The sequence below is a fragment of the Nonomuraea salmonea genome (assembly GCF_042428605.1).
Lineage (GTDB): Bacteria > Actinomycetota > Actinomycetes > Streptosporangiales > Streptosporangiaceae > Nonomuraea > Nonomuraea salmonea.
The window spans coordinates 167,473-391,782 of the sequence record NZ_JBHMCF010000046.1 but is presented as its reverse complement, the minus strand read 5'-3'; the positions used below and the strand labels follow the sequence as shown (position 1 = coordinate 391,782).

General features: G+C 72.4%; 212 protein-coding genes and 1 pseudogene (2 of these 213 cut by a window edge). 100 read left to right on the top strand and 113 right to left on the bottom strand.

Annotation, left to right across the window (positions count from 1 at the left end; genetic code table 11):
- The 4 genes in view from ACFFR3_RS42180 to ACFFR3_RS42165 are tightly spaced (at most 43 nt apart) and all read left to right on the top strand, a layout consistent with a single transcriptional unit that may run on beyond the window.
- A protein-coding gene (locus ACFFR3_RS42180; protein ID WP_345404781.1) for an SDR family oxidoreductase crosses the window boundary here: on the top strand, positions 1-445 show its 3' portion. Its footprint begins 482 nt before the window's first position; the window shows 445 of its 927 coding nt (coding positions 483-927); its start codon lies beyond the left edge, outside the window; the stop codon is at positions 443-445.
- Entirely contained in the window at positions 445-1,329 is an 885-nt protein-coding gene (locus tag ACFFR3_RS42175; protein ID WP_379484958.1) for an amidohydrolase family protein, read from the top strand. The genes ACFFR3_RS42180 and ACFFR3_RS42175 overlap by 1 nt, the downstream gene beginning before the upstream one ends.
- Positions 1,329-1,787, top strand: coding sequence for a MaoC family dehydratase (locus ACFFR3_RS42170; protein WP_345404778.1), 459 nt, complete (start codon positions 1,329-1,331; stop codon positions 1,785-1,787). The genes ACFFR3_RS42175 and ACFFR3_RS42170 overlap by 1 nt, the downstream gene beginning before the upstream one ends.
- Before the next feature lie 43 nt (positions 1,788-1,830).
- Positions 1,831-3,375 (top strand): acyl-CoA synthetase, encoded by a 1,545-nt coding sequence (locus ACFFR3_RS42165; protein WP_379484957.1) that lies wholly within the window; start codon positions 1,831-1,833, stop codon positions 3,373-3,375.
- On the opposite strand, the gene ACFFR3_RS42160 is transcribed toward ACFFR3_RS42165, so the two are convergent.
- Entirely contained in the window at positions 3,335-3,907 is a 573-nt protein-coding gene (locus tag ACFFR3_RS42160) for a TetR/AcrR family transcriptional regulator (RefSeq protein WP_345404770.1), read from the bottom strand. The genes ACFFR3_RS42165 and ACFFR3_RS42160 overlap by 41 nt on opposite strands.
- Positions 3,908-3,993: 86 nt before the next feature.
- Between ACFFR3_RS42160 and ACFFR3_RS42155 the strand changes: the two genes are divergently transcribed.
- Positions 3,994-4,791 (top strand): SDR family NAD(P)-dependent oxidoreductase, encoded by a 798-nt coding sequence (locus ACFFR3_RS42155; protein WP_345404767.1) that lies wholly within the window; start codon positions 3,994-3,996, stop codon positions 4,789-4,791.
- A 6-nt stretch (positions 4,792-4,797) separates the two neighbouring features.
- Here the strand turns inward: ACFFR3_RS42155 and ACFFR3_RS42150 are convergent, their stop codons facing one another.
- Entirely contained in the window at positions 4,798-5,742 is a 945-nt protein-coding gene (locus ACFFR3_RS42150; protein ID WP_345404764.1) for a M48 family metalloprotease, read from the bottom strand.
- Between the two features lie 150 nt (positions 5,743-5,892).
- Between ACFFR3_RS42150 and ACFFR3_RS42145 the strand changes: the two genes are divergently transcribed.
- Positions 5,893-6,411, top strand: coding sequence for a pyridoxamine 5'-phosphate oxidase family protein (locus ACFFR3_RS42145; protein ID WP_345404761.1), 519 nt, complete (start codon positions 5,893-5,895; stop codon positions 6,409-6,411).
- 52 nt (positions 6,412-6,463) lie between these two features.
- The gene (locus ACFFR3_RS42140; RefSeq protein ID WP_379484956.1) at positions 6,464-7,396 is read left to right on the top strand and encodes a DUF8094 domain-containing protein; all 933 of its coding nucleotides are present in this window, start codon (positions 6,464-6,466) and stop codon (positions 7,394-7,396) included.
- A gap of 7 nt (positions 7,397-7,403) precedes the next feature.
- Here ACFFR3_RS42140 and ACFFR3_RS42135 read toward each other — a convergent pair whose 3' ends face one another.
- The 3 genes from ACFFR3_RS42135 to ACFFR3_RS42125 form a co-directional block, all read right to left on the bottom strand.
- The gene (locus ACFFR3_RS42135) at positions 7,404-8,234 is read right to left on the bottom strand and encodes a carbohydrate deacetylase (RefSeq protein WP_345404749.1); all 831 of its coding nucleotides are present in this window, start codon (positions 8,232-8,234) and stop codon (positions 7,404-7,406) included.
- Positions 8,231-9,604: an MFS transporter gene (locus tag ACFFR3_RS42130; protein WP_364381523.1), complete on the bottom strand. Its 1,374-nt coding sequence runs from the start codon at positions 9,602-9,604 to the stop codon at positions 8,231-8,233. The genes ACFFR3_RS42135 and ACFFR3_RS42130 overlap by 4 nt, the downstream gene beginning before the upstream one ends.
- Positions 9,605-9,882: 278 nt before the next feature.
- Positions 9,883-10,278 (bottom strand): hypothetical protein, encoded by a 396-nt coding sequence (locus tag ACFFR3_RS42125; RefSeq protein ID WP_364381526.1) that lies wholly within the window; start codon positions 10,276-10,278, stop codon positions 9,883-9,885.
- Positions 10,279-10,654: 376 nt separating this feature from the next.
- Here ACFFR3_RS42125 and ACFFR3_RS42120 point away from each other — a divergent pair, with 376 nt between their 5' ends.
- Positions 10,655-11,071, top strand: a complete 417-nt coding sequence (locus ACFFR3_RS42120; RefSeq protein ID WP_345404743.1) for an STAS domain-containing protein — start codon at positions 10,655-10,657, stop codon at positions 11,069-11,071.
- On the opposite strand, the gene ACFFR3_RS42115 is transcribed toward ACFFR3_RS42120, so the two are convergent.
- Positions 11,061-11,393, bottom strand: coding sequence for a helix-turn-helix transcriptional regulator (locus ACFFR3_RS42115; protein ID WP_345404740.1), 333 nt, complete (start codon positions 11,391-11,393; stop codon positions 11,061-11,063). The genes ACFFR3_RS42120 and ACFFR3_RS42115 overlap by 11 nt on opposite strands.
- 121 nt (positions 11,394-11,514) lie before the next feature.
- Between ACFFR3_RS42115 and ACFFR3_RS42110 the strand changes: the two genes are divergently transcribed.
- Complete coding sequence (locus ACFFR3_RS42110) at positions 11,515-11,937, top strand: STAS domain-containing protein (protein WP_364381530.1); 423 nt, start codon at positions 11,515-11,517, stop codon at positions 11,935-11,937.
- Between the two features lie 193 nt (positions 11,938-12,130).
- Here the strand turns inward: ACFFR3_RS42110 and ACFFR3_RS42105 are convergent, their stop codons facing one another.
- Together ACFFR3_RS42105 and ACFFR3_RS42100 are read right to left on the bottom strand one after the other, a co-directional pair.
- A complete protein-coding gene (locus ACFFR3_RS42105; protein ID WP_379484955.1) occupies positions 12,131-12,592 on the bottom strand; it encodes an alpha/beta fold hydrolase in 462 nt (153 codons plus the stop codon).
- A 44-nt stretch (positions 12,593-12,636) separates the two neighbouring features.
- Complete coding sequence (locus ACFFR3_RS42100; RefSeq protein ID WP_379484954.1) at positions 12,637-13,935, bottom strand: lysine N(6)-hydroxylase/L-ornithine N(5)-oxygenase family protein; 1,299 nt, start codon at positions 13,933-13,935, stop codon at positions 12,637-12,639.
- Positions 13,936-14,047: 112 nt separating this feature from the next.
- Here ACFFR3_RS42100 and ACFFR3_RS42095 point away from each other — a divergent pair, with 112 nt between their 5' ends.
- Positions 14,048-14,995, top strand: a complete 948-nt coding sequence (locus tag ACFFR3_RS42095) for a methionyl-tRNA formyltransferase (protein ID WP_379484953.1) — start codon at positions 14,048-14,050, stop codon at positions 14,993-14,995.
- On the opposite strand, the gene ACFFR3_RS42090 is transcribed toward ACFFR3_RS42095, so the two are convergent.
- Entirely contained in the window at positions 14,992-16,074 is a 1,083-nt protein-coding gene (locus ACFFR3_RS42090; protein ID WP_345404725.1) for an alpha/beta hydrolase-fold protein, read from the bottom strand. The two genes, ACFFR3_RS42095 and ACFFR3_RS42090, sit on opposite strands and share 4 nt — an antisense overlap.
- Positions 16,075-16,143: 69 nt before the next feature.
- On the opposite strand from ACFFR3_RS42090, the gene ACFFR3_RS42085 reads away from it, so the two are divergent.
- The 11 genes from ACFFR3_RS42085 to ACFFR3_RS42035 all read left to right on the top strand — a co-directional run bounded on the left by ACFFR3_RS42085 (position 16,144) and on the right by ACFFR3_RS42035 (position 37,774).
- Entirely contained in the window at positions 16,144-17,178 is a 1,035-nt protein-coding gene (locus ACFFR3_RS42085; protein ID WP_345404722.1) for a FecCD family ABC transporter permease, read from the top strand.
- Entirely contained in the window at positions 17,175-18,236 is a 1,062-nt protein-coding gene (locus ACFFR3_RS42080; protein ID WP_379484952.1) for a FecCD family ABC transporter permease, read from the top strand. The genes ACFFR3_RS42085 and ACFFR3_RS42080 overlap by 4 nt, the downstream gene beginning before the upstream one ends.
- Positions 18,237-18,392: 156 nt before the next feature.
- Positions 18,393-19,394 carry an iron-siderophore ABC transporter substrate-binding protein gene (locus ACFFR3_RS42075; protein WP_364381551.1) on the top strand — a complete coding sequence of 334 codons (1,002 nt, stop codon included), beginning with the start codon at positions 18,393-18,395 and terminating at the stop codon, positions 19,392-19,394.
- 37 nt (positions 19,395-19,431) lie between these two features.
- The gene (locus ACFFR3_RS42070) at positions 19,432-21,231 is read left to right on the top strand and encodes an ABC transporter ATP-binding protein (protein WP_379484951.1); all 1,800 of its coding nucleotides are present in this window, start codon (positions 19,432-19,434) and stop codon (positions 21,229-21,231) included.
- Between the two features lie 59 nt (positions 21,232-21,290).
- Positions 21,291-32,195, top strand: coding sequence for a non-ribosomal peptide synthetase (locus ACFFR3_RS42065; RefSeq protein ID WP_379484950.1), 10,905 nt, complete (start codon positions 21,291-21,293; stop codon positions 32,193-32,195).
- Position 32,196: 1 nt separating this feature from the next.
- The gene (locus ACFFR3_RS42060) at positions 32,197-33,891 is read left to right on the top strand and encodes an ABC transporter ATP-binding protein (protein ID WP_345404710.1); all 1,695 of its coding nucleotides are present in this window, start codon (positions 32,197-32,199) and stop codon (positions 33,889-33,891) included.
- Between the two features lie 21 nt (positions 33,892-33,912).
- Positions 33,913-34,122: an MbtH family protein gene (locus tag ACFFR3_RS42055; protein WP_345404707.1), complete on the top strand. Its 210-nt coding sequence runs from the start codon at positions 33,913-33,915 to the stop codon at positions 34,120-34,122.
- Between the two features lie 37 nt (positions 34,123-34,159).
- Positions 34,160-35,431: a cytochrome P450 gene (locus ACFFR3_RS42050; protein WP_379484949.1), complete on the top strand. Its 1,272-nt coding sequence runs from the start codon at positions 34,160-34,162 to the stop codon at positions 35,429-35,431.
- Positions 35,432-35,473: 42 nt separating this feature from the next.
- On the top strand, positions 35,474-36,202 hold the full coding sequence (locus tag ACFFR3_RS42045) for a Type 1 glutamine amidotransferase-like domain-containing protein (protein ID WP_379484948.1): 729 nt from the start codon (positions 35,474-35,476) through the stop codon (positions 36,200-36,202).
- Between the two features lie 86 nt (positions 36,203-36,288).
- The gene (locus ACFFR3_RS42040; protein ID WP_345404695.1) at positions 36,289-37,347 is read left to right on the top strand and encodes an LLM class flavin-dependent oxidoreductase; all 1,059 of its coding nucleotides are present in this window, start codon (positions 36,289-36,291) and stop codon (positions 37,345-37,347) included.
- Between the two features lie 31 nt (positions 37,348-37,378).
- Positions 37,379-37,774 carry a VOC family protein gene (locus ACFFR3_RS42035; protein ID WP_379484947.1) on the top strand — a complete coding sequence of 132 codons (396 nt, stop codon included), beginning with the start codon at positions 37,379-37,381 and terminating at the stop codon, positions 37,772-37,774.
- A 3-nt stretch (positions 37,775-37,777) separates the two neighbouring features.
- Here the strand turns inward: ACFFR3_RS42035 and ACFFR3_RS42030 are convergent, their stop codons facing one another.
- From ACFFR3_RS42030 to ACFFR3_RS42015, 4 genes are all read right to left on the bottom strand, one after another.
- Positions 37,778-39,082 (bottom strand): hypothetical protein, encoded by a 1,305-nt coding sequence (locus tag ACFFR3_RS42030; RefSeq protein ID WP_379484946.1) that lies wholly within the window; start codon positions 39,080-39,082, stop codon positions 37,778-37,780.
- A 32-nt stretch (positions 39,083-39,114) separates the two neighbouring features.
- Positions 39,115-40,449: a hypothetical protein gene (locus tag ACFFR3_RS42025; protein WP_364381578.1), complete on the bottom strand. Its 1,335-nt coding sequence runs from the start codon at positions 40,447-40,449 to the stop codon at positions 39,115-39,117.
- Between the two features lie 169 nt (positions 40,450-40,618).
- A complete protein-coding gene (locus ACFFR3_RS42020) occupies positions 40,619-41,587 on the bottom strand; it encodes a hypothetical protein (RefSeq protein WP_345404680.1) in 969 nt (322 codons plus the stop codon).
- Between the two features lie 375 nt (positions 41,588-41,962).
- On the bottom strand, positions 41,963-43,084 hold the full coding sequence (locus tag ACFFR3_RS42015) for a lysozyme family protein (protein ID WP_379484945.1): 1,122 nt from the start codon (positions 43,082-43,084) through the stop codon (positions 41,963-41,965).
- A 228-nt stretch (positions 43,085-43,312) separates the two neighbouring features.
- Between ACFFR3_RS42015 and ACFFR3_RS42010 the strand changes: the two genes are divergently transcribed.
- From ACFFR3_RS42010 to ACFFR3_RS42000, 3 genes are read left to right on the top strand one after another with little or no spacing between them, the layout of a single operon-like run.
- Entirely contained in the window at positions 43,313-44,311 is a 999-nt protein-coding gene (locus tag ACFFR3_RS42010; RefSeq protein ID WP_345404674.1) for an ABC transporter substrate-binding protein, read from the top strand.
- Entirely contained in the window at positions 44,308-45,351 is a 1,044-nt protein-coding gene (locus ACFFR3_RS42005; protein ID WP_364381588.1) for a FecCD family ABC transporter permease, read from the top strand. Before ACFFR3_RS42010 ends, ACFFR3_RS42005 begins: the two co-directional genes overlap by 4 nt.
- Positions 45,348-46,118: an ABC transporter ATP-binding protein gene (locus tag ACFFR3_RS42000; protein ID WP_379484944.1), complete on the top strand. Its 771-nt coding sequence runs from the start codon at positions 45,348-45,350 to the stop codon at positions 46,116-46,118. The genes ACFFR3_RS42005 and ACFFR3_RS42000 overlap by 4 nt, the downstream gene beginning before the upstream one ends.
- On the opposite strand, the gene ACFFR3_RS41995 is transcribed toward ACFFR3_RS42000, so the two are convergent.
- From ACFFR3_RS41995 to ACFFR3_RS41980, 4 genes are all read right to left on the bottom strand, one after another.
- Positions 46,074-46,949, bottom strand: a complete 876-nt coding sequence (locus ACFFR3_RS41995) for an alpha/beta fold hydrolase (RefSeq protein WP_364381594.1) — start codon at positions 46,947-46,949, stop codon at positions 46,074-46,076. The two genes, ACFFR3_RS42000 and ACFFR3_RS41995, sit on opposite strands and share 45 nt — an antisense overlap.
- A 57-nt stretch (positions 46,950-47,006) precedes the next feature.
- Positions 47,007-47,516 (bottom strand): hypothetical protein, encoded by a 510-nt coding sequence (locus tag ACFFR3_RS41990; protein WP_364381597.1) that lies wholly within the window; start codon positions 47,514-47,516, stop codon positions 47,007-47,009.
- 46 nt (positions 47,517-47,562) lie between these two features.
- A complete protein-coding gene (locus ACFFR3_RS41985; protein ID WP_364381600.1) occupies positions 47,563-48,081 on the bottom strand; it encodes a hypothetical protein in 519 nt (172 codons plus the stop codon).
- Positions 48,082-48,259: 178 nt separating this feature from the next.
- Positions 48,260-48,874 carry a TetR/AcrR family transcriptional regulator gene (locus tag ACFFR3_RS41980; RefSeq protein ID WP_345404665.1) on the bottom strand — a complete coding sequence of 205 codons (615 nt, stop codon included), beginning with the start codon at positions 48,872-48,874 and terminating at the stop codon, positions 48,260-48,262.
- 58 nt (positions 48,875-48,932) lie between these two features.
- Between ACFFR3_RS41980 and ACFFR3_RS41975 the strand changes: the two genes are divergently transcribed.
- Together ACFFR3_RS41975 and ACFFR3_RS41970 are read left to right on the top strand one after the other, a co-directional pair.
- Entirely contained in the window at positions 48,933-49,589 is a 657-nt protein-coding gene (locus ACFFR3_RS41975) for a CatB-related O-acetyltransferase (protein WP_379484943.1), read from the top strand.
- Complete coding sequence (locus ACFFR3_RS41970) at positions 49,586-50,743, top strand: macrolide family glycosyltransferase (protein WP_345404656.1); 1,158 nt, start codon at positions 49,586-49,588, stop codon at positions 50,741-50,743. The genes ACFFR3_RS41975 and ACFFR3_RS41970 overlap by 4 nt, the downstream gene beginning before the upstream one ends.
- A gap of 107 nt (positions 50,744-50,850) precedes the next feature.
- Here the strand turns inward: ACFFR3_RS41970 and ACFFR3_RS41965 are convergent, their stop codons facing one another.
- The 5 genes from ACFFR3_RS41965 to ACFFR3_RS41945 all read right to left on the bottom strand — a co-directional run bounded on the left by ACFFR3_RS41965 (position 50,851) and on the right by ACFFR3_RS41945 (position 58,234).
- The gene (locus ACFFR3_RS41965) at positions 50,851-51,627 is read right to left on the bottom strand and encodes an integrase (protein WP_345404652.1); all 777 of its coding nucleotides are present in this window, start codon (positions 51,625-51,627) and stop codon (positions 50,851-50,853) included.
- Between the two features lie 100 nt (positions 51,628-51,727).
- Positions 51,728-51,961, bottom strand: coding sequence for a hypothetical protein (locus ACFFR3_RS41960; RefSeq protein ID WP_364381615.1), 234 nt, complete (start codon positions 51,959-51,961; stop codon positions 51,728-51,730).
- Between the two features lie 176 nt (positions 51,962-52,137).
- A complete protein-coding gene (fxsT, locus tag ACFFR3_RS41955; protein WP_379484942.1) occupies positions 52,138-57,291 on the bottom strand; it encodes an FxSxx-COOH system tetratricopeptide repeat protein in 5,154 nt (1,717 codons plus the stop codon).
- A 70-nt stretch (positions 57,292-57,361) separates the two neighbouring features.
- Positions 57,362-57,559, bottom strand: a complete 198-nt coding sequence (locus ACFFR3_RS41950; RefSeq protein WP_364381621.1) for a VOC family protein — start codon at positions 57,557-57,559, stop codon at positions 57,362-57,364.
- A gap of 27 nt (positions 57,560-57,586) precedes the next feature.
- Positions 57,587-58,234: a TetR/AcrR family transcriptional regulator gene (locus tag ACFFR3_RS41945; RefSeq protein WP_364381624.1), complete on the bottom strand. Its 648-nt coding sequence runs from the start codon at positions 58,232-58,234 to the stop codon at positions 57,587-57,589.
- Between the two features lie 62 nt (positions 58,235-58,296).
- On the opposite strand from ACFFR3_RS41945, the gene ACFFR3_RS41940 reads away from it, so the two are divergent.
- Entirely contained in the window at positions 58,297-58,965 is a 669-nt protein-coding gene (locus ACFFR3_RS41940; RefSeq protein ID WP_345404637.1) for a GAP family protein, read from the top strand.
- Here the strand turns inward: ACFFR3_RS41940 and ACFFR3_RS41935 are convergent.
- The 3 genes and pseudogenes from ACFFR3_RS41935 to ACFFR3_RS41925 form a co-directional block, all read right to left on the bottom strand.
- Positions 58,946-59,824, bottom strand: coding sequence for a YceI family protein (locus ACFFR3_RS41935; protein ID WP_345404635.1), 879 nt, complete (start codon positions 59,822-59,824; stop codon positions 58,946-58,948). The two genes, ACFFR3_RS41940 and ACFFR3_RS41935, sit on opposite strands and share 20 nt — an antisense overlap.
- A gap of 136 nt (positions 59,825-59,960) precedes the next feature.
- Positions 59,961-60,614 carry an MSCRAMM family protein gene (locus tag ACFFR3_RS41930; protein WP_379485013.1) on the bottom strand — a complete coding sequence of 218 codons (654 nt, stop codon included), beginning with the start codon at positions 60,612-60,614 and terminating at the stop codon, positions 59,961-59,963.
- Between the two features lie 318 nt (positions 60,615-60,932).
- A pseudogene (locus tag ACFFR3_RS41925) lies at positions 60,933-62,399 on the bottom strand (MFS transporter); the annotation flags it as partial.
- A gap of 186 nt (positions 62,400-62,585) precedes the next feature.
- Here ACFFR3_RS41925 and ACFFR3_RS41920 point away from each other — a divergent pair.
- From ACFFR3_RS41920 to ACFFR3_RS41910, 3 genes are all read left to right on the top strand, one after another.
- Positions 62,586-63,224 (top strand): TetR/AcrR family transcriptional regulator, encoded by a 639-nt coding sequence (locus tag ACFFR3_RS41920; protein WP_379484941.1) that lies wholly within the window; start codon positions 62,586-62,588, stop codon positions 63,222-63,224.
- Between the two features lie 53 nt (positions 63,225-63,277).
- Positions 63,278-63,763, top strand: coding sequence for an RrF2 family transcriptional regulator (locus tag ACFFR3_RS41915; RefSeq protein ID WP_345404629.1), 486 nt, complete (start codon positions 63,278-63,280; stop codon positions 63,761-63,763).
- Between the two features lie 66 nt (positions 63,764-63,829).
- Positions 63,830-64,270 (top strand): carboxymuconolactone decarboxylase family protein, encoded by a 441-nt coding sequence (locus tag ACFFR3_RS41910; protein WP_345404626.1) that lies wholly within the window; start codon positions 63,830-63,832, stop codon positions 64,268-64,270.
- A gap of 9 nt (positions 64,271-64,279) precedes the next feature.
- Here the strand turns inward: ACFFR3_RS41910 and ACFFR3_RS41905 are convergent, their stop codons facing one another.
- On the bottom strand, positions 64,280-65,191 hold the full coding sequence (locus tag ACFFR3_RS41905) for an alpha/beta hydrolase (protein ID WP_364381640.1): 912 nt from the start codon (positions 65,189-65,191) through the stop codon (positions 64,280-64,282).
- 147 nt (positions 65,192-65,338) lie between these two features.
- On the opposite strand from ACFFR3_RS41905, the gene ACFFR3_RS41900 reads away from it, so the two are divergent.
- The 3 genes from ACFFR3_RS41900 (at position 65,339) to ACFFR3_RS41890 (ending at position 67,434) form a co-directional block, all read left to right on the top strand.
- A complete protein-coding gene (locus ACFFR3_RS41900; RefSeq protein WP_345404620.1) occupies positions 65,339-66,199 on the top strand; it encodes a helix-turn-helix domain-containing protein in 861 nt (286 codons plus the stop codon).
- A 65-nt stretch (positions 66,200-66,264) separates the two neighbouring features.
- Positions 66,265-66,564: a hypothetical protein gene (locus ACFFR3_RS41895; RefSeq protein ID WP_345404617.1), complete on the top strand. Its 300-nt coding sequence runs from the start codon at positions 66,265-66,267 to the stop codon at positions 66,562-66,564.
- Between the two features lie 39 nt (positions 66,565-66,603).
- A complete protein-coding gene (locus ACFFR3_RS41890) occupies positions 66,604-67,434 on the top strand; it encodes a helix-turn-helix transcriptional regulator (protein ID WP_345404614.1) in 831 nt (276 codons plus the stop codon).
- On the opposite strand, the gene ACFFR3_RS41885 is transcribed toward ACFFR3_RS41890, so the two are convergent.
- Positions 67,371-68,336, bottom strand: a complete 966-nt coding sequence (locus ACFFR3_RS41885) for an AraC family transcriptional regulator (protein WP_345404611.1) — start codon at positions 68,334-68,336, stop codon at positions 67,371-67,373. The genes ACFFR3_RS41890 and ACFFR3_RS41885 overlap by 64 nt on opposite strands.
- A gap of 60 nt (positions 68,337-68,396) precedes the next feature.
- On the opposite strand from ACFFR3_RS41885, the gene ACFFR3_RS41880 reads away from it, so the two are divergent.
- Together ACFFR3_RS41880 and ACFFR3_RS41875 are read left to right on the top strand one after the other, a co-directional pair.
- Complete coding sequence (locus tag ACFFR3_RS41880) at positions 68,397-69,302, top strand: SDR family NAD(P)-dependent oxidoreductase (RefSeq protein ID WP_364381653.1); 906 nt, start codon at positions 68,397-68,399, stop codon at positions 69,300-69,302.
- Between the two features lie 37 nt (positions 69,303-69,339).
- On the top strand, positions 69,340-70,500 hold the full coding sequence (locus ACFFR3_RS41875) for an erythromycin esterase family protein (protein ID WP_379484940.1): 1,161 nt from the start codon (positions 69,340-69,342) through the stop codon (positions 70,498-70,500).
- 1 nt (position 70,501) lies between these two features.
- On the opposite strand, the gene ACFFR3_RS41870 is transcribed toward ACFFR3_RS41875, so the two are convergent.
- The 4 genes from ACFFR3_RS41870 to ACFFR3_RS41855 form a co-directional block, all read right to left on the bottom strand.
- Positions 70,502-71,815 (bottom strand): M23 family metallopeptidase, encoded by a 1,314-nt coding sequence (locus ACFFR3_RS41870; RefSeq protein WP_379484939.1) that lies wholly within the window; start codon positions 71,813-71,815, stop codon positions 70,502-70,504.
- A 90-nt stretch (positions 71,816-71,905) separates the two neighbouring features.
- Entirely contained in the window at positions 71,906-72,553 is a 648-nt protein-coding gene (locus ACFFR3_RS41865; protein WP_345404590.1) for a response regulator transcription factor, read from the bottom strand.
- The gene (locus tag ACFFR3_RS41860; RefSeq protein ID WP_345404587.1) at positions 72,544-73,776 is read right to left on the bottom strand and encodes a sensor histidine kinase; all 1,233 of its coding nucleotides are present in this window, start codon (positions 73,774-73,776) and stop codon (positions 72,544-72,546) included. Before ACFFR3_RS41860 ends, ACFFR3_RS41865 begins: the two co-directional genes overlap by 10 nt.
- Positions 73,777-73,901: 125 nt before the next feature.
- Positions 73,902-74,447, bottom strand: coding sequence for a TetR/AcrR family transcriptional regulator (locus tag ACFFR3_RS41855; protein ID WP_345404584.1), 546 nt, complete (start codon positions 74,445-74,447; stop codon positions 73,902-73,904).
- A gap of 96 nt (positions 74,448-74,543) precedes the next feature.
- Between ACFFR3_RS41855 and ACFFR3_RS41850 the strand changes: the two genes are divergently transcribed.
- Both ACFFR3_RS41850 and ACFFR3_RS41845 read left to right on the top strand, forming a co-directional pair.
- Positions 74,544-77,057 carry a molybdopterin-dependent oxidoreductase gene (locus ACFFR3_RS41850; RefSeq protein ID WP_379484938.1) on the top strand — a complete coding sequence of 838 codons (2,514 nt, stop codon included), beginning with the start codon at positions 74,544-74,546 and terminating at the stop codon, positions 77,055-77,057.
- Positions 77,058-77,255: 198 nt separating this feature from the next.
- Positions 77,256-78,176, top strand: coding sequence for an FAD binding domain-containing protein (locus ACFFR3_RS41845; protein WP_345404581.1), 921 nt, complete (start codon positions 77,256-77,258; stop codon positions 78,174-78,176).
- A gap of 4 nt (positions 78,177-78,180) precedes the next feature.
- Here ACFFR3_RS41845 and ACFFR3_RS41840 read toward each other — a convergent pair whose 3' ends face one another.
- Both ACFFR3_RS41840 and ACFFR3_RS41835 read right to left on the bottom strand, forming a co-directional pair.
- Complete coding sequence (locus ACFFR3_RS41840; RefSeq protein WP_345404578.1) at positions 78,181-78,771, bottom strand: hypothetical protein; 591 nt, start codon at positions 78,769-78,771, stop codon at positions 78,181-78,183.
- A gap of 23 nt (positions 78,772-78,794) precedes the next feature.
- Positions 78,795-79,964 carry an RNA-guided endonuclease InsQ/TnpB family protein gene (locus tag ACFFR3_RS41835; protein WP_379484937.1) on the bottom strand — a complete coding sequence of 390 codons (1,170 nt, stop codon included), beginning with the start codon at positions 79,962-79,964 and terminating at the stop codon, positions 78,795-78,797.
- 247 nt (positions 79,965-80,211) lie between these two features.
- Here ACFFR3_RS41835 and ACFFR3_RS41830 point away from each other — a divergent pair, with 247 nt between their 5' ends.
- Both ACFFR3_RS41830 and ACFFR3_RS41825 read left to right on the top strand, forming a co-directional pair.
- Positions 80,212-80,592, top strand: coding sequence for an RNA-guided endonuclease InsQ/TnpB family protein (locus ACFFR3_RS41830; protein WP_345409801.1), 381 nt, complete (start codon positions 80,212-80,214; stop codon positions 80,590-80,592).
- A complete protein-coding gene (locus tag ACFFR3_RS41825) occupies positions 80,547-80,702 on the top strand; it encodes a zinc ribbon domain-containing protein (RefSeq protein WP_345404575.1) in 156 nt (51 codons plus the stop codon). Before ACFFR3_RS41830 ends, ACFFR3_RS41825 begins: the two co-directional genes overlap by 46 nt.
- An 88-nt stretch (positions 80,703-80,790) precedes the next feature.
- Here ACFFR3_RS41825 and ACFFR3_RS41820 read toward each other — a convergent pair whose 3' ends face one another.
- From ACFFR3_RS41820 to ACFFR3_RS41805, 4 genes are all read right to left on the bottom strand, one after another.
- A complete protein-coding gene (locus ACFFR3_RS41820; protein ID WP_345404572.1) occupies positions 80,791-80,958 on the bottom strand; it encodes a hypothetical protein in 168 nt (55 codons plus the stop codon).
- Between the two features lie 75 nt (positions 80,959-81,033).
- Positions 81,034-81,717, bottom strand: a complete 684-nt coding sequence (locus ACFFR3_RS41815) for a nucleotidyltransferase domain-containing protein (RefSeq protein WP_364381677.1) — start codon at positions 81,715-81,717, stop codon at positions 81,034-81,036.
- Positions 81,714-82,286: a TetR/AcrR family transcriptional regulator gene (locus ACFFR3_RS41810; protein ID WP_364381680.1), complete on the bottom strand. Its 573-nt coding sequence runs from the start codon at positions 82,284-82,286 to the stop codon at positions 81,714-81,716. The genes ACFFR3_RS41815 and ACFFR3_RS41810 overlap by 4 nt, the downstream gene beginning before the upstream one ends.
- A gap of 53 nt (positions 82,287-82,339) precedes the next feature.
- Entirely contained in the window at positions 82,340-82,933 is a 594-nt protein-coding gene (locus tag ACFFR3_RS41805) for a TetR/AcrR family transcriptional regulator (protein WP_364381683.1), read from the bottom strand.
- Positions 82,934-83,026: 93 nt separating this feature from the next.
- On the opposite strand from ACFFR3_RS41805, the gene ACFFR3_RS41800 reads away from it, so the two are divergent.
- From ACFFR3_RS41800 to ACFFR3_RS41770, 7 genes are all read left to right on the top strand, one after another.
- Positions 83,027-83,449: a nuclear transport factor 2 family protein gene (locus ACFFR3_RS41800; RefSeq protein ID WP_345404560.1), complete on the top strand. Its 423-nt coding sequence runs from the start codon at positions 83,027-83,029 to the stop codon at positions 83,447-83,449.
- Positions 83,446-84,264: a Rossmann-fold NAD(P)-binding domain-containing protein gene (locus ACFFR3_RS41795; RefSeq protein WP_345404557.1), complete on the top strand. Its 819-nt coding sequence runs from the start codon at positions 83,446-83,448 to the stop codon at positions 84,262-84,264. Before ACFFR3_RS41800 ends, ACFFR3_RS41795 begins: the two co-directional genes overlap by 4 nt.
- A gap of 128 nt (positions 84,265-84,392) precedes the next feature.
- Entirely contained in the window at positions 84,393-85,889 is a 1,497-nt protein-coding gene (locus ACFFR3_RS41790) for an ABC transporter substrate-binding protein (protein ID WP_379484936.1), read from the top strand.
- On the top strand, positions 85,889-86,848 hold the full coding sequence (locus tag ACFFR3_RS41785; RefSeq protein WP_379484935.1) for an ABC transporter permease: 960 nt from the start codon (positions 85,889-85,891) through the stop codon (positions 86,846-86,848). Before ACFFR3_RS41790 ends, ACFFR3_RS41785 begins: the two co-directional genes overlap by 1 nt.
- Entirely contained in the window at positions 86,845-87,642 is a 798-nt protein-coding gene (locus tag ACFFR3_RS41780) for an ABC transporter permease (protein ID WP_345404548.1), read from the top strand. The genes ACFFR3_RS41785 and ACFFR3_RS41780 overlap by 4 nt, the downstream gene beginning before the upstream one ends.
- Positions 87,639-88,442, top strand: coding sequence for an ATP-binding cassette domain-containing protein (locus tag ACFFR3_RS41775; RefSeq protein ID WP_345404545.1), 804 nt, complete (start codon positions 87,639-87,641; stop codon positions 88,440-88,442). The genes ACFFR3_RS41780 and ACFFR3_RS41775 overlap by 4 nt, the downstream gene beginning before the upstream one ends.
- A gap of 5 nt (positions 88,443-88,447) precedes the next feature.
- Positions 88,448-89,191: an ABC transporter ATP-binding protein gene (locus ACFFR3_RS41770; protein WP_345404542.1), complete on the top strand. Its 744-nt coding sequence runs from the start codon at positions 88,448-88,450 to the stop codon at positions 89,189-89,191.
- A 4-nt stretch (positions 89,192-89,195) separates the two neighbouring features.
- Here ACFFR3_RS41770 and ACFFR3_RS41765 read toward each other — a convergent pair whose 3' ends face one another.
- Both ACFFR3_RS41765 and ACFFR3_RS41760 read right to left on the bottom strand, forming a co-directional pair.
- Complete coding sequence (locus ACFFR3_RS41765) at positions 89,196-91,226, bottom strand: SpoIIE family protein phosphatase (protein ID WP_364381699.1); 2,031 nt, start codon at positions 91,224-91,226, stop codon at positions 89,196-89,198.
- Positions 91,227-91,306: 80 nt separating this feature from the next.
- Complete coding sequence (locus ACFFR3_RS41760; protein ID WP_345404536.1) at positions 91,307-92,023, bottom strand: SDR family NAD(P)-dependent oxidoreductase; 717 nt, start codon at positions 92,021-92,023, stop codon at positions 91,307-91,309.
- Positions 92,024-92,114: 91 nt separating this feature from the next.
- On the opposite strand from ACFFR3_RS41760, the gene ACFFR3_RS41755 reads away from it, so the two are divergent.
- Together ACFFR3_RS41755 and ACFFR3_RS41750 are read left to right on the top strand one after the other, a co-directional pair.
- Positions 92,115-92,738: a TetR/AcrR family transcriptional regulator gene (locus tag ACFFR3_RS41755; protein WP_345404533.1), complete on the top strand. Its 624-nt coding sequence runs from the start codon at positions 92,115-92,117 to the stop codon at positions 92,736-92,738.
- A 165-nt stretch (positions 92,739-92,903) separates the two neighbouring features.
- The gene (locus ACFFR3_RS41750; RefSeq protein WP_364381708.1) at positions 92,904-93,737 is read left to right on the top strand and encodes an IclR family transcriptional regulator domain-containing protein; all 834 of its coding nucleotides are present in this window, start codon (positions 92,904-92,906) and stop codon (positions 93,735-93,737) included.
- Between the two features lie 57 nt (positions 93,738-93,794).
- Here ACFFR3_RS41750 and ACFFR3_RS41745 read toward each other — a convergent pair whose 3' ends face one another.
- The 5 genes from ACFFR3_RS41745 to ACFFR3_RS41725 are packed head-to-tail and all read right to left on the bottom strand — an operon-like array spanning position 93,795 to position 97,971.
- Positions 93,795-94,751: a quinone oxidoreductase family protein gene (locus ACFFR3_RS41745; RefSeq protein WP_379484934.1), complete on the bottom strand. Its 957-nt coding sequence runs from the start codon at positions 94,749-94,751 to the stop codon at positions 93,795-93,797.
- Positions 94,751-95,113, bottom strand: coding sequence for a hypothetical protein (locus tag ACFFR3_RS41740; RefSeq protein ID WP_345404520.1), 363 nt, complete (start codon positions 95,111-95,113; stop codon positions 94,751-94,753). Before ACFFR3_RS41740 ends, ACFFR3_RS41745 begins: the two co-directional genes overlap by 1 nt.
- On the bottom strand, positions 95,110-95,976 hold the full coding sequence (locus ACFFR3_RS41735; RefSeq protein ID WP_379484933.1) for a DODA-type extradiol aromatic ring-opening family dioxygenase: 867 nt from the start codon (positions 95,974-95,976) through the stop codon (positions 95,110-95,112). The genes ACFFR3_RS41740 and ACFFR3_RS41735 overlap by 4 nt, the downstream gene beginning before the upstream one ends.
- Positions 95,969-96,778, bottom strand: coding sequence for a citryl-CoA lyase (locus ACFFR3_RS41730; protein WP_379484932.1), 810 nt, complete (start codon positions 96,776-96,778; stop codon positions 95,969-95,971). The genes ACFFR3_RS41735 and ACFFR3_RS41730 overlap by 8 nt, the downstream gene beginning before the upstream one ends.
- Entirely contained in the window at positions 96,775-97,971 is a 1,197-nt protein-coding gene (locus ACFFR3_RS41725; protein WP_345404508.1) for a CaiB/BaiF CoA transferase family protein, read from the bottom strand. The genes ACFFR3_RS41730 and ACFFR3_RS41725 overlap by 4 nt, the downstream gene beginning before the upstream one ends.
- Positions 97,972-98,176: 205 nt before the next feature.
- On the opposite strand from ACFFR3_RS41725, the gene ACFFR3_RS41720 reads away from it, so the two are divergent.
- Positions 98,177-99,610, top strand: a complete 1,434-nt coding sequence (locus tag ACFFR3_RS41720; RefSeq protein ID WP_345404505.1) for an amidohydrolase family protein — start codon at positions 98,177-98,179, stop codon at positions 99,608-99,610.
- 42 nt (positions 99,611-99,652) lie between these two features.
- Here the strand turns inward: ACFFR3_RS41720 and ACFFR3_RS41715 are convergent, their stop codons facing one another.
- Entirely contained in the window at positions 99,653-100,648 is a 996-nt protein-coding gene (locus tag ACFFR3_RS41715; protein ID WP_345404502.1) for a GlxA family transcriptional regulator, read from the bottom strand.
- Positions 100,649-100,826: 178 nt separating this feature from the next.
- On the opposite strand from ACFFR3_RS41715, the gene ACFFR3_RS41710 reads away from it, so the two are divergent.
- From ACFFR3_RS41710 to ACFFR3_RS41700, 3 genes are all read left to right on the top strand, one after another.
- Positions 100,827-101,468 (top strand): DJ-1/PfpI family protein, encoded by a 642-nt coding sequence (locus ACFFR3_RS41710; RefSeq protein WP_379484931.1) that lies wholly within the window; start codon positions 100,827-100,829, stop codon positions 101,466-101,468.
- Between the two features lie 238 nt (positions 101,469-101,706).
- Positions 101,707-102,153 carry a hypothetical protein gene (locus ACFFR3_RS41705; protein ID WP_379484930.1) on the top strand — a complete coding sequence of 149 codons (447 nt, stop codon included), beginning with the start codon at positions 101,707-101,709 and terminating at the stop codon, positions 102,151-102,153.
- Positions 102,154-102,155: 2 nt separating this feature from the next.
- Positions 102,156-102,425 (top strand): hypothetical protein, encoded by a 270-nt coding sequence (locus tag ACFFR3_RS41700; protein ID WP_379484929.1) that lies wholly within the window; start codon positions 102,156-102,158, stop codon positions 102,423-102,425.
- On the opposite strand, the gene ACFFR3_RS41695 is transcribed toward ACFFR3_RS41700, so the two are convergent.
- Both ACFFR3_RS41695 and ACFFR3_RS41690 read right to left on the bottom strand, forming a co-directional pair.
- Positions 102,413-102,796, bottom strand: a complete 384-nt coding sequence (locus tag ACFFR3_RS41695) for a tautomerase family protein (RefSeq protein ID WP_345404493.1) — start codon at positions 102,794-102,796, stop codon at positions 102,413-102,415. The two genes, ACFFR3_RS41700 and ACFFR3_RS41695, sit on opposite strands and share 13 nt — an antisense overlap.
- A 24-nt stretch (positions 102,797-102,820) precedes the next feature.
- Complete coding sequence (locus tag ACFFR3_RS41690) at positions 102,821-103,387, bottom strand: TetR/AcrR family transcriptional regulator (RefSeq protein WP_364379983.1); 567 nt, start codon at positions 103,385-103,387, stop codon at positions 102,821-102,823.
- A gap of 273 nt (positions 103,388-103,660) precedes the next feature.
- Here ACFFR3_RS41690 and ACFFR3_RS41685 point away from each other — a divergent pair, with 273 nt between their 5' ends.
- Entirely contained in the window at positions 103,661-104,482 is an 822-nt protein-coding gene (locus ACFFR3_RS41685; RefSeq protein ID WP_345404487.1) for an SAM-dependent methyltransferase, read from the top strand.
- Positions 104,483-104,669: 187 nt separating this feature from the next.
- Here the strand turns inward: ACFFR3_RS41685 and ACFFR3_RS41680 are convergent, their stop codons facing one another.
- Together ACFFR3_RS41680 and ACFFR3_RS41675 are read right to left on the bottom strand one after the other, a co-directional pair.
- Positions 104,670-105,662: a site-specific integrase gene (locus ACFFR3_RS41680; protein WP_379484928.1), complete on the bottom strand. Its 993-nt coding sequence runs from the start codon at positions 105,660-105,662 to the stop codon at positions 104,670-104,672.
- A gap of 201 nt (positions 105,663-105,863) precedes the next feature.
- Positions 105,864-106,427, bottom strand: coding sequence for a dihydrofolate reductase family protein (locus ACFFR3_RS41675; RefSeq protein ID WP_379484927.1), 564 nt, complete (start codon positions 106,425-106,427; stop codon positions 105,864-105,866).
- Between the two features lie 127 nt (positions 106,428-106,554).
- Between ACFFR3_RS41675 and ACFFR3_RS41670 the strand changes: the two genes are divergently transcribed.
- Positions 106,555-107,007, top strand: coding sequence for a MarR family winged helix-turn-helix transcriptional regulator (locus ACFFR3_RS41670; RefSeq protein ID WP_345404472.1), 453 nt, complete (start codon positions 106,555-106,557; stop codon positions 107,005-107,007).
- On the top strand, positions 107,004-108,224 hold the full coding sequence (locus ACFFR3_RS41665; RefSeq protein ID WP_379484926.1) for an epoxide hydrolase family protein: 1,221 nt from the start codon (positions 107,004-107,006) through the stop codon (positions 108,222-108,224). Before ACFFR3_RS41670 ends, ACFFR3_RS41665 begins: the two co-directional genes overlap by 4 nt.
- Before the next feature lie 71 nt (positions 108,225-108,295).
- Here the strand turns inward: ACFFR3_RS41665 and ACFFR3_RS41660 are convergent, their stop codons facing one another.
- Genes ACFFR3_RS41660 through ctaD form a run of 3 tightly spaced genes read right to left on the bottom strand, consistent with a single transcriptional unit; the run spans position 108,296 to position 110,691 of the window.
- Entirely contained in the window at positions 108,296-108,784 is a 489-nt protein-coding gene (locus ACFFR3_RS41660; RefSeq protein WP_379484925.1) for an NUDIX hydrolase, read from the bottom strand.
- Positions 108,785-108,802: 18 nt separating this feature from the next.
- Positions 108,803-109,030, bottom strand: a complete 228-nt coding sequence (locus ACFFR3_RS41655; RefSeq protein WP_355427968.1) for a DUF3040 domain-containing protein — start codon at positions 109,028-109,030, stop codon at positions 108,803-108,805.
- A 5-nt stretch (positions 109,031-109,035) separates the two neighbouring features.
- A complete protein-coding gene (ctaD, locus tag ACFFR3_RS41650) occupies positions 109,036-110,691 on the bottom strand; it encodes an aa3-type cytochrome oxidase subunit I (RefSeq protein ID WP_364380005.1) in 1,656 nt (551 codons plus the stop codon).
- Positions 110,692-110,930: 239 nt separating this feature from the next.
- Here ctaD and ACFFR3_RS41645 point away from each other — a divergent pair, with 239 nt between their 5' ends.
- Together ACFFR3_RS41645 and ACFFR3_RS41640 are read left to right on the top strand one after the other, a co-directional pair.
- Positions 110,931-111,857 carry an AEC family transporter gene (locus ACFFR3_RS41645; protein WP_364380008.1) on the top strand — a complete coding sequence of 309 codons (927 nt, stop codon included), beginning with the start codon at positions 110,931-110,933 and terminating at the stop codon, positions 111,855-111,857.
- 138 nt (positions 111,858-111,995) lie between these two features.
- Positions 111,996-112,451: a VOC family protein gene (locus ACFFR3_RS41640; protein ID WP_364380011.1), complete on the top strand. Its 456-nt coding sequence runs from the start codon at positions 111,996-111,998 to the stop codon at positions 112,449-112,451.
- 135 nt (positions 112,452-112,586) lie between these two features.
- Here ACFFR3_RS41640 and ACFFR3_RS41635 read toward each other — a convergent pair whose 3' ends face one another.
- The 3 genes from ACFFR3_RS41635 to ACFFR3_RS41625 form a co-directional block, all read right to left on the bottom strand.
- Positions 112,587-113,189 (bottom strand): DAK2 domain-containing protein, encoded by a 603-nt coding sequence (locus ACFFR3_RS41635; protein WP_345404460.1) that lies wholly within the window; start codon positions 113,187-113,189, stop codon positions 112,587-112,589.
- Positions 113,186-114,205 carry a dihydroxyacetone kinase subunit DhaK gene (locus ACFFR3_RS41630; protein ID WP_345404457.1) on the bottom strand — a complete coding sequence of 340 codons (1,020 nt, stop codon included), beginning with the start codon at positions 114,203-114,205 and terminating at the stop codon, positions 113,186-113,188. The genes ACFFR3_RS41635 and ACFFR3_RS41630 overlap by 4 nt, the downstream gene beginning before the upstream one ends.
- A 375-nt stretch (positions 114,206-114,580) precedes the next feature.
- Positions 114,581-115,279: an SDR family oxidoreductase gene (locus tag ACFFR3_RS41625; protein ID WP_379484924.1), complete on the bottom strand. Its 699-nt coding sequence runs from the start codon at positions 115,277-115,279 to the stop codon at positions 114,581-114,583.
- A 103-nt stretch (positions 115,280-115,382) separates the two neighbouring features.
- On the opposite strand from ACFFR3_RS41625, the gene ACFFR3_RS41620 reads away from it, so the two are divergent.
- On the top strand, positions 115,383-116,249 hold the full coding sequence (locus ACFFR3_RS41620; protein ID WP_364380020.1) for a helix-turn-helix transcriptional regulator: 867 nt from the start codon (positions 115,383-115,385) through the stop codon (positions 116,247-116,249).
- A 110-nt stretch (positions 116,250-116,359) separates the two neighbouring features.
- Here the strand turns inward: ACFFR3_RS41620 and ACFFR3_RS41615 are convergent, their stop codons facing one another.
- Entirely contained in the window at positions 116,360-117,373 is a 1,014-nt protein-coding gene (locus tag ACFFR3_RS41615) for a TauD/TfdA family dioxygenase (protein WP_345404451.1), read from the bottom strand.
- Positions 117,374-117,576: 203 nt separating this feature from the next.
- Positions 117,577-118,950, bottom strand: coding sequence for a hypothetical protein (locus tag ACFFR3_RS41610; protein ID WP_364380023.1), 1,374 nt, complete (start codon positions 118,948-118,950; stop codon positions 117,577-117,579).
- Positions 118,951-119,028: 78 nt separating this feature from the next.
- Between ACFFR3_RS41610 and ACFFR3_RS41605 the strand changes: the two genes are divergently transcribed.
- Entirely contained in the window at positions 119,029-119,469 is a 441-nt protein-coding gene (locus ACFFR3_RS41605; protein WP_364380026.1) for a YybH family protein, read from the top strand.
- A gap of 54 nt (positions 119,470-119,523) precedes the next feature.
- Here the strand turns inward: ACFFR3_RS41605 and ACFFR3_RS41600 are convergent, their stop codons facing one another.
- Positions 119,524-119,802 (bottom strand): hypothetical protein, encoded by a 279-nt coding sequence (locus ACFFR3_RS41600; RefSeq protein ID WP_379484923.1) that lies wholly within the window; start codon positions 119,800-119,802, stop codon positions 119,524-119,526.
- Between the two features lie 43 nt (positions 119,803-119,845).
- Complete coding sequence (locus ACFFR3_RS41595; RefSeq protein WP_345404442.1) at positions 119,846-120,730, bottom strand: S1 family peptidase; 885 nt, start codon at positions 120,728-120,730, stop codon at positions 119,846-119,848.
- Positions 120,731-120,850: 120 nt separating this feature from the next.
- Between ACFFR3_RS41595 and ACFFR3_RS41590 the strand changes: the two genes are divergently transcribed.
- Together ACFFR3_RS41590 and ACFFR3_RS41585 are read left to right on the top strand one after the other, a co-directional pair.
- On the top strand, positions 120,851-122,119 hold the full coding sequence (locus tag ACFFR3_RS41590; RefSeq protein ID WP_345404439.1) for a PP2C family protein-serine/threonine phosphatase: 1,269 nt from the start codon (positions 120,851-120,853) through the stop codon (positions 122,117-122,119).
- 67 nt (positions 122,120-122,186) lie between these two features.
- Positions 122,187-123,233 (top strand): aldo/keto reductase, encoded by a 1,047-nt coding sequence (locus ACFFR3_RS41585; protein WP_364380032.1) that lies wholly within the window; start codon positions 122,187-122,189, stop codon positions 123,231-123,233.
- On the opposite strand, the gene ACFFR3_RS41580 is transcribed toward ACFFR3_RS41585, so the two are convergent.
- The 9 genes from ACFFR3_RS41580 to ACFFR3_RS41540 form a co-directional block, all read right to left on the bottom strand.
- A complete protein-coding gene (locus tag ACFFR3_RS41580) occupies positions 123,217-124,797 on the bottom strand; it encodes an AMP-binding protein (RefSeq protein WP_364380035.1) in 1,581 nt (526 codons plus the stop codon). The genes ACFFR3_RS41585 and ACFFR3_RS41580 overlap by 17 nt on opposite strands.
- Before the next feature lie 69 nt (positions 124,798-124,866).
- A complete protein-coding gene (locus ACFFR3_RS41575) occupies positions 124,867-126,009 on the bottom strand; it encodes an NAD(P)/FAD-dependent oxidoreductase (protein WP_379484922.1) in 1,143 nt (380 codons plus the stop codon).
- An 11-nt stretch (positions 126,010-126,020) separates the two neighbouring features.
- Complete coding sequence (locus tag ACFFR3_RS41570) at positions 126,021-126,827, bottom strand: ABC transporter permease (RefSeq protein WP_379484921.1); 807 nt, start codon at positions 126,825-126,827, stop codon at positions 126,021-126,023.
- Complete coding sequence (locus tag ACFFR3_RS41565) at positions 126,824-127,816, bottom strand: ABC transporter permease (protein ID WP_345404429.1); 993 nt, start codon at positions 127,814-127,816, stop codon at positions 126,824-126,826. The genes ACFFR3_RS41570 and ACFFR3_RS41565 overlap by 4 nt, the downstream gene beginning before the upstream one ends.
- Positions 127,780-128,874: an ABC transporter ATP-binding protein gene (locus tag ACFFR3_RS41560; RefSeq protein WP_364380044.1), complete on the bottom strand. Its 1,095-nt coding sequence runs from the start codon at positions 128,872-128,874 to the stop codon at positions 127,780-127,782. The genes ACFFR3_RS41565 and ACFFR3_RS41560 overlap by 37 nt, the downstream gene beginning before the upstream one ends.
- Before the next feature lie 46 nt (positions 128,875-128,920).
- On the bottom strand, positions 128,921-129,952 hold the full coding sequence (locus ACFFR3_RS41555; RefSeq protein ID WP_345404423.1) for an ABC transporter substrate-binding protein: 1,032 nt from the start codon (positions 129,950-129,952) through the stop codon (positions 128,921-128,923).
- Positions 129,949-130,998 carry an ABC transporter substrate-binding protein gene (locus tag ACFFR3_RS41550; RefSeq protein WP_364380050.1) on the bottom strand — a complete coding sequence of 350 codons (1,050 nt, stop codon included), beginning with the start codon at positions 130,996-130,998 and terminating at the stop codon, positions 129,949-129,951. Before ACFFR3_RS41550 ends, ACFFR3_RS41555 begins: the two co-directional genes overlap by 4 nt.
- Positions 130,995-132,110, bottom strand: a complete 1,116-nt coding sequence (solA, locus tag ACFFR3_RS41545) for an N-methyl-L-tryptophan oxidase (RefSeq protein ID WP_364380053.1) — start codon at positions 132,108-132,110, stop codon at positions 130,995-130,997. The genes ACFFR3_RS41550 and solA overlap by 4 nt, the downstream gene beginning before the upstream one ends.
- An 85-nt stretch (positions 132,111-132,195) precedes the next feature.
- The gene (locus ACFFR3_RS41540; protein WP_364380056.1) at positions 132,196-132,930 is read right to left on the bottom strand and encodes a GntR family transcriptional regulator; all 735 of its coding nucleotides are present in this window, start codon (positions 132,928-132,930) and stop codon (positions 132,196-132,198) included.
- Between the two features lie 100 nt (positions 132,931-133,030).
- Here ACFFR3_RS41540 and ACFFR3_RS41535 point away from each other — a divergent pair, with 100 nt between their 5' ends.
- The 3 genes from ACFFR3_RS41535 (at position 133,031) to ACFFR3_RS41525 (ending at position 135,797) form a co-directional block, all read left to right on the top strand.
- Positions 133,031-134,053 carry an aminotransferase class V-fold PLP-dependent enzyme gene (locus tag ACFFR3_RS41535; RefSeq protein ID WP_379484920.1) on the top strand — a complete coding sequence of 341 codons (1,023 nt, stop codon included), beginning with the start codon at positions 133,031-133,033 and terminating at the stop codon, positions 134,051-134,053.
- Positions 134,054-134,197: 144 nt separating this feature from the next.
- Positions 134,198-135,496: an ankyrin repeat domain-containing protein gene (locus tag ACFFR3_RS41530; protein ID WP_379484919.1), complete on the top strand. Its 1,299-nt coding sequence runs from the start codon at positions 134,198-134,200 to the stop codon at positions 135,494-135,496.
- Positions 135,497-135,650: 154 nt separating this feature from the next.
- Positions 135,651-135,797: a hypothetical protein gene (locus ACFFR3_RS41525; protein ID WP_345404408.1), complete on the top strand. Its 147-nt coding sequence runs from the start codon at positions 135,651-135,653 to the stop codon at positions 135,795-135,797.
- On the opposite strand, the gene ACFFR3_RS41520 is transcribed toward ACFFR3_RS41525, so the two are convergent.
- The 3 genes from ACFFR3_RS41520 to ACFFR3_RS41510 are packed head-to-tail and all read right to left on the bottom strand — an operon-like array spanning position 135,779 to position 138,090.
- Positions 135,779-136,339 (bottom strand): TetR/AcrR family transcriptional regulator, encoded by a 561-nt coding sequence (locus ACFFR3_RS41520; protein ID WP_364380065.1) that lies wholly within the window; start codon positions 136,337-136,339, stop codon positions 135,779-135,781. The genes ACFFR3_RS41525 and ACFFR3_RS41520 overlap by 19 nt on opposite strands.
- A gap of 31 nt (positions 136,340-136,370) precedes the next feature.
- On the bottom strand, positions 136,371-137,237 hold the full coding sequence (locus ACFFR3_RS41515; protein ID WP_379484918.1) for a haloalkane dehalogenase: 867 nt from the start codon (positions 137,235-137,237) through the stop codon (positions 136,371-136,373).
- A gap of 34 nt (positions 137,238-137,271) precedes the next feature.
- Positions 137,272-138,090, bottom strand: coding sequence for an NAD(P)H-binding protein (locus tag ACFFR3_RS41510; protein WP_345404402.1), 819 nt, complete (start codon positions 138,088-138,090; stop codon positions 137,272-137,274).
- An 83-nt stretch (positions 138,091-138,173) separates the two neighbouring features.
- Between ACFFR3_RS41510 and ACFFR3_RS41505 the strand changes: the two genes are divergently transcribed.
- Entirely contained in the window at positions 138,174-138,743 is a 570-nt protein-coding gene (locus ACFFR3_RS41505) for a TetR/AcrR family transcriptional regulator (protein ID WP_345404399.1), read from the top strand.
- A 143-nt stretch (positions 138,744-138,886) separates the two neighbouring features.
- The gene (locus ACFFR3_RS41500; RefSeq protein ID WP_345404396.1) at positions 138,887-140,107 is read left to right on the top strand and encodes an MFS transporter; all 1,221 of its coding nucleotides are present in this window, start codon (positions 138,887-138,889) and stop codon (positions 140,105-140,107) included.
- Positions 140,108-140,188: 81 nt separating this feature from the next.
- Here the strand turns inward: ACFFR3_RS41500 and ACFFR3_RS41495 are convergent, their stop codons facing one another.
- Positions 140,189-141,478 (bottom strand): N-acetylglucosamine kinase, encoded by a 1,290-nt coding sequence (locus ACFFR3_RS41495; protein ID WP_379484917.1) that lies wholly within the window; start codon positions 141,476-141,478, stop codon positions 140,189-140,191.
- 298 nt (positions 141,479-141,776) lie between these two features.
- Here ACFFR3_RS41495 and ACFFR3_RS41490 point away from each other — a divergent pair, with 298 nt between their 5' ends.
- On the top strand, positions 141,777-143,075 hold the full coding sequence (locus ACFFR3_RS41490; RefSeq protein ID WP_364380080.1) for a family 4 glycosyl hydrolase: 1,299 nt from the start codon (positions 141,777-141,779) through the stop codon (positions 143,073-143,075).
- Between the two features lie 8 nt (positions 143,076-143,083).
- Positions 143,084-143,863, top strand: a complete 780-nt coding sequence (locus ACFFR3_RS41485) for a DeoR/GlpR family DNA-binding transcription regulator (protein WP_364380083.1) — start codon at positions 143,084-143,086, stop codon at positions 143,861-143,863.
- A gap of 169 nt (positions 143,864-144,032) precedes the next feature.
- Here the strand turns inward: ACFFR3_RS41485 and ACFFR3_RS41480 are convergent, their stop codons facing one another.
- A complete protein-coding gene (locus ACFFR3_RS41480; RefSeq protein WP_345404381.1) occupies positions 144,033-145,301 on the bottom strand; it encodes an alpha-glucosidase/alpha-galactosidase in 1,269 nt (422 codons plus the stop codon).
- A complete protein-coding gene (locus ACFFR3_RS41475) occupies positions 145,298-146,296 on the bottom strand; it encodes a carbohydrate kinase family protein (protein WP_364380086.1) in 999 nt (332 codons plus the stop codon). The genes ACFFR3_RS41480 and ACFFR3_RS41475 overlap by 4 nt, the downstream gene beginning before the upstream one ends.
- 118 nt (positions 146,297-146,414) lie before the next feature.
- On the opposite strand from ACFFR3_RS41475, the gene ACFFR3_RS41470 reads away from it, so the two are divergent.
- The 3 genes from ACFFR3_RS41470 to ACFFR3_RS41460 are packed head-to-tail and all read left to right on the top strand — an operon-like array spanning position 146,415 to position 149,475.
- Positions 146,415-147,713, top strand: a complete 1,299-nt coding sequence (locus ACFFR3_RS41470) for an ABC transporter substrate-binding protein (protein ID WP_364380089.1) — start codon at positions 146,415-146,417, stop codon at positions 147,711-147,713.
- Between the two features lie 2 nt (positions 147,714-147,715).
- Positions 147,716-148,657, top strand: coding sequence for a carbohydrate ABC transporter permease (locus tag ACFFR3_RS41465; RefSeq protein ID WP_364380092.1), 942 nt, complete (start codon positions 147,716-147,718; stop codon positions 148,655-148,657).
- Positions 148,657-149,475: a carbohydrate ABC transporter permease gene (locus ACFFR3_RS41460; RefSeq protein ID WP_345404372.1), complete on the top strand. Its 819-nt coding sequence runs from the start codon at positions 148,657-148,659 to the stop codon at positions 149,473-149,475. Before ACFFR3_RS41465 ends, ACFFR3_RS41460 begins: the two co-directional genes overlap by 1 nt.
- A 3-nt stretch (positions 149,476-149,478) precedes the next feature.
- On the opposite strand, the gene ACFFR3_RS41455 is transcribed toward ACFFR3_RS41460, so the two are convergent.
- From ACFFR3_RS41455 to ACFFR3_RS41420, 8 genes are all read right to left on the bottom strand, one after another.
- Positions 149,479-150,678 carry a cytochrome P450 gene (locus ACFFR3_RS41455; protein WP_345404369.1) on the bottom strand — a complete coding sequence of 400 codons (1,200 nt, stop codon included), beginning with the start codon at positions 150,676-150,678 and terminating at the stop codon, positions 149,479-149,481.
- 146 nt (positions 150,679-150,824) lie between these two features.
- Positions 150,825-151,913 carry a Gfo/Idh/MocA family protein gene (locus ACFFR3_RS41450; RefSeq protein ID WP_345404367.1) on the bottom strand — a complete coding sequence of 363 codons (1,089 nt, stop codon included), beginning with the start codon at positions 151,911-151,913 and terminating at the stop codon, positions 150,825-150,827.
- Positions 151,898-152,620, bottom strand: a complete 723-nt coding sequence (locus ACFFR3_RS41445; RefSeq protein ID WP_379484916.1) for a ThuA domain-containing protein — start codon at positions 152,618-152,620, stop codon at positions 151,898-151,900. Before ACFFR3_RS41445 ends, ACFFR3_RS41450 begins: the two co-directional genes overlap by 16 nt.
- Before the next feature lie 162 nt (positions 152,621-152,782).
- Entirely contained in the window at positions 152,783-153,112 is a 330-nt protein-coding gene (locus ACFFR3_RS41440) for an ArsR/SmtB family transcription factor (protein ID WP_364380099.1), read from the bottom strand.
- On the bottom strand, positions 153,109-154,023 hold the full coding sequence (locus ACFFR3_RS41435; RefSeq protein ID WP_364380102.1) for a ketopantoate reductase family protein: 915 nt from the start codon (positions 154,021-154,023) through the stop codon (positions 153,109-153,111). The genes ACFFR3_RS41440 and ACFFR3_RS41435 overlap by 4 nt, the downstream gene beginning before the upstream one ends.
- A 38-nt stretch (positions 154,024-154,061) precedes the next feature.
- Positions 154,062-154,469: a glutathione S-transferase family protein gene (locus ACFFR3_RS41430; protein WP_379484915.1), complete on the bottom strand. Its 408-nt coding sequence runs from the start codon at positions 154,467-154,469 to the stop codon at positions 154,062-154,064.
- A 7-nt stretch (positions 154,470-154,476) separates the two neighbouring features.
- Positions 154,477-154,740 carry a hypothetical protein gene (locus ACFFR3_RS41425; RefSeq protein ID WP_345404358.1) on the bottom strand — a complete coding sequence of 88 codons (264 nt, stop codon included), beginning with the start codon at positions 154,738-154,740 and terminating at the stop codon, positions 154,477-154,479.
- Between the two features lie 13 nt (positions 154,741-154,753).
- The gene (locus tag ACFFR3_RS41420) at positions 154,754-155,260 is read right to left on the bottom strand and encodes a flavin reductase family protein (RefSeq protein ID WP_379484914.1); all 507 of its coding nucleotides are present in this window, start codon (positions 155,258-155,260) and stop codon (positions 154,754-154,756) included.
- Between ACFFR3_RS41420 and ACFFR3_RS41415 the strand changes: the two genes are divergently transcribed.
- Positions 155,259-155,522, top strand: coding sequence for a hypothetical protein (locus ACFFR3_RS41415; protein WP_345404355.1), 264 nt, complete (start codon positions 155,259-155,261; stop codon positions 155,520-155,522). The genes ACFFR3_RS41420 and ACFFR3_RS41415 overlap by 2 nt on opposite strands.
- Before the next feature lie 124 nt (positions 155,523-155,646).
- On the opposite strand, the gene ACFFR3_RS41410 is transcribed toward ACFFR3_RS41415, so the two are convergent.
- Complete coding sequence (locus ACFFR3_RS41410; RefSeq protein ID WP_345404352.1) at positions 155,647-156,522, bottom strand: amidohydrolase family protein; 876 nt, start codon at positions 156,520-156,522, stop codon at positions 155,647-155,649.
- A gap of 108 nt (positions 156,523-156,630) precedes the next feature.
- On the opposite strand from ACFFR3_RS41410, the gene ACFFR3_RS41405 reads away from it, so the two are divergent.
- Complete coding sequence (locus ACFFR3_RS41405) at positions 156,631-157,500, top strand: PaaX family transcriptional regulator (protein WP_345404349.1); 870 nt, start codon at positions 156,631-156,633, stop codon at positions 157,498-157,500.
- A gap of 361 nt (positions 157,501-157,861) precedes the next feature.
- Here the strand turns inward: ACFFR3_RS41405 and ACFFR3_RS41400 are convergent, their stop codons facing one another.
- Positions 157,862-158,212 (bottom strand): winged helix-turn-helix transcriptional regulator, encoded by a 351-nt coding sequence (locus ACFFR3_RS41400; RefSeq protein WP_345404343.1) that lies wholly within the window; start codon positions 158,210-158,212, stop codon positions 157,862-157,864.
- A 42-nt stretch (positions 158,213-158,254) separates the two neighbouring features.
- Here ACFFR3_RS41400 and ACFFR3_RS41395 point away from each other — a divergent pair, with 42 nt between their 5' ends.
- Positions 158,255-159,142 (top strand): NAD(P)-dependent oxidoreductase, encoded by an 888-nt coding sequence (locus tag ACFFR3_RS41395; protein ID WP_379484913.1) that lies wholly within the window; start codon positions 158,255-158,257, stop codon positions 159,140-159,142.
- 151 nt (positions 159,143-159,293) lie between these two features.
- Here ACFFR3_RS41395 and ACFFR3_RS41390 read toward each other — a convergent pair whose 3' ends face one another.
- The 21 genes from ACFFR3_RS41390 to ACFFR3_RS41290 all read right to left on the bottom strand — a co-directional run bounded on the left by ACFFR3_RS41390 (position 159,294) and on the right by ACFFR3_RS41290 (position 191,915).
- Positions 159,294-160,628, bottom strand: a complete 1,335-nt coding sequence (locus tag ACFFR3_RS41390) for a lanthionine synthetase LanC family protein (RefSeq protein ID WP_364380126.1) — start codon at positions 160,626-160,628, stop codon at positions 159,294-159,296.
- Positions 160,629-160,742: 114 nt separating this feature from the next.
- The gene (locus ACFFR3_RS41385; RefSeq protein WP_345404334.1) at positions 160,743-161,435 is read right to left on the bottom strand and encodes an ABC transporter ATP-binding protein; all 693 of its coding nucleotides are present in this window, start codon (positions 161,433-161,435) and stop codon (positions 160,743-160,745) included.
- Positions 161,411-162,235, bottom strand: coding sequence for an ABC transporter permease (locus tag ACFFR3_RS41380; protein ID WP_364380129.1), 825 nt, complete (start codon positions 162,233-162,235; stop codon positions 161,411-161,413). Before ACFFR3_RS41380 ends, ACFFR3_RS41385 begins: the two co-directional genes overlap by 25 nt.
- Positions 162,236-162,353: 118 nt before the next feature.
- Positions 162,354-163,418, bottom strand: coding sequence for an ABC transporter substrate-binding protein (locus ACFFR3_RS41375; RefSeq protein ID WP_345404328.1), 1,065 nt, complete (start codon positions 163,416-163,418; stop codon positions 162,354-162,356).
- 99 nt (positions 163,419-163,517) lie between these two features.
- Positions 163,518-164,066, bottom strand: a complete 549-nt coding sequence (locus ACFFR3_RS41370; protein WP_345404325.1) for a hypothetical protein — start codon at positions 164,064-164,066, stop codon at positions 163,518-163,520.
- The gene (locus ACFFR3_RS41365) at positions 164,059-164,583 is read right to left on the bottom strand and encodes a hypothetical protein (protein WP_364380141.1); all 525 of its coding nucleotides are present in this window, start codon (positions 164,581-164,583) and stop codon (positions 164,059-164,061) included. The genes ACFFR3_RS41370 and ACFFR3_RS41365 overlap by 8 nt, the downstream gene beginning before the upstream one ends.
- A gap of 73 nt (positions 164,584-164,656) precedes the next feature.
- Positions 164,657-175,222, bottom strand: coding sequence for a WXG100-like domain-containing protein (locus ACFFR3_RS41360; protein ID WP_379484912.1), 10,566 nt, complete (start codon positions 175,220-175,222; stop codon positions 164,657-164,659).
- Between the two features lie 10 nt (positions 175,223-175,232).
- A complete protein-coding gene (locus ACFFR3_RS41355) occupies positions 175,233-175,577 on the bottom strand; it encodes a hypothetical protein (RefSeq protein ID WP_345404301.1) in 345 nt (114 codons plus the stop codon).
- The gene (locus ACFFR3_RS41350) at positions 175,574-175,978 is read right to left on the bottom strand and encodes a YbaB/EbfC family nucleoid-associated protein (RefSeq protein WP_364380147.1); all 405 of its coding nucleotides are present in this window, start codon (positions 175,976-175,978) and stop codon (positions 175,574-175,576) included. Before ACFFR3_RS41350 ends, ACFFR3_RS41355 begins: the two co-directional genes overlap by 4 nt.
- Positions 175,979-176,067: 89 nt before the next feature.
- A complete protein-coding gene (locus ACFFR3_RS41345; RefSeq protein WP_345404295.1) occupies positions 176,068-176,475 on the bottom strand; it encodes a UCP033725 family protein in 408 nt (135 codons plus the stop codon).
- Positions 176,472-177,359: an SseB family protein gene (locus tag ACFFR3_RS41340; RefSeq protein ID WP_364380151.1), complete on the bottom strand. Its 888-nt coding sequence runs from the start codon at positions 177,357-177,359 to the stop codon at positions 176,472-176,474. Before ACFFR3_RS41340 ends, ACFFR3_RS41345 begins: the two co-directional genes overlap by 4 nt.
- A 65-nt stretch (positions 177,360-177,424) precedes the next feature.
- On the bottom strand, positions 177,425-178,423 hold the full coding sequence (locus ACFFR3_RS41335) for a hypothetical protein (protein WP_364380154.1): 999 nt from the start codon (positions 178,421-178,423) through the stop codon (positions 177,425-177,427).
- Complete coding sequence (locus tag ACFFR3_RS41330) at positions 178,420-181,023, bottom strand: AAA family ATPase (protein ID WP_364380157.1); 2,604 nt, start codon at positions 181,021-181,023, stop codon at positions 178,420-178,422. Before ACFFR3_RS41330 ends, ACFFR3_RS41335 begins: the two co-directional genes overlap by 4 nt.
- Positions 181,023-182,174: an exonuclease SbcCD subunit D gene (locus ACFFR3_RS41325; protein WP_379484911.1), complete on the bottom strand. Its 1,152-nt coding sequence runs from the start codon at positions 182,172-182,174 to the stop codon at positions 181,023-181,025. Before ACFFR3_RS41325 ends, ACFFR3_RS41330 begins: the two co-directional genes overlap by 1 nt.
- A 13-nt stretch (positions 182,175-182,187) precedes the next feature.
- On the bottom strand, positions 182,188-183,987 hold the full coding sequence (locus ACFFR3_RS41320; RefSeq protein WP_364380282.1) for an ATP-binding protein: 1,800 nt from the start codon (positions 183,985-183,987) through the stop codon (positions 182,188-182,190).
- A 164-nt stretch (positions 183,988-184,151) separates the two neighbouring features.
- The gene (locus tag ACFFR3_RS41315; RefSeq protein ID WP_379484910.1) at positions 184,152-184,841 is read right to left on the bottom strand and encodes a PHP domain-containing protein; all 690 of its coding nucleotides are present in this window, start codon (positions 184,839-184,841) and stop codon (positions 184,152-184,154) included.
- Positions 184,838-186,478 carry an MFS transporter gene (locus ACFFR3_RS41310; protein ID WP_379484909.1) on the bottom strand — a complete coding sequence of 547 codons (1,641 nt, stop codon included), beginning with the start codon at positions 186,476-186,478 and terminating at the stop codon, positions 184,838-184,840. Before ACFFR3_RS41310 ends, ACFFR3_RS41315 begins: the two co-directional genes overlap by 4 nt.
- A complete protein-coding gene (locus ACFFR3_RS41305) occupies positions 186,475-187,548 on the bottom strand; it encodes a Zn-dependent alcohol dehydrogenase (RefSeq protein WP_345404264.1) in 1,074 nt (357 codons plus the stop codon). The genes ACFFR3_RS41310 and ACFFR3_RS41305 overlap by 4 nt, the downstream gene beginning before the upstream one ends.
- Positions 187,549-187,571: 23 nt before the next feature.
- Positions 187,572-188,993, bottom strand: coding sequence for an aldehyde dehydrogenase family protein (locus ACFFR3_RS41300; protein WP_345404261.1), 1,422 nt, complete (start codon positions 188,991-188,993; stop codon positions 187,572-187,574).
- An 83-nt stretch (positions 188,994-189,076) separates the two neighbouring features.
- Positions 189,077-190,348, bottom strand: a complete 1,272-nt coding sequence (locus ACFFR3_RS41295) for a cytochrome P450 (RefSeq protein WP_345404258.1) — start codon at positions 190,346-190,348, stop codon at positions 189,077-189,079.
- 559 nt (positions 190,349-190,907) lie between these two features.
- Positions 190,908-191,915, bottom strand: coding sequence for a saccharopine dehydrogenase family protein (locus ACFFR3_RS41290; protein ID WP_345404255.1), 1,008 nt, complete (start codon positions 191,913-191,915; stop codon positions 190,908-190,910).
- Between the two features lie 78 nt (positions 191,916-191,993).
- Here ACFFR3_RS41290 and ACFFR3_RS41285 point away from each other — a divergent pair, with 78 nt between their 5' ends.
- The 4 genes from ACFFR3_RS41285 to ACFFR3_RS41270 all read left to right on the top strand — a co-directional run bounded on the left by ACFFR3_RS41285 (position 191,994) and on the right by ACFFR3_RS41270 (position 194,245).
- Positions 191,994-192,584 carry a TetR/AcrR family transcriptional regulator gene (locus ACFFR3_RS41285; RefSeq protein ID WP_345404252.1) on the top strand — a complete coding sequence of 197 codons (591 nt, stop codon included), beginning with the start codon at positions 191,994-191,996 and terminating at the stop codon, positions 192,582-192,584.
- A gap of 166 nt (positions 192,585-192,750) precedes the next feature.
- A complete protein-coding gene (locus tag ACFFR3_RS41280) occupies positions 192,751-193,152 on the top strand; it encodes a DUF6461 domain-containing protein (protein WP_379484908.1) in 402 nt (133 codons plus the stop codon).
- Positions 193,153-193,362: 210 nt separating this feature from the next.
- Complete coding sequence (locus ACFFR3_RS41275; protein WP_379484907.1) at positions 193,363-193,659, top strand: class I SAM-dependent methyltransferase; 297 nt, start codon at positions 193,363-193,365, stop codon at positions 193,657-193,659.
- On the top strand, positions 193,649-194,245 hold the full coding sequence (locus ACFFR3_RS41270; protein ID WP_345404246.1) for a hypothetical protein: 597 nt from the start codon (positions 193,649-193,651) through the stop codon (positions 194,243-194,245). Before ACFFR3_RS41275 ends, ACFFR3_RS41270 begins: the two co-directional genes overlap by 11 nt.
- A gap of 80 nt (positions 194,246-194,325) precedes the next feature.
- On the opposite strand, the gene ACFFR3_RS41265 is transcribed toward ACFFR3_RS41270, so the two are convergent.
- Positions 194,326-195,300, bottom strand: a complete 975-nt coding sequence (locus tag ACFFR3_RS41265; protein WP_364380181.1) for an aldo/keto reductase — start codon at positions 195,298-195,300, stop codon at positions 194,326-194,328.
- A gap of 87 nt (positions 195,301-195,387) precedes the next feature.
- On the opposite strand from ACFFR3_RS41265, the gene ACFFR3_RS41260 reads away from it, so the two are divergent.
- Both ACFFR3_RS41260 and ACFFR3_RS41255 read left to right on the top strand, forming a co-directional pair.
- Entirely contained in the window at positions 195,388-196,017 is a 630-nt protein-coding gene (locus ACFFR3_RS41260; protein ID WP_345404243.1) for a TetR/AcrR family transcriptional regulator, read from the top strand.
- A gap of 72 nt (positions 196,018-196,089) precedes the next feature.
- Entirely contained in the window at positions 196,090-196,464 is a 375-nt protein-coding gene (locus tag ACFFR3_RS41255) for a hypothetical protein (RefSeq protein WP_345404240.1), read from the top strand.
- A gap of 55 nt (positions 196,465-196,519) precedes the next feature.
- Here ACFFR3_RS41255 and ACFFR3_RS41250 read toward each other — a convergent pair whose 3' ends face one another.
- Both ACFFR3_RS41250 and ACFFR3_RS41245 read right to left on the bottom strand, forming a co-directional pair.
- Complete coding sequence (locus ACFFR3_RS41250; protein ID WP_364380185.1) at positions 196,520-197,380, bottom strand: alpha/beta fold hydrolase; 861 nt, start codon at positions 197,378-197,380, stop codon at positions 196,520-196,522.
- Positions 197,381-197,439: 59 nt separating this feature from the next.
- A complete protein-coding gene (locus ACFFR3_RS41245; RefSeq protein WP_379484906.1) occupies positions 197,440-198,042 on the bottom strand; it encodes a CGNR zinc finger domain-containing protein in 603 nt (200 codons plus the stop codon).
- Positions 198,043-198,107: 65 nt separating this feature from the next.
- On the opposite strand from ACFFR3_RS41245, the gene ACFFR3_RS41240 reads away from it, so the two are divergent.
- The 9 genes from ACFFR3_RS41240 to ACFFR3_RS41200 all read left to right on the top strand — a co-directional run bounded on the left by ACFFR3_RS41240 (position 198,108) and on the right by ACFFR3_RS41200 (position 204,989).
- Complete coding sequence (locus tag ACFFR3_RS41240) at positions 198,108-198,587, top strand: DinB family protein (protein WP_364380191.1); 480 nt, start codon at positions 198,108-198,110, stop codon at positions 198,585-198,587.
- The gene (locus ACFFR3_RS41235; protein ID WP_364380194.1) at positions 198,584-199,756 is read left to right on the top strand and encodes a MalY/PatB family protein; all 1,173 of its coding nucleotides are present in this window, start codon (positions 198,584-198,586) and stop codon (positions 199,754-199,756) included. Before ACFFR3_RS41240 ends, ACFFR3_RS41235 begins: the two co-directional genes overlap by 4 nt.
- A 124-nt stretch (positions 199,757-199,880) precedes the next feature.
- Positions 199,881-200,252: a group I truncated hemoglobin gene (locus tag ACFFR3_RS41230; RefSeq protein ID WP_345404216.1), complete on the top strand. Its 372-nt coding sequence runs from the start codon at positions 199,881-199,883 to the stop codon at positions 200,250-200,252.
- 213 nt (positions 200,253-200,465) lie between these two features.
- Positions 200,466-200,858 carry a GntR family transcriptional regulator gene (locus ACFFR3_RS41225; RefSeq protein WP_345404214.1) on the top strand — a complete coding sequence of 131 codons (393 nt, stop codon included), beginning with the start codon at positions 200,466-200,468 and terminating at the stop codon, positions 200,856-200,858.
- Between the two features lie 34 nt (positions 200,859-200,892).
- A complete protein-coding gene (locus ACFFR3_RS41220; protein WP_364380198.1) occupies positions 200,893-201,810 on the top strand; it encodes an ABC transporter ATP-binding protein in 918 nt (305 codons plus the stop codon).
- On the top strand, positions 201,807-202,850 hold the full coding sequence (locus ACFFR3_RS41215) for an ABC-2 membrane transporter-related protein (RefSeq protein ID WP_364380201.1): 1,044 nt from the start codon (positions 201,807-201,809) through the stop codon (positions 202,848-202,850). Before ACFFR3_RS41220 ends, ACFFR3_RS41215 begins: the two co-directional genes overlap by 4 nt.
- 66 nt (positions 202,851-202,916) lie before the next feature.
- Positions 202,917-204,098, top strand: coding sequence for an alpha/beta hydrolase family protein (locus ACFFR3_RS41210; protein WP_379484905.1), 1,182 nt, complete (start codon positions 202,917-202,919; stop codon positions 204,096-204,098).
- A 76-nt stretch (positions 204,099-204,174) separates the two neighbouring features.
- Positions 204,175-204,744 carry an ArsR/SmtB family transcription factor gene (locus ACFFR3_RS41205; protein ID WP_345404206.1) on the top strand — a complete coding sequence of 190 codons (570 nt, stop codon included), beginning with the start codon at positions 204,175-204,177 and terminating at the stop codon, positions 204,742-204,744.
- A complete protein-coding gene (locus ACFFR3_RS41200; protein ID WP_345404203.1) occupies positions 204,741-204,989 on the top strand; it encodes a hypothetical protein in 249 nt (82 codons plus the stop codon). The genes ACFFR3_RS41205 and ACFFR3_RS41200 overlap by 4 nt, the downstream gene beginning before the upstream one ends.
- On the opposite strand, the gene ACFFR3_RS41195 is transcribed toward ACFFR3_RS41200, so the two are convergent.
- Complete coding sequence (locus ACFFR3_RS41195; protein ID WP_379484904.1) at positions 204,968-205,828, bottom strand: hypothetical protein; 861 nt, start codon at positions 205,826-205,828, stop codon at positions 204,968-204,970. The two genes, ACFFR3_RS41200 and ACFFR3_RS41195, sit on opposite strands and share 22 nt — an antisense overlap.
- Before the next feature lie 247 nt (positions 205,829-206,075).
- Here ACFFR3_RS41195 and ACFFR3_RS41190 point away from each other — a divergent pair, with 247 nt between their 5' ends.
- Positions 206,076-207,545, top strand: a complete 1,470-nt coding sequence (locus tag ACFFR3_RS41190; protein ID WP_364380216.1) for an MFS transporter — start codon at positions 206,076-206,078, stop codon at positions 207,543-207,545.
- The gene (locus tag ACFFR3_RS41185; protein ID WP_379484903.1) at positions 207,542-207,985 is read left to right on the top strand and encodes a MarR family winged helix-turn-helix transcriptional regulator; all 444 of its coding nucleotides are present in this window, start codon (positions 207,542-207,544) and stop codon (positions 207,983-207,985) included. The genes ACFFR3_RS41190 and ACFFR3_RS41185 overlap by 4 nt, the downstream gene beginning before the upstream one ends.
- Here ACFFR3_RS41185 and ACFFR3_RS41180 read toward each other — a convergent pair.
- Positions 207,982-209,454, bottom strand: coding sequence for a M81 family metallopeptidase (locus tag ACFFR3_RS41180; RefSeq protein WP_379484902.1), 1,473 nt, complete (start codon positions 209,452-209,454; stop codon positions 207,982-207,984). The genes ACFFR3_RS41185 and ACFFR3_RS41180 overlap by 4 nt on opposite strands.
- 11 nt (positions 209,455-209,465) lie before the next feature.
- Positions 209,466-210,620 (bottom strand): ROK family transcriptional regulator, encoded by a 1,155-nt coding sequence (locus ACFFR3_RS41175; RefSeq protein WP_345404194.1) that lies wholly within the window; start codon positions 210,618-210,620, stop codon positions 209,466-209,468.
- 313 nt (positions 210,621-210,933) lie between these two features.
- Between ACFFR3_RS41175 and ACFFR3_RS41170 the strand changes: the two genes are divergently transcribed.
- Genes ACFFR3_RS41170 through ACFFR3_RS41155 form a run of 4 tightly spaced genes read left to right on the top strand, consistent with a single transcriptional unit; the run spans position 210,934 to position 216,547 of the window.
- Positions 210,934-212,664, top strand: coding sequence for a peptide ABC transporter substrate-binding protein (locus ACFFR3_RS41170; protein WP_364380225.1), 1,731 nt, complete (start codon positions 210,934-210,936; stop codon positions 212,662-212,664).
- A gap of 3 nt (positions 212,665-212,667) precedes the next feature.
- Positions 212,668-213,627, top strand: coding sequence for an ABC transporter permease (locus ACFFR3_RS41165; protein ID WP_345404185.1), 960 nt, complete (start codon positions 212,668-212,670; stop codon positions 213,625-213,627).
- A complete protein-coding gene (locus ACFFR3_RS41160) occupies positions 213,624-214,505 on the top strand; it encodes an ABC transporter permease (protein WP_345404182.1) in 882 nt (293 codons plus the stop codon). The genes ACFFR3_RS41165 and ACFFR3_RS41160 overlap by 4 nt, the downstream gene beginning before the upstream one ends.
- A 17-nt stretch (positions 214,506-214,522) precedes the next feature.
- Positions 214,523-216,547, top strand: a complete 2,025-nt coding sequence (locus tag ACFFR3_RS41155; RefSeq protein WP_345404179.1) for an ABC transporter ATP-binding protein — start codon at positions 214,523-214,525, stop codon at positions 216,545-216,547.
- Here the strand turns inward: ACFFR3_RS41155 and ACFFR3_RS41150 are convergent.
- Positions 216,517-216,969, bottom strand: a complete 453-nt coding sequence (locus ACFFR3_RS41150) for a MarR family winged helix-turn-helix transcriptional regulator (protein WP_345404176.1) — start codon at positions 216,967-216,969, stop codon at positions 216,517-216,519. The genes ACFFR3_RS41155 and ACFFR3_RS41150 overlap by 31 nt on opposite strands.
- 124 nt (positions 216,970-217,093) lie before the next feature.
- Here ACFFR3_RS41150 and ACFFR3_RS41145 point away from each other — a divergent pair, with 124 nt between their 5' ends.
- On the top strand, positions 217,094-218,536 hold the full coding sequence (locus ACFFR3_RS41145; protein WP_379484901.1) for an MFS transporter: 1,443 nt from the start codon (positions 217,094-217,096) through the stop codon (positions 218,534-218,536).
- Here the strand turns inward: ACFFR3_RS41145 and ACFFR3_RS41140 are convergent, their stop codons facing one another.
- Complete coding sequence (locus ACFFR3_RS41140; RefSeq protein WP_379484900.1) at positions 218,537-220,138, bottom strand: hypothetical protein; 1,602 nt, start codon at positions 220,136-220,138, stop codon at positions 218,537-218,539. It abuts the gene before it with no gap.
- 92 nt (positions 220,139-220,230) lie between these two features.
- Here ACFFR3_RS41140 and ACFFR3_RS41135 point away from each other — a divergent pair, with 92 nt between their 5' ends.
- The 4 genes from ACFFR3_RS41135 to ACFFR3_RS41120 all read left to right on the top strand — a co-directional run.
- Positions 220,231-221,205 carry a hypothetical protein gene (locus tag ACFFR3_RS41135; RefSeq protein ID WP_379484899.1) on the top strand — a complete coding sequence of 325 codons (975 nt, stop codon included), beginning with the start codon at positions 220,231-220,233 and terminating at the stop codon, positions 221,203-221,205.
- A 74-nt stretch (positions 221,206-221,279) separates the two neighbouring features.
- Positions 221,280-222,224, top strand: a complete 945-nt coding sequence (locus tag ACFFR3_RS41130) for a cucumopine synthase-related protein (RefSeq protein WP_345404155.1) — start codon at positions 221,280-221,282, stop codon at positions 222,222-222,224.
- A complete protein-coding gene (locus tag ACFFR3_RS41125) occupies positions 222,221-223,312 on the top strand; it encodes an NAD(P)/FAD-dependent oxidoreductase (RefSeq protein WP_345404152.1) in 1,092 nt (363 codons plus the stop codon). The genes ACFFR3_RS41130 and ACFFR3_RS41125 overlap by 4 nt, the downstream gene beginning before the upstream one ends.
- Positions 223,309-224,310, top strand: partial view of a cytochrome P450 family protein gene (locus ACFFR3_RS41120; RefSeq protein ID WP_379484898.1) — the 5' portion only. 219 nt of this gene lie beyond the right edge of the window; the window shows 1,002 of its 1,221 coding nt (coding positions 1-1,002); it begins with the start codon at positions 223,309-223,311; its stop codon lies off the right edge, out of view. The genes ACFFR3_RS41125 and ACFFR3_RS41120 overlap by 4 nt, the downstream gene beginning before the upstream one ends.

The following is a 224,310-nucleotide window of genomic DNA, read 5'->3' as shown; positions in this document are numbered from 1 at the left end:
CATCGTGGCCATGGCGCGGACCTGGGCGATGGAGCTGGCCAGGGCGAACGTCACGGTCAACGCGGTCGTCCCGGTCGCGGCGACGGAGATGACCAAGACCATCCCCGCCTTCGCGCCCGTCATCGAGGGGTCCGAGCGGACCGGCGAGCCGTTCCCCGCCTGGCTCCGTAAGGACGAGGGCATGGGCACCGTCGAGGACGTCGCCGGGCTCATCGTCTTCCTCGCCTCGGACGCCTCCGCCGGGATCACCGGCCAGGCGATCGGGATCGGCGGCGACCGCCTCGCGCTGTGGTCGCACCCCGCCGAGAAGGCCGTCGCCTTCGCCGACGGAGGCTGGACGGCCGACGCCATCGCCGGGTCGTGGCAGGCGGGCGTCGGCGCCGAGCCCGAGACGTACGGGATCCCCGCCCCCAAGGCGCCCGCCGACTCCGGGCAGGGTGCCTGATGCCGGCCATGGACGTCGCCGGCCTGGTCGCGATCGACGTGCACACCCACGCCGAGATCTCCAAGGACGGCCACCGCTCGCTCAGCCCCGAGCTGTTCGGCGCCTCGGAGGAGTACTTCAAGGCCCACGGCCACCGGCAGCCGACGATCGCCGAGACGGCCGCGTACTACCGGGAGCGGAAGATGGCCGCGGTGGTGTTCACCGTGGACGCCGAGCACGCCACCGGGCACCCGCGCATCGCGAACGAGGAGGTCGCCGAGGGCTGCGCCGAGCACGCGGACGTGCTGATCCCGTTCGCCAGCGTCGACCCGTGGAAGGGCAGAGCGGGGGTGCGCGAGGCGCGGCGGCTGGTCAACGAGCACGGCGTGCGCGGCTTCAAGTTCCACCCCAGCATCCAGGGCTTCGCCCCCAACGACCCCATGGCCTACCCGCTGTACGAGGCCATCGAGGAGCTGGGCGTGCCCGCCCTGTTCCACACCGGGCAGACCGGCATCGGCGCGGGCGTGCCAGGCGGAGGCGGCATCCGGCTCAGGTACAGCAACCCGCTGCTGGTGGACGACGTCGCCGTGGACTTCCCCGAGCTGCGGATCATCCTCGCCCACCCCTCGTTCCCCTGGCAGGACGAGGCCCTCGCGGTCGCCACCCACAAGCCGTACGTCCACATCGACCTGTCCGGCTGGTCGCCGAAGTACTTCCCGCCGCAGCTCGTCAGGTACGCCAACTCGCTGCTGAAGGACAAGGTGCTCTTCGGCTCCGACTACCCCGTGATCACCCCGGACCGCTGGCTGAGCGACTTCGACAAGCTCGAGATCAAGCCCGAGGTCCGCCCGAAGATCCTCAAGGACAACGCCGCCCGCCTGCTCGGCTTGAAGGAGAACGCCTGATGACGACCACCGCGCACGGACTGACGGAGCTCAGGGCCCTGGCCGGCAAGGACCTCGGCCACAGCGCCTGGCTGGAGATCTCCCAGGACCGCGTCAACACCTTCGCCGACGCCACGAACGACCACCAGTGGATCCACGTCGATCCGGTCAGGGCCGCGGACGGGCCGTTCGGCGGGACGATCGCGCACGGCTACCTGACGCTGGCGCTGCTCATCCCGCTGTTCACCGAGCTGCTCGACATCCAGGGCGTCAAGATGAGCATCAACTACGGCCTGGACAAGGTGCGCTTCCCCAGCCCGGTCAAGGTGGGCGCGCGGGTGCGGCTGGGGGCGGTCGTCGCCTCCGTCGAGGACGTCCCGAACGACGGCGTGCAGATGCACCTCGACTTCAAGGTCGAGATCGAGGGCTCGGACCGGCCGGCCTGCGTCGCCCGCGCCATCTACCGCCACTACGCCTGACTCGCCGGTCCTCGTCGATCCCCCCTCGCCGACAGGAGACCCCATGCGCAACACCGGACTGGGAGGCTGGCCCGCCCGCCGGGCCATGATGACGCCGGAGCGGACCGCGTTCGTCTTCGAAGACCGTTCCGTCACCTACGCCGAGGCCCACGACAGGACGGCGCGGCTGGCGGCTCAGCTGCGCGCCTCAGGAGTGGGGGCGGGTGACCGGGTCGCCTACCTCGGGCGTAACCATCCGGCCTTCGTCGAGACGATGTTCGCCGCGCACCTGCTGGGCGCGATCTTCGTACCGCTGAACTTCCGGCTGGCGGCGCCTGAGGTGGCGTACATGCTGGACCATTCGGGCGCGGAGACGCTGATCTACGCGCCCGAGTGCGCCGGCGTCGTCCACGCCCTGCCGGACGGGCCGCGGCGGCGGGTCGCGCTCGGCGAGGGGCAGTACGAGAGCTGGCTCGCCCAGGGCGACCCCACCCCGATCGACACGCCCGTGGACCTCGCCGACCCGGCGCTCATCCTCTACACCTCGGGCACGACGGGCCGCCCCAAGGGCGCCACGCTCACCCACGGCAACCTGGTGTGGAACTGTTTCAACCTGCTGCTCGGCGTGGACGTCACCAGTGACGAGACGACGCTGATCAGCGCGCCGCTGTTCCACGTCGCGGCCCTCAACCAGACGCTGCTGCCGACCTTCCTCAAGGGCGGCCGCTCGGTGATCATGCCGTCGTGGGAGGTGGACGCGTGCTACGACCTCATCGACAAGTACGGCGTCACCTGGATGTTCGGGGTGACCACGATGTTCGCCGCGTTCGCCCGCTCGCCCCGGTGGGCCGGGGCCGACCTGTCGTCGCTGCGGCACCTCATGGCGGGCGGGGCGTCGGTGCCGGCCGCGCTGATCCGCACGTACCAGGAGCGCGGGCTGGTGTTCTGCCAGGGCTACGGGCTCACCGAGACCGCTCCCGGCGCCACCTTCCTGGAGGCCGACCAGAGCGTGCGCAAGGTGGGGTCGGCGGGTGTGCCGGTGTTCTTCTCGAACGTCCGGGTCGTACGGCCCGACGGCACCGACGCGGCGGCCGGGGAGCCGGGCGAGGTGCTCATCCAGGGTCCGAACGTCACCCCCGGCTACTGGCGTGACCCCGAGGCGACCAGGGCCGCGTTCTCCGACGGCTGGTTCCACTCGGGCGACCTCGCCGTGCTGGACGAGGACGGTCATCTGTACGTGGTCGATCGGGTGAAGGACATGTTCATCTCGGGCGGGGAGAACGTCTACCCGGCCGAGGTGGAGGCGGCGATCTTCGAGCACCCGGCGGTCGCCGAGGTGGCCGTGCTCGGCGCGCCGGACGCCAAGTGGGGCGAGGTCGGCCGCGCGTTCCTGGTGCTGCGTCCCGGGGCGCACGTCACGGCCGGTGCGCTGCGGGACTTCCTGCGTCCGCGCCTGGCCGCGTACAAGATCCCCGCCCACGTCGAGGTCGTGGACGACTTGCCGAAGACCGGCTCCGGCAAGATCCACAAACCTCGCCTTCGCGGCCTCCCGCTGCCCGCCGACGCCCTCAGGCCAGGACCTGGAGGAGGTCACGGATCCGGCGGGTGAGGTCGTCGGGGCCGGCGTCCTTGAGCGCGTCCGTGCCGATGACGCTGCGCATCAGCCACACCCCCGCCTGCAGGGCCAGCATCAGCTCGGCCCGGACCGCCGCCCCCTCCCCCGCCAGCTCCTCGGTGAGGTGCCTGCCGGGGTGCCGGGCGATCGCCGCCCGCATGATCTCCGCCGCCCTGGGGTCGGCCGCCGACCTCAGCATGAGCAGGAACGGCCCCAGCTCGTCCGCGCCGGGCGCGGTCCGCGCCACCAGCGTGCGCGCCGTCTCCCCCGCCAGCTCCGCGCCGGTGCCGGAGATCACCGTACGCGGCGCGAAGGCCGCGTCCACCGCCTCGGCGAACAGCTGCTCCTTCGACCCGAAGTAGCGGTTGATGAGCATCGCGGTCACGCCCGCCTTCGCGGCGATGTCGCGGACGCCCACGCCGGCGTAGCCGTGTGCGGTGAAGGCGGCGATCGCCGCTTCCAGGATCGCCTGCCGGGTGGCGGCGGCGTCGCGCCGGCGTTTCACGGGTGCCTCGGGAGCCATCATGTCTACAACCGTATACTATGGCGGTAGTCTACGACTGTAGACATTCTGTGCGCCCTGGTCAGAAGGGGCACGATCTGAGGAGCACCATGGAACTCCACCTGGCAGGCAGGCGCGCCCTCGTCACCGGCTCCAGCTCGGGGCTCGGCGCGGCCATCGCCACCGCCCTGGCCGCAGAGGGAGCGGAGGTCGTCGTGCACGGGCGCGACGCGGCGCGCGCCGAAGCGGTCGCCGCCACCATCAGGGCCGCGGGAGGCAGCGCCGACGTGGCCGTCGGCGACCTCGCCACCGACGACGGCGCCGATGCCACGGCCGCCGCCGCGCTGGCGGGCGGGCCGATCGACGTCCTGGTCAACAACGCCGGCTCCTACCCGCACCGGGGGTGGGAGGCCACCGCCGAGGACTGGCGGCGGACGTACGAGGTGAACGTCGTCTCCGGCGTCCGCATGATCCAGCGCCTGCTCCCCGGCATGCGCGAGCGCGGCTGGGGGCGGGTCGTCCAGATCGGCGGCGGGCTGGCCCTGCAGCCGGGCGCCGACCTGCCGCACTACACCGCCACTCTGGCCGCCCGCCACAACCTTGCGGTCTCGCTCGCGCGTGAGCTCGCGGGCACCGGGGTCACGTCCAACACGGTCGCGCCCGGCGCCATCCTGGTCGACTCCGTCCAGCGCCTGCTCACCGATCTCGCGCCCGCGCGGGGGTGGGGCGAGACGTGGGCGGAGATCGAGCGGAACGCCATCGCCGAGCTGGTGCCCAACGACGCCGGCCGCCTGGGGCGTCCCGACGAGATCGCCGCCGCCGTGCTCTACTTGTGCAGCCCGCTCGCCGACTACGTCACGGGCACCACGCTCCGGGTGGACGGCGGCACGATCCGCGGCGTCCACTGACCCCGGTCAGGAGATCAGGCCGAAGCCCTTGATCGCGCGGGTGAAGTGCCCGCTCAGCTCGTCGTCGATGCGCTTGGAGGCGTCGGCGGTGAGCAGGTCCGTCGCGGGGGCGGTGATGGCCGAGGCGCGGATCTCCGTGGCCGTGGCCCCGCGCAGGGCCGCCGCCTGGACCGGGGCGAGGAACCTGCCGCCGCGCAGCAGGTCATCGAGTTCGGCCAGGTCGGCGTCCGTGGCGACGCGGCGTACACGCTGGAGTTCCTCGCTCGCGGTGTCCCCACGGCTCGCCTGGACGAGGCGGGTCAGCGCCCACTCGAGGAACAGCACCGGCACGCCGATCACCCTGCCCAGCCCGCGCCCCATCGAGCCCATGCCGGAGTAGGCGCCGGACGGGGCTCCGACCGAGCCGAGCGTGGCGCCGATGCGGGTGTAGACGTCGGACCTGCCCGGCGCCTCCTCGCCCTGCAGCAGCGACTCGCGCCAGACGGCCAGCGTGGTGAGCGCGCCGCCGACGATCCGGCCGTCGTCGGGCTCCGATGCGTACGCCCTGGCCAGCAGCACCACCCGTTGCCGGGGCGACAGCACGAGCCACGGCGGCAGCCCGATGAGCAGCACGCGGCGCCGTCCTGCCCGCATGACCTCGGTGGTCACGGCGAGGTCCCGCACCGCCAGCGCCGCAGGAGGCGGCACCCGCATCGCGCGGGCCACCCGCTCCGCGGTCGCGTGCAGCTGGGGCGCGGCGGCGCGGTCGAGCGGCTCGGCGTCGGCGGGCAGGCGGCGCGCCCTGGGCAGCAGCAGCACGCCGATCCCGATCAGCACGAAGCCGACCAGCCAGAAGACCGCGAGGTGGGCGTTCATCCAGATGATCCAGCAGCCCAGGGCCATGAACGCCAGGGTCAGCGCGTGGACGAGGAGTGACAAGAGCAGCGCCGCCGCGCTGGAGACCCGCCGCATACGACCGTGCTCCCCCTCCGGGCTCGACGCCGCGATTGAATCAGGGCTGCGATCATCAGGCCAGGAAACAAGACACAAGGTGTCGGCTTTTCGGTCGAACATGGTCGCATCGGTCCGCGAACCGCGGCCTTCAGATAGCTAAGGACTCTCATGCGCGAAACACCGGAAGACCTTCAGCAGCTCCAGGACCTGCTCGACGCCTCGCTGTCCCGCTCCACCTCGCATCTCCAGTCGATCGTCACCGACCGGACCCTCACGGCGGAGCAGCTCACCCAGGTCCTCACGGGCATGTGCACGCTGGCCCTGTCCACCGTGACGGCGAAGGGCGAGCCGCGGATCAGCGGCGCCGACGGGCACTTCCTGCGCGGCAAGTGGCACTTCGGCACGGCGCGCACCGCCGCCAAGGCCCGCCACCTCGCGGCCCGCCCGGCCGCCAGCGTGGCGCACATGCGGGGCGAGGACCTGGGCGTGTTCACGCACGGCACGGTGGAGATCCTCAACCCCGAGGACGGTGAGGCCGCCGCGGACTGGCCGGACCTGCTGGCCTACTTCAAGGACTTCTACGGCGCCGACGCCTTCGACTGGGACAACGAGGTCGTCTACTACCGGCTGCACCCGCACTGGATGACCGTCTACGCCGCCGACCCCGCCAAGCTCACCGCCCCATAAGCCGTCCGATATGTTCTCTCCGGCATGTCCGTAATTTCGGATTGGGGGGTGCATGTCGGTACGCCGGACGGTGCTGGGCCTGGCCGTGGTCGCCGGCCTGGCCGGTTGCGGGACGCTGCCGCCGCCGGTCCCCGGGCTGGCCCGGCCGTCCGCCGTGGCGAAGGCCACCTCCTCTCCGGCCACCCCACCGCCCAGCCCCAGCGCCAGCGCGACCCCCACCCCCTCCCCCAGCAGGCCGGCGCTGACCGCCGCGCAGGCCGGGCAGGAGATGCGGCAGTGGCTGGGCACGTACAACAAGACCATCAAGAAGGCGAAGTGGTGGCGGAAGAACAGCACGCTGGACGCGCTGTTCGTGGAGGGGGCCCTGCACGAAGGCGTGCTCGAACGCAACCACGAGGACTTCGGGCAGCAGCCGGAGCACCGGCCGATCAACGTCCAGGGCACGCCGGTGATCTACCTGCCGCGGCCGGAGAACCAGCCGGACAACGACGAGTGGTTCATGGCGCGGGCGACGTACAAGGACGTCAAGGGGCATGTGCGCGCCCACCTGCTGGCCTTCCTGCGCACCGGCGGCGAGCCCTTCAGGCTGGCCGTCGTGACCCCGGTGCACTGGGGGCAGCGCGTGCCGAAGCCGAAGCTGGACGCGGACGGCTACATCACCGACATCGGTGACGACATGGCCCGCGCGGTGGCGCTGGAGTACCAGAACTTCTGGAACCACGAGAAGAAGGAGGGCGCCTCCGGCTACCGGCTGGCCAAGGACAGCTTCAGCCGCAAGGCGTTCCCCGAGGTCTACAAGGGCCTGTACGTCGCTTTCCATGGCCGCAGCTCGGTCTACGGCTTCCGTACGGCCGACGGCGGCTCGCTGTTCCTGTTCGCCATGCTGAACAAGCCGCAGAGCGTCAACCAGGTGCTGAGCGAGGCGCTGTTCGTGCCCAAGGGCAGCAGGACGATCCAGGAACTGGGCGCGAACTGGTTCTCCTGACGCCGGCTCAGCTCCACCAGCCGGGGACGACCTCGACGTCCTCGCGGTCGAGCGCCGCGTGCCACACCGGGTCGCGCAGCAGCCGCGCCTCCCACGTGCGTACGATGCCGTCGGGGCCGGTGACGGCGTCCTCGCGGGAGGGGTGCAGGAACAGCTCGCTGGTGCCCTCCGGCAGGGCGGCGAGCCGGCGCAGGTAGTCGTCGCGGAGCCGTTCGTACGAGCCGAGGTCGGCGGCCGTGCCGCGGTTGGTGGCGATCGTCTCCGGCAGCGCGACGCCGAGTGCGTCGGCCAGCGCGATCGCGCTCTCGTGGGCGGCGGCGAGCGGCGGCGGCAGGGGCCCGCCGATGTACGGCGCGGGGTCGCGGGGCAGCCGGAAGGCCAGGCCGTGGCGGGCGCACCAGTGCAGCGACTCGGCGAGGAACGACCTGCCGTGCAGGCCGTAGAGCGTGCCGGCGTGGGAGTCGGCCGCCACGGGCGCGAGGTCGTGCGCGCGCATCCAGCGCAGCTGAGCGTCGGCCTCGCGGAGCACGTCGTCGGCCTGCCCGCGGGCGGCGAAGGCGAAGGGGTCGTCGCTGAGCGTCCCGTCGGCGTCGGCGAGGCTCGCGGCGCCGTTGAGCGGCCGCCAGCGCGGCACCCCGCGTTCGCTGGTCAGCGTGACGTGCAGGCGCGGCAGCACGCCCAGCTCGCGCACCCGCCGCGCGGCCCGCCCGGCCTCGGGCGAGACGCAGATGAGGGTGGTGGCGCTGACGTGACCCTCGGCGAGCAGGCCGGCGATGACCTCGGTCGTGCCGGGCTCGCGGCCGAGGTCGTCGGCGGTGATGACCAGCCGGCGGCTCATCGCGGCTGCTCCACGGCCGGCGCGCCGTCGGTGCCGGGCGGCTGCTGCTCGGCCGGCGTCTCGATCGGTACGGAGATGAAGCGGGCCGCGACCGCGCCGATGGCGGTCAGCACGAACGGATAGACGCACAGGTAGATGCGGAACGCCAGCCCGGGGTCGCCGCCCGGGTCGTCGCCCGAGTTGTAGCCGAAGAACACGCCGAGCGAGGTGAGCGCGAGCCCGGTGACGACGCCGTTGAGCCGGGAGAAGAAGCCGAACGCCGACAGGAAGAGCCCTTCGCGGTGCTCGCCGTTGCGTGCCGCGTCGGCGTCGAGGACGCGCGCGACGATGAGGTCGTTGGTGGCCAGCATGCCCGACCAGCCGGCGCCGACCAGCACGCCGGCGGCGATCGCGGTGACGAGGTCGGTGGCGAGGAAGAGACCGGCGAAGCTGACGGCGAGCACGGCGAAGGCGAGCCGCCAGGTCCACAGCGCGCCGCGCAGGGCGACGACCCGCGTCCAGGCGACCAGGCCGCCCGCCGAGACGAGGATGACGATCCCTTGCAGGTAGAGCGCGTGGCCGACGGGCAGCCCGAGCGAGTAGCGCACGTACAGCTGGATGCCCGACAGCACGAGCGCCATCGCGATGCCGTAGCAGGCGCCGGTGAGCCCGACCGTCCAGAACAGCCGGTTGCGCAGGATCGACCCGACGCTGCGCAGCAGCATGGGGCGTTCGCGGGTGGCGTAGCGGGGGTTCTCGCGGGCGCTGAGCGCCATGAACACGATCACCGCGACCGCGATGACGCCGTAGATGATCGCCGTGGTGCGGAAGCCCTGCGTGGAGGTCTCGGTGCCGAACACCTGCGTCGTCAGCACCGGCGTGACCGCCAGCGAGATCACCAGCGCGACGAGCTGGAAGCCCTGGCGCAGGCTGTTGGCCACGGCCCGCTCGCGCTCGCGCGGGTAGAGCTCGGGCAGCAGCGCGCCGTAGTTCGCGTTGAGCATCGAGTCGAAAGCCTCGCACAGGATGGCGAACACCGCGAACCACAGCAGCAGGCCCATGCCCTCCAGCGACTCCGGCGCCGAGAAGAACGCGATCATGCAGGCCGCCAGCATCGGCGCGCCCACGAGCAGCCAGGGGCGGCGGCGGCCGAAGCGGGTGCGGGTGCGGTCGGACAGGTGGCCGAGGACCGGGTTGTCGATGGCGTCGATGACCGCGTAGATCGCCATGACCACGCCGTAGGCGCGTACGTCGAGCCCGAGGATGTCGACGTAGAACAGGATCATCGATCCCTTGATCATGTTGATCGGGATGGAGGTGCCGAACATTCCGATGGCGTAGCGCCAGGCGGGAGTCCGTCCCGGGGAGGGGGCCGGGCCGGGCAGGGACACGCGATCACCTTCTCTGCCGTCGCGACTGCGGCGCCGACGCACCGCACGGCGTCACCTTCGCAGGGCGAGGCGAACGGCGGGTGAGGCGCGGGGGTGCCGGACGTCGACAGACAGTGTCGCGCGCGGGGATCGCGAGCAGGTCACGGAATCAGCCCTGACGCTGGTGGGGCGCTGCTGGGCCGCTGCAGGGGCGTGCTGGGGCGCTGCCGTGATGCCGCCCGGACGCGCGAGCGCCGCCGTGGGCCCGTTGTGGGGCTCCGCGGCGGCGCGCGCTCCGGTCAGATGGCCAGCAGGTCGAATCCCCCGTTGGCGAGCTGCCCCGTGTTGGTGTCGTACACGGTGACGGTGATGGTGTTGTGCCGGTAGCACGTCGTGGACGGGTTACGGTAGGCGATGTTCGGCAGCCTCCGCGGTTCGCGCGGAGTGAGCTGGATGAGCGTGTGGGGCGCGGACACCGAGTGATCGAGCTGGACGCAGTACCTGCCAGTGCCCGCCCGCCACGACCGCACGACGTTCGTCCCGTTGTTGAGGCTGCCGTCGGAGTTGATGATGGCCGCGGCGGAGTCGTAGAAGTCCGCCGGGCTCTGGGATTCGGCGAGCGCGGGAGACGCCGCTGCCGTGATGAGACCGGCGACCGTCAGAGCGAAAGCGCCTGACACAGTACGACGGAGCATGTGTTTTCCTTTCGATCGCGTCCCGATAGGAAGCAAGAAAGAAAGTAAGTCCGCGTGTGCCGGGACGCCGCTCGCCACCCCGACAAAGATGATCAAGAAACCTTGGCGGTTCGTAAGAGAACCCGTGACCAAGCCGCGAGTGGCATCCGTTCCCCACAACCGTCACAGGCGAATCCATGGGGAATCACGGCGACGGTAAAAGAACGCTTCCGGGTCTCCCCTTTTTGCCCCCGCAAGCCATTCGCGCCCCGATTCGGCGGCCATTCCGGCTGTCCCGGGAATGTCGTCTCCTTTACGTGTCCTCCGACCTCTGTACGCCCGTCCCCCGCGCCGTTACCGTAGGGCTGCGAACTTCTCGTGGTGGGGGAGGATGCCCGTGCCGGAACTGACGTTCGCCACGCAGCGGCTTCCGGGGGTGAGCGTGATCTCCGTGGCGGGCGAGATCGACGCCGTAACGGCCGTCCTGCTCGACCGTCATCTGCGCGCCGCCCGCCGCGCACCCCATGAGCACCTGGTCATCGACCTCAGCGACGCCCACTTCCTGGGCAGCGCCGGGCTGCGGGTCCTGCTCAACACCCATGCCTTCGCCCGCCAGCACGGCGGCACCCTGCGCCTGGCGGCACCGCATCCCCGGCTGGCGGCGATGATGCGGATCACCCGCGCGCACACGGTTCTGCACGTGCACGACACCGTCGAAGAAGCCGTACTGGCCGCCCTGCGCCTGCCCGCCCCGGTGACGCGGCCGGCCATCGAGGCCGCCCCCTTGACGCCTCAGCCCGGGGTCACTCGGTGACCTTCTCCGGCTCCGGGTTCGTCAGGTCGTGCTGGGTGAACATGTCGATGAGGAGGCGGACGGGCAGGCCGGCCTCGGTCGGGTAGCGGAAGCGGGCTTCGGGGTTGAGGCTGTACTCGTTGCGCCGCCCCACGCGGTCGATGGTGACGTAGCCGGCCTGCTGGAGGTCGGAGACGATGCCCTGGACGGCGCGCTCGGTGATGCCGATGCCCGCGGCGATGTCGCGGACGCGGGCGCGCGGGTTGCGGGCGATCTCCACCAGCACGCGGGCGTGGTTGGTCAGGAAGGTCCAGGAGCCGGACCGATTGCTGGACGTGCTCACGAAATCTCAAGTTGTACCAGAGAAGAGCACGTCAGGTGCGCCGGGTCAGGAAGATCACACGAAAAATGCTTCCGGCATTGCAATTCGGGCATTATGCTTCGGACCCTGAGAAGGACGTCAGATGGACTATGACCGGGAGGACGCCATGCACGTTCACATCGCCTACCGGCCTGGCGACGGCCTCGAGTCCGCCGCGTCGCCCCTGACCCTCGACTCCCGGCGGCACGACGCCGGCCTGGTGATCACCGTGCTGGGCGAGGTGGACATGACGAGCGCCGCCGTGCTTGAGGAGTACGTCCGCGAGCAGGCGGCGCCCGGCGAGCGCGTGGTGCTCGATCTGACCATGCTCACGTTCATGGACAGCAACGGCCTGCGCGCCTGCGAGAGCCTGCACAACGCCCTGCGCGACGGCGGCGGCTCGCTCCGCCTGACGGGCGTCCACGGCGTGCTGGTCCGGCTGCTGGAGATCACGGGCCTGCGGGAGGTCCTGGACATCCACGGGGGCCCGGCCGGCGACGCGCTCGCCGGCCGGTGCGGCCCATGACCCTCGGCTCTCCGGCGCCACGCCGCTCTCGCACACCAGCAGGTCGCCGAGGCCGTTGAGGGTGAGCGGCCCGTGCTGCTGCAGGACGCGGACGACCTCCGCCTGGGACGGGGTGACGCCGAGCGGGCGCAGCGCCTGGGCGAGCAGCCTGTTGCCCTCGCGCTGGGCGGCCAGGATGAGGTAGCGCAGCTCCTCAGCGGGCCGCATGCGCCACCTCGTTCACCAGGAACGTCTCCACCGCCGCCGCGTACGTCGCGGGGTGGCTGAAGCGGAACATGTGGCCGGTGCGGTCGAGCACGACCTCGCGGGCGCCGGGGATGCCCGTACGCATGATCTCCGCCGCCCGTTCGCCGATCAGCCGGTCGTGGGACGGGGTGATGATGAGCGTGGGCACGTCCACCTGGCCGAGCCGGTCGGTGTAGTCGGCGGCGAGCGCTGCCGTGAGCCGGGAGCCGAAGGTCTTGGCCGGGGTGTGGTCGAGGAACAGGCGGCGGCTGTCGGCGGCGAACCCGCCCGACATCACCAGCGCCCGCAGCCCGGCCGGCCGCCGGACGGCCGGCCCCAGGGCGATGTTCGCCCCGAAGGAGTCGCCGACCAGCACGTAGTCGTCCAGATCGGCGACCTCGGCGGCGAGCGCGTCGGCGTAGGACTCCATGTCGGCGGGCCGGTCCGGGTGCGAGCAGGCCGGCCCCTTGCGCGCTACACCAGCGATCGCACGCGGGGGTAGGCGGGGGTGCGGAGGTGGTCGGTCAGGGAGGCGGCGATCTCGCCTACGCGGACGGCGGTGTTCGAGAGCAGGGTCGAGGTGAGGCCGTGGGTGTGCTCGCTGGCGCCCTGGACGTAGATGCCGCAGCGCAGCTCGGGTGAGGTGGCGATGCGGTAGTCGCGGCCGAGGCGGACGCCGCCGCCGGGGAGGCGTTCGCACAGGCCGCCCGTCTCGCCGAGGAGGGTGAGCGGGTCGGTGGGGCGGTAGCCGGTGGCGTAGACGAGGACGTCGGCCTCCAGCGGGGTCCGCTCGCCGGTGGGCAGGAACTCGACCGTGACGCGCAGGCCGCTGGAGTCGTTCTCGACGCCGGCCAGGCGGGAGGCGTTGAAGATGCGCAGCCGCTCCTTGCCCTGCACCTTCTCCTGGTAGTGGCGGCGGTAGAGCTCGTCGATGAGCTCCAGGTCCACGACGGAGTAGTTGGTGGAGGCGTGGTACGCGCGCAGGCGCTCCTTCACCTCATCCGGGGCGGTGTAGAAGTGGTCGACGGCCTCGGAGTCGAAGATGCGGTTGGCGAACGAGCTGTCGTCGGCGGGCGTGTAGCCGTACTTGGCGAAGACGGCGCAGACCTCGGCGGCGGGGAAGGCTCCGTGCAGGTGGCCCGCCACCTCGGCGGCGCTCTGCCCGGCCCCGACCACGACGAACCTGCGCGGGTCGCGCAGCGTGGGCAGCTTGGCGAGCAGCTCTTCGCTGTGCCAGACGCGCTCGTCGCTCACGATGCCGTCGGGCAGGACGGGCTCCAGGCCGGCGGCGAGCACGAGGGTGCGGGCGCGGCGGGTGACGAGCGTGCCGTCGCCCTGCCGGGCCACCACGTCGAGGAACTCGATGGCGCCGTCCGCCTCCACGGGGGTGACGGCGACGACTTCTGCGGCGTACTCGACCTGGTCGGTGAAACGCGCTGCTGCCCATTCGAGGTAGTCGTGGAATTCCAGCCGGGACGGGAACATCGTCTTGTGGTTGATGAAGTCGAGCAGCCGGCCTTTCTCCCGCAAATAGCACAGGAAGCTGAACTCGCTGGCCGGATTACGCATGGTGACCAGGTCCTTCAAGAACGAGACCTGCATGGTCGTGCCTTCGATGAGCATGCCGCGATGCCAGCCGAAGGCGGGCTGTTTCTCCAGGAAGACCGCGTCGACTCCGTCACCGTGACGCTCTTTGAGCGCGATGGCCAGGGCCAGGTTGGAGGGCCCGAAGCCGATGCCAATGAGGTCGTGGACGTGCTGCTCCGCTGACATGGAGGCCTTTCTAGACGACCGAACCGGGGGTGGAGACGAGGCCCAAATTAGGTTAGCCTTGCCTAATTAAGGTCACCCTAACCGAAGCGGTTCCTCTCGACAAGGAGACACCATGCGGGTCGTGACGTTCGGCTACCAGACCTGGGGGCATCGCACGCTCCAGGCTCTTCTGGACTCCACGCACGAGGTCGTGCTGGTGGTGACGCACCCCAGGAGCGAGCACGCGTACGAGAGGATCTGGAACGACTCGGTGGCCGAGCTGGCCGAGGCCCACGGCGTACCGGTGCTGCTGCGCAACAGGCCCGACGACGACGAGCTGATGGCCCGGCTCAAGGAGGCCGAGCCCGACCTCATCGTCGCCAACAACTGGCGGACGTGGATCCCGCCGGAGATCTTCGCGCTCCCCCGCCACGGCACGCTCAACGTGCACGACTCGCTGCTGCCCGCGTACGCCGGCTTCTCCCCGCTGATCTGGGCGCTGATCAACGGCGAGAGGGAGGTGGGGGTGACCGCCCACATGATGAACGAGGAGCTGGACGCCGGCGACATCGTCGTGCAACGGGCCGTGCCCGTCGGGCCGCAGGACACCGCCACCGACCTGTTCCACCGCACGGTGGACCTGATCGGGCCGATCGTCACCGAGGCGCTCGACCTCATCGACTCCGGCACGGCCGTCTTCGCCCCTCAGGACCGCTCGAAGGCCAGCTTCTTCCACAAGCGCTCGGTCGAGGACGGCAACATCGACTGGACCTGGCCCGCCGAGGACATCGAGCGGCTGATACGCGCCCAGTCCGACCCGTACCCGAACGCCTTCACCTACTACAAGGGCGAGCGGATCCGCGTCACCAAGGCGTCGGTGTCGCAGGGCATCTACGGCGGCACGCCCGGCCGGGTCTTCATCCGCGAGGGCGACGGCGTGGTCATCGTGGCGGGCGCCGAGGCCCGTAGGGGGCGTGATCACGGACTGGTGATCGAGCGGGTCCGTACGGAGGACGGCGCCGACCTGCCCGCCACCGAGGTGTTCCGCGCCATGGGCGGCTACCTGACCAGGCACCCCTAGGAGCCGAGCACCCAGGCGACGTCTCTGAGCAGGGCGTGCCGCCAGCCCGCCCGGTCGTGGTCCGACGGTGAGCGCGACACGCGCACGGTGGCGCCCGCCCGCTCGACCAGGCTCTCGACGCGTTCACAGTGGGGCAGCATGCGATGCTCGTGCTCCCCCACGTCGAAGGCGACCCGCAGGCCGGACAGGTCAGGGCGGTCCCGCTCCAGGCGGGCGGCGACGGCGCCGCCCGCCGGGCCGCCGAGCGGGTCGGCGCGCGACTCGGCCCCCGGCTCCCACCAGAACGAGCCCGACTGGCAGGCCACGCCGGTCATCAGGCCGGGGAACTCCAGGGCGGCGTACAGGGCGGTGAGCCCGCCGAGGCTCTGCCCGGCGACCACCAGCGTGCCGGGGTCGGCGGGCACGCCGCTGCCGGTGACCAGGGGCAGCAGCTCGTCGCTGACGGCCCGCCACAGCTCGGGGCGGCAGGCGTACTCGTGGGAGCGGTCGCGGGCGGGCAGGAAGACGAGCGTGACGGGCGGCAGCGCGCCCGCGGCCACGGCGGCGTCGAACGCGGTCATGGCCGGGTGCAGGTGCAGCCAGTCGTCGCCGTCGAGCAGCAGCACGACGGGCCCGCCGCCGCCCGCGGGATGCACCCGCACGGTACGCCGCCCGCCCAGCACCGCGCTGGCCCACCGCAGGCGGGTGCCGGGGAGCGGCAGCACGTCGTCGGGGCCGGCGGAGGGCCAGTACGGCTGCTCGGGCACGTCGGGCGTGGCCGCTATGGACCGCTCGCCACCGGCCCCGACGGGGTTGAGGGGGTCGGCGAACGCGCCGTCGCCTGTCTCCACCTGGTACGTCACCCGCAGCCGGGCGGGCATGGCGACCTCGGCGTACCAGCAGTCGGTCCCGCCGAAGCGGGCCAGCGGCACCGGCTGCGACCAGCTCTCGAAGACGACGCGCGCCGGCCCGCCGCGCCACACGAAGAGCGTCGTCCAGCCCTCGCCGTCCGATGCGACGGCGGGTGAGCGCGCGGCCCGCCAGAACTCCTCGGTGCCGGGTTCGCCGGTGAGCCCGTACCTCGCGAACGTCTCCCCCATGCGCTCCCGTACCCTTCCCTTTGACCGTCAGCTAAGGATAGCTTTACCTAAGTCGAACGATAAGGACCCATGAGCACGAGTGTGGTGAAACGTGCCCGCCGGCGGCGCGTCGTCGGCGCGGGCGCGCTCGCGGTGGTCCTGGTGGTCGTGGCGGGCGCGTCACTGGCCGTCGGGGCGCGCGCGCTGAGCCCCGGCGAGGTGTGGCACGGCCTGTTCGCGGCGGCGGGCGGCGATCAGCGGCTCACCGAGATCACGCTCATCGTGCAGACCGTCCGCGTGCCGAGGACCGTGCTGGCCATCGCGGCCGGCATCGCGCTCGGCGTCGGCGGCGCGCTGATCCAGGGCTACACCCGCAACCCGATCGCCGACACGGGCCTGTTGGGAGTGAACGCGGGCGCCTCGTTCGCCGTGGTCACCGTGATCATCCTGTTCGGCCTGGCCAACCCGTACCAGTACGTGTGGTTCGCCTTCCTGGGCGCGGCGGCGGCAGGGGTGGTGGTGTTCGGGCTGGCCAGCATCGGCCAGGGCGCGGGCAACCCGCTGACGCTGGCGCTGGCCGGGCAGGGCATCGCGGTGTTCCTGGCGGCGATGACCACGGCGATCGCGCTGACCGACCAGACCTCCCTGAACGCGCTGCGGTTCTGGAACGCGGGTGGGGTCGCCGGGGTCGGGTTCGACGTGATCTGGCCGGTGGTCGTGTTCATCGGGGCGGGGCTGGTGCTGGCGGCGACCACGCTGCCCGCCATCAACCTGCTCAACCTGGGCGACGACGTGGCCCGCGCGATGGGCGTGAACATCGCCCGCAACAGGACCGTCGGCATCGTCGCCATCACCGTGCTGGCGGGGGCGGCGACGGCGGCGTGCGGGCCGATCGCGTTCCTCGGCCTCATGGTGGCCCACGTCGCCCGCTACGTGACCGGGCCCGACTACCGGTGGCTGGTGCCGTTCGCCGGGCTGCTCGGCGCGGTGATCCTGCTGGCCTGCGACATCCTGGGGCGCGTGGTGACGCGGCCGGGTGAGCTGCCCGCGGGCGTCGTCGTCGCCCTGGCCGGCGCCCCCTTCTTCGCGGCGCTCGTGTGGCGCGGAAAGTTCAGGAAGACGTGATCGCGACGGTGGTGCGCGGCGTGCGGGTCGGCCGCGCGTCGTTCGTGTGGCGGCCGTGGATGGTGTGCGCGACGTTGCTGCTCGCGGCGGCGGCGTTCCTGGTGTTCTGCCTGTCGATCGCGCTCGGCGACTTCCCCATCGCCCTGCCGCAGGTGGTGGCGACGCTGTTCGGGCAGGGCGAGCGGGTGGACGAGTTCGTGGTGATGGACCTGCGGATGCCGCGCGCGCTGGCCGGGCTGGTGGTCGGGGTCGCGCTCGGGGTGTCGGGGGCGATCACGCAGTCGATCGCGCGCAACCCGCTGGCCAGCCCCGACGTGCTCGGCATCACCGGCGGCGCGAGCATGGTCGCGGTGTTCCTGGTGACGGTGACGGGCGGCGCCGCCTCGGCGATCGTCGGCACGGTGGGCCTGCCCGCGGCGGCGCTGGGCGGCGGCCTCTGCACCGGCCTGCTGGTGTACTTCATGGCCTGGCGGCGCGGCATCGACGGCATGCGGCTGATCCTCATCGGCATCTCGGTGAGCGCCGTGGCGGAGGCGATCACGGTGTGGCTGCTGGCCACGGCGGACATCCGCGACGTGGCACGGGCGCAGGCGTGGCTGGTCGGCTCGCTGGACTCGCGCACCTGGAAGGAGGTGCTGCCGGCGGCGTGGTGCCTGCTCGTACTGCTGGCCGTGGTGGCGTACGTGGCCTTCCATCTCAAACCGCTGCACTTCGGTGACGAGGTGGCGGCCGGGCTCGGCGTGCGGTTCTCGGTGGTGCGGGGCGTGCTGCTGCTCTGCGCGGTGCTGCTGGCCGGGGTGGCGGTGAGCGCGGCCGGTCCCGTGGCGTTCGTGGCGCTGGTGGCGCCGCAGGTGGCGATGCGGCTGACGCGGTACGCGACGCCGCCGCTGGTGGCTTCCGGGCTGATGGGGGCGGTACTGCTGATCGGCGCGGACCTGGTGGCGCGCACGGCGCTGCCGGTGGTGCTGCCCGTCGGCGTGGTGACGGCCGCGATCGGCGGCCCGTTCCTCGTGTACGTCCTGGTGCGGGCCAATCTCAGGAGAGCCAGAGGGCACTGAAGAGTTAGGTTAGCCTTACCTAACATCTTCGTGTTACGGTTTGCCTGCCCACGTCGGTGGTGCAGCCAAAGCACGACAGCAAGGGACTTGCGGATGCTCTCCCCACGAACGACAGTTGCGAAGACCCTGCGGCGGTCAACGGTGGTGTTGTCCGCCGTGTTGTCCGCCACGGCCCTCCTCGCGGGGTGCGGTTCCGGAGCCACGGAGCAGCCGGGCGCGACCACCTCCGCCACTCGGGCCGCCGGCACGGGCGGCGCGTTCCCCGTCACCGTGGAGCACGCCTTCGGCACCACGGAGATCACCAAGGCCCCCGAGCGGGTCGTCTCCGTCGGCTACACCGACGACCAGGCCATCCTGGCGTTCGGCATCAAGCCGGTCGGCATGGTGGACCAATATCCGAACCCGCCCGGCAAGACGCCCGACATCAACACCCAGTGGCCCTGGGTGAAGGACAAGTGGGGCGACACGCGGCCCGAGGTCATCATGACCAACGGCGACTCGGGCCCCAACTACGAGAAGATCGCCGCGCTGCGGCCCGACCTGATCATCGCCGTCTACTCGGAGATCGACCAGGCCGCCTACGACCGCCTGTCGAAGATCGCCCCCACCGTCGGGCGTACCAAGACCGAGAAGGAGCCGTTCAGCGCGCCCTGGCAGGACAACGCGCTGCACATCGCCAAGGCGCTCGGCAAGGCCGAGGAGGGCGCCACGATGGTCGCCGACATCGACGCCAAACTGAAGGCGGCGCGTGAGGCGCACCCCGAGTGGGCCGAGAAGACGGCGGTCGCGCTGTCCTGGTACAAGAACTCGGTCGCGCCCTTCACCACCACCGACGTGCGCGGCCGGATGGTGACGGGCATCGGCTTCAAGGGGCAGCCGGAGATCGACGAGATCGCCGGTGGCAGCTTCTACACCGTGCTGTCCCCCGAGCGCATCGACCTGGTCGACGTCGACCACATCTTCGTCATCGCCGACCAGGCCGACCAGGACGCGCTGAAGAAGTTCAAGCTGTTCGCCAACCTGCCCGCGGTCAAGGAGGGCAACGTGTCGTGGCTCCTGGACAGCGAGGGCCCGGCGATCGGCGCGGCCATGTCGCAGGGCACGCTGCTGTCGCTGCCGTACGCGATCGACGAGCTCGTCAAGTCGGTCCAGTCGTGACGGCGGCACCCCTTTCCCCGCCTGCGGCGGTCCTGGTGTGAGCGCCGGCACCGCATCCGCCCCCGCATCCGCCCCCGCCATCCTACGCACGGCGAGCGCGCGCGAGGCCGCCCGGTGGGTCGTGGCGCACTGCCGCGGCACGCCGTGGCTGACCGCCGCCACCGTCGTGACCACCGTGGCGGGGGCGGCGCTGCAGGTCCTGCCGGTGTTCCTGCTCGGCAGGGTGGTGGACGGCGTGGTCGCCGGCGCCGGGAGCGGCGAGGCGCGGGAGCTGCTGGTCACGGTCGGGGTGCTGCTGGCGGTCGCGCTGCTGCTCGGCACGGTGGCCGCGGCGGCCTCGACGTACCTGATCGGGCGGCTCGGCGCCGACCTGCTGGCGCGGCTGCGCGAGGGCGCCGTACGCGCGGTGCTCGGCCTGCCCAGCGCCAGGATCGAGCAGGTCGGGCACGGCGACGTGCTGTCGCGGGTGGGCGACGACGTGGCCGTGGTGTCCAAGGGCATCCGCACGGCCGTCCCCACGCTGTTCTCGGCCGCCGTGCTGGTCGTCATCGCCACGATCGGCATGTTCGGGCTCGACTGGCGGCTGGGGCTGGCGGGGGCGGGGGCGCTGCCCGCGTACGCGCTGGCGCTGCGCTGGTACCTGCCCCGCTCCGCGCCGCTCTACCGGCGCCAGCGCGAGGCCCAGGCCGACCGGGCACAGGCTTTCATCAGCGGCCTCAACGGGATCGAGACCGTGCGGGCCTACCGCCTCGAACCCCTCTTCCGGGAGCGGGTGGCCCGCGAGTCGTGGCGGGTGCGCGACCTCGGCATCGAGGTGTTCCGCTTCTTCGGCCGGTTCGTCGGCAGGGAGAACCGCGCCGAGTTCGTCGGGCTCGTCCTCATCATCGTCGTCGGGTACGTGCTGCTGGAGACCGGCTCGGTCACCCTGGGCGAGGCGTCGGTGGCGCCGCTGCTGTTCCACCGGTTGTTCAACCCGCTCGGCTCCATCATGTTCACCTTCGACGAGGCGCAGAAGTCGGGCGCGAGCCTGACCCGCCTGGTCGGGGTGCTGGGCGAGGCCACGCAGGAACGGCTCGCGGGCAGCGTGCCCGCCGGGTCCGGCTCGTACCCGGTGACGGTGGAGGGGCTGACGTTCACCTATCCCGGCTCCGAGCGGCCCGTCCTGAAAGACGTGAACCTGACGATCCCGGCCGGCGGCTCGCTGGCGCTGGTCGGGGCCACGGGCGCGGGCAAGACGACGCTGGCGGCGCTGATCGCCGGAATCGGCACGCCACAGGCCGGCTCGGTGCGCGTCGGCGACACGCCGATCTCCGGCCTGGACGAGGCCGACGCGCGGGCACTGGTCAGCATCCTGACGCAGGAGACGCACGTGTTCTCCGGCACGCTCGCCGAGGACCTGCGGCTGGCCGCGCCCGGGGCGAGCGACGCCGAGTTGATGGACGCGCTGCGCACGGTGGGGGCCGAGCCGTGGGTGACGGCGCTGCCCGACGGGCTGGACACCCTGGTCGGCGAGGGCGGCGAGCGGCTCGACGGCACCAAGGCCGCGCAGCTCGCGCTGGCCCGGCTGGTGCTGGGGCGGGCGCCGGTGGTGGTGCTGGACGAGTCGACCGCGGAGGCGGGCAGCCAGGGGGCGGCCGAGCTGGAGCGGGCGGTGCTGGCGGCGTGCCGGGGGCGTACGGCGCTGTTCGTGGCGCACCGGCTGACGCAGGCGATGACGGCCGACCGCATCGCGGTGCTGGACGCGGGCCAGGTGGTCGAGGAGGGCACCCACGAGGAGCTGGTGGCGGCGGGTGGGCGGTACGCGCGGCTCTGGCGGGCCTGGCGCGAGGCTGGTTAGCCGATCATTATTAGGTTAGGCTTACCTTACTAGTGTCTGAAGGGGCGGCTGAGGTCTTCATGCTGGAACCAAGCACTCGTGCGGTATCCCTCTCTCCCGAACGGCTGGCCGGCCTGCGCCGCCGCGCCGGGGACCATTCCGACGGGGTCCTGCTCGAAGCGTGCGCGATCGGGTTGGCCTTCTGGACGGACGGGCTGAGCCCCGACGGGCTCGACCTGTCGCCGGCCACGCTCTTCGCCGACGTGGTGGCATGGGCGGCGGGCGGCGGTCGCGCACCCGGCGGCTGGCGGGTGGACGGCTCTGGTCTGTCCGTCCCCGGGCACGTCGACCTCGCGGACGCGCAGCTCGCGCTGGACGACCTGGCCGACTTCCCCGACCGGCCCATCGGCACCATCGCCCCGTCGAGCGTCGAAGCCCGGCTCGCGCAACTCGCCCGATGGAACGACACCCACGCGGACCGGGACAGGCCGACCCTCGTGGAGCTGTTCCACGAGCAGGTACGCACCCGTCCCGACGCCGTCGCCATCGTGGACGAGCGCCGCACGCTCACCTACCGCGAGGCCGCCGAGCTGGCCCATCAGCTCGCCCACCACCTCCTCGAACACGGGCTCACCGCCGAGCAGACCGTCGGCGTCTCCCTGGACCGCTCGGCCGAGATGGTGATCGGCCTGCTGGCGGTCCTCATGGCGGGCGGCGCTTTCGTGCCGCTCGACCCGCACTGGCCGGCCGAACGGCGGGCGCTGGTCATCGCCGACGCCGGGCTCGTCGCGCAGCTCAACAGCACCGGCGAGCACGACCCCGCAGAGCCGGACGCCGTAGCCATCGACCTCGACGCCTGGGGCTACGGCTGCTACCCCACCACCCCGACGGGGATCGACCTGCCCGGGCCCGCGCTGGCGTACGTGATCTTCACCTCCGGCTCGACCGGGCGGCCCAAGGGCGCGATGATCCGGCACGAGGCGATCAGCGAGCGGCTCCTGTGGCAGTCGCGCGAGATCCTCGGCTTCGGGCCCGACGACGCCTCGCTGTTCAAGGCGCCGCTGTCGTTCGACATCTCCATCAACGAGATCTTCCTGCCGCTGGTGTGCGGCGGGCGGCTGGTGGTGCTGCGGCCCGGCGGCGAGCGCGACCCGCACCACCTGCTCAGCGTGATCGCCGAGCAGCGCGTGACGTTCACGTATCTGGTGTCGTCGATGCTGGACGTGCTGCTGGAGATGGCCGGCGACTCCGGCCGCCTCGACAGCCTGCGGCACGTGTGGTGCGGCGGCGAGGTGCTCACCCCCGAGCTGTACGAACGCTTCCGCACCCGCCTCGGCATCCCCCTCTACCACGGCTACGGCCCCGCCGAGGCGACGATCGGCGTCTCCCACGTCATCTACCGGGGCGCGGCCGAGCGCCTGTCCACCTCGATCGGCAAGGCCAACCCCAACACCTGCCTGTACGTGCTGGACGACGAGCTGCGGCCGGTCCCCGTCGGGGTGGGCGGCGAGCTGTACGTCGGCGGCTTCCTGCTCGGGCGCGGCTACGTCAACGCGCCGGGACTGACCGCCTCCCGGTTCGTGGCCGACCCGTTCGCCTCCGACGGCTCCCGCCTCTACCGGACCGGCGACCTCGCCAGGTTCGCCCCCGACGGGTCGCTCGACTTCCTCGGCCGGGCCGACAACCAGGTCAAGATCCGCGGGATGCGGCTGGAGCTGGAGGACGTCGAGGTCGCGCTGGCCGAGCATCCCGGGGTGCGGCACACGTGCGTCGTCGCCAGGAAGCACGCCTCCGGCGGCACGTACCTCGTGGGGTACGTCATCCCGGCGGCCGGGCACGAGGACCTGCGCCCCGACGACGTCACGGCGTGGGCCGCCGAGCACCTGGTCGAGTACATGGTGCCGGCGCACGTCGTCGTCATGACCGCGTTCCCGCTCACCCCCAACGGAAAGCTCGACCGCCGTGCCCTGCCCGAGCCCGAGCTGCGCGCCTCCCGCGTCGTGGCGCCCGCCACCGACGCGGAGCGCGCGGTGTGCGCGGCCGTCGCCGGGCTGCTGGGCCTGGACGAGGTCGGCGTGGACCGCAACTTCTTCCGGCTCGGCGGCGACAGCATTCTGGCGATCTCGCTGATCAGCGCCCTGCGCGAACGCGGCCTGCACGTCACCGCCGCCCAGGTCTTCGCCGGCCCCACTCTGGGCGCCCTGGCAGCGGTCGCCACCCGCGAGGGGGCGACCGCGGTGGACTCCGCCGACGTCGCCACGGGCCCGGTCACGAGCTCCCCGATCGTGCGCTGGCTCGGCGAGACGACCGACGCGATCGACGGCTTCGCCCAGTCAGTGGTCCTCAACACCCCGGAGGCTCTGACCCCGGACGCTCTGGACACCCTGCTCACCACCCTCCTCGACCATCACCCCATGTTGCGCGCCCACCTGACCCGCGGCCCCGCCTGGGGCTTCGACGTCCCCGGCTCCATGACTCTCCAGAAGGTGTGGGAGGAGAGCGACCGCGGGCTTGAGGAGTGTGTGGAGCGGGCCGTGGGCTCGCTCGATCCCGATCGAGGCGTCATGTTGCGCGCCGTTTGGCGGCGGGCGGAGCGGCAGCTGGTTCTCGCTGCTCACCACGTGGTGATCGACGGGGTGTCGTGGCGGATTCTCATGGAGGATCTCGCCACCGCATGGCGGCAGCTGTCCTCAGGTGAGCCGATCGTGCTTCCGCAGGTCGGGACCTCGTTCCGGCGGTGGACGCAGGTGCTGGAGTCGGCGGCGTTCGACGGCGATCGGGCCTACTTCGCCCGGCCGCTGCCCGGTGAGGATCTGCCTCTGGGCAGGCGGCAGCCGGAGGCGGCCGATACCGTGGCGCGGGAGCGGGCGCACGTCGTCACGGCAAGCCCCGAGGTGACCGCCGCGGTGCTGGGTGAGGTGCCCGCGCGGTTCCATGCGAAGGTCAACGACGTGCTGCTGACCGCGCTGGCCGTCGCTCTCGCGCGGCGGCGGCGGGAGCTGGGGCAGGAGCAGACGTTCGCGCACGTCGAGCTGGAGGGGCACGGGCGCGAGGGGCGGTTCCTCGCCGGAGCGGCCGGGTTCGAGCCGGAGCTGTCGCGGACGGTCGGGTGGTTCACCACGTTGTTCCCGGTGACCGTGGACCCGGGCGCGAGCGGCGACTTCACCGACCCCGCGTACCTGGCGGCGGCGTTGAAGAAGGTGAAGGAGGACCTGGCCGGGGTGCCGGGCAACGGCATCGCCTACGGGGTGCTGCGCCACCTGCACGGCGTCGCGTTCGACGCGCCCGCGCCGCAGGTGCTCTTCAACTACCTCGGCAGGTACGAGGCGGGCACGCGGTCGGACTGGCAGCTCGCGGTCGCGACCGGGCACCTGGGCGAGCGGCGCGACCCGGGGATGCGGCTGCCGCGCGCCCTGGAGTTCAACGCCATCGCCGAGCCTGGGCCGACGGGCGCGTACGAACTGGTCACCACCGTCTCCTGGCCCGACGGCGTGTTCACCGGCGAGGACATCGAGGCCCTCGCCGGCTACTTCCGCCAGGCGCTGGAGGGCCTCGCCGCGCTCGACGGCGGCGGCCACTCCCCCAGCGACTTCCTGCCGCTCGCCCTCACCCAGGCCGACGTGGACGCCCTGGACGGCCCGAACCTGCGCGACGTCCTCCCGTTGACCCCGCTCCAGGAGGGCCTGTACTTCCACTCCGTCTTCGACGACGACTCGGCGGGCAGCTACGTCGAGCAGCAGGTGCTCACCCTGGACGGCCCGGTGGACGCCGTCCGGCTCGCCACGGCGGCCACCCGGCTGCTGGCGCTCTACCCCAACCTGGCGGCGCGGTTCGTGGCGCTCGCCGACTGCCGCGTGGTGTCGGTGCTGGAGGACGGCGTGCGCGCGCCGTTCAGCACGCTCGACCGGCCCGGCATCACGGACGAGGAGCTGCGCGACCTCGCCGAGCGGGACCGCCGCGCCGGGTTCGACCTGGCCGTGGGCCCGCTGATGCGGTACACGCTCATCCGCCGGGGCCCCGATCGGCACGTCCTGGTGCAGACCGTCCATCACATCGTGGCCGACGGCTGGTCGGTACCGGTGATGCTGCGGGCGCTGCTGGCCGAGTACCACGCGCCCGGCAGCGGGTACGCGCAGGACGGCTTCGCCGCGTACGTACGGGAGCTGGCCGGGCGGGACGACGCCGAGAGCGAGCGGGTGTGGCGGGAGCAGCTCGCCGGGCTGCCCGGTCCTTCGCTGGTCGCCGAGGGGCACACCGCGTCGGAACACTTCGCGGACGTCAGCGAGGCCCTCGATGTCGATGACGCCGCCAGGGCCGCGGGGGTGCCGCTGAGCGTGGCCGTGCACAGCGCGTGGGCTGCCACTCTGGGCGGGATCCTGCAGAGCACGGACGTGGTGTTCGGCTCCACGGTGTCAGGACGGGAGGCCGACTTCCCTGGCATCCAGGACATGGTGGGGCTGCTCATCAACACGATCCCCGTACGCGCCCGGTGGGACGGCATCACCACGGCCGGCGAGCTGCTCGCCTCCGTGCACGAGCACCAGAGCGCCGTACGGGATCACCAGCACGTCTCGCTGTCCGCGATCGGGCGGCTGGCGGGTGGCGGGCCGCTGTTCGACACGCTGGTGGTGTTCGACGTCGCCACCGACGTGGCCGGCCTGCGGCGGCCCGGGGACGAGGTGGTCATCACCGAGGTTCTGAACGAGGGCGCGCCGCACTACCCGCTGACCCTGGTGGTGGAGCGGGAGCCCGGCGGCGGGCCGCGCTTCACGCTCATCTACGACGGCGCGCTGCTGCGGGAACGCGGTGCCAAGACCATCCTCGGCACCTTCGGCCGCACGCTCACCGCGCTCCTCGCCCGCCCGGACACCCCGGTCGGCCGCATCTCCCCAGCGGCCGGCCGCCACGAAGGCGGGCCGCTCGCGGATGCGCGGCCCCTCCAGGACGGCGGGTGGCCCGGGGCCTCGCGAAGGACGCTGGGCGGGTTGTTCGATGCGGCCGCGGCGCGGTATCCGGATGCGGTCGCCGTCACCCGGTGCGGGATCGACGGGGATGCGCGGTCGATGACGTACCGGGAGGTGCGGGCGGCCAAGGAGCGGGTGGCGTCGGCGTTGCGGGCGGCCGGGGTGGGGCCGGGTGAGCGGGTCGCGGTGGCGGTGCCGCGCTCGCTGGAGCAGGTGGTCGCGCTCATCGCGGTCGTCTCGGCGGGCGGCGCGTACGTGCCGCTGGACCCGGCGTACCCGGACGAGCGGCTGGCGTACCTGCTGGCCGACTCCGCGCCCCAGGTGGTGCTGGTGGACCGGGAGCAGCGGGACCGCATGGAGCGGCTGACCGGCGGGCGGGCGCGGGTGCTCGTGCAGGACGACGACCTGCCGCTGGACGGCACCAGGCCGGCCGTCGGGCCGCACGACCCCGCGTACGTGATCTACACCTCGGGCTCCACCGGCCGCCCGAAGGGGGTCATGGTGCCGCACTCCGCGGTCCTGTCGCTGCTCGCCGGGACGTGGCCGGACCTGCGGTTCGGTCCGGACGACGTGTGGGTGCAGTTCCACTCCGCGTCCTTCGACTTCGCGGTGTGGGAGCTGTGGGGCGCGCTGGCGCACGGCGGCGAGCTGCTCGTCCCCGAGTACGCGCTGACCCGCTCCCCCACCGACTTCCACCGCGTGGTGCGCGAGCGCGGGGTGACCGTCCTGAACCAGACGCCGTCGGCGTTCTACCAGCTCGCCGAGGCCGACCGGCACGCGGCGGAGCCGGCGGGGTCGCTGCGGGTCGTCGTCTTCGGCGGCGAGGCGCTGGACCTCGGGCGGTTGCGCGGCTGGGTCGAGCGGTACGGCACGCGCTCGCCCGAGCTGGTCAACATGTACGGCATCACCGAGACCACCGTGCACGTCACCCACCGGGTGCTGACCGACGAGGACTTCGCGGCAGGCTCCGTCTCCCCCATCGGGCGGGCGATCCCCGGGCTGGTCACGTACCTGCTGGACGACCGGCTGCGGCCGGTGCCGCCCGGCCGGGTCGGCGCCATCTACGTGGCCGGTGCGCAGGTGTCGCTCGGCTACCTGGGGCGGCCGGGGCTGACGGCGTCCCGGTTCGTGGCGGATCCGTTCGCCGGTGACGGGTCGCGCATGTACCACACGGGCGACCTGGCGCGGCGGACGCTGGACGGCGAGCTGGAGTTCGTCGGGCGGGCCGACGATCAGGTGCAGCTCAAGGGGTTCAGGATCGAGCTCGGGGAGGTGGAGTCGGCGATCCGCGACCTGGACGGGGTGGTGGACGTGGCCGTCACCGTGGCCCCGTCGGGCGACCACCTGGTGGCGCACGTGGTGGGCCGGGTGCCGGACGGCTGGGCCGAGCTGCTGTCGGCGCGGCTGCCGGCGTACATGGTGCCTGGTCAGGTGGCCCCTGTCGACGCGCTGCCGCTCACCGTCAACGGCAAGCTCGACCGCGCCCTGCTGACCGCCCGCACCCCACAACCCTCTGCCACCACCGGGCGAGGTGGTGAGCAGGCGCTGGTACAGGTGTTCGCCGAGACGCTGCCCGGTGTCGAGGTGGACGCGGACACCGACTTCTTCCGTGCCGGGGGCGACAGCATCGTGGCCATCGCGCTGGTCAACCGGGCCAGGGCGCTCGGGCTGCCGATCACGCCGCGCGAGGTGTTCCTGCACAAGACGCCGCGCGCGCTCGCCGAGCACATGGGGACGTCCGCGGCACCCGCGCCGATCGCCCGCGCGGACGGCCCGCTCGCGCCGACCCCGATCATGTTGCGGCAGCGTGGGCTGGGCGCCTCGCTCGCCAGGTTCGCCCAGGCCAGGACGCTTGTGGCGCCCGAGGGCAGCGGGTTCGCCGATGCCGAGCGGGCCGCGAACGCGGTCGTCGCCGCCCACCCGGCCCTGCGGCTCCGCCTGAGCACCGAGCACGGCGTGTGGACGCTGCGGACCGAGCCGCCCAGGCCGGTCACGGTCGTCCAGGCCGGTGAGGCCGATGAGGCCGACGCGGCGGCGAACGAGGCGGCCGACCGGCTCGATCCCGAGGCCGGGGAGATGATCGCGTTCGCGTGGCTGGAGGCGGGCAGGACGCTGGTCGTCACCGCGCATCACCTCGCCGTGGACGCGGTCTCCTGGCTGGTGCTGCTCGATGACCTGGCCACCGCGATGCGGGGTGCCGCGCTCGCGCCGGAGACCACGCCCTTCGCGGACTATGCCGATGCCCTGGCCGCGACGGCGACCCATCACACCGGCACGCTCGACCGGTGGCTCACCGCTCTGGCCGCGCCCCCGCTGCTGCCTGTCCCGCCGGCACGACGGCGGGAGCTGACGGTGGAGGTGGCTCCCGAGGTCAGTGCGGTGGTGACGCGGGAGGCGCCTGCCGCGCTCGGCGTCGGCGTGACCGAGTTGCTGTGCGGGGCGTTGCGGGCCGCCTTGACCTGGGTTCAGGACGTGCCGGGCGACCTGGCCATCGACCTGGAGCGGCATGGACGGGTCCCCGTGCTGCCGCACCACGACTACACGCGGACGGTCGGCTGGTTCACCTCCATCGCGCCCGTCCGGCTCAGCCCGCACACCGACCCGATACAGGCGGCGCGTGAGGTGTCCGAGCGGCAGCCGGACGAGCGGGCGCACCTCGCGTACGGGCAGCTCCGCCACCTCAACCCGCAGACCGCGCCGCTGCTGACCACGAGCCCGCAGGTGCTGTTCAACTACCTCGGCCAGGGCAGCGAGTCGCAGGCGGTGACGATCACGGGAGGGGACGTCGGCGGCCCGTACGCGGTCGAGGTGGACGCCTGGCTGGACGCGGCGACCGGGAGGTTGCGGGCCACGTTCGCGCTGGCCGGCGACGTCCCTGACGAGCTGCCCGAGCGCTGGCGGGAGGCCGTGGCGGAGGTCGCGCGCAAGGCCGGGACGGCGGAGCGGACCGCGCCGGTGACGCCGCTGCAGAAGGGCCTGTTCTACCAGGCGCAGCTGGCGGGCCCGGCCGGTGACTACGTGGCGCAGAGCTGCTTCACCTTCGACCGCCGCCTCGACCCGGCGGCGCTGGCCGGCGCGATGGCGTACGTGATCGCCCGGCACCCCGGCGTAGGCGCGGGGTTCACGACCGACGCGGACGGCGACCCCGTCCAGGTGCTCGCGGCGGGCCGCCGGGTCGCCGTCCGCACGCTGGACGTGGCGTCGGACGCCGAGGTCGAGGCCCTGCGCACACAGGACCGGGCGACCGGCTTCGACCTGGATGCGCCGCCGCTGATCAGGATGACCGTGCTCCGCCTGCCGGGCGGCGGGGACGTGCTGCTGCTGAGCTACCACCTGCTGCTGTGGGACGGCTGGTCGCGCGAGATCGTGCTGCGCGACCTGTTCACCGCCTACGAAGCGGCGCTCGCCGGGGAGCCGCTCGACCTGGAGCCGGCGACGCCGAGCTTCGAGGAGCACGCCCGCGCGCTCGACGCCAGGGATCCCGCCCCGGCCCGGCGCTTCTGGGCCGAGCAGCTCGCCGGGCTGTCCGGCCCGACGCTGCTGGCGGGCCCGTCTCCGGCGCTGCGGGACGAGCTGCCGCGGGCGCTCGTCCGTACGCTGCCGGCCGAGCAGTCGGAGCGGCTGCGCGAGGCGGCGAAAAAGCACGGCGTCACCCTGAACACGGTGCTGACCGGCGCGTTCGGCCTGCTGCTCGGCGCGCACACCGGCCGCTCCGACGCGGTCTTCGGCGTCACCGTCTCGGGCCGCGACGGCGAAGGGCCGGGCGGCCGGGCGCTGGACGACATGGTGGGCGTGCTGCTCAACACCGTCCCGATGTGGACGCGGCCCCGCCCGGCCGACACCGTAGGCGGCTATCTGGCCGGCGTGCAGGCGGCCAGGGTCGCCGCGATGGAGCACGAGCACCTGGGGCTGGGCGACATCCAGCGCGACACCGGCCACGACGCCCTGTTCGACACCCTCTTCGTGCTGCAGAACTTCCTCGACCTGGACGCGCTCGCCGAGATCAACGCCAGGCACGGCATCGTCGAGGTGCTGGCCGACGACTCGACGCACTACCCGTTCACCTGGGTCGTGACGCCGGGTGAACGGCTGACGGTGAAGCTGGAGTACCGCGACGGCGACACCGGCCGCGCCGAACGCCTCCTGGACGACTACCTGCGCCTGCTGGACGACCTGACCCGGGCGAGCGGCCCGGTCGGCGCGCTGCCCGGGCTGGGCGCGGTGCCGGTGGCGGGGCCGCGCAGCGACGTCGGCACCGACACGGTGGTGGACAGGTCCGACCGGGCGGCCGAACGCTCACCGCACAGGACGGCGCTCGTCGCGGGCGGCGCGAGCATGACGTTCGAGCAGCTCAGGGAGCGCAGCACGGCGGTGGCAGGGGTGCTCGCCCAGCGGGGCATCGGCCCGGAGCGGACGGTCGGGCTGGCGATCCCGCGCTCGCTCGACTCGATCGTGGCGCTGTTCGCGGTGCTGCGGGTGGGGGCCGCGTACGTGCCGCTGGAGCTGGACCACCCGGACGAGCGGATCGCCGCGATCGTGGCGGACGCACGCCCCGACGTGATCCTCACCGTGAGCTCCGTCGCGCCCAGGCTGATCGGCGAGCTGATCGAGCTGGACCGGCCGCTGCCCGAGGCGGAGCCGTACGTGACGTTCGCCCCTGACGACCCCGACCGGCTGCGGCATCCCGCGTACGTCATCTACACCTCCGGCTCGACCGGCCGGCCGAAGGGCGTGGTGACCGAGTACGCCGGGCTGACGAACATGCTCATCAACCACCAGCGCCGCATCTTCGAGCCGGTGCTGGCCGAGCACGGGCACCGGGTGTTCAGGGTCGCGCACACGGTGTCGTTCGCGTTCGACATGTCGTGGGAGGAACTGCTGTGGCTGGCCGACGGCCACGAGGTGCACATCTGTGACGAGGAGCTGCGCAGGGACGCGCCGCGGCTGGTCGCGTACTGCCTGGAGCACGGCATCGACGTCGTCAACGTCACCCCCACCTACGCCCAGCAGCTGCTGGCCGAAGGGCTGCTGGACGACCCGGCGCGGCGGCCGCCGCTCGTGCTGCTGGGCGGCGAGGCGGTGACGCCGGGCCTGTGGCGGCGGCTCGCGGAGACGGAGGGCACGTGCGGCTACAACCTGTACGGGCCCACCGAGTACACGATCAACACGCTCGGCGCCGGCACGTTCGAGTGCGCCGACCCGGTGGTGGGCGTGCCGATCGACAACACCGACGTGTACGTGCTGGATCCGTGGCTGCGCCCGGTCGCCGACGGGGTGCCGGGCGAGCTGTACGTCTCCGGTGTCGGTATCGCCCGCGGCTACCTGGGGCAGAGCGGGCAGACCGCGCACCGGTTCGTCGCCTGCCCGTTCGGCGAGCCGGGCGAGCGCATGTACCGCACGGGTGACCTGGTGCTGCGGCGGCCGGACGGGAACCTCGCCTACCTGGGACGTACCGACCAGCAGGTCAAGATCCGCGGCCACCGGGTGGAGCCGGGCGAGGTGGAGGCGGCGTTCGCGGCGCATCCCGCCGTGCGGTTCGCCGCCGCGGTGGCGCAGCCCGACCCGGGGGTGGACGGCGCGTACCGGCTGGCCGCCTACCTCGTGCTCGACGGCGCCGACCTCGCGGCCGTCGCGGCCGAGGTGTGCGCCGCGCTGCCCGACCACCTGCGGCCCACGCACTACGCTCAGGTCGCCGCGATCCCGCTGACCGTGAACGGCAAGGCCGACACCAAGGCGCTGCCGGAGGCCAAGCCGCTCGGCGCGCTGACGTCGGCGGGCGAGCGCGGGCCGGCGACCGAGACGGAGGCGGTGGTGTGCGAGCTGTTCGCCGAGACGCTCGACCTGGACGACGACGAGGTGAGCGCGGTGAGCGACTTCCTCGCCATGGGCGGGCACTCGATGCTGGCGCTGCGGCTGGCCGGGCTGCTGCGCCGCGAGTTCGGCCCGATCGTCACCGTACGCGACCTGTTCACCCTGCGAACCCCGGAAGCGCTGGCCCGACACCTCGATGAGCAGTCCTGACGTGAACGACCAGCGCCCGGTCCGTACGGGCTCCGACGTGCTGCGCGCCGCGCTGCGCCGCAACGCCGGCGCGATGGCCGCCGGCACCCTGCTCATGGGGATGTACCAGGCGGCCGAGACCGCCTTTCCCATCGCGCTCGGCCTGATCGTCGAGCACACGCTGCAGGAGCGCGGCCTCGACTCGCTGGCGCTGTCGATCGCCGCGCTGGCGGTGATCATCACGACGGTGTCGCTGTCGTGGCGGTTCGGCATGCGCATCCTGCAGAAGGCCAACACGACCGAGGCGCACCGGTGGCGGGTCAGGGTCGCCTCCTGCGCGCTCCAGCCGGTCGCCAGGGACACCGACCTCAAGTCCGGCGAGGTGCTGACCATCGCCACCGAGGACGCCGACCAGACCGCCGACATCATCGAGGTGGTGCCGCTGCTGATCAGCTCGCTGGTCGCGGTGGTGGTCGCCTCGGTCGCGCTCGGCCTGGCCAGCCTGCCGCTCGGCCTGCTGGTGGTCGTCGGCACGGTCGCGATCCTGTCGGCGCTCAGCGTGCTGTCCCGCCGCATCGGCTCGGGCACCCGGGAGCAGCAGGCCAGGGTGGCGCGGGCGGGCGCGAAGGTCGCCGACCTGATCAGCGGCCTGCGCCCGCTGCACGGGTTCGGCGGCGGGCACGCGGCGTTCCTGTCGTACAGGAAGGTCAGCGCGCGGGCGCGCGACCAGGCGGTCACGGTCGCGAGGGCCAATGGCGCGTACGCCGGCACCGCGCTCGCGCTCAACACGCTCCTCGCCGCCGCCGTCACGCTGACGGCCGGCTGGCTGGCGCTCGCCGGCGACATCACCATCGGGGAGCTGGTGATGGCGGTGGGGCTGGCGCAGTTCATCATGGAGCCGCTCAAGCTGTTCTCCGAGATGCCGAAGTACGTGATGGTCGCGCGGGCCTCGGCCGACCGGATGGCGCTGGTGCTGGCCGCGCCGCCGGTGCTGACGCCGGGCTCCGGCCCGCCGCCCGGCGCCGGCGAGCTGGAGGTGGACGGCGTCCGTCACGGGGCGCTCGACGGGCTGAAGTTCCACGTGCCGGCGGGCGCGTTCGTGGCGATCGCCGCCTACGACCAGCGCGCGGCGGCCGACCTCGTCGCGATCCTGGCGGCGCGGGTGCCGCCCCACTCCTACGAGGGCGTCGTGCGGATCGGCGGCCGGGACACGCGGGAGCTGTCGATCGACGGGATCCGCGAGCATCTGCTGGTGAACCCGTACGACGGGGAGATCTTCGCGGGCACCCTGCGCAGCAACATCGACCCGGCGGGCACGGGACACGACCTGGCGGCGGCGGTCGAGGCGTCGATGCTGACCGACGTCGTCGCCCTGCACCCCGAGGGACTCGACCATCCCGTACGCGACCGCGGCGCGAACCTGTCGGGCGGCCAGCGCCAGCGCCTGTCGCTGGCCCGCGCGCTCGCCGCCGACCCCGCCGTCCTCGTGCTGCACGACCCGACCACGGCCGTGGACGCGGTCACCGAGCAGCTCATCGCCCGCAACCTGGCCACGCTGCGCCGCGGCCGCACCACGATCGTGATCACCGGCAGCCCGGCCCTGCTGGACGCCGCCGACCGCGTCCTCGTGCTGGACGGCGGCAGCGTCGCCGCCGAGGGCGCCCACCGTGACCTGCTGACCCGCGACGAGACCTACCGCCTGGCCGTCGCCAGGTGACCGGCATAGAGAGGATCGACGATGACCAACCCCTTCGACGACGCGGACGGCCGTTTCCTGGTCCTGGTCAACCCCGAGAACCAGCACTCGCTGTGGCCGTCGTTCGCCGCGGTGCCCGCCGGGTGGACGGTCGTGCTGCCCGAGACGACCCGCGCGGCCTGCCTGGAGTACATCGAGACCCACTGGACCGACCTGCGGCCCCGATCGCTCGCCGAGACCGTGGACGGCTGAGCCGTTTGCGGGCCGCCGCGCGGGGCAGGCACGGCGCATGCCTGTTGTCGACCAGACCTCGATGCTGTTGCTCAAGGGCTACGCCTGGCTCCCCGGCCTCCGCAGGCGGGCGGCAGGTGACGTGGTGCACACGCGGCTGCTCGGCCGCCGGGCCACCGGGTTGTGCGGGCCCGACGCCGCCCGCTTCTTCTACGACGAGCGCAACGTGGAGCGGCGCACGGCGCTTCCCGGGCCGATCAAGAGCACGCTGTTCGGCCACGGCTCGGTGCACGGCCTCGACGGGGCCGCCCACCGGGTGCGCAAGGCGATGTTCACGTCGCTGTTCAGCGCGCCCGCCGTGGCCGCGCTCGTCGCGCACGTCACCACGGAGTGGGATCTCGCCGTCGCCTCGTGGGAGGGGCGGCGGGTGGTGCTGTTCGACGAGACGGCCGAGGTGATCACCAGGGCGGTGTGCGACTGGGCCGGGGTGACCGTGGACGACGGCGACCTGCCCGAGCTGGCCGCCGACCTGGTGACGATGGTGGACGGGCTGGGCTCGTCCGGGCCGCGCCACTGGCGGGCGCGGCAGGCCAGGCGGCGGCGCGAGGCGTGGCTGGAGCGGTTCGTCCGGGACCTGCGTGACGGCAGCGAGGACGCGCCGCCCGACTCGGCGGCCGAGGTGGTGGCCGTGCACCGCGACGCAGGTGGCCGGCCGCTCCACCCGCGCGTGGCGGCGGTGGAGCTGCTCAACGTGCTGCGGCCGACCGTGGCGGTGTCATGGTTCGTCGCGTACGCGGCGCACGCGCTGCACCGCTGGCCCGAGCACCGGGCGCGGCTGGCGAGCGGCGACGCGGAGTTCGCCGAGGCGTTCGCGCATGAGCTGCGGCGGTTCTACCCGTTCGCGCCGCTGCTGGGCGGGCGGGCGGCGCGCGAGCTCGACTGGCGGGGCGAGCACATCCCGGCGGGGTCGCTGGTGCTGCTCGACGTGTACGGCCAGCACCACGATCCCCGGTTCTGGCGGGATCCGTACACGTTCGACCCCAGGCGATTCCTCGGTACCGAGCCCGGCCCGTACGACCTGATCCCCCAGGGCGGCGGCGACCCGGCGAGCGGGCACCGCTGTCCCGGTGAGACGCTCACCGTGGCGCTGCTGCGCACGCTCACTCCGCGCCTGGCCCGGCTGGACTACGACGTGCCGCGCCAGGATCTGAGCATCTCGCTGCGGCGCTTGCCGGCCCGGCTGTCCAGCGGTTTCGTGCTCGTCCCCGCGCTCACCCCCATGCACCGGCCCGCGGCGCCCGTACGGCAGGCCGAGGGCGACCCCGCCTGAGCGCTTGCGGCCCCGTCCCCGGCGGGCGGAGCATGGGTGCCCATGATCAGACAACCGCAGATCCTCGCCTGCTCCGGCGTCCTGTTCCCGCCCGCCGGCTACCGCCACCCCGGCGCCCAGATCTGGCAGGCGATGCGGCTCGCGGATGTCCGCAGGCCGCGCGTCTGCCTCGTCGCCACCGCGACCGGCGACTCGCGCGAGCACATCCAGGGCTGGTACGAGCGGGCCGCCGCGTTCGGCGACGCCGAGCTGTCGCACCTCACGCTGTTCACGCAGCCGAACGTGCCCGACGTGCGCGCCCACCTGCTCGCCCAGGACGTGATCTTCGTGGCCGGCGGCAGCGTGGTCAACCTGCTGGCGGTCTGGCGCGCGCACCGGCTGGAGCCGATCCTGCGGGAGTGCTGGGAGTCGGGGGTGGTGCTGGCCGGGCAGAGCGCGGGCAGCCTGTGCTGGCATCTCGGCGGGGTGACCGACTCCTTCGGTGACCGGCTCGACGTGGTGGCCGACGGGCTGGGGTTCCTGCCGTTCTCCAACGGCGTGCACGACGACCTCGGCGACCAGCCCAGGCGGACGAGCTTCCGCCGGGCCGTGGGGGCGGGCGAGCTGCCCGCCGGGTACGCCACCGAGGACGGCGTCGCCCTGCACTACGTGGGCACCCGCTTCCATGAGGCGCTGGCCGTGCTGCCCGATCGCAGGGCCTGGCTGGTCGAGCCGGATCAGGACGGGAAGCACCGGGAGACGATGGTGCCCGCCCGGCTCTGGGTGCCCTGAGGACTTTCTCGTCAGACGCTTCCGTAGCGGCGTACTCACATTTTATGCTTTTCCTATCCAGATACTAGGAATATGGAGACGCATCGATGAGCCTCGAGTTCCTCTGGTACATCCCCAACCAGAACGACCCAGGACACCGCGGCGACGACGTCGTGGCCGGCCACAACGGCCTGGAGACCCTCACCGGCCACGCCCTGGCCCTGGAGGAGCACGGCTGGGCGGGTGCGCTCATCGGCACCGGCTGGGGGCGGCCCGACACCTTCACCGTCGCCACCGCGCTCGCCGCCCGCACGACGACGTTCCAGCCGCTCATCGCCGCACGGCCCGGCTACTGGCATCCCGCCAGGTTCGCCTCCGCCGCCGCCACCCTGGACCACCTGACCGGCGGGCGCGTGCTCGTCAACGTCGTCTCGGGCAAGGACGACCTGGCCGCGTACGGCGACAGCGAGGGCGACCAGGCGCACCGCTACGCGCGTACCAAGGAGTTCCTGCGGATCGTGCGGCGGCTCTGGACCGAGGAGGACGTCACCTTCCACGGCGAGCACTTCCAGGTCACCGGCTCGACCGTGGAGCCGCGCCCCGTCGCCAAGGACGGGCGCCGTCACCCGAGGCTCTACTTCGGCGGCGCGTCCGAGGCCGCCGAGCGGGTGGCGGCCACGGACGCCGACGTCCAGCTCTTCTGGGGCGAGCCGCTCGACGGGGTCGCCGAGCGCATCGACCGGCTCAAGACCCTCAGCGCCCGGCTCGGCCGCGAGCTGCCGCCGCTGGAGTTCGGACTGCGGATCACCACGTTCGTCCGCGACACCACCGAGCAGGCGTGGACCGACGCCGAGGCCAAGGTCGCCAGGATGTCGCAGGACGGCACCTTCCGCGACCCCAACCGGCACCCCGCCGTCGGCCAGCAGCGCCTGCTCGACCTGACCGCGCGGGGCGACGTGCTCGACGACAACCTCTACACCGCGCCGGGCAGGTACGGCGGCGGCGGAGCCGGCACCACGTGGCTGGTCGGCTCGCCCCAGGACGTCGCCAAGTCGCTGCGCCGCTACCAGGAGCTCGGCATCACCCACTTCGTGCTGTCCGACACCCCGTACCTGCCGGAGATCGAACGCCAGGGCACCCGGCTCCTCCCCCTGCTCCGCGACTGATGCTCTCACGCTCGGCTACGGTCGGGGCATCATGACCGATCTCCTTGGCATCAACCATCTGACGCTGTCCACGACCGACCTCGACCGGCTCGTGACGCACTACACCGATCTGCTCGGAGCGACGCTCGCGTTCGAGCGGGCCGCCACCGCCGCCGATCCGCGGGTCGCGGTCCTCGACGTGGGCGGGGCCGACCATCTCATGATCGTCGAGACCGCCGCCGCGCCCGCCCCCTCCCTCGATCCGCTGAACCGGGCGGGCTGGGGGCTGCGCGTGTCCACCTACGAGCGACTGGCCGGCCTCCGCGAACGGATCCTGACGGCCGGGCAGCCCGTCGGGGAGATCGAGACCCTGCCGACGCAGTGGACGATGACGGCCCGCGACCCCGACGGCCGCCCCGTCGACATCCGGGCCCATCGCCCTCGCTGACGATCACCGGCAGGCGAGGCGGACCGGGCCCGCCACCACGGCCTGGTCGCCGGACGTGTTGCCCATGCCGGTGTCGGTGATCTGCACCATCGCCAGCCCCGTGCCGATCACGACGGGGGTCGGCGCGGCGACCCACTTGCCGCGCCGCATGCGCTGGTCGAGGGTGAACTCCGCGACCGTACGGGCATCCTGGTCGAAACCGTCCTTCACCGTGTACCAGACGCGCTGCCCCGCGAACCCGGTCTGCGGGATGGAGACCCCCACGAAGCACTGATGCTGACCGTCCAGCCCGGTGGTGAAGCGCCACTGGAAGACGTTGCGCGGGTGCGTCTGCGCCGCCGGGTCGTACGTCAGCTCAGAGAACAGGAACCCGTCACTGCACCCCGCCCCGGTGTAGCCCGGGGCGCGGGCGTCCTTCCACCCGTCCCGGCCCGGCAGACCGTCGATGCGGACGCTCCTCCTGGCGTCACGCGGGCAGGAAGGCCCGGCGACCGCCAGAAAGGCCGGCTTGACCGTCCGGGCCTTGTCACTCTCCGGCGACGAACTCTCCGACGCCCGGCCCCCCGGCGACCGCCCCTCGGCCGCCTGGCCCTCAGACGCCCACCCCTCGGACGCCTGGCCCTCGGGCGCTCGCCCCTCGGATGCACGGCTCTCCGATGCACGGCTCTCGGATGCACGGCCGGCCTCGGCGGCCGGCGCCACGTCCCTGCCCCCTGCCGCCGCCACGGCCGTGGACGCCTGGTGCTGATAGACCAGCAACGCCCCTGGCACGGCCAACTGCGCCACGATAGCCACCACCACCCACGGCCGGATCCTGCGCTTCCTGGCAGGAGGCGGCTCAGCGGCCGAGCGCGCTCCGGCGTCCGCCGGCGGCACGGGCACGCCTTCAGCGACGGCCGGCCCCGAGGCCGGGTTTCCCACGGCGGGCAGCGGCTGCGGGGGGCGGTGGTGCGGGGTGGGGCGGGGGTAGTGGACGGTTTCGTAGGCGCGGTCGGTGTCGCCGACCTGGAGGAGGGCGTTGAGGACGTGCCATTTTCTCGTCCACTCGGCGCGGTCGCCGCCGCATGCCGTCACGTACGCGAGCGTCGTCTTCAAGGTGGGCAGTGCGTCGCCTGATGCGGCGGCGGACAGCTCGGCCACGGGGTGGCCGGTCCGGCGGCGCATGGAGCGCAGGCTCGTTCCGCCCGCCGACGCCCGCAGCTCGCGCAGGCCCCGTGCGAACTCCTGCAGCGGGTCGGGCGCCATCGGCCGTGCGTGCCGTCCCCGCGGGCCGCCGCGCGGCGTCCTGATGGTGTCGTTCCTCGTCATCGTGCCCCCAACGATCGTGTCGGTCCCTGTGGTCACGGGCAGGAGAGCCGGACCGGGCCGGCCGCCATGGCCTGGTTGCCGGTGGTGTTGCCGTGGCCGTCATCGGCGATCTCCACCATCACCAGGCCGCCGGTGATGACCAGGGGCGCCGGCGCAGGCACCCACTGGCCCTGCCGTACGCGCTGGTCGAGCGTGAACTCCCCCACCGTGCGCGCCTCCTCGTCGAAGCCGTCTCGCACCGTGTACCAGACCCGCTGCCCGGCCAGCCCCGACTTCGGCACGTAGACGGACAGCGTGCAGTGGCGCGGCCCCGGCAGGCCGGTGGTGAAGCGCCATTGGAAGACGTTCCGGCGCGCCGGCTCGGCCGGCTCGCCGCCGTGCCGCTCATCGCCGCGCAGCTCCGAGAACAGGAAGCCGTCCCCGCAGCCGGCGCCCCGCCAGCCGGAGGATGCGGCGTCCTTCCAGCCGTCGCGGCCGGGCAACGCCTCGATGCGAACGCTCCTCGTGGTGTCACGCGGGCAGCTCGGCCCGGCAACGGCGGTGAAGCCAGGCACACTTCGCCGCCCCGGCTCCACCATCTGCCCTGCGCCCCCACCCGCCTGTCCGACCGCGCCCGCCTGTCCGACCCCAGCTGCCGGTCCGACCCCGGCTGCCGGTCCGACCCCGCCCGATTGCCCGATCTCGTTCGTCTGCTGAGCCGGCTGGCCGACCTCGCCCGTCTGCCGACCCTCCTGCGCCGCCTCACCAGTCGCCGACAGGAAACGGAACAGCACGTCCTGACGGAACGCACCGGCCGTGGCCAGCACGGTCACGCCCAGCGCCACGAGCAGCGCCGACAGCTTGACGAACCGCTGGTACGGCCGCTGGTACGGCCGCTGGTACGGCCGCTGACAGGGCCGCCGGTAGGACTCCCGCCACAGCTCGGACCCGCCCCCGGCGGAAGCACCACCCTCCTGAGGCCGGTCGGTGCCCGCCGCGGAAACCCCGACCTCAGGCTCGCCGATACCGGCTGCGGAAGCCTCGCCTCCAGGTCGATCGGTGCCGGCTGCTGGAGCCTCGGTTTCCTGGGGTGTGGCGTTGTCCTGGTTGGCGCGTAGGTCGTGCCATCTGTCGCTCCAGGCGTCCTGGTCGCCGCCGCACGCCCCCACGTACGCCAGCGTCAGGGCCAGGCTCGGCAGGCGGTCGCCTGCGGCGGCGGCGGAGAGTGCCGACGACGAGTAGCCCGCCCTGCGCTCCATGGCGCGGTAGCTCGGGTTTCCCGCCGCCGCCCGCAGGTCGCGCAGCCCCTGGGCGAACTCCTGGAGCGGCCCGGGCGGGACCGGCCGTTCCCGCCTGCCCCGCGCGGTGGTGGTGCCTTGGTGCATCATCGTGCCCCCTGACCTATGTGAATCGCGGCCCCCGGCGATGTGACTTCGGGCCCTATTCGCGGTCACGCGGCCCGTGGACGTCCCCTTCGGCGTCGGAAAATGACGATGACCACATGCCGGCGGGTGGCCCTCACGTTCCGAGGACCACCCGCCGCGCGAAATCACCCGGCTATCGACGCCTGATCTTGCCGAGCACGTCCACGACGGGCTCGTTGCAGGTGTTGACGTAGCGGACGATCACCTTGTACGTGACGCCCCTCTTCAGAAAGCCGGTCGAGTAGCGGACGCGGTCCTCGAGGACGGTGTTGCCGGCGACCCGCGGCTGCGGGCGCAGCACCTCGGCGCCCCTGTTCGACAGGAACACGTAGTTGACCGTGCTGAACTTCTTCAGCTTGTCGCCGGACGGAGCCAGGAACGTGTTGGGCCCGACGACGAGCGTCCTGCCCAGGTTGACGCCGCCGACGAACGCCCGCGGCGCGAACCGGCCGCTGCGGACGGTCGTGCCGAAGAGACGGACGTTGCCGGGCGCCCGGCACGACTGCCGCTGCAGCTCCGGCTTGAAGTAGCGGTCGGGCTGCCCGAACGAGCCGTAACCCTTACGGTCCCGTCCCGGCTGCCGCTTGACCAGCCAGTCCACGAAGTTGATGCCGGCCTCGCGGAGGACCCGCTCGACCTGCTCCGGGATACGCTTGCCCGCGGCGGTCGTGCTGGGCAGCTGCTGGGCCAGGCCCGCGTCGGTGGACTGCCCGCTCTGGCCGCTCTGGCCGCTCTGGCCGCTCTGCCCGGTCGAGGTGCTGGGCGCGGACTGGCCGCTGTTGCCGTTGTTGCCGTTGTTGTTCTTGTTCTTGTCGCGGTTGAGCAGCTCGTCGATCGCCCGGTTGCCGAGCTGCCGGCCGAGGTCCTTGCCCAGGTCCTTCAGGAAGTCGCCGAGCGAGCCTGAGGAACTGCTCGCGGGCGGCGCCGGCTGCGGCGCGGTGAGCCCGAAGTCGAACGAGCTGCCCGAACCGCCGGGGCTGCCGAACCCGAACGGGTCCGCCGTCTGGGCGTGCGCCGTGCCGCCGGCCAGGCCGCTGCCGACCAGCACGCCGCCGACCGCCAAGCCGGCCGCCGCGATACGAAGCTTCGAAGGTGCTTTCACGGTGGTTTCCCCTCTCATGGTGACGCCGGTACGCGGCGGGAGCGGGCTTTCGGGGAGCCGCCCCGGGCCGCCCGGCGGCGTCCGGAAGTTTCCTGCCACTCCTGCTTAAGGGGCCCGGTGATGACCATCCAGGGGCGGACGATGTCCATTGCCCGCATCCATTGGCCATCGCCGGGGTTGTCCTTGTCCGCCCTGCTCAGCCGGCCTGCTGGGGCCGGGCACCGCCCACCTCAGCCCGCCTGCGGAGGGCCGGAACGCCGCGCGTGAGACCGGAACGCCGCGCATGAGAAGGGCCGTGCCCGGGCTCCGGTGAGGAGGCCCGGGCACGACCCCGGTCATGAGTGCGGCATGAGTGCGGTCATGAGCGCGGAGGGCTCAGCACTTGTTGCGGAGCATGGCCGCGTCCTCCGAGAAGCGGATCTTGTTGCCGCCCTGGCCGCGCTTGGCGGCGATGGCGCCGAACGTCTCCAGCCGCTTGGCGGCGGCCTCGTAGTCGGCCTCGGTCAGCGGCTGCTTCTCCGCCAGGGCCGCCTGGGTCGCCGCGTTCACCTCGTCGGCGATGTCGTTGATGTTGCCGGGCCGCATGTACGCCACGTCGATCAGCGCGGCCTGCACGGCCCGGGGCAGCTTGTCGAAGCTCTCGATGCCGCGCCGGGTGACCATGTCCTTGGCCTCCTCGTACGTGACCTCGAACAGCATCGTCACCTGCTCGTCCGTCAGCTCGGTCACCCCGGCCTTGAGGTCGTCGAACGCCTTGCCCGACTTGATGTCGGCCTGCTTCGACTGCGGGCTGGTCTCGCTGAGGATGCGGTTGATGATCGTACGGGCGTCGCCGCGGCTCATGTTGAAGCCGATGCCGATGGTGACGATGTTGCGGCTCTTGCCGCTCCTGGTCCGCTCACCGGCGTCGTACGCCTTCGTCCTGACCCCGCCTTCCCGCTTGATCAGCATCTGCCGGACGCTGCCCTTGTACGTCACGGTGAAGGGGCAGCGGGTCGGGTCGTCAGCCGTCTGGGTGGTGGCGGTGTCCTCGACCTCGTCCGACTCGACCTCGGCGATGGTCTGCCCGGCCTTCTCCGAGGCGCCCGTCTCCTCCGCGTCGTCGGTCTCGTCGGAGACCTCGGCGTCGTCGGACCCGGAGTCGACGCCGGTGCCGGAGTCGGCATCGGCGTCGGAGTCGGTGCCGGCATCGGCGTCGGTCTCCGTCGTCTCCTCGGCGTCGTCGCCTTCGTCCGCGACGCTGACCTCGTCGGAGTCAGCGGAGTCGGTGGAGTCGGCGGAGTCGGCGGGCGCGCCAGGGTCGGCGGACGCGCCGGAGTCGGTGTCGTCGGCGGTGGCCAGGAGGGAGTCCTTGGTGACGGCCGCCTCCTCCACCATCGTCAGGTCGGGGTCGTCGTCGCCGAGCTGAGCCGTCGCGACGCCGACGGTGAGCCCGGTACCGCCGAGCGCGATGACTCCGGCCAGAGCGGCGTACGTCAGGCGTCGCCGTGAACGCATATTCATCGAGTGCCTCCGTGAGGGACGTGAGGTCCGTTGGACCTTCCTGAAGGCATGCCTATGGCCCCCCACATTGACCAGCCAGACCGTTATGTCCGCCCCCGTCCACTGGCCACCGCCCGGGAGCCTCCGACCGGATGTCCACCTTCGCGCCGACCAGCCAGGACATCACCGGCCACCTAGTTGCGATTTGATTGCAGTTGCGAAATAAGTGCAGAATGAGGGCCCATGAGGAGACTGCTCGTCCTGGTGGCGGCCCTGACCCTGACCGCCTGCTCTCAGCCCGCGCCGAAAGCGCAGGAGCAGCCCCCGGCGCCGGGCTTCCCCGTCACGGTGGACAACTGCGGCCGCAAGCTGACCTTCGACCGCCCGCCCTCCAAGGTGGTCACCGGCTACCACCCGAGCCTGGAGACGCTGCTGGCGCTCGGCCTGGGCGACCGGATCGCGGGGCGGACGTACTTCGGCGAGAGCGCCTTCCTGCCAGGGCAGAAGGAGCAGTACGACAGGATCCCGCAGATCTCCGGCACGATCATGCTGCCGCAGAAGGAGGTCATGCTCTCCCAGGGCGCGGACTTCGTCCTCGACAACGCGATGGCGAGCTTCGACGCCGCCGGCGGCTACGCCACGGTGGAGGAGCTGGACGCGGCCGGCAGCCCCGTCTACATCCTGGGCGGCTGGTGCAGCCCGGAGGAGGTGCTGCGGTTCACCATCGACGACACCTTCACCGACCTGCGCAACCTCGGCAAGATCTTCGGCGTCCCCGACCGGGCCGAGAAGCTGGCCGGCGAGCTCCAGGCGCGGCTGGCGGAGGTGAAGCAGCGGGTCGCGGGCCGTACGCCGGTCAAGGTGCTCGCCACGGACGGCGGCAAGGGCCCGGTCAACGCGTACGGCGGCGCGGGCGTCACGAACCAGATGATCACCATGGCGGGCGGCGAGAACGTGCTGGCCGACGTCAAGGCCGACTACACCGAGGTCAGCGCCGAGCGGATCAGCGCGGCCCAGCCGGAGGCGCTGCTGGTCAGCGACTACGCCACGCTGCGCGGCGCGGACATGCCGACCTCGCCGGTCAAGGCCGAGGAGGCGTTCGCGATCGCCAGGAACAGCCCGGCCGCCAGGGACAAGCGCTATCTCGCGCTGCCGGTCGCCGCGCAGCACCCCGGCTACCGCAACCTCCTGGCCGTCGCCGACATCGCCAGGTTCCTGCACCCGGACGCGTTCGACCAGTGAACAGCAGCCGCTTCGCCGTGCTCGTGACCGTGCTCGCGGTCGCCGTCGTCGCCTCGACCTGGCTGGCGGTGAGCATCGGCGCGGTGCCGGTGGCGCTCGGGCAGGCGTGGGGCATCGTGGCCGACAAGCTCGCCCCCGGGCTGGTGCCGCGCACGTGGACGCCGGTGCAGGAGCAGATCGTGTGGGAGTTCCGGCTGCCGCGCGCGCTGCTGGCACTGCTCGTCGGCGCCGGGCTGGCGGTGGTGGGCGCGGTGCTCCAGGCGCTGGTGCGCAACCCGCTGGCCGACCCGTTCCTGCTCGGCATCTCGTCGGGCGCGTCGTTCGGCGCGGTGCTCGTGGCCATCGTGGGCGCCTCGGCGCTCGGCGGGCTGTCGATGTCGGCGGCCGCGTTCGCCGGCTCGCTGCTCGCGCTGGGCCTGGTCTACCTGCTGGCGCAGCGGGCGGGGCGGCTCACGCCGTCGCGGCTGGTGCTGGCCGGGGTGGCGCTGGCGTACCTGTTCCAGTCGGCCTACTCCTTCGTGCTGCAGCTCGCGCAGAGCGGGCGGGCGGCGCAGCAGGTGCTGTTCTGGCTGATGGGCAGTCTGGGCGGGGCCCGCTGGCACCTGCTGCCGGTCCCGGCCGTGGTGCTGGCGGCGGGGGTGACGTACCTGCTGATGCAGCACCGCCCGCTGAACGCGCTCGCCGCCGGCGAGGAGACGGCCGTCTCGCTCGGCGTGAACGTCGGCCGGTTCCGCCTGACGTTGTTCCTGCTGACCTCGCTGCTGGTCGGGGTGCTGGTCGCGACCAGCGGCGCGATCGCGTTCGTCGGCCTGATCGTGCCGCACGCCGCCCGGCTGCTGGTCGGCGCCGACCACCGCCGGGTGCTGCCCGTGACGGCGCTGCTCGGCGCGGTGTTCCTGCAACTCGTGGACGTGGCCGCGCGGACCGTCAACGCGCCGCAGGAGCTGGCGCTCAGCATCGTGACGGCGCTGTTCGGGGTGCCGTTCTTCCTGTGGCTGCTGCGCCGCAGGTCCGCGGACCGGGAGGTGAGCGTCACGTGAGGCTGGCGCTGAACGGGGTGTCCGTCGCGGTCGAGGGCACGCCGATCGTGCACGACGCCGCGCTGGAGGTGGGCGACGGCGAGTTCGTGGCACTGGTCGGGCCGAACGGGTGCGGCAAGTCCACGCTGCTGCGCTCGATTTACCGGGCGCTGCGGCCCTCGGCGGGGCTGATCGCCGTCGACGGCGACGACGTGCACCGGCTGCCGGCCCGCGAGGCCGCGCGCAGGACCGCCGTCGTGGCGCAGGAGACGCCGGCCGACCTGGACTTCACGGTGGCGGAGATCGTCCGGATGGGGCGCACGCCGTACCGGGCGGATGCCTCTGTGGACGAGGAGCTGTGCGGGCGCGCACTCGACCGCGTCGGCCTGGGCGAGGCTTCCGGGCGGATCTTCGCGACGCTGTCAGGCGGCGAGAAGCAGCGCGTGCTGCTGGCGCGGGCGCTCGCGCAGGACACGCGGCTGCTCCTGCTGGACGAGCCCACCGCCCACCTCGACATCCGTCACCAGCTCGACCTCCTGCATCTGGTACGCGAGCTGGGCCTCGCCACCCTGGCCGTGCTGCACGACCTCAACCAGGCCGCCGCCTTCTGCGACCGCCTGTATGTGATGAACGCCGGCCGCATCGTCGCCGGCGGCCCGCCCGGCGAGGTGCTCACCCCCGACCTGATCGCGCAGGTGTACGGCGTGCGCGCCGTCCGCCGCACCCAGCTCGTCTTCGAACGGTCACAGGCGGACGAGGTCGCCGACCTCCTCGGGCAGGCCAGGTGACGTCATGACGTGCCCCATGCCGGGCACGACGTGCAGGACCGCGCCGGGGATGGCCGCCGCCAGCGCCTCGGCGTGCGCGAGCGGGTAGAGCGGGTCCCGGTCGCCGTGCACGATCGAGGTCGGGGCGGTGATCGACGACAAGGGGGCCTTCAGGGTGGGATCGTCCCGCCAGACGGCCCGGTTGTGGTTGGCCGCCGCGCCGGGATCGGTGGCCCGCGACAGCGCCAGCTCCAGCATCGCCCGGGCGGCCTGCTCGTCGAACGGCCTGACCGGCCCGTTGAACATCCGGAACAGCGCCACGTCCGACTCCACGCCCGGCGGCAGCCCGGCCGCCATGTGCGCGAGGAACTCCGGGGACGGCGGCGGCAGATCGTCCGGGTCGGCCGGCTCGCCCGCCGGCGCCCGCTCCCGCACCGGCGCCGGGTCGTGCCCCATCGGCGAGCTGGACATGATGGTGAGCGACCTGACCCGGTCCGGCGCGTGCACGCCCAGCCACTGCGCGATCATGCCGCCCAGGGACGTGCCGGCCACGTGCGCCGCGTCGAGCCCGTAGCCGTCCAGCACGGCCAGGCAGTCGCGTGCCAGGTCGCCGATCGTGTACGGATGCGCGTCGAAGTCGACGAGGCCGGACCTGCCGGTGTCGCGATGGTCGTACCTGATGACCTGCGCGCCCCGCTCGACCAGCCGGTGGACGAGCGCATCGGGGCAGCTGACGCCCTGCGCGGCGGACCCCATGACCATCACGACCGCGGGATCGTCAGGTTTCCCGATGCGCTCCGTCCATATCCGTACCGGCCCGGAGTCCACGTACCGCTCATGCGCTCGCGTCACGAGGGCACGCTAGCGACTCCGGGCCGCCGTCCTCCAACCCTTATCGGGCCGGGGCGCTCACTTGGCGAGGTTGTACTGGATGGTGTACTGCCGTGCGCCGCAGCAGCCGGGGTGGGGCGGGTTGGGCGTGCGGATCCACAGCTGGCCGAAGCTTCCCCTGCGTACCTTGAGGGTTTTCATCACCGAGTACGCCTTCTTGCCGCCGTCGCAGATCTTGCCGTACCGCCCTCGCTGAGCCTCCCAGTTCGCGCTCGTCACGAAGAGGTCGGGGAAGATGCAGGCGCCCTTCGGGAAGCCGGCCTCGCGGATCACGATGCTGCGCAGCTGCGCGGACGTGGACGACTTGTAGGCCCAGGTCGCGGTCACCTTGATCGGGTAGTTCCGGCCCCTGTGATCCTTGATGCTGACCGTGGTGATTACGGACTGGATCGCCTTGATGCGCTTGACGTAGCTGATCTTCTGGTCGGGCGCGGCGTGCGCGGCGGGTGACACCAGCAGGCCGCCACCGAGGCCGGCGACGAGAGCCACTCCGATCGTGGAAACGCGGAGTCGCGTGAGAGGTCGCACCTGTTCTCCTTTGTCGTGCAAGGCGGTTCTGGACGGATGTCCGGTATCACTTGGCCGCGATGTTGTACTGGATCACGTACGTCCGCGCGCCACAGCAGCCGGGGTGGGGCGGGTTCGGGGTGCGGATCCAGAGCTGCCCGAGGTTACGGGCCTGGCGCACCTTGAGGGTCCTCATGACGGTGTACGCCTTGTGCCCGCCGTCGCAGAGGATGCCGTGCTTGTTGCGCAGCGCCTTCCAGCTCGACGTCGTCAGGGCGAGGTCCGGGTAGATGCAGGTGCCCTTGGGGAAGCCGTTCTCGCGCAGCACGATGGTCCGCATCTGCGCGGTCTTCGAGTTGATGTAGCGGAAGGTGACGGACACCTTGATCGGGTAGTTCCGGCCCTTGTGGTCCTTGATGCTGACCGTGGTGGCCACGGTCTGGATCGGCTTGACGCGCTTGACGTAGACCATCCTGTGGTCGGGCGGCGCGGCATGCGCGGCGGGCGCCACCAGCAGACCGGCTCCGAGCGTGGCGGTGAGACCCGCGCCCATCGTGGCAACGCGCAGTCGCGTGAGAGGTCGCACTGATTCTCCTTCACCGTGCATGACGCTTTCCGGCCGGACGATTACCCGGCCTGACGCAGCACGGTAAAGGGCCTCGGTATACCTGCGGGATATGGCCGGAATACGTGCCCAGGACGGCCGTGCCCGGTCGCCGCCGGCTCCTGCCCCGGCGCGATCCCGGCGTACGCCGCCGTGCCCATCACCCTGCGACGAAGGCGCCGGCGCGGGCGGCCAGCACGGCGGTCCTGGCGGCGTCGGCGGGCAGGGCGGGGTCGGGCGGCGTACGCAGGAGCACCAGGTGGTGGTAGACCGGCGCGGTCGCCGCGACCAGCAGCCGGCGCGCGTCCGTGCCCTCCGGCAGCTCGCCGCGCCCAACGGCCCGGCGGACGATGGCCTCGCAGCGGATGTAGCGGTCCTCCCAGAGCCGCCGCACCCCGCGCGCCGCCTCCTCCGACCGGAACGAGGCGGCGAACAGGGCCATGACGAGCGGCGGCTGCGCGGTCATCGAGTCCTGGCTCTCCTGGTTGAGCGCGGTCAGGTCGCCCTCAAGCGAGCCGGTGTCCGGCGGCTGCCAGTCGTCGTCGCCCGCCGCCGCGAAGACGTCGGCGAGCAGGCCGCCGACGTCGCGCCAGCGCCGGTAGACGGTGGCGCGATGGACGCCGCCGCGGGCCGCGACGCCGTCGATGGTCAGCTCGTCGTAGCCGCGTTCGGCCAGCTCGGCGCGTACGGCGTCGATGACCTGCGTACGGATGCGGCTCGTGCGGCCACCCGGGCGGCGGCGAGGGGTGTCGGGTTGCTGATCCGGCGGGGCCATGACAGCATCTTAATGTAGCAACTGTCGCATTAAGAGCTCCCGTTTGCGAGGAACACCCATGAATTCCCTGGTGCCTGCCGATCCCGACGTGCTGCACCCCATGCCGGGGCAGCCGCGGGTGGTGCAGCTCAGGCCGCTGGTCACGTCGCCGCTGATCGAGGTGGGGGCTTACTCGTACTATGACGATCCGGACGACCCGACCGCGTTCGAGACCCGCAACGTGCTCTACCACTACGGGCCGGAAAAGCTGATCATCGGGAAGTTCTGCGCGCTGGGCACGGGGACGCGGTTCATCATGAACGGCGCCAACCACCGCATGGACGGCCCCTCCACCTTTCCCTTCCCCACCCTCGGCGGCTCGTGGGCCGACCACTTCGACCTGCTCACCGGCCTGCCCGGCCGGGGTGACACGGTGGTGGGCAACGACGTGTGGTTCGGGCATGGGGCGACGGTGCTGCCCGGCGTACGGATCGGGCACGGCGCGATCATCGGCGCCGGCTCCGTGGTCACTTCCGACGTCCCCGACTACGGCATCGTCGGCGGCAACCCGGCGCGGCTCATCCGCACCCGCTACGACGCCGGCGACGTCGCCCGGCTGCTGGCCGTCGCCTGGTGGGACTGGCCGGCCGAGCACATCACCCGGCACGTCCGCACGATCATGTCCGGCACGGTCGCCGACCTCGAGGCCGCCGCACCCTCCGGGAGCGCGTCATGACGCACATCGCGATGGTGAACGTCCCGATCGTCAGCCACGTCCTGCCCGGCTTGGAGGTCATCCGTGAGCTGGTGGCCCGTGGGCACCGGGTGACGTACGCCACCGACCCGGCCCGCGCCGACCTGGTCAAGGGGGCAGGGGCGGAGCTGATGCCGTGCACGTCGGTGCTGCCGTTCGCCGGGAACTCCTGGCCCGACGACCCCATCGCCGCCGCGAGCCTCTTCCTCGACGACGCCGTCCAGACGCTTCCGCAGCTGCGCGCGGCGTACTCCCGGGATCCCGCCGATCTCTACCTGTACGACGTCGGCGCGTACGCCGCCCGCGCGCTCGCCGAGGCGCAGGGCCGTCCCCTGCTGCAGCTCTCGCCGACCTTCGTCGCCTGGCAGGGCTACGAGGAGGACGTCGCCGCGCACCTGCGCCGGCTGCCGGGCGCCGACGCCTACCAGGAGCGGTTCGGGCGGTGGCTGGCCGAGTGCGGGGCGACCACCACCGACGTGGACGCCTTCTCCGGCCTCCCCCACCGCGTGCTGGCCCTGATCCCGCGGGCCATGCAACCGAACGCCGAACGGGTGGACGGCGACCGGGTGACGTTCGTCGGCCCCTGCTACGGACCCGCCCAGGACCGCTGGACCCGTCCGGTCGATGCCGAACGGGTCCTGCTCATCTCCCTCGGCACCGCCTACAACCACCGCCCCGAGTTCTACCGCTCCTGCCTGGCCGCCTTCGGCGACCTGCCCGGCTGGCACGTGGTCCTGCAGATCGGCCGCCACACCGAGGTGAGCGAGCTGGGCCCCATCCCCGCGAACGTCGAAGTGCACTCCTGGGTGCCGCAGCGGGCGATCCTCGCGGAGGCGGACGCCTTCGTCACGCACGCCGGGATGGGCGGGAGCAGCGAGGGCCTGGCGGCCGGCGTGCCGATGATCGCGGTGCCGCAGGGCGCCGAACAGTTCATGAACGCCGACCGCCTGGTGGAGCTGGGCGTCGCCCGCCGCCTCGACACCCAAGCCGCCACCCCCGACGCGTTGCGCGCCGCCCTCCAGACCCTCGTCACGGACGCGGACGTGGCCCACCGCCTTCGCGTGCTCAAGGCCGAAGCGCGTGCGGAAGGAGGCACCCAGCGCGCAGCCGACCTGATCGAGGGCCTGCTCGGCTAGCGGCGGGTCGGTCCACGGGCGCCACGCGGATCAGGTGACCCGCATCCTCCACCACCGTTCCTGAGGCACGCACGAGGCCACGGTCACAGTGGTGACGTGGGCGAAGGTCAGGCGGGCCGGGCGAGGGAGGTGCAGTGGGCGATGGTCGCGTCGTCCGGTGGGACCGCTTGACGCTCCTCCGCCTCCCGGACCCGGCGGATGACCTCGGCAGGGCCTTTCCGCGCCAGCTCTGTCATGAGCTCGGGCCAGTCCGCGAGCCCGAACCTGTCCACGATGCGGGAGGCGCCGTTGCTGAGCAGGGCGGCGGAGGCCGGGCCGGGGACGGTGCCGGTGACCGCTTCGCGGGCCGCGCCGGGGTCGTCCTTCGCCACCCAGAAGCCGCCCGGCCGGTTCCGGTGCGAGCGCAGCTCACCCAGGATGCGACGGTACTCGTCCGAGCCCGGGTCCGCGGCCTTCAGCGCGGGCTCGTACCTGCCGCTGATCACCACCTCCCTGCGGTCGGTGACCACGACCGGCGCGCCCTCCTCTGAACGGTCGATCACGATGGTGGCGTCGCCCAGGACCAGGTAATCGGCGCGATCACCGGACAGCCGCAGCACGGCCACCGCCGCCGACGGGCTGATGGGGTCGGTGACGGCGCAGGTGTCGCGGTGGTCGTCGGTGACGTGCGTGATGGCCTCGGCGAGCAGGTCGGCCAGGTCGCGGTCTTGCGGCAGCAGGCCGAGCAGGGTGCCGCCCAGGTGGCTGGCGTACCAGGCCACACCATGCCGACAGGTCACCTCGCCACCGGGGATGCCGGCCCCGTCCACCAGCACCGCCGCCTCCGGCAGAACCCCGACGAAATCCTCGTTGATGCGGCCGGCCCGCTTCCCGACACTGGCCATCGCCACCCGCATACGCCGCCCCTCTCCGCCGATCAGGGCGACGACCCTACCCGACCACAAGCCCTTCCTGCGCTCACGACCTGAGGGCCGGTGTGGACGACTAGTCCGTGGGCTCAGCGTCGGCCCGGGGCTCCTCGGCGTCGTCAGCCGCCGCCTCCTGCCGCTCCTCTTCGAGCTTCTGCTCGGGATCGGGCGGAGGTTCGACCGGCTCGGCCGGGATGGGACGGCGGGTCTCCCTGACCTCCACACCGGCCCGCTGGGCGATCGTGTCACTCTCCCCGTTCACCTGGCCGACAGCCGGGGGCATGGGGGCGGCTTCATCCTGTTGGCTCATGCTTGAGCCCCTGCCCGGGATTTGCGCGAGCAGTCCGCACCCCTCGGGACAAAACGGACATAAGCATAGAATTAGGGCAACGTGGGTAGAAGGCAAGAGGGATCGATTGCCCACCCCGCAAGGAGCGCCCCGGCTGTGGGGAAGCAGCCGGGGCGCTCCCTGCCTCGGCCCCAAAGTCAGAGCGGGGGCGGGTCGAACTCCACGTCCACACGTTCATTCCGGGTCGCGCGGTCAGCGTCGGGGTGATCGATGCCGAGAGCGTCGGCATACGACCGGAAGGTCTCATCGCGCAGGACCTGACGCTCCTCCGCCGTGGCCGTCCGCAAACGGTCGAGGCGCAGGTTCGCCGCGCAGGCCAGCGTAGTCGGATGCGCCGGGCCGAGAACGCGGAGCAACCGTGCCTCGGTGTCCGCGCCGAGCTGCAGCGCCCCCTCCGTGTCGCCGGACCCGGCCAGGTCGGAGGCCAGATTGACGGCGACCGCCAGTGCGTACGGGTGGTCACGGCCGAGCCGCGCATCGAGCCCGGCCAGGGCTCGTCGGTCCAGGTTCATGGCCGCCGCGTGATCGTCCGAATCCCGATGCCGGAGCGCCAGATTCCCCATGGAGGCGTAATGGAACGGGTGATCCGCCCCAAGCGTCTCGGCGTAACCGGCCACCACCTCTTCCGCCAAGGCGTTCTGGAATCTACGCGAGTTCGAGAGGGCGATGAGCGCGGCGAGAGTCCCGGGATGGCGGGGTCCGTACCTGTGCAGGTGCGCGGCATGCACTCTTATGGCGAGGTTCTCCGCATCGCCAAGCTCTCCCACCTGCCGTAAACCGACGGCGAACTCCCGGCCGGCCCGCAACGTTCGCGGATGGTCGAAACCGAGCGCGTCGGTGCTGTACTGAAAGACTTCCTCGGCCGCGTCGCGGGCCTCCAGCGGGCGGCCGTGCAACCGGAGGCAGCACGCCATCACCTCCCAGGCCTTCATCCGCAGCCCTACGTGCCCGTCCCATCGGGACGCAGCGGTGAACGTCTCCTCACTGAGCCTCAGCGCGTGCTCGTAGGCACCTGTCAGACAGACGCTCAGTGCCGTGTCGCACTGGAGGAGCACCGTCAGCGGGTGGTCGTTCCCGTACGTTCCACGGGCTTGTTCCAGAGCTTTCCCGGCCATCGACGTGGCTTCCCCGAAATCCCCACGAGCGCGCAACGCCGCAGCGACGCCGCGGACGGCCAGTGGCATGAGGGGGTGTCGCTCGCCTTCCTGATCTCCCGACGATGTGAGCGTCTCGAGGTCGAGCTCGTACGCGCTCGGCCGCTCTCCAACCCCTCGCATGGCGTTGGTCAGCAGGAGGCGTGCCTGGATCACGTGCGGGTCCGCCGGGCCGGACACGACGCTCCACTTCCCGACAAGTCGCTCAGCCAGCGATCGAGCATCTGCGTAGTCCCCGGCTGCGGAGAGGTAGTTCGCGCAACGAAGAGCCAGATCCCGCACATCGGCATCCGTGCTCTCCTCCACGGATAGCGCCTCGAGATGGCCGGCGACGCTCGCGTACTTCTTCCACGTGGCGGGATCATAAGGATCTTCCCGGACATAGGACGCCATCAGCAGGCGCACCTGCTCGCAGATGCGCTCCTGCTCCTCCTCCGGGACCCGGTCTCGTGTCATGGACCGGACGAAGGGATGCATGTGGAGCGTCCAGGAATCGGGCTCGGACCTGATGAGCGTGTAACGATGGAGCGCGCGCACCGCCTGGCTCAGCCTGATCGGGTTGTCGCGCAGGTTCTCCAGCAGGGCGACTGGCCGGACGGCAGGCGCGGAGAAGAGATCACGCGGCACGGGTGCGGGCCCGAAGAACGCCAGCACGCGCAGGAGTTCGACCGCGTCAGGATCGTCCCGCCGGAGTTCGTCCACGGACAACGTCCACACGACACCCACCGCCGCCGGGATAGAGACGTTCCGGCCATGGAGCGCGACCGACTCGTCACGCAGCAACGTCAGGTATTCCCTCGCCCGCATACCGGTCGTGGCCATAAGGGACGCCGCCTGCCGCAACGCGAGGGGAAGATCCCCGAGTTCCTCTGCGAGTTCGTCGGCCTCCTCCGCGTCAAGACGTGCACCCACCGCTCGGGTGAGGAACTCGACGCTCGCCATCCGGTCCAAGGTGACGCACTCCATGGGTTCGAACCGTGGCCCCCAGTCGCTGCGCCGCGACGTCACCAGCACGTGGCCCGGCCCTTCCGGGACAAGGCCCTCCAGATCTTCCGGGTCGCCGACGTTGTCGTAGACCACCAGCCAACGCTGGTATGGGGTGCCGTCGCGGAGCGCGCCGAGAACGGCGTCCGCGGCACCTGCCACGCCCACGACCTCCGCAGGCGGCAGCCCGAGCCCCGGCGCCAGAGCAGCAATGGTCGCCGGCATGAGCTCAGGCTTGTCGGCGGGCACCCACCAGACGACGTCATAGTCGTCACGGTGGCGGTGGCAGTACTCGATCGCTATCGCGGTCTTGCCTGCGCCGCCCCAGCCATGCACTACCTGCGCGGACGCACCTCCCGCGAAGCGCTCTCCGATCAGCGCGAGGAGGGTCTCGCGACCGGAGAAGTGCGTGCTGGGCTCCGGTATCCGGAGAGATCTGACGGGCAACTCGTGGAGCCGCCGCATGGGTACTAGCCCCGCTGTCGGATCCCGCTCCGACGTGCGGGCGCCCACCTCTTCCTGCAGGGCTGCCACGAACGGGTACCTGGTCCTGAACCCTGCGCCGAAGGTGGCCGCGACCCGGTTGAGTTGGTGGCGTGCCGGTTCGTCCTGCTCCGTGGCCAGCGCGGCCAGCAGTGGCACCCTGACGTCCAACGACCGCTCCTCGTCGGCGGCGGCCGCGCGCAGCCGGGTCACGATCTCCGGCTCGTCCGTGCCGTCGCCGATCTGGGCGACCGCGCGGGCCGCGTCGAGGCGTTCCTGCGGGGTGAGCGCCGCGTGCTCGATGGCCTCGACCAGGCTCGCCTCCCAGCCGGGCTCGCGGCGGTAGGCGAGCATGACGAGCGCGTACAGGCGGTGGCGGGGCAGGCTGTGCGGGCTGCCGGCGACGTGGCGGTACCATTCGCCGGCCCGGTCTCCTGAGGTGTCGCCGTCGGGGAAGACGAGCGCGTCGCCGGCGGCGCGGGCGCGTTCGGCGTCGGTGGCCTCGCCGTAGCCGATGAGCAGGACCAGGATGCGGTGGCGCAGGCCGGCGTCGCCGGTGGCGCCGAGCACGTGGCGCAGCAGCCGTACGCCGGTCGTGCGGGCGACCCCGCACAGCGCCTCGGCGACGTCCGCCCGCACCCAGTCCGGGTTGTCCTGGTCGGTGACGAATGCCGCCAGCCGGTCCATGACGTCGGAGTCGGTAGTGAGGTCGGCGAGGACGCGTACCGCCTCTGCGGTGGTCTGGTCCTCCTGCCTGAGCCGCTGGAAGAGCTCGCCGGTCACACGGCGGCGCAGCTCCGGGCGTACGCCGATGCCGTCGGCGACGACCGCGCCCGCGATGTTGACGTCGGCGCCGCCGCGCTCGAGCAGCAGCTCTACGAGCGAGTCCGCGGTGGCCGTCCCGGGCCGGCGTTCGGCCAGGCGGGCGAGCACGAACAGGGCCAGCGACCGGCTGTCGGGGCCGCGCGCGTCGGCCAGCCACGTCTCGAGGTCGAAGGAGCCGGCGCGGGGACCGGCCGCGAGGTATTCGGCGAAGCTCGGGTGGATGAAGGCGAGAGCGCCGTCGCGGAGCGTGACCAGGCTGGTGGCGGTGAGCACCGGGGGCAGCGCCGCCTTCCAGCCGGGCACGGCGTAGAACATGCCCGTCGGCGCCCGCTCCAGGATGCACTCCACAGCGCACTCGACCAGCGGCGGCGTGCCGGGAGACAGGTGATGGTCGGCGACGTGCTCGAGGATCGTCCTGAGACTCTCGCGCAGCCAGGTCCAGGCCCGCTCCCCCTCCTGGTCCGCCGTGAACACGGTGCCGGAGACCGCCTCGTCCAGCCGGCGAGCCCCGAACAGGTGCTGGACGTACGTGTCGTACAGCCCGGCGCGGCCGGTCGGCAGCGCCGTCTCCTGGCTCCACTCCAGCAGCAGGGCGGTGATCGTGGCGATGAGCGGCGTCCTGACCAGGGTCGTCAGCTTGGAGGCCGCCACGCTGGTGAGGAACGTCTCCACAGTGATCGGCCGTTCGATGCCCGGCACGTGGCGCGAGCCTCGGTAGGCGGCCCACCGTTCCGCGAAGGTGCGCAGGCCCTGCTCGCTGAAGCGCTGCAGCGCGTACCCGTCGATGGGAGCGCCGAGCAGGCCGACCTCGCTGCCGAGCAACGGCCGCGTCGTGATCATGAAGCGGTAGTGGTCGGGCGACTGCGCGATCCACTGGCCGAGGCGTTCGAGTACGGCGCGCCGCTCGCGGGTGACGAGGATCTGATCGAGCCCGTCGATCAGCACCAGCCACGACCGTGCCCCGGGTGGCGGCGTCCTGAACCAACGCGCGTCGAGCCCGCCGCCGCACTCCGCGGCCATCGCGTCCGGGAGGGTCGAGCGGCCCTGCAGGTCCGCGGGCAGGGAGATCGGTATGGAGGGTCCGTACGGGGCGCGCTCCGGCCTGGCGGAACGCCGGGCGGCCAACCACCACGCGGCCTGCTCCTGGAGCACCCTGGCCACCGCCGTGGACTTCCCGACGCCCGGGTCGGCGACGACGAGCGCGTGACGTCCGGCAGCGAGCATCTCGGCCAGCGTCATCGCACCCGCCCTGGCCACGGGAGCGGCCGTCGGCAGGTGGTCGGCGCGCTGCTCGACGTAGATCTCCAGCAGGGGCGGTGCGCTGCCGAGCGCGTAGTCGTAGTGGTGGCGCGAGGCCGCCTCCTGGCGCTGGCGTTCGAGCAGGCCGCGCAGCGCCTCGGGCAGCGGCTTGAGCCGCCGGCGCCACCATACGTAACGGCCTCCGACGATGCCGCCCGTCGCGGTGCCGGCCACCGCCGCACCCACGAGCGAGGCGGCCTGCCACTCCCCCGGCACCCATCCCACGGCCCGCGCCGCCACCAGCCCCGCGGCGAGCGCGCCCGCCGCGGCCACCGCCCACAGCCAGGCCCGCGAATCGCCCTCCTCAGGCGCCCCCACCTCGTCCCGCTGCCGATCGCCGACCATGGCCTGCAGCAACGCCATGACGACGACCAGTGCCAGCCCCGCGAGCAGCAGGTTGGGCGCCCAGCCCCTGAATGCCTCCAGGCCGAACGGCAGCTTCTCGCCAGTGACGATGTTGCCCACCAACCCGGTGAACGCGGCGACCAGTGCGTTGACGCCGGACACGGCGAGCAGAACCCCGGACGGCCTCCCTCGCTCCCGCATCCCGGACCTTCCACTCAGCCCAGCGCCAGATCAATGGTCGCAGATTCGCGGGGTGACGTGGCCTGGACGATCAGTGCCGGCCGCGGTGGAACTCGTGGCCCTCGTCGTCGGCGAAGGTGGCCGCCCCCGCAGGTGTCTCCGGCCACTGCGGGTCGGCCTTCAGGAGGGTCAGGCGGGTGCCGCCGCCTGAGGGCTGGATCTCGATCCAGCGGTTCTCGCCATCGGCCCTGTCCCTGGTGACCGTGAACCCCATCTCCCTGCTGGTCACGCACGTACCGCGAGCGCGACGGGACGGTCACGCCGGCGGAGCCGCGGGATCGGTGAACCCCGGCACGGCCTCCAGCAGGGCGCGCAGCAGCCGCCTGGCGTCGTCGCCGGAGAGCCGGTCAGGGGTGTTGACGAGCTGCGCGGCCAGCCCGTCCACGAACGTGTGCAGCACCGCCGCCCACAGCTCGACCTGCGGGTCGGGGTGTGGGCGGAGCGCCGCGCCGGGGTCGCGGTCGGGCCGGCCGCGCAGCTGCGCGATGCACTGGCGGTGCAGGGCCCGCTGGTCGTTCCAGGTCTGGGAGCCGTCCTTCGGCGGGTGGTCGCGTTCCCACTCGATGACGGCCTGCCACAGCGCGTATTCCTCGCGCCGCTCGTCGTCGAGCGGGAGCAGCTCCTCCGTCAGCGAGATGATGCCCTCGACCACGGAGCCGACCGTGCGGGGGCGCATGAGGCGGGGCAGGACGCGGGCGCGCAGGGCGTCGGAGGTGGCGCGCGCGACGTAGGACTGCAGCTCGTGCTGGTTGGCGAAGTAGTGGCGCAGGGACCCGGTGGACCAGCCGGCCTCGGCGGCGACGCCGCGGACGGTCACGCCGGCCAGGCCCTCGCGCAGGATCACCCGGATGGCCGCCGCGCCGATCTCCGTCCGCCGCTGCTCATGATCGACGAGTCTGGGCACTCGCCCATGCTAACACGCCCGTGTTACCTTAACTGACACGGGTGTGCTGCCAAGGGGGGACCATGTCCATCGAGATCATCGGTACGGTGCTCGGGCTCGCCCTGCTCGACACGCTCAGCCCGAGCGTCATCGGGGTGACCCTGTACGTGCTGCTGGCCGGCCCGAGGAGGACGGCGGCGCTGCTCGGCACCTACTTAGGCGCGGTCGCGGCCGCATACTTCGCGCTGGGGGCGCTGCTCATGCTCGGCCTCGGCGCGGTCGTGCCGGTCATCGACGGCACCGCGCTGGCCTGGGGCGAGATCGTGCTGGGCGTGACGCTCCTCGTGGCCAGTTACCGCATCCCGCGGCAGGGCGCCGCGCCCGAGGCCCGGTCGTTCACCGTGAGGGCGATGCTGATGCTGGGGCTCGGCACGTGGTTGTTCGAGTTCGCCACCGCCGTGCCGTACTTCGCCGCCATCGGCATCATGACCTCCGCCGGGCTCGCCGCGGCTCAGTGGATGGCGCTGCTCGGCGCGTACGTGCTCATCATGGTCCTGCCCGGCCTGCTGCTCTGGCTGGCCTGGCTCGCTCTGGGCGAGCGGACGCGCGGGCGGTTCGAGACGTGGCGGGCGAAGCCGGCGTCCGGCTCGCGCGCCACGCTGAGCTGGGTCGTCTGGATCGCCGGGTTCCTCATCGTGGCGGACGCGGCGGCCACGCTGTTCCCCGGGACGGTCACCGTTCCGTGGCGGTGAAGGGCACCGAATCACCGCGTACGGCCTGGATGTCCAGCTCCACCTTCACCGTCGCGCCGATCAGCTGCACCCCGGCCCGCACGATCTGGTTGTAGGTCATCGCGAAGTCCTCGCGCCGCAGCTCGGTCTCGGCGTGGAACGACGCCCGCAGCCCGTCCCACGGGTCCCGCCCGGTGCCGAGGTAGGTCAGGTCGAGATCGACCGGCCGCTGCGTGCCGGCCAGGCTGAGCATGCCGTGCACGATCCACCGGTCGGTGCCGGCCGCGGTCAGCCCTGAGCCGCGATAGGAGATCATCGGGTACGTCGCCACGCCCAGGAAGTCGGCCGAGCGCAGGTGGTCGTCCCTGGCGGTGTTGCCCGTGTCGATCGAGGCGGCCGCGATGTCGGCGGCGACCGACGACGCCTCCGGGGTCGTCCCGATCTCGATCCGCCCGGCGAACTGCCTGAACCTCCCGTGCACCCGGCTGAACCCGAGATGCTGGGCCGAGGCCCCGATCCTGCAATGGGCGGGATCGAGCGTCCAGACGCCGGGCGGCGGCAGATCACGCCCGCCCTGCCTGGTCAGCACCACGTCACCCAGGTCGGCCAGGCCCGAGCCGGTCACGATGGCGGTCTGCGCGGCCGGGTCGAAGCCGGCCGCCGTGACGACCGCCGTGTAGGCGCCGGGCGCGAGCGGATCGGTCGCGACGGCGCCATGCGCGTCCGCCTCGGCCCGTGCCGCTTGCCGGCCCGCCGGGTCGGTCAGGGTGACGATCGCGTGCTGCACGGCCCAGCCGTCCCTGGTGCGGATCCGGGCATGTACGCCCCGCCGTTGGACGGGCCGTGCGGTGGGAGCCTGCTGCTCCCAGGTGGTGTCCATGGTGCTCCCGCTCTCCCCGCTCGCCGACGGCGAGCGGTCATTCGCCCCGCCCGGGCCCGCCGGGCGAGTGCTCATTCCCCGTGCTCATTCCTCGTGCTCATTCCTCGTGCTCATTCCTCGTGCTCATTCCTCGTGCTCATTCCTCGTGGGCCAGCCACAGGTCGCGGCCCTCCTCGTCGGCGCCGTTCACGGTGACGGTGTCGGCGACGGGCGGGTAGCCGGTGGCGATGACGGTGTACTGGCCGCCGGTCAGGTCGGCGAAGGCGTACGCTCCGTCGTCCCCGGTGATCGTGGTGCCGACCACGTTCCCCGCCGCGTCGAGCAGCGTCACCCGGGCGTCGGTCAGCGGGAGCCCGTCACGCACCCGTACGGTGCCGCGGATCCGGGTGCCCGGCCGCAGCTCGACGTCGCAGCGGGTCCTGCCGGTGGCGGTGACCTCGGTGGGGACGGCGGCGGGGCGGTGCGAGCCGGCGCTGACGGCCAGCGTGTAGGCGCCGGGGGCGACGCCGGAGAAGGCGTACGCGCCGTCCGCGTCGGTCGTGCTCGTGGCGACCACCTCGCCGCGCGCGTCGGTCAGCGCCAGCACCGCGCCGGGGACCGGCTTGCCCTCCTGGTCGCGTACGGTGCCGGCGAGCCGGCTCGACCCGGCCAGCCGCACGTTGAAGTCGAGCGGCCGCGAGCCCACCGCCAGCGTCGCCACCTGCGGGTCGCGGTGGGCGACGGAGGCGATCAGCACGTACGTGCCCGCGCCCGGCGCCCAGATGCTGTAGGCGCCGTCGGCCAGGGTCATGGCCCTGCCGAGCTGGGTGCCGCGCATGTCGATGAGGGTGAGCGTGGCCTGCCCGATGGGGGCGCCGTCGTCGCCGCTGACGAAGCCGCGGATCTCGACCCCGCCGAACGCCTGGGCGTAGGCGGGCTCGCGTGCCTCGGCGAAGGCGGAGGGAACGGCGTGCGGCAGGGACGGGTGCGGCGCCGTCGCGTGCGGGTCCGCCGCCTGCGGCGCCGACAACCCAAGGGCCGGCGTCCCAGAGGCCGTCATCCCAGAGGCCGGCGCGTCAGGGGCAAGCGTCCCAGAAGCCGGCGCGTCAGGGGCAAGCGCCCCAGAAGCCGGCGCCCCAGAGGGTTGCGTCCCAGAGGCTTGCGGCTCAGGGGCGGGCGCGGCGGCTCTGGCGTGGCGCGGCAGGAAGAACGCGATCAGGAACGACACCAGCGCCGCCCCTCCCCCGATGGCCAGCACGACGCGGAACCCGTCGTCGGACGGCAGCTCGGCGGGCCCGAACCGGGTCGTCATCCCCGCCAGGATGGCCCCGGTCACGGCGCTGGAGACGGAGGTGCCGATGGCCCGCATGAGCGTGTTGAGGCTGTTGGCGGCGGCCGTCTCGGTGACCGGCACGGCCCCCATGACGAGGGCGGGCATGGACGCGTACGAGAACCCGATGCCGGCCCCGATGACGACGGAGACCAGCACGAGGTGCCACACCTCGGACATCAGCACGATGTTGAGCCCGTAGCCGCCCGCCACGATGATCGCCCCGATCATCAGCGTCAGCTTGGGGCCGCGGGCGGCCGACACGCGGGCCGCGATCGGCGCGAGCAGCAGCATGACCACGCCCGACGGCGCCATGACGAGGCCGGCGGCCAGCATCGACTGGCCGAGCCCGTAACCGGTGGCCTCGGGCAGCTGCAGGAGCTGCGGCAGCACCAGCGACATCGCGAACATGGAGAAGCCGAGCATGATGGAGGCCAGGTTCGTGAGCAGCACCTGGCGGCGCGCGGTGGTGCGCAGGTCCACCATCGGCTCCCTGGTCCGCAGCTCCCACCAGCCCCACAGCAGCAGCACCACGACCGCGCCGACGAGCAGGCCGGCCGTCAGCGGGTCGGTCCAGCCCCAGTCGGCGCCCTTGGAGATGGCCAGCAGCAGGGCGACCAGGGCGGCCGACAGCCCGATGGCGCCGATCAGGTCGAAGTGGCCGCCGCTGCGTACCGCCGACTCGGGCACGAGCGCGATCACCAGGACGAAGGCGACGGCGCCCAGCGCCGCGGCGGTCCAGAACAGCACGTGCCAGTCGAAGTTCTCGGCGAGCAGCGCGGCGGCGGGCAGGCCGAGCGCGCCGCCGACGCCGAGCGAGGCGCTCATGGACGCGATGGCCGAGCCGAGCCGCTCGGGCGGCAGCTCGTCGCGCATGATGCTGATGCCGAGCGGGATGACGCCGGCGGCGAGGCCCTGCAGCGCCCGTCCGATGATCATGGGGGTCAGCGAGTCGCTGAGCCCGCAGATGACCGAGCCGGCGACCAGCATGGACATGCTGATCAGCAGCACGCGCCGCTTGCCGTACATGTCGCCGAGCCGTCCCATCACCGGCGTCGCGGCGGCGCTGGCGAGCAGCGTCGCGGTGACCGCCCAGGCGGCGTCGGCGGCCGACGCCCCGAGCAGCGTGGGCAGCTCAGGCACCAGCGGGATCACCAGCGTCTGCATCAGCGACACCGCGATCCCGCTGAAGGCGAGCACCACGACGAACGTGGACGCCCGCGACGGGCCGGCCGCGTGGGCGGCGCGGGCGGACGGGTTGGTCATGCGGGGGCCTCCGGTGGGACGGCAGCGCGGGGCAACAGGTTTAATTCAAGCGCTTGAGTTAAAATTACCAGTACGGATGTTTCCGACTTGTTGCGCCTCCGGGTTTGGCGATGCCCGGCGCCGGCTGAGATCATGGCGGCGGACGTCGGCGCAGGGCAGGCAAGCAGTTCCGGTGCGGTGATGAAGATGACGAGGACCATCCGGGCCGAGCGCGTCGGCGTGACCCGCGAGCAGATCCTGACGGCGGCCGAGCGGCTGTTCGCCGAAGACGGGGTGTGCGCGGCCTCCAACCGGCGCATCAGCGAGGCGGCAGGGCAGGGCAACACGGCCGCCGTGGGCTACCACTTCGGCGCGAAGGCCGATCTCGTCCGCGCGATCGCCCGCAAGCACGCCGAGCCGATCGAGGCCCGCCGGGCCCGCATGGTGGCCGCCGCCGAGGGGTCGGACGACGTACGCGCCTGGGTCTCGTGCATGGTGCGCCCGGTCACCGAACACCTCGCCGAGCTTGGCTCCCCCACCTGGTACGCCCGCTTCCTCTCCCAGGTCGGCACCGACCCCGCGCTGTGCGTGATCCTCCAGGAGGAGAACCGCACGTCACCGTCGCTGCGCCTGGCCGTCGACGGCTTCCACCAGTGCCTGCCCGAGCTGCCCGCCGCCGTGCGGGCCGAGCGCGGCGAGATGATGCGCCAGCTCATCCTGCACACCTGCGCCGACCGCGAACGCGCGCTCGCACTGGGCGCCGCCACACCGCGGGCGAGCTGGCACGACGCGGCGACCGGCCTCATCGACGCCCTCGTGGGCCTCTGGCTGGCCCCGACGTCATGAGACCCGGCGTGCCGCGTTTGCGCGAACCTATTCTGGATGTCTAATATCCAGATATGCGGATGAGCGAGGGCGTCGAGTGGGCCATGCACAGCTGCATCAACCTGTCCTGGCTCGACCCGGACGAGGCCATGACCGCGGCGCGGCTGGCGGCGTTCTACGAGCTGCCGCCCGCGTACCTGAACAAGCAGCTTCAGGCGCTGGCCAGGGCGGGCATCCTCAGCTCGACGCCGGGGCCGCGGGGCGGGTTCAGGCTGGCCCGCCCGCTCGAGCGGATCACCTTGCTCGACGTGGTGACGGCGATCGAAGGGCCGGGCGAGGCGTTCCGGTGCGAGCAGGTGCTGCGCAAGGGCCCGGTCGGGCGGGAGGACGTCGACTATCGCAAGGCGTGCTTCGTCTCGCAGGCCATGCGGCAGGCCGAGTCGGCCTACCGCAAGGAGCTGGCCGCCCAGACGCTGGCCGACGTCAGGGCGAAGGTGGAGCGCCACATCCCCGACACGCCTGAGGTCACGCGGGCGTGGTTCGCGCGGCGTCGGTCCTGAGCGGCCTTCGCCGTTCGTCAAATTCTGGATATCTAATAACCAGGTTATCGGTAAAGGAGACACATCATGCGTATGGACGTCAGTCGATCGGCCGCCGCGGGATACAAGGGCATGTACGCGGTGGAGGCCTACATCGGCTCCGGACCGGTGCCCCGCAGCACGCTGGAGCTGCTGCGGCTGCGGGTCAGCCAGATCAACGGCTGCGCCTTCTGCATCGACATGCACGTCAAGGAGGGGATCGAGGCGGGCGTGCCGGAGCGGAAGCTGCACGCGGTGGCCGCCTGGCGGGACACGCCGTACTTCTCCGACGAGGAGCGGGCCGCGCTGGCGCTCGCCGAGGCCGCGACCCGGATCGCCGACAACCCCGAGGGGGTGCCGGACGACGTGTGGGACGCGGCGGCCGACCTCTACGACGAGGAGTCGCTGGCCGTGCTGGTGATGGCGATCGCCGCGATCAACACGTGGAACCGCCTCAACGTCACCGTCCGCAAGGGCCCCGCCGAGTGAACCACGTGTTCACAGGTGCTCGCCGAAGAAGGCGGTGAGCCTGGCGACGGCGGGCGTGACGTACACGTCCCGGTCGTAGAGGTCGATGTGGGTGGCGCCGTCGATGACGTGCAGCTCCTTGGGTTCGGCGGCCCGCTCCATGGCCTCGCGGCTGATGTACGCGCTCTCCGCCTCCGACCCGACGATCATCAGCACCGGCCGGGGCGAGATCAGGTGGGCCATGGCGAAGGAGTCGTACTGGGCGATCCTGTCGATGCTGCGCAGCACCCACCCCTGGACGGCGCGGGGATGGTGGCCGCGCGGCGTGCGGTAGTACTCCCAGGTCTCGCGGAACTGCCGGGTCTCGGTGGCGAAGCGCTGCTCGGCGTCGTCGGGGATCCACGGCACCATCCAGGGGGCCTCGCCGCGCGCCTCCGCCGTACGCGCGGCGCCGGCCTGCTGGAGCAGGGCCGGCAGCACCGCGGGGTCCTGGGTCCTGCCGAGCCCTTCGCGGAAGGCGTGGCCCAGGTCCGCGGCGCTGACGGTGGCCACGGCGCGGATGCGGTGGTCGGTCTGGGCGGCGTAGGCGACGTAGCCGCCGGAGGCGCAGATGCCGAGCGCGCCGATGCGGCCGGGGTCGATGTCGTCGCGGGTGGTGAGGTGGGTGACGGCGGACTTGACGTCCTCGGCGCGCTGGAAGGGGTCCTCCAGGCCGCGCGGCTCGCCCTCGCTCTCGCCCTGGTACGCCGCGTCGAACACGAGCGCGGCGAACCCGGCATCGGCCAGGCGCCGGGCGTACAGGCTGGGGCTCTGCTCCTTCACCCCGCCTCCGGGGTGCCCGATGACGACGGCGGGCAGCGGGCCGCCGGTGTGGCCGTCGGGGGTGAACAGGATCCCGGCGAGGGCGAGCCCGTCGCTGGGGAAGGTGACGTTCGTCTGCATCGCACTTCTTTTCGGTATGGGGTGGTTCGTCACGAGGCTCGCAGAGCTCGTACGGGAGCGGGAGAGGCGAGTCGTGTCCCAGGTCAGCGCTGTCCTGGGACAGAACCGGCCCCCTCATGACGGCCCTGCCTGCGGCAGACTGGTCCCATGACACACCCCACCGAGCTCGGCGCCTTCCTGCGCGCCAGGCGCATGGAGCTGAGCCCGGCCGAGGTCGGCCTGCCCGCCGGCGGCAGGCGGCGGGTCAAGGGGCTGCGCCGCGAGGAGGTGGCGCTGCTCGCGTCGATCAGCACCGACTTCTACACCCGCATCGAGCAGGGCCGCCGCCAGGCGTCGGCGTCCGTGCTCGACGGCATCGCCCGCGTGCTGCGGCTCAGCGACGACGAGCGGTCCTACCTCTACGAGCTGTCGGGCAAGGAGGCCGCGGCCCCGGGCCGGCGGGCCGCGCAGCGGGTCCAGCCGCAGCTGCGGCGGCTGCTCGACGACCTGGCCACCACCCCGGCCGTGGTCCTGGGCAGGCGCACCGACGTGCTGGCCTGGAACGCGATGGCCGCCGCGCTGTTCACCGACTTCGCGCGGCTCCCTGAGGAGAAGCGGAACTTCGTGCGGCTGGTGTTCCTCGATCCCGCCTTCCACCGGCTCTACCCCGAGTGGGAGCACGTCGCCAGGGCCTGCGTGGCGCAGCTGCGCATGGAGGCCGCCCGCGACCCGGCCGACCCGCGGCTGGCCGCGCTGGTGGGCGAGCTGTCCGTCCGCGACGACGACTTCCGCCGGTGGTGGGGCGGCCATCACGTCGAGGTGCGCGACGTCGGCAGGAAGGTCATCGACCACCCGATCGCCGGGCGGCTGGCGCTCGACTGGTCGGCCCTGGCCTGCACCACCGACCCCGACCAGCAGCTCATCACGCTGACGGCCGAGCCGGGCACGCCGTCACACGACGGCCTGCGCCTGCTCGCCTCGTGGCAGGCCGGTGAGCCGAGCCGCGTGGGTGGTACCGGCCAGACCTAGTCTGCACGGGGCCAGCCGGCGTGCCCTTTCTGCGGGTTCCGAGGCGTTCCTTCAGGTGAACGCCCATGAACCGAGGAGAGGTCACCGAGATGTGCACGATGGCGCTGCCGCACGAGCTGTGCCGGCTTGGCGCGGACGCCGGTCATGCCCTGCGCACGCCCGTCGCCGCGCTGCGGGTGGAGCTGGAGGAGGCCCGCCTGCACCGCGACGAGCTCGACGTGGACGCGCTGCTGTGCCGCGCCATGGACGCCGTCGCCCGGCTGGAGCGGGTCGTCGAGCAGCTGCGCCTGCTCGACGACCCCTCCTACGCCGTCGAGCACGGCCACCGGTTCGGTGAGCGGCTGCGCGGCTTCCACCCCAGGTGAATGACCTGGGCTTTGCCCGCCGCCCTGCATACTGACCGTATGAGGCGGCCTGACCAGCTGCGCGAGTTCCTGCGATCCAGGAGGTCACGCGTCTCGCCACGGGACGTGGGGCTGCCCGCGCGTCCAGGACGCCGGGTGGCGGGCCTGCGCCGCGAGGAGCTGGCGATGGCCGCCGGGGTCAGCGTCGACTACTACACCCGCATGGAGCAGGGCCGGGTGGGCAACGTCTCCGACCAGGTGATGGAGGCGGTGGCCGCCGTGCTGCGGCTGACCGCGGAGGAGTTCAGGCACCTGCGCGAGCTGCTGCGGGACGAGCCTGGCACACCGGAGCGGCCCGGCAAGGCGCCGATCAAGCCGAGGGCGGCGCTGCGCATGATGCTGGACACGCTCGGCCCCGTGCCCGCGCTGCTGATGACCGGCGTGATGGACGTCGTGGCGGTCAACCGCATGACGGCCGTGCTGCTGGCCGACTTCGAGGCGATGCCGCGCTGCGAGCGCAACATGATCCGCTGGGTGTTCCTCGATCCGCGCGCTCCCGAGGTGTTGCCGGAGCGGGAGGCGATCCTGAGCGAGGCCGCCGCCTGGCTGCGCGGCGCGCTGGGCAGGGCGGGCGGCGACTCGCGGCCACAGGAGCTGGTGGACGAGCTGACGGCGCGCTCGCCGGAGTTCGTCCGGCACTGGGCCGAGCACCAGGTGACCTACTGCACGTACGGCGACAAGCGCTTCCACCATCCGGCGGTCGGCGGCTTCACGCTGCACTGGGAGACGTTCGCGCCGACGGCCGACCCCGACCTCTATCTCGTCGTCTACACCCCGCCCACCGGCTCGGCGTCGGCGGAGCGGCTGGCGGCGCTGGCGGCGCTGCGGTAGTCGCGCGGCGCCAGGCCGGTCAGGCGCTTGAAGGCGTTGCTGAGCGCGCTGACCGAGGCGTAGCCGACCTCGCGGGCGATGGCCTCCATGGTCGCCTCGCCGTCGCGCAGCCGGCCCGCGGCCAGCTCGATGCGCCAGCCGGTCAGATATTCCAGCGGCCCCTTGCCGACGACCTGCTTGAACCGGGCGGCCAGCGTCGAGCGGGACACCGCGCACACGCCGGCCAGCTCGGCGACCGTCCAGGCGTGGGCGGGGCTGGCGTGCATGGCGCGCAGGGCCGGCGCCACCACGGGGTCGGCGAGGCCGGCCAGCCAGCCCGAGGTCTGGCCCGGCGCGGTGGCGACGTGCAGGCGCAGCAGGTGGATGAGCATGACGAGCGCGAGGTGCTCGGTGACCAGGGTGGCGGCGGGCTGGGAGGCGCGCAGCTCGGCGGCGATCAGCTCGAGCGCCCAGCGCACGGTGGTGGCCTCGGTGGTGCTGGCGGGCACGTGGATCACCGGCGGCAGCACGTCGAACAGCAGCTCACCGGCCCGCTCGCCGAAGTGGAACCGGCCGCTCATCAGCTCGACGTCGTCGCCGTCGCCGACGCGGGCCGGGCCGCCCGCCGCCGCCCTGAACACCGGCCCGGCCGGGGCGGGGGTCACGCCGGGGCCGCTCGCCAGGGTGAAGGCGCGCGGCTGGACGAGCAGGAAGCAGTCGCCCTCGCGCAGCTCGATCGGCTCGGGCACGCCGTCCACGGTGAGCAGGCAGTGGCCGCGGCGCACGGCGTTGAACTTGACCCCGTCTGGAGGGTCGAACGCGAGCGCCCACCGGCCGCCGGCCACCAGCCCGACGGACAGGCGGCTGGTGGTGCCGACGAGCGTGAGCACGTCTTCGAGCGGATCGGCTTGCCGGACTGTCACGCAACTATCCTGGACGATTGAGGCTTCTGCGTCCAATCGCGGCTTTCTAGGGTGACGGGCATGACACGTATCAGCACCCCTTTCACCGCCAGGACCACCGCCGCCGAGGTGCTCGCCGGCGTCGATCTGACCGGCCGCCGGATCATCGTGACCGGCGGGGCCTCCGGCATCGGCCTGGAGACCGTACGCGCGCTGCGGGGTGCCGGGGCCGACGTCACCGTCGCCACCCGCAACCCGGCCGCCGGCGAGCGGCGGCTGGACCTGAGCGACCTCGGCTCCGTCCGCGCCTTCGCCGCCTCGTGGACGGGGCCCCTGCACGCGATCGTCGCGAACGCCGGCATCATGGCGCTGCCCACCCGCCAGGTCACCGCCGGCGGCTGGGAGCTGCAGCTCGCCACGAACTTCCTCGGCCACTTCGCCCTGGTCACCGCCCTGCACGCCAACCTGCGGCAGGCCGGCGACGCGCGGGTGGTCATGGTCAGCTCGGGCGCGCAACTGGGAGCGCCGTTCGACTTCGACGACCCGCACTTCGAGAAGCGCCCGTACGACCCGTGGACGGCCTACTCGCAGTCGAAGACGGCCGACGTGCTGCTCGCGGTCGGCGCGGCGCGGCGCTGGACGGACGACGGCATCATCGCCAACGCCCTCGAACCCGGCTACATCCACACCAACCTGCAGCGGCACGTGGACGCCGCGACGATGCGATCGATGGGCGCGATGGACGAGGCGGGCCGCCTGCTGACCCCCGACTACTTCAAGACTCCCGAGCAGGGGGCCGCCACGTCGGCGCTGCTGGCCGGGTCGCCGCTGGTGGCGGGCGTGACCGGCCGGTTCTTCTCCGACAACCAGGAGGCCGAGGTGGTGCAGGGCGGGCCAGGGGTGATGTCGGGCGTGGCGTCGTGGGCGGTGGACCCGGAGGCGGCCGACCGGCTCTGGGCGTACGCGCTGGACGCCATCTCGTCGTAGAAGTCTCAACAGGGAGTTCAACGATACCGTCGAAGGTATGACGAACTCCCCGTACGACGATCTCCTAGGGCTGCTGCCCGCCCGGCCGCGGCTGCTCGCCCTCGGCGAGCCGACCCACGGCGACGAGACCCTGCTCGGCCTGCGCAACGAGCTGGTCAGGCGGCTCGTCGAGCAGGAGGGCTACCGGTGCGTCGCCATCGAGAGCGACTGCGTGAAAGGGCTGGTGGTGGACGACCACGTCACCTCGGGCGCCGGGGACCTGTCCGCGGTGATGGCGGGTGGTTTCAGCCATGGGGCGGGGGCGGCGGCGGGCAACCGCGAGCTGGTGCGGTGGCTGCGGGCGTACAACAGGGGCCGTCCGCCCGCCGACCGGGTGCGCTTCGCGGGCTTCGACGCGCCCATGGAGATGACCCACGCGGCGAGCCCCCGGCAGGCGCTCACCGCCCTGCACGCCTACCTCGCCGCCCACGTGGACACCGGCGTCCTGCCGGAGACGCTCGACCGCCTGCTCGGCCCCGACGAGCGGTGGACAGACGAGCAGGCGGTCTTCGACCCGTCGCGGTCGATCGGCCGGTCGGACGCGGCGAACGAGCTGCGGTTGCTGGCCGACGACCTGGCCTGCCTGCTCGACGTCCACGCGCCGCAGCTTGTGACGGCGGGCGGGCGCGACGCGTGGGAACGAGCCCGCCTGTACGCCCGCACCGCCACCGGCCTGCTGCGCTACCACGCGCAGATGGCAGGCGCCGCGCCCGGCCGGGTCAACGCGATGATGGGCCTGCGCGACGCGATGATGGCCGCCAACCTGCTCGCCCTCGCCGACCGCGGCCCGACCCTCGTTCACGCCCACAACCGCCACCTGCAGCGGCAGCGCAGCACGGTCATGCTGGGCGAGCTGCGGGTGGACTGGTGGAGCGCCGGCGCGCAGGTCGCGCGCCGGCTCGGCGAGGCGTACGCGTTCGTCGCCACCGCCGTCGGCACCATCCGCCACGAGGGCGTCGGCGCCCCTCCCCCTGACACCGTCGAAGGCGTGCTCCACGCGATGCCCGGGGACCGTTTCCTGGTCGCCGGCCGGGAGCTCGACGCCACCGGCCTCGTCCCCCGCGACTCCCCCTGGTACGGCTACCTCCCGCTCACCCCGGCCGACCTGACCGGCAGCGACGCCCTCCTCTACATCAGAGACCTGCCGCCAGGTCTCTGACTCAGGTGACGGTGCCGGGCTGCGCGGAGAGCAGGGTCTGGGCCCAGCCGGTGGCGTCGACGGTGTTGTGAGCGGTCAGGTCGTCGCCCTTGCCGTCGTAGGGGTCGCCGTCGTGGTAGCGGTACAGCGCGCCTGCCGGGTTGTGGCCGTAGTAGACGCCTCCGCCGGGCGACAGGAGAGCGTCGAAGTTCTGCCAGGTGCTGTCACGGAGCTGGTGCCGGTCCCAGTCGTCCTTGCCGTTGATCTTGTACGACAGCAGCAACCCGTTCGTGGTGGTCCCCAGGATCCAGTCGGGCCCCGTGGTCGTCAGCGTCTTGAGCGTGAACCCGGTGCCGATGAGAGTGTTCGAGGTGATGTCGCTGATGGCCGGCTTGGCTGTGGTGAGCGTGTAGCGGCGCAACGTGCCGGCCGCGATCCCGAAGAGATGACTCTCGCCGTCGTAGGCCAGCAGGTCATGCGTCCAGCCGGTGCCGAGCAGCACAGGCGTCTCGAAGATCAGCTCTTCGTTGTTCGTCCGGATGTCCACCCGATACAGCTCACCGTCGTTGCCGGGCTTGGTCACCAGAAGCGTGTTGAAGTTCAACGTCGCGATCGCCTTCGGCGTGAAGCCGAGACTCGTGGCGGAGACCACCGCCCCATGCGTCCGCTCACCCGACTCCGCATCGATCGTCGTGTAGGTGAGCCGCCCGTCCGGCAGCGCCCCATAGATCTTCGCGGTCCCCTCAGGGGACGTGGCCGAGCAGTTGCGGCTGGTGACGTTGTTCCATTCGCGGCCGTTCGCCTGCCCGTAGGTGACGCCGTCGAAGGTCGGTCTGACCCGCTCGGAATTCTTGGTGCCCCAGGAGGCCCGTCCGTCGCCGTTGGCGTCGTAGCCGAGCTCGAAGTGCAGGTGCGGGTGGTTGTTGGCGGTCTCGCCGTCCTTGCCGACCTTGCCGATCACGGTTCCCCGCTGCACCCGGTCGCCGGCCGAGACGGCACGCGACTGCAGGTGAATGTAGGTCGTGTAGTAGCGGCCACCGTGATCGATCTGGATCATGTTGCCGGCGTTCTCGTGCCGGTACGACTGCTTGACCGTCCCGGCGGCGGGGGCGATCAGCGTCGCGCCCAGGGTGCCGTGCTGGTCGGGCTCCTTGACCATGTCCAGCGCGGGAGCGTGCTCCCAGGTGTTCAGCTGCCACTTCTGGCCGCAGGGGAAGGGGAGCTGGAGATCGGGCGCGGCCATCGTCTCGCGTGCGGACGTGGCCGTCGCCTGGCTCGCCGTGCCGGCGACGATGAGCATCGCGGCGACGACGGCGGATAAGCGGACGAAACGCATGAATGTCCTCCCAGTACGGATGCGTGGCATGCGGCGCCACGGTCACGACCGTAGGGAGGGGAGGTATGGCGGCGGTATGCCGTTGATCGGCTAGGAGTCGTTCAGGTAGGTCAGGACGGCCAGCACACGGCGGTTGGTGTCGTCGTCGTCGGTCAGGCCGAGCTTGCCGAACATCGACGTCGTGTACTTGCTGATCGCGCTCTCGCTGAGGAACAGCCGCCGTCCGATGGCCTGGTTGGACAGCCCTTCCGCCATCAGGGCGAGCACGTCGAGCTCGCGCCCGGTGAGGCCGCCGAGGCGGCGGGTGGACGCGCCGCTGGACAGCAGCTTGCCGATGACGGCGGGGTCCATCGCGGTGCCGCCGGCCGCGACGCGTTCCAGGGCGTCCACGAACTGGTCGGCGTCGAACACGCTCTCCTTGAGGAGGTAGCCGACCCCGCCGGAGCCGTCGGCGAGCAGCTCGCGCGCGTACAGCTGCTCGACGTGCTGGGAGAGGATCAGCACCGGCAGGCCGGGCACCTCGCGGCGGGCCGCGACGGCCGCTTTGAGCCCTTCGTCCGACTGTGACGGCGGCATGCGCACGTCCACGACGGACACGTCGGGCCGCCACGTCAGCAGCGCGTCGAGCGTCTCGGGGCCGGTGGTCGCGGTGGCCACCACCTCGTGCCCGAACGCCTCGATGAGGCGGACCATCCCCTCGCGCAGCAGGTAGAGGTCCTCGGCGACGACTATGCGCATGGGACCACCATCCTGGCACGGGTCGGGCCGCCCGCCGGGCTGGTGACCTCCAGGGCACCGTCGAAGACGGCCAGGCGGCGGCGCAGCCCGTCGAGCCCGCCGCCGGCGCGCGGGACCGCTCCGCCCCTCCCGTCGTCCTCGACCTCGACGACCAGGTCGGTGTCCGCGCGGGCGATGGAGATGCGGGCGCGGGTGGCGTGGGCGTGCTTGGCGGCGTTGGTGAGCAGTTCGGCGATGCCGAAGTAGACGGCCGACTCGATCGGCGGGTCCAGGCGCAGCCGCCCCTCCGCGCTGACGGACGCTTCGAGCGGGCTGTCCAGGGCGAGGGCGCGTACGGCGTCCACCAGCCCGCGCTCACTCAGCACCGGCGGGTTGATGCCCTGGACCAGCTCGCGCAGCTCGGTCAGCGACGAGGCGGCGCCGGCCCGCGCCTCGCGCAGCAGCGCCCTGGCCCGGTCAGGGTCGCTCTGCATGAGCTTCTCCACGGTCACCAGGGAGATCCCGAGCGCGACCAGGCGGGCCTGGGCCCCGTCGTGCAGGTCGCGCTCGATGCGGCGGATCTCGGCGGCCTGCGCCACCGTGGTGTCCGCGCGCTGGGCGGTCAGCTCCTCGACGCGGCCGGCCAGCGCCATGGCGGGAGAGGGACGCAGGAAGCGGGCGGCGACGGGCGGGGCGGCGCGCCAGGCGTACGGGGAGGTCGCGACGGCCACGACGGCGGCGAGCACGCCCGCGGCGCGCGGCAGCGGCGACGGCTGGAGGAGCCCGGCGACCGCCGCTGCCAGCGCGGCGGGCGGCACGGCGGCGGCCAGCCCGGCGGTGAAGGGGACGATCGCGACGAACCGCAGGTCACGCCAGGTCGCGGGGTCGCGCACCCAGGTCCGCCACCGCTGGTCACGCTCGGCGTCGCGGCGGTTGCGCTCGTAGGAGTGGCCGTTCCACCAGTAGCCGGTGGACAGGCGGGTCACCGGGGCCGCCTCGCGGTAGCCGCCGGGGATCTCCATGCCGGTCCATCGCGCGACCAGGTTCCTGAACCACCCGCATATCCTGCGCGACAGCGCGACCGTCAGGAACGCCGCCCAGAACGGGCCGACGCCCCACATGCCGCCGCCCCACCACAGGCCCAGCGCCACCGCCACCGCCCACAGGGCCGGGACGAGCAGGCTCACCCCGAGGACGGCGCACGCCCGCGCGAATCCCGCCCAGGCGCCGGTCAACCATCGCATGCCCGCTCTCCACTCCTTCGGTGCTGTCGTGCTTCCACTGTGCACCCGGCCGGAGGGACTTTCGCCCAGGTGGGCCCAGGAGTGGGTCTGGCCGCACCCCTCTGTGCGGCCAGACACATCCGGCGTCAGGGGCGGGTGGCGCGGGTGACGATGACGTCGATGATGTCGTCGGTGCTGATCCCTTTGTGGGCGAGATCACCCACGGTGACCAGCTCGGCGATGCCGTGGGCGCTGGCCAGCACGGCCGCGACCGCGGCCTTCTCGCGGGGACCGCCGGTGCCGTCGTCCACGCTGAGCGCGGTCATGATCTCGTCGATGCCCTGCTCGATCTCGGGGTGCCGCCTGGCGACGAAGACCGAGGAGAAGACCAGCCGGTATTCCTCGTGGTGGCGTACGGCGTAGTCGATGTAGCTGCGGTAGAAGGCGCGCAGCCGCTCCTCCTGGGTGCCCTGCGACAGCACGGCGGTGGCGATGTGCTGGGTGATGTCGGACATGACGCGGGCGGCGAGCGCCGCGAGCAGCGCGGTCTTGTCGGCGAAGTGGCGGTAGGGGGCCATGCGCGACAGGCCGGCCGTTTCGCCGACCGCGCGCAGCGTCACGGCGTCGAGCCCTTCCTCGCGCAGCAACGTCAGCGCGCTCTCTATCAGCCGGGACCTGGTGCCGTCGATCATGCCTTCACTCTCTCACGACCTCCCGTGTTGACAATGTCAGCAGTTGCGCTGACACTGTCAACATACCCCAATGTTGACAACGTCAGCAGGAGCGCTATGAAGATCATGGTGAACGGCGTGCCCCACGAGGTGGACGCCGGGCGAGACGATCCGGTGGTGGACGTCCTGCGTGACGGCCTGGGCCTCACCGGGACGAAGGCCGTGTGCCGTACGGGCGTCTGCGGCGCGTGCACGATCTCCGTGGACGGCACCCCGCAGGCGAGCTGCCTGCTGCCCTGCGCGGCGGTGGAGGGCAGGGCCCTGACCACCGCCGAAGGGCTCGACCACCCCGTGCAGCGTGCGTTCGCCGCCCACGACGGGCTGCAGTGCGGTTATTGCACGCCCGGCTTCGTGGTCGAGGCCGCCGCGTTCGTGGACGCCTGGCGGGCCGGGCACGGCGACGTGACGCCGTCCCGTGAGGAGATCGCCGCGGCCCTGGCCGGTCATCTGTGCCGCTGCGGCGCGTACGCGGGGATCTACGCGGCCGTCGCGGCCGCCTGCCGGGGCGAGCACGACACGGACACCCCCGCACCCGTCCGGGTCGAGGCGATGGAGAAGATCACCGGACGCGCCCGCTACACCACGGACGTCCGGCTGGACGGCCAGCTCGAAGGCGTGATCATCCGTTCGGCGCAGGCGCACGCGCGGGTCACCTCCGTGGAGGTGGACGGCGTCCCCGTGGTGGATCTGCTGCCCGATGACCGGATCGTGCGCTACGCCGGCCAGCCGATCGCCGCCGTCGCCGCCGCGACCCGCCGGGAGGCCCAGGCGATCGCCGAGGGCGCCAGGATCGGGTACGAGCCGTTCCCCGCCGCGCTCGACGACGGCCCCGACGCCCCGCCGGTCTACGACGAGCAGAGCAGGAAGAACGCCCAGAGCTCCAGCGAGGGCATGACGGTGCCCGGTGGCTGGGACGGCAACGTGCGCGGGCCGTTCAGCGGGGCGAGCAGGCGGGCGGGCAAGGCGGCCAGGCTGATCGACGAGGCCCGCAGGCGCGACGACCCGCTGCTGGTGACGGGCGCGTTCAGCACCGCCGTGCAGGTGCACACGCCGCTGGAGCCGCACGCCTGCGTGGCGCGGTGGGACGAGCGCGGCGACCTCCACCTGCACCTGTCCACGCAGACACTGGCCATGGCCGCCGAGCAGGCCGCCAAGCGCTGGAAGCTGGACGAGAGCCGGGTGCACGTCGTCGCCGAGCACGTGGGCGGCGGGTTCGGCGCGAAGTCCGGGATCACGGTCGAGTCGGTCGCGGCGGTCGAGCTGGCGCGGGCGTACGGCGCTCCCGTACGCGTGGTGTTCAGCCGCGCCGAGGAGCTGACGGACGCCGGCAGCCGGCCGGGCAGCAGGACGAACATCGCCCTGCTCGCCGACACCAAGGGCGAGCTGGCCGCACTCGCGATCGACGTGCGGGGCCGGGGCGGCGTCTCCATCGGATCGACCTCAGCGTCCCTGGCCCGCCTGGTGTACGGCAAGGCGCCCCGCCGGCTGCGCGACTACGACGTGGTCACCAACGAGCCGCCCGGCACGCCCTTCCGCGGTCCCGGCGCCCCGCCGATGCTGTGGGCGCTGGAGCAGGCCGTGGACGAGATGGCGCACCGGCTCGGCGAGGACCCGATCGTGCTGCGCCGCCGCTGGGACGGCAACCCCAAGCGGCACGCCCTCTACGAGCGGGTCCTGGAGCTGCCCGTCTGGCGGGACAGGCCGCACAGCGGGTCGCAGACGGGACGCTTCCGCCGCGGCGTCGGCGTGGCCGTGGCCAACTGGATCTACCTCGTCGCCACGGCGACCCAGGTCGAGCTGGAGGTCCAGGGCGATGTGGTCGTGGCGCGCACCGCCACCCAGGACATCGGCACCGGCGTGCGCAGCGTCATCGCCGGCGTCCTGCGCGAGGAGCTGGGCCTGCCCGCCGAACGCATCCGCGTCGAGATCGGCAGCTCAGCCAGCGTGCCGGGACCGCCCGCGCTGGGCAGCCGCAGCACCACCTCGGTGGCGCCGGCCGCCCGCGACGCCGCCCGCCGCCTGCGGGCCCAGGGCCTGACCCACGGCGCCAAGGTCGTCGGCAGGCGGCGGGGCGACCGGGGCGGGTACGTGACGCCGTTCTCGATCGACGGCATGTCGATCGGGCGCGGGTTCAGCGGCGCGGTGCACGTCACCGAGGTCGAGGTGGACACCAGGCTCGGCACGGTCAGGCCGCTGAGCGTCTGGGGCGGCCTCACGGCCGGCCGCATCTACGCCGAGCGCCCGGCCCGCAACCAGTGCGAGGGCGGCATCATCCAGGGCATCGGCTACGCCCTGTACGAGGAACGCCACACCGACCCCGTCACCGGCACCGTCCTCACCGCGAACCTGGAGGACTACCGCATCCCCGGCATCGGCGACACGCCGGAGATGACCATCCACTTCCACCAGGAGGGCTGGGACCACGTCAACGGCGGCGGCGTCGGGCTCGGCGAGGTCTCGACGGTCGGAGTGGCGGCCTCGGTGGCCAACGCCGTCCACAACGCGACCGGCTGGCGCCCCCACGACCTCCCCATCCGCCCCGACCGCCTCCTCAAGGGCCTCACCTCATGACCGCCGCATCCCGTAAGACGCCCCTCGGCGGCGCCTGCGCACCTCGCCCGGTGACCACCCGCTCCGCGCATCGCCGGCATGCGCGGGCTCAGGAGGCTCCGCCGCTGGGGGAGCTTCGGTGATCGCCGCCGAGCCGCGCCGCTCGCGGGCCGCCGCCTCTCCCCCTCAGGCCGTTTCGCATCTCGAAGGGATCCGACCTTGACCGTCTCCACCGATCTTCTTGAGGCCGCGCGGCACGGAGTGCCGCGGGCGGGTGGCACCGATGTGATGAGCCGGCCGGTGGCCGGGCCGTTCGTGGATCTGGCCGAGCTGCGTGACGTGCCCGGCATGTCGGGCATCACCTGGCAGCCGGACGGCTCCGCCCGCCTCGGTGCACTCACCACCGTCGCCGAGGCGGCCCGCGACGAGCGGCTGCGGGCCGCGTATCCGGCGCTGGCCCTGACCGCGAGAGGGCTGGCCACGCCGCAGATCAGGGCCGTCGCCACCGTCGGCGGGAACCTGCTCCAGCGCAACCGCTGCTGGTACTACCGCAACCCGGCCTTCACCTGCCACCAGGACGGCGGCGACTCCTGCCCGGCCCGCGCCGGCCAGAGCCTGTACGCCGCCGTCATCGACACCGGCCCCTGCCTGGCACCCCACCCGTCCTCGCTGGCCATGGCGCTGCTGGCGTACGACGCGGCCGTCGAGGTGCACGGCAGGAGCCCGTTCCCGGCCGCCGACCTGTACGGCGACGGCTCCGACCCGGCCCGCGACCACCTCCTCGGCCCCGGCGAGCTGCTCACCTCGGTGCACCTGCCGCCGCCGGTGGCCGGGGAGCGAGCCGCGTACCGGAGGGCCATCGCCCGCTCCGAGGCCGAATGGCCGCTGGTGGAGGCGACCGCCCGCCTGGTGATGGACGGCCCACGGGTCACCGCCGCCGCGGTGGCGGTCGGCGGCGTCGCTCGCGTGCCACTACGGCTCGCCGAGGTGGAAGCCGCCCTCCTCGGCGGCGACCCCTTCGAGGCCGCCGCCGCCCTGGCCGCCGCCCGCTGCACCCCGACCCCGCACAACGCCTACAAGGTCACCCTCCTCACCGCCACCATCCTGGAGGTCCTGGAACAGGCAGCGGCCGACGACTGACCGGTCAGGCGCACTTGCCGTCGAGCCAGGCGCGGTAGTCCTTGGTGTAGTTCGTCATCACGCTCTTCGGCGCCTGGGCCAGCACCTCCGCCCAGCGGGAGGTGTTGCCGTTCCAGGCGGCCGGGGGTTCCTGCCAGGCCACGCTGTCGGTCCAGCGGGCCTGGGAGCCCTTGAGGAGGGTCGGGTGGCGCTTGGCGAGTTCGGCCTGGATCCAGGAGTCCTGCGAGTAGACGAGGATGCGCATCGACGCCTGGCGTTCCTTGATCGGGTCGGAGACCTCCTTCCAGGCCGCCGCCCCGTACGTCCCGTCGGAAAGGACGGGCCGGGCCTCGGGCTTGATCTCCAGCAGCGCGATCATGCCGCGCGAGCGCACGTGGTCCAGCCACTGCCGCAGCGTGTGCACCTGCTGCCCCTTGTAGGGCCCGCGGGCGATGCTGCGGTCGCGCAGGTTGTCGCTGCCCGCCGTCCACCACAGGTCGGTGATGTTGCGCCGGACGCCGGTCAGGCCGTTTGGTGGTGGTGGTGGGTGGTGGTGGTGGGAGGTGTTGTGCCACTTGACATCCTCCCCCTCGTGGTGAAGGAGGGGGATTCCCACGGTCGCCCGTGAGGGTTCCTGTTTCACAGCCGGTCGCCCGTTCGAGAGGACTCTCGTTGAGGTCTTACACCCGCTCCACAAGCGTTTCGGCTCTCCGCCAGCCCGGCGGCGAGCACGTTCCTGGCCGCGTTGACGTCCCGGTCATGGACCGCGCCGCAGGCACACATCCATTCCCGGACGTTCAGCGGCATCTTCTTCCGCAGGGCCCCGCACTGCGAGCACAGCTTGGAGGAGGGGAACCAGCGGTCGACCGCCACCACAGTCCGCCCGTACCATCGTGCCTTGTACTCCAGCATGGAGCGCAGTTCCCGCCAGCTCGCATCCGAGATGGCGCGGGCCAGGCTGCGGTTGCGGACCATGGTGCGGACGGTCAGGTCTTCCACGGCGATCACTTGGTTCTCGAGAACAAGCCGTGTCGTGACCTTGTGCAGGTGATCCCTTCTGCGGTCGGCGATCCGGGCGTACACCCTGGCGACCTTCACTCTGGCCTTGGCGCGGTTGTTCGACCCCTTCTCCTTACGGGCCAGGGCCCGCTGCGCCTTGGCCAGCCTGCGCCGATCGGCGCGCTCATGCTGGGGGTTGTCGATCTTCTCGCCGGTCGAGAGTGCCGCCAGCGCGGTGATGCCGGCGTCCACCCCGACGCTCCGCCCGGCAGGCGGCAGCGGGATGAGCTTCTCCTCGACCAGGAGGGACACGAACCAGCGTCCCGCGCTGTCACGGGAGACGGTGACCGTGGACGGCTGCGCACCCTCCGGCAGCGGACGCGACCACACGATGGCGAGCGGCGTGTCCATCTTGGCCAGCGTCAACTCCCCGTCACGCCAGCGGAACGCCGAGCGGGTGTACTCCGCCGACGCCCGGGACTTCTTGCGGGACTTGAACGTGGGGTACTTGGCGCGCTTGGCGAAGAAGTTCGCGAACGCCGCCTGAAGATGCCGCAACGCCTGCTGAAGAGGAACCGACGACACCTCGAACAAGAAGTCGAACTTGCCGCTGCGCTTCCACTCCGTCAAGCGCGCGGAGGACTCCACGTAGGAGACACGGCGGCCTTCCAGCCGGTAGGCACGGGTGCGCTCCTCGAGCGCCTTGTTGTAGACGAGACGGACACAGCCGAACGTCCGGGCAAGCTCGCCGGCCTGCTCGGGAGTCGGATAGAAGCGGTACTTGTAGGCCCGCTTCACGATCTGCGCCACGCCCCACATGCTCCCACGATCGGCTAAGGGCCGCGTGTGTGTTCGATACACCGGTTCACCTGACGGCGAACCGGCTGCCCCTGTCCTGCTCCACAGGAGTCCGATTCCTCTCCCGCCTGAAGGCGAGGTTTTCCACGGAGGCATCTGATGACATGGCTGCCCGACCGGCTCACCGACGGCCGGGCACGCGTCCTCGGGGCCACGATCCACGAGATCACGGGCCGGTGGTGGATCTCCTTCCAGGTGGATATCGACCGCGCTGCGCCGCCTGCGCCGCGCCAACAAGGCACTGGCCCGCACGCAGAAGCGATCGGCAAACCGCGGCAAGGCCGTCCGCCGCGTCGGCCGCCTCCACCTGAAGGTCGCCGATCAGCAGGCCGATTTCCTGCACAAGACCACGACGAGGCTCGCGGGATCCAAGCGGGCCATCGCCGTGGAAACCCTGAACGTCACCGGAATGCTCATCAACCGGCGGCTGGCGCGAGCGATCTTGGACCTCGGGTTCGGCGAGTTCTTCCGCCAGCTCGCCAACAAGGGGCCTGGTACGGCTCATCGGCATGGGCGGCCGACCGCTGGTACCCGTTGTCGAAATTGTGCGGCAAGTGCGGCGTGGTCAACTCCAGCCTGACCTTGGCTGAGCGGGTATGGCCGTGCACGTGCGGCACCGTCCACGACCAGGACGTCAACGCGGCACGCAACCTGCTCGCCGCGATGACGTTGAAGCAACAGGCCGCATAAGCCTGTGTCGCCGGGCACTTCCCCGGAGACGTTGAACGCCTGTGGAGGCGACGTAAGACCAGGCTCCGGCTTGGCGGATACCAGCGAATCAGGAATGAGGATCGCTAAGATTCTCCGAACGGTAGCTGCCGTGGCCGAAGACCTCGGGGCAGGCGGCGGCCCGGGCGGCCGGCCGTGCGTACGCGGCCGGCGCCGCGAGCGACGTGCCGAGCGCGGTCAGCGCGGTCACCAGCGCCGCCTTCCTCGTGATCGTCATGCTTGCTGACTCCCTAGGGTCGGGGGATGATCGGCACGGGCAGGCTACGCGGCGCGAGCCCAGATGATCAACGGGTCAGCGGGAGAGGGCGTCGGCGACCAGGTCGAGGTAGGCGTGCCCGGCCGCCACGCTGTTGGGCGGTCCGAGGACGGCGAAGTCGTCGAGCAGGCGGCGCAGGGCGGCCAGCTGCTGCTCCCAGGTGGCGTCGGGGGCGTACGGGCCGGCCGTGCCGGGCGAGCGGCGGGCGACGCCCTTACCCGCCACGGGGACGAGCCCGAGCTTCAGCGCGCGTTCCTCGTCGGGGCCCTTGGGGGTGGGCGGCTCCGGCTCGCCGGACGCGAGCTGCTCGCTGAGGGTGAGCGGGCTGCGTTCGATGCCGTGCCGGTCGAACAGGACGTCGCAGTCGGACGGCCAGCTCGCCAGCGAGACGGGGTGGACGTACCAGTCGGCCCAGAGCGGCAGCCCGTCCGTCACGTACTGAGAGCTGAGGCCGCGCGTGCCGCGCGGGCCGTTGTGGCGGGCGTCGATGGTGATGACCGGCTCGACGGGCGCGGGCGGCGCGTAGCCGTCGAGGCGGGCGTCGGACACGACGACGAGCAGATCGACGTCGCTCCAGTCGTCGGCGCGGCCGGTGCCGAACGAGCCTGCCAGCGCGGCCCCCGCCACGGCCGGGTCGTCGCGGAGCTCGGCGGTCACGGCGTCGAGCCAGCGGGAGCGGAGTGCGGCGAGCCTGGGGGCCGGGCGGGCGGCGGGCGTCACGCGGCGTCCGTGGCCAGCACGCCGTTGAGCAGGGCTTTCAGGTAGCGGGTGGCGACGGCGGGATCGTCGGGATAGGGGCTGTTCTTGACCGCGTACGCGACGCCGCACAGCAGCACCAGCAGGTCGGGCGCGTCGATGCCGGGCCGCAGGACGCCTTCTGAGACCGCGCGGGCGAGCAGGTCACGGATCATGCCGACCAGCTCGTCCCTGAGCTCGCGGGTGCGTTCGGTGGTCGGCGCGGGGCCGAGCGCCTCGGCGGCGAAGGCCTCGTCCTCGACGTACGCGGTGAGCGCGTGGTCGAGGAACGTGTGCAGGGCGGCGCGGACGTCGGGCGCGGTGACACCCCGGCGGACCTCGGCGATCATCGCCTCGAACCGCTCCTCGGCGAGCGCGGCCAGCAGCGCCTCGGGGGTCGGGAAGTGGCGATAGACGGTGCCCACCCCGACGTCGGCCTCCCGGGCGACGGCGTTGAGCTGCAGCGTCGCGCCCGCGTCGACCATGGCTCTGGCCGTCTGCAGGATCTGGCGGCGGTTGCGGGCGGCGTCCTTTCTCAGCGGTGTGGCGGGCATGTCCCCCACCCTACAACCGGATAGCCGCTCGATTCGGATGATCGATCCGAGACTCAGGAGGTCGCGGACAGCGCGCGCAGCAGCACGTCGGTGAGATCGTCGAGGTAGGTGAGCCCGGTCTCGGCGGCGCGGACGGCGAGCCGCCAGTAGACGGGGGCGGCGATCAGGTCGAGTGCCAGGTCGATGTCGGTGTCGCGGGGCAGCTCGCCGCGCTGGATGGCGCGCCGGAAGATCTCCGCCGTACGCTCCCGCTTCGGCTCGCCGACCAGGAGACCCACGACCTCGCCCAGCTCGGGGTTGCGGGCCGTCTCGGCCACCAGGTCGGGCAGGATGCGCGCGAAGCGCGGGTGGGTCAGCCACTGGGTGAGGGCGTCGAGCGAGGCGCGCAGGTCGCCGCGGAGGGTGCCGGTGTCGGGCACGCTGATCATGGCGATGCTGTACGCGCAGATCACCCCCATCGCCATCTCCTGTTTGGACGCCCAGCGGCGATAGAGCGCGCTCTTGCCGACGCCGGCTCGTTTGGCGACCGCCTCCATCGACAGGCGGGCGTAGCCGTTCTCGGCCAGCTCGTCCAGCACGGCTTCGGTGATGGCCTCGGTGACCTGGGGCTGCAGCACGGCTGCGCCGGTGGGAGTGCGGCGGCTCATGGCGTGCAGTCTAGCGATTGGACGAGACGGTACCGTCTCGTCTATGGTTCACGACGGGACGGTACCGTATCGTCCTAACGGAGGAGGAGAACGGTGCAAGCCACTGAGCTGATCGAGCACGGCGTCGAGCTGCTGCTGGCCAAGGACATGGCGGGGTTCGCGGGGCTCTGGGCCGAGGACGGGGTGATCGAGTTCCCGTTCGCGCCCGCCGGGTACCCGCCGAAGGTGGAGGGGCGTGCGGCGATCCGGGAGTACCTGCGCGGCTACCCGGACATCTACGACATCCGGGAGGTCGTCAGGAAGGTGATCCACCGGACCGAGGACCCGGAGGTGGTGGTCGTGGAGCTGGAGGTGGCCGGGATCGTGCCGCGCGGCGGGAAGCCGTACCGGATGGGTTATGTCGCGATCGTCACCGTGCGGGACGGCGAGATCCAGCACTACCGCGACTACTGGAACCCGTTGCAGGCCGCCGAGGCGCTGGGCGGGCTCGAGTCGTTCGCGGGCGGTGCCGCATGAGCGAGGTGCTGGTGATCGGTGCGACCGGGACGACCGGCTCGCGGGTGACGGCCTTTCTGCGTGAGCGCGGGGTGCCGGTCCGGCCGGCGAGCCGTAAGGGCGATCAGCCGGGGTTCGTGCGCTTCGACTGGGCCGCGCCGGAGACCCACGCCCCGGCGCTGGCCGGGGTGCGGGCCGCCTATGTGCTGCCGCCGATCGGGGTGACCGAGCCGGTGCCGCTGGTGGAGCCGTTCCTGCACGAGGCCGTACGCCAGGGGGTGCGCCGCGTGGTGCTGCTCGGCACGTCGGCCCGGCCGGAGCGGACTCCCGGGGCGGCGGCGCTGTACGACCTGGTCCGTAGGGTGATGCCGGAGTGGACGGTGCTGCGCCCGTCGTGGTTCATGCAGAACTTCACCGGCGAGGCCGTCGCGCTGCGCCGCCGCGACGGCGAGCTGATCTCCGCGACGGGCGGCGGCCGGGTGGCGTTCGTGGACGCGGGCGACATCGCGGCGGTCGCCGGGCACGCCCTGACGGATCCGGTGCCGCACGACACCGACCACGTGCTGACCGGCCCGGAGGCGCTCACCTATGACGAGGTGGCCGCGCTGCTCACCGAGCTGGGCGCCGGCCCGCTGCGCCACCGCCCGGTCACACCGGACGAGCTCGCCGCGCACTTCGCCGCCCACGGGATGCCCAGGGAGTTCGCCGCCCTGCTCGCCGCCCTGGACGCCGAGATCGGCACCGGCACGGAGGACCGGGTGACGGACACGGTCGAACGCGTCACCGGCCGCCCGCCGCGCGCCTTCCGCGAGTGGGCGGCCAACGGGCTCCGCTGAACACGGGGGCGCGACCGGACAGCCGGTCCCCGAGCGGGCCACGCTCGGGGACCCGAGGCCCCGTCGAACCCGACAAGGCGGTATATTCCGTAAACCTACTAAATTGGTAAGCAATGGTGGAGTTTACGTTGAACAGGAAGTTCGCCGGCGTCGCGGTCGCACTGGCCCTCGCACTCGCCGCGTGCGGCTCCGGCCCGGAGGACGCCGCGCCCGGCGGCCCGGCCCAGCCGGCCACGATCGAGATCGGTTCCCTCTACGAGCCGCAGAACCTCGACAATACCGCCGGCGGCGGCCAGGGCATCACGGAGGCGTTCAACGGCAACGTCTACGAGGGCCTGTTCCGGCTGACCGACGCGGGCAAGGTGGAGCCGTTGCTGGCCGAGAGCCACACGGTCTCCGACGACGGCCTGACCTACACCTTCAAGCTGCGCAAGGGCGTGACGTTCCACTCGGGCAAGGCGCTGACCTCGGCCGACGTGAAGGCCAGCATCGAGCGCGTGACGGCCGAGGACTCCCAGTCGGCGCGCAAGGGCAACCTGGAGGTCATCAAGTCGGTCGAGGCGCCCGACGACGGCACGGTCGTGGTGACGCTGAAGCACCGCTCGATCTCGCTGGTCTACAACCTGAGCTACGTGTGGGTGGTCAACGCCGACGCCAAGGACAGGGCGACCACGGCCGACGGCACGGGGCCGTACAAGCTGGGGGCGTGGAAGCGCGGCTCGACGCTCAGCCTGGAGCCCTTCCCCGGCTACTGGGGCGCCAAGCCGGCCAACGGCGGCGTGGTCTTCCACTACTTCACCGACGCGTCCGCGCTCAACAACGCGCTGCTGACCGGCGCCGTGGACGTGGTGACCAGCCAGCAGGGCCCGGACGCGCTCTCGCAGTTCGACAACAACCCGGACTACAAGGTCAGCGAGGGCAAGTCGACCACGAAGCTGCTGCTCGCGTTCAACGACCGCAAGGCGCCGTTCGACAAGCCGCAGGTGCGCAAGGCCGTCGCGGCGGCCATCGACGACGCCAAGCTGCTGGAGTCGGTGTGGGCCGGGCACGGCACGCTGATCGGCTCGATGGTGCCGCCCACCGACCCGTGGTACGAGGACCTGACCTCGCTCGACACCTACGACGTCGAGGCCGCCAAGCGTGAGCTGGCCGCGGCCGGTTATCCCAAGGGCTTCCGCTTCACCCTGGACACGCCCAACTACGACCCCCACCCGACGGCCGCCACGTTCATCAAGAGCGAGCTGGCCAAGGTCGGCGTCACCGTGGACATCAACGTCATCACCGCCGACGAGTGGTACACGAAGGTCTACAAGAACCACGACTTCGCCGCCACCCTCCAGGAGCACGTCAACGACCGCGACGTGGTCTGGTACGGCAACCCCGACTTCTACTGGGGTTACGACGACGAGCAGGTCACCAAGTGGATCGACGAGGCCGAGCGGGCGCCGAGCGAGGCTGAGCAGACGGAGCTGCTGAAGAAGGCCAACAGGAAGATCGCCGAGGACGCCGCCGGCGACTGGCTCTACCTGTACCCGCAGATCGTGGTGGCCGCCTCCGACCTGTCGGGCTACCCGGTCAACGGGCTCAACTCGCAGTTCTACGCGTACGGGATCAAGAAGGGCTGATGGGGCGCTACCTGCTGCGCCGTACCGCGTTCCTGCTGGCCTCGCTGCTGCTGGCGGCGTCGCTGCTGTTCGTGCTGCTGCGGTTGCTGCCGGGCGACCCGGCCAACGCGCTGCTGCCGATGGGCGCGACGCCCGAGCAGATCGCGGCGGCGCGCCACGAGACCGGCTCCGACCTGCCGCTGGCGCAGCAGTACGCGGCCTGGCTGGGCGACCTCGCCCGGCTCGACCTCGGCACCTCCTACATCAGCAAGCTGCCGGTGGGCGAGGAGATCTCGGCCCGGCTGGCGGTCACGGTGCCGCTGACGCTGCTGGCGTTCGCGCTGGCGGTGGTGGTGGCGCTGCCGGTCGGGTTCGTGGCCGCGCACAAAGCGGACCGCTGGTACGGCGCGCTGCTCAGCGGCTTCTCCCAGCTCGGCATCGCGGTGCCGGTGTTCTGGATCGGGATGCTGCTGGTGACGGTGTTCGCGCTGAAGCTGCGGCTGCTGCCGGCCGGCGGCTTCCCCCGCCAGGACTGGGCGGAGCCGGGCCGCGCGCTGACCTCGCTCGCGCTGCCGGTCGTCACGATCGCGCTGGTCATGTCGGCCTCGCTGATCCGGTATGTCCGCGCGGCCACGCTCGACGTGCTGACCGCCGACTACCTGCGCACCGCGCGGGCCATGGGCGAGTCGTTCGGCGGCGCGATGTGGCGGCATGGGCTGCGCAACGCGGCGGTGCCGGTCATCTCGGTCCTGGGCATCGAGCTGGCGACGACGTTCCTGGGCGCGGTGGTGGTGGAGAGCGTGTTCGCGCTGCCCGGGCTCGGCACGATGCTGGTCAAGGGCATCGCCGAGCACGACTATCCGGTGATCCAGGGCGTGCTGGCGGTCAGCACGCTCACGGTGCTGGTGATCGGCTTCGCCGCCGACGTGGTGCAGCGGGTGGTGGATCCGCGGCTGCGGACCAGGCTGGGGCGCTCATGAGGAAGTCGTTCCTGACGGGCTGCGTGCTCGTCGGCCTGGTGGTGGTCGTGGCGGCCGTGTCGCTGGTGTGGCTGCCGTACGATCCGGCCGACACCTCGGGCGGGCGGCTGGCCCCGCCGGGCGGCGATCACCTGCTCGGCACCGACAAGCTGGGCCGTGACCTGCTGACCCAGCTGATGATCGGCGCCCGCATCGCGCTGGCGGCCGGCGCCGGGTCGGTGCTGCTGGGCGGGCTGCTCGGCGTGGCGGCGGGCCTGGCGGCCGGGTTCGCGACCCGCTGGCTGGACGACGCGCTGGCCGCGGTGCTCGACGCCCTCATCGCCTTCCCGACGCTGCTGCTGGCCATGCTGGTGGTGGCGGTGCGCGAGGCGTCGCTCGGCTCGGCGATCCTGGCCATCGGTCTCGCCATGTCGGCGGTGGTGGCCCGGCTGACGCGGGTGCTGGTCAAGCGGGTGCTCTCCCAGGACTACATCACGGCCGCGCGCACCTCGGGCAGCTCGTGGCCGAGGGTGATCGCGGAGCACGTGCTGCCGAACATCTGGCCGACGCTCCTGGTGAACCTGGCCCTCCAGCTCGGCCTGGCGGTGCTGGCCGAGGCGTCGCTGTCGTACCTGGGGCTCGGCCCGCCTCCGCCGAACGCCTCGTGGGGCCGGCTGCTGCAGGAGGCGCAGGCCACGGTGCTGACGGCGCCGGTCGGCGCGATCGCGCCAGGCGTGCTGCTGGTGGTGCTGGTCATCGGCGCGAACCTGCTCGCCGACGGGCTGCGCGACCTGGGCGGAGGGAGGTCCCGATGAGCGAGCTGCTGGCGGTGGAGCAGCTGTCCGTACGCCGCTCCGACGGCCACGAGCTGATCCACGACCTGTCGTTCACCCTCGCGCCCGGCGAGCGGCTCGGCCTGATCGGCGAGTCCGGCTCGGGCAAGTCGCTGACCGCGCTGGCCGTGCTGGGCCTGCTGCCGCCCGGCCTCACCGCGCACGGCAGCGTGCTCCTGTCGGGCACGCAGGTCGTCGGCGCGCCCAGGCAGCGGTCCGACCGGCGGCTCGACCGGCTGCGCGGCCGGGCGGCGGCCGTCGTCTTCCAGGAGCCGCTCACCGCGCTCGACCCGCTGATGCGCGTCGGCAGGCAGGTGGCGGGGCCGATCCGGCGGCGCGGGCTGCGCGGCGCCGCGCTGCGCTCGGCGGTGCTGGCCGCGCTGGAGGAGGTGGCCCTGCCCGAGCGGGTCGCGCGGGCGTACCCGCACGAGATCTCCGGCGGGCAGCGCCAGCGGGCGGCGATCGCGATGGCGCTGGCCTGCGAGCCCGCGCTGCTGATCGCCGACGAGCCGACCACCGCGCTGGACGTCACCGTGCAGGCCGAGGTGCTGGCGCTGCTGGACCGGCTGATCTCGGCCAGGGACATGGCGCTGATGTTCATCGGGCACGACCTGGCGGTGGTCGCGGGCGTCGCGGACCGGCTGATCGTGCTCAAGGAGGGCTTCGCGGTGGAGTCGGGAAGGACACAGGACATCGTGCGCGAACCGGGCCACCCCTACACCCGGTCCCTGGTGGACAGCGCCAGGGAGCTGGAGGCCGAGCTGGATCGGATGGCACCGTGACGATCATGGAGGCGCGGGACGTCGGTTACGCCTACCGGGGCGGGGCGGCGGTGCTGTCCGGGGTGTCGGTCGAGGTGACGCGCGGGCGGAACCTGGCGATCGTCGGCGAGTCGGGCGCGGGCAAGACGACGCTGCTGCGGCTGCTGCTCGGCCTGGCCAGGCCCACGTCGGGGCAGGTGCTGTTCGACGGGCGGCCGGTGACGTCCACGCGGGACAGGGAGTTCCGGCGGGCCGTGCAGCCGGTGTTCCAGGACCCGTACTCGTCGCTGGACCCCCGCCAGCGCGTGCGCAGGATCGTCTCGGAGCCGCTGCGGGCGCTGCGCGCCTGCCCGCGCGACGAGATCGGCGACCGGGTGGCGGAGGCGCTGCGGGCCGTCGGCCTGCCGGCCGACGCGGCCGACCGGTACCCGCACGAGTTCTCCGGCGGGCAGCGGCAGCGCGTCGCGATCGCCAGGGCCATCGTGTGCGAGCCTCGGGTGCTGCTGGCCGACGAGCCGGTCAGCGCGCTGGACGTCTCGACCCGGGTGCGGGTGGTGGAGCTGCTGAGACAGCTCAGCGCCGACCGCGACCTGACGGTCGTGATGGTCTCGCACGACCTGGCCGTGGTGGCCGCACTGTGCCAGGAGATCGCGGTCATCGAGAAGGGCTCGATCGCCGAACGCGGCGCCGCCTCCGACGTGCTGGGCGCGCCGTCGCATCCGTACACGCGGCGGCTGGTCGAGAGCGTGCCGAGGCTGAGCAGGTACTGACGCCTCAGCGGTCGGGCGGCAGGCGCAGCGCGATGACCGCGATGTCGTCGAGCCCGGTCGTCGGCAGGCCGCTGAGCACCTGGTCGCAGAAGCGTTCCACGGGGCAGCGGGCGAGCGAGCCGGCCAGGAGGCGCAGCCGTTCGAGCCCGTCGTCGAGGTTCTCGCCGGGCCGCTCGATGAGGCCGTCGGTGTAGAAGAGCACCGTGGAGCCGGGCGGCAGCGGCTCGACGGTGGAGCGGCAGCCGCCCTCGTTGGGGATGCCGAGCAGCGGGTTGACGCAGCTCTCCAGGAAGCGGCCGGTGCCGTCCTCGGTGACCAGCAGCGGCGGCGGGTGGCCGGCGACCGCGTAGTTGAGCTGGTGGCGGCCGCCGTACTCCTCGATCCTGGCCAGCGCGCAGGTGGCCGTCACCTCGTACGAGAGCGAGCCCATGGCGATGTTGAGCCGGGTGAGGATCTCCCCCGGCGGCTCGCACCGGTCCATGGCGAGGGCCCGCAGCATGTTGCGGAGCTGGCTCATGGTGACGGCGGCGCCGAGGTCGTGGCCGGCGACGTCGCCGATGGCCATCACCGGGACGCCGTCGGGGAGGATGAACGAGTCGTACCAGTCACCGCCGATCTCGGCCGCGGCCGGACTGGCCCGGTAGCGGGCCTCGATGCGCAGGCCGGCCAGCCTCGGCGGCGCGGCGAGCAGGCTGTGCTGCAGGGCCAGCGCGATCTGGTGGGTGCGCTGGAAGCGGATGGCGCTGCTGAGCGCGTCATGCGCGTGGTCGAACATGCGGCTCAGCAGCGCGGCGTCCGTCCGGCTGATCGGCGGGCGGTCGCCGCAGGTCATCAGCGTCACGACGACCGGGACCACGCCGTCCACCACGACGGGCAGCACGAGCACGCTGTTGGCCTTGTTCGCCACCATCCACTGCTGCGACCAGGACGGCGCCAGGCCGGGCGGCGGGCAGCCGGGCGGGAACCTCCTCGCCAGCGGGCGCCGCCGCCGCGCCGCCTGCACGAGCGCGTTGTCCGGCGGCAGCCGCTCCTCGCTGTACGGCGGCAGCCGGTGCAGCCCGGGACGGGCGGCCGTGGCCACCCGCTCGACCACGAACGGCGCTCCGCCGTGCTGCTCGCCGGTGAGGTCGGTGACGAGGTGCACCCCGCAGCCGTCGGCGATCTCCGGCACGATGACGGCGGCGACCGCGCCGAGCATCTCCTCCAGGTTGGTCAGGTCGGCCGTGGCCGCGGCGGCGCGGTCGAGCAGCTGCTGGGCGCGCTGCTCCTGCCACTGCTGCTCGACGTCGGCGCAGGTGCCCACCCACTCGACGAGCCGGCCGTGCTCCTTGATGGGCACGCCCTTGATCTCGAAGTGCCGGTAGGAGCCGTCGGCGGTGCGCAGCCGGGAGGCGTGCTCCCACACATCCATCGTGGCGACGGCGTTCTCCCAGGACGCCACCGTGGCCTCGCGGTCGTCGGGGTGCACCATCTTCAGCCAGCCGCGCCCCTGGTAGTCCTCCCACGGCTGTCCCGTCACCCGCTCCCAGCTCGCGCTGTGCTCGATGACGTCCCCGGTGGGCCCGGCCACCCAGAAGATCTGGGCGCTGACCTGCATGAGGCTCTGGTAGCGGCGCAGGATGTGGCTGCGCTCGTTGGCGAGGGCCTGCACCTGCTGGGCGACCGTGATCTGGTCGGTGACCTCCATCGTGACCACCAGCACGCCGCGCTCGCCCACCCTGAACGACAGCCGCGACAGGCTGGAGGTGAAGAACCGGTCGTCCTCGTCGGTGCTGGCCGGCGCGGCGGTGAGCACAACGGGCTCGCCGGTGGCGTAGACCTGGTCGAACAGCTCTCGGTAGTGCTGCCGGTAGTCGTCGGCGAACAACTTGGGCAGCGGCGAGCCGATCGGGCGTTCGCCGAACTGCGCCCGGTAGGTGGCGTTGGTGTAGACGAGCTGATGATTCGCCCCTCGCGTCACCGCCACGCCGACGGGTGCCGGGTCCAGCACGTCGAACGACAGCCCGCTGGTTTCGCGATCACACTCATCCCCCATCGTGACCTCCCCCGATGGCCACATCTCCCCTCATGCCTACCCGTGCCGGGACCGCGCGGAACGCCCTTTTCGCCGGTCCGTCAGAGGGCGTTGAAGATCTCTTCCGCGCGGTCCCGCTTCGTGAGCAGCTCCCAGGCCACCCCGGCGATGACGTCCGGGTCGAGGGTGTGACCGCTCAGGCCGCCGAAGCGCTCAGGGGCGGCGGCGATCCGCCGGTGGATGTCGCCGCGCTCGACCACCCCGCCGATCGTCAGGCTGCCGGCGTAGACGCCCTGGCCGGCCAGTGCGGCGTTGAGCGTCAGCGCGTACGTGCGCAGCGCCGCGGCGGCCGGTGCCAGCGCGCCGAGCGGCGGCATGGGCAGGACGGCGCTGAGCCCGCCGGCGTACAGCAGCCCGCCCTCGCCCCTTTCCACCATGCCGGGCAGCACGTGGCCGGTGACGTCGATGGCCGCGTACGCGATGGCCATCGCCTGCCTGACGTCGTCGGAGGTGGCCTCGGTGATCGGCTCAGGCACCCGGCTGACGTCGGTGGCGCCGGGGCCGTAGTAGAGCAGGTCGATGGGGCCGAATCTGGCGGTGATCTCGTCCAGGGCCGCCAGGATGCGCTCGCGGTCGTACACGTCGGCGGCGAAGGCGGCGGCCTCGACGCCCGCTTCCGCGAGGGCGGCGACGTAGGCGGGGTGGCGGTCGGGTGAGCGGGAGATCAGGGCGACGGCGTAGCCCTCCCTGCCGAAGCGGTGGGCCATGGACATGCCGAGGCCGGGGCCGGCTCCGATGACGACGGCGGTCTTGCGCACGGTTCCTCCAGATGAAATTGAGGCGTTCCTCAAGTTAGGCCGACCGTATCATGAAACTTGAGGGTGAGCTCACCTTCGTATGATGGGAGACATGGCAGCCGGACCCAAGCCGCTGCGGTCTGATGCCGCGCGCAACCGCGACAAGCTCCTGGTCGCGGCCACCCAGATCTTCGCCGACCGCGGCATCGACGCTCCTCTCGAACACATCGCCCGCCGCGCCGGCGTCAGCATCGGCACCCTCTACAACCACTTCCCGACCCGCGAGGCGCTGCTGGCGGAGGTCCTGCCGCAACAGCTCGCCGCGCTCGAGCGCATCTCCGCCGACGCCATGGCCGAGCCCGATCCGTGGAACGGGTTCGTGGTGTTCCTGGAAGGGTTGTTCACCCTGCAGTCGCAGGACCAGATGCTCAACGACGCGCTGACCCAGGGCTTCACGCTGGCCACCGACGTGAGCCAGGCGTGCCATCAGGGCTCTCTCGACGCCGAGCGGATCATCGCGCGGGCTCAGGAGGCCGGGCGGTTGCGCGCCGACTTCACCATGTCCGACCTGGTCACCCTGATCTGGGCGATGTCGCAGGTCATCCGCGAGTCGATGGACAGCGCGCCGGGCACCTGGCGGCGCGTGCTGTCCTTCTTCCTCGACGGGCTGCGCGCCGAGGCCGCCCATCCGCTGCTGCCCGGAGCGCCCTCCGTTGTGACGGACAACCGTCCGTAGAACGACCGCTTGGCAACGTCAGCGTCACTTCCCCCGGTACGCTGGCCCTGTCAGCGCGGCTGGCGCGGGCACCGCTATGCTCACCCCGGCCGCCGCTGTGCGGACATCCGGCCGCGACGGTCTAGAGTCGGGTTCCGCGGGACCCCGACGCAGGGAGGCGTTTCCATGGCACGTGCTGACACCGGCCCCGACTTCATCGAGGCGCTCGCACGCGGCCTCGACGTCATCAGGGTGTTCCAGCCGGGCCGGCCGGTCATGTCGCTGACCGAGGTGGCCACCGCCGCCGGGCTCGCCAGGCCCACCGCCCGCCGCATCCTGCTCACCCTGCAGGAGCTCGGCTACGCCCGCAGCGAGCCGCGCGGCTACGCGCTGACGCCGCGCGTGCTGGAGCTGGGCGTCTCCTACGTGCGGTCGATGGGGCTGTGGGAGGTGGCAAGGCCGCACATGGAACGGCTGGTGGAGCAGACACGCGAGTCCTGCTCCATCGCCCAGCTCGACGGCTCCGACATCGTGTACGTCGCCCGCGTCGCCGTCCCCAAGATCGTCGCCCTGTCGGTGCAGATCGGCACCCGCTTTCCCGCGCTGCAGACCTCGCTCGGCAAGGTGCTGCTGGCCGCGCTGCCGCCCGAGGAGGTCGATCGGGTGCTGGCCGAGCCCAGCCGCTCCGGCGTCGAGCCGCGCTGGCGTCCCGGCGTGACCGAGCGGGACGCCGCGCTGCGCGAGGTCAGGGCCAAGGGGTGGGCGCTGACCGACGAGGAGCTGGCGCTCGGCATCCGCAGCGTGGCGGCGCCGCTGCGCGACGGGCTCGGCAACGTGATCGCCGCCATCAACGTCAACGCCCACGCCGCCGAGACCTCGGTCGAGCGCCTCGCCGAAGGGCACCTGCCGTTGCTCCTCAAGACGGCGGGCGCGATCAGCGCCGACTGGGCCGCCTACGAAGGTGTCCCCCACGCCACGATGACCTCCTGGGCGCCCGCCCGCCGGGCCGACCTGACCTGAGGGTGAGGCCGCCCCGGCGGGGGCGTCGGGGTGTGGGCCGGTCCGGGCGGCCACCTGTCAGGGTGTGGTGAGGACGAGGCGGCCGGTGGTCGTCCCCGCGCTCTGGCGTTCCCACGCCGAGGCGACCTCCTCCAGCGGGATCGCCTCGTGGTCCACGTGCAGGCGGCCCGATGCCGCCAGCTCGGCGACCTTCGCCACGGCGGCGGCCCGCTGTTCCCTGGTCAGCTCGTTGTTGGTGTAGCCGAGCAGGCGCAGCGAGCGGCTGCGCAGCGTGGAGGAGTCGAGCGGGGAGGTCTCGCCGGCCGAGCCGCCCAGATTGACCAGGCGGCCGTGCGGGCGGAGCACGCGGAGAGCGGCAGCGGCCGGAGCGCCGAAGAGGGGGTCGAGGATCAGGTCGAGCGGGCCGTCGCAGGCGGCCGACAGGCGTTGCGCCAGCTCGGCCACGTCGTCGGTGTCGAGCGCGACGACGGCGTCCGCACCGGCCTTCCCGGCGCGTTCCCGCCCGGCGGCCGAGCGGGCGGCGGCCACGACCCGGCGCGCGCCGGCGACCCGGGCGAGCTGCACGGCGGCCTGCCCGACCACGCCGCCCGCACCCAGCACCAGCACCTGCTCCCCGGCGGCCAGCTCACCCCGCCAGGTCAGCGCCTGGTACGCGGCCACCGCCGACAGCCCGAGCGCCGCCACGGCGACGGGGCCGGCGTCACCGGGCAGCTCGACGACGTCGCCGGCGGGCACGCAGGCCAGCTCCGCCATGCTCCCGTCGCCCGGCGCCATCCCGGCCGGCGTGGGGAACCACACCAGCCGCCCGCCCACCGTCCCGACCCCCTGCACGCCGGGGACGTACGGCGTCGCGGGCGCCCCGAAGTAGGAGGCCCCGCCCGCGCACAGCACGTCGAGCGGCGTGATCGGCGCGGCGAGCACCCGCACGAGCAGCTCCCCCGCCCCCGGCGAGGGGTCGGGCCGTTCGGCCGGGCGCGGCGGCCGGCCGCACGTGTCGATCTGCGCGGCCCGCATCAGGTGGCGATGTCCGGATACGGCAGCTGGTGGTGCGCGAGCCGCCGCGCGTACTCCAGCTGGAAGCCCAGCGGCTCGCTGTAGTCGCGCTCGAACATCGCGATGAACAGCGTCAAGGTGAGGAACGGATGCGCGCCCAGCTCGAACAGCTTGGGGTAGTCGTGGCCGGCCAGCGCCTCACGTTCGGCGTCGTCGAAGCGCAGCCACGTGGACGACTCGCCGGAGTGGCAGCCGAGGATGCGGTTGGCGTACTCGGCCTCCCACCACTCGACGGTGGCGCGGGGCTGCTCGCGGTAGCGCTCGACCAGCTCGGGGTCGCGATCGACGGTGAAGAGGAACTTGTTCAGCAGGTACTTGCTCATGCGCGGCCGCCTCCGTTCGGGTACCAGGTGAAGTACGCCTCCATGGTGTGGAACAGGTCGTAGGTGTCCACGTAGTCGGCCTTGCGGCCCTCCCCGGCGACCCCCATCATCAGCATGAAGTCCATGAAGCCGTGGGTGGCGTTGCCCGGGTTCCACAGGCTGTCGAGGGTGACCTCCGACAGGCAGCCCTCGATGTCGCCGGTGGAGATCCACTCGACGGCCTTGCGGTCGAAGTCGGGGTCGGGGCCGTGCGGCCCGAACTGGCGGGGGCCGCCCAGCTCCAGCGACAGGTGCCCGGTGCCGATGACCGCCACCCGCTGGTTTCCCGGCCACGACTCGACCAGCTCGCGGATGGCCTGGCCGAGCTGGATGAAGCGCTTCGGCTGCGGCAGCGGCGGGGCGAAGATGTTGGTGTAGACGGGCACGATCGGCAGGTCGTTCTGCGGGCGCAGGGTGATGATCGGGCACGTGATGGAGTGGTCGATCCGCAGCTCGTTGGAGAAGGCGAGGTCGAAGCCCATGTCCATGCCGCCGCGCAGCAGGTGCGCCGACAGGTCCTCCTGGCCCTGGAAGAGCATGCGGGGCAGGCCGAACTCGCGTTCCTCGTTGTAGAAGTTCGCGTCGTAGAAGGGGGCCTTGCCGACCAGGAACTGCGGCATGTTGTCCAGCCAGAACTGGTGGAAGTGGTCGGAGCCGACCATGACGAGGACGTCGGGGTTCGCCCGCGTCAACGTCTCGCGGAAGGCTTCGACCTTGCGTACCCACTCGTCGGCGAACGGCGGCCGGTCCTCCCCCGTCGAGGTGGAGGCGCGGTAGTAGAACGGGTGGTGGGTCGACGCGATGACCGCGACGAGTTCAGCCATGCGAACCTCCGTAGGGCTCGGGGTCGATGGGCCGGTTGTTGAGGTCCACCGACAGGAAGATGTCGTTGGCGACGGGGTTGCGCAGCTCCTCGGCGAGCTGCCCGATGAGCCCCGCGGTCCTGGCCAGCAGGGCGAACGCGCGCAGCAGCTCCAGCGGCAGGCCGAGGTCGGCGAGCGCGGCGCCGCACACCCCCGCGCCGTTGAGCGGCAGGGTACGGCCGAGCACCTGGGGATGCACCCGGCCGATCGCGGCGAACAGCGACAAGTGGGGGCCGTAGAGGCCCTCTTCCGCGGCGATCTCGAACAGCCTGGGCGTGCGCGGATCGCCGTCCTTGTGCACGTGGTGGCCGAGGCCGGGGATGAGCTTGCGTTCCTCGCGGCGGGCCCACACGGTGCGCAGGGCGAGGGCGTCCCAGCCGGCGTCGTCGGCGGGCAGCGGGTCGCCGTGCTCCTGGATGACGTCGTTCAGGAAGCGGCCGCAGTCCTCGGTGACGCCGAGGAAGCGCGAGCCGCCGCCGAGCAGCCCCGCCGCCAGCGCCCCCTGGACGGAGTCGGGCGCCGACAGGTACGTCAGCCGCGTCACGATCGCGGTCGGCGTGAACCCGTGGTCGGCCAGCGCGGCCAGCACCGCCTCGAAGACGCGTACCTCGCCGGGCGACGGGCGGCGCTGGGTGGCCAGCCAGAACGCCAGCTCGCCGAAGCCCACCTCGCCCATGACGTCGCCGGCCAGATCCTGTCCGAGCAGGGTGATCGTCTTCAGTGACGACGCCCCGAGCGCCGTCGGGTAGTCGCGCTCGCTCACGCCCGCTCCTCCCCTTCCTCGCCGGCCCCGGTGAGCCACTTGCGCAGCTCCGTTCCGTGCTCGTCGAGCTCCGGTGGCGGCAGCGTATAGCTGACCGGCGTCTCGGAGAACCTGATGGGGTTACGGGTGGTCGGCACCGCCCGCTCGCCCTCGCCGACCTCGACCACCGGGTCCAGCCCGAACCGCTCGGCCATCGCGAACCCGCCGTCGATGGTCTGGATGGGACCGCTCGGCACGCCGGCCTCGACCAGCAGCTCGAACCACTCGACGGCGCCCCTGGCGGCCAGCCGCTCGACGAGGATGGGGCGCAGCTCGTCGCGGTTGGCGGTGCGGTCGGCGTTGCGGGCGTAGCGCGGGTCGTCGGCGATCTCGGGGATGCCGAGCACCTCGCACAGCTTGCGGAACTGGCCGTCGTTCGCGGCGGTGACGATGAGGTCGTCGTCGGCGGTGGGCAGCGGCTCGTACGGGAACACGCTGGGGTGCGCGTTGCCCATCCGGAACGGCACCTCCCCGCCCGCCACGTACGCGGAGCTGTGGTTGACCAGCCCGGTCAGCGCCGACGACAGCAAATTGATCTCGACGTGCTGCCCGCGCCCTGTGGCGTCGCGGTGCCGCAGCGCGGCCAGGATGCCGATGACGGCGTGGTTACCCGCCATGACGTCGAAGACGGAGATGCCGGCCCGGTACGGCGGCCCGTCGGGCTCGCCGGTGAGGCTCATCAGGCCGGAGATGGCCTGCACCATGAGGTCGTAGCCGGGCACGCGGGCGCCCTCGCCGGAGCCGAACCCGCTGATGGAGGCGTAGACGACGCCCGGGTTGGCGGACGTGACGGCGTCGTAGTCGAGACCGTACTTGGCCAGCCCGCCGGGGCGGAAGTTCTCGATGAGCACGTCGGCGCGCCTGGCCAGCTCTCTGGCCACCTCGGCGTCGCCCTCGTCGCGCAGGTCGAGCGCGATCGAGCGCTTGCCCCGGTTGACGCCCAGGTAGTAGGTGGACACCTCGCCCCGCGTGGGCGGCATCCAGCCACGGGTGTCGTCGCCCTTGGGGCCCTCGACCTTGACGACGTCGGCGCCCAGGTCGGCCAGCAGCATCGTGGCGTACGGGCCGGCCAGGATCCGGGAGAAGTCGGCCACCAGGACGCCGGACAGCGGCCCGCCCCCCGCCGGCCCGTTCGTTGCGGCGTCTGCTGTCATCCGGCCCTTCCCTTCGTTCGGTACGTTCGTTCAGCGGACAAATGTCCGTAATCGGGATTCTGGCACACGTCCGCACGCCTGGGCCACAGCAGCGGGCACCCTTGACACCAGGCGGGGCGCTCGTAGAGTTACGGCAAAGTAAATGACCGTTGTGCGGACATATGTTCGCGGGGTCTGCGTTCCCGTGCCGTGAGGAGTTCCTACGATGACCGAGTTCGAGGCCGGGCGGCCCCTGGTGCTGCGCGGCGGCACCGTGCTGCCCATGGACGGCAGGCGGGTGCTGACCGAGACGGACGTGCTGGTCACCGGCGACGAGATCACCGCCGTCGGCCCCGCGCTCGACGTGCCCGAGGGCACCGCCGAGATCGACGCCACGGGCGGCATCGTCATGCCCGGCATGATCGACACCCACCGGCACATGTGGCAGACCGCGATGCGCGGCTACGGCGCCGACTGGACGCTCACCCAGTACTTCGTCTGGTACTACCTGGAGTACGGCAAGCTGTTCAGGCCCGAGGACATCCACGCGGGCAACACCCTGGCCGCCATCGAGGCGCTCGACGCCGGCGTCACCACCGTCGTCGACTGGTCACACGGGCTGCGCACCCCCGACCACGCCGACGCCGCCGCCGACGCGCTGCAGGCCGTGCCCGGCCGGTACGTGCTGGCGTACGGCAACATCCAGGCGCCGCCCGCCGAGTGGACCACCGCCCCCGAGTTCCGCGACTTCGTGCGCCGCCGCATCACCGGCGACGACCTGCTCGGCTTCCAGATCGCCTTCGACGTGCTCGGCGACCCGTCCTTCCCCGAGAAGCCCGCCTTCGAGGTGGCCCGCGACCTCGGCGTCAGCGTCACCACGCACGCCGGCGTCTGGGGCGCCACCAGCGACGAGGGCATCAGGCTCATGTACGAGCACGGCTTCATGACCCCCGGCACCGTCTACGTGCACGCCGCCTCCCTGTCGGCCGACTCCTACCACCGCATCGCGGCCACCGGCGGCTCCATCTCCGTCTCCACCGAGAGCGAGCAGAGCGCCGGCCAGGGCTACCCGCCCACCTGGGCGATCCGCCAGCACGGCATCCCGGTCTCGCTGTCGATGGACACCAGCGTCTGGTGGAGCGGCGACCTGTTCTCCGCCATGCGCACCACGCTCGGCGCCGACCGCTCCCGCGAGCACCTGGAGGCGCACGCCAAGGGCGAGACCGTCACGCACGCCGCGCTCCGCGCCGACCAGGTGGCGCAGTGGGCGACCAGGGGCGGCGCCGAGGCCATCGGGCGCGACGATCTCGGCGTCATCGAGCCAGGCAAGAAGGCCGATCTCGTGCTCATCAAGAACGATCACTCGCCGGTGTCGTTCCCGCTGCTCAACCCGTTCGGGCACGTGGTGTTCCAGGCGCAGCGCGGCGACGTGCACACGGTGCTGGTCAACGGGCGGGTGGTCAAGCACGAGCACCGGCTGGTCGGCATCGACCTCGCCGCCGCCCGCGCCGAGGTGGACAGGACCGTCGAGTATCTGCGCGGGGAGATGGGCGAGGAGGCGTGGGAGAAGGGCATGAACCCGGACATCCCCACGGCTGAGGTGCTCGACAACCCGTACACGTACACGGACTACCGCAGCGACGCCACCCACCGCCTCTGATCGCGCACGTCCTTCCCCGCCGGCGCGCTGTACGGAGGCCCGCTATGCGCTGACTCGCTGTGCGGACGCTTTCGCGGCGGCGCGGGAGCTTTCCGTGGCGGCGCGGAAGGACGCGCGGTAGGTCTGCGGCGTCACGCCGGCCACCCGCTTGAACCGCTCCCTGAACGCGGTGGCCGAGCCGAACCCGGCCTGCACCGCGATGCGCTCCACGCCGTGGTCGGTGGTCTCCAGCAGGAACTGCGCCCGCCGTACGCGGGCCCGCAGCAGCCACTGCAGCGGCGTGGTGCCGGTCTGCTCGCGGAAGCGGCGGCTGAACGTACGCTCGCTCAGCCCGCCGCGCCGCGCCATGTCGGCCAGCGTCACGTCCCTGGCCAGATTGTCCTCGATCCACGCCAGCACCGGCTCCAGCTGTGAGCCGCGCGGCACCGGCGGCTGCGCGTGCACGATGAACTGCGCCTGCCCGCCCTCGCGCTCCAGTGGCATCACCGACAGCCGGGCCGCGTCGGCGGCCACCGCCGAGCCGAAGTCGCGGCGGATCATGTGCAGGCACAGGTCGAGCCCGGCAGCGGCGCCCGCCGAGGTGAGGATCTGCCCGTTGTCGACGTAGAGCACGTCGGGTCGCACGTCCACCTGCGGGAACATCCGGGCCAGCCGGTCGGCCGCCAGCCAGTGGGTGGTCGCGCCTCGCCCGTCGAGCAGGCCCGCCGCGGCCAGCGTGAAGGCGCCCACGCAGATGGAGGCGATGCGGGTGCCGTCTCGTGCCGCCGCGCGCAGCGCGTCCAGGACGTCCTCGCCCGGCGGCGTGCCCCGTTCCGACTGGCCCGGCACCATGATCGTGTCGGCTTCGCGCAGCGCTTCCAGCCCGTGCGGCGCGGAGATCGTGAACGTGTCGGTCGCGACCTGCGGCTCCGCCGCGCACACCAGCACGCGGTACGGGCGGCGCCCGTCGGCCAGCCGCGCCCGCCCGAACGCCTCGATCGGCACTCCCAGGTCGGCCGCCACCACATGGTCCGTCGCGAGAACCGCCACCGTGTGCATGCCCGCCACCGTAGCCGAGATCCCGCCACACATGAACGCCCAGGTCGTCCGCCTGCTCCCGGATCCAGTCCCGGGTCGACCGGTTGGCGAGAACCCGTTGGAAATTGTCGATCCAGCCACTGGGGTACTCCCCCTCCGCCGCCCTAACGTGGGCCGCCGACGAAAGGAGCATCCCTTCATGCACGTTCACGTGGTCCTGTTCGACGGGTTCGACCCGCTCGACGCCCTCGGCCCGTACGAGGTCCTGCAAGCGGCCGCCCTCGCCGGCGGTGACGTCACAGCCGAGCTGGTCACCGCCGAAGGTCCCCGCGAGGTGCCCAGCGGCATCCCGCGCCTCACGCTGCGCGCCACCGGCACACTCGACCCGGCCGTCGCCGACGTGGTCATCATCCCGGGCGGGGCCGGCGCGCTGTCCGGCGACGGGGAGCACACCGTGCAGGCCGTGCTCGCCCGTTCGCTGGAGACCGGCCTGCCCGCCCTCGCCAAGCTGGCGCTCGAGCGGGAGGGCACGCTGGTCGCCACCGTGTGCGGCGGCTCGCTCATCCTCGCCATGGCCGGCCTCATCTCCGGCCGCCACGCCACCACCAACCACCAGGGCCTGGACGCCCTCGCCGCGACCGGCGCCCGCCCGGTGCGGGCCCGGCTGGTGGACGACGGCGACCTCGTGACGGCCGCCGGCATCACCTCAGGCGTGGACCTGGGGCTCTACCTGGTCGAACGCGAGACCGGCCCGCAGATCGCGCACGCCGTGGAAACGCTGTTCGCCCACGAACGCCGCGGCACCGCCTGGTCCCCCACCGGCCCCACCGCCGCCTGGTAAGGCCAACCATGCCTCTCACCCCACCCCAACCAGTCCCCCACCCCTTGATGCCCCAGCCCCCGCACCACCCCACGCCTTTGGACCCGCACCACCCCACGCCCGCGGACCCGCACCACCCCACATTCCTGGACCCGTACCACCCCATGCCCCTTCACCCGCGCCGGCGGATGCTCCCGCCCTTCCCCCTTCACCGGCCGGCACCACAGAGGTGCCGCGCCTCGGACGCTGAGGGCCGGTCGTGACGAAGGTACTGCTGTCGTTGCACGTGCTGGCCGCCATCGTCGCGGTCGGGCCGGTCACGGTCGCGGCCTCCATGTTCCCGGCGGCGGTGCGGCGGGCGCACGCGGCCGGGGCGGACGCCGCCTCCGTCGCCTCCGTCCGGCTGCTGCACCGGATCTGCCGCGTCTACGCCGTGCTCGGCCTGGCCGTCCCGGTGTTCGGGTTCGCCACGGCGAGCAGCCTCGGCGTCCTCACCGACGCCTGGCTGATCGTGTCGATCGGCCTCACCGCACTCGCCGCCGGGGTGCTGGCCCTGGCCGTCCTACCGGGCCAGGAACGGCTGCTGAACGGGGTCGACGACGGCACGACCGCCCGGCTAGGGATGGTGACCGGCGTGTTCAACCTGCTCTGGGCCGTCGTGACCGTCCTCATGATCGTCCGCCCCGGCTCCACGACGGGGGTGTGACCGTGAACCGTCAACCCCTGCGCATCGCCGCCGCCGTCGAGCTCGCCACGCTCGTCGTCCTGCTGGGCAACGTGCTCACCGTGCACCTGCCCGCGATCTCGTCGCTGGCGGGGCCGGTGCACGGGTGCGCGTACCTGTTCACGGTCGTCGCCGCCGCGCGCGACCCCCGCCGTACGCTTCCCGCCACCCTCGTGGCCTGGCTGCCCGGCATCGGCGGCCTACTCGCCCTGCGCCTGCTCGCCAGAACCCCCTTGGAGGGTCAGGGCACGTAGTGCGCGACGCCGAGCCCCAACGACCAGTCGATCGACTCGTTCTCGGTCAGCGAGACGAGCACGTTGCGCGGCTCGATGCCCGCGTACGCGTGGGCCAGCTCGGCGATGCGCCGGTAGAGCGCCTTCTTCACCTCCGGCGTGCGGCCGGAGCGCAGCGTGATCGCGACGAACACGGCGTCGTCGTCCCGGCGCAGGCCGGGAAAGGCGCCGTACCGCATCACGCTGCGAATGCCGTCGTGCGAGGTCAGCACCTGGAACAGGTCGTCGGACGGGATGCCGACGGTCTCCACCATCGCGTCGTGGACGGCACGGCCGAGTGCGTCGAGCCGCTCGGGGTCGGCGCGGATCGCGTCGATGCGGACGAAGGGCATGATCGTCTTCCTCCCAGAAGAGTCTCAGAAGAGGGCGGACCGGGTGAGCAGGCCGAGCGCGCCTTCGACGGCGGTGGCGAACACACCGGGGTCACCGGCGGCGCGGGCCAGCACGTACCCGCCCTGGAGCACGGCGACGAGGGCGGTGGCCGTGGCGGCGGGGTCGAGGCGGGCGTCGAACTCGCCGGCCGCGCGCCCCTCTTCGAGCAGTTCGCCGATCCGCCCGGTGAGCCAGGCGAACGTCTCCTCGACCGGCCGCCGCAGCCCAGGATCGGCCATGACGTCGGGATCCTGGGTGAGCCGGCCGACGGGACAGCCCTTGAGCACGTCCCGCTCGCGCCGCAGGTAGGCGGCGACCCGCTCGACGGTCGTGCCGGGCCCGGCGAAGGCGGCCTCGGCCCGCTCCCTCAGCTCCTTCGCAGTGCGATCGATGGCCGCCAGGGCGAGATCGGGCTTGCCGCTGAAGTGGTGATACATACTGCCCTGCCCGGCCCCCGACCGCTGCTGAATCGCCTTGGGGCTGGTGCCGACATAGCCCCGCTCCCACAGCAGCTCACGGGTGCTCTCGATGAGCCGTTCCCTGGTGTCCATGCCGAACATACTAGTAGGTACAGCCCCAACGCCTTGGCCACGAGGTGACGTGCCGCGCTGCTCGGGGTGCGGATCGCGGCGCCGGAGGCGGCGCCCGTCCGGCCCGCGTACGACCGTCTGTGGCGGCGGGGCTGCTCGACTGTCCCGACTCCGAGCGGGCCAGGCGGCTGCCGAGGTTGCGGCGCGGGTGCTGGGCTGGGTGCGTACGGGGTCGTGACCGCGTGATGATCTCGGGCTTATGATCCGGGCAGGCCGAGGGAAGGGCGCAGTGCGATGACCGATGAGCAGGCTCCGCCGGGCGTCGATCCGACGGTTCCGAGCGTCGCCCGGATGTACGACTACTACCTCGGCGGCAAGGACAACTTCCGCGCCGACCGTGACGCCGCCGAGCAGATCGTCAGGCTCGCCCGCGACTCAGGCGCCGACGTACGCGAGATGGCCCGCGCCAACCGGGGCTTCCTGATCCGTACGGTGCACCACCTCGCCGCCTCCGGCGTACGGCAGTTCCTCGACATCGGCACCGGCCTGCCCACCCAGGACAACGTGCACCAGGTGGCCCGAAGGGTCGCGCCTGACGCCAAGGTCGTGTACGTCGACAACGATCCGATCGTGCTGACCCACGCCCAGGCGCTGCTCGCCGGCAGCCCCGGCACGTACGTGCTGGACGGCGACGTGCGCCGGCCGGCCGACATCCTGCGCGACGCCGCCGCCCACCTCGACTTCGGCCGCCCCGTCGCGATCGTCCTGGCCGCCGTCCTGCACTTCCTCCCGGATGACGCCGAGGTGGCCGCCATCGTCGCCACGTTGCGCGGCGCGCTGGTGCCCGGCGGCCACCTGGTGATCTCGCACAGCTACGTCGAGCCGGACGAGGGCCGGCCGGAGCGGATGGGCGAGGCCCAGGACGTCTACCGGCGCTCGGCGTCCGGCTCGATCGCCTGGCGCGACCGCGACACCGTGCGCGGCTGGCTCGACGGGCTGGAGCTGCTGGAGCCGGGCGTGGTGCCGGTGCAGCACTGGCGCGACGACGCCCCGCACCCGGCGCCCGGCCTGGACAAGGGCGGCGTCCTGGGCGCGGTAGGCCGCCTGCGCGGCTGACGCGCACACACCGTGCTACGTCTGCCCGGCGGACACGCGGCCCCGCCTTCCCACCTCCGCCCCGCAGACACGCAGCCCCGCCCTCCCACCTCCGCCTCACAGACACGCAGCCCCGCCGTCGCGGGACGGCGGGCCGCAGGGTGCCGTGGGCGAGCCGGCCGTGGAGCGGGGCGGCGGGCCGTAAGGGTCAGTAGGTGGGGCGGGTGCGGAGGAGGTCGGTGACCGTGGGGGCGCGCATCATGTGCGGGTCGAGGAGTTCGGCGCGGCGCCGGGGGATGCCGCCGGCCATGGCGGCCTCGGTGAGCGCGTCCTTGACCCAGCGGGCGTCCACGGGGTGCCCGTCGTCCTGCCTGATCAGCGGCTCGCCCGGGGTCCTGGACGACGACAGCGTCCGCAGCAGGGGCCTGGCCAGGGCCGGGATGGGGAAGGCGACGAGGTCGCCGCGCCCGTCGGGGACGGTGACGATGGCGGGTTCGCCGGCGGTCACCGCCCGCAGGTCCTGCAACGTGATGCCGGCCAGCGCCGCGACGGGCGCGCCGGTGGCGTCGAGCAGCGCGACGGCGGCGGCCTCTGCGGGCCTGCCGTCGGCGGCCAGCCGGGCGATGCCCTTGCGCAGCAGCCGCCGGTCGCCGGGGGTCAGCGCCGGGACGGACCCCGGGCGTACGGCGCCGCTGCGCCACGCGAACGTGTAGAACGCCGACAGCATCGCCCGCTTCCTCGACACGGTCGCGGGCGACAGGGGCTTGCCGGGGGTGCGCACGCCGACGGCGAGGGTGCCGCTGAGCGCGCCGTCGCAGTAGGCGTCGAGGTGGGCGCCGGTGGCGGCGAGCGGTTCGAGCGCCGGGTCGGTGTCGTGGAGCCAGCGCAGGAACGCGGCCAGCACCTGCAACCTGGCCTGCCGGGTGGCCGCCGACGGCCGCTCGGTGAGCCACGCGACCACGGTGCGGCGGGTCGGCGCGGCCAGCCCGTCGACGAGATCGACGTCGGCCGCGGCCACCTCGCCGCCGTCGCCGGGCTTGCGCCGCGGCCGCAGCCCGGGAATGCGCCCCACGCTCCCGGCCCGCGCCTTGCGAGCGCCGCCGTCGGAGGGTGTGCCCGGCTCGCGGGACGTCAAGGACTGCGCGTGTACGCCTCCGGAGGCGCCGGGGACGGCGGCGGCGTCGTCGTGGGCTCTCGGCATGCTCAGCACTCGACCGTACCCGCCCTCACCACGACAGCGGCATGGCCGAGCAGCCCCGGCCGCGCGATGGACGTCACGGAGGAGTCGGTGGCCGTCGCGCGGGCGTCGTGAGCGCCCGGGCGGCATGAGCCAGGCAGTCCAATCATGATCTCGATCTTCTCACGGAGCGGCACCCGGTCTTCCGCGTTCCGCCCCGGAGACTCAGTCGCGCTTGGGCGCGTAGTGCAGGGCGGTGATCCCGCACTCGAACGGCCGGGCCCCGGCGAGGCGGAAGCGCTGGTGACCGGCGACGTCGGGGAAGACGGGCAGGCCGCGGCCGATCGAGACCGGGTTGACGAACAGGTGGATCTCGTCGATGAGCCCTTCCGCGATGAGGCCGGAGGCGAGCTTCGCGCCCCCGTACGTGATGATGTCGCCGCCGGGCCGCTCCTTGAGGTCGCGGATGGCGGAGGCGAGGTCACCGCCGAGGATGGTGGCGTTGGGCCACGGCGACTCGGTGAGGGTGTTGGAGACGACGACCTTGGGGGTGTCGTTCATCCACGCGACGGTCTCCTTGCTCTCCCCTTGGGGCTCGGCGGCCCAGGTGGGGATGAAGCCCCCGGCGAGCTCGCGGCCGAGCAGGATGCAGTCGACCGAGGAGGTCATGGCGTCGATGTAGGCGCCGACGTCGTCGCTCCAGTTGAAGTCCATCCAGTCCATCTCGCCCTCGGGGCCGCCCATGTAGCCGTCGATGGTGGTCTGGATCTGGAGCTTGAGCGTACGCATCAGGGGTTCTTCCTTTCGGTCGGTCAGCTGGCTCAAGCCTGGCGGAGCGGACTTACGGAACGTTTACGGCGCGCCCCACCGCGACCGTAAGGTGCCGAATTACATCGAACTTTGATATAAAGCGGCTGTGACCTCCGATCTGGATCTCGGCGAGCTGGCGACCACGATCGAGGACTTCAACGCGTACTACATCCGCCTGCCCTCGGTCCGCCGGCTCAACTTCTCGACGCTGTCGGTGCTGCACACCCTGTCACGTAAGGGCCAGCTGCGGCTGACCGACCTGACGGCGACCGAGCAGCTCAAGCAGCCCGCGCTGACCGCGCTCGTGGCCAAGCTGGAACGCGAAGGGCTGGTGTCCCGCCGTCCCGACCCGCGTGACGGGCGCGCGGTCCTGCTGTCGCTCACGCCCGACGGCCGGCGGATCGTCGAGTCCAGGCGCGCCGACCGGGTGGAGCGCCTGCGCCGCCTGGTCGAGCAGCTGGACGACGGCGACCGGGCGGCGCTCGCGGACGTCGCGCGCGTGCTGGGCCGCCTGACCGAGATCGCGGCCGGGCTGGAGGAGCGAGGAGAGCCGTCATGACGAAACCGCTGGAGCCGGTGCCGCTGCACGTGCCGGACGAGGTGCTCGACGACCTGCGCCGCAGGCTGGCCGCGACCAGGTGGGCGCCGGACCCGGGCAACGAGGACGGCCGTTACGGGGTGCGCCGGGCGTACCTGGAGGAGCTGGTCGCCTACTGGGCCGACGGCTTCGACTGGCGGGCGGCCGAGCGGGCGATCAACGCCTACGAGCACTACCGGGTGGACGTCGGCGGCGTCCCGGTGCACTTCATGCGCCGGCCCGGCGCGGGCCCGGACCCGGTGCCGCTGATCCTCAGCCACGGCTGGCCGTGGACGTTCTGGCACTGGTCCAAGGTCGTCGATCCGCTGGCGGACCCGGCCGCGTACGGCGGCGACCCGGCGGAGTCGTTCGACGTGATCGTGCCGTCGCTGCCGGGCTTCGGCTTCTCGACGCCGCTCACCGGGCGTCCCGACATGAACTTCTGGAAGATCGCCGACGTCTGGCACGAGCTGATGACCGGCGTGCTCGGCCACGAGCGTTACGCGGCGGCGGGCTGCGACGTGGGCGCGCTGGTGACGGGGCAGCTCGGCCACAAGTACGCCGGCGAGCTGATCGCCATCCACATCGGCTCGGCGCTCAAGCTCGACTTCTTCAACGGCGACCGGGCGTGGGACTTCAGCGGCGGCGCCCCCATCCCGCCCGATCTGCCGTCCGACGTGCACGCCCGGTTCATGGAGCTGGACCGGCGCTTCGCGGTGCACCTGGCCGCGCACATGATGGCGCCGTCCACGCTGGCGCACGGCCTGGCCGACTCGCCCGCCGGGATGCTCTCCTGGATGCTCGAACGCTGGGCGAAGTGGTCGGACAACGGCGGCGACGTGGAGCGGGTGTTCAGCAAGGACGACCTGCTCACGCACGCCACCATCTACTGGGCAGGCGAGGCGATCGGCTCGTCCGTCCGCACGTACGCCAACAACAACCGCTACCCGTGGACGCCGTCGCACGACCGCCGGCCGGTGGTGGAGGCGCCGACGGGCATCACGTTCGTGAGCTACGAGAACCCGCCGGGGGTGACGACCGGCGAGCAGCGCATTCGCGGGTTCCTGGAGAGCGACAGGGCGGCCTGGTACAACCACGTCGGGGTCACCTGCCACGACCGCGGCGGGCACTTCATCCCGTGGGAGATCCCGCAGGAGTGGGTCGCGGACCTGCGCCGCACGTTCCGCGGCCGCCGCTGAACCCGGACGCCCGGCCGCACGTTCCGCGGCCGCCGCTGAACCCGGACGCCGAGCCGCACCGGCGAGGACGGTCAGACGCCCAGCCGTACCGGCTCGGACGGGACGCCCCCCGCGAGCAGCGCGCCGAGCGTGGCGGCGAGCGCGCGCGGCGAGAAGAGGTCGTCGCCGTGGCCCGCGGCGATCTCCGGCACGCTCCACCAGCGCACTCCGGTGATCTGCTCGGCGGCCAGCCGCGCGTCGTCCCACTCCCCGCGCGGCGTGAACGCGGGCGCGCGCACGAGGAAGTAGTCGTTGACGACGCCGTCGTAGCCGGGCGCGTGGTCGACGAGCGCGCGCTGGTGCCAGACGTGCGGTGGGAGCGCGGTCACGCGTAGCCCGACCTCCTCGGCCAGCTCGCGGCGCAGCGCCTGCAGGTCCGTCTCGCCGGGCTCGACGCCGCCGCCCGGCATCGCCCACACGACGGGCCCGCCGGCGGCGGTGGTGTCGTGGCGGCACAGCAGGACCTGGTCGTCGGGGTCGAGGATGATCGCGCGTACGGAACGGCGCATGCGGGGAGCCACGACCGGCCACCCTAACCGTCAGCAGGACAGCACGAAAAGCGTCATGATGCCGGAGATGAGCAGCACCATGGCCAGCACCGCGACGACCTCCCAGTTGCTGACCTGCGGAGCGAAGCGCTGCGGCCCGTCCTCGCCGGCCCTGGCGTTGAAGGCGCTCAGCCGGTTGGCCAGGCGCGCCTCGGTGTGGCGCAGCTCCAGCTCGATCTCCGCCAGGATGAGCCGCTCGTGGGGCGACAGGCCGTCCACGGGGTTCACTCCTTCTCCGCGGCGGCTTCGACGGCTGGACGGGCGGTGTGCGGATAGTGCAGGTCGAAGGCGGGACGTTCCGAGCGGATGCGGGGCAGGCTGGTGAAGTTGTGGCGGGGCGGCGGGCAGCTCGTCGCCCATTCCAGGGAGTTGCCGAAGCCCCAGGGGTCGTCCACGGTGACGCGGGGCGCGTGCCGGGCCGTCCACCAGACGTTGTAGAGGAACGGCAGCGTGGACAGGCCGAGCAGCAGCGCGCCGATGGACGAGATGAGGTGCAGGTCGGTGAAGTGGTCGACGGCGCTGTAGTCGGCGTACCGTCGCGGCATGCCGGCCACGCCGAGCCAGTGCTGCACCAGGAACGTGGTGTGGAACCCGATGAACAACATCCAGAAGTGCCACTTGCCGAGCCGCTCGTTGAGCATCCGGCCGGTCATCTTCGGCCACCAGAAGTAGAAGCCGGAGAACATCGCGAACACCACCGTCCCGAACACCACGTAGTGGAAGTGCGCGACGACGAAGTAGGTGTCGGTGATGTGGAAGTCGAGCGGCGGTGAGGCCAGGATCATCCCGGTCAGCCCGCCCAGCAGGAAGGTGATGAGGAAGCCGACCGCGAACATCATGGGCGTCTCGAAGCTGAGATGGCCGCGCCACATGGTGCCGGTCCAGTTGAAGAACTTCACGCCGGTGGGGATGGCGATGAGGAACGTGGTGAACGCGAAGAACGGCAGCAACACCTGCCCCGTCCCGTACATGTGGTGGGCCCACACCGTCATCGACAGGCCCGAGATGGCGATGGTGGCCCCGACCAGGCCGATGTAGCCGAAGACGGGTTTGCGGCTGAAGACCGGGATGACCTCGGTGATGATGCCGAAGAACGGCAGCGCGATGATGTAGACCTCGGGGTGGCCGAAGAACCAGAACAGGTGCTGCCAGAGCATCGCCCCGGCGTTGGCGGGGTCGTAGATGTGGGTGCCGAGCTTGCGGTCGGCCTCCAGCGCGAGCAGCGCGGCGGCCAGCACGGGGAAGGCCATCAGCACGAGCATGCTGGTCAGCAGGGTGTTCCAGGTGAAGATCGGCATGCGGAACATGGTCATGCCAGGGGCCCGCATGGCGATGATGGTGGTGAAGAAGTTGACCGAGCCGAGGATGGTGCCGAGCCCCGACAGGGCCAGCCCCATGATCCACAGGTCGCCGCCGATGGTGGGGCTGAACGTGGAGTGCGACAGCGGGGTGTAGGCGAACCAGCCGAAGTCGGCGGCGCCGCCGGCGCTGAAGAAGCCGCTGACGACGATGAGGCCGCCGAACAGGAACAGCCAGAAGCTGACCGCGTTGAGCCGGGGGAAGGCGACGTCGGGCGCGCCGATCTGGAGCGGCATGATGACGTTGGCGAACCCGGCGAACAGCGGGGTGGCGAACAGCAGCATCATGATCGTGCCGTGCATGGTGAACAGCTGGTTGTACGCCTCGTTGCTGACCAGCTGCAGGCCGGGCTGCACCAGCTCGGCGCGGATGATCATGGCCATGAGACCGGCCAGCGCGAAGAACAGGAACGAGGCGATCAGGTACATGTAGCCGATGGTCTTGTGGTCGGTGCTCGTCAGCCAGGCCACGACCAGCCGTCCCTTGCCCTTGGCCTCGACCGGCGCCAGGGCGGACGTCAACGGTTCGTCAGTACGCGGTTCTTCAAGAGTCACCGAAGCCCCCCATTTTGCCCCGACATGCCTGTGGCGCCCTGTTTTCGCAGGTCAGCGCCGTACGACGGGCTTACCCCCTTCCCTGCGACCTATGCTCGGCCGCTCACCCACACCACCCGCTCGACCCCGCTCCGTAACCACGCGTGAGGCCGCCTCCGCCCCGGCGTGCGGGCTTGGATAGCCTGTCCGCTTTGGGAGGTATTGGGGTGTCGGGGGTTGTCGCGGCGTTCGCCGCACTGGTGTCGGTCGCCGTGCTCGGCTACGTCATCGGCGTCACCGGCCTGCTGCGGGCGAGCGACGAGCTGACACTGTCCCGGCTGGCGTTCTTCGTGGCGACCCCGGCGCTGATGTTCGCCACCGTCTCCAAGGCCGACCTCGGGGCGCTGCTGTCGCCCGTACTGCTCACCGAGGTCATCGCGGTGGCGTTCACGCAGCTGGTGTTCGTGCTGGTGGCCAAGCTGGCGTTCCGGCGGAGCACCCGGCAGGTCACGATAGGCGCCCTGGCCTCCTCGTACGTCAACGCCGGCAACCTCGGCGTGCCGATCTCCCTGTACGTCCTCGGCGACGCCGCGCTGATCGCCCCCATCCTGCTCTTCCAGCTCCTGGTGCTGACCCCCGTCTCGTTCCTGATCCTGGACAAGGGCGCCCGCTCGCCGCGCGCGGCCCTGCTGCTGCCGTTCCGCAACCCGCTCACGGTCGCCTCCCTGCTCGGGCTGGCGCTCGCGGTGAGCGGCGTCTCGCTGCCCGTCGCGGTCATGCGCCCGATCGACCTGCTGGGCGGCGCGGCCGTGCCCGTCGCGCTGCTGGCCTACGGTCTCAGCCTGTACGGCTCCCGCCGCCAGGCCCCCGCGCCCGGCGAGGACGGCGTGGGCAAGGACATCGCCCTGGCCGTGGCGCTCAAGGCGGTCGCCCAGCCGGTGGTGGCGTACCTGACGGCCCGCTTCGCCCTCCACCTGGACGGCACTCACCTCCTGGCCGCCACCCTCTTCGCCGCCCTGCCCACGGCCCAGAACATCTACGTGTACGCCGTCACGTACGACACCGCCCGCCGCCTGGCCAGGGGCACGATCCTGGTGACGACGGGCCTGTCCATCCCGATCATGACCGCCATCGGCGCCGTCCTGGGCTCCTGACTGGTCCGCGAGTCCTGATCCTTCTGGCACGCGTGGAGATCCGTCTGACGCGAAAATGTTTGAGGGGCGTGTCGATTCCGGGGTGGCGCGTTCGACGCGTCGGTGACAGACGACGACAAACCCGGGAGGAACTTCCCCATGCAGAAGATCACCACGTTCCTGTGGTTCAACGACCAGGCCGAGCAGGCCGCCACCTTCTACACCTCGCTGTTCGCCGACTCCCGCATCGTCGAGGTGCGGCGCGGGCCGGGCGGTGGCGTCATGGTGGTGACGTTCGAGCTGGCCGGGCAGCGGTTCATGGCGCTCAACGGCGGCCCCCAGTACACCCTGAACGAGGCCGTCTCCCTCTACGTCGACTGTCAGACGCAGGAGGAGATCGACGAGCTGTGGGCCACATTCATGGAGGGCGGCGAGGAGTCCAGGTGCGGCTGGCTGAAGGACCGGTGGGGCCTGTCCTGGCAGATCATCCCCCGACGGCTGCCCGAACTCCTCGGCCACCCCGACCCTGCCGCCGCTGAGCGGGTGATGAAGGCGATGCTCGGCATGCAGAAGCTCGACCTCCGCGCCCTGGAGGAGGCCGCCGGCGAAGCGTGACGGGCGACCGTTCAGCCGGGGGCCTTCGGCGTGGCGTGACGGGCGACCTTCTAGACGTGACGGGCGACCTTTTGGAACGGCCCCGCCCAGAAACCAGTGGTTGAAGGTCCCCGGCCTGGTGCGGCGGGTGACCGTTCAGAACAGGCCTGCTGAGAAGTCGGGGTCCTCCGTCGTCGCGAGGGCCTCGAACAGCAGGGCCACGCCCATCGCGCCCGGATCGGGCAGGCCGCGGGCGCGCTCACCCACGTAGCTGGCCCGGCCGCGGCGAGCGCGCAGGCCGGCGGTGGCGCGGGCGCCTTCGGCGGCGGCGCGGGCCGCGGCGGCGAAGCCCGTCCCGCGCTCCAGCTCAGCCGCCGCCGGAGCCAGCGCGTCCACGAGCGTGCGGTCGCCCACCTCGGCCTCGCCGACCCGCTGGATGGCGGCGAGGCCGGCGGCGGCGCCGCGCGCCCACCCGCCGACGGGGTCCTCGTCAAGGGCGCGGGCGATCTCGGTGAACAGCAGCCCGAACAGCGGCCCGCTCGTCCCGCCGACCTCGTCCAGGAACACCCGCCCCGCCACGTCGAACCCGTGCCCGGCGCCTGGCCCGTCCAGCTCGGCGAGGACGCGGGTCAGACCTGAGCGGAGGTTGTCGCCGAAGTCGCCGTCGCCGCTGGCCTGGTCGAGCCGGGTCAGCTCGTCATGGGCGGCGGCGACGGACTCGGCGTAGCGGCGCAGTACGGGCGCTGCGGTCGCGGTCATCGTCCCTCCTCGTCGACATCGTCCAGGACGGGGAACGCCGGGGTGCGGGCCGGGGCGCGCCACCACGTACGCCATCCGTCCTGCAACCGGGTCAGGGTCAGCGAGAACCCGGCCATGTCGAGCGCCGGCACGTACGTTCCCACCAGCGACTCCGCCACCCTCAGCCCGCGCTCCTCCAGCACGGCGGCGGCCTGGTCGAAGATGCCGTACAGCTCCAGCTGCGTGGTCGCGCCCATCCCGTTGACCAGCACCAGCAGCTCGCCCGGGCCTGGTGGCAGTCCGGTCAGCAGCTCGTCGATCATGCGGACGACCAGGTCGGGCAGCGGCGGCCGGTCGATGGTGGTGGCGGCCCGTTCGCCGTGGATGCCGACGCCGTACTCCAGCTCGCCTGCCCCGAGATGGAAGGCGGGCTCGCCGGTATGGAAGGAGGTCTGAGCGCGGGAGGCGACGGCCAGGCTGCGGGACGCGGCGGCGACCGCGTTGCCGAGGTCCGTCAGCTCGTCCAGGCCGCGGCCTTCGTCGGCGGCGGCCCCGAGCAGCTTCTCCACGACGACCGTCGCCCCGGTGCCGCGCCGCCCCATCGCACCGTCCGTGTCATCGGTGGCCAGGTCATCGTCCACGAGGACCCGCCCGACCCGCACCCCTTCGTGACGCAGCCGTTCAGCGGCGATGCCGAAGTTGATGCGGTCACCGGTGTAGTTCTTGACGACGTGCACGACCCCCTCCGGCCCGGCGGCGGCCAGGCTGGCGTGCAGGACCTGCCGGTTGTGCGGCGATGCGAACACCTGCCCCGGCGCGACGGCGTCCAGCATCCCCCGGCCGAGGAACCCGGCATGCATCGGCTCATGCCCCGACCCACCACCCGCGACCAGCCCGACGACGCGGCGCGGGTCCCGTTCACGTGCCCGCAGATGCACGGGCTCCTCGCGCAGTTCGACGAGGTGCGCGTGCGCACGGGCGAACCCACGCAAGGCAGGCGCGACGGGGTCACCGGCGGGCAGGAACGGCGCACTCATACCCCACCCCTCCCCCACTCAGGCTGCTTGTAGCGCGACCGGCCGATCCGCGTGGCAGCGAGGCCGGCCGACGGCCCGCCCTCGATCGGTCGGCGGCGGGGAGCCCGCAGTGGCGCTGGGGCGGCGGTGGTCGAGCTGTCCATCGGCATCCCTCCTGACTGGCTGCGCTCTCGTCCCGGCACGAGGACCAGGAGTTTCATGCTGGGTCCTCACGGCACGATCCGAGCCGTCGCCACGCCGCGCCCCGGCCCGCGCGCTCACGACACGCCGCCCGTCCCATCCGCATATCCTCACTCCACCCACGGGGCCAAGACACCGACGCCCCGCATCGCCCGCCCGAGCCTCACTGCCGCAGCGGGACGGCACGGAAACAGGTCAGGACCAGGGGATTTCGCCGGTGCGGCCGACGAAGCGGCCGGTGCCGGACTTCGGGGGTTCGGTGGCCAGGGTGACGATGGCGTCCGTGCCCTCGGTGACGGTCTGGGGGCCGGTGTGGCCGTTCAGGTCGGTGGCGGTGTAGCCGGGGTCGGCGGCGTTGACGCGGATGCCGGGCAGGGACTTGGCGTATTGGGTGGTCAGCATCGTCAGGGCGGCCTTGGAGGCGGTGTAGAGGGGCGCGATGGCCTTCGACTCGGGGCGCGACGGATCGTGGGTGAGCGCCAGGGACCCCATGCCGCTGCTGACGTTGACGATGCGCGGCTCCGGTGAGCGGCGCAGCAGCGGCAGGAACGCCGTCGTCGCCCGTACGACGCCGGCGACGTTGACGTCGAAGACCCCGAGAGCCACGGGGCCGGTCAGCGTGGAGGGGTCGCCGAAGGGGCCGTGGATGCCGGCATTGTTGATCAGTACGTCGATGCGCCCCTCGTGCTCGGCCACGTCCTTGGCGGCGGCGGCCACGGACGCGTCGTCGGTCACGTCGATCGGGACGAACCGCGCACCCAGGGCGGCGGCGACCTCCGCACCCCGCTCGGGGTCGCGCGCCCCGAGCAGCACGGTGTGGCCGAGTGCGATGAGACGCCGGGCGGTTTCGCGGCCGAGCCCCTTGTTGGCGCCGGTGATGAAGGTAATCGTCATGAACATCATCATTCGGCACCGCCACCCACGCTCACCAGGGACACCACGACGGTAGGAACAGCCGTACCACCTTCGCTCGGCCGACATGCCGCAAGATGGGGACATGGGGACGAATGCCGGACTGGGGGCGATGATCCGTACGTGGCGGGACCGCCTGCCCCCGTCGGCGGCGGCGCTGCCCGTGGGACGCTCCCGCCGCGCCACCGGCCTGCGCCGGGAGGAGCTGGCCGAACTGGCCGGGGTCTCGGTCGACTACGTCGTCCGCCTGGAACAGGGCCGCGCCACCACGCCGTCGGCCCAGGTCGTCGCCTCCCTGGCCCGCGCTCTGCAGCTCTCCGCCGCCGAACGGGACCACCTCTACCGCCTGGCGAACCTCGTACCGCCGGCCGACGGCGCCGTCTCCGACCACATCGCGCCAGGCGTGCAACGCGTGCTCGCCCGGCTCGGGGACGTCGCGGTCGCCGTGTTCGCCGCCGACTGGCAGCTCATCCGCTGGAACCGCGCCTGGGCCGCGCTCCTCGGCGACCCCTCCACGGCACCCCGTCACCTCCGCAACTTCGCCCGCGACAGGTTCCCCGTGGACGACGCCCCGCCCCGGCTCGCCCACTGGCCCGTACACGAACTGGACGCGGCCACCACCGACGCCGCCGTCGTCTCCGACCTGCGCCGCGCCACCGGCCGCTTCCCCCGGGACCCGCGCCTGACCCGCCTGATCGACGACCTGCGGGCCGGCAACGAACGCTTCGCCGCACTCTGGGCGAAGGGCACTGTGGCCGCGCACCGCGAGGACCACAAGACCGTCGAGCACCCCTCGGTGGGACCGATCGCGGTGGACTGCGACGTCCTGACCGACGGCGACTCCGAATGCAAGATCGTGATCTTGTCGGCGGTCGCGGGCAGCGAGGACGAAACCAAACTCCACCTCGCCACACTCACCGGACCACCCTCGGGCACTCCGACATCGCTCTAGGCGACGGCCTGCTGCCGGCCGCGCCACTGCTTGCACTCCTGGACGTACCGACCCTCCACAGCGGCACTCGGCGGAGCGGCACAGCACGTGGTGGTCCTGATGAAACGAGGTCAGCATGCCGTCGTGTCCGTCCCGTTTCTGGGCACGGTCACCCACAAGCGCAGCAGGTGGCGGCGTCGCTCCGGCTCCGGGTGGTCCTCGAAGGCGGTGCGGCTGTGCAGGACGACGTGGTTGTTGAGGAACTGCATGTCGCCCGCCTGCAACTCCATCGTCATCGCGAACCGGGGGTCGTTCGTCAGCTCGTCGAGCAACGCCATCACCTCCAGTTGCGCGGCCGTCAGCGGGGGCACGCTCGCGCACCGCTGCGCCGAGCGGAGGTAGTCGGGGCCGTACGCGATCGACAGCCCGCCGTCCGGGCGCCGCACGCAGATCGGCTTCGTGTAGAAGCTGTCCGGGCCGTCTCCGGTGCGGCGATCGTGCCACCACGGCCGATACAGCTCCTCTGCCAGGTCGGGCCTCAGCCGGACGATCTCGTTGTGCACCGCCACCGAGCTCACGATCGCGCTCAGTCCCCCCGCCTTCGCCGGCCGTACGCACAGCAACGCCACCACGTCGTAGGGGTCGCTGTGATAGCCCAGCCGCCCACGATGCTCGTAGCTTCGCGTCCGCCCCTCCGACGGATCCGAGCCCGTGTCCCGTACGTGCATCAGCGGCGCCTGCTCGGGTCCCTGCGGCATGACCTCGCCCACATGACGCGCCAGACCCACCGCCGCGACCTCCCGCTCCCGCTGCGTCATCTCCTCCACCGGCACCCCGCGCACCAGGACGAACCCCCGCCCATCCACAAGCTCCTCCCGGACGCGCCCCAGCACCGGCCCCAACGTCGGCAACGGGAAACCGTCGGCCGAGCCCGGATCCAGCGCTGGGTCGGCAGCCGGAGCCGGGCGGGGATCGGCTTGTCGGTTCGTGGCCGTGGGCCGGGAGTCGGTGCTCCTCTCGGTCGCGCGAACCGCCGCGAGCACTTCCCGCCGATGCTCCTCATCGAGCCGTACGATCCACGCCTCGTTTCCACGAACATCGTCCGCCCGCCACTCGCCGGGTCCGGCTGCCGGCTCGACCACCATCACGCCACCGCCTTCCTGCCGACCGCCAGCCGGTCCGCCGCCTCCACTCTCCCCGCCCCGGCCACCCCGCACAGCCCGTCATCGCCCACGGCAGAACGTCTTCACCAGCAGCGAAAAGGCAGTGTCCCCGTGCTTCCGGCAAGGCCGGTGACGGCCCTCTCAGCGAGAAGAACGCCGCCTTCCGTCGACGAGGTGCCGCCTGCTCACAAGGGGGTGATGCCGCCGCGCGGAGGCGGGAGCCGTTCGCGTGATGCGCCGGACCACTCGGCCACCCGTCGGAGCGCCGCGCGGCCTCTCGGTCCCGCCTTGGGTGCCAAGCTCAGCGCCAGGCGGGCGGCGCGTTCTCGTAAGGCGGGGGTGTCCTGGGCGAGGACGGGAACCAGGGCTTGCAGGACGATGTCGGTGCGGGTTGCGTCGCGTAGCGCTGCCTCGGCCGCCCACTCCACGGCCACCCGCAGCAGCTTCTTCTCCGGCCGGGACGTCAGTGCCGCCATGGCCTCCGCGAGCAGGCCGTCGTCCAGGCGTCCTGCCTCCTCCAGGCGCCACAGCTGGGCCACCGCCATGTCGGCGACCGCGACGGGGCCGGCCGGGAGGAGGCTCGCGTAGTCGGAGGCGTGGGCGGCTGCCTCGTCGAGGGCGGGGTTGAGGCGGTCGTGCAGGCCCACGAGGTGGGCCGAGGTCAGGCGCCCTGCACGTGGACCCCTGGCCTCGTCCGGGAGGGGCCATTCGCCGAAGCGCGGCCGCCTCTCTATCCTTCCGGTGGCTGCCATCGGCCCCGAGATCGGGTGGGTGAAGCGGGCGGAGGTGCCGCATGCCGGGCGGGCCGACCGCGCGTTGATGGGGCGGGCGGGGGCGGAGCCACATTCTTGGGTCAGCTTGTGGAGGAGAGTCCCAAGGACGGATGCGCGGGTGAGTAGGCCGTCCTCAACGAGGCGTGTCACTGCGGCGATCAACAGCCAGAGCTCGGCGTGGGTGAGGCCGCCGAAGTCGAGGAGGTGCGGGGCGTAGGCGGCGGAGAGCGGGTCGTTCGCCAAGCTCCCGAGTGGTGACGATCGCGACGAGCGTAGCCAGCCCACGATGAACGCGTGGTCGCGGGGTGGCCGGATGCCCGTCTCGCGGGTCAGCTCGGCTGCCACCTCCCAGTGCCGGAGCTCAGGAAGCCGCAGGCGGGAGGTGATGTGGCGGGCCACGTCGGCCTGCCACTGCGGCGGTCTCCGGCGGAGCAGGGCGAGGAGGCGCCGGCTCTCGGTGCGTTCGCCGCGCGACCGCTCGTCCTTGCGCGGCGGCTCATCCCTGTCGGCTTGCAGTTCGGGTTTGAACAGCCAGGACGCCACTTCCGCGGGCTCGCTCAGGCAACCGGCGCCGGCCAGGAGCAGGGGTGTCGCCGCACAGCCCAGGCCGGGCGCGCGCGCCACGTGACCAGGTAGCTCGGCGGCGATCTCGGCACGCTGGGCTGGGCTGAGGGTGCTGATGTAGTGCTCGGTGCCGGGCACGTCGCCCGCCCGGATGCGTGTGAGCGCCTCGGCCCACGCTCGCGCGACCCCCGTACGCCCCGCCGGCGCCACCGCTTCCACCATGGCCGGGACCTTATCGAGCGGCCACGACAATTTCGGTTCTCGAACGTGATCACGAGAATGTGATATGATCATTTTGTCATGAACAGTCATGACATCTCCGGTCCAGAAGATGCCGCCGCCCGTTTCGTCGCGGCGATGAACTCCGGCGGTTCCCTCGATCACGTCTACGAGGACGACGCCGTTCTCGTCCCCGTCCCAGGGCACCCCGTCACCGGCGCGGCCCGCGCCGCCGCCAACCGTCACCTGCGGAGCTTCGGGGTGCCGATGGAGGCGGTCCCGCGGCAGGTGTACGTCGCCGGCGACCTCGCCCTGCTCATCCTCGACTGGTCGATGCGCGGCACCGCACGCGACGGCACCGAGATCGACATGAGCGGCACCGCGACCGACGTCCTCAGGCGGGGCCAGGACGGCCGGTGGCGGTGCGTCATCGACAACCCGCACGGCACCGACAACCCGCACGGCACCGACATCCCCCACGGCACCGACGGCCCCCATGGCACCGCCACGCCCCCGAGCTGACGCCGGCGCTCTATGGGGTCACGTCCAGGACGGCCTTGCCGGCGACGCGGCGGTTTAGGAGGGCTCGGGCGGCGTCGGTGAGCGAGTACGGCTCGAAAACAGCGGGTTCGTCCGATGCCCAGCCGATGTTCTGGACGTTCCCGCCGGGCGCCAGGAGCTGCCAGGCGGCGAGCCGGGGCCGCCCACGGTGTCGAGGATGAGGTCCACCGGGCGGTCCACGCCGTCCAGGCCCACCACCACCTCGTCGGCGCCCAGCCCGGCCGGCCCTTCGGCGCGGGCGGGCGAGCCCACCGAGGCGATGACGTGGGCGCCGCCCAGGGCGGCGAGCTCCACGCGACGACCAGCCCCCGCGCGAGGGTCAGTCTCCGCGCGAGGGTCAGGACGTGACCAGGGTCAGGCCCAGGGCTGAGAGTGCTTCGGCGACCGGCTGGAAGTACGTGGTGCCGCCCGTCGCGCAGCTGCCGGAGCCGCCCACGGTCAGCCCCTGGGCCTGATCGCCGGAGACGAAGGGGGCGCCCGACGTGCCGGGCTCGGCGCACACGCTCGTCCGCACCAGGCCGGTGATCACGCCTTCTGGGAAGTTCACGGTGACGTTGCGCTGCTGGATGACGCCGCAGTGCCAGCCCGCGATCGGGGTGGCCTGGCAGACGGACGCGCCGATCGGGGCGGGATTGGCGCCGCGGATGGGGCGTTCCGTGCCGAGGGCGGCGACGGCGCCGCGCGGGTTCCAGCCGGGATAGAGGGAGACCCAGGCGTAGTCGTCGCCGGGGTAGGAGGAGGCTTCGAAGACGCCGATCGGGGTGCCGTCGGCGGTGGTGGCGATGTCGCCGCGCTCGCCGCAGTGGCCGGCGGTGAGGAAGCCGCCGGTGGTGCCGCCGCGTACGGTGAAGCCGACGATGCAGCGTCCCTTGCCCTCGACCATGAAGCCGTCGCCGCCGCGGATGTCGGCGTACGGGGCTGGGCGGGCGGCGGACGGTTCGACGCGTACGGCGGACGGGTCCGCTCCTGCCGCGCGGGCGAAGGCGGTGGCCGCGGCGGGGTCGGCGGCCAGGATCACGATCTCGCCGGTGGTCGCGTCCACGTACCAGGCGTGCACGTCCGGGCCGGCGAGGCGGCCGGCGGCGTCGAGGCGGTTCTTGCCGGCGTCGAGCGCGGCCAGGGGGCGGGCGCCGGCCGAGGCGGGGGCGCCGGGGAGAGCGGATGTCCCTATCAGGGTGACGAGCAGAGCGAGGGTGGTGACGGCAAGGCGGTACACGTTCATGCAGGCGGGCCTCCTGCCCATCACCGTAAGCCGGTACGACCCCCGTACATCCCTATCATTTTCCCCCTATCACCGTGTTATGGCCCGCCGCGCCCATCGGCGGATGATAACCGTGAGTGCATGATCGCTCACCGCGACTTCGCGTCCGTGGCGGCGCGTGCGTCCATGCTCGGGGAGCTCATCGCCACCACCCACACCTGCACCCTGGAGCAGATCCCTGACCTGGTGGCGGAGCACGCGGCCCCGGCGGGGCTGCGCGACGTGGTGATCTACCTCGCGGACCTGCAGCAGGAGGTGCTGTCCCCGCTGGTCGCGGAGCCGGCGCCGGCCGGGGAGGCGCAGGAGGCGGAGATCGGCGTCGAGGGCACGGTGGCGGGCCGGTCGTTCCAGCACGGGGAGATCCTGCCGGTGACCGTGCGCGACCCGGAGCAGTGGTGGGTGCCCCTGGTGGACGGCACGGACCGGCTGGGGGTGCTGCGGATCACCGCCCCTGGCGCGGACGCGGGAACGCTGCACGACATGGAGCTGCTGGCCGGGCTGGTGGCGCTGCTGGTGGTCTCGAAGCGGCCGCTGAGCGACTCCTACGGCCGTCTGGTCCGCAGGCGGCGGATGACGGTGTCGGCGGAGATGGAGTGGCGGCTGATGCCGCAGCGCACGTTCGCGACCGACCGGCTGATGGTCAGCGCGGTCATGGAGCCGGCGTACGAGGTGAGCGGCGACGTCTACGACTACGCGATCGAGGGCCACGTCGCCCACCTGGCGATCTTCGACGCGATGGGCCACGACACGGCGGCCGGGCTGACCGCGAACCTGGCGCTGACGACGCTGCGCAACAGCCGCCAGTGCGGCATGACGCCCGCGCAGTGGGCGGCCAGGATCGACGAGGAGCTGACGGCGCAGTTCGGCGGGGAGCGGTTCACGACGTGCCTGCTGGCCACCCTCGACATCCTCAGCGGCGAACTGCGCTGGGTGAGCTGCGGCCACTACCCGCCGGTGATCGTCAGGAGGCGGACGACGGTCGAGCTGGACTGCCCGCCGTCCCCGCCGGCGGGCATCGGGCTGACGGAGACGGTGACGGAGTGCCGGGCGCAGCTCCAGCCGGGCGACCGGCTGGTCCTCTACACCGACGGCATCACCGAGGCGCGCAACCGGCAGGGCGAGGAGTTCGGGATGGAGCGCTTCGCCGACTTCCTCACCCGGCACCAGGCCGACGAGCTGCCGGTGCCGGAGACGTTGCGCCGGTTGATCCATCATCACCTCGCCTACCACGAGCGCCGGTTGAACGACGACGCGACGGTGCTGCTGGTGGAGTGGCCGGGCAGGCCGTACCCGAAGGGACGTCCCGAGGCGCTGGCGGGCCTGCCGCCGGAGACCGCCGACAACACTTAACGGAACAGACATGCCATTAGTGTGCTACCGTCCTTAACGGTAAATCTGTTCCATTTAGGAGGATGTTGTGGAATATCGGCGACTGGGCGGGCTCGAGGTGCCCGCGCTGAGCTTCGGCGCCGGCACGTTCGGCGGCAGGGGCGAGCTGTTCGGCGCCTGGGGCGACACCGACGTGGCGGGGGCCAGGCGGCTGGTGGACGTGGCGCTCGACGCGGGACTGACCATGTTCGACACGGCGGACGTCTACTCCGACGGCGCCTCGGAGGAGGTGCTCGGCCAGGCCGTGAAGGGACGGCGCGACAAGGTGCTCATCTCCACCAAGGCGGGCCTGCCCATGCACGACGGCCCGAACGGCGCGGGCACGTCCCGCTCACGGCTCATCACGGCCGTGGACGACGCACTGCGCCGGCTCGGCACCGACTACATCGACCTGTTCCAGTTGCACGCCTTCGACGCCGCCACCCCGGTCGAGGAGGTGCTGGGCACGCTCGGCGACCTGGTCACGGCCGGCAAGCTGCGGTACGTCGGCGTGTCCAACTTCTCCGGCTGGCAGCTCATGAAGTCGCTGGCCGCCGCGGACCGGCACGGCCATCCCCGGTACGTCGCCCACCAGGTCTACTACTCGCTCGTCGGCCGCGACTACGAATGGGAGCTGATGCCGCTCGGCCTCGACCAGGGCGTCGGCGCGCTGGTGTGGAGCCCGCTCGGCTGGGGGCGGCTGACCGGCAGGATCAGGCGGGGCAGCCCGATCCCGGCGGGCAGCCGGCTGCACAAGACCGCCGCGTACGGCCCGCCCGTCGCCGACGAGCTCCTCTACCGGGTCGTGGACGCGCTGGACGAGGTCGCGCAGGAGACCGGGAAGAGCGTGCCGCAGATCGCGCTCAACTGGCTGCTGACCCGGCCCAGCGTGGCCTCGGTGATCGTGGGCGCGCGCAACGAGGAGCAGCTGCGCGAGAACCTCGGCGCCGTCGGCTGGCGGCTCACCCCCGAGCAGGTACGCAGGCTGGACGCGGCGAGCGAGGTCACCGCGGCGTACCCGTACTTCCCGTACCGGAACCAGGAGGGGTTCGCCCGGGTCAACCCGCCGGTCGAGCGGCTCATCGCGGCCGGTTGAGCCGCGCCCTGTCGACCTTGCCGGTCTGGTTGCGCGGCACCTCGGAGACGAACTCCACGTCGCGCGGCGCCTTGTACCCGGCCAGCTCCTCCTTGACCGCCCGCCGCAACTCGTCGGCCGACAGCTCGGCCCCGTCCTCGGGGACGACGTAGGCGGCCAGGCGCTGCCCGTACTCCTCGTCGCTCACCCCCAGCACGGCGACGTCGGCCACGCCGGGCCGGGCTGCGAGGAAGTCCTCCACCTCCTGCGGGAACACGTTCTCGCCGCCGGAGACGATCATGTCGTCGTCGCGGCCGTCGATGAACAGCCGCCCGTGCTCGTCGCGGTGCCCGAGGTCGCCGGTGGCGAGCGGGCCGCCGGGGCCGAACGTCAGCCCGCCCGCCACGACCACCCGTCCCACCTGCCCGGACGGCAGCTCGCCGCCCGATGGGTCCTCGATGCGGACGGTGGTGCCGCGTGGCGGGCGGCCGACGGTGCCGGGCGCGGCGCGCAGGTCGGCGGGGGTGGCCAGGGCGGCCCAGCCGGCCTCGGTGGAGCCGTACAGGTCGTGGAGGACGTCGCCGTAGGAGTCCATGAAGCGGGTGGCGAGGTCGGCGGGCAGGGCGGAGCCGCCGGAGACGACGACCCGCAGGCGGGGCAGCGGCCGGGGCGGAAGGTCGAGCAGGCGGCGCAGCATCACCGGTACGGCGATCAGCGCGCCCGCGCCGGTACGGTCGAGCGCGTCGAGGACGGCCGCCGCGTCGAAGCGGCGCAGCAGCACGACGGGGCAGCCGAGGACGAGCGCGGCGGCGTACCAGAGCAGGCCGAGCCCGTGGAACAGCGGCGGCGCGATCAGCATCGGCTCGCCGCCGCGCAGCGGCACGGTACCCAGCATCGAGACGAACGGCTCGGCCATCGCCCCCATGGACAGCCGCCGCGGCGCCCCCTTGGGGGTGCCGGTCGTGCCGGACGTGAGCAGCACCAGCCGCCCCGGCCGCTTCGGGCACGGCGGCGCGTCCTCCGTCCCGGCGGATGCACCCAATCCCGCGCGGCCGTCCGCGGCCTTCCCAGCCTGGGCGAGGTCGTCGAGGTCGGTGATGTGGGGGCCGTCGAACTCGACCTCCGCCGACCCGGGCGCGGCGAGGAGCACGTGCACGCCCTCCCGCCGCAGCACCTCACGCAGCCGGGGGCCGGCCAAGCCGGTGTTGAGGAGCAGCAGGTCGGCCCCGAGCCTGGACACCGCCGCGACGGCGGCGGGGAAGCCGCGGTCGTTGGGCCACATGACGGCCACCGTGGTGCCGGGCCCGACGCCGAGCCGCCGGTGCAGGCCGGCCGCCAGCGCGGCGGCGTGGTCGTCGAGCTCGGCGAACGTGACGCTGCCTGCCTCGTCGATCACGGCCGCCCGATCGGGCCAGCGGGCCGCGGCGATGGCCAGGCCGGTGGCGGGGGTGAGGTGGAAGTGCCGGTACGCCTCCACCATGCGGGCCAGCGCGGCCGGGTGCACCGGGCCGAGCAGCCCGTTGCGGGTGAGCGTGGCGGCGGCCTGCACGCCGAAGCCGCCCAGGTCGATCAGCCGTCCGAGCACCGCCGTCCCCTCACCTTCCGGTACGAGCCAGGACGAGGTACGCGTACCCGCTGACGACCGGACGGAACGTTACTGCTGCCCCGGCCGGCGCGCGGGAGCAGGAGCGGGCCCGGCCGTGCCGTCGGTGAAGCGGCCGGGACGGAAGGGGGCAAGCAGCGGCGACTCCTCTCCGTACAGCTCCCCGGCCACCTCGTCCATCAGCAGCGGCGCCAGCGTGACCCCGCTGTGCGTGGCCACCGTGTAGACGCGCCGATCGGGGTCGGCGAACCCGGCCACGGTCAGCCCGTCGCCGGGCATCGCGCGCTGCCCGACGACGGCCCGCTCGACGGCGGCGCCGTCGGTGGCGTGCAGCACTCCGGGCAGCAGGGCGATCATCTTGGCGAGCACCTCGGCGGGCACCGGGGCGGCCGGATCGGCGAGGTGGTCGAGGGGCAGCGACTGCAGCAGGATACGTCCGCCGCCGTCGGGGCGCAGGTTGAGCGCGGCGGTGGTGAGGATGCGCGACAGCCGGGCGGGCACCGCGGTCGTGGTGACCAGGAAGCCGTTGGTGACCGTGCCGGACACGGCCGGGTCCAGCATGGGGACGGTCGCGCCGGCCAGCGCGGCCACCTGCTCGCTCCAGCGGCCCGCGCAGGTGACGACGGCGTCGCCGGCGAACGTCCGCCCGTCCGCGACCGTCACCTTGACCCCCGACGCCCCTGCCTCGATCGCGGTGACCTCGGCGCCGCACTCCAGCCTGGCCCCGTGATCGCGGGCCTCGCCGAGCAGCCGGCCGAGCAGCCGCAGCGGCTGGACGTACGCCTCGACGGGGAAGAAGACGTGCTCGGTGCCCGGCGGAGGGGGCACCAGGTCGGGTTCGAGGGCGAGGGCGCGGCGGGCGGTGACCCGCTCGACCGGGTAGCCCATGCCCTGGAGGCGGGAGACGCGGGCTTCGAGCTGCTCCTTGTGGTCGTCGGTGACCGCGTACTCGAGGTTGCCCGTGGGGTGGAACCAGTCGCCCGGCAACTGGTGGTGGGCCCAGACGGCGGCGTGGTTGAGGTCGAAGTACGCCTGCGGGGTCTTGTTGTTGGCGTTGATCCAGGCGACCGAGGTGGACGTCGTACCGGCTCCCGGCGTGCCCGCCTCCAGCACCGTGACCTGCGCGCCGCGCCGGGTCAGGCCGGCCGCGACCGCGGAACCGACCACCCCCGCGCCGATGACGACGACTCGCACGCTTGCTCCTCTCACTTGTGCTCCTCGTCGGCGCCGAACAGCTTGGCGACGCCGACGAAACGTTCGATGACGACGACCGCGACCACGGCGAACAGCACCATGAGGGTGCCGATGGCGGTGACGGTGGGGTCGTAGTCGTACTGCATGTAGTTGAAGATCCGTACGGGCAGCGTCTGCAGGTCGGTGGTGACCACGAACAGCGCCACCGTCAGGTCGTCGAACGAGGTGATGAACGCGAAGAACGCGCCCCCGATCAGCGCGCCGCGCACGGCGGGCAGCGTGACGTGCCAGAACACCAGGAACGGCGGGGCGCCGAGCCCGGCAGCTGCCTTCTCCGCCGACCGGTCCAGGCCGGACAGCCCGGCCAGCACCAGCCGTACCGCGTACGGGACGGTCAGCACGAGGTGGGCCAGCAGCAGCGTGAACGGGCTGGAGGCCAGCCCCATCTGGGCGAACCACTGCAGCAGCCCGATGCCGAGCACGATCGTCGGCACCGCGAACGCGCTCGACAGCACGCCCTCCAGCAGGGCGCGGCCGGGGAAGCGGTAGCGGTGGATGGCCAGCCCGCCGGCCAGGCCGACGACGGCGGAGATGACCGCCGCCGCGACCGCCACGCCGGCGCTGAGCGCGAACGACGCCAGGAACTCGGGCTTGGCCAGCACTTCGGCGTACCAGCGCAGGGTGATGCCCTGCGGCGGGAACGTGACGTAGGAGGTGGTGGTCAGCGAGGAGGCCACGGTGACCGCGACGGGCGCGATGAGGAACACGCCGACCAGCGCGGCGAACGCACCGCCGAGCACCCTCCTGAGCCGGGTCATCCGAACACCACCTCCCCGCCGCGCCCGCGCAGCAGCCGCGAGTAGCCGAGCAGCAGCCCGGTCGTGACGACGACCAGCACGAACCCGATGGCGGCCGCGTACGGCCAGTCGAGGTTGACGGTCGCCTGGGTGTAGACGAAGTACGGCATGAGCTTCACCTTCGGGCCGCCCAGGATCGCCGGGGTGACGAAGCTGGAGGCGGTCAGGCTGAACACGATCATCGCCCCTGCCAGCATGCCGGGCGCCGACAGCGGCAGCGTGATCCGCCAGAAGCAGGTCCAGCCCGACGCGCCGAGCCCGCGCGCGGCCGGCACGAGCGTCGGGTCGATCCGGTCGAGGCTGCCCATCAGCGGCAGGACCATGTACGCCAGCATCACGTGCACCATGCCGATGAGCACGGCGGTGTCGTTGTAGAGCAGCTGCGGCGGCGTGATGCCGAGCCACTTGAGCACGGACGCGACGGGGCCGTTCGGGCCGAGCACCACCAGCCAGCCGTACGCCCTGATGACCATGCTGATGAGCAGCGGCGACAGCAGGAGCAGGGCGAGCCAGTTGCGGGTCCTGGGCGAGCGGCCGCGCATGTAGAGGGCGAACGGGTAGCCGATCAGCAGGCAGCCTGCCGTGGTGAGGGCGGCGACCTTGAGGGTGTTCCAGAGCACGGCGCGGTAGAAGGGGTCGCCCAGGAAGCGGACGTAGTTGTCGAGGGTGAACGCGCCGGTCTGGGTCCTGAAGCTGTTGGCGACCAGCGTGAACAGCGGGGCCACGAACAGCAGCGCGAAGATCGCGATGGCGGGCAGCGCCAGCAGCAGCCCGGTCCGCCACAGCGGCCTCGCCGCCGCCGCCCGCACCGACCCACCGCTCCCCGAGCCGTCGCCGTGGCCGCCGGTCGAGGGGTTGCCGTTCCCGTGGCCGCCGGTCGCGGGGCCGCCGGTCGCGGAGGTGCCCGCGCCGGTCACCTGGTCGCCAGTGACGCGTCCGATGGCCGCCATGAGCAGGTCACCTCCTCCCCCTCGGCGGGCACCCGCGCGTCGAACGGCAGTGCCGCCGTCACCTCGCCGGCCGCGGTGGTCACCACGCAGCGGATGCGGGAGCCGAGGAAGCGCGTCTCGCGTACGCGGCCGCGCAGCCCCTCCCCCGCGCCGGCGGCCACCCGTACGACCTCGGGCCGCACGTACAGACGGACCGCCGCGCCCTTGCCTGGCGCCTCGCCCACCGGCGTGCCGCCGACGGTGCCGCCGCCCACCTCGCAGACGTGCCCGCCCGCGGCGGTGCCGTCGAGCGTGTTCACCTCGCCGATGAACTGCGCCACGAAGTCGGTCGCCGGCCGCAGGTAGATCTCCCTGGGCCGGTCGAGCTGGTGGATGACGCCGCCGGCCATGACGGCGATGCGGTCGGAGACGGCCAGCGCCTCCTCCTGGTCGTGGGTGACGAGGATGGTGGTGGTGCCGATGCGGCGCTGCAGCGCCGACACCTCGTCGCGCAGGCGTACCCGCAGCTGGGCGTCGAGGTTGGAGAACGGCTCGTCGAGCAGCAGCAGATCGGGCTTGATGACCAGCGCCCTGGCCAGCGCGGCCCGCTGCTGCTGGCCGCCGGACAGCTGGCGGGGGTGCCGCTGCGCCATGCCGTCCAGGCCGACCAGCTCCAGCACCTCGGCGACCTGCCGGCGCCGCTCGGCCCCGCCCACCTTGCGCATCCGCAGCCCGAACGCCACGTTGTCGGCGATCGTCATGTGCGGGAACAGGGCGTAGGACTGGAAGACCATGCCCATCGAGCGGCGGTGCGGCGGCACGGCGGTGATGTCGCGGCCGTCCACCTCGATCAGGCCGCCGTCGGCCGCCAGGTGCCCGGCGATCATGTTCAGCGTCGTCGTCTTGCCGCATCCGGACGGGCCGAGCAGCGTGAGGAACTCGCCCGGCTCGGTCTCCAGGTCCACCGCCGAGACGACCTCCTTGCCGCCCAGCACCTTGCGCACACCGTCGAGCCGCAGCCGCCCGCGCCGCACGGCCGCGTCCGCCTGCGCGTCCCCGGTCACGCTCGCCACGCTCATCACCTCTCGACCTCCTCCGCCGGCGCGAACGCCCGGGTCCTGCTCGTCACTGCTCGACCTCCTTCGTCCACCGGTCGGTCCAGGCGGCTCTTCGCGCGTTGACGTCCTTCCAGTCGAGCGGCCGCATCGTGGCGGCCCGCTCCGACGTGACGACCCGTTTCGCCAGCTCCGGCTCCAGCGTGGCGTCGGCCACGACGGGCCCGTCGTAGCCCTTGGCCGCCAGGTCGTGCTGGATGCCCGGCTGGAGCAGCGCGTCGACGAACTTCTGCGCGAGATCGGCGTGCGGCGCCCCCTTCACCACGTTGGCGGTGGCCAGCAGCGGGATCGCCCCCTTCTCCGGATAGACGAACGTGATCGGGAAGTCCTTGTCGGCCAGCGTCTCCACCCGCGATCCGCCCCACACCGAGGCGACCGCCTGGCCTTGGAGGAAGTAGTTGGACACGTCGGCCGTGGTGTCGAAGGTGAACGCGTTCGCGGCGACCTTCTCAACGCCCGCGAAGCCGGACTCGACCGAGCCGTCGCCCTCGCGGGCGGCCAGCATGAGCGCGCCCACCCCGTACGTGTTGCTGATCGACGGCAGCACGACCTTGCCCTTGAGCTTGGGGTGGGCCAGGTCGGACAGCCGCTTGGGCGCGGGCAGCCCGTTGTCCTCGTACCACTTGCCGTTGTACGCGAGCCCGGTCGCGGTCAGCGCGAACCCGACCCCGATGTCGCCGGGCAGCCGGGCCACCTTCTCGACCTCGCCCAGCCGGGTCACCACCTTCGGGTCGAGCGCGGCCAGCAGCTCTTCCTGCGCGGCCTGCGCCTGTGGCCCGTCGTCGATGAGCGCCACGTCGATCTGCGGTGCGTCCTTCTGCGCCTTGAGCTTGGCGACGGTGTCGGTGGAGCTGCCGGCGATGTAGGTCACCTCGCAGCCGCACGCCTTCTCGAAGTCCGGCAGCACGGCCTGCTCGAAGACCTCCTGGTACGAGCCTCCGTACCCGGCGACGACGAGCCGGTCCTGCGAGGTCGCGGGCGCGGGCGGCGCGCAGGCCGTCAGGGCGGCGAGCGCCAGAGCGGCGGCGAGCAGCCTGGTCATGAGGTCTCGATCTCCTTGTTCCAGCGGTCCGTCCAGGCCGGGCGGTTCTTGTTGATCGCCGCCCAGTCGAGCTTGCGCAGCTCGGCGGCCCTGTCCTGGCCGACGACCGCGGTGGCCAGCTCGGGGTCGAGCTCGACGCCCTTGACGACGGGCCCGTTGAAGGCGGAGGCGGCCAGCGCCTGCTGCGCCGACGGCTCCAGCAGCGTGTTGACGAACTTCTGCGCCAGCTCGGCGTGCGGGGCGCCCTTCACCACGTTCACGGTGGCGATCAGCGGCAGCGCGCCCTCCTCCGGATAGACGAACTCGACCGGGAACCCCTTCTTGGCCAGCGTCTGCACCCGCGAGTTGCCCCAGATCGAGGCGACCGCCTGGCCCTGGAGGAAGAAATTGGACACGTCGGCGGTGGTGTCGAACGTGACGGCGTTCGCCGCGATCTTCCTGACTCCGGCGAACCCGGGGTCGATCTTGTGTTCGGAGCCGCCGCCGACCTTGGCCGCGATGAGCAGCGCGCCCAGCCCGTACGTCTGCGTGATGGACGGCATCACCAGCTTGCCCCGCAGCCGCGGGTCGGCGAGGTCGGCCAGCCGCTTGGGGGCGGGCAGGCCGTTCTGGGCGTAGTAGTCGCTGTTGTAGGCGATGCCGGTGGCGTTCAGCGAGAAGCCGACGCCGACGTCGCCGGGCAGCCGGGCGAGGTCGATGACCTGCGAGAGGTTGGTGACCGTCTTGGGGTCGAGCGGGGCGAGCAGGCCGGCTTCGACGGCCTGGTTCTGCACGCCGTCGTCGATCAGCGCCACGTCGATCTGCGGCGACTCCTTCTGCGCCTTGAGCTTGGCGGTGGTGTCGGTGGAGCTGCCGGCGATGTAGGAGACCCGGCAGGAGCAGGACTTCTCGAAGGCGGGGATGACGGACTGCTTGAAGGCTTCCTCGTACGAACCGCCGTACCCGGCCACGACCAGCGTCCCGGGGGCGGCGGATGGTGTCGGTGCGCCACAGGCGGCGACGGCGAGCGCCGCGGCCGCGAGCGCGGCGGTCAGAGAGGCTTTCATGGCGACCTCCGAAGGGGGCGGTTCGGGGCTAGATGGGCGATGGCGCGGCCGGTCGTGCCGGTTTCGACCAGGTCGGCGACGATGTCGCCGAAGACGGGGGCGAGCTTGAATCCGTGCCCGCTGAAGGCGGCGGCGACCACGACGCGGCCCTGTCCGCCGAGGAGCCCGTGGCCGTCGGGGGTGAACGCGTCGGCGTAGGTGGCGACGCGTACGGGGTCGGGGCGCAGTCCCGGCAAGGTGGCGGTGACGGCTTCCGCGACCTGCCTGACGTACTCGGCGGGGACGCTGCGGGCCAGGTCGGCGGGCGAGCCGATCTCCCGCCACGGCACGTGCAGGTTGACCTTGACGCCGGCGCCGTCCACGGAGGGGAAGCAGGAGTAGGCGGGTTCGCCGACGCGGATGGCGATCGGGCATCGGCCGGGCGCGAACAGGGTCTCGTCGCGGCGCGGGAACCAGGTCGAGGTGATCGCCTTGACGGTGATGGGCAGGCCGGGCAGCAGGTGCGCGGCCCAGGGGCCCGGTGCGATGACGGCGTGGGTGAAGCGCTGCTCGCCGTCGCCGGTGACGACGGTGACGCCGGTGGCGTCCTCCCGTACCTGCTCGACGGGGGTGTAGCGGCGGATCGTGGCGCCGGCACGCTCGGCCGTCGCGGCCGCCGCCACGACGGCGGGCTCGGGACGCAGGTAGCCGGCGTCGCGGTCGGCCACCATGACCTCGCCGTCGCGCAGCGGATGCTCGGGGACGCGCTCGGCCGCGTCCTTGCCGGTCAGCACCTCGACGGGCAGGTCGTGGGCGCGGGCGGCCGCCAGCACGGCGTCCACCGCGGGGTGGTCGCGCGGGCCCACGGTCACGCCGCCGACCGGGGTCAGCAGCCGGGTGCCCGCGGCCTGCTCCAGCTCCGTCCAGAGCGCGCGGGCCTCGTGCAGCAGCGGCACGTACTGCGGGCCCTCCTTGTACGCGGTGCGGAAGATGCGCGTCTCGCCGCCCGACGCGCCCCTGTCGTGGCCGGGCGCGTAGGTGTCGAAGCCGGTCGCGGGGATGCCGCGCGCGGCCAGCCGCCACAGGGCCATCGAACCGACGGCGCCGGTGCCGACGACGGCGACAGAGGTCAAGGGTCCGCTCCTTCCAGGGCATGGCGGGGGACCGTGGCGCACGCGGGCGCGACGGGTGACGTGTTTCGTACGGGAAGGCGGTCGGTCAGTGGCGGTCGGAGGAGCCGCTCAGGTCGGTCTCGACGTAGAAGCGCTCGGAGCCGGGGGTGACGATCTCTTCGAGGAGCTCGGCGATCTCCCCGCGGCGGGTCCAGGTCTCGCGGGTCCAGCGGAAGACGGGGGTGCCGGAGGCGAGCCCGAACAGCTCCGCCTCGTCCTGGCCGACGGCGTACGGCTCGACGTAGAGCCTGGCGCGGACCAGCTCGACTCCGCGATCGCGCAGGTAGGCGTGGGTGGTCAACGGTTCTAACGGCTGGTCGAGCAGGTCGGGGGCGAGCCGGAACGGCAGCACGTGCAGCTCGGTGTTGATCACCTTGCCGGCCGCGTTCAGCTTGTGGCGCTCCATCTGGACGACCGCCTCGTCGTCGGGCACGCCCGGCAGGCGCAGCCGCGCCGCGCGGGCGGGCAGCACCTGGGCCGCGACGACCCGGTGGTCTCCGTGCATCTCCGCCCCCTGGATCAGCAGGCCGGTGAAGCGCAGCAGGTTGTGCTGCCCGATGGCCTGCGCGACGAAGCTGCCGCGGCGGCGGAAGCGCACGATCAGCCCGGCGTCCGCGAGGTCGCGCAGGGCTCGCTGCACGGTGATGCGCGAGACGCCGAACTCCTCGCAGAGCTGGACCTCGGTGGGGATCCGGGTGCCCGGGCCCCACTGTCCGCTTCTGATGCGTGCCTCAAGCGCCCTGCGGATCCGCACGTGGAGCAAGAGGTCACGTTCTGACATGCCAAAATACTGCTTGTAGCGATTAGTCATGTCAATACTCCAATAGTCATAACTTTTCGGATTGTCCGGTTTTGCGCGAGGCTCGTCCTAGGCTGATCACATGGACATCGCCGCTGCCGCGAAGCTCTGGGACGCCGCCCCCGGCTGGCTCAACACCGCCTCCTACGGCCTGCCGCCCCGCCGCGCCGTCGAGGAGTTGCAGGCCGTGCAGGCCGACTGGCGGCACGGCACCAGCGACTGGAAGCCGTGGGACGCCTCCGTCGGACGGTCCCGGGCGGCGTTCGCCGAGCTGGTCGGCGCGCGGACCGCGGACGTGACCATCGGCTCGACGGTCTCCCAGCTCATGTCGCTCGTCGCCACCGCGCTCCCGCCTGGGGCCAGGGTGGTGGTGCCGGAGATCGAGTTCACCAGCAACCTGTTCCCGTGGGCGGTGGCCGCCGACGTGGTGACGGTGCCGGCCGACCGGCTGGCCGACGCGATCACGCCGGGCACCGCGGCGGTCGCGTTCAGCCTCGTGCAGTCGCTCACCGGGTACGTGACGCCGCTCGCCGACGTCGTGGCCGCCGCCCGCGCCCATGACGCGCTGGTCATCGCGGACGGCTCGCAGGCGTGCGGCTGGCTGCCGGTGGACGTCTCGGATGTGGACGTGCTGGCGTGCGCGGCGTACAAGTGGCTGATGTCGCCGCGCGGGGCGGCGTTCGCGTACCTGTCGCCGCGGGTGCGCGAGCGGATGCGCGCGCTGGCCGCCGGCTGGTACGCGGGCGCCGACGAGGGCGGCTCCTACTACGGCCCGCCCCTGCGGCTGGCGTCCGACGCCCGCGCGTTCGACCTGTCGCCGGCCTGGTTCTGCTACGTCGGCGCGGCGCCCGCGATCGAGCTGATCAACGAGATCGGCGTCGAGCGGATCAGGGACCATGACGTGGCGCTGGCCAACCGGTTCAGGGCGGGACTCGGCCTGGAGCCGTCGGACTCGGCGATCGTCTCGGTGGACGCACCCGGCGGGCGGCTGGAGGCGGCGGGGTTGCGCGCGGCGGTGCGCGAGGGCAAGGTCCGCGCCAGCTTCCACCTCTACACCACGGAGGAGGACGTCGACCGCGCCGTCGCGGCCCTGACCACGCCTTGAAAGGCGGGGGCGGGGTTAGGATGGGGGCGCGTTCGCCGGGCGCATCCGGTCCGCGGGGCAGGGACGATCCCACCGGCAGCACGACCTCACACGACCGACGGACCTCGTCCCGTGCACGCGGACCCGGGCAGACGGAGGTTCGCCGTGTCCGAGCTACCCACGCGCCCATCCCTTGAGCACCTGCGCAAGCAGGCCAAGGACCGCAAACGCGAGCGCGGCATCCCGCTCAGCCGCGCCCAGCACGAGCTGGCCCGCGCCTACGGCTTCCCGAGCTGGCCCCGCCTGGTCGAGCACGTCCGCGCGACCTCGCTCGACGGCATCGAACGCGCCCTCGTCCTGGCCGACCCGGCCGCCCTGACCGGCCTGCTCGCCACCGGGGACGCCGCGCGGGAGCCGGTCGGCGGGCTCGACCCGCTGCTCGTGCTGCTGCGCCGCGCCACCGCGCCGGAGTCCCGCGTACGCGAGTGCGCCCGCCTCCTGCTCGACGCGGGCGCCGACCCCGGCGCGCACACGCCGGAGAACGGCGGCGAGTGGCGGCGCACGGCGCTGTTCGACGCTGTCGAACGCCGTGACCTGCGCCTCGCCCGCCTCCTCGTCGACCACGGCGCCACGCCGGACGAGGACGCCTTCTACCACGCCTGCGAGCAGTCCGGCACCGCGTTCCTCGACCTGCTGTACCGGCCGGGCTTCGAGCGGCTGATCGTCCGCAAGCTGGACTTCGAGGACGCCGACGGGCTGCGCTGGTTCCTCGCGCACGGGGCCGACGTGAACGCCGCCCACGCGCTGCACCACGCGATCGTCCGGGGCAGGAGCACCACGATCCTGACGATCCTGCTGGACGCGGGCGCCCGGATCGACCTGCCCTGGGACCGCTGGGACGCCGCCCGCCGCCCGCTGGCGCTGGCCGCCCGCTGCGGGCACCTGGCGGCGTACGAGCTGCTGCTCTCGCGCGGCGCGACCGCCGAGCTCGACCCGGTGGACGCGGCGGTGCTGGCGGTGGCGCGCGGCGAGTCGGCCCGCCTGCCGGTCGCGCCGGTGCCGGTGCTGGGCGTGCCGCACGACGGGGACTTCGGCTGGCTGCTGGGGCAGTTCGCGCTGCTCGGCCGGACCGAGGTGGTGCGGGCGCTGCTGGACGCCGGGATGGCGGTGGACACGCGGGGCTACAGCAACTTCACGCCGCTCGACCAGGCGGCCATGCAGGGGCGGACGGCCACCGTACGGCTGCTGATCGAACGCGGGGCGGACCTTGAGGACTGCGCGTTCGACGATGAGGGGCCGACGCCGCTCGACTGCGCGCTGTGGGGACTGCGGAACAACCGGGCCGAGGACGGCGACTACCCCGGCACGGTACGAGCGCTGGTCGAGGCCGGCGCCCCCACCCGGCATCGCCCGCCGACCGGCGACACCGCCATCGACGCGCTGCTCCTCGCCCGCGAGAGCTGATCGGGCAGGGCACGGCGGCGCTCCCACACGGCCCGCCGGGGCGCACGTCCTGTCGGGGCCTTGGTGGCAGGTGTGCGCCGCCGTCGTCGACCGCCGTACGCACGCGGCCACGGCCATCTGCGGGCTTCTCGCGTTGAGACTCTCACGGCTACGCTTGACCGGCTCGACTCCCCCGAAAGCCGGCATCACGCCGCCGTTCCTCACCCCGGCCGACGACCGGGCGGCCGGCGTCTACCTGCGGGTCGGCTACCGCAAGGTGGGCGAGATGCTGCACGTCTCCGCTCAAGGCCCGGCGAGATAACCCTGCACCACGGGGCCGATGTCGCGGACCAGGTCCTCCACCTCGGCCTCGGCCATCGGCGGCAGGCACAGGACGTAACGGGTCAGGGCGAGGCCGAGCAGCTGGGTGCTGACCAGCCCGGCCCGGTAAGCCGCGTCGGGCGCGTTGGTCACCTGGGTGACGAAGCCGGCGATCTGCTCCTGGAAGACCTCGCGCATGCGCTCGGCCGCCATGGGGTTGGTGCTGGCCGAGCGCAGCAGCAGGACCAGCACGTCATCGGACAGCTCACCCTCCCAGCGGGCCAGGAAGTGCCGGACGAGCAGCTCGCCCAGCCGGTCGGCCTGCGGCTCCCCCACGGCGCCGAGCCGCAGGTCGACGTCCACGGCCGCGCTGAACAGCCCGGCCTTGCTGCCGTGGTAGCGCATGACCATCGAGGGGTCGACGCCGACCATCGAGGCGACCGCCCTGATCGTCATGGCTTCGTAGCCCCGTTCGATGAGCAGTTTCCTGGCGGCGGCGAGGATCGCGTTCCTGGTCGCCGCCGACCTCTCTGTGAACGGCATGTCAACAAGTGTAGGCCAACGCTTGTACGACTTAGACGAGCATGTGCCGCCATGCCGTGTTGGCCGCCGTGACGGCCTCCGCGATGGCCTGCGGCCGGTCCTCCGGGGTGTGGTGGCCGGCTGTCTCCGGACGCTCGACGATCTCGACGGCGGCGAGGTTCGCCGCGCACCAGGCGAGCGTCTCCCGCGTCCACATCGCCCCCGGGCCGGGACGGAAGGCGAGCACCAGCTTGGGGACGTCCGCGCTCGCCGCCGCCCACCTCCCGAACGTCTCGATCCTGGCCACCACGTCGGTGGGCTCGCCGCCGAGCGGCAGCGACCGCATCCAGCGCAGCAGCGGGCGGCGGCTCTCCCGCGTCGGGTACGGCGCCAGGTAGGCCCCAAGGTCGTCCTCCTCCAGCGGGGTGGCGACGGTGGCGGGCAGGGAGCGGCGCAGGTGGCCGGGGTCGTCGAGGATCATCTTCTCGCCGGTGCCCGGCGTCTTGATCGCCCTGAACAGGTCGCGGCCTCCTTCGGGGAACTCCTCCCAGGTCATCGGCTTGATGACGGCCTCGGTGACGACGATGCCCCTGACCCTGTCCTGGTGGCGGGCGGCCCAGTCGAAGGCCAGCGCGCCGCCCCAGTCGTGGCCGACGAGCAGCACGTCGTCCAGGTCCAGCGCGTCGAACCAGGCGTCCAGGTACGCGGCGTGGTCGGCGAACGTGTAGTCGATGTCCGGCTTGCCGGACTCGCCCATGCCGATGAGGTCGGGCGCCAGGCGGCGGCCCTCTGCGACGGCGGGCATGACATTGCGCCAGAGGTGGGAGGAGGTCGGGTTGCCGTGCAGGAACACGATCTGCTGCCCCGCGCCGGTCTCCCGGTGGTGGATGGTGGAGTCGAGGATGCGGGTCACGGGCATGATGCGGCCCTTTCTGTGGCGATGTCGGTGGTGGTCAGGGGCGGAAGGCGGCGGCGTGGCGGGCCGCCCAGTCGGCGAACGTGCGCGGTGCGCGGCCCAGGACGGCGGCCACGTCGGGGCTGACCCGCTGCTCGGCGGACGTGGGCGTGCCGAGGACGGACAGAGTGGCCTCGACGGCCTCCAGGGGCATGAACCGCGTCATCTCGGCGTGGGCCTCGTCCCTGGTCTGCTCGACGAAGCGCACCTCGGTGCCGAGCGCCCGCCCGAGTGCCGCGGCCCGCTCGCGCGGGGTGATCGGCTCGGGTCCGGTGAGCACGTACGTCCGGCCCGCGTGCCCGTCCTGCCGCAGCACCGTGGCCGCGACCTCGGCGATGTCGGCCGGGTCGATGAACGGCAGCGCGGTGTCGGCGAACGGCGCGGCGGCCGTCCGGCCCGCGCGCACGGATCCGGCCCAGGCCAGCGTGTTGGTGAAGAAGCCGCCGGGGCGCAGGATCGTCCACTGCAGGCCGGATGCGCGGACGGCGGCCTCGAAGGCGGCCGGGTGCGCGTACAGGCCGGGTCTGGTTCCCGCGCCCTGCGAGGAGAGCAGGACGACGCGCCGGATGCCCGCGCTCTGAGCCGTCTTCAGGACGGCCTCCGGCTCCTGCCCGGCGACCAGCAGGAACAACGTGCTCGCCCCGGCGAAGGCGGCCTCGAGGCTGGCCGGATCGCCGAGGTCGGCCGCGACGTGCCGGACGCCCGCCGGCTGCGGCGCGGGGTTCCGTGAGACGGCGGTGACCTGCTCTCCCGCGGCGGCGAGCAGGCGGACGACCTCGGCGCCGACGTTCCCTGTGGCACCCGTGACGACGTACATGAAGACCTCAGTTCTTAGTTAGTTGACTGACTTAGAACGGAGACCATAGCGGGCGGGGAGCTGGGCTGTCTATAGTTAGTCAGGTGACTGACTCAAAGCGGCCGGGAAAGCGGGAGCGGCTGGCGGGCGCCGCCGTACAGGTGCTGCACGAGCGCGGGGTCGAGAAGACGACCCTGGCCGACATCGCGCGGGCCGCCGACGTCCCCGTGGGCAACGTCTACTACTACTTCAAGACGAAGGACCAGCTCATCCAGGCCGCCATCGGCGAGCACGGCCGCGAGCTCGACACCCTGATCGCCGGCCTCGAACAACTCCCCACCCCGCAGGAACGCCTCAAGGCGCTGCTGCGCGGCTGGATGAGCCGACCCGACGTCACCGCCCGCTACGGCTGCCCCACCGGCACCCTCGCCTCCGAGCTGGACAAGCGCGACGACGGCCTGGACAAGGCGATCGCCGGGGTGATGCGGCGGCTGCTCGACTGGGTGGAGACGCAGTTCGCGGCCATGGGGCGGGCGGACGCGCGAGAGCTGGCCGTCGGGCTGTTCGCCTCCTACCAGGGCGTCGCCCTGCTCACCAACACCTTCCGCGATCCCGAGCTGATGACCGTGGAGGGACACCGCCTGGAGCGCTGGATCGACTCACTCGCCGTTTGAGCGACGCCGTCTGGAGCGCTGGATCGACTCGCTCGCCGTTTGACCCGCGGGCCGGAGGGCGGTAACGTCCCCCTCCCCTAGCGACGCCTTTCCGGGGCCCGCGGGTGGTGGGGGCCGTATCCATCGGCTCTCCGGAGGCCCGCATGTCCACCGCCTCGCGCGACTTCCGCCTGCTGCTGCTCGGGCAGACCACCAGCCAGCTCGGCGCCCAGGTCAGCGCCGTCGCGATCCCGCTGCTCGCCGTCGTCACCCTGCACGCGTCCCCGCTGCAGCTCGGTCTCGTCACCGCGTCGGGGACGGTCGCGTTCGCGCTGATCGGGCTGCCCGCAGGGGCCTGGCTCGACCGCGTACGCCGCCGCCCCGTCCTCGTCGCCGCCGACCTGGTCAGGGCCGCCCTGCTGGTCACCATCCCGGTCTCGGCACTCCTCGGCGCGCTGTCCATCGCGCAACTCGTGCTCGTGTCGCTGCTCACCGGCGTCGCCCGGGTGTTCTTCGACGTCGGCTACCAGAGCTACCTGCCGTCCGTCGCCGGTCCTGACCTGCTCAAGGGCAACGCCGCCATGGAGACCATCCGGGCGGGCGGCCAGCTCGCCGGGCCCGGCCTCGGCGGCTGGGCGACCACGATCGTCGGCGCCGCGAACGTGGTGCTCGTGCAGGCCGCCGCGTTCGCCGTGTCGGCCGGGTCGCTGCTGGCGATCGCCGCCCGCGAGCCCGCCGTCCCGCCCGCGGCCGCCGGGAGCGGGATGGCGAGGCAGATCCGGGAGGGGCTGGCGTTCGTGGCGCGGGCCCGCGTGCTGCGCGCACTGCTCGTGACGAGCGCGGCCGGCAACCTCTCCTTCGGCGTCGCCTCGGCGGCCGGGTTCGTCTTCATGGTCCGTACGCTCGGCCTCCCGCCCGCCGCGATCGGCGCGGTGCTCGCGCTCGGCTCGATCACCGTGATGCTGGGCGCCGCCATCACCCCGTTCTTGGCCCGTCGGTACGGTTCGGCGCGGATCGTCTGGCTCTGCCTGGCGGTGACCGGGCCCGCCGGGCTGCTCACGCCGCTCGCCACCCCCGGCTGGGGCGTCGCCCTGCTCGTGCTCGGCACCGCCGCCGGCGAGCTGGGACAGATCGTGTACGCCATCACGAGCGTCACCCTGCGCCAGCGACTCTGCCCCGACCGGCTGCTCGGCCGGGTGAACGCCACCATGCGCTGCTTCGTGACCGGCATCTTCCCCGCGGGCGCCCTGCTGGGCGGCGTACTGGCGGAGGCCGCAGGGGTACGAGCGGCGCTCTGGACCGCCGCCGTGATCATCCTCCTGTCGCCCCTGCCGACGTGGCGCGCCCTACACGGCCTCCGGGACATTGAGCAGACCCAGCTCTGACCGAAGCCGGCCGGCTCAGCGCCCACCGTGACGGGAACTGTCATGGCGTTCGCCGAGCGATGAACTGGGGTGCGTGGTGGCTCAGAAGCCGCTGGCGAGCCAGTTGGCGTGAGCGCCGTGAGCCCCGGCGGCAAGCCAGGCCGCTGCGGCGGCCGTGTCACCGGCGATGGCGACCGAGGTGGCCCACCGCTCCTCACACAACCGCCGGACGCGCTCGCGCAGCGGTCCCTGCGCCGTCAGAACGCCACCGGCCAGCACGATCGGCGACGTCTCCTCAGGCGCCCGGACCCTGGCCAGCGTGGCCAGCAGCCGATCGGCGGCCGACTCGAGGATCGCAGCAGCCGCCGGGTCACCCGCCTCAGCGGCCTGCCCGACGAGCGGTGCCAGCGGCGCGAGCGTCGTCACGGGCGCAGCCTGTGCCCGAATGATCATCAGATCAGCGGTACGCGAGCTCAACTCCACCCCAGGCCCAACCACCGCCTCAGCAACCAACCGCGCCAGCTCACCTTCCGCCCCGGCAACGCCCGAGCCGCGAACGCGGCCCCCCGCCTTCACCGGTGAGCAGCCGGAGCGGGCCGTAGCGTCCCGAGCACTCCCAGCCGACCCCGGGCGGCCCCCGTCCTCCCCCACGCTCCCCACCGAACCTGAGCGGGCCCCGGCCTTGCCCAGACCTCCCACAGAGCCCGAGTGACCCCCGGCGTCGAGGCCGCCCGCGCTCCCCACCGCAGGTTGGGCCGCATCGTCCACGGGTGCATGGACGGCGTCAGGTTGTCCTGCCGGGGAGCAGTCTCCGATTTCGTTGGCTCCCGACCGGGCCGAGTTGTTACCCGACATGTCGGGCATGGGATGGGTTGGTGGGGTGGTGAGGTGGCGGATGGCGTGGCGGGCGGCGGCGCGGCCGAGCCAGAAGCCGGAGCCTTCGTCGCCCAGCAGCCAGCCCTGGCCGTCGGCGACCTCCGTGACCCGTCTGTCCGCTACGCGCAGGGCTACGGCTCCTGTCCCCGACAAGAGGACGTGGCCCGAGGGGTCAGGGGTGCCGGCTACGAAAGCGAGCAGAGGGTCTTCGACGCCGCGCACCGGGAAGTGCAGGCCGCAGTCGGCCCAGGCGCGGCTGAAGGCGGCGTGCACGGCGGGGTCCTCCAACGCGCCGAGGCCGGCGAGGCCGATCACCCCGTTCACCACCCGGCCGGGGTCGGTCGCGCCGAGCGCTTGCTTGACGGCGGTGGTGATCTCGGCGAGTGCGGCATCTACGCCGTGTGCGGCGGGGTTCCCGCCACCGGCCAGGCCGTAGCCGGCGCGTTCGCCGGTGGACGTGGTGAGCAGGGCACGCGTGGAGGTGCCGCCGGCGTCGATGCCGAGGAAGAGGTCCATGGTCGCTCTCTTGTCGCGCTGAGGGCTGGGGGTTGGCGCGCACTGTACTCGACCCGACCCCACCACCCCCAGCCGAGCCGACCGGCCCATCTCGCCAACGCCACCCAATAACCGACCCGCCCCGCCGTCCCAGTCCCCGCCGACCCAGTCCCCTGCGTCCCGGTCCCCGCCGACCCCGACGTGCTGATCCGACCGGCCGGCGTCGTCCCGCTGGCCCCGCCGGGGCCGCTGGGGCGGCTGGGTGCGCACGGTGGGCTGGGCCGCCCTCTCGCCTGGCGGAGCGTGGGATACTGCGGAAATGGCGCGGGTCGTGTTCATCGGGGTCGGTGACGTGGAGTTGACGCGCCGCGTGGTGTCCGCGCTGGTGCTGGGGGCCGGGCTGCGGGGCGAGCTGGAGATCGTGCTCCATGATGACGATCCCGGGAAGCTGGTGACGACCGAGCGGCTGGTGCGGGCGATCGACGCGGAGGCGGGGTCCGAGGCGAAGATCCGCAGCGTGTTCGATCGGCGGCAGGCGCTCAGAGGTGCCGATTTCGTGGTGAGTCATCTCGACATCGGCGGGTTCGAGGCGACGTTGCGGGACTTCGAGATCCCGCACCGGTACGGACTTCGGCAGACCATCGGCGACACCATCGGCATCGGGGGGATCTTCCGCGGGCTGCGGACCATCCCCGTGCTGGTCGAGCTGGCGCGGCAGATGGCCGACGAGTGCCCGGACGCCTGGCTGCTGAGCTGCAGCGACCCGATGGCGATGACCGGGTGGGCGGTGCACGAGGCGACCGGGTACGAGCGGTTCGCCGGGTTGTGTCACGCGGTGTGCGACACGCACGCGTACCTGGCCGACCTTGTGGGGCGCGATGAGGATGAGGTGAGCTTTCTCAGCGCCGGGCTCAATCACCAGTCGTTCGTGCTGCGGTTCGAGGCGGGCGGGCGGTCGCTCTATCCCGAGCTGGACGCGGTGCTGGAGGCCGACCCGCAGCTACGGCGGCACGTACGCGCCGAGCTCTACCGTACGTTCGGCTACTTCCCGACGCAGTCGAGCGAGCACGCCGCCGAGTACGTCCCCTGGATCATGCGCCACCCCGACGAGACCGCCCGGCTGGGCGTGCCGGTCGAGGAATACCTGCGGCGCGTCGGCAAGAGCCTGCACCTGTACGAGGAGACGCGGCGCGCCCTGTCGGCGGGCCACCCGCTGCTGATCCGGTGGCAGCACCAGGAGCCGGCGGCGGCGATGATCCTGGCGATGCTGACCGGCGAGGAGAAGGAGATCTACGTCAACGTGGCCAACCGGGGCCTGATCGGCAACCTGCCTGAGGGGTGTTGTGTGGAGGTGCCGGCGGTGGTCGGTGCGGCGGGTGCGCGGCCGCGGGCCGTCGGCGACCTGCCGGTGCAGCTCGCCGCGCTCAACAGGACGTTCCTGAACGTGGTGGAGCTGACCGTACGGGCGGCGCTCGACGGTGATCGTTCGCACGTCTATCATGCGGCGATGCTCGACCCCAACACCGCCGCCACGTTGGCGCTGCCCGCGATCAAGGCGCTGTGCGACGAGCTCATCGAGGCGCACGGCGACCTGCTGCCCCCGGCGGTCCGTGCCTGATGGAGTCGATGCCGACGGAGGTGCGCCGCGAGCGCATGCTGGCGCTGCTCACCGAGCAGGAGTTCGCGCGGGTGGCGGAGCTGGCCGAGGCGTTCGGGGTGTCGAGCGTGACCGTGCGCGCCGACCTCGACGCGCTGGAGGAGCAGGGCAAGGTACGCCGGGTGCGCGGCGGGGCGATGGCGGCCGGTCCCGCCCCGCATGTGGAGCCGTCGTTCGAGCTGTCGCTGGGCACGGCGGCGGTGGAGAAGTCGCTGATCGCGAAGGTGGCGGCGCGGCTGGTGACGTCCGGCGAGTCGGTGCTGATGGGGGCGGGCACGACCACGTCCTACGTGGCGCGCGAGCTGGTGGCGCGCTCGGAGCTGACCGAGGTGACGGTGTTCACCAACGGGTTGCGTACGGCGCTGGAGCTGGAGCCCGCGTTGCCCCGCATCTCGGTCGTGGTGACCGGCGGGAGCCTGCGCCGCCAGCAGCATTCGCTGGTCGATCCGCTGGGCGGCAAGCTGCTTGAGGGGATCAGGGCGCACACGGTGATCCTGGGCTGCGGCGGGGTCGATCCGGTGGCCGGGGTGACGAACGTGAGCCTGCCCGACGCCGAGATGAAGCAGCGGATGTTGCGGGCGGCGGCCAGGAAGATCCTGGTGGCGGACGCGTCGAAGCTGGGTGTGGTGGAGATGGCGCCCATCTGCGCGATCGGGGAGATCGATCTGCTGATCACCGGGGAGTCGGCCGATCCCGAGTGCGTGGCGGCGCTGCGCGACAAGGGGCTGGAGGTCGAAGTCGCCCGCTGAGCGGATCCATCGGGCCCCTCGCCGACCGTCCCCGGTGCCCGGGCCCCGCTGGTCGCGGCGGGGCCCGGGCGGCGGGCGAGGCCCGGAAGCCGGCGCGCATCAGGCGCCGAGCAGGCGGCGGGTCAGGCGCCAGGCGGGCGGCGGGAATCGCCTCACCGCCAGGAGGCGGTCAGGCGCGGAGTGCCTCTGGCAGGAGGTCGCCGTGGGCGCGGGTGAGGTCGTCGGCCATCGACCAGATCTCGTCGAGGGTGAGTGAGGCGGCCGTGTTCGGGTCCACCATCAGGGCGTGCCTGACCAGGCGGGGGTCGCCCTCCTGCGCCGCCCGTACCGTCAGCTCGTTGACGCTCACGTAAGCCCTGTTCAGGGCCGCGCACTGCGGGGGCAGCGCGCCCACGGCGGTGGGGCGGACGCCGGTGGCGTCCACCGCGCAGGGCACCTCGACGACGCAGCCGGGCGGCAGGTTCGAGATGAGGCCGTCGTTGACGACGTTGCCGTAGACGACGCGCGGCGTGCCGGTGACGACGCTGTGGATGATTTGCGGCGCGTACTCGTCGGTGCCGGCGATGTCGAGCTCGCCCCCGCCGCGTACGAGGTCGCGGGTGCGCTTGTACTCGGCCACGTTCTCCTCGCTGACCCGCAGGTACTCGCCGACGGGGATGCGCAGCCGGTCGAGCTCGCCGTCGTGGTGCATGAGCCACGGCACGTACTCGGCGGAGTGCTCGCTGGTCTCGGTCGGGTAGTAGCCGAGCCGCCGGTACATGTCGATCCTGACCCGCCGCCGCAGCTCGGGGTCGTCGGCGTCGAGCCGGGGGTAGAGGTTCTCGCCGTCGCGCTCGAAGCGCAGCACCCACGCCTGGTGGTTGACGCCGGCCGCGACGTACGAGACCTCGTCGTACGGCACCGACACCAGGTCGGCCAGCCCTCGCATGGTCCAGTAGACGGAGTGGCAGAGGCCGACGACGTTCTTGACCTTGCCCGACAGGTACCAGACGTTCATGGCCATCGGGTTGGTGTAGTTGAGCAGCAGCGCGTCGGGGCAGACGGCACGGATGTCGGCGGCGAGGGCGTCGAGCAGGGGGAAGGTGCGCAGGGCGCGGAAGACGCCGCCGGCGCCGATGGTGTCGGCGATGGTCTGGCGCAGCCCGTACCTGGCGGGGATCTCGAAGTCGGTCACCGTGGCGTCGTAACCGCCGACCTGCACCATGTTGATGACGAAGTCGGCGCCGTCGAGCGCCGCGCGGCGGTCGAGGTGGGCGGTGACGACGGCGGCGTCGCCGGTGATGCGGCGGGCGACGGCCTCGGCGACCTCCAGGCGCTCGGGGTCGATGTCGTGCAGGGCGATGCGCATGCCGCGCAGTTCGGGGAAGGCGACCAGGTCGGCGAGCAGCCCCTGGGTGAAGACGACGCTTCCCGCCCCGACGAACACGATCTTCTTCATGTGGTTGCTTCCTCCCAGGTGGGCTGGGCCGCGGTGCCCCCGGCGGCGCGGGTGGAGAGGGTGCCGCAGGTCACGGCCACGGTCATGGCCTGTTTGAGCGGCAGGCCGCGCAGGAGCGCGGCGAGCAGGCCGGCGTTGAAGCTGTCGCCCGCGCCGACGGCGTCCACGACGGTGGCGGGGGTGGCGGGCACCTCGGCGGGCTCTCCGTCGGCGAAGGCGAGCGCGCCGAGCGCGCCGCGCTTGACGACGGGCAGCGTGCCGAGGGAGGCCAGCTCCCGTACGGCCCAATCCAGCTCAGCGCCCCCGGCAGCGCCCTCGGCAGCGCTCTCGACTGCGCCCCCGGCTGCGCCCCCGACAGCGCCCGCGACAGGGCCCGCGACGGCGGTGGCGATGGCGAGGGCTTCGGCTTCGTTCGGGAGCAGGACGTCGGTGACGGGCAGGACCTCGGCGAGGCCCGCCCACCGTCCCGCCGGGTCGTCGTTGGTGTCGAGCGAGGTGGACGCCCCGGCCGCCCTGGCCAGCCCGAACAGCCCGGCGAGCCCGGCGGCGAGCCGCGGCTGGAGGAAGTACGACGACACGTGGACGTGCGCGGCCCGCTCCAGCAGCCCGCGCGGCACGTCGCCGGCGCCGAGCCGGTCGAGGCAGCCGGAGGCGGTGAGGATGGCCCGGTCGTCGCCGTCCACGAGCACCACGGTCATGGCGGTGGGCACGTCGGGGTCGACGACGCAGGCGGAGACGTCGACGCCGCCGGAGCGCAGGGCGTCCAGGACGAAGGCTCCGGCGGGGTCGTCCCCCACCCGGCCGACGAACGCGGTGCGCAGGCCGAGCCGGGCGGCGCCGTACGCGGTGATCGCACCGGAGCCGCCGAGCACCAGGCCGGCGGCGGGGACGAGTTGTTCCCGCTGGCCGAACTCGGGATGGCGAGGCGCGCCGGAGACGATCACGTCCGGGTTGGCGTCGCCGACGACAAGCAGGTCGAAGGTCGTTCTGGACACCACGGCACCGTTTCAGGTGTTGTGAAAGCTTGTCAAGCCTTGCGATTTTTCGAAGGTATTGACAAGACTTCGAAAGTAACCATGATTGGCTCCAATCATTCCGGGAGGAGCATCCACAGTGCGAAGAAGAACCGCGGCGGCCCTGGTCGCGGCGATCGTCCTGGCGGCCGGGGGCTGCGGAGGGTCGGCGCAGGAGGGCGCGAAGACGGTGGACCCGCAGGCGAAGGTGAAGCTCACCTGGTGGACGGGCCAGACGGCGGACGCCGAGAAAGTCCTCGAAGGGCTGGCGGCGACGTTCACCCAGCAGCATCCCAACGTGACGATCGAGGTCTCCTCCGGCGCCTCGACCACCGACGACCTGCTGCAGAAGCTCTCCGCCGGCTTCGCCAGCGGCGTCTACCCCGACATCTCCTACGCTTTCGGAAGCTGGGCCTCGCAGCTACAGGAGTCGGGCAAGACGCTCGACCTGACGGAGAAGGTGAAGGACCCGGCGGTCAAGTGGGCGGAGTTCCCCGAGGCGGCCCGCACGACCGCGACGCCGAACGGGCAGGTCATCGGCTTCCCCGCGATCGTGGACAACCTCTCGCTGCTCTACAACAAGAAGCTCTTCGACGCCAAGGGCGTGGCGTACCCGACCGACGAATGGACCTGGGACGACTTCCGCGCGGCGGCCAAGAAGCTCACCGACCCGGCGGAGAAGATCTACGGCACCGCGTACTCGGTGAGCGCCTCCGAGGACACGACCTGGCACTTCTGGCCGCTGCTGTGGCAGCGCGGCGGCAGCATCCTGTCGCAGGACCAGAAGAAGGCCGCGTTCAACTCGCAGGCCGGCGTGGACGCGCTGGAGTTCCTGCGGGCGATGGCGGTGGACGACAAGAGCGTCTACCTCGACCAGACCGACGAGCGCTACGCGCCGCTGTTCGCGGACGGCCGCATCGGCATGATCATCAACGGGCCCTGGTCGCTGTACGACCTCAAGCAGAAGAAGACCGACTACGGCGTGGCCTTCCTGCCCGGCACGAACGGCGACCACCAGACCGTCTCGGGCCCCGACCTGTGGACGCTGTTCGACAACGGCGACGCCAACCGGGCCTACTGGTCGTTCGAGCTGATCAAGTGGCTCACCTCGGCCGAGGGCGACGCCCAGTGGAACCTCACCCAGGGCAACCTGCCGCTGCGCAACTCGGAGACGAAACTGCCCGAGTACGAGAAGTACGTCAAGGAGTACCCGGGCGCCGAGAAGATGGTCGCCAACCTGGCCAACGCCAAGCAGGCCAGGCCCACGGTCAGCGGCTACGTGGAGATGTCGCGGCACGTCGGCGAGGCCATCGCCAAGGCCATGCAGGGCGCGGCGCCGCCCAAGCAGGCCCTCGACGAGGCGGCGCAGAAGTCGGCCATCGCGCTGGCCGGGGGCTGACGATGTCGGTGTTGTTCGCCGGGCGCCGGCGACCGGCCGCCCACGTCTCGGCACCGCCGTCCGGCAGGGTGCGGTGGCTGCACCGCACCCTGACCGGGTGGGGCTTCGCCGGCCCGGCCACGGTGCTCGTGGTGGGCCTGTCGATCTTCCCGGCGGTGTGGGCGTTCCTCATCTCGCGGCAGAAGTGGAACGGCATCTCCCCCGCCAAACCGATCGGCTGGCTGAACTACGAGCTCATGGCCCAGGACCCGGACCTGCTCGCGGCCGTGCGGCACACGCTGGTGTTCACGGTGCTCTTCGTGCCGGCGTCGATCTTCCTCGGCATGCTCGTCGCCGTCGCGCTGAACCGGCCGATCAAGCTGGTCGGCTTCTACCGTACGTGCATCTTCATCCCGTTCGTGGCGTCGGCGGCGGCCACCGGCATCCTGGCGAACTTCGTCTTCAACCCGCAGTACGGCGCCGCCAACAGCGTCCTGCGCACGCTCGGCCTGCCGCAGCAGCAGTTCCTGGAGAGCCAGTCGCAGGCGCTCGCGGTGATCTGCCTGATCGCGCTGTGGGGACAGGTCGGCTTCACCGTGGTGGTCTATCTGGCCGCGCTGCAGGACATCCCGAAGGACGTGGTCGAGGCGGCCCGCATGGACGGCGCCAACCGCAGGCAGGTCTTCCGGCACGTCACGATGCCGCAGCTCGGCCCGGTGACCGTCTTCACCTCCATCTGGCAGACGATCACCGCGCTGCAGTTGTTCGACCTGGTCTTCACCACCACCAGGGGCGGCCCGCTGGGCGCCACCCAGACGATCGTCTACTACGTCTACACCCAGGCGTTCAAGCTCACGAAGTTCGGCTACGGCTCGGCCGTCGCGTACGGGCTGTTCGCCGCCACCATGCTCATCACCGTCGGGATGATCCTCTACTCCCGGCGCAGCAAGATCGAGGCCTTCTGATGCGACGCCTGCCGTTCAGCCCGTGGCACCTGCTGCTGATGCCGCTGGCGCTGCTGTTCGCGCTGCCGCTGGTGCAGATGGTGCTGACCGCGTTCATGCCGGACAGCGACATCAACCGCTTCCCGCCCCGCTTCATCCCGAGCCGGCTCACCCTCGACGGGTTCGCCGGCCTGTTCAGCCAGTCGCCGGCGCTGCTGTGGCTGCTCAACACGGTGATCGTGGCAGCGGTCGCGGTCGTGGCGCACCTGATCCTGTGCTCGATGGCCGGGTACGGCTTCGCCCGGCTGAAGTTCTTCGGCAAGCAGGCCGGGTTCCTGATGATCCTGGCGACCATCATGATCCCGACGCAGCTGCTGATGATCCCGACGTACGTGATGTTCAGCCGGCTCGGCCTGATCGACACGCTGGCGGCGGCGTTCGTGCCGTGGCTGGCGTCGGCGTTCGGGATCTTCCTGATGCGGCAGTTCTTCCTGTCGCTGCCCGCCGAGCTGGAGGACGCCGCCCGCATCGACGGGTGCACGACCTTCGGCGTGTTCTGGCGGGTGGTGCTGCCGCTGGCCAAGCCCGCGCTGGCCACGCTGACCGTCTTCACCCTGCTCGGCTCGTGGAACGACCTCATCTGGCCGCTCATCGCCATCAGCGACGAGAGCAACTACACGATCCAGCTCGGCCTGGCCAACTTCCAGGGCACCAGGCACACCCAGTGGTCGCTGCTCATGGCCGGGAACGTGGTGGCGACGCTGCCGCTGATCGTCGGGTTCGTCGCGGCGCAGCGGCAGTTCGTCGCCACCATGACGTTCACCGGGCTCAAGGGCTGAGCGCTACCAGGCGACGGGGAGCGAGGTGAGGCCGTACACGATGTTGAACGAGCGGAACTCCGCGGGCGGGCCCTCCTCGCGCAGCCCGGGGAACCGCTCGAACAGCGCCGGGAAGGCCATGCCCATCTCCATCCTGGCCAGCGGCGCGCCGAGGCAGTGGTGCACGCCGTGGCCGAAGGCGACGTGGCCCATCTCGCCGCGCGAGACGTCGAGCCGGTCGGGGTCGGGCACGAGCGCGGGGTCGCGGTTGGCGGCCGGCAGCACGCAGACCACCAGCTCGCCCTCCGGGATGCGCACGCCCGCCACCTCCACGTCCGTGGTGGTCACCTTGAACGTGCCCGAGTGCACGATGCTGAGCCAGCGCAGCAGCTCCTCGACCGCCGCGCCCCACCGCTCGGGCTCTTCGCGCAGCAGGTCGAGCTGCTCGGGGTGGCGCAGCAGCGCCAGCGTGCCGAGACCGATCATGTTGGACGTGGTCTCGTGGCCGGCCAGCAGGAGCAGGCCGCCGATGCCGATCAGCTCGTCGGCGGACAGGTCGTCGCCGTGCTCGCGGACGAGCATGCCGAGCAGGTCGTCGCCGGGGTCCTTGAGTGCGCGGCCGACCAGCTCGGTCATGTAGGCGCGCGACTCCAGCTGGGCCGCGACCCGCTGGTCCACCGGCAGCGACAGGTCGAGCGTGGTGCCGCTGCGGCGCTGGAAGTCGTCGCGGTCCTCGTACGGGACGCCGAGCAGCTCGCAGATCACCAGCGACGGGATCGGCAGCGCGAACGCCGACACCAGGTCGGCCGGCGGGCCCGCCGCCTCCATGGCGTCGAGGTGGGCGGTGACGATGTCCTTGACGCGCGGCTCCAGGCGGCGCATGCGGCGCATCGTGAACTCGGGGGTGAGCATGCGGCGCAGCCGCGTGTGCTCGGGCGGGTCGAACATCAGCAGGTTGCCCGCCCGCATGCGCCGCACCTCGTCGTCGCTGAACTCCGGCGCGCCCGGCGGCCGGTGGCCGGGCTGGCGGGCGTTGCTGAACCGCGCGGGGTCGCCCAGCACCTCCCTGACGTCGGCGAACCTGGTCACCATCCAGACGTCGATGCCGAACGAGGTGCTGACCCTGCGCACGCCCTGCTCCTCGCGGATCCGCGCGAGGTCGGGATCCGGGGTGAAGGTCGAGCGGCGCATGTAGACGGGCATCTCCGCCGCGGTTTCAGTCATCAGCTAGGTCTCCTCCCTGACCTCATTAAACGTCCGGGAGGCGGCGGGCGCGGCGGCGGGTCCCCGGCAGGTCCCCGGCGGGTAGGCCCGCGACGGCCCACGATCCCGGCCGTGACCGGGCCCGGCCGGGATCGCTCGAAGGTTTGCTACTCGCGCGTGGCGGGGTCGCGGAACGCCACGGCGGCGGGCCGCTCGCAGGTGCTCTCGACGTCCACCGAACGGCCGGAGTGCGCCGCGGCGAGCAGCGACTCCATGACGTCCAGGACGTGGAACGCCATCGCGCCGCCCGCCCTGGGCTCCCCCTCGGACAGGAAGTCGATGAGACCCACGCCGCGTCCCGCCTCGGCGTACCCGGCCGAGACCGGCAGCTCCCGCGCGGCCTGGTCGCCGAGCCTGGTCAGCAGCACCGGCCCGTCGAAGCGGTTGGGGTCGGGGACGACGAGCGAGCCCCGCTCCCCGTGCACCTCGATGTTGGGCGCGCGGGTCGCGACCGCGTCGAAGCTCATGACCAGCGTGGACAGCACCCCCGACTCGTGCACGAGCACGCCGGTGACGTGCGTGTCCACGGTGACCGGGATCGCCTCGCCCTGGCGCGGCCCCGAGCCGATCGTGCGCTTGGCCCGCGTCCTGCTGGCCGCGCCGATGACCGTGGCCACCGGGCCGAGCATGGTGATCAGGCTGCTGATGTAGTACGGGCCCATGTCCAGGAGCGGCCCGCCACCCGGCACGTAGTAGAAGTCGGGGTTGGGGTGCCAGCGCTCGTGGCCGGGCGTCATCATCGTCGCCGTGGCCGCGACGGGACGGCCGATGAGCCCCTCGTCGATGGCGACCCTGGCCGTCTGGATGCCGGTGCCGAGGACGGTGTCGGGCGCGCAGCCCACCCGCACCCCGGCCTGGCCGGCGGCCTCCAGCACGCGCTTGGCGTCCTCGCCCGTCGCGGCCAGCGGCTTCTCGCAGTAGACGTCCTTGCCCGCCGCGATGGCCCGCAGCGCGATCTCCGCGTGCGCGGCCGGGACGGTGAGGTTGATCACCACCTGGATGCGCGGGTCCGTGAGCAGCTCGGCCACGTCGAGCACCTCGACGCCCTCGTACGGCTCCGCCGCCGCCCGCGCCCGCTCCGGGTCGAGGTCGGCCACGGCCACCAGCCGGACCTGGGGCAGGCGGGCGATGGTCGTCAGGTATTGGGCCGAGATGGCGCCGCAGCCCACGATGCCGACGGTCAGCGGCTGGCCCACAGCATGCCCCTCTCGACGATCGTCCGCACGCTGTCCTGCTCCAGCACGTCCAGGCTGTGCCCAGGAGTCGCCACGAAGATCCTCCCCTTGCCCCAGCGGCGGGTCCAGATGGCCGGCGAGGTCACCTCGCGGTGCCACGGATCCCACGGCCGCACCTTCTGCGTCGTGGTGGCCAGCACGTCGATGTAGTCGTCGGTCAGCACCCAGTACTGCTCGGTGACCAGGTCGAAGTCCTCGATGCCCTGCGTGATCGGGTGCGCGGCCGCCTCGGGCAGCATGTTCACGGTGTACGGGACGAAGTTGTGCCGCTCGGTGCCGGCGTCGGGGTCGTCGGGGTGCTTGCCCGGGTGGCAGGCGAACTGGCCGCCGATGAGGTGCAGGTAGTCGGAGGAGTTGCGGAAGGAGTCGGCGATGCCGCCGTGCCAGCCCGCCATCCCCGTGCCCGCCTCGATGGCCGCCCGCAGGCCCTTGAGCTGGTCCGCCTCGATCGTGCCCATCGTGTAGCACTGCACGACGAGGTCGATCTCGGCCATGAGTGCGCTGTCGGCGTACGGGGCAGGGCTGTCCGCCAGCTGCACCTCGAAGCCGTTCTTCTCCAGGAAGGGCACGAAGAGGTCGGTGGCCGCCACCGGAGCGTGGCCCTCCCAGCCGCCTCGTACCACGAGGACCTTGCGCGTGTGCTCGCCCGCCATGCAATCGCCAATCACTCGATGAACCATAAATCGGCCGTGCACCGCCCAATCCTCAAATAGCGGCACACTTCGCCAATTCTGTCTGACTTCCCCCAAAACCCCCAGCCCCCATTTTGGCGAGCCTCGCGCCTGGGCCGTCCGCCGGGGGGCACGAGCGATCCCCCGCCACGCGCCCCGTCAGGAGGAGCAGGTGATGATCTTCGTGATGAGGTCGCGCATCGGCGTCAGGAGGCCGGGGCAGGCGGCGGCGTCGAGCTCGTACAGGCGCAGGGCGCCGCTGCGCCGCACCCTCAGCAGGCCCGCCTGCCGCAGGATCTTCAGGTGGTGGCTGGTGGCGGGCTGCGACAGCTCCAGGTGCGCGGCGATGTCGCCGACGCTGCGCGGGGCCGCGGCCTCCAGGAGGAAGACCACGATCTCCTGGCGGCGCTCGTCGCCCAGGGCGGTGAACAGCGGCCGGGTCGTGGCGAACAGCGCCGCCACGTCCCCCGCCTCGATCGGGCCGCTCATGCCGGCAGCGCGCGGCGCAGGGCGGACAGGGCGCCCACCGGCAGCGTCCTGGCCTCGCCCTCGGCGATCCAGCCGGCCAGCATGAGCCGCGTCTGGGCGCGGACCTTCGTGAAGTGCGCCTCCAGATAGCGGCGCAGGTCGAAGGGGAGCAACCAGGGCAGGACGCGCAGCGCCGGCCCCACGGCCCACGACGGGACCGAGGCGAGCGCGCGCCGCCCGTGCTGGGCGGACACCACGGCGACGGCCTCCCTCGCGGCGGCGCCGGCGGCGCGCAGCCGCGCCCCCTTCAGGGGCAGCCGCCAGCCGGAGATCTCCAGCGCGGCGATGTACGGGATCATGCGGGCGGCGGTCAGCTCGGCCGCACCGGCCCGCGTCACCGGCCTGGCCCGCAGGCCACCGGCGCGCAGCGCGGCGACGACCTGCGGGGCGCGCTCCCCCGCGACGCCCATCGCCGAGCCCGGCGGCACCCAGTACGCCACCCCCGGCCCCGGCACCTCCCCTCCCAGGGGCGCCTGGTAGGCGAGCAGTGCGGGGATCACCTGCACGATCTGCTCCCGCGGCCAGACCTCGGCGAGGGTGCTCAGGTCGCCCGGGTCCTGACCGATGGTGACCACCGTCGCCGCGCCGGTCGCCGCGCGCAGCGCCGCCGTCCACGTGCCGCGCAGCGCGGTCGAGTCGACGCACAACCACACCATGTCCCAGTGCTCGTCGCGCGCCTCGCTCATCACCTCGTACGGTTCGAGCCGCTCATGCACCGGCGCCCTGCCCCGCCTGAGCCGGTACAGCGAACCTCCTCCCCAGCTCTCCCGCCCCGGCCGCACGAGATACCCGACCTTGGCGCCACCGGCCGCAAGCCGCACCCCGAACACCTGCCCCAACGCTCCGGCCCCGATGACCAGCACCTTCACCATGGTCTCCTTATCTATCCAAATATTCGGATAGATGAAGACTAGCCGGAGGTGAGGGCGTGGCGGGCGTGGGCGCGGACATCGGCGTCCGCGTCCTTCAGGGCTCCTTCCAGGGCGGTGGCCACCGCCTCGACGTCGTGGTAGAGCCAGGCGTTCAGCTTGTCGATCTCGGGGCGCAGCGCCTCCGGGTAGAGATCGGTCTCGCGGTCGGCCCACTCCTCGAACTGGGTGGCCAGGTCGAACGTGAGGTCGGGGAAGTTGCTGCTGACGATCCTGCCGCACCGCCGGTCCCCGAGCACGGGCACCGAGATGTGGCCGGGGTAGCCCTTCTCGGTGGCGTCGTACGCCTGCTCCAGCAGGGTGAACCCGTTGACCGGGTCGGGGCCCCTGTGTTCCCTGAACGCCCAGCCGCGCCCGTCGCGCTCGTCGTCCACGTACGACAGCGACACCACGTCCTCAGGGCCCTTGAGCTTGCGGACGATGGCCGCGGTGGGCGTACGGGCAGACCCAGGCGACGTAGAGGTGGTAGCGGCCGGGCTCGGCGCGGTAGCCGCTCGACCCGCCGGCGGTGATGCGGCCCTGGAAGGGGTAGATGGGGCGGTTCCAGCCGGCCGGCAGGTGCAGGCGGCCCGGGCCGTAGGAGCCGTAGGCGGTGTGGTCGACGGGACTGGCGTAGGCGGGGGTTCCCGTCCTGGTGGAAGGCCCGGGGTAAACGGTCACACTGGGCTCCGGCTCAGTCTTGGGGATGGAACTGGCCGAAGCGGCCCTGATGGTAGAGGAGCGGCCGGTCGTCGCCGTGCGTGCGCACGTCGGCGACCAGGCCGACGACGAGCACGTGGTCGCCCACGTCGGCGGTCTCGTACGGCAGGCACACCAGGTGCGCGGAGACGTCCTGGAGCAGCGGCGCGCCGAGCGGTCCAGGACGCCAGCGGGTGGGCGGCGCGAACCTGTCGATGCCCTTGCGGGCGAACCTGGCGGCCAGGTCCGCCTGGTCGCCGGACAGGATGTTGACGGCGAAGTGGTCGGCGGTGCGCAGCCAGGGCCAGGTGGCGGAGGACTGGTCGACGTAGAAGGAGACGAGCGGCGGTTCGAGGCTGACCGAGGAGAACGAGGTGGCGGTCATGCCGACCGGGACGCCGTCGTTCTGGGCGGTGATCACCACGACGCCGCTGGCGTGCACGGCGAGTGCCCGGCGGAACGATTCGGCGCCGACGGCGCGTCCGGGCATCGTGTCGGTCATGCCCGGACCCTCCCTTCTCGTTCGCGGGTCGTGGTGGTCGGTGCTGGGCTGGTCGGTGCTGGGCTGGTCGGTGCTGGGCTGGTCGGTGCTGGGATCACGGGATCGTTCCTCACAGGGAAGGCGTGCGCGCGGCGCCCTGGCGGTGTGGTGCGCGAGCGCGGTGTACGGGTTCGTCAGCGGGAGCGTGGACGGCGTCGGCCACGCCGGAGCACGAGGGGGACGAGGGAGAACGCGGCGGTACGCCGCGGGCGGTGGTCCGTGATCAGCGACACTGCGCGCTGGCGACGTGGCAGAAGTCCACGTGGGGGCGCGCGGTCAGGAGGAAGCCCTGGCTCATGTCTTCGACGCTAAGCCGCGTGTCCGGAAAAGTCAATATTTCCTACTTGTTATGCGGGAAATATGTCGGGGAGGCCCGCGTAGACCCGCCGCGCGTTCCCTCCGAGCACCGCGGCGACCAGATCGGGCGCCTCGGCGGGGAGCAGGGCGGCGACGTTGCGGGCGTTGGCGGCGGTGCCGGGGACGCCGGGCCAGTCGGTGCCGAAGATCCACCTGCGGGCCAGGCGGGCCAGGTCGTAGCGGGCGTAGTACTCGGGCAGCCGCTTGGGCGGCAGGCCGGACAGCTCCAGCCAGACCGTGTCGTGCGCGAGCGCGAGGAACGCGGCGGCGTCGTACCACCAGCCGCGCCCGCCGTGCGCGAGCACCACGTGAAGGCCGGGGAAGTCGCGCAGGACCGGGATGAGGAAGGCAGGGTCGGCGTTCTCGTTGGCCGAGCCGGGGAACGTGCTGGTGCCGCAGTGCACGACCAGCGGCACGCCGCTCTCCTCCAGCACGTGGTAGGCGGGGTAGAGCGCGGCGTCGTCGCAGCGGAACCCGCCGTGCACCGGGTGCAGCTTGAGCGCGGCGGCCCCGAGCGCGAGCTGGCGGCGTACCTCGGCGGCGATCGGGTGGTGCAGGTGCGGGTTGACGTTCGCGATCGGGCGGAACCTGCGCGGGTTGTGCTCGACGATCGGCAGCAGGTCCTCGAACTCCTGCATGCCGGTCGCCTTGGGGCTGTACTCGCACATCAGCAGCGCCACGTCCACGCCCTCGGCGGCGAACAACGCGTCGAGCCTGCCCGGGCGGGGCCGGCCTTCGGCGTCCCAGACGGCCTCCAGCACGCCGTCGGCGCCGAACCGCCGGGCCCAGCTCAGCCAGGCGGGCTTGAGCGTGCCGAGCACGGGCACGTGAACGTGGGCGTCGATGAGCGGGCGGCCGTCGAGCATGTCCCGTACATTACGCTCGGCGGCGCCGGAAGATCAGCCATGACATTCGACGCCAGAAGCGGGTATCGTCAGATCTTTGTAGCAAATTGTTCCGGCTGAGGAGCACACGTGGTCGAGCTTGCGAAGGCCCTGGAGATCGCGACGCCGGCGGGGCGGGCGCGCGAGGCGGCGGGGGCGCCCGCGTTGCTGCTGACGATCCTCGGCGAATTCGTGCTGCCGCGCGGCGGCGAGGTGTGGACGGGCACGCTGGTGGCCGCGCTCGGGGCGCTCGGCGTGGAGGAGAAGTCGGCTCGCCAGGCGCTGTCGCGCACCGCCGCGCAGGGGCTGCTCTCCCCCGCCCGCCACGGGCGCAGGGTGCGCTGGAGCCTGACACCGGCGGGCGACCGGCTGCTGCGCGAGGGCGCCGAGCGCATCTACGGCTTCATGCGCGGGCCGCACGACTGGGACGGCCGCTGGCTGGTGCTGACCGCCGGGGTGCCGGAGGCCCAGCGGCGGCTGCGCCACCGGCTGCGCACCCGGCTCACCTGGCTCGGCCTCGGCTCCCCCTCCCCTGGCCTGTGGGTGGTGCCGGACGCCTCGAAGGAGACCGCCGTGCGCGAGGTCATCACCGAGCTCGGGCTCGGCGACCGGGCCTTCGCCTGGACGGGACCCGCGACCGGCATCGGCGACCTCGCGGCGCTGATCGCCGCCGCCTGGGACCTCGACGACGTGGAGCAGCGCTACCTGGCCTTCATCGACCGCTTCACCACCCTCCGGACGGCCGACTCCGAGCAGGCGGTGTTCACCGCGCAGGTGCAGCTCATCCAGGAGTGGCGGCGCTTCCCGTTCCTCGACCCCGACCTGCCGGCCGAGCTGCTGCGTCCCGACTGGCCGGGGCCGCGCGCCGCGGCGGTCTTCCACGACCTGCGCAACCGCTGGCACCGGCGGGCGCAGGCGGCCTGGGAGTCAATGGACGACGAGGCCGCCACCCGCACCTAGCACTACGCCCGCGCGACGTCCGACCATCGCCGTGTATCAGTTCTTGATGCCGGTGAGCGTCACCCCTTCGACGAAGCAGCGCTGCAGGAAGAAGAAGAAGAAGAGCCCGATGATCGGCGGGATGAGGCAGCACGATCGTCCAGAACACCCGCCAGGGCGACGCGCCGTCGCTGTCGGCGGCTGCACGGTGAGCGGCGCGCTGGAAGCCGCACGGCGTGGCGGAGGTCAGGGCGTGCGCCTGGTACCCACTTTTTTGTGGGTACTTGCCGCCCCGGCCGTCCCCGGACGAAGCTGAGGTCATGGCGGCCGGGGGGCCGCCGGGATCAGCCGGACGTTCGAGGGGAGGCCGGGACGGTGCGCGTCACGAGACCTGCCGGGTCGCGGCCAGCCTCTCGAGGCGGCGGTGGCCCCAGTCAGCGAGGGGTGCCAGCGCGTCCGCCAGGTCCTGTCCGAACGGGGTCAGCGAGTATTCGGTCTTCAGCGGCCGGACGTCGTAGACCTCCCGGTGGACGAGACCGTCGGCCTCCATCTCGCGCAGCGTCTGCGTCAGCACCTTCTCACTGAGCCCCGGCGCCCGCCGCAGCAGCTCACCCGGCCGCCACGGGCCTGACTCCAGCAGCCAGAGCAGGAGCGTCTTCCACTTGCCGTCGATCACGGCGATCGCGGCGGTCACCCCGCACACGTTCGTGTCCTGTGCCCTGCTGCGCGTCATCGCCATCCCACCTTCAGCACTTTCGTCAAGGAGTCTTCACGCATGTCCGCATCCACCCCACAGTCTGCCGTCACCGTGCTCGGTCTGGGCCCGATGGGCCGGGCGCTGGCCGGCGCCCTCCTGGACGCGGGCCTGGCCGTCACCGTCTGGAACCGTACGCCCGGCAGGGACCGCGAGCTGGTCGCCCGCGGCGCGGCGGGCGCCTCTTCCCCCGAGTCCGCGGTCGCCGCGAGCCCGCTCACCGTGCTCTGCGTGGTCGACTACGACGCCGCCGACGCGATCGTACGCGGGGAAGCGGTCGCCTCCGCGCTCAAGGGCCGCACGCTGGTCAACCTGACCGCCGACACGCCCGCCCGCGCCCGGGAGACCGGCGCGTGGGCGGCCGCGCACGGCATCGGCTACCTCGACGGCGCCATCATGACGCCGGCCCCCACCATCGGCACCCCTGACGCGGTGTTCCTGCACAGCGGGCCCGAGGAGCTCTACCGCGAGCACCAGCCGGTGCTGGACGCGCTCGGCGGCACCCACACCCACCTGGGCGCCGACATCGGCCGGGCGGCCTCCTACGACCTGGCGCTGCTCGACATCTTCTGGACCGCCATGGCCGGGTACGCCCACGCGCTGGCCCTGGCCAAGGCGGAGGGCGTCACAGCCCGGGAACTGGCGCCCTTCGCGCAGGGCATCGCCGCCATCCTGCCCCCGCTCATCGAGGCAGGCGCGCAGGAGGCGGACGCCGGCTCCTTCTCAGGCGACGTCAACCCGATCACCTCAGCGGCCTCCTCCATGAAGCACATCATCCAGGCCTCGGAGGAACGCGGCATCGACGCGAGCGTGATGCGCGCGGCGGAGGGCCTGGCCCGCAGAGTGATCGGCCTCGGCCACGGCAGAGACGACTTCCTCCGCATCACGGACCTGCTGACTCCCCGCTGACCCGCGCGGGACGCGGCGACTGCGCGGGACGCGGCGATTGCGCGAGAGGCGAACCCTCCCCCACCGTCCGCGCGGGTGGCCGGCGCTCGGCCGCCGTTGACCGCGTGGGAGGCGACCACACTCCCCCACCCTCCGCGCGGGAAGACGGTGCTCAGCCGTCGTTGACTGCTGAGGCGGGGAGGGGGATCGACGGGAAGGGGTTGTCGGGGAGGAGAACGATGCGGCGGGGGCGGTCGGGGAGGCCGGCGGCGTCGAGGTGGAGGAGGGCCGAGCCGATGCCGGCGGCGCCGACCATGTAGCCGGTGTCGGCGGTGACCTCGCCGGGGCGGAGCCTGCGGTAGGCCTGGTACCAGCGGTAGCCCTGGCCGTTGTGGTCGGTGGCGCGGCCGATCAGGTCGGCGGCGAGCGCGTAGGCGTAGTCGAGGTGGTCCCGGTGGCCGGTGGCCGCCCACAGGCCGACGAACAGCTCGATCACGCCGGCCGTGCCGCAGCACTGGCAGGCGACGTTCCAGTAGCCCTCGGTGCGGCGGCGCGGCGCCCCGCTGCTGATGATGCCGCGCGCCAGCCGCTCGGCCCACTCCAGGTCGGCGGGGTCGCCGTCCACCCGGTAGAGCTCGTAGAACATCCGCGCCACCCCGGCGGAGCCGGAGCAGAAGCCGAGGTAGTGCAGGCCGCGCGCGTGCGGCACGTGGTGCGGCACGACCGCGCAGCGCCCGCTCACGACGCTGACCTCGCGGACGAAGGCGGCGCCGCTGCGCGCGGCGTGGAGGAAGCGCCGCTCGCCGGTGACGCCGTACAGGCGGGCCAGCAGGTACGCGGTGCCGGACGTGCCGGCGAGGAAGCCCGGCGTGACGGCGTCCACCGGCAGGTCGGCGCAGTCGCCGAACCGGTGGCCGGGGACGGGCAGGCGGGCGACGCGCAGCCCGGCCTCCACAGCGGCCTCCTCGTACGCGGGCACCCCGAGGTGCGTGGCGGCCCGCAGCAGCCCGAGGATGATGCCGCCCTCACCCCGCTGCGCCGGGTCGCGCGACCACTGGACGCCGTCGCCCCGCTCGGTGCCCTTGCGCACGATGTGGTCGGCGATGGCCGCGGCCTCGGACTCGAAGGCGGGCTCGCCGAGCGTCCACCCGGCCTCCATGAGCGCGATCATCACGCCGGTGAGCCCGTGGTAGAGGGTCAGGTCGTCCTGTTCGCGCCAGGTGGCGGCGAGCCTGCGGGCGCCGGCCCTGGCGTCCTCCAGGTACGCCTCGTGCCCGGTGGCGGCGGCCAGCTCAAGGAAGAACAGCACGACCCCGGCGGCCCCCGAGTAGAGAGACCAGGGCTCGGCGGTGACGGCGGACGCGCCGCGCGTGTCGGGGTTGGCCTGCCACCACCGGCCGTGCTCGTCGTCGACGGCGGCCGAACGTACCCATCGGCCGGCCAGGATGGCGGCGGTCAGCGGCGTGTCAGCGCGGGCACTCGACGCGCGCATCTCGTCCAGGCTCATGAACTCATTTTCCCATAGATTTAGTAGGAAGACTCGGAAAGCGGGTGAAGCAGATGTGGACACGATGCTCCACCCGGCCGGGCCGCCGCTCAAGTAGCCGCGCGAGTGCGGCCATCACTCCTCCCCGGTGACGCCGAGCGCCCGCAGCAGCACGCCCCTGGTCTCGGCGGGGCCGGCGGCGGCGCCGGGCCGCAGCTCGGTGGCGATGCGGCCGGAGTCGAGCACCAGGATCCGGTCGGCCAGCGCGATGGCCTCGTCCACGTCGTGGGTGACCAGCAGCACGGCCGGGCGGTGCTGCTCGAACAGGCGGCGCAGCAGCCGATGCATCTTCAGCCTGGTCAGCGCGTCCAGCGCGCCGAACGGCTCGTCGGCGAGCAGCAGGCGGGGCTCGCGTACGAGGGACCGGGCCAGCGCGACGCGCTGCTGCTCGCCGCCCGACAGCTCGTTCGGCCAGGCCCGCTCGCGCCCGGCCAGCCCGACCTCGGCCAGGCTCCGCCGGCCGCGCTCCTCGGCTCCGGTCAGGCCGAGCACGACGTTGGGCAGCACCCGCTGCCACGGCAGCAGCCTGGCGTCCTGGAACACCACCGACACCTCGCCGGGCACCCGCACCGCGCCGCCGCCCGCCACGTCGCCGTCCAGGCCGGCCAGTGCGCGCAGCAGTGTGCTCTTGCCCGAGCCGCTGTGGCCGAGCAGCGCGGTGAACTCGCCTGGCGCCAGCTCCAGGTCGAGGCCGTCCAGCACCTTGCGGGCCCCGTAGACGCGGGTCAGCCGCTCGACGCGGATCAGCTCGCCAACGTCCGTCGCCACGACAGCGCCCTCCTTTCGACCAGGCGGACCGCGGCGTCGGAGAACAGGCCGAGCAGGCCGTACAGGACGATGCCGACGAGGATGACGTCGGTCTGCCCGTACGTGCGGGCCAGGTCCATCATGTAGCCGATGCCGCTGGTGGAGTTGATCAGCTCGGCCACCACCAGGAACAACCAGGCCGTCGTGACCGCGAACCGCAGCCCCAGCAGGAACCCGGGCAGCGCCCCCGGCAGCACCACTTTCCTGATGAACGTGCCGCGCCGCAGGTCGACGGTCTCGGCCAACTCGACGTAGCGGCTGTCGATGCCGCGCAGGCCGTTGTGGGTGTGGATGTAGATGGGTACGAGCACGCCGACCGCGATGACCGTGATCTTCATGCCCTCGCCGATGCCCAGCCACAGGATGAGCAGCGGCATCAGCGCCAGCGACGGGACGGCCCGCTTGATCTGCACCGGGCCGTCGATGATCGCCTCACCCCAGCGGCTGAGCCCGGACACCAGCGCCAGCACCGTACCCAGCGGCACGCCGATGGCGAGTCCCGAGGCGACCCGGCCGACCGAGGTCAGCAGGTTGTCCTGGAGGCGGCCGTTCGCGATCAGGTCGCCGGCCGTGGCGACCACGGTCCACGGCGCCGACAGGAACCGGGGGTCGAGCCGGCCCGTCGCCGAGGCGAGTGCCCAGAGGGCGAGCAGCAGCAGCGGGCCCAGCAGGAAGCCCAGCCTGATCGGGCGGCCCGGTCTGAGACGGCGGCGGGCGCGTACGCGGGCGGGGGCGGCGGGCCGGGAGGCGAGCAGCGTCATCTCACACCCTCCTTCCCGCGGGGGTCCGGCAGGAGGTCCGGCAGGAGGTCCGGCAGGGGCCTGCCGTGAAACGTCAGCACCGTGCGGGTGTCCGGCAGCGGCGTTCTGTGGGACGTCATCACGCACCTTCCTTCAGCGCGGCGGCGGCGACGGGCTCGAAGCGGCGGTCGTAGAGGTCCTCGGCCTTGAGCGGCTCGTTGCCGGTCTCGGCGGCCAGGATGTCGATGGTCTCCTGGTGCCGGGTGATGGCCTCCGACCAGTCGGCGGGGATGTCGGGCTCGCCCGCCTGGTCCACCAGGTACTGGCCGTCGGCCGCGTTGAGGCCCTGGTCCTTGACGTAGTAGCCGTCGATCCACTCCTTGGGATGTTCGTGGATCCAGCGGGAGGCGCGGGCCCAGGCGGCGACGTACTCGCGCAGGGCGGCCGCCTTGGCCGGGTCCTTGAGCGTCTCGGTGCGGACGTAGAGGTGGGCGGGGTCGTCGCGCAGGCCGTGCTGGACGGTCGTGGCGCCGTCCTTGCCGAACTTGGCGGTGTAGCGCTTGATGTTGACGCCGCCGATGGGCGCGACGTCCACCTGGCGGGAGGCCAGCGCGTTGGGGTAGACGTCGCCGGTGCTCGGCAGCTCGATCAGCTCGACGTCGTCCTTGGTGAGGCCGGCCTTCTTCAGCACCCTGAGCACGAGCGCGCCCTGCGCCTGCCCCGGGCTGTAGGCGATCTTCTTGCCGCGCAGGTCGGCGAGGGTCCTGACGTGTACGCCTGGGGCGATGCCGAGCTCGTACGTGGGGTGGGCGAGCGGGTCCTTGCGGAACTTCGAGGCCACGATCTTCACCGGCAGCCCGGTCCAGGTGGCGTGGATGGGCGGGATGTCGGCCACCGCGCCGACGTCGAGCGCGCCGGCCCTGAACGCCTCGCTCGTCTGCGGGCCGCCGCTGATGTTGGCCCACTCGATGGCGAACGAGAACGTCTCGATCTCGCCGGAGAGCTGCAGCGCCACCTTGGTGGCGGGGTCTCCGACGATCAGCCTGGCGCCTTGCGGGACCACGGTCGGCAGCGGCGCCTGCGCGGCCAGCTCTGGCCCGCCGGACTCCTGGGCGGCGCTCGGGGCGCAGGCCGTCAGGAGCAGCAGGACGAGTGCGGCGAGCGTGGGTCGTAACGAGGACGTGTGGTGGGGGCCCTGGCTCATGGTCTCGAAGGTACGAGCGCCAGGGGCCTAAGTCAACATTTCCTACCAAGTTTGCATGATTTTAGCAGTGGGTTCCGGTTCAGCCTGACACCGGAGGGGTCAGCTGGGCCGGGCGGAGCCGGCGAGACGGCGGAAGTCGGCGAGGCTCTGGCGGTAGAAGGCGAGGTCGCTCTCCAGCTTGGCCCTGGTGAAGCGACCGGGCTCGGCCTCGCGGGCGGACCTGCCCATCTCCGTCCAGAACGCCTCGGACGGCAGCGCGGCGGCCCCCTCCGGCAGGAACTTCAGCGCCTCGGCCACCGCGTCGGCGGCGTAGGTCCAGTCGGTCTCGACGGCGCGGACCCGCTGGGGGTCGGCCGGGCCGGCGGCATGGAAGAGGCCGCCCTCCAGGGCCCGGCTCGCGTACGTGCCGCCGATCAGCACCCACTGGCCGACGTCCAGCAGCTCGGACCTGCCCGTGCCGAACGTGGTGCGGGCCTCCCTGGCCGCGTGCTCGCCGGCGTACGAGACCGGCACCTCCACGCCGCCCGCCCGCACCAGCCACCCGTCGGGCACCTCGATGACCTCGGCGCCCGCCGACCCGCCCGAGACCGTCAGGTCGAGGTAGACGTGCGCCTCCACCAGCGAGCGCGCCATGACGGCGTCAGGCATGCCGGGCCGCCAGATCGCGGAAGGAGTCGCGGACGATCAGCAGCCGGTCGAGCTGGAACCTGCCGGGCTCGGCCGCCCGCATCTCCCTGCCCCGCTGCGACCAGAACCCGTCGTCGGGCACCTCGTCGGCGCCCGGCGGGATGAACTTGACGACCTCCTCGACGGCCGCCGTGGCGATCGACAGCGTGCGGTGGGCCTCCGCCTCGTCGTCCACCGGCACGTTGCCCGCCGTCAGGTCGGCCACCCACAGCCACTCCCCCGCGTCGAGCAGCTCCGACGGCTCCGGGCCGCCGAACGTGGGGTAGCCCGCCGGCATCGTCGGCCGCTCGGGCACCCCGAACAGATATTCGCGCTGCCTGCCACAGTCGTCGCAGGCCCCCCAGTAACGCGTGGCGAGCCCGTCGTCGACGGCGACCAGGCCGCTGTCCCACGCCGTCTCGACCGAGCCGCACGCGCACGGGTGCAGGTCGAGGTAGAGATGCGCCTCATCCCTCGTCCGTGCTATCGCGAACGCCATAACCGTCCTCTCCTCGCCGTTCTCCTATCATGCCCACACCCCCGAGGCTCCTGCCCCCGTCATCTCCCCGTCGTCACTGGGCCACGAGGTGGTCGGGCACTTCCTCCCTGCGACGGCCGCAGAAGCAGGGGCCGTCCTGCGGGCACTCGCACTCGGCCTCCCAGCCGCTGCCGTCGGCGAGCTCGCGGCCGCGTTGCAGGAACGTCTGCCGGTCGTCCGGCCGGGGGTCGGCGAGCATCGTTCTGAGGTCGGCGGCCAGCGGGGCGGCCACCAGGTGCAGCGGCGCGGCGGCGGCCAGGTCGTGCAGGATGCCGAGCCGGGCCGGGCGCTGCGCCGGGGTCGCGGCCCGCACCTGGCGGACGGCCTCGATCAGCGCCGCCACCTCCTGGTGCGGGCCGACCGGCAGCCCGAGCGCCGCCGCCAGCGCTCCAGCTGCGGTCGCGGCGGCGGCCCGCTCGTTCGCGCCGACCGTCTTCCGCCCATCCACCTGGTACGTCACCACACCACCGTCACCCTGCACCCCCGACCCGTTCGCCGCACCGGAGCCATTGGCCGCACCGGAGCCGTTCGTGACACCAGAGCCGTTCGCCGTGCTCAGGCCGTTCGCCTGCTGCGGGATGTTCACCTGGCCAGCGCCGTTCATGGGGCCGGCCAGGTCGGCGGGGCGGATCTCCATGACCAGGGGCGGGCGGCCGGGAACCCGGATGTCGAGCAGGCCGGGGCCCAGGACCCGGGCTCTGGCGCCCATGAGCGCGGCGGCCCTGCTGACCGCGTGGGCGGCGGCCAGCTCGGGCAGCTCGGGCTCGCCGCGCAGCGCCGCCACATGCTCGGGGGTCAGCTCGCCCGCCCTGGCCAGGGCCGCGATCTTGGCCGCCGCCCCCGGCTGCCCGGGTGCCAGGCCGGCCTTTCTCGCCTCGGCCTGGAGCACGGCGGCCATCCCGGTGGGCGCGGACCGCCCGCCGCCGAGCGCCGCCGCGATGGACCCGCGAACGGAGGCCCGCCCGTTGAGCACGTTGGCGAGGGACCCCTTGGTCCCGCCGTCGCGCCCTTCAGCGGTGGCGCCCGGTGTCCTGGGTGCTCCGCCGTTCAGGGGTGCTCCGCCGTTCAGGGCGGCTGCGATCGAGCCCTGCGTGGCGGTGCCGTTGAGGGCGTCGGCGATCGACGGGGCGGCGGGTTGGCGACCGTTGAGCGTGTCGATGAGGCCGCGCAGCTTGGCGGCGGTCGCCGCGTCCGCCGCGCTGACCGCGAGAGGCGTGCCGTTCGCGTCGGCGAGGGCCGACGGGACCGACAAGGCCGACGGGGCCGACGGGGCCGACGTGGGCCAGGGCGGGAGCGGTGGGGTGTGGCCGCGTTTGCGGAGGTCGAGCGCCAGGGCGTCGATGGCGGCCGCGATCCGGTCCCTGGCCTGCGGATCGGTGGTCGCCTGCCACTTGCGCGACAGGTGGGCGTGCTCGTCGAGCCGGGGCGTGACGCAGTGGTCGGTGCCCTCCTCCTGGGCCGACAGCGCCCCCCTGACGATCCCGTGCCGCGTACCGGCCTGTTGCGCGGCGCGTTCCTGGGCGACGTGCGAGATCTCGTGGACCAGCACCGACGAGACCAGGTCCGGGTGCACGCGGGGCCCGATGCGCATCACGTGCGGTTCCTCGGCGGTGCCCGCGTACAGGTCCGTACGTCCGACGAGCCCGGCGCCCGGGTCCTCGGCCAGCACGTGCACGTGCTGGTCGGCGGCCCCGGGGACCTGCACCACGAGGTGGTCGCCCGCGCTCCAGCCCAGGTGGGCGACGGCGCCGCCGAAGTCGGTGACGGACACGTCCTGCCCGCGGATCTCGTCGACGGTGAGGTCGGGGACGCCCTCGGGACGCGCGGTGGCGGACAGCGGGCTGCCGGGCAGCTCCTGGGAGTGCACCGACGGCGAGGTGGACCCCAGGAAGGTGCCGCCGCCGACGGCCGGCGTGGCCTCCTCCTCCTCGGCGATCTTCCAGACCGGTTCCGGCGGCGGCGGGAGCACGCCGCGCTCGTCCAGCGCGGCGGCGACCTGGTCGGTGAAGGTGCCGTGCACCGGCGAGGTGAGGAAGACGTGGCGCAGGTCGAGATCGTTCCGGTCCGCCGCGTCGAGCAGGTGGGGCGGCAGCGTGGAGAAAGCCTCGGCGAAACCGGCGTCACGCTGGCTGCTGCGCGCGCTGTCGTTGCGCACGGTGCCGTCGGGGGCGGCCAGGTAGCGGTGGATGCCGTCGGACTCCCGCACGTAGACGCTGGCCACCTGCCCGCGCTCGCGGGCGGTGACCCTGGCGTCCTGGAGGATCTGGATCAGCCCTTCGCGGCCGGGATCCGGCTGGAACGTGAACTGCGGCAGATCGTCCATCGGCGCCGCGACGCGGATGCCGCGCTGCATCTGGGCGTCCAGCGTCGCGAGCACCTCACCGGGCAACGTGAACATGGCGGTGGCGCTGGACAGGGCGGGCAGGAACTCACTGTCCCCGAAGGGCTTGACGTTGCCGTCGCGCTGCCGCTTGACCCGGGTGAAGGTCGCGTCGTAGTCCACCCGGAGGCGGACGGTGTAGAGCTTGCCGCTTTCGAACTTGCTGCGCTCGCTGCGCGCGCCCTGGTGCTGGCTCACGCTCTCCGAGGCCTGGGCGCCGGCGTTGGCGCCGTAGGACAGGCCGAGGACGCTCCAGCCGTTGCCCGTGCTCATGCCCGCGGGCTTGAGCCGGCCGCGGCCGATGGAGACGTTCTGCGCCTCGGCCCTTCTGTCGACCTCGCCCACCTCGCCGTCGAACGGCCCGGCCACGACGGTGAGGTCCGACTTGCGGGCCCTGACCGAGATGTCCACGCCCTGGGCATGGAACCTCGGCTCGGCGACCTGTGCCACCACCTGGCCGTCGGGCCCGCCGACGCGTTCCAGGCCGGTGATCATGCCGGAGTGCGACAGCCACGCGGACAGCGCTCCCGAGCGCTCCACGGCCGCCGCGTGGCCGATCATCTCCTTCAGCTTGCGCATGATGCCGGCGTGCAGTGTGGGCTTGTCATCGTGCTCGGCCAGCACCTCGGGGAAGACGCCCGGCGGCAGCTCCACCGAGCGCGGGTCGATCACCTCGGGCGCCGGGCCCGGGTCCTGGGCGACGGGGCGCACCATGTCGCTGGGGATGCGGCGTCGCAGCGTCATGTCGTACTCGCGCCGCACCACCAGGCGCTCGACGCGCGTCGCGTCCCTCTTGGCGCGGATCTTGGCGGCCAGGCCCGGCACGTGCCGCTCGAACGGGACCGGCCGTACCCGGACGGGGCGGGTCGAGACCTCCAGGACGAGCACCTGGTCCTGCTCGATCGTGGTGTCGCCGACGAACCTCGCGACGCGCAGCAGCCGCATGACGTTGCGGATCGCGGTGCTGGCGAAGGAGCGGTTGCGCTTGGTGGACAGGCCGAACCTGCCGTCAGCGCCGTCCTGGCTGTCGCTGTAGTCGAGACCGGCGGACCACGCGGCGCTGTACGACTCCGTGCGGGTGGCCTCCTCGCCCCTGTAGCGCTGGATGATGGTGCCCTGTTCGTCGGTCTGGCTCACCATGCGCGCAAGGCGCGGGTCGCCCGCGCTGACCGTCCGCAGGCGGATGGTGACGACCTGGGAAGCCTGGCTCTCCGAGGCGTTCTGCACGTCGTACTCGCGCTCGAATCCGCGCCGCGACCACATCTCCTCGAGGTGGACCTTCGGGCGGGCTCCGTTGAGGTCCACCCGGAGCTGCCGGTACAGGTTGGGCGTGTGCTCGGTGACGCCGGGCAGCGCCTCCTCGACGGCGTTCATCACCTCGTCGAGGATGTCGACCTGCTCCCCGCTCGGACGGTTGCGCACGACGAACGACTCGGGGACGCTGACGCCCATGCCGTGCTCGTACTGGGGTGCGACGACGACCTCTCTGAGCTGGTCGTTGACGGTCTGGGCGGCGGTCAGGGCCTCGTCCAGCCGGACCCAGCCCTTGCCGGGGTCGTGCCGCGCGGCGTCGGCGGCCGGGGTGACCGCCGGGCCGATGTCGGCGACCTTCTTGAGCGCTTCGAGCAGCCGGGTCGGATAGTGCTTCTTTCCCAGGCCGATGTCCTCGCCGCGGTGGTTCGCCTCGGCGCTGACCTGGACGTACCGGTGGATCAGCGGCACCGCGACCGTGCGGTGCAGGTTCATGTGGCCGTTGAGCCAGCGCTCGACCGCGTCGGCCACGACGGGCACCGGCAGGTTCAGCTCGCCTTCGGCGAACAGCCGCAGCGCGTCGTTCTCGGGGACGACGAACACGCCTTGGCCGCGGCTGCGCAGCGCGGCGCCCCGCCGCTCGCCGGCCAGGTCCAGCCCGATCTGGGACGCCTGGCGGGTGGTCACCTTCGCGATGACGTCCACCGGCACCCGGATCCGGTACTTGCGGCCCACCGCGATGCCGAGGAACTCGGTGCCGAAGATGGCGACGAGCGCGGCCGCCACGGCCTTGACCCGGTTGCGCCCCGGCAGCGACACGGAGCCGGTGTCGCTGGTCGTGCCGCCGTCGTCGGCGTCGCCGACGCTGTTCGTCAGGCCGCCCAGGAGGTTGCGCGCCGCGCTCCAGCTGATGCCGGCGCTGCGCAGGGCGAGCATGATGTCGCCTGACACCGGGTCGGCGATGTCGACGAACTCCGCCTCGCCGAGCACCCCTCGCACGTCCATCCGCACGCGCGTGGGCGAGGCCCCGTTGATGTCGAGCACGACGTCGTTCACGACCGGGCCCTCGAAGATGTGGCCGGCGAGATGGTGGCGGCTCAGCATCGGCCAGAGCTGGATCAGCGGCGCGACGCTCTTCCGCAGCGCCTTGGGCAGCAGGTTCCTGACCTTGGTGATGTCGCCCAGCTCGCGGCCGGCGTCGAAGTGCTCCAGCCTGGCGATCTCCATGAGCCGCTTCGACGGCTTGCCGATCTTGCCGCTGAAGCGCGGGCCGCCCTCGTGGGAGAGCAGGCCGGCGGGGACCATCAGCAGCGGCTTGACGGCACGCGGCTCGACCAGCGTCGTGACCTCGTCGCCGTGCAGGTGGTCGACCTGGACCGTCGCGTCGGTCAGGACACTGGCGGTCGGCTCCTTGTTGTCGTCCTCCGTCATGCCGACGTTGTTGACCATGCTGGAGGTGCTGGTGCCGGCCGAGAACGTGCGGTCGCCGCCGACGTTCACGCCCGCGCTGTGGGAGACCCCGTCCTCCCCCTGCCCAGGGCCGTCGGTCTTGCCCAGGGAGCCGCCGAGGGCCTTCGTGACCGACCGGTTGATGCCCCGTCCTGAGGTGTCGCTGGCGATGTCGAGGTGGGTCCGCACCTTGTGGGTCTGGCCGACGCCGGTGCCGGTGTCGCCCTCGTCCTGCCGGATCACGATGTGCAGGGCGTGCAGGTCGAGGGCTCGACCGACGCCGTGCGACTGCAGCGGGACGATGACGCCGCCCTGGGTGAGCTGGTCGAACCCGCTGCGGAGCGCGCTCTCCTGCAGGTGGGCCTTGATGTCGTCCTCGTTCAGCTGCTGGGCGGCGCGGACGAGCAGGTTGTCGCTGTAGACGCGCCTGCCGTTCTCGCCTCTGGTGGACACCAGGCCGGTGTGCTCGAGCTTGTCGATCACCTCCTGCACGAGGTTCCCCAGCCCGCGGATCTCCCGCACGTCGGTGGGGCCGGCGCCGCGCAGCCGCCCCTCTCCGGCGCCGAGCCAATCGGGCAGCCCGATCCTGCGGCCCGTGATGGGCTCCTGGGCGGGCTCGTCCGCGGGCACGGGCAGGCCGTCGGCGTCGAGCCTGATCTCGCCGTTGTCCCTGACGAACGCCTGGACCGGTACGGGGTCGCCGGCGTACCAGGCGTCCACCGCCTGCTGGCGTACCAGCAGCTCGGTCAGGAACGGGTCCAGCTCCTTTGCCGGCCGGCCCGCCCGCTCGACGGTGAACGTGAGCTTGACCTGCTTGCGGTGCGTCACCGACATGCCGCTGCTCTTGTCCACCTGCGGGTGCACGGCGACCTCGTTGGCCGTCGAGGCGGACGACTGGGAGATCGGCACGCCGGCCTTGACCTCGGGCTTGATCGAGTCGGCGGAGTAGTCGCCGAGGGGGCCGAGCACGTCCACGTTGTTGAGGCCGTCGGAGGTGATCTTCGCGGCCACCTTGCCCTCGATCGAGCCGCCGTGCTCGATCCTGGTGGTGGAGGTGGCGGTCTCGGTGAGCACCCTCTCCTGCAGCACGTCCCGCGTCCAGCCGCCGAGCAGCTCGGTCTCCTCCTCGACGACCTCGGCGGTGGCGGTGATCCGGGTGTCGGGCATGCCCTGCACGGCGAGGTTCACCGGCAGGCCGGACTCCAGCACCTGCGCGAAGCGCAGCTGCATCTCGCGGACGACGAACCTGCGCAGGTTGTCGCGGGCGCCGGTGCCGATCTTGGTGTAGTCGCCGCCGAGCTCGGCGGCGAGCGCCTCCAGCGCCTCCTCCAGGCCGGTCATGCCGAGGACCGCCTGGTTCGGCACTCCGGGGCGGCGCTGGTCGGCGGGGATCGTGAGGGTGCGGGTGACGTTGGGGTCGATGGCGGAGTGCCACACCCAGATGCGCTGGGTGTGGGAGTCGCCTGGCTTGCCGGTCGTGACCTCGACGGGGTCGCTCCACGTGGTGTTCCGCCCGGTGCGCACCTGCACCGTCCACTTGGCGTCACCGTCGAAGAGCGCCGCCTCCGTACGGTTGTCCGCGACCGTGCCGCCCTGCTCGAACATGCTGCCGCCGCTGGAGATCGACCAGTTACGGCTCGCGCCGCCGCTGATGGCGACGCCGGCCACCCCCATCACGTCGGCGATCGAGCCCTTGGGCAGCCACTGCGCCAGTTTCCGCGTGTCGAACTCCGCCGACGTGCCGAGGCTGCCCGACTCGGTGGCGGTGTAGGACTGTCCCGTCTGGTAGAAGTTGCCCTGCGTGAGCTGGGACGCCCGCATGCCCGGGTCGGCCACCTCCACCAGGTCCGACACCGTGAGCGCGAGCCGCACCTCGACCGCCTTGCGGCCGTGGCCCGCGACCAGCACCAGGCCGTCGCCCGCCACCACCTTGTGCCAGTCGGCGCGGATGAGGGTTTCCAGCTCGCCCGCTTTGTACTGCTTGACGGACTTCTGGGCTCTCAGCTCCTGGTTGACCTTTTCGGTGAGCTCGTCCAGGTGGGCCAGCCGGCCGGTGGGCATCGACTCGGTCAGCGACCAAGGGTCGGGGCGGGTGTGGCCGACCGCCGCGTCGTACCCCATGTGGGACGCCGCGACCTCGCGCAGAGCGGCCTGCGCGAGCATGGGCAGCGTGACCTCGTCGGGCCGGCTCAGCCGGGGCGGGCCGGACATCGCCTCGAGCAGCCGCGCGTACCGCTCGTGCGCCTTCCTGGCGCGGATCGCGGCGTTCAGTGCGGTCCCGTACACGGCCGCGCGCCGCTCGTGCCGCTCCTGCTGGTCCCGAGCGGCGCGGGCCTCCTCGACGGCCGCCGCGCGCCGGCGCTCGACGCCGCTGTCCTTCTCCTTGGTGGTCTTCCTGGCGGCCGCTTCGGCCTGCCTGGCGTTGTCGCGCGCCTCCCTGGCGCTCGCCTTGTACTGCTCGCGCAGCCGCCGCAGGGTCTTCTCGGACTCCTTGAGCCGCTCGGCGGTCTGCCGCGCCTCCGCGACGCTCGGGGCGTCGCCCAGGCGGGGGATGTCGAGGGTGGTCCGCTCGTGGTCGGGCCCCGCCTCCCAGGGAGCGGGCGGCACCTCGACGCCTCGGGCGCGCAGCGTGGCCAGCAGACCGTCGATGTCGACGGCCGTCGCGCGCTGCTCTGGCACCGTGTCGGCGGTGTTCCAGCGCTCGATCAGGTACGCCAGCTCGTTCTGCTGGGCGGTCACGCACTCGTCCCTGGAGTTGGCGGCGACGCCGCTCGGCAGCATCCGGCGCAGGATCCTGCGCAGCGGGCCCCTCGACATGGCCTCCTGCCGCTGGAACGTGTGCGTGATCTCGTGCAGCCAGACCCTGGTGAGCTGGTCGGTGGCGATGCGGGGGGCGAAGGTCACCAGGTGCGGGCCGGTGTCGCTGCCCGTCCGCACCTGGGTCGTCGCCATCTCCCGCTGGCCGGGCCTGCCGATGGTGAAGCGGAAGTGCTGGGGGCCGTTCGCGGTGTCCACGACCAGGACGTCGCCGTCCCATGAGAAGCCCCGCACGTTCCCCGCGCCGTGCACGAAGTGCTGCGGGTCCAGGTTCGCGACGGCCTGCTTGATCTCGTCCGTGGTGACGTCGGCGCCGCGGCCGCTGTCGGTGACGTAGCGGGTGCCGGGGATCGGGTGCGAGGTGACGGTTCCCGGCCTGCTGGTGTGCGCCTGCGGGCGGGCGGCGCCGGCGGGGGCGTCCGACGACAGGTTGGGGTCGGAGGCGACGAGCACCAGTAACGCGGCGGCGTCCACCACCAGGTCGGCCTGGGCGGCCACCTCGGCGGCGCGGGCGTCCAGCGCCCTCCGGACGCGCCGCATCGTGGCGTTCGGCAGGACGCGGTGGCCGCCGTCCTGCTTCGGGACGAGCACCTCGCCGCTGGGGCCGATCACGGCGCCGGGGAACGTGGTGGTGAGCGCTTCCAGCAACGCCGCCCGCGCCCTGATCGGCCCGCCCGCCCTGTTGGACGCCTGCCCGTCCGTGTCGCCCTGGTCGGCGGTGGTCAGGCTGGTCACCGGCGTGCCGGTGTCCGCCTGGCCGTTCGCCGCCTGGCCGTTCGAGGCGGCCTGGGCGGGTGTCGTCTGGGGGGTCGCGTCGCTCTGGCCGGACGCGTCGGGCTGCCGGCCGGTGTCCGTCTGGTCGGACGCGTCGGGCTGCTGGGTCGTGTCCCCTGCCGTCGTGTCGGCCGTCGTGTCGGCCGTCGTGTCGGCCGTCGTTTCCCCGCTCGTGGCGCCCGTGGTGGTGTCGCCGGTCGCCGGGTCGCCGGTCGGCGTGCTCGGCTCCTGGGTGGTGGCGGGCTGCTGGGAGGACGTGTCGGGCTGCGGCGTGGTGGCCGGCTGCGGCTCGGGCGCGGTGGCCGCCCGCGTGTCCGCCTGCTGCTCGCCGGTGGTGTCCGTCTCCGGCTCCGGAGCGGTGTCCTGGCGCGGCTCGGGGGTGGTGTTCGGGTGGCTCTGGTTGTTCGAGGTCTGCCGGGACGAGGTGTCGGCCGAGGAGGGGGCGTCAGCGGTGGCCGGGGTGGCGCGGCGCTCCTGAGTCGTCTCGGGGGTCTCGTCCGCGTTGTCGTCGGGGGCCGGGGTGACGGCTTGCTGCTGGTCCGGGGTGCGGCGACGGGTCGAGGAGTCGGCGTCGGGCAGGCCGGGACCGGGCCGGTTCGCCGAGGACGAACCGGCAGGCGTCGTCGTGCTCGCCGTACGCTGAGCGGGAACGTTGACCGGATCGGCGATGCGCACCCCGCCGGAGCCCACGGGCGACATGCCGTCGGGGCCGGTCGGCGCGTTGGCGGGACCGGTGGGACCACCGGACGGGCCGCCCGCCGGACTGCCGGCGGCGGCGCGGGCCGCGTCGGCACGGGCGGCGGCGTCGTAGGCGGAGGCGAGCGAGGTCGCCGGGTGCGCCAGCGCCGAGACCACGTCGGGATTGAACGGGCTGATCGTCCCGGTACGCCCCACACCACCGAGGAAGGCCCCGGTCATGGACTCGGCGGTGAACGGATTCTGCCACTCGCCGTACATCACGCCCATGCTGAGGCCGCTGCCGACCGGCGAGGCGAACGTGTTCGCCGCGCCGGTGGTCGCCGCCCGCCCGGCGAAGCCCGGCAGCACCCCGGTGACCCGCGAGATCGGCCCGGACAGCACGGTCCCGGCGACGGCGCCCGTGCCGGCGCCGAGGCCGGTGGCCGCCAGCTCCTTCCAGTCCAGGTCCTTACGGGTGCCCATCTCGATCTGCTGCGACTGGGCCTTCCAGGCGATGAAGACCTCCTCGCCGATCTCCTCGACCAGCTCTCTGCCGATGGGCGAGGCCAGGAAGCGGAGCAGCAGCCCCCGGCCGGTGGGGCCGGCGAGCGCGGCCACCTGGGCCAGCCTGACCGCGCCGACCTGCTTGCCGGCCATGGCGGCGAGCCTGCTCAGGATGCGGCTGATCGCCGCCCGCGCCATGGCCGCGTACTTCCCGATCAGCGGGGTGGCGGAGGCGGCGGTGAAGAAGTTGACCAGCAACACGATGGCGATGGCGACGACCGTCACCCAGAAGGTCACGTTGATCGACAGCTTGGAGTACTGGGTCTGCACCGCGAAGTTCTGGGCCTGCAGGGCGTAGGCGTGGGCGTTGTTGCTCACGCCCGCCATGCCACCCTCCTTGCCGTACAGCTCACGGGCCCTGCCGACGAACTTGGCGGTCGCGGGCGCCTGCCAGCCCGTCACGATGGTCCGCGCGGCGGAACCGGCGGGCTCGGCGGAGGAGATCGCGCCGTCCGACAGCGCAGCGTAGCGGCGGGCCAGCTCCGACAGGCCGGCCTCGCTGGCCGAGGGCCACGCCTGCCCGGCCGACAGCATGGGGATCAGCCAGTAGACCACCCAGTCGGGCAGCGCCTCGGTCTCCCATACGGGCCGAACGTCGCTGTCGATGCGGACGATCTGCTTCTCGACGGATTGTCCTCCGAAGCCGGGATCGGGCCCCTGGACGTTCGTACCGCCCGTGTGCGACATGGACCCCGTCTCAGACTTCCCGCGTCATGCGGGTGAGGCCGTCCCTGATGTCCGCGTCCGTCTCCAGGGTGTTGTCGATGGCGGCGCGCAGGCGGTCGCCGGCGTCCACGACCTGCTCGGCCAGCCGCTTGCACTGGTTGATCATCTCGTAGGGCCCGCCCTCGGCGAGGTGCGCCCGGTAGAAGGCCATGCCTTCGGTGCCGTCGCCCCACGGGGCGGTGGACAGGTGCGCCTCGACGTCGGCGGCCAGCTTGGGCAGGCTCTTGCCGACGTCCTCGGCGGTGGTGGACCAGGCGGACATGCCGCGGTCCACGACGGTCTTGGAGATGAAAGCGCCGCTCCAGTCCTCGTTCACCGGTCGCCTCCCATGTCGTCGATGAGCCGGGCCATCACGGCCTCCACGTCGCCTTCGAGGTGCGCCTTGAACTGGTCGGGCGGGATCACCGGCTCGAAGATCTCCATGACGCGCTCCTGGGCGGCCGCGGCGGCCCTGTGCGCGGTCTCGGCGATCGTGTCGGCGAGCGCGCGGGCGTCGGGACGCCGGTAGATGCGGGGATCGAGGTCGAGCCTGATCAGGTCGCCGCGCGGGCCGACGGTGACGGAGACCAGGCCGTCGCGCGAGGTCTCGGTGACCTGCACGGCCCTGGCCTTGGCGTGCAACTCCAGCCCTTCGTCCTGCAGCCGGGTGAACGTCTCGCGCAGCTCGTCGGCGTACGCCCGCATCGCGGCGACGTCCGGACCTTCCGAAGCCCCCATAGCCCCCTCGCCACTTTCGCCCATGTGACGCCACATGTACCTGAGGAGTAAGTTTCCGTCACATTAACACCAGGAAACAAGGGGCTGACCTAAACATGTGGATTTCCGGAAGTGAGCGACACGGCCTCCTCCCGTAGCTCGGTCACCTCCGAGCGGGGCGCCCAGGCCCGCCACACGCCGCGTTCCACCCGCTCCAGCCCCAGGTCACGGGCCCGTGGCGCGGACCCGCCGAGGTATTCGAGCAGCAGCAGCCCGTCGCGTTCTTCGTGCACCTGGAACGGCTCGTCACGCCACCGGCACACGACCGTGACGAAGTGCAGCGACTCGCACTCGGTCACCGGCACCGTACGCACGTGGCAGCCGGGCTCCACCTCCTCGAAGCCGTCCAGCGGTACCTCGCTGCGCAGGCGTACCCACAGCTCCAGGGCGTGCGGCTCGGGGCTGGCCGGGAAGACCGAGCCCTGCCAGCGGGCCCGGTAGGAGTGCCACGACGTCATGGCGTCCTGCCCACGAGGTACCAGCGGCGCAGGTCGCCGTGGTAGACGGCACGGCGGTGCTCGGTGCCGGCGTTGGTCAGCTCCCAGATCTGCGCGCCGTGCGGCAGGCCCACGCCGTACACCTTGTACTCGCGGACGATGGAGCCCACGTTCGGCACCAGCCCCATCCCCACGAACGGCGGCTCCTCCACCACCCAGCCGGCCACGGCCTGCCGGCCCTCCTCGTCGGTCCCCCCGTACGGCGTCCGGTAGAGCTCCAGGCCGACGGGCCGCCAGCGCAGCATGTTCAGCGAGCCCGACTCCGTGATCAGCTCCTCCTGCCCGAGTGCGGCGGCCAGCACGGCGGGGGTGGCGATGTGCGAGACGTCGAGCGCGTGATGGCAGTAGCCCGACACCCGGGGCTCCGGCGTGGACAGCAACTCGGGGATGTCGGCGGCGGCGAGCAGCTTCTGCATCACCGGCACGCCGGAGCCGGGGGCCAGCAGCAGATCCTGGATCAGGGTGGGCACGGCCAGGCGGGCGACCGTGCCGGATTCGAGCATGAACGACGCCGGCAGCCCCGGGTTGATCGCCAGCCCCCAGCGCAGGTCGGGCCAGACGGCGGCGAGCTCCGTCATCGAGACGACCCGGTAGTGCGTGGCGGCGCCGCCCGTGGCCCGCGTCATCCCCTCGACCGAGGTGAAGGCGATCACCCAGGTCCGCTCGGCGTCGGCGGCGGTCGCCCACGCGGGGGGCTCCGCACCGGCCGCCGCGGCGGCGGTGATCGGCAGCGCCAGGTCGGCCTCACGCAGCAGGCTCAGGCACAGCGCCTGCTGCCCGTCCTGGTGAGCGGCCCACAGCTGTTCTTCGAACGGGCCGGCCGGAAGATGATCTGCGACGGTCACGCGGACAATTCTGTCCTGTTTTGCGAGGGATTCACCCCGCTGCCCCGGTACTGGTGAAGCCCGGCTCAGCGCGTGGGGACCGGGGTGCGCGGCGGCGTGGCGCGGCTCTGGTGGTGGGCGGCCGCGCGGAGTGCGCGGTAGAGGAGCCGGGCGTCGCCCAGGCGGTGGCGCAGCAGCCGTTCGAGGCCGCCGATGGGCACGAGGTTCTGCGGGGCGCGCGGGTCCTTGTAGTCGACTCCCGCCAGCGGCGGCAGGGCACGGGTGAGGGAGTCGGCCAGGCGTACGAGGTCGTCGAGGGGCAGGTCGGCGCTCGCCTCGCAGCGGACGACGCCCGCCCACGGCATGTCGGAGGTGGTGGGCAGCCGGAGGTACCAGGTGTGGCGGCGCCAGCTCGTCCCCATGAGGAAGACCGGGGTGCGCTGGCCGGGCAGCAGCTCCGACACGGTGGCGGCCTGCGGGGCGGGCAGGTAGGCGGTGTGGTGGGTCTTGACGTAGCCGACCGTGCGCGGCAGGTGCGTGCGGCCCCGCAGCGGCCCGTCCACCAGCAAGAGGTCCTCCTCCCCCGCCTCGGCCCTGTGCCGGACGGCCAGCTCGACCTCCAGCTGGGTGAGGTGGCGCTGCAGGGCCAGGGTCAGCTCGTCGGCCCCCGGGCCTGGGGCGCGGCGGGCGCGGTAGGCGGCGGCGGTGGTGACGACGTCGCCGGCGTACGGGGAGGCGCTGAACAGCGACCTGCTCACCTCGACGGCGACCGGCGCGGCCCCGGCCCCCGAAGCGCAGCGGACGATCCCGGCCGCGCACGACGCCGCGATGCCGGGCAGCGCGGTGGGGTCGCCGTCGGCGTACGTCCACAGGCGCGCGTCGATGCGGCGCACCCCGTCGGCGATCAGCAGCACCTCGGGCGGCGCGACGCCGGGGCCGGGCGTGATCGGGCGCCAGCGGGCGGCGGTGAGCTCGACGTCGAGGTCCAGCTCGGCGCTGGTGGCGTCGAGCTCGGCCAGCGCCTCGGCGTCGAGCGCGGCGGAGTAGGACGGGTCCCACGCGTCGACGGTGAACCCTGCCGTCATGCGGTCGTCCTGGACAGATGTGACCCCTTGGCGTCGCGGCCGACCTCGAAGCGTACCGGGATGCGGTCGGCCAGCGCGGGCACGTGCGTGACGACGCCGACCATGCGGTCGCGGCCGGCCGCCAGGCGTTCGAGCGTGGTGGCCACCGTGTCGAGGGTGGCCGGGTCGAGGCTGCCGAAGCCCTCGTCGAGGAAGAGCGAGTCGAGACTGCGGGCGGCGGTCGCCGACAGGCCGGCGACCTGGTCGGACAGCGCCAGCGCCAGCGCGAGCGCGGCCTGGAACGTCTCGCCGCCCGACAGGGTGCGCGCGTTGCGCCGCATCCCGGCCTCGGCGTGGTCGATGACCTCGATCTCGTTCCTGGCGCCGAGCGCGAGTTCGTACTGACCGTCGGACAGCTCGCGCAGCGTCTCGGATGCGGCGGTGACGAGCAGGTCGAGCGCCTCGGTGCACAGCCACCGCTCGAACGCGTCGGCCCGCAGGCACTGCGCCAGCTCCTTGGCGACCCTGGCCCGCTCCTCCTCCTTCTCGGCGCGCTCGCGCAGCTCACGAGCGGCCGCCCGATTCTCCTTGACCCTGTCCAGCCACGCCTGCGCCTGCGCGACGGCCGCACTGACCGCCTCACCCAGCGCGGCCGGCCGCTCGGGTACGGCCACCTCGTGCTCGGTGAGCTGGGCGACCACCGACGTCCACAGGGCGCGGGCCTGTCGTCCGGTCTCGGCGATGCGGGCCTCCTGGCTCTCCAGCGCGGCGCGCTCGCGGCCTTCCGCCTCGTCGCGCCAGGCCAGCAGGGCCGTCCATGCGTGGTGCAGGTCGGCGCGGTCGAGCGGCGGCGCGCCGAGCGGGACCACGGTGTCGCGCGCGGCCTCGATGTCCCGCCAGAGCCGCTCGGTCCGGCCGGCCAGCTCGTCGGCCCGCTTCCTGGCCTTGGAGAGCTCGGCACGGGCCTCCCGCGCGGCCCGCCGCGCCCCGGCCGCCCGCCGCTCCGCCTCCCGCCCCGCAGCCACGCGCCCTTCCAGCTCACCTCGCCACGTGGCGATCCACTCCCGCTCGACCCGCCCGTCAAAAGGCTCCACCACAGAAGCGGGCCGCGCCTCGTGCTGCCCGTCGCCGGCCCTCTCCCCGGGCGCCTCGGCGGCCGTCCCCGGGCGGGCCCCCGCGTCGTTGCCGGGTCTCCCCGCCTCGTCTTCCTGCAGGACGCGGGACAGCTCCTTGCGCAGGGTGGTGGCGCGGGCGGTGAGGTCGTCGACCGTGCGGTCCAGGTGGCGGAGTTCGGTGAGCGCTTCCGTGTGTGCGCGGCCGGCCTGGTCGGCCTCGCGGCGGGCCGTTCTGAGGTGCTTCTCGGCGGCGTGCAGATCCGCCGTGGCTGGGTGGTGGGGCAGGCTGGTGACGGGTTGCAGGCAGGTGGGGCAGGGGTCGCCGACGACGAGGCGGCGGGCCAGGCCGGCGCCCGCGTGGGCGTCGCGGAGCCGGTCGCGGGCCTGCTCGGCTTCGGTCGCCGCGGCGTCGAGCGTGCGGGAGCGGGCGGCGAGCGGCTCCAGGGCGGCGCGGGTCTTCACGGCCTGCGACTGGGCGGCGTCCAGGTCGGCGAGCAGGCGTTCGTACGTGTCCAGCGCCTGGAGGCGCTCCAGGAGCACGGCGGGGTCGTCGTGGGCGGCGAGCTCGTCCTCGGCGCGCTGCTCGGCGGCCTCGGCGGCGGTCACGGCCCCAGTGAGCACGGCGACCTCGCCGGCGGCGGCGCGGGCACCGGAGGCGAGGGTGGGGACGTCGGCGGGCAGGGCCAGCGCGGTCAGCGCGGCGAGCCGGTCGCGCAGCGCGTCGCGTTCGCCGGCGAGGCGGCGCAGCTCCTCGTCGTGGCCGCGCAGCCCCTCCAGGTCCGTCCTGATCCGCGCGTCGAGGGCGTGCAGGGCGGCGAGCCGGCCGGCGGCGGCGCGTTCGGCCGGCTCGTCGGCGTCGGCGAGCCTGGCCAGCCGCTCGCGGGCGAACCCGGCGGCCTGCGCGGCGGCCTGCTCCTCCTGGACGGCGCGCTGGCGGACGCGTTCGTAGACGTCGGCGTCGAGGAGCTGGACGAGCAGGTCCTGGCGTTCGCGCGGCTGGGCGTGCAGGAACTCGGCGAACCTGCCCTGCGGCAGCACCACGCACTGGGTGAAGAACCGGTACTCCAGCCCCGTGACGCGCTGCACCTCGCCGGTGACCGCGGCCCCCTCGGCGACGGGACGGACGACGGCGGCCAGCAGGTCCTCCAGCTCGGCCGACGCGGGCACGGACGGGTCGAGCTCGTCCAGCCGGGCCTCGGCGGTGTGCACCTTGCCCTTGGCGTCGCGCCTGAGCGCCCGCACCACGGCGAGCCTGCGTCCCGCGCTCTCGAAGACCAGGGCGACCTTGGCGGAGACGGCGGACGGCGCGAGGGCGTGGGCGATGACGTTCTCCTTGCCCCAGCGCGGCACGGTGCCGTAGAGGGCGAAGCAGATGGCGTCGATGAGCGTGCTCTTGCCCGCACCGGTGGGACCGACCAGGACGAAGTAGTCGACGCCGGAGAAGTCGACGGTGGCGGGCTCGCGGAAGCTGCCGAAGTCGTCGAGGTGCAGCCGCAGCGGGCGCATCAGCCGGTCACCTCCTCGTGCAGGCGGTCGAACAGGGCGGCGACGCGGTCGTCGTGGCGGCCGGAGGCGGCGAGGTAGTCGCGGAAGAGATCACGGGGGCTGCGGGCGGGGCCGTCCGCGGCGGTGCGGCGGGCGTCGCGTACGGGACGGAAGCGCTCGTGGACGGTGACCTCCAGCGCGGTGGGCAGGATCTCGCGCACGGTCTCGGCCAGCCCTGGCCTGGGCGGCTCGGTGACGACGACCCGCAGCCACGTCTCCGCCAGGCCGGGCGCCATGGCGGCCAGCTCCTCCAGCGTGCCCGTCCTGGTGGCCAGCGCGCGGGCCGAGGCGATGGGCGCCTCGCGCACCTGGGCGGGACGCCCCGGCTCGACGGTGACCAGCAGCGCGCCGGGCGTGTTGTCCTCCTCGCCGAAGTCGACGGCGAGGGGCGAGCCGCTGTACCAGATGGGGCAGGGGCCGGGGATCTGCTGGCGGCGGTGCAGGTGGCCGAGCGCGGCGTACTGGGTGGCGGGCGGGAACGCGGTGGGCTCGAAGTAGTAGGAGAAGATCGACTGGGCGCGCCGCTCGCCGCCGCCGAACCGGCCGCTCGGCAGCGTGCCGTGGGTGGTGACGAGGTTGACGGTGTCGGCGGAGAAGCCGTCGGTGAGCGCGCCGACCAGCTCGGCGATGCGGGCGGCGTAGTCGCGGTTGTGCTCGGCGGGCGTGCCGGCGAGCACTTCGGCGGCGCGTACGACGTACCGATGCGACAGGAACGGCAGCACGGCCAGCCGCACGGGCTCACCGGATCGTGCGGTGAAGGCGAGGGTGCCGCCCTGCTCGGGACGCCGGAACGCGCCGACGACGTGGATGCCGAGCTTGCCGAGCACCGGCCGGTAGACCTCCAGCAGGTGCGGGTTGTCGTGGTTGCCGGCCAGGACCACCACGTCGCGCCCGCCCTCGTGCAGCGCCATCAGGGCGTTGAGCACCAGGGCCTGCGCCTCGGGGGTGGGGGCGCTGGTGTCGAAGAGGTCGCCTGCCACGAGCACCGCGTCGACGTCCTCGCCGCGGGCCAGCCGGACGAGGTCGCCCAGGACGGCGCGGTGCTCGTCCATGCGGTGGCGGCCCTTGAGTACCTTGCCGACGTGCCAGTCGGCGGTGTGCAGGATCTTCATGCGCTCGCCTGACCTAGAAGGGCGGGATGTCGTCGTCGGCGCCCGGCAGCCCGGCGAACGGATCGGCTTCCCGGCGCGGCGCGGGCCGCTGGGCCGCCTCGGCGGGACGGGTGGCCCAGGCGGGGAAGGGGAAGGTGACGGCGAGCGGCACGGGGATCTCGGGCTGGGTGACGAACATGGTGCCCGGCCTCGCGATCGTGGCGCGGTCGCGGGTGGCGGCGGGCAGCCAGCCGTACTCGGGGCGGGTGGCCTCGGCCGGGTCGAGGCGGCCCGCGACGCGGACCGAGCAGTTGGCCACGATGCGCCGCTCGACCTCGGAGGCGGTCTGCTGGGCGCCGATGAGGATCACGCCCAGGGACCGGCCGCGCTCGGCGACGTCGAGCAGGATCTCCTTGATGGGCGACTCGCCCTCGCGGGGGGCGTACTTGTTGAGCTCGTCCAGCACCACGAACAGCAGCGGCTTCGCGGTGCCCGCGCTCTCCTTGCGGGCGAACTCGCCGCGCAGCGTCACGCCGACCACGAACCGCTGCGCCCGCTCTGGCAGGTTGTGCAGGTCGACGATGGAGACCTGGGCGTCGGATGTGCCGATCGCGTGCGGCCGGCCGCCGGGCAGGTCGCCGCGGACGATCGGCGACAGCGCCCTGACCGCGCCGCGCAGCCTGCGCAGGAACGCGTTGACGGTGCCCAGCGGGGTGGGCGCGCCGGTCCAGGTGGCGCGGGTGCCCTCGTCGGCGAGCTGCGCGCCGACGACGTCCACCAGGTCGCCGAACGTGCGGCAGATCGGGCCGCTCTCCTCGCCTGGGCGGCGGATCCGTACGGCGCCGCCCTCGCCCACCGGCTCGGCCCACGCCTGCAGCCTGGCCGCGACCTGGCCGACGAGCAGCGAGTATTGGGCCCGCTCGTCGTCGGCGTCGCTGAAGACGAAGCGCAGCAGCTCATCGGCGCAGAACTCGGCCAGCGTCCAGTAGTAGGCGCTGACGTCGCGGGTCCTCGCCGAGACGTCGGGCACGCCGTTGGGGTCGCGGGGGCGCGGCGGCGCGAACACGTGAACGCTGCCGAACGGCCCGGCGGGCAGGCCGAGCCGGGCGTACTGGGCCGTGGCGGCGGCGTCGAGGCGGGTGTTGGCGTGGTCGAGGAAGAGCAGGTCCTCGCCTTTCACCGAAAAGATCAGGGCTTTGGTGTTGGCGGCCTCCGCGCCCAGCACGCCGGAATTGAATATCGAATAGATGAGGAATGTGGCGAATGACGTCTTCGTCGCCACGCCGGAAACGCCGGAGATCGACACGTGGGCGCCGCGGGTGCCGTCGAGGAAATCGAAATTGACGTACATCGGCTGCCCGTCGCGGCCCAGCCCCATGGGGACGCGCCGGTCCATGACGTCGAAGTAGAGCGCCTGGTCGCGGTCATCGCTCTCGGCGCGGTAGACGGGCGCGCCGGGCAGCGGCGGGACGAAGATCTCCGGCTCGACCCGGGTGACACGCACCTCGGCGCACTCCACCACGGCCGCCGGGAGCGCGCCGTCGGCGATCAGGAAGACGTCGGAGTCGAAGCCGGCGCCCTCGTGACGCGCCTCGACGGCCGACACCACACCCGCCACCAGCACCGGGCCGTAATCGGGGGTGTCGCGCCTGGTCACCACCACGTCGTCGAGCTGCACGACACGGCCAGGCTCCAGCCCGACCCAGAACGACAGCGGGGAGGCGGCATGCGTGCCGAGCACCCTGCCGACCGCGTCACCCGACGCGGCGGTCCCGCCCGTGGGGCGGCCGGCGGGGCCGTTGGTGAGGCCGTTGGTGGCGCTCGCCTCCGTCATCTCACTCACCGATGCTCTCCCGCCCCGGACGTTCACGTTCTCCCCGCAGAATCCTAACGACCGCTCTGCCATCTTTTGGCACTGTCGAGGGGGAAATGCGGCACGTATCAGCCCGGCGACCTGCCCTTGCTCTATTTCGTCAAATGACGGTAAAGGAAATGCGATCAGCGGGCGTAGCGGCGGGCGTGCGGGCGGTGCTCGCCGTAGCGGCGGGCGTGGTGCAGCGCCTCCAGGAAGGCGCGGGGGCCGTCGAAGTCCGGCATCTCCAGGTACGCGGCCCCGATCCCGTCCGGGTCATGGGCGTCCGAGCCCACGGTGCCGGGCAGCCCGTACGCCCGCGCCGCCCGCAGCGCGGCCCCGTTGTGGTGTCGGTCCTCGATCTTGGCGTTGAACACCTCGACGGCGTCGATCAGCCCGTCCCGGCACAGCTCGTCCAGGTGCCCGCCGAGCCCTGAGCGCTCGGGGTCGTACGGGTGGGGCGCGCACACCAGCCCGCCCTGGGCGCGGATCCGCCGGATCGCCTCACGGGTGGGCAGCACGTACGGCACCCGTTCGGTCAGGAAGAGCCCGAGCACCTCGCCGGACCCCGTACGGATCTCCTCGCCCGGCACGACCCGGCACCCGACGGCCCGCGACAGGTCGTCCGCCGTGCCGGCGAGGTGGTTGTGGTCGGTGAGGAACACGACGTCGATGCGGTGCGCCGCGACCCGCTCGGCGAGCTGGCCGAGCGTGGTGACGGCGTCACCGGACGCCACGGTGTGCACGTGACAGTCCACCCGCACCCATCCACCGGGCACGGCCCGCTCAGTGCAGGGCGGCAGCGCCGGCTCGAGCGCGCGTGCACCGGACGTCACGGGTTCCGCTCCCCCGGCGAGCCCGGCGAGCCGGCCGAACCAGGCGAACCGCACGAGCCCGCCGAGCCCGCCGAGCCCGCCGAACCGGTCGGCCCCGGCGCGGGCGGGGCGGGTGCGGGGGTGGCGGGCGCGGGGGTGGCGGGCGCGGGGGTGGCGGGCGCGGCGGCCGGGCGGGCGCGACGGCGGCGCAGGCCGCCCAGCGAGGCCAGCACCGACAGCACGGACACCACGGTCAGCACCCCGAAGGTGATCCGGTACCCGGTGACCAGCGCCCCGATGCCCTCTGGAGCCACCCGCGACAGCGTCCCCGCGAACACGGCGGGCCGCAGTGCGGCCGGCAGCGGCCCCGTGACGAGGGACAGGGCGAGCGCGGTGCTCACCACCACGCCGGCGTTCTGGATCATGAGTCGCATGGCGTTGACGATGCCGATCCGGTGGGAGGGGAGCTGGTCGAGGATGGCGGTGGCGGTGGCCGGCAGGAACATCCCGGCACCGGCCCCGAGCAGCACCATGCCCACGCACATGGGCGCGTACCCGATATCTGCGGAAACGTACGCCAGCAACACCGCCAGCCCGGCGGTGCCGACGACGTTGCCGAGCAGCCCGACGAGCCGCGCCCCGAGCCAGGCGTGCAGCGGGCCCGCGCTCATCGACGCGATCATCATGGCGACCGAGAGCGGCAGCACCTTCAGCCCGGCCGTCACCGGGTTCTCACCGTGCACGGCCTGGTAGAACAGCGCGACGAGCAGCACGACCGCCGTCCGCCCGACCGTGCTGAGGAACGTGGCCAGCAGGTCGAGCGTGAACACCCGGTCGGCGAAGAGCCGTACGTCCACCACGGGGTGCGCGCTGCGCCGCTCGACCACCACGAACACCGGCATGAGCAGGACGAACAGCACCACCCCGCCGAGCACGACCGGATCGGTCCAGCCGAGGTCGGCGGCCTGCGACAGCCCGAACAGCAGCCCGCCCAGCGACACCAGCACCAGCAGGTTGCCCGGCACGTCGATGCCCCGCTCCTCCGGCCGGGCGAGCGTGCGGCGCAGCGTGACCGCGCCCCAGATCAGGCAGAGCACGCCGAGCGGCACGTTGTACCAGAACACCCACTGCCAGCCGAACCGGTGCGTCAGGAACCCGCCGAGCGTCGGGCCGACGAGCTGGGCGACGGAGAAGGAGGCGATGTAGATGCCCATGCCGCGGCCGAGGTGGCGGCGCGGGAAGGCGTCGGTGAGCAGGGCGGCGCTGTTGGTCAGCAGCATCGCGCCGCCGGCGGCCTGCACGACGCGCAGGCCGACGACGTACCACTCGCCGGGGGCGAAGCCGAGCAGCAGGCTGGCGCCGGTGTAGGTGGCCAGGCCCCACAGGTACATCGAGCGGCGGCCGAACATGTCGGCCAGGCGCCCGAACACCACCATGAGCACGGTGTTGGCCAGCATGAACGACAGCAGCATCCAGCTCGCGGCGGCGGCCGAGGCGTCGAAGTTGCGGACGACCTCGGGCAGCGCCACGTTCAGCGAGCTACTGCCGAGCGCGGTCAGGATGCTGGCCAGGCCGACGACCGACAGGACCCGCCAGGCGTAGCGGAGCTGAGCCCGCTCGCCGGGGTCGTGCGGCGCCGGTTGTCCCGGCTCGCTCATGGGAACGTGACGAGCGACCGGATCACGTCCCCCGAGCCCATGGCGGCGAACGCCTCGGCCACGCCGTCGAGCGTGATGCGCCTGCTGATCAGCCCGTCCAGGTCGAGCCGCCCGGCCCGCCACAGCCGCAGCAGGCGGGCGAAGTCGGTGCGCACGTCGCCGGAGCCGTACAGGCAGCCGAGCAGGCGGCGCTCGGTGGCGAACAGCTCGGCGGCGCTGAAGGTGACGGGGTCGTCGGCGCTGCCGGCGCCGACCACGACCGTGGTGCCGCCGCGCCGGGTCGACTTGTACGCCTGCCTGATGGTCTGGGAACGGCCGACGACCTCGAAGGCGTAGTCGAAGCCGAGCCCGCCGGTCAGCTCGTCGGCGCCGGCCCGCAGCTCGTCGGGAGTGAAGGTGTGGGTGGCGCCGAAGGCGCGGGCGGCGGCCAGCTTCTCCGGCACGCGGTCCACCGCCACGATGGGCGCCGCGGCGGCCAGCACGGCCCCTTGGACGACGTTGACACCGACGCCGCCGCAGCCGATCACCAGCACCGACGAGCCGGGCCGCACCTGGGCGGTGTTGACCACGGCGCCGACGCCGGTGAGCACCGCGCAGCCGACCACGGCGGCCACGTCGAACGGCACGTCCGAGGGGATGGGGATGGCGGCGCGGGCGTCCACGACCGTCTCCTCGGCGAAGCAGCCGACGCCGAGCCCGGCGTGCGCGGGCTCGCCTGCGATGCTCAGCGTGGGCTCGGCGGGCGGGCGGACCGACGTGCACAGGTTGGGCTGCCCGCCCAGGCAGTACGCGCACCCGCCGCACGGCGGGATCCACGACAGGATGACGTGGCTGCCGACGGGCGGCCCCGACACGCCGGGGCCGAGCTCGACCACCTCGCCCGCGCCCTCGTGTCCGGGCACCAGCGGCAGCCGGGCGGGCAGCCGCCCCTCGCACATCGACAGGTCGGAGTGGCAGACGCCGGCGGCCCGCAGGCGTACGCGGACCTCTCCGGGGCCGGGCCGGCGGATCGTCAGCTCGTCGCTGACCTCGACCGGCTTGCCGGTTTCGCGCAGGATGATGCCTCGCATCGTTTTCGTTCTCCCCCGGGGCTTCAGAGCTGGATGGACGTGGTGGTGAGGAACTCCTCCAGGCCGAAGCGGCCGTACTCGCGGCCGTACCCGGACTGCTTGTAGCCGCCGAAGGGGGCCAGGCCGTTGTGGGCGCCGTCGTTGACGCGGATCTGCCCGGCGCGCAGCCGCCGGGCGACGCGGTAGGCGCGCTCGGGGTCGGCGCCGCGCACGCCGGCGGCCAGCCCGTACGCGGTGCCGTTGGCGATCTCGACCGCCTGGTCCTCCCCGTCGTAGGGCAGGACGACCAGGACCGGACCGAAGATCTCCTCCTGGGCGACGCGCGACTCGGGTGCGACGCCGGTGAGCACGGTCGGCCGCACGTAGAAGCCGCGTTCCAGGCCCTCGGGCGCGTCCGGGCCGCCGGTGAGCACGGTCGCGCCGTCCTCGATGGCGGAGCGCAGGTGGTCGCGTACGCGCTCACGCTGCAGCCCTGACACCAGCGGGCCGAGCCTGGTGGCGGGGTCGCGCGGGTCGCCCACGGTGTACGTGACCGCCTCGTCGGCGGCGATCCGCTCGGCCTCGGCGAGCCGGTCGCGCGGGACGAGCAGCCGGGTCAGCGCCGAGCAGGTCTGCCCTGAGTTGAGGTAGCAGGCGGCGACGCCCTTGCGTACGGCGTCCTCGAAGGCGGCGTCGTCGAGGTCGTCGAGCAGCACGTTGGCGGACTTGCCGCCGAGCTCCAGCGCGGTGCGCTTGACGCCGGCGGCGGCGAGCTCGGCGACCCGCCGCCCCGCCCTGGTGGAGCCGGTGAAGGAGACCATGTCGATCTGCGGATGCCCGGCCAGCGCCTCCCCCGCCTCCGGCCCGGTGCCGGAGACCAGGTTGAACACGCCCGCCGGGAGCCCGGCCTCGTGCAGCACGTCCGCCAGCACGAACGCGTTGAGCGGCGTGACCTCGCTGGGCTTGAGCACCACCGTGCAGCCGGCCGTCAGGGCGGGGGCGACCTTCGCGGCGATCTGGTGCAGCGGGTAGTTCCACGGGGTGATGGCGCCGACGACCCCGATGGGGTCGCGGTGCACGACCGAGCCGCCGAGCCGTTCCTCGACCGCGATCTCGCCGGCGACCTGCGGCATCGAGGCGAACGTGCGGATCGGCGAACCCACCTGGATGGCCTTGGTGAGCTTCAGCGGCATGCCCAGCTCGTCCAGGATCATCTCGGTCAGCTCGCCGGCGCGTTCCTGCAGGGCGGCGGCCACGCTCGCGCACAGGGCGGCCCGCTCCTCCATCGGCCTGGCCGACCAGGCGGGCAGGGCGGCGGCAGCGGCCTCCACCGCGCGGGCCACGTCCTTGACGCCGCCGCGCGGCACCTCGTCGAAGACCTCCTCGGTCGCGGGGTTCACCACCGGTATCGCGGTGCTGCCGCTCGCCTGTACCCACTCGCCGTCGACATAGATCCGATGCGGCATGACCCCACCTCAAGAGAACGGACGCTTAATTCTAGATTCGGATTCTAGATTCGCTCTCCGTCCCCGTCCAGGGCACCCGGCGGTCAGCCGACGCGCACCGGCACCGTGCGCGGGCCGCGTACCTGGCTGGCCGCCCACGTCACCGCCGCGGGATCAGCCAGCTCGAACACCGGGATCCGCTCCAGCCACACCTCCAGCGCCACCCGCAGCTCCATCCGCGCGAGATGCGAACCCACGCACCGGTGGATGCCCAGCCCGAACGCCGCGTGCCGGTTCTCCTCGCGGTCGATCACCACCTCACCGGCCCGCTCGAACTGCGCCGGATCCCGGTTGGCCGCGGGGAACGACAGCAGCACCCAGTCGTCGGCCCTCATCTCCACGCCGTTCCAGGTCATGTCCTCCCTGACCAGGCGGGCCATCGTCACCGGCGCGTACGCCCGCAGGAACTCCTCCATCGCCGTCGGCAGCAGCTCCGGCTCGGCCACCAGCCGCTCCCGGTCGGCCGGCGTCCTGGCCAGATGCCACAGCGACGCCCCGATCGCGCTCCACGTCGTGTCGATGCCCGCGATGAGCAGCAACGTCATCGTGCCCACCACGTGGATCGGGTCGAGCTTCTTGCCGTACAGCTCCGCGTTCATCAGGTACGTGGTCAGGTCGTCGCGCGGATGCTCGATGTGGTCGTGGATCTGCGCCACCAGGTAGTCCGTCAGCCTGGTGAAGCCCTGGATGCGCTCGTCCTGCGGCCGGTTGATGCTCTCCAGCGCGTCCTCCACGAACGCGGCGAACTTGGGCCCGTCCTCCGGCGGGAAGCCCAGCATGTCGGCGATCACCCGCATCGGGATGTGCTGGGCGTAGTCGCGGGCCGCGTCCACCACCTCCTTGCCCTCCATCGCGTCGATGAGCGCGTGGCAGTACGCCCTGGTCGCCGCCTCCCGCTTGGCCACCGCCGACTTGGTGAACGCGGGCAGCAGCAGCTTGCGGGCGTCGTGGTGGAACGGCGGATCGGAGGAGATCGGCGGCACCGCCCCCACTGGCGCCAGCTCCTTCGGCGGGCGGACGTTGCTGACGATGATGGCCCGGGAGGAGAAGCGATCGGTGTCGTACGCGATCGACGCGACGTCCTCGTACCGGGTGGGCAGCCAGACCCCGCCGAACCGCTCGGTGTGCGCGATCGGGCAGCGCCCGCGCAGGTCGTCCTGGATGGGGTAGGGGTCGGCGGCCCACACGGGATCGACGTGGGAGAAGTCGGTCGCCCAGTCACCGACCGGGTCGGTGACCGGGTCGGTGACCGTGCCGATGGGCCGGTTCTTGCGCGCCTGCTCAAGCTTCTCGCCGAAGCGATCGTCGACGGTCATCGTCCGGCTCCGCTCTGTACCTGCATGGCCTGGTTCCCGTCTGTGCTGGGGGTCTCGGTTCCGGGTACGTCCTTGAGCGAATTAAAAAATCGTTCATTTGCCCCGTCAAGCCCCTAGCCCGCTGAAGAGGCCGCTGTCTAACGGCCTTGCAGATGGAAGTGCGTCACGCCAGATGGAAGCGGACATGGCAGTGAGCCATCGGAGTTCGCAGTAGGGGCGCGTACGGCAGGAGGTTCGGCCCAGGAGATGGTGGCGGCCTGGCCCCGGCGGCTGGCGTTGGTGGTGGCACCGGCGTGCGGCGAGTCGTTCGCGTCGTGGGTTGATCGGATGGCCCTGCGGAACGGATGTCCGCCGTGGGCGATGGCCGAGGCGCTAGGGCCTGGATGTACGCGCGTCTAGTGAGGTCCGTACCCGCGATCTCGGCGGGGCGGTCGGGCCGCGGTCGCCCCTCAGTGTCGAGACGACCGGGCGAGCCCGGCGGGGCGGCCCGCGCCTGACAGAGCCATCATGAACGCGGTCATCTCACGGGTGCGCCGCCCGCGATTCTCGATCGGCGGAGTCAGTGATCGCCGTGCGCGCCGGTGAAGGAGGCACCGATCTCCGCCATCCGCTCGGCCGCGTAGCCGGGGTCGATCAACGCTTCGGGGGTGTGGAGGCCGGGCGGCACGCGGTCGCCGCGCAGGCCGAGCAGTCGCTCGACGCCGAGGGCGACGCCGAGCGCCGTCAGGGGGCGCTGCCCCTCCGGGTGGAGGAGGTAGCGGCTCGTCCTGAGTGGTGCGCCCGCGCGGTCCACGCCTTCAAGGTCGATCTTGACCTCCGTGGACGCGGGCCCGCCGCGCCGCCTGCCCGCCGATTCACCGATCGCGAACGCGAAGCGGACGTTGGGCGCGCCCGTCGCGGCGGCCAGGCTCGGCACGTCGAGGATGGGGACGATCTGGCCGGGCAGCACGGCGCCGTCGACGCTGGTGACCTCCACCTGCGCGTCGGGGCCGCTGACCCAGTCGAAGACGCCGTCGCGGCGCACGTGCCCCGCCGAGGTGGCGGCCAGCAGGCGTGCCATGTCCGCCGTGGCCGCGGGCCCGCCGCTGTCCTGTTCGTCCAGTACGCCGCTGACCTCGATGGTGTCGAGCCGGTCGAACTCCCTGGCGAGGCCGAGCACCGCGAGGACGACGAGCCCCGCATACCAGTGGCTGGCCAGCAGGATCGGCGCCGCGCCGGCTCGCAGGCCGGCGGCGACAACCTCGGGGCCGATGTCGACCAGGCCGCTGGAGATGCTGACGTACGGCAGGCCGCGGTCCTGTGCGTAACGCAGTCCGTTCAGGTGGCTGTCCCACACCGTTGCCACGACCGCCGAGTAACCGTCGGTCCCCTGGAGGCCGAGGTCGCCTCGCCGCAGATCGAGGGTCACGGCTGTCGCGCCGCCGAGCTCGTCGGCGACCCGCCGGGCGCGGCCGAGATCGCGGCCCGCGATCGTCAGCGGCAGCTCCGGGTACCACTGGCGCAGGAGGGCTGCGGTCCCCGCGCCCGCCTGGCCGGATCCGCCCATGATCAGTACGGAGTGCTCCACGGTGATGTCCTCTCGCTAACCTACATTCTGTAAGTTACATTTTGTAGCTTATGCTGGGAGGCAACGCAAGGGAGGACGATGACCACGGGATCGACTCGCCTGTCCAAGCCGGCCAGGCGGGAGCAACTGCTCGACACCGCCATGGCGATCGTGCGCGCCCACGGCACCGACAGCCTCACGCTGCTCAGCCTGGCGGAGGCCGCCGGAGTAAGCAGGCCGATCGTCTACGACCACTTCGGCACCCGCCCCGGCTTGCTGATCGCGCTCTACCGGCGGCTCGACGAGCGGCACCGGGCCGCCTCGGAGGAAGCCCTGCGTGACGCGGCGGCCCGGCCCCGCGAGATCGCCCGTGTCCTGAGCGCCGCCTACTTCGCCTGCGCCACCGACATGCCGGAGTGGACCGCCATCTCCGCCGCGCTCAAGGGGAACCAGGAGATGGAGGCGATCGAACGCGAGCTGCTCGACGGCTACACGGACCTGATGGCCACCGCCCTGCGGCCGTACTCCGGGCTCACGCAGGAAGCCCTCCGGCTGCGCTGCGTCGGAGCGCTGGGCGCGGCCGAGGCGATCGCCGCGGAGCTGAACCGGGGGCGGGCCACCGTCACCGAGGCCATCGCGGCGCTGACCGACCTGACCGTCGGCAGCATCGACGCCGGAGCCCAGGACTGACGCTGTCGCGGCCCGTCGTGTGGTGGTGCTGTGGAGGTATCGGGCGGGCCCCGTGCAAAGGGTCGCCCTGGGCGGGGCGGCGTCCCTAACCCTTGACACCGCGGCCTTCTGCCCCCAGTCCCTGGCCGCGTCTGATCCGGTCTCGCGCGTCGCCAGAAGATTACGGATGGGAAGAAGGCCGCGGGCTCGGCGTCATCTACGGTCGCCATCGAGGACTGCGGCTGGCGAGCCTCGCACATGGAAGCCCTCTGCCCTCTATCCCGCGACGGCGGACAGGCAGTGGCGGTGCTTCGACATGACTACGCCGCCCGGCACCGTCTTGCCTACGCCGTCGACGGGGGAATACCTCACTGACCTCGACCCGACCTTCCCCAGGCGAAGGCATGGCGCGGATCCTGGCCGGCTCAATCGACACCTTCGTGCGCTCGGCATTGATCCAGCTGCCGATGATCGCATCGAGAACGCCATCCCGGCGGCCCTGGCAATTGCCAGTCGGATCACCGACGTCATGATCACCCCACAACACCTGCGCCGCCCTGCCCTTGGCGCCGCCATACCTGGGGCCTAATGATCACCTTGACCACCCTTCATGATCTGGGCACGATGCCGACATCAAGCAGACGCGATCATCGACCGGGTACATTCGACACCCATCGAAGTGACAGCGCCCAGGTTGGGAGCAGGCCCTACTGTCATCTTCGCTGCGTCCAGACAGTCGCCTGAGGGCCTTGCAGAGGTCCGTACGACACCAGGGAACCGATGGACCACAATGACCCGCATGTCTGCGATGCCCGAGGAGCATATCGAGGCCTCCTCCTCGTCCCGCTTCAACGACTACGACCGGATCGCCGAGGGGTACACGGCCGAGAACGAGACCAGCCTCATGCACGCGTACCATGCGCGGCCCGCGATGCTGGAGCTCACCGGGGATGTGACCGGAAGGCGCATCCTCGACTCCGGCCGCGGCTCGGGTCCGCTGTTCTCCGCGTTGCGCGATCGAGGCGCTCTCGTGACCGGCGTCGACGCGAGCGCCGGGCTCCTTCGCGGCGAAAGGCCGGCTCGTCGTGCTGGATGAGGCTGTTGCTCGTTACACCGGCATGCTCGATCAGTTCGGCGAGGACATGGCGTACACGGTGACGATTCCCGACTCGGGCGTCCTCACCATCGACGACGCCGTGCGTCGCATGGGATACACCGCTAGCGACCTGCAGGGTCCCGACGACCTGCCGCATCTCAGCGACGGCATCTCGCTTCACCAGGTCGGTGCCGGCATCGTCACCTTGGGTTGGGTCTTCCCCGTGCCCGAGCACCGACAGATGACTGACCAGTTGGGCGGCGAAGGCTTCCGGCACTGGTATGTGGCCTTCGACATCAACGGCTGTACCAGCATGCACGTCCGTTACGGTGAAGCCGAAGGTGACCTTGAGGGCCCCGAGCCGGCTTCCGGACCTTTCACACCCTGGACCGAGCTTCTCGGACCGTTGAGTGCCTATGCCGGTCTCTTCAGCAGGTGCTATGACACTGAGGAGGCGGATGCGTCAGTGGACATTGACGCAGCCTGCCTGGCCGTGGTCGAAGCGGAAAGCGGCGTTCGCCTGGATGGGGAGCTGATGAACAGTCCCGCTCCGATCCTGTCACTCCCTAGTCCAGAATGCGCTTAGCACGCGCAAGGTGACCGAGGTTCTCTTCACGCTGCTGGGTGAGGTCCTCGCCGCCCAGGCAGGGTGCGTCCGTTGCGGGGTCAGTCCCAGGTGGGCAGCAGGGGGTCGGGGTAGCGGGCGCCGAAGCCGCCGGTCGGGAGGATCTCGGCGATGCGCTTCAGGTCCGCGTCGTCGAGGGTGAGGGTGGCGGCGGCCACGTTCTCCTCCAGCCGCCGGGGGCTGCGGGTGCCGGGAATGGGGACGATGTCGTCGCCCTGGGCCAGGAGCCAGGCCAGGGCGAGCTGGGCGACGGTGGCGTCCTTGGCCGCGGCCAGGTCGGCGAGCCGCTGGGTGGCCTCCAGGTTCTTCTCGTAGTTGCCTGGCTGGAAGCGGGCGTCCCAGCTGCGCATGTCGGTGGGGTCGTACTCGGCGCCGGGCTTGGCCTGGCCGGTGAGGAAGCCCCGGCCGAGCGGCGAGTAGGCGACGAACCCGATACCGAGCTCGCGCAGGACGGGGAAGAGGCTCTCGACGTCCCGCTCGAACAGGGAGTATTCGGTCTGCAGGACCGAGACGGGCTGTACGGCGTGCGCGCGGCGGATGGTGTTGGCCCCCGCCTCGCTCAGCCCGAAGTAGCGGACCTTGCCGGCGTCGACGAACTCCTTGACCGTCCCCGCCACGTCCTCGATGGGCACGTTGGGGTCGACGCGGTGCTGGTAGAGCACGTCGATGACGTCGACGCCGAGGCGGCGCAGGCCGGCGTCGACGACCTCGCGGATGTGCTCGGGACGGCTGTCGACACCGCCTTCTCTGGTGCCGGTGAAGTCGAAGCCGAACTTGGTCGCGATGACGACCTCGTCGCGTATGGGGGCGAGCGCGGCGCCGACGATCCGCTCGTTCTCGCCCTGCCCGTACAGCTCGGCCGTGTCGAAGAACGTCACGCCCAGTTCGTGGGCCCGGCGGATCGTCGCGATCCCCTCGTTCTCGTCCGACGGGCCATAGGCCAGAGAGATGCCCATCGCGCCGTATCCCAGCGCCGACACCGTCAGCCCCTGCCGTCCGAGTGTCCGTTGCTTCATGATGCGTTCTCATCTCCAGCGATGTAAGAGGTCTCTAACATTAAGTAAGAGTACTCTAACATTGGAAAGGGAGGAGAATCGTTCGCCGTGAGCAGCCCCACGCCGAAGAAACGCGGCTACCACCACGGCGACCTGCGTCAAGAGCTGATCCGCGAGAGTCTCGCGCTCCTGGCCGAATCGGGCGTCAGCGGTTTCTCCGTGGCGAAGGTCGCCGCCCGCGTCGGCGTGTCATCGGCCGCGCCGTACCGTCACTTCCCCGACCGGGAGGCGCTGCTCGCCGCCTGCGCGGCCGCCATCATCGGCGACATCACCGACGTTCTCGCCGAGGCGGCCGGGCGGGCGGGGCCCGACCCCGTGGACCGGCTCGCCGCCACCGCGGGCGCCTACACCCGCTTCGTCCTGGAACACCGCACCGGCCTCGACCTCATCTACTCCTACGACTTCGCCGAGCCCCACCGTCCGACCGTCCAGGAGCAGAGCCGCCGGCTCACGGCCGCCCTCATGCGCCTGGCCGCGGACGTGCTGCCCGCCGACACCTCCTGGGCCGACACCGCCGAGTTCGTGTACGTGCACCTGTCCACCACGCACGGCTACGCCACGCTGCTGTTCAAGGGCACCCGCCCGCCGCAGGGCATCGACGACCACGCGGCTCGCGCCGTCGCCGCCGCCCGTGACCACATCACCGGGCATCTCCTGCGCCTGCGTGACGCCCGCTGACGAACTGCTCGTTGCCGGGGCGCGGAGCCGCCGTTATCGTGATCAACCTGCTCTCACCCCCGCGGAGGCCACGTGAACGTGCGGCAGGTCCACCTCATGCCCGGCACGGTGCGAGCGGCCCGGGTGCTCATGTGCGTACAGGTGCTCATGGAGGTCATGCTGAGCGCCCTCGTCCTGCTTCCGCTCGCGCTGAACGGGCTCCTGGTGCTCAACTTCGTGCTCGGCGTGGCCATGGCGGTGCTCGCCGGGGCGATTGTCTTCCTCATGCGGACCCGCCGCAAGTGGGTGCAGTGGGTGGGCCTGGCGATCCAGGGGCTGCTGGCGGCCAACGCGCTCGTAGGGCTGATGAGCACGGTCAGCGTCGGCGCGGCCGCCGGGCTCGCGCTGGCCGTGGGCGTCATCGCGCTGCTGCTGACCCCGTCGAGCAACGGCTGGTTCACCGCCTGAACTCCGCCGCGGAGGTCGTCACCGTGGCCGCCACGTGAGGCCCGGCTCATGACGCTCAGGTGGGTGCGGCGGCCGAGGCGGCGTCGTCCCAGAATCGCGCCAGTTCCGCGCAGATGAAGTCGGTCCGTTCCCGGAACACCCAGTGACCGCACTGCTCGATGACGCCGCCGCGGGCGTCGTGCGCGATGGCCTTCGCGCTCTCGACACAGTGGGAACCGAACGACGCCCGCCCGCCCCACGCCATCATCGGCACGCCGAGCTTCGCCGCGGTCAGCTCCTTCGTCTGCTCGGCCATCTGCGGGATGTAACCGTAGAGGTTCAGGCTCGCCCGCAGGTTGCCGGGCTGGCGCATCTGCAGGACGTATGCCTGGATTTCCGATTCCGGCACCGCGGTCGGGTCGTAGGCGAAGTCCCGGAAAAAGTGCCGCAGATACCGTTCCTCGCGGCCTTCGATGAGGAAACGGGCGATGTCCATGTTCATGTGCAGCCCGAGATGCCAGTACGTCACCCGGGGGTCCACGTAGCCCGGGTAGTCGAGCCCGAAGAACGGCGTCTCGATCGTCGAGAGCGACAGCGCGCGGTCTGCCGCCAGGTAGGCGAGGGCGACCGAGGCGGGTCCGCCGAGGTCGTGACTCAGAATGTGAAAACGATCAGCCCGCTCCGCCGCCAGCAGACCCAGCATGTCGGCGGCGATCGTCTTGGGCTCGTACCCGGCGAACGGCTTGTCGCTGTCGGCGAACCCCCTCAGGTCGGGCGCGATGAAGCGGTACCGGCCCGCCAGCCGTTCCATGACGACTTGGTACTCGCGGTGCGTCTCGGGCCAGCCGTGCAGGCAGATGACCGTCGGCCCCGAACCCGCGACGACGTAGTGCAGCCGTATGCCGTTGGTGTCGGCGCGCTTGTGTTCCAGTTCCATGCGCATCACCCCACAACGACCTTCCCTGCCCCGTTAACGCCCGGGTCAAAGCCCTCCCATCACGGAGACGCCGTCCACCCCGCGCTCCGGAGATCTCCGGTTCGGCGCGGCACGGGTGTTCGGGGGCCGGCGTTCTTGCGGGAGCGGTAGTTCGCCACCTTGACGCGGTTGCCGCATTCTTCCATGCCGCACCACTGCCGGTTGCCGCCTCGGGAGCGGTCGATGAACAGGCGGGTGCAGTCGTCGAAAGCGCACTCTTTGACGCGCAGCCGACCCTGTTCGGCGAGCAGTTCGGCGGCTGAGCGGGATACGGCGGCGGCCAGTGCGGTGGGGTCGCCTGTGCGGACGAGGCCCGCAGGCGTCAGGCGCAGCCCCGGGGGTGCGCCGGCGGCCTCCTTGTTGACGACGTGCAGGTCGTCCTCCGGCCAGGGGCGGTCGTTCATGCCCTCGATGACGAGGCGGTAGATGGCCTCGCGCAGTGTGCGCAGCCGCCGTAGGTCCGCGTCGCCGACCGGCGGCGGCTCGGTCGTCACGCCGGCTTCGACCGCCCATCGGGACAGGTCGGCGGGGGTGGCGAGGAGCTCGTCCTGGTCGCTGCGGCGCCACTTGAGCGTGCCGGCGAAGTCGAGGGCGAGGTTGCCGCTGACGAAGACGAAACCCACGACACCATCTTGACCGGTTACAGGTCCATGTCGCAAGGTGTACACCAGCTAAGACGGTTACAAGCATGGAAGGGCATCTCGTGATCACCGAGGACGAGTACCTCTACTACGTCGATCGCGCCCTCGACGGGATGGCCGCGATCGTCGCCGAGCTGGGCGACGAGGGGGCCAACATCAGGCCGCTGCCCGGCGCCAACTCCCCGTACGCGCTGCTCACCCACTGCCTGGGCGTGACCTCGTACTGGGCGGGGGCGCTCGTGTCGGGACGCGAGGTGGCCCGCGACCGCGACGCCGAGTTCGTCAGCTCGGGACCCGTCGGGCCGCTGCTGGAGAAGGTGAAGGAGGTACGGGCGAGGCTGGCCGAGGACGTACGGGCGGCCGTCCCCGCCGACCCGCTGCGCGGCACGCCGCCGGACGGCTTCCTCGGCCCCGACGACGTCCAGACGCAGGGATCGGCGCTGCTGCACGTGTACGAGGAGCTCGCCCAGCACCACGGACAGATGGAGATCCTGCGCGACGCGATCCACGCCGGGGCGGCGGCGTGAGCGGCCCGTTCGAGACCATCGACGTCGAACGCCTGCGCTCCGGCCACGGCGTCAAGTGGGGCTCCCTGCCGCCGGACACCATCGGCGCGTGGGTGGCCGACATGGACTTCGGCGTCCCGCCCGCCGTCCGCGAGAGCCTCCTGGAGGTCACCGACCGCGCGGACTTCGGCTACCCGTACTGGCCGGGCGAGGACCCGGTGGTCGCGGCGTTCGAGGAGCGCATGGCCGCCCGCCACGGCTGGCGTCCCCGCCCCGGACGGGCGCGCGTCTTCACCGACCTGCTGCAGATACTGCAGGTCATGATCGAGTACGCCACCGCGCCAGGCGACGGCGTCGCGATCCACGTGCCCGCCTACCCGCCGTTCCTGGCCAGCATCGCCAGGGCGGGACGGCGGATCGTCCCGCTGCCCATGACCAGCGACGCGACCGGCTGGCATCCCCCAACGGGCGACCTGACGGCCCGGCTGCGGGAGCAGGGCTGCCGGCTGCTCGTGCTCGTCAACCCGCACAACCCGACCGGCCGCGTCCTGACCTCCGGCGAGCTGCGCGCCTACGCCGGCGCCGCCGAGGAGCTGGACCTGGTGGTGCTGGCCGACGAGATCCACGCCGACCTGGTGTTCGCGCCGCACCGGCACGTGCCGTTCGCCTCCGTCGGCAGTGCCGCCGCCCGCACGGTCACGGCCACGTCGGCGACCAAGGCGTTCAACATCGCGGGCCTGCGCTGCGCCGTCGCGCACATTGGCCCCGACCGGCTGCACGACGCGCTGGCCGCCGCGCCGCTCGACTTCTTCGGCACGCCGAGCACGCTCAGCCGGGTCGCCACCCTGGCCGCGTGGCGGCGTTCGGACGACTGGCTGGCGGAGCTGATGCGCACCCTGGAACGCAACCGGCGGCTGATCGAGGAGTGGGCGGCGGGCCTGCCGTGGGACGCGCGCTACCACTCGCCGCAGGGCACGTACCTGAGTTGGCTCGACTTCACCGACAGCCCGATCGGGGGCCGCGCGCCCGCTGCCCGGCTGGAACGGCTGGCGCGGGTCAAGCTCAGCGAGGGGGCCGAGTTCGCCCAGCACACGGCGGTGGACACCGCCGCGTTCGCCCGGCTCAACTTCGCCACGAGCACCGCCACGCTCACCGAGATCCTCGACCGCCTCGCCGCCGCCCGCGAGTGAACGGGCACGTTACGTACGCGTCACTGCGGTGAGCACTATGGTGCAGGCGTATTGCCGCCACGTCACGGTGATGGAACGGCCCGCTGTGACCCTCCTGACAACCGCACCCGGAGGGAAGGTCACCATGGCGTCCATCTTCGACCAGATCGGCGGCGCGAGCGCGGTTTCGGCGGTGGTCGACGAGTTCTACGAGCGGGTCGTGGCCGATCCGCGGCTCGGCGGCCACTTCACCGGCACCGACATGGGCAAACTCAAGGCGCACCAGCGCAGCTTCGTGGCGGCCGCGCTGGGCGGGCCGCAGGAGTACAGGGGCAAGACGATGGACGAGGCCCACGCCGGCCTGGGCATCACCGGCGAGGACTTCGACGCGGTGGTCGGCCACCTGGCCGGCGCGCTGACACACTGCGGGGTCCCGCAGGACACCATCGCGACGATCGCCGGCGCCCTCGCCCCACTGCGCGACCAGGTGGTGGACGGGCAGGTGTCCGTGGCCTGATCAGCGGACGGCGCGGTGCACCGCCTCGATGACGGGTGCCGCGCCGTCCTCGGCCGCGAGTTCCTGCGACCGCGGCGCCGCTCGACCACCATCCGGCACGGCTCAACCGGCGAGCAGCCGCTGCAACGAGCGCTGCCACGAGCGCTGAACGCCGGGCACAGATCGACACGACTTCCTCCATAGTGCTATGAATATAGCTAAATGGAGGAAGTCGTGATCGAGTTCTATTTGGACGGCCGCTCGGGGCTGTCGCCGTACCTGCAGCTCGTCCAGCAGGTACGCCATGCGCTGCGCCTCGGCCTGCTCCGCGAGGGCGACCAGTTGCCCACGGTCAAGGACGTGGTGGCGCGGCTGGCGATCAATCCCAACACCGTGCTCAAGGCCTACCGCGAGCTCGAACACGACGGGCTGGTCACCGCCCGTCCCGGTGTGGGGACGTTCGTGACCAGGACGCTGGCCGACACCACGCTGGCCGCGCACGGCCCCCTGCGGCAGGAGTTGCGGCGCTGGCTGGCCCGCGCCAGGAAGGCCGGGCTGGACGACGAGAGCATCGAGGCGCTGTTCATGACCACCTTTCGCAGCGTCGCTCAGGAGGACATAGCGTGAGCGCGCCCCCCGTGACGGCCCCGAGGCGGCCCACATGAGCGTGCGGGCGCGGGCGCTGACCAAGAGGTTCGGACGCCGTACGGCGCTGACCGGCTGCACCCTCGACATCCCGGCCGGGCACGTCACCGGCCTCGTCGGCCCCAACGGCGCGGGCAAGTCGACCCTGCTGAGCCTGGCCGCCGGGATGCTGACCCCCACCTCGGGCACGATCGAGGTGTGCGGCGGCCGTCCTGGCAGCGGCCCCGAGCAGCTCACCAAGGTCGGGTACGTCGCGCAGGACGCCCCCGTCTACGCCGCGCTCACCGTCGCCGACCACCTCGAGCTGGGCGCCCGGCTCAACACCGGCTGGGACGACGCCCTCGCCCGCGCCAGGGTCGAGCGGCTCGGGCTCGACCCCCGGCAACGGGCCGGGAAGCTGTCGGGCGGCCAGCGTGCCCAGCTCGCCCTGACGATGGGCCTGGCCAAGCGGCCCGAGCTGCTGCTGCTCGACGAGCCGGTGGCGACGCTCGATCCGCTCGCGCGCCGCGAGTTCCTCCAGGACCTCATGGAGGCGGTCGTCGAGCACGGGCTCGGCGTCGTGCTCTCCTCCCACCTGGTCGCCGACCTGGAACGCGTCTGCGACCGGGTGATCGTCCTGGCGGGCGGCGAGGTCAGGCTCGACGGGGACGTCGATGAGCTGCTGGCGGTGCACCACCGGCTCAGCGGGCCCCGCCGCGACGGTCTTCCCGCCGGCCAGCACGTGGTCACCGCGGCGCACACCGAGCGGCAGAGCACGCTGATCGTCCGTACGGAGGCGCCGATCCTCGACCCCGCCTGGGCCGTCGGCGCCCTCACCCTGGAGGACCTCGTCCTCGCCTACATGAGCCCGCCCGCCGAACCCGCCGGACCCCGCGTGCATGGGCCCGAAGCGGAAGGGCCAGGGAGGCGGCCGGCGCTGGAGATCGTCCGATGATCTGGTTGACCTGGCGCCAGTTCCGTCCCCATGTCCTGATCGCGGTCGCCCTCCTGGCCGCCGTCGCCGTCACCCTGGCGGTCACCGGCCCGCCGCTGCGGCACCTCTCCCGGGTGGCCCCCGCCGACGAGACCCTGTTCTACGCCGGCGCGACGCTCGTCCACCTCCTGCCCGCCCTCATCGGCGCCTTCTGGGGCGCCCCGCTGATCGCCCGCGAGCTGGAGACGGGCACCCACCGCCTGGCGTGGAACCAGGGCGTCACCCGCACCCGCTGGCTGGCCGTCAAGCTGGCGGTCGTCGGATCGGCGGCCGTGGCCGCGTCCGGGCTGCTCAGCCTGGCGGTCACCTGGTGGGCGGGCCCGCTCGACGCGGTCGCCGGCACGACCGTGCCCACCACCTGGTGGGCCGACGCCACCGTGCTCCCCGTCGGCATGGAGGGCCCTGGCCTCCTCTCACGGGTCGATCCCCGGCTGTTCGGCGCTCGCGGCATGGCGCCGATCGGGTACGCCGCGTTCGCGTTCACGCTCGGCGTCGCCGCGGGAGCCGTCATCCGCAGGACCGTGCCGGCGATGGCGGTCACGCTCGCCGTCTTCGCGCTGGTCCAGCTCGCCGTGCCCCTGGCGGTCCGTCCGCACCTGCTGCCGGCCGAGCAGCGCACGGTGCCGATCACGGCGACGAACGTCCGCTCGTTCGACCCCACCGTCCCCCGCCTGACCGTCGCGGGACCGCCGGGAGCGTGGCTGCTGGCCAACGACACCCTGGACGCCCGCGGCCGCACGGTCACCGCCCTGCCCGCGTGGACCCGTGAGTGCTCGCCACCGCCGCCCACGTCGGGACGGCCCGCACCCTCACGGATCGGCCTGCCGGCCGTACAGGCGTGCTTCGCCAGGCTCACTGATCTCGGCTACCGGCAGCGGTTCGCGTACCACCCGCTCGGCGCCTTCTGGCCGCTCCAAGGGGTGGAGACCGCGCTGTTCCTGGCCCTGTCGGCGCTGCTCGCCGGCTTCTGCCTCTGGTGGACCCGCCACCGCCTGCCCTGAGTCAAGAACGCTCACCCCCGCCACGGGGTCGCTCAACCCTGCCGGAAAACAAGAAGGGACACTGTCATGAGTCATGCCCGCACACGGTTCAGGCGCGGAATGGCGGTCGCCGCGAGCCTGCTCGCCCTGGCGACGCCCGCCGTGACCGCGACGCCCGCATCAGCGGCGGCGCCTCCCGTGCCCGCCCTGCCCAAGCCGACCGGCTCCAGCCCGGTCGGCGTCACGTCCCTGCACCTGAAGGACACCTCACGCGCCGACCCGTGGGTGCCGTCGGTGAAGTACAGGGAGCTCATGGTGTCGGTGTGGTATCCGGCGAAGTCGCCGGGCCGCAAGCGGGCGCAGTACATGACGCCCAAGGAGTCCGAGCTGCTCCTGAAGGACGGGAAGATCACCACCGTCCCCGCCGACATCCTCAGCAGGACCAGGACCAACGCCTTCACCGACGCCGAGCCGGCCGGCCGCAAGCGCGGCCTGCCGCTCGTCGTGCTCTCCCCGGGCCACGGAAAGCCCCGCTCCGAGCTCACCGGGCTGGCGGAGGAGCTGGCGAGCAGGGGGTACGTGGTGGCCGCGATCGACCACACGTACGAGAGCGTCGCGACGACCTTCCCCGACGGGCGCGTCACCGAGTGCGTCACCTGCGAGATCGACAAGAACCCCGACTGGTGGGTGGGCCTGGTCAAGAGCCGGGCGCGCGACGTGTCCTTCGTCCTCGACCGGCTGACCGGGCCGCGACCGGCGTGGCAGGGCTCCCGCCTCATCGACCCGTCCAAGATCGCGATGGCCGGGCACTCCGTCGGAGGCGCCGCCACCATCCCGACCCTGCTGAGCGACTCCCGCGTCCGCGCCGGCATCGACATCGACGGCACCACCGACATGGCGATCCCGGACAGCGGACTGTCGCGGCCGTTCCTGTTCCTGGGCAAGCCGGCCACCTACACGCCCGGCCAGGGTGCGGCCGCCGCCACCTGGGAGCGCGACTGGAAGCACCTCACCGGGTGGAAGCGCTGGCTGCTGCTGACCGGGGCCGAGCACCTGTCGTTCACCGACCTCGGCCTGCTGGTCGACCAGCTCGGCATCGACGCCGGCGCCGACATCGCCGGGGCCCGCGCCATGACGATCACCCGTAGCTACGTGACGGCCTTCCTCGACCAGCACCTGCGCAAGAAGCACCGCCCGCAGCTCGACAAGCCGTCCCCCCGCTTCCCCGAAATCAAGCACTGCGCCCCCGAGAGCAAGACCTGCAGGTAGGAGCACGGCGGCGCGCATTTCCAAGATCCAGTAGAGGTCTTGAGCATTTCCGCGCGCCGCCCCTAGCGTCGTTGGCATGCAACAGATCGACAACCTGGACGTTCTCAGGATGCTGACGAACCGGTTCAGGATGAAGCTCTACAGTCTGCTCTTCCGGATCGGCCCGGTCACGGTGAGCGAACTGGCCAGGCGCATGGACGCCGACCCCGGCCAGGTGAGCTACCACCTGCGGCAGCTGCAGCGCTACGACATGGTCGAAGACGTGCCGGAGCTGGCCAGGGACAGCCGGGAGCGGTGGGTGCGCGCGGCCATGCCCGGGTGGCGGGTGGAGACGGATCTCGAAGGCCCGTACGCGGCGGCCGTGATGCAGGCGTGGACCGCGCAGTGGGTGATCGACCAGTTCGAGCGGCTGCGCGACTTCGACCGCAACCTCACGGCGTTGCCCGAGGAGTGGCGGGACGCGGGCTTCGGCAGCAGCCGGCACCTGCGGCTCACCAGGGACGAGATGGCCCAGCTCAACGAACAGCTCAACGCGGTGATGGAGCCGTGGCGCAAGCTGACCGCAGAACGCATCGCGGCCGACGAGACGCCGCCGGACAGCCTCCCGATCTTCCTCTTCTACCACGCGTTCCCCGAGCTGCCGTGAGGCGGCCCTCGCCGCACGGCATCCACGAGGAGTTCGCCCGTGCCTACCTCGCCGAACGCCGCGCCGAGGCCGACCGGTCCCGCATGATCCCGCCCCGCTCGCACCGGCGGGTGCGCGCCCGGCTCGCGGACGCCTTACGCCGCCTGGCCGACCGCCTCGAACCCGCCCTGCCGCCCGCCCTGCCGCCCGTCCTGCCGCCCGTCCTGCCGCCCATAGGCGCCGGTCAGGACTGGCGCGGGTCGTAGCCTCTGAAGTCGCTCAACTCCACGGCGCTGTCCGGCAACAGAGGCACCCCGCTGCTGGAGTCGAGCACCACCCGGCGGCCCAGCGGCTCACGCAACGTCACGCTGATGTGGTCGGTCTTCCCCATCAGGTTGCAGAACGTCACGCCCTCGTCCCACCGGACGTCGACGTCCACGACGACCGCCTCGGCCGTCTCGTGGGCACGCGCGCCGTAGGTGGTGTCGCAGGTGCCGTGCAGGTAACGCAGCCGCAGCTCGGCCGGGCCCTTCTGGTCGTACGTCCTGATCTCCTGGACACTGTCGGCGACCGGCCGGGGCGGCCCGCCCATGGCGGCCGGGTCCACCGCGACCCGCCGGAACCGCCCGGGGACGCCGTGCACGGTGAAGTCCCACGTGGGCACCCGGACGTCGCCTCTGCTGGTGGGGAACGCGGCCGTGCCGCGGGACACCGCGGTCACCCGGAGCGGCCGGCAGCCCTTGGCCGGGCACTCCTCGTCGACGAAGGACCTGGGCCTGGTGAGGCCGGCGTAGGCGGCCTTCGCCGTCACAAGCGGCACGTTCAGCGTGCTCCCGTCGGCCCAGTGCAGCTCGGCCGGGGCAGGGGTCTCGTCCGGAAGGTCCGTCTCCAGCTTCCAGACGCTGTTGAGCTCGCTGCGCGACGCCCATCGCGGCGTGGTCCGGCTCTTGGGCGGCATGGTCAGGTTCTTCAGCGGGACGAATCCCTCCAGCCAGGGCCGCCGCTCCGGTGACCGCTGCCAGCGGTCGGCCACCTCGCGGGCGAGCGTGGTGAACGCCTCATCGGCGACCGGGCGGCGGGCGTCGGCCCCGCAGGTCATCCCCACCAGGAGCAACGCTAAAGCTGGAAAAATCCGCATGTGGTGGTAGACGCACCCACGCCCACCCCGGTTTCCCAGAATCGGGAAAGGCCCGCCCCTGAAGCGACGCCTCCGGCGATGAGCGACATCCCCAGAGATCTCGCGCTCCTCGCCATCGGCGCGACCGGCCGAGCCGGAATGCACGTCCCGACCCACCATCCGGGCACTTCCCCCAAAGCGGCGACATCGTTAGTTATACGAATATAATCGTTTTATGCCTATAACCGATCGGTCCACCTCCGCCGCTGCGGCGCCCCCCGCGCTCGGCCGGCGGCGGCGGATGCTCGTCCTGGCCATCTGCTGCATGAGCCTGTTCATCGTCGGTCTGGACAACACGATCGTGAACATCGCGCTGCCCTCCATCCGGCGCGACCTGAACGCCTCCGTCTCCGGCCTGCAGTGGATCATCGACGCCTACACGGTGGTGCTGGCCAGCCTGCTCATGCTGTCCGGCTCCACCGGCGACAGGATCGGCCGGCGCCGCACGTTCCAGACCGGGCTGACGCTGTTCACGCTGGGCTCGCTCATGTGCTCGCTGGCACCGAGCCTGGGCTGGCTGATCGGGGCGCGGGCGCTGCAGGCGGTGGGCGGGTCGATGCTCAACCCGGTCGCCATGTCGATCATCACGAACACCTTCACCGAGCCGCGCGAGCGGGCCAGGGCGATCGGCGTGTGGGGCGGGGTGAGCGGCGTCAGCATGGCGCTGGGCCCGCTGGTGGGCGGCGCGCTGGTGGGCGCGGTCGGCTGGCAGTCGATCTTCTGGATCAACATCCCGGTGGGCGTGGCCGCGTTCGTGCTGTGCGCGCTGTTCGTGCCCGAGTCGCGCGCGCCGCGCCCGCGCCGGGTGGACCCGGTGGGCCAGGTGCTGGTCATCGTGGCGCTGGCGACGCTGACGTTCGGGCTGATCGAGGCGCCGGCCGCCGGGTGGGGGTCGCCGCGTACGCTGGCCTGCTTCGCGGTGGCGGCGCTGGCGCTGGCCGGACTGATCCGCTACGAGCTGCGCACCGAGGAGCCGCTGATCGAGCTGCGCTTCTTCCGCAGCGTCCCGTTCGCGGGCGCGACCGTGACGGCGGTGTGCGGGTTCGCCGCGCTCGGCGGCTTCCTGTTCGTCAACACCCTCTACCTGCAGGACGTGCTGGGCCTGTCCGCGCTGCACGCCGGCCTCTACACGCTGCCCATGGCGGGGCTGACCGTGCTGTGCTCGCCGCTGGCGGGCCGGATCGTGGCCAACGCCGGGACCCGGGTGCCGCTGCTGCTGGCCGGCGCCTCGATCGGGGCGAGCGGCCTGATCATGACGGGGCTCGCGACGGACACGCCGATCTGGCGGCTGATGGCCGCGTACGTGCTGTTCGGCCTCGGCTTCGGCATGCTGAACGCGCCGATCACCAACACCGCCGTGTCCGGCATGCCGCGCGAGCGGGCCGGGGTGGCGGCGGCGGTGACCTCGACCAGCCGGCAGATCGGGCAGACGCTCGGCGTCGCGGTCATCGGCGCGCTGGTCACCTCGGCGGTGGCGGGCCCGTTCGCCACCGGCTTCCCTGCGGCCAGCCACGTCGGCTACTGGATCGTGACCGGCTGCGGCGTGGCGATCGTGCTGCTCGCTATCCTGACCACCACCGGCTGGGCCCGCCGCAGCGCCGCGCGCACCGCCGAACGGCTGGCCCACCCGCAGGAGACGACATGAGCGAGACCCACGAGCAGGAGGCGGTGGCCCGGGTGTGGGCCGCCATGTACGACCTGGTCCTGCGGCAGGAGAACCGCCGCAAGGAGGTGGCCGACGCGCTCGGCATGAGCTTCTTCCGCATCAAGGCGCTGCGCTACCTGCTGGCCGGGCCGATGACCATGCGGGAGCTGACGACCGAGCTGGCCACCGACAAGCCGTACACCTCGCTGATGGTGGACGACCTGGAGCGGCGCGGCTACGTCACCCGCAGCGTGTCCCCCGGCGACCGCCGCAGCAAGATCGTCACGCTGACGCCGTCGGGCACGGCGGTCGCCGAGGAGGCCCAGCGCATCCTGGCCCGCCCGCCGCGCTCCCTGCTGGCCCTCGACCCCGACGACCTGGCCGCGCTCGACCGCATCATGACCAGGCTGCGCACCCCTGAGGAGCAGGCCGCGCGCTAGAGGGCGGCGTCGGCGTCGAGCGGGAAGACGGGCCGCTTGAGGTTGCGGTAGGGCAGCCGGTGCAGGTCCTGGTCCACGCCGCCGGGCGTGAGCGCCAGCATCCAGCCGGCGGCGGCCTCGAACAGCTCGGGCTCCAGGTAGCCGATCTTCACGGTGACGACGTCCACCTCGGCGACCTCCACCCCCAGCCGCCGGTACGACTCCAGCAGCCGGTACTGCATGCGCCGCGAGGTGAGGAAGACGCTCAGCCCGCCGACGCGCACGCTGACCACCCGGCCACCGTCGGGGTCGTCGGCCACGGCCTCCAGCGTGCCCTCCAGCAGGAGCGGCCCCGGCGCGCGAGTGTCGATCCGGCCGCCGGCGCGCACGCCGACGGGCGAGCCGACCGGCAGGTGCCCGACGCGCGCCACCGCCTCGGGGTCGAAGAGGGAGGCGAAGACGGCGCGTACGGAGCCGTCACGGATCTCGGGCCTGGCCAGCAGGCGCTCCAGGGCGTAGGTGACGTCGTCGGCGCCGCCCGCGCCCGGGTTGTCGCCGGAGTCGCTGATGAAGTACGGCCGGGCCGCGCCCTCCTTCAGCGCCGCGTCGAGGCACTCGTCCATGGAGCCGGTGGGGGCGACGAAGGCGAAGTCGTCGCGGGCGTCCCAGAACGCCTGGCCCAGCTCGCGGGCGGCCTGCTCGGTGGCGGCCCGGTCGGTGCCGGTGGCCACGACGGCGCCGGTGCAGCGCGGCTCGTCGGCCCAGGCGAAGCCGATCCAGATGGCCGCGTCGATCACGCCGGGCCTGGACTCGACCTCGGGGATGCGGGCGTACAGGCCGCGGGCGGGCTCGACGCGGGTGCTGGTCATCTCGCCGGGCAGCAGGATCGGCACGTGCACGAGCGCCTTGTGCGGCCGGCCGCCGGCGTTGAGCGCCTCGACGAGGTTGCGGGCGGCGCGCTCGCGGGTCTCCCAGACGTCCACGTGGGGCGCGGTGCGGTAGCAGGTCAGCAGGTCGCAGCCGTCGAACAGGACGTGGGAGACGTTGCCGTGCAGGTCCATCGCGGCCGACACGAGCGGCTCCGGGCCGATCACGGACCGGATCGCGGTGATGAGGTCGCCTTCGGCGTCCTCGCGGCCGACGACGCTCATGGCGCCGTGGATGTCGAGCAGCACCCCGTCGAAGCGGCCCTGGCCGAGACCCTGGACGATCTCCGCGCGCCAGGCGTCGTACGCGGCGGGCTCGACGGCGCCACCGGGCAGGGCGCGGGCGTGCACGAGCGGCACCCACTCGAACTCGGCCGCCCACGGGCTGCCCAGCCAGTCGTAGCGGTCGAGCAGGGCCTGGCCGCGGGTGACGTCGAAGTCGGCGGCGCCGCTCAGGTGCGGCGAGAAGGTGCTGGACTCGATGTGGATGCCGCAGACGGCGATGCGCAGAGGCGCGGTGGTGGACACGGTGGTGGACGCGGTCGTGGACTCGGTGGTGGACACGGTGGTGCTTCCTAGGTGGTGGCGTCGGTGGTGGAGTGCAGGTCGGTCGTCTCGCGCAGCAGCCGGCCGAGCCCGATGAGGGCGGCGTCGGGGCCCGCCGCGCTCGCCTCGATGGACAGCGACTGGGTCAGGGGCGGCAGGCAGCGCTCGTACAGCATGCCTTTGACGGCCGCGACGTAGACGTCGAGGCTGGACAGCGCGCCGCCGATGACGACGCTGTCGGGGTTGAGGAAGTTGACCAGGCCCGACAGGGCGACGCCGAGCAGCCGGCCGGCCTGGCGCACCAGCGTCACGACGGCGGGGTCGGCGTCCACGGTGGCGGCGACGACGTCGCTCAGCCCGGTGACGGGCCGGCCGCGGCGGGCCAGCTCGCGCACGAGCGCGGCGCCGCTGGCGACGGTCTCCAGGCAGCCGCGGCTGCCGCAGGAGCATTCGCGCTCGCCGCTGTCGGCCACCCGCACGTGGGTGAGGTCGCCGGACAGGCCGCGCCCGCCGCGGTAGATGCGGCCGCCGGTGACCAGGCAGCCGCCGATGCCGCTGCCGGCCTTGACGTAGATCATGTCGCCGGTGGCGCGGCGGGTGACGTACTCGCCGATGGCGGCGGCCTTGGCGTCGTTGTCGGCCAGGGCGCCGGCCTGGAAGCGCTCGCGCAGGTCGGCCTGGACGTCGTAGCCGCTCCAGCCGGGCATGCGGGCCGGGCCGACGAGCCGGCCGTGCGGGAAGTCGACGGGCCCGGGCAGTGCCATGCCGACGGCCAGCAGGCGGCGGCCGGGCGCGTGGGCGGTCCTGACGCGGTCGAAGGCCTCGCTGATCTCGTCAAAGATCGCCTGCGGGCCTGCGCTTATGTCGACGGCGAGCTCCTCGGCGACCTGCAGTGCTCCCGAGGGGGCGCACAGGCCGACGCGGGCGTGCCGCCCGCCGAGCTCGGCCACGGCGAGCACGCCGCCGTCCTCGCGCAGCCGCAGAATCCTGGGCCGGCGGCCGCCGGTGGAGGCGCCGACGCCCTCCTCGAGGATCGTGCCCTCCTCCAGCAGGCGGCGTACCACGCTGGAGACCGTCGAGGGAGCCACCTCCAGGAGCTCCACCAGGTCCGCACGGGAGGCGGCCTTGCCGCTGGCCAGCAGGCTCAACGCCTGCTCGCGCAGCTTGGCGGGCGGCTCCGGCATGTCTCTCCTCCCCCCTGGCGCAGCGCAGGCGAGCACGGGGGCCCGCGAGCGGGCCCGACCCCTGGGCCCAGGCGGGCCATCACAGCAGACGCCCATCATCGGGCACGAAGACGATCACCGAAAGATGTCACACGGATGTCGTACGCGTTCCACGCGGATCTCGCCCGGCGGATCTCCTCGCCGCGGACTCTATCCCGAAATAAGTGCCCCGAACAAAGCGGATTTTTCACATTGACTTAGTACTTGTACCTCTATACATTCTCCGGACTGAAGGCCCCCTGGAGGGCCCGCGCACGTCTCGACGAGGAGAAACATGGGGACGAGAACCCGCATCGTGAGCGGCGTGGTGGCCATCGGGCTCGGTTTGACCGCCTGCAGCGCGGGCGCCGGCGGCGGTACGCCGCAAGGCGGAGCGGCGCAGAGCAAGGACACCGTGACCGTGGCCCTCCGCACGCCGAACTGGATCCTGCCGATCTCGGCCCCCGGATTCACCCAGGGCGAGAACGACATCTTCTCCACCGCCCTGTACCGCAAGCTCTACAGCTTCCAGCTCGACGGCACGACCGAGGACAACGTCAACCCGACGCGGTCGCTCGCCGAGCCGCCCGTGGTCAGCGACGAGGGCAGGACGCTGACCATCACGCTCAAGGACAACACCTGGTCCGACGGCAAGCCGATCACCACCAAGGACGTCGAGTTCTGGTGGGACCTGGTGACCACCAACAAGGACAAGTGGGCCTCCTACCGGCCCGGCGGCTTCCCCGACAACGTCGCCGACTTCAAGGTCAAGGACGACAAGACCTTCTCGATCACCACCAAGAAGGCCTACAACGCCGCCTGGTTCGTCGGCAACCAGCTCAACCGCATCGTCCCGCTCCCCCAGCACGCCTGGGACAAGGGCGACCCCAAGAAGACGTTCGAAGAGCTGACCACCGCCTCCAAGGACCCCAAGACCTACGCCACCAACCCGCTGTGGAAGACCACCAGCGGCCCCTGGAAGCTGGAGAGCTACGTCCCCAGCGGCGAGGTGGTCCTGGCCAAGCAGGACGCCTACTCCGGCCCCGACAAGCCGAAGATCGGCAAGATCGTGCTGCGCCCGTTCACCGGCGACGACGCCGAGTTCAACGTGCTGCGCGCCGGCGACATCGACTACGGCTACATCCCGCCGGCCAACCTGTCGCAGAAGTCGTACCTGGAGTCCAAGGGCTACAAGGTCGCCCCCTGGTACGGGTGGTCGATCACGTACCTGCAGCTGAACTTCAACAACCCCAAGACCGGCGCGCTGTTCAAGCAGCCGTACCTGCGCCAGGCGCTGCAGCACCTCATCGACCAGCCCACCATCAGCAAGGTCATCTGGGCCGACATGGCCGCCCCCACCTGCGGCCCCGTCCCCGCCAAGCAGGGCTCGCCGGCCGGCGAGGGCTGCGTCTACCCGTTCGACCCGGCCAAGGCCAAGCAGCTGCTGGAGAGCCACGGCTGGAAGGTCACCCCCGACGGGACCACCACCTGCGCCGACCCCGCGCTGTGCGGCGAGGGCATCGCCAAGGACACCCCGCTGAACTTCACCGTCACCAGCCAGTCCGGCTTCGCCGCCACCACCAAGATGTTCGCCGAGATCAAGTCCCAGATGGCCAAGCTCGGCGTGCAGCTGACCATCAAGGAGGTGCCCGACTCCGTCGCGGTCACCCCCGCCTGCAAGCCGGAGGAGTCCAAGTGCGACTGGGACATGTCGTTCTTCGGCTCCCAGGGCAGCTGGTACTACCCAGCCTTCGCCTCCGGTGAGCGGCTCTTCCAGACCGACGCCCCCGTCAACCTCGGCAGCTACAGCAGCCCCGAGGCCGACGAGCTGATCGAGAAGGCGCAGTTCTCCGACGACGCCGGCGCCCTCCAGGAGTACGACGACTTCCTGGCCAAGGACCTGCCGGTGCTGTGGATGCCCAACCCCGTCTACCAGATCTCGGCGTACAGGTCGGGCCTGCAGGGCGTCGAGCCGCAGGACCCGATGAACCTCATGTACTTCCAAGACTGGTCCTGGAAGAGCTGACCCTTGCCCCGGTACCTCCTCACCCGCCTGGGCCAGGCCCTGGTCATCGTGATCCTGGTGACGCTGATCACGTTCGTGATCCTGCACCTGCTGCCGGGAGGCGCGGCCAGGGCCATCCTGGGCAAGGAAGCGACGCTCGAGCAGATCGCCGCCTTCAACCACGAGATGGGGTACGACCGGCCGCTGTGGCAGCAGTACGCGATGTACCTGCAGCGGCTGGTCACCGGCGACCTGGGCTACTCCTTCCAGCTCAACCAGTCGGTGTCGGAGGCCATCGCGCAGCGGCTGCCCAAGACCATGCTGCTGTCGCTGGCCTCGACCCTGCTGGCGGTCGTGGTGGCCGTCCCGCTCGGCGTGGTGCAGGCCGTACGGCGTAACCGCTGGCCCGACTACACCATCAACGGGCTGTCGCTGCTGGCCTACGCCACCCCGATCTTCTTCATGGGCCTCATGATGATCATCCTGTTCTCGCAGGTGTGGCCGCTGCTGCCGCCCGAGGCGCCGCAGGGCTTCACGCTGGCGGAGGTGCTGGCCGACCCGGCCGGGCTGGTGCTGCCCACGGTCACGCTGGCCATCCTCACCGTCGCCGTCTACTCCCGCTACGTACGCTCGTCCATGGTCGACAACCTCAACGAGAACTACGTGCGCACGGCCCGCAGCAAGGGCCTGTCGGAGAGCCGCGTGATCGTCGGCCACACCCTGCGCAACGGCCTGTTCCCCGTCATCACGCTGCTCGGCATGTACCTGCCGGCGCTGTTCAGCGGCGCCCTGGTGGTCGAGCGGCTGTTCAACTACCCCGGCATGGGGCTGCTGTTCTGGCAGGCCGCGCTCAAGCGGGACTACCCGATCCTGCTCGGCGTCACCCTGCTGATCTCGGTGGCCACGGTGCTGGGCGCGCTGGTCGCCGACGTGCTCTACGCCGCCGTCGACCCGCGCGTACGACTCAAGGCAGGCCGCTCATGACCGCGACCCCGCACGAGGACGAGGCGCCCGTCCGCGGCATGTGGCGCCAGGGCCTGGAGGTGTTCTGCGAGAACCGGCTGGCCCTGCTGGGCGTCGGCCTGTTCGTGCTGCTGGCCGCCTTCAGCTTCCTCGGGCCGCTGTTCTACCAGACCGACCAGGTGCACACCGACCTGACGAAGGTGTTCCTCACCCCCGGCGACGGGCATCCGCTCGGCACCGACGGCGTCGGCTACGACCAGCTCGGCCGGCTCATGCTGGGCGGGCAGACCTCCATCGTGGTCGGCCTGGCGGCCGGCCTGCTGGCCACGGTCGTCGGCACCGTCTGGGGCGCCGTCGCGGGCTTCGCCGGCGGCTGGCTGGACGCGGTCATGATGCGCGTGGTCGACGCGTTCATGTCGATCCCGGCGCTGTTCCTGTTCATGCTCATGGCCTCGATCGTCACGCCGACCGTGCCGATGCTCATCGTCATCATCGGCGCCTTCGCCTGGCTCGGCCCCGCCCGGCTGGTCCGCGGCGAGGCGCTGACGCTGCGCACCCGCGAGTACGTCATGGCGATGCGCGGCATGGGCGGCACCGGCGGGCGCGCGGTGCGCCGGCACATCATCCCCAACGCCATCGGCACGGTGATCGTCAACGCCACCTTCCAGGTGGCCGACGCCATCCTGTACGTGGCCTACCTGTCCTTCCTCGGACTGGGCGTGCCGCCACCCGCCGCGAACTGGGGCGGCATGCTGTCGGACGGCCTGTCGGACACCTTCAGCGGCCACTGGTGGCTGCTCTACCCGCCGGGCATCGCCATCATCCTCATCGTCCTCGCCTTCAACTTCATCGGCGACGGGCTGAGGGACGTCTTCGAGGTCCGCCTCCGGCGGCGTTGACAGGAGTTTTCGCACACATGGGGAACCCCACCAGCGAGCCGCTGCTGCGGCTGCGCGACCTCAGCACCGACATCGCGCTGCGGCGCGGCACCGTGCACGCGCTCGACCGCGTCACCCTCGACGTCCACCAGGGCGAGACGCTCGGCATCGTCGGCGAGTCGGGCAGCGGCAAGACCATGACCGTGCTGTCGATCATGGGGCTGCTGCCCGCCGGCGGCTCCGTCGTCGGCGGGGAGATCCTCTTCGACGGCCGCGACCTGCGCACCATGCAGGCCCCCGAGCTGCGCCGGGTGCGCGGCGTCGAGATGGGCATGGTCTTCCAGGACCCGCTCACCTCGCTCAACCCCACCATGCGCATCGGCGCCCAGGTGGCCGAGCCGCTGCGGGTGCACCAGAAGGTCGGCAAGGCCGAGGCACGCGAGCGGGCGATCGAGATCCTGCGCAGGGTCGGCATGCCCCGCCCCGACAAGATCGTCGACGACTACCCGCACCAGCTGTCGGGCGGCATGCGCCAGCGCGTGGTCATCGCCATGGCGCTCATCCGCTCCCCGCGCCTGCTCATCGCCGACGAGCCCACCACGGCCCTGGACGTCACCACCCAGCGCCAGATCCTGGAGCTCATCGACGACCTGCGCGAAGAGTTCAAGATGGCGGTCATCCTGGTCACCCACGACCTCGGCGTGATCGCCGGCCGCGCCGACCGCGTCGCCGTCATGTACGCCGGCCGCGTCGTCGAGACCGCCACCACCCCCGAGCTGTTCCGCGCGCCCCGCCACCGCTACACCGAGGCGCTCATGCGCGCCCTGCCCGAGTCGGCCACCGACGGCGACGGCCGCCTCTACAGCATCCCCGGCCTGCCGCCCGACCTGTCGCGCCCGCTGACCGGCTGCCGCTTCGCGCCGCGCTGCCGCTTCGCCACCGACGAGTGCCGCACCGGCGACATCGCCCTCACGGCGGCCGGGAACGGGCACGCCTTCGCCTGCCTGCACCCCGTCACCGAGCCCGTCGTGCTCGCCCCGCCCACCGGCCGCGAGCAGGCCGCCACGGCCGCCGCCGAGCCGATCCTGAGCGTGCGCGACCTGGTCAAGGAGTACGACGCGGGCGGCGCCGGGCTGAAGCGCTCCAGCGGCAAGGTGAGCGCCGTGGCCGGGGTGTCGTTCGAGGTCGCGCCCGGCGAGACGCTCGGCATCGTGGGCGAGTCGGGCTGCGGCAAGTCCACCGTCGGCCGGCTCGTGGCCGGGCTCGAGCCCGCCACCGGCGGCAGCATCGTCGTGGACGGCACCGACATCGCCGGCCTCGACCGGCGCGCCCGCCGCCGCATGCACCGGCAGGTGCAGCTGATGTTCCAGGACAGCTACGCGGCCATGAACCCGCGCATGCGCATCGACTCCATTCTCACAGAGCCGCTGGAGATCCAGCAGGTCGGCGACGCGGCGCAGCGGCGCGCCCGGGTCACCGAGCTGCTCGACCAGGTCGGCCTGCCCAGGACGGCGCTGGAGCGCTACCCGCACGAGTTCTCCGGCGGCCAGCTGCAGCGCATCGGCCTGGCCAGGTCGCTGGCGCTGCGGCCCCGGCTCATCGTCGCCGACGAGCCGGTCAGCGCGCTGGACGTCTCGGTGCAGGCCCAGGTGCTCAACCTGATGCGGGACCTGCAGGGCGAGCTGGGCCTGTCGTACGTGTTCATCAGCCACGACCTGTCCGTGGTCGACTACATGGCCGACAGGATCGGCGTGATGTACCTCGGCAAGATGGTCGAGATCGGGCCCGCCCACCAGGTCGTCCGCGCCCCGCGCCACCCCTACACGCAGGCGCTGCTGGACGCCGTCCCCTCACCGGACCCCGATCACGTGCCCAGCCCGGACACCACCATCAAGGGCGAGCTGCCGAGCGCGCTCAACCCGCCGACCGGCTGCCGCTTCCGCACCCGCTGCCCGCTCGCGCAGGACGTGTGCGCCACCGAGCCGCCCCTTCAGGGCGGGGCGCACCAGGTGGCCTGCCACTTCCCGCTGCGTCAGGAGGAGCCGGCCGCGCCCCTGGCGTAGGCCGGCCAGGGGCGGGCAGGGAGGCGTTCGACGTCGTCGTTGAAGCGCCGCAGGTAGGCGGCGAAGGCGGCGACGTCGCCGGCCGGCCAGCCGGACAGCACCTCGCGCAGCCCGTCCAGGTTGCGCGCCCGCTCGCCGTCCAGGAACCGCTCGCCCCGCGCGGTGATGCGGAACTTGCGGGCGATGCCGCCCTCGGGGTCGGCGATGCGCTCGGCCAGGCCCTCGCGCAGCAGCGCGGCGGTGTGCCGGTTGAGCGTCGAGACGTCGAGGCCGAACGCCCTGCTGAGCTGCCCGATGGACATCGGCCCCGCACGGCGGATCCGGCTGAGCAGGATGTACGCGCTGCGGTCGAGGTGGCGGTGCCGGCCGAGCCGCATGGTCTCGTACTCGACCGCGGCCAGGGAGTCCGTGGGCTTGTCCATGCCAGTCCTTCCCCCAACCATGGGTGCGGGTCAGCATATCTTCCACAAGAATGTGCAACACCCACAATGTGTGCATTTATCACGCTATGTGGGGGTGCACGTCGCTACCATCGGGGGGACACGCGTGGAAGAGCCCAGCAGACCCGCCACCCGGCACGGCATCGTCACCGTGATGGCCGTCGCCGGCATCGTCGCCTCACTCACCCAGACCCTCGTCGTCCCCCTCATCGGCCGCCTGCCGTCGATGCTGCACGCCACCGCCTCCGACGCCTCCTGGGTGGTCACCGCGACCCTGCTGGCCGGCGCCGTCACCACCCCCGTCATGGGACGACTCGGCGACCTGTACGGCAAGCGCCGCATGATGCTCGTCTGCGCCGTCCCCCTCATCCTCGGCTGCGTCACCTGCGCCCTGGCCGGCTCGCTCGCCCCCATGATCGCCGGACGCGGCCTGCAGGGCATGGGCATGGGCCTCATCCCCCTCGGCATCAGCGCCCTGCGCGAGGTGCTGCCGCCCGACCGGCTCGGCCCGTCCATCGCGCTGATGAGCTCGTCCATGGGCATCGGCGGCGCCCTCGGCCTGCCCATCGCCGCCGCCGTCGCCGAGTACGCCAGCTGGCGGGCGCTGTTCTGGGCCACCGCCGTCCTCGGCCTGCTGGTCGCCGCGCTGATCCGGCTGCTGGTGCCGTACACGCCGCCCGCCGCGCGCGGCCGCGTCGACCTGCCCGGCGCGCTCGGGCTCGGCGCGGGACTCATCTGCCTGCTGCTCGGTGTCTCCAAAGGCGCCGACTGGGGCTGGGACAGCGCGCCCACGCTCGGCCTGCTGGCCGCCGCCGCCCTCGTGCTGCCGCTGTGGGGCTGGTGGGAGCTGCGCGCCCGCGACCCGCTGGTGGACCTGCGCGTCGCCGCCCGCCCTCAGGTGCTGCTCACCAACGCGGCCTCGATCGTGGTCGGCTTCTCCATGTACGCCCAGTCGCTGATCGTCATCCAGATCCTGCAACTGCCCGCCGCCACCGGCTACGGGCTCGGCCAGTCCATGCTCGCCGCCGGCCTCTGGATGGCCCCCGCCGGCCTCATGATGATGATCGTCTCTCCCGTCGGCGCCCGCCTGTCGGCCGCCCGCGGCCCCAAGGTCACGCTCATCACCAGCAGCCTCGTCATGGCGCTCGGCTACGGCCTGTCGGTCGTCCTGCTCGGCTCCACCTGGGGCCTGCTCGTCATCACCTGCGTGTGCGCCATCGGCGTCGGCTTCGCCTACGGCTCCATGCCCGCCCTCATCATGGGCGCCGTGCCGCGCTCGGAGACCGGCGCGGCCAACAGCTTCAACACGCTGATGCGCTCCATCGGCACCACCGTCTCCGCCGCCGTCGTCGGCGTCGTGCTCTCGCAGCTCACCATCGACTTCGGCGGCCACCCGCTGCCGTCGGAGCGCGGCTTCCACGTCGGCATGCTCATCGGCTGCGGCGCGGCGCTGGCCGCCGCCCTCATCACCATGACGCTGCCAGGTGACGGCGGCCCGCCCCGCCGGGTGCTGGTGCCGGCCGACCCCGCCCCCGCCACCGAGTCCTGATCAGCCGTCCACGGTGAAGGTGAACCGGTGCGCGCCCGACGGCACTCTGGCCGACAGGCGCACCCGGTGCACGGTCTGCTGCTCGCCGTCGTGGCCGCGTACCGCCAGCTCGTCGGCCTCGGCCCGCCACCCGGCCGGAACCTCCAGCGCGACCGGGCCCCACGCGACCCGGCCATCGCGCAGCACCGGGCGGCGGCGCGACACGAACACCTCGCTCACCCGCGCGTCCCGCGTGGTGAAGCCGAAGGCGTCGGTCAGCTCCAGCCTGCCGGGCCGCCACCGGAACGTCCGGGTGAGCCGCTCCAGGCAGGGCACCGCGTAGGCGGCGGTGAGGTCGAGCGCGAACGTCACCGCGTCGCCGTCGACGGCGTGCTCCAGCACCTCGGCCCGCCGCTCGGGCCCCGGCACCTGCCCCCGCCCCTCGACCAGCGGGATCGAGTGCCACTCCGCCGACGCCTGCGGCACCAGGTAGCGGCCCTCACGGAAGTAGTCGCGGGTGTACTCGGGCGCGCCCAGATCGTCGAGCACCGTCTCACCCCGCGCGTGCAGCACGAACGTGCCGACGTCGAGGTGGTTGTGCGGCTCGTCGTTGTGCCCGCCCTTGGCCGCGAACGCCGCCCCGCCGGACCGCGCCACCACGATGCCCGCATCCGGCAGGTACGTATGCGGCCCCGGCTCCGCCACCGGAACCTCCCGCGCCCACCACAACGTCCGCGACAGATGCGCCCACCGATAACAGGGGTCGTCATGGAACGACGGCTCCCCCGCGGTGACCGGCACCGGCACGCCCAGCCGCTCCGACAGCCGCGACAGCAGCCCCGCCGGATAGACGCCGCGCGCCTGCGCGTCCGCGAACGCCGGCCTGGTGCCGTCACCCAGATCCACCCGCGCCGGGTAGGCGGCCATCTCCCGCACGTGCGGATCGTCCAGCAGGTCCTCGCCGGTGTGCTCGCGCAGCGCCTCGGCGAAGTACACGAAGTACCCGAACCCGTATGCCCAATAGTCCGGGCCCTCCAGGCAGGCGCCGTCGGCGCCCGTACCCGACAGGAACGCCTCCATCGCGCCCTCCAGCCGCGCCACCACCCGATCGGCGCCCAGAGCCAGCGCCGCCGCCCCCGCCGCGCCCGCGCACACCGCCGACCAGTTGTGGCGGGCCGACTCCCACCACATCGTCCCCGCCTCCAGCGGGGCGAAGACCCGCCGCTCCACCTCCGCGCGCACCCGCGCCCGCACCCGCGCGTCCACGTGCCCGCCCAGCAGCCGCACCCCCTCCGCCAGCGTCTGCGCCGTCTCGGCGGCGAACAGGTCCACGAACGCGTTGGGGTCACCGCCCTTCGGCTCGTGCGCCGGCAGCACCCAGGAGTACTCGTCGCACACCGACCACAGCAGGTCGTCCAGCGCCGGGTCGGGCCGGTCGTCCAGGTGCGCGGCCAGCAGCAGCGCGGCCAGCCTGCGGCGGCGCTCGAAGTAGGCGCCCTCGTACGCCAGCCGGTCACCGCCGTCGGCGAAGCGCCGCCACAGGGAGAACGTCAGCTCGGGAGCCGGCGACGTACGGGCACGCTCCGCCTCCTCGTGGATCTCACGGACCAGACGGGTCAGCACAGGTCCTTCACCTCCAACGGGGTCACGTGATTCTCCCAGCCCGAGACCCCGCAAAATCGCCTCGCGGCGGCACCACCCGCCCGGCTAGATTCATGAACGTGGCGCAACCCCTCGAAATCGCGTGCGACGAATCCGGCGCGGAGGGCGAGAAGCTCGTCGGCGGCAACAGCGACGTCTTCGCCCACGCCAGCGTGCTCATGGACGCCGAGGCGGCCGCCGCCGTCATCGCCGAGCTGCGCGTACGAGCGCCCACCCCCGCCGACGAATACCGCGCCAACCACGTCCTGCGCGAGAAGCACCGCGCCGCCCTGCTCTGGCTGCTCGGCCCCAGCGGCCCCGTGCTCGGCCACGTCCGCGTCTTCGTCGCCGACAAGACCTTCTGGCTCACCGGCAAGGTCACCGGCCTGCTCCAGGACGACCACACCCCGCGCCTCGGCCTCGACCCGCTCGCCAGAGCCGACGCCGTCGCCCTCTACCGCGAGGGCCGCCGCACCTTCGGCCCCGGCCGGTGGGCCGCCTTCCTCGACTCCTTCAACTACCTGCTGCGCGCCAAGAACGGCCAGGGCATCACCACCTCCGTCGCCGACACGTACCTGCTGATCGACGAGCTGCGCACGGCGAAAGGCCCGGCCGGCGACGTCATGCGCGCACTGTGGGAGGTCCGCGACCGCGTCGAGGAGTTCCGCGACCGCCTGCTGACCGACCCCCACGTCTTCCCCGCGCTCGACCCGCTCATCCCCGCCATCGTCCAGGCCGTCACCTCCTGGGGCGACGGCCTGGACGATGGCCGCGGCCCCGTCGCCGTCGTGCACGACCGCCAGACCACGCTGACCGACGAGCGCATCGCCCAGATGCGGCAGATACTCGGCGGCCGGATGGCCGGGCTCCGGCTCGTCGTCTCCGAGCTCGACGAGCGCGTGCAGGTCGCCGACGTGCTGGCCGGCATCGCCCGCAAGGCCGCCTCCGACGAGCTCAACGGCCGCCCCGACCCCGAGCTGACCCCGCTCCTGCGCCCCTACGTCGATCCCGCCTCCATCTGGGCCGACGAACGCGGCCCTTTCGCATAAGCCCTGGTCATGCCCCGGTAAACACCCCCACCCCCACACGATCGCCACCAAACGTGACGTTAGAGTGACGTAGTGTGAACGAGACGAAGCAACTGGAAATCTCCTGGCCCGGCCTCGGCATCACCGTGGCCGCCGAACTCGACCAGCGCAACCCCTCACTGGCCCAGGCCCTGTGGGACGCGCTGCCCTACCGCAGCCTCCAAGGGCACGCCCTGGTCGCCGGGTACCACCTGTACCACCTCGCCCCGGTCCACGCCCTGCTGCACACCGCCGCCGAGTACAAGGTGGACCGCCGCACCGTGCCCGACGGCACCCTGTTCTGCTCCCGCCTGCAACACCTCGGCATCAAGTACGGCGAACTCACCGAACCCATGACCGCCACCCCGATCGGCCAGGTCGCCGAAGAGGACCTCGACGCCCTCATCCACGCCGGCCGCGAAGTGTGGAACTCCGTCTACACCACCAAGGAACCGGTCATCGCCGAAGTCCGCCGCGCCGGCCAGACCGGCGGCCACGTGCTGCCCCGCCTGCCCGTCGGCGACCCCGAGCTCAACCAGCTCGCCAAAGAGGTGCACGCCGAGACCGAGCGCATCTGGCTCGACCCGCCCAGAGAGCTCCTCGACCTGCACGAGGGCCGCATCCCGTCCGGCGCGGGCAGCTACGAGACCGTCCTGACCACCCTGCTGTTCGTCAACGGCGAGACCCGCCCGCTCGGCTACAGCTGCTACGGCGGCCTCGTCCGCGCCGCACTCGACGGCATGCCCATGCCCTGGCTGCGCCAGATGACCCGCCAGCTCGCCCACACACCCGCCGAGTTCCTCGGCTACTGCGGCCTCGACCGCCTCTGGGACTTCACCCAGCGCCTCCTGGACGGCCTCGAACGCCTCGACAGCCACGAGGACTACATCGCGATCATGGCCCACATGGCCCTCTACTGCAACTGCCTCGGCGGCTGGAACCTGCACCTGTTCCCCTGGGAGGCCGGAGCCCACCTGCGCCGACTGCAGGTCCAGGCATGAGCGCCGGATCCCGCGTGGTGGTGATCGGCGGCGGCGTCATCGGGCTGTCGATCGCCTACCACCTCGCCGAAGCCGGAACCGACGTCACCCTGCTCGAACGCGGCACGCTCGGCTCCGGCGCCTCCCGCGCCACCGCCGACGTCGTACGCTCCTACTTCGCCGGCAACCCGGTCAGCTCCGCGCTCGCCGTCCGCAGCCTCGCCGCCTACCACGCCTTCCCCGAAAGGCCCGGCATCGACCTGCCGCTGCGCCAGGTCGGCTACCTCGTGCTGTTCACCGAACCCGAGCAGGTCACCGCCTTCGAAGCCGACCTGCCCGCCCAGCACGCCGCCGGCGTCGACGTCGGGCTCATCGGCGCCAAGGAGGCCAGGCGCCGCAACCCGCTCATCGGCGACCTGCCGCTGCTGGCCGCCGCCTACTCGCCCGACGCCTACATCTCCGACACCACCGCCATCGTCACCGCCTACGCCATGGCCGCCGAGAAAGCCGGCGCCACCCTGCGCACCGGCTGCCCGGTCACCGCCATCGACGCCGAAGCGGGCCGCGTCCAGACCGCCGAAGGCGAACTGTCCGCCGACGCCGTCGTCTGCGCCGCCGGCGCCTGGTCGGCCTCGCTCGTCCGCTGCGCCGGCGTGGACCTGCCGCTCACCGAACCCATCGAGCAGGAGCTGCTCACCACCGACCCGCTCCCGCCCGGCGCACCCGACATCCCGGTCACCCTGCACGCCGCCAGCGGCCTGCTGATCCGGCGGCGCGACGACCGCATGCTCATCGGCATGGGCTACCCGGGACCCGACCGCGAGTCCTGGCGCCGCGACGTCGCCGCCCGGCTCGCCGAGACGTACCCGAGCCTGGCCGGCCTCGCCCTGCACACCGCCGTCACCGGGCTGCGCGACGCCAGCCCCGACAAGACCGCCTTCATCGGCCACCAGCCAGGCCCACCGGCCTTCCTGTACGCGACCGGCTTCTCCGGCCACGGCCTGTGCAACGCGCCCGCCGCCGGCGAACTCGTCCGCGACCTCTACCTCGACCAGGACCCCGGCATGGACGTGACCGCCCTGGCGGTCAGCCCACGACGAACGGGATGACCATGACCGACGACCGCTTCATCCTCGACCCGGCCACCCGCGACATCCACGCCGACAACGAACGCCTGCGCGCCGCGGGACCACTCGTGCCGGTGACCGCCGAAGGCGTACCGGCCTGGGCCGCCACCCGGTACGCCACGCTCATGACCGTCCTCACCCACCCGGACCTGTCCAGGGAACTGCGCCACTGGTCAGGCCGCGACGCCCTGCCACCGGGCACCGCCATCGACCGCATCGTCACCGACACCTCCATGCTCAACGCCGAAGGCGAACGCCACCGGCGGCTGCGCATGCCGCTCACCGCCGCGTTCTCACAACGCCGGCTCAACGGCCTGCGCCCGCGCATCGAGGAACTCACCGCCCGGCTCATCGACCACCTCGCGGAGCAACCGTCCGACCAGCCGGTGGACCTGCGGCTCGAATTCGCCTACCCGCTGCCGCGCGAGGTCGTCTCCGAGCTCATCGGCATCCCGCCGGAGCACCAGGACGAGCTGCACCGCCTCACCGACGCCGTCGCCCAGGTCGGCGACCTCGAAGACTCGCCCGGCCTGCGCAAAGAGCTGCACGAACTGCTCGACCAGATCATCGACGAGCGCCGCGGCACGCCGGGAGAAGACCTCATCACCGACCTGTTCCGGCTGCACGAGAAGGACGGCGGGCGGCTGTCGGAGGACGAGCTGTTCGCCACCATCGAGCTGCTGTTCATCGCCGGGCACGTCACCACCGTCAACCTCATCACCAACGCCATCGGCGCCCTGCTCGGCCAGCCCGGCCAGCTGGGGATGCTGCTGTCCGGGCAGTGCCCGTACAGCGCGGCCGTCGAGGAGACCCTGCGGTGGGACTCGCCCATCGCGTACTTCCCGATGCGCTACGCCGTACGCGACGTCGAACTCGACGGCGTCCGCGTACGCGCGGGCGAGCCCGTCCTGGCCTGCTTCGCCTCCACCGGACGCGACCCCGACCAGTACGGACCCGACGCCGACCGCTTCGACATCACC

Bases quoted from the DNA above. Each gene is read 5' to 3' on its own strand.
- ACFFR3_RS42175 (WP_379484958.1), top strand. From the start codon at position 445: ATGCCGGCCATGGACGTCGCCGGCCTGGTCGCGATCGACGTGCACACC.
- ACFFR3_RS42170 (WP_345404778.1), top strand. From the start codon at position 1,329: ATGACGACCACCGCGCACGGACTGACGGAGCTCAGGGCCCTGGCCGGC.
- ACFFR3_RS42165 (WP_379484957.1), top strand. From the start codon at position 1,831: ATGCGCAACACCGGACTGGGAGGCTGGCCCGCCCGCCGGGCCATGATG.
- ACFFR3_RS42160 (WP_345404770.1), bottom strand. From the start codon at position 3,907: ATGATGGCTCCCGAGGCACCCGTGAAACGCCGGCGCGACGCCGCCGCC.
- ACFFR3_RS42155 (WP_345404767.1), top strand. From the start codon at position 3,994: ATGGAACTCCACCTGGCAGGCAGGCGCGCCCTCGTCACCGGCTCCAGC.
- ACFFR3_RS42150 (WP_345404764.1), bottom strand. From the start codon at position 5,742: ATGCGGCGGGTCTCCAGCGCGGCGGCGCTGCTCTTGTCACTCCTCGTC.
- ACFFR3_RS42145 (WP_345404761.1), top strand. From the start codon at position 5,893: ATGCGCGAAACACCGGAAGACCTTCAGCAGCTCCAGGACCTGCTCGAC.
- ACFFR3_RS42140 (WP_379484956.1), top strand. From the start codon at position 6,464: ATGTCGGTACGCCGGACGGTGCTGGGCCTGGCCGTGGTCGCCGGCCTG.
- ACFFR3_RS42135 (WP_345404749.1), bottom strand. From the start codon at position 8,234: ATGAGCCGCCGGCTGGTCATCACCGCCGACGACCTCGGCCGCGAGCCC.
- ACFFR3_RS42125 (WP_364381526.1), bottom strand. From the start codon at position 10,278: ATGCTCCGTCGTACTGTGTCAGGCGCTTTCGCTCTGACGGTCGCCGGT.
- ACFFR3_RS42110 (WP_364381530.1), top strand. From the start codon at position 11,515: ATGGACTATGACCGGGAGGACGCCATGCACGTTCACATCGCCTACCGG.
- ACFFR3_RS42105 (WP_379484955.1), bottom strand. From the start codon at position 12,592: ATGGAGTCCTACGCCGACGCGCTCGCCGCCGAGGTCGCCGATCTGGAC.
- ACFFR3_RS42100 (WP_379484954.1), bottom strand. From the start codon at position 13,935: ATGTCAGCGGAGCAGCACGTCCACGACCTCATTGGCATCGGCTTCGGG.
- ACFFR3_RS42095 (WP_379484953.1), top strand. From the start codon at position 14,048: ATGCGGGTCGTGACGTTCGGCTACCAGACCTGGGGGCATCGCACGCTC.
- ACFFR3_RS42090 (WP_345404725.1), bottom strand. From the start codon at position 16,074: ATGGGGGAGACGTTCGCGAGGTACGGGCTCACCGGCGAACCCGGCACC.
- ACFFR3_RS42085 (WP_345404722.1), top strand. From the start codon at position 16,144: ATGAGCACGAGTGTGGTGAAACGTGCCCGCCGGCGGCGCGTCGTCGGC.
- ACFFR3_RS42065 (WP_379484950.1), top strand. From the start codon at position 21,291: ATGCTGGAACCAAGCACTCGTGCGGTATCCCTCTCTCCCGAACGGCTG.
- ACFFR3_RS42055 (WP_345404707.1), top strand. From the start codon at position 33,913: ATGACCAACCCCTTCGACGACGCGGACGGCCGTTTCCTGGTCCTGGTC.
- ACFFR3_RS42050 (WP_379484949.1), top strand. From the start codon at position 34,160: ATGCCTGTTGTCGACCAGACCTCGATGCTGTTGCTCAAGGGCTACGCC.
- ACFFR3_RS42045 (WP_379484948.1), top strand. From the start codon at position 35,474: ATGATCAGACAACCGCAGATCCTCGCCTGCTCCGGCGTCCTGTTCCCG.
- ACFFR3_RS42040 (WP_345404695.1), top strand. From the start codon at position 36,289: ATGAGCCTCGAGTTCCTCTGGTACATCCCCAACCAGAACGACCCAGGA.
- ACFFR3_RS42035 (WP_379484947.1), top strand. From the start codon at position 37,379: ATGACCGATCTCCTTGGCATCAACCATCTGACGCTGTCCACGACCGAC.
- ACFFR3_RS42030 (WP_379484946.1), bottom strand. From the start codon at position 39,082: ATGACGAGGAACGACACCATCAGGACGCCGCGCGGCGGCCCGCGGGGA.
- ACFFR3_RS42025 (WP_364381578.1), bottom strand. From the start codon at position 40,449: ATGATGCACCAAGGCACCACCACCGCGCGGGGCAGGCGGGAACGGCCG.
- ACFFR3_RS42015 (WP_379484945.1), bottom strand. From the start codon at position 43,084: ATGCGTTCACGGCGACGCCTGACGTACGCCGCTCTGGCCGGAGTCATC.
- ACFFR3_RS42010 (WP_345404674.1), top strand. From the start codon at position 43,313: ATGAGGAGACTGCTCGTCCTGGTGGCGGCCCTGACCCTGACCGCCTGC.
- ACFFR3_RS41980 (WP_345404665.1), bottom strand. From the start codon at position 48,874: ATGGCCCCGCCGGATCAGCAACCCGACACCCCTCGCCGCCGCCCGGGT.
- ACFFR3_RS41975 (WP_379484943.1), top strand. From the start codon at position 48,933: ATGAATTCCCTGGTGCCTGCCGATCCCGACGTGCTGCACCCCATGCCG.
- ACFFR3_RS41970 (WP_345404656.1), top strand. From the start codon at position 49,586: ATGACGCACATCGCGATGGTGAACGTCCCGATCGTCAGCCACGTCCTG.
- ACFFR3_RS41965 (WP_345404652.1), bottom strand. From the start codon at position 51,627: ATGGCCAGTGTCGGGAAGCGGGCCGGCCGCATCAACGAGGATTTCGTC.
- ACFFR3_RS41960 (WP_364381615.1), bottom strand. From the start codon at position 51,961: ATGAGCCAACAGGATGAAGCCGCCCCCATGCCCCCGGCTGTCGGCCAG.
- fxsT (WP_379484942.1), bottom strand. From the start codon at position 57,291: ATGCGGGAGCGAGGGAGGCCGTCCGGGGTTCTGCTCGCCGTGTCCGGC.
- ACFFR3_RS41940 (WP_345404637.1), top strand. From the start codon at position 58,297: ATGTCCATCGAGATCATCGGTACGGTGCTCGGGCTCGCCCTGCTCGAC.
- ACFFR3_RS41935 (WP_345404635.1), bottom strand. From the start codon at position 59,824: ATGGACACCACCTGGGAGCAGCAGGCTCCCACCGCACGGCCCGTCCAA.
- ACFFR3_RS41930 (WP_379485013.1), bottom strand. From the start codon at position 60,614: ATGACCCTGGCCGACGGCGCCTACAGCATCTGGGCGCCGGGCGCGGGC.
- ACFFR3_RS41920 (WP_379484941.1), top strand. From the start codon at position 62,586: ATGACGAGGACCATCCGGGCCGAGCGCGTCGGCGTGACCCGCGAGCAG.
- ACFFR3_RS41915 (WP_345404629.1), top strand. From the start codon at position 63,278: ATGCGGATGAGCGAGGGCGTCGAGTGGGCCATGCACAGCTGCATCAAC.
- ACFFR3_RS41910 (WP_345404626.1), top strand. From the start codon at position 63,830: ATGCGTATGGACGTCAGTCGATCGGCCGCCGCGGGATACAAGGGCATG.
- ACFFR3_RS41905 (WP_364381640.1), bottom strand. From the start codon at position 65,191: ATGCAGACGAACGTCACCTTCCCCAGCGACGGGCTCGCCCTCGCCGGG.
- ACFFR3_RS41900 (WP_345404620.1), top strand. From the start codon at position 65,339: ATGACACACCCCACCGAGCTCGGCGCCTTCCTGCGCGCCAGGCGCATG.
- ACFFR3_RS41895 (WP_345404617.1), top strand. From the start codon at position 66,265: ATGAACCGAGGAGAGGTCACCGAGATGTGCACGATGGCGCTGCCGCAC.
- ACFFR3_RS41890 (WP_345404614.1), top strand. From the start codon at position 66,604: ATGAGGCGGCCTGACCAGCTGCGCGAGTTCCTGCGATCCAGGAGGTCA.
- ACFFR3_RS41880 (WP_364381653.1), top strand. From the start codon at position 68,397: ATGACACGTATCAGCACCCCTTTCACCGCCAGGACCACCGCCGCCGAG.
- ACFFR3_RS41875 (WP_379484940.1), top strand. From the start codon at position 69,340: ATGACGAACTCCCCGTACGACGATCTCCTAGGGCTGCTGCCCGCCCGG.
- ACFFR3_RS41870 (WP_379484939.1), bottom strand. From the start codon at position 71,815: ATGCGTTTCGTCCGCTTATCCGCCGTCGTCGCCGCGATGCTCATCGTC.
- ACFFR3_RS41865 (WP_345404590.1), bottom strand. From the start codon at position 72,553: ATGCGCATAGTCGTCGCCGAGGACCTCTACCTGCTGCGCGAGGGGATG.
- ACFFR3_RS41860 (WP_345404587.1), bottom strand. From the start codon at position 73,776: ATGCGATGGTTGACCGGCGCCTGGGCGGGATTCGCGCGGGCGTGCGCC.
- ACFFR3_RS41855 (WP_345404584.1), bottom strand. From the start codon at position 74,447: ATGATCGACGGCACCAGGTCCCGGCTGATAGAGAGCGCGCTGACGTTG.
- ACFFR3_RS41850 (WP_379484938.1), top strand. From the start codon at position 74,544: ATGAAGATCATGGTGAACGGCGTGCCCCACGAGGTGGACGCCGGGCGA.
- ACFFR3_RS41820 (WP_345404572.1), bottom strand. From the start codon at position 80,958: ATGACGATCACGAGGAAGGCGGCGCTGGTGACCGCGCTGACCGCGCTC.
- ACFFR3_RS41810 (WP_364381680.1), bottom strand. From the start codon at position 82,286: ATGCCCGCCACACCGCTGAGAAAGGACGCCGCCCGCAACCGCCGCCAG.
- ACFFR3_RS41805 (WP_364381683.1), bottom strand. From the start codon at position 82,933: ATGAGCCGCCGCACTCCCACCGGCGCAGCCGTGCTGCAGCCCCAGGTC.
- ACFFR3_RS41795 (WP_345404557.1), top strand. From the start codon at position 83,446: ATGAGCGAGGTGCTGGTGATCGGTGCGACCGGGACGACCGGCTCGCGG.
- ACFFR3_RS41785 (WP_379484935.1), top strand. From the start codon at position 85,889: ATGGGGCGCTACCTGCTGCGCCGTACCGCGTTCCTGCTGGCCTCGCTG.
- ACFFR3_RS41780 (WP_345404548.1), top strand. From the start codon at position 86,845: ATGAGGAAGTCGTTCCTGACGGGCTGCGTGCTCGTCGGCCTGGTGGTG.
- ACFFR3_RS41775 (WP_345404545.1), top strand. From the start codon at position 87,639: ATGAGCGAGCTGCTGGCGGTGGAGCAGCTGTCCGTACGCCGCTCCGAC.
- ACFFR3_RS41770 (WP_345404542.1), top strand. From the start codon at position 88,448: ATGGAGGCGCGGGACGTCGGTTACGCCTACCGGGGCGGGGCGGCGGTG.
- ACFFR3_RS41765 (WP_364381699.1), bottom strand. From the start codon at position 91,226: ATGGGGGATGAGTGTGATCGCGAAACCAGCGGGCTGTCGTTCGACGTG.
- ACFFR3_RS41755 (WP_345404533.1), top strand. From the start codon at position 92,115: ATGGCAGCCGGACCCAAGCCGCTGCGGTCTGATGCCGCGCGCAACCGC.
- ACFFR3_RS41750 (WP_364381708.1), top strand. From the start codon at position 92,904: ATGGCACGTGCTGACACCGGCCCCGACTTCATCGAGGCGCTCGCACGC.
- ACFFR3_RS41745 (WP_379484934.1), bottom strand. From the start codon at position 94,751: ATGCGGGCCGCGCAGATCGACACGTGCGGCCGGCCGCCGCGCCCGGCC.
- ACFFR3_RS41740 (WP_345404520.1), bottom strand. From the start codon at position 95,113: ATGAGCAAGTACCTGCTGAACAAGTTCCTCTTCACCGTCGATCGCGAC.
- ACFFR3_RS41735 (WP_379484933.1), bottom strand. From the start codon at position 95,976: ATGGCTGAACTCGTCGCGGTCATCGCGTCGACCCACCACCCGTTCTAC.
- ACFFR3_RS41725 (WP_345404508.1), bottom strand. From the start codon at position 97,971: ATGACAGCAGACGCCGCAACGAACGGGCCGGCGGGGGGCGGGCCGCTG.
- ACFFR3_RS41720 (WP_345404505.1), top strand. From the start codon at position 98,177: ATGACCGAGTTCGAGGCCGGGCGGCCCCTGGTGCTGCGCGGCGGCACC.
- ACFFR3_RS41715 (WP_345404502.1), bottom strand. From the start codon at position 100,648: ATGCACACGGTGGCGGTTCTCGCGACGGACCATGTGGTGGCGGCCGAC.
- ACFFR3_RS41710 (WP_379484931.1), top strand. From the start codon at position 100,827: ATGCACGTTCACGTGGTCCTGTTCGACGGGTTCGACCCGCTCGACGCC.
- ACFFR3_RS41695 (WP_345404493.1), bottom strand. From the start codon at position 102,796: ATGCCCTTCGTCCGCATCGACGCGATCCGCGCCGACCCCGAGCGGCTC.
- ACFFR3_RS41690 (WP_364379983.1), bottom strand. From the start codon at position 103,387: ATGGACACCAGGGAACGGCTCATCGAGAGCACCCGTGAGCTGCTGTGG.
- ACFFR3_RS41685 (WP_345404487.1), top strand. From the start codon at position 103,661: ATGACCGATGAGCAGGCTCCGCCGGGCGTCGATCCGACGGTTCCGAGC.
- ACFFR3_RS41680 (WP_379484928.1), bottom strand. From the start codon at position 105,662: ATGCCGAGAGCCCACGACGACGCCGCCGCCGTCCCCGGCGCCTCCGGA.
- ACFFR3_RS41675 (WP_379484927.1), bottom strand. From the start codon at position 106,427: ATGCGTACGCTCAAGCTCCAGATCCAGACCACCATCGACGGCTACATG.
- ACFFR3_RS41665 (WP_379484926.1), top strand. From the start codon at position 107,004: ATGACGAAACCGCTGGAGCCGGTGCCGCTGCACGTGCCGGACGAGGTG.
- ACFFR3_RS41640 (WP_364380011.1), top strand. From the start codon at position 111,996: ATGCAGAAGATCACCACGTTCCTGTGGTTCAACGACCAGGCCGAGCAG.
- ACFFR3_RS41635 (WP_345404460.1), bottom strand. From the start codon at position 113,189: ATGACCGCGACCGCAGCGCCCGTACTGCGCCGCTACGCCGAGTCCGTC.
- ACFFR3_RS41630 (WP_345404457.1), bottom strand. From the start codon at position 114,205: ATGAGTGCGCCGTTCCTGCCCGCCGGTGACCCCGTCGCGCCTGCCTTG.
- ACFFR3_RS41625 (WP_379484924.1), bottom strand. From the start codon at position 115,279: ATGACGATTACCTTCATCACCGGCGCCAACAAGGGGCTCGGCCGCGAA.
- ACFFR3_RS41620 (WP_364380020.1), top strand. From the start codon at position 115,383: ATGGGGACGAATGCCGGACTGGGGGCGATGATCCGTACGTGGCGGGAC.
- ACFFR3_RS41615 (WP_345404451.1), bottom strand. From the start codon at position 117,373: ATGGTGGTCGAGCCGGCAGCCGGACCCGGCGAGTGGCGGGCGGACGAT.
- ACFFR3_RS41610 (WP_364380023.1), bottom strand. From the start codon at position 118,950: ATGGTGGAAGCGGTGGCGCCGGCGGGGCGTACGGGGGTCGCGCGAGCG.
- ACFFR3_RS41605 (WP_364380026.1), top strand. From the start codon at position 119,029: ATGAACAGTCATGACATCTCCGGTCCAGAAGATGCCGCCGCCCGTTTC.
- ACFFR3_RS41595 (WP_345404442.1), bottom strand. From the start codon at position 120,730: ATGAACGTGTACCGCCTTGCCGTCACCACCCTCGCTCTGCTCGTCACC.
- ACFFR3_RS41590 (WP_345404439.1), top strand. From the start codon at position 120,851: ATGATCGCTCACCGCGACTTCGCGTCCGTGGCGGCGCGTGCGTCCATG.
- ACFFR3_RS41570 (WP_379484921.1), bottom strand. From the start codon at position 126,827: ATGACCCGGCTCAGGAGGGTGCTCGGCGGTGCGTTCGCCGCGCTGGTC.
- ACFFR3_RS41565 (WP_345404429.1), bottom strand. From the start codon at position 127,816: ATGGCGGCCATCGGACGCGTCACTGGCGACCAGGTGACCGGCGCGGGC.
- ACFFR3_RS41560 (WP_364380044.1), bottom strand. From the start codon at position 128,874: ATGAGCGTGGCGAGCGTGACCGGGGACGCGCAGGCGGACGCGGCCGTG.
- ACFFR3_RS41555 (WP_345404423.1), bottom strand. From the start codon at position 129,952: ATGACCAGGCTGCTCGCCGCCGCTCTGGCGCTCGCCGCCCTGACGGCC.
- ACFFR3_RS41550 (WP_364380050.1), bottom strand. From the start codon at position 130,998: ATGAAAGCCTCTCTGACCGCCGCGCTCGCGGCCGCGGCGCTCGCCGTC.
- ACFFR3_RS41540 (WP_364380056.1), bottom strand. From the start codon at position 132,930: ATGTCAGAACGTGACCTCTTGCTCCACGTGCGGATCCGCAGGGCGCTT.
- ACFFR3_RS41535 (WP_379484920.1), top strand. From the start codon at position 133,031: ATGGACATCGCCGCTGCCGCGAAGCTCTGGGACGCCGCCCCCGGCTGG.
- ACFFR3_RS41520 (WP_364380065.1), bottom strand. From the start codon at position 136,339: ATGCCGTTCACAGAGAGGTCGGCGGCGACCAGGAACGCGATCCTCGCC.
- ACFFR3_RS41515 (WP_379484918.1), bottom strand. From the start codon at position 137,237: ATGCCCGTGACCCGCATCCTCGACTCCACCATCCACCACCGGGAGACC.
- ACFFR3_RS41510 (WP_345404402.1), bottom strand. From the start codon at position 138,090: ATGTACGTCGTCACGGGTGCCACAGGGAACGTCGGCGCCGAGGTCGTC.
- ACFFR3_RS41500 (WP_345404396.1), top strand. From the start codon at position 138,887: ATGTCCACCGCCTCGCGCGACTTCCGCCTGCTGCTGCTCGGGCAGACC.
- ACFFR3_RS41495 (WP_379484917.1), bottom strand. From the start codon at position 141,478: ATGGACCTCTTCCTCGGCATCGACGCCGGCGGCACCTCCACGCGTGCC.
- ACFFR3_RS41490 (WP_364380080.1), top strand. From the start codon at position 141,777: ATGGCGCGGGTCGTGTTCATCGGGGTCGGTGACGTGGAGTTGACGCGC.
- ACFFR3_RS41485 (WP_364380083.1), top strand. From the start codon at position 143,084: ATGCCGACGGAGGTGCGCCGCGAGCGCATGCTGGCGCTGCTCACCGAG.
- ACFFR3_RS41480 (WP_345404381.1), bottom strand. From the start codon at position 145,301: ATGAAGAAGATCGTGTTCGTCGGGGCGGGAAGCGTCGTCTTCACCCAG.
- ACFFR3_RS41465 (WP_364380092.1), top strand. From the start codon at position 147,716: ATGTCGGTGTTGTTCGCCGGGCGCCGGCGACCGGCCGCCCACGTCTCG.
- ACFFR3_RS41460 (WP_345404372.1), top strand. From the start codon at position 148,657: ATGCGACGCCTGCCGTTCAGCCCGTGGCACCTGCTGCTGATGCCGCTG.
- ACFFR3_RS41455 (WP_345404369.1), bottom strand. From the start codon at position 150,678: ATGACTGAAACCGCGGCGGAGATGCCCGTCTACATGCGCCGCTCGACC.
- ACFFR3_RS41440 (WP_364380099.1), bottom strand. From the start codon at position 153,112: ATGAGCGGCCCGATCGAGGCGGGGGACGTGGCGGCGCTGTTCGCCACG.
- ACFFR3_RS41435 (WP_364380102.1), bottom strand. From the start codon at position 154,023: ATGGTGAAGGTGCTGGTCATCGGGGCCGGAGCGTTGGGGCAGGTGTTC.
- ACFFR3_RS41415 (WP_345404355.1), top strand. From the start codon at position 155,259: ATGCCCGGACCCTCCCTTCTCGTTCGCGGGTCGTGGTGGTCGGTGCTG.
- ACFFR3_RS41420 (WP_379484914.1), bottom strand. From the start codon at position 155,260: ATGACCGACACGATGCCCGGACGCGCCGTCGGCGCCGAATCGTTCCGC.
- ACFFR3_RS41410 (WP_345404352.1), bottom strand. From the start codon at position 156,522: ATGCTCGACGGCCGCCCGCTCATCGACGCCCACGTTCACGTGCCCGTG.
- ACFFR3_RS41400 (WP_345404343.1), bottom strand. From the start codon at position 158,212: ATGACGCGCAGCAGGGCACAGGACACGAACGTGTGCGGGGTGACCGCC.
- ACFFR3_RS41395 (WP_379484913.1), top strand. From the start codon at position 158,255: ATGTCCGCATCCACCCCACAGTCTGCCGTCACCGTGCTCGGTCTGGGC.
- ACFFR3_RS41390 (WP_364380126.1), bottom strand. From the start codon at position 160,628: ATGAGCCTGGACGAGATGCGCGCGTCGAGTGCCCGCGCTGACACGCCG.
- ACFFR3_RS41380 (WP_364380129.1), bottom strand. From the start codon at position 162,235: ATGACGCTGCTCGCCTCCCGGCCCGCCGCCCCCGCCCGCGTACGCGCC.
- ACFFR3_RS41375 (WP_345404328.1), bottom strand. From the start codon at position 163,418: ATGAGCCAGGGCCCCCACCACACGTCCTCGTTACGACCCACGCTCGCC.
- ACFFR3_RS41370 (WP_345404325.1), bottom strand. From the start codon at position 164,066: ATGCCTGACGCCGTCATGGCGCGCTCGCTGGTGGAGGCGCACGTCTAC.
- ACFFR3_RS41365 (WP_364380141.1), bottom strand. From the start codon at position 164,583: ATGGCGTTCGCGATAGCACGGACGAGGGATGAGGCGCATCTCTACCTC.
- ACFFR3_RS41360 (WP_379484912.1), bottom strand. From the start codon at position 175,222: ATGTCGCACACGGGCGGTACGAACGTCCAGGGGCCCGATCCCGGCTTC.
- ACFFR3_RS41350 (WP_364380147.1), bottom strand. From the start codon at position 175,978: ATGGGGGCTTCGGAAGGTCCGGACGTCGCCGCGATGCGGGCGTACGCC.
- ACFFR3_RS41345 (WP_345404295.1), bottom strand. From the start codon at position 176,475: ATGACGTCGTGGCACTCCTACCGGGCCCGCTGGCAGGGCTCGGTCTTC.
- ACFFR3_RS41335 (WP_364380154.1), bottom strand. From the start codon at position 178,423: ATGACGGCAGGGTTCACCGTCGACGCGTGGGACCCGTCCTACTCCGCC.
- ACFFR3_RS41330 (WP_364380157.1), bottom strand. From the start codon at position 181,023: ATGCGCCCGCTGCGGCTGCACCTCGACGACTTCGGCAGCTTCCGCGAG.
- ACFFR3_RS41325 (WP_379484911.1), bottom strand. From the start codon at position 182,174: ATGAAGATCCTGCACACCGCCGACTGGCACGTCGGCAAGGTACTCAAG.
- ACFFR3_RS41320 (WP_364380282.1), bottom strand. From the start codon at position 183,987: ATGACGGAGGCGAGCGCCACCAACGGCCTCACCAACGGCCCCGCCGGC.
- ACFFR3_RS41310 (WP_379484909.1), bottom strand. From the start codon at position 186,478: ATGAGCGAGCCGGGACAACCGGCGCCGCACGACCCCGGCGAGCGGGCT.
- ACFFR3_RS41305 (WP_345404264.1), bottom strand. From the start codon at position 187,548: ATGCGAGGCATCATCCTGCGCGAAACCGGCAAGCCGGTCGAGGTCAGC.
- ACFFR3_RS41300 (WP_345404261.1), bottom strand. From the start codon at position 188,993: ATGCCGCATCGGATCTATGTCGACGGCGAGTGGGTACAGGCGAGCGGC.
- ACFFR3_RS41295 (WP_345404258.1), bottom strand. From the start codon at position 190,348: ATGACCGTCGACGATCGCTTCGGCGAGAAGCTTGAGCAGGCGCGCAAG.
- ACFFR3_RS41285 (WP_345404252.1), top strand. From the start codon at position 191,994: ATGACCACGGGATCGACTCGCCTGTCCAAGCCGGCCAGGCGGGAGCAA.
- ACFFR3_RS41280 (WP_379484908.1), top strand. From the start codon at position 192,751: ATGGGAAGAAGGCCGCGGGCTCGGCGTCATCTACGGTCGCCATCGAGG.
- ACFFR3_RS41275 (WP_379484907.1), top strand. From the start codon at position 193,363: ATGTCTGCGATGCCCGAGGAGCATATCGAGGCCTCCTCCTCGTCCCGC.
- ACFFR3_RS41265 (WP_364380181.1), bottom strand. From the start codon at position 195,300: ATGAAGCAACGGACACTCGGACGGCAGGGGCTGACGGTGTCGGCGCTG.
- ACFFR3_RS41250 (WP_364380185.1), bottom strand. From the start codon at position 197,380: ATGGAACTGGAACACAAGCGCGCCGACACCAACGGCATACGGCTGCAC.
- ACFFR3_RS41240 (WP_364380191.1), top strand. From the start codon at position 198,108: ATGGAAGGGCATCTCGTGATCACCGAGGACGAGTACCTCTACTACGTC.
- ACFFR3_RS41230 (WP_345404216.1), top strand. From the start codon at position 199,881: ATGGCGTCCATCTTCGACCAGATCGGCGGCGCGAGCGCGGTTTCGGCG.
- ACFFR3_RS41220 (WP_364380198.1), top strand. From the start codon at position 200,893: ATGAGCGTGCGGGCGCGGGCGCTGACCAAGAGGTTCGGACGCCGTACG.
- ACFFR3_RS41215 (WP_364380201.1), top strand. From the start codon at position 201,807: ATGATCTGGTTGACCTGGCGCCAGTTCCGTCCCCATGTCCTGATCGCG.
- ACFFR3_RS41210 (WP_379484905.1), top strand. From the start codon at position 202,917: ATGAGTCATGCCCGCACACGGTTCAGGCGCGGAATGGCGGTCGCCGCG.
- ACFFR3_RS41205 (WP_345404206.1), top strand. From the start codon at position 204,175: ATGCAACAGATCGACAACCTGGACGTTCTCAGGATGCTGACGAACCGG.
- ACFFR3_RS41190 (WP_364380216.1), top strand. From the start codon at position 206,076: ATGCCTATAACCGATCGGTCCACCTCCGCCGCTGCGGCGCCCCCCGCG.
- ACFFR3_RS41185 (WP_379484903.1), top strand. From the start codon at position 207,542: ATGAGCGAGACCCACGAGCAGGAGGCGGTGGCCCGGGTGTGGGCCGCC.
- ACFFR3_RS41175 (WP_345404194.1), bottom strand. From the start codon at position 210,620: ATGCCGGAGCCGCCCGCCAAGCTGCGCGAGCAGGCGTTGAGCCTGCTG.
- ACFFR3_RS41170 (WP_364380225.1), top strand. From the start codon at position 210,934: ATGGGGACGAGAACCCGCATCGTGAGCGGCGTGGTGGCCATCGGGCTC.
- ACFFR3_RS41160 (WP_345404182.1), top strand. From the start codon at position 213,624: ATGACCGCGACCCCGCACGAGGACGAGGCGCCCGTCCGCGGCATGTGG.
- ACFFR3_RS41155 (WP_345404179.1), top strand. From the start codon at position 214,523: ATGGGGAACCCCACCAGCGAGCCGCTGCTGCGGCTGCGCGACCTCAGC.
- ACFFR3_RS41150 (WP_345404176.1), bottom strand. From the start codon at position 216,969: ATGGACAAGCCCACGGACTCCCTGGCCGCGGTCGAGTACGAGACCATG.
- ACFFR3_RS41135 (WP_379484899.1), top strand. From the start codon at position 220,231: ATGAACGTGGCGCAACCCCTCGAAATCGCGTGCGACGAATCCGGCGCG.
- ACFFR3_RS41125 (WP_345404152.1), top strand. From the start codon at position 222,221: ATGAGCGCCGGATCCCGCGTGGTGGTGATCGGCGGCGGCGTCATCGGG.